We start from the raw sequence: 224,202 nt of genomic DNA, 5'->3' as shown, positions 1-224,202 counted from the left end.
TTCCTGGCTCGACACCCGGACCGCGCGCACCTCGGGCCGGTGCGCCGCCAAGGCGGTCGCCACGAAGGACGCGGCTTCGGTACGGCTGCCGGCGTACACGGGAAGGATGGACGGCGCGGCGTCCAGCCACGCGCACAACCGGTCCACCTCCCGGTCCCGGCCGAGTACCGGGAGGGTCTCCGGCAGCACGGGACGCGTCTCGTCCCGCCAGGAATCGAGCCACTCCGGCAGCTCTTCGAGGCCGTTGACCACGCCGATCCCCAATTCCGGTTCGATCCGGATCAGTTCGGTGATCAGGCTCGCGATGTCCTGTTCCATCGTGCGGAGACCGAGCCGCCGGTGCCGCAGACGGGACAACCCGGCGAACGCGGAAGGCAGCTCGCTTTCCGCGGGCATGACAGCCTCCCCGATGAGGAGCGGGACGACCTTCTTCCCGTCCCTCAACGCGTCGGTGATCTCCTGCCGGGTCTCGTCGTCGAGGTCGTCGAGCCCCTCGGGGCCGATGGGCACCACCAGAACGGACGCCGAACCGCCCGACCGGAGAATCCGGTCCTTTCCGAATATGTGACTCAAACTCCGGTCGAGACCCCACGTGCGGTCCTGACCGTCACCGTGCTGGACGGCGATGAAGATTCCTGCCATGGTGCGAAATCCTTTCCAGCGAGCGCGGTTGTTGTTGAGGCGTACGAGTCGTGGCTTCACCCGGCGTCGGCGCGAGCGCGGGAGAGCACCTCTTCGATGCGGAGCGGGCTGGCCGGATGGTGAGTGAGGCACAAGGGGGTGGCCACCTGCTGGAAGCCGAACGCCTCCCCCGCCACATAGAACTGAGCGCGTTCCAGCCTCGAGATGTCGTCGACGGGGCTGCCCTTGGCCCTGGCGAGCTCGTTGGCCGCGGCGATCTGGGCGGGGCTGTTGAGCCTGCCGAAGAACTGCGTCATCGCGTTGCCGACGACTTGGTTGTGCAGGCCCTTCGGTGCCTGCGTGGCGAACAGCAGTCCCAGGCCGTATTTCCGGGCCTGTGAGGCGAGGACGATGGTGCTGCGCGTACTGGCCGTGAGCGTGCCCGACGCAGCGAGCATCTGCGCCTCGTCCATGACGAACAACGCGCCGAGCGGCCGGTCACCCGCGGGATTTCTCTTGGCCCAGGCGAAAAGCTCCATCTGAAGCTGGTTGACGAAGTTCTGCCGCTGCTGCTCCGACGGCAGCCCGACGAAACTGACGACCGAAACCCTCGCTCGCTTTCCTTCCCCTGGAGCGAGCAGGACACCCGGGTCGATCGGCTCGCCGCCACCCGCCAGGAGCGGATCATTCACCATGGCCGCCTTCAGCCACTCGGCCAGATCCGCCGCGACCTTCTTCCCGTCGTTCAACGTGCTCACACCTTCAGGCAGGTCTTCGAGCACCCCGATGAGTTCCGGCAGGCTCCGCGACCCGGTACGCGCGTGGTGCACGACCGCCTGCCGCAGCACCGCGAGGCCGACGGTGGTCTTCGCCGTGCTGCCGGTCAGCCGTACCTGCGGAGCGAGCGTGGCCACGGCGACCTCGACGGCCGCGTTGAACTCATCCTCGTCGTCGAGAACACCGGCGAAATCGGGCAGTGGCTGGAAGGCGAGCGGCCTGCCGGTGGCCCGCCCCGGGGTCCACACGACGACGTCGGTCTCGGCCAGGTACCGCTTAGCGAGCTGAGCATCGTCCGGCCCCCACGCCGACGGCTGGTCCGGCCAAGCGTCACCGAGCCGCGCGAGGTCGTTGTTTGGATCCAGCACGATCGACGAGACCCCTTGCAGCGCGCACTCTTCCACGATCCGCCTCAGCAGAACCGTTTTGCCGGAACCCGACCCCGCGAAGATCGCGGCATGTTTGCGCAGCGCCGCCAGTTCGATCCTGACCGGTTTCCCGCTGCCGACCACCGTGCCGATGGTGATCTCCCCTTCGGGGATCGGTGGATGAGCCACGCCAGGCCCGGTGCCGGGAAGGGACTGCGGTTGCGGCTCGGGGAGAACCACCGACAAGAGTTCGGACCGGCCGGCTGGGCGCCGGTCGACGAGCCACTCGTGGAGTTCTCGGCTTCCCTCGGCGAACATCTTGTCGAGCGCCCAGAAGGTGCGGATGTCCGAATCGGACAAGCTGCTCCGCTTTCCACCCGCTTTCTCGAAGGCCTTGATCTCTTGCTGGGTCTTGACGCCCCTCGACCAGGGTGAATTGCGGATCAGGACCAAATGCCGGTTCTCCGCGCCTTTGCGCACCCCCGCCGCGGACCGCGCCTTGCGGAACCGGTGCAGCACGGCGATGGGATGCGGCACGGAAATGGCCCGGAACGCCCAGTGCTCCTCCAGATCGGAGGTCTCGTCAAGGGTCCGGGTGAGCCATGCGTGCAGTTCGTTCCGATCACTGCGCGCGCCGTAGACCCACTCCATGTTGTCGTTTCCGACCTCGGTGATCCACCCCCGAAGGGCGGCGGAAAGGAGGCCGGGCATCACCTTGTCCTCGGTGCTCTGATCGAGCAGCGCCGACGGCTCGGCCGCCGACCGCAGCTCCTCGAAACGCTTGTCGAGTTCGGTGAACCTGTCGGCGGCCACCACCGGACGCGGCGCCGCCGCCGGGCGTACCGCCTGGTCGTCGAATGTGGTCAATTCGGTGACCACGCCAGTGCGCACGCAGGTGTCGATGTGCGCACCGAGCCGCTTCAATACCTCTCGGGGGGTCAGCTCTTCCCAGTCGCCTTCGAAGGCCGAAAGCGACACCGGCCAGGTGGGATGCGGCGGGACGAACTTCATCGCGGAATAAGCCACTCCGAGGCGCTTCTCGACGAGCGCCCTGCCGACCGCGGCATCGGTGACACGGCCGAGGATGAGTGCTTCACGGAAGCGGTCCGGCACGGTGTCGGTGGCCTTGTCCTTGATCAGCTCCCAGGTGCCGGGCAGACAGGCGAGGACCGTCATGGTCCTTCTCGTCACCTCCCGCAACCCCATCAGACCGTCCGCGATTTGGGCAACCAGCAGGTCCTCTTCCTTGCTGGACTTGACTTCCTGGAACGCCACCGCGGATCGGGCAACCAAGGTGTCGAGCTGATCGACGGCGATCACGATCGGGCCGGTGAGCGCGAGCAACTTCGTGATGTTCTTCACCTGGAACAAGGCGGTTTTGGGGTCCGAGCGGATACCCCATTTGCGACGGTCCCCGGACTTCGATTCGGTGAACCCGCCCAAGAAGTCGTCGCCGACGTAGTTCTTGTTCGAATCCTCGCTCGCGTAGAGCACGAGTGCCCGAGCCGTGTCGGCGCATTCACTCGCCACCTGCCGATCGAGGGTCCGCAGACCGTCGACGAAGGCGTCGACGTCACTCCTCGACAGACCTCGTCCGGTGAGGATCTTGTTGGTGACCTCGGCGTCGAGGCTGGCTCGAAGACAGACTCGGCGCAGAAACCCGGTGAGTTGGGGCACACCGGTCTCATCCAGCCGGGAAAGACCCCGGCGTAATGCTTCCGCCGTGTTCTCCCAGAACGCGTCGCCCGCAGTGAGGTCGTTGAGGAAGAAGTAGCCGCGCGCCTGATGGGCCTGCTTGCGGACGAGGCCGAGCAGATGTGTCTTACCCACTCCCTTGTTTCCCTGAAGGACCAGCCCGATCGGGCTCGGGCCGTCGCTGGAGACGGCCTCCCGGACCCCCGCGCTCACCTGTGCCAGGACAGGCGCGTGCAAACCGTCGACGTGGTAGGGCGAATCACGCCAGACATGGTCGGGTGTGTCGGCCCAGTCGAAGCGCAAGGCAGCGAGCGCTGCGAGCTCGTCCATCACGACGCCTCGATCGAGAGCAGATGGTTGTCCTCACCACCGATACGGATGGCCGCGGCGTGGTCCGCGGCGGTGAGCGCCTTGCGATTCGATTCCGGCACCAGATGCACCTGGCCTGAACGGCTGAGCTCCTTCAGCACCGCGTCGACGTCCACAGCGGACGCGCCGCCGAGCATCGGTCGCAGGTCCACCAGCCCGACCCAATCACGAGGCGAACGGGACAGTTTGCGATAGGCGATCCGGATCCGGCTCTCGATCTCGTCGGCGGTCAGTTCGACGTCGGGCATGAAGAGGTCGGCAAGGCGGAGCTTTTCCCGCCGAAGATGTCTGTCGAGGCCACTGAGCAGGACATACAGGGCGCTACCCAGGCTGCTTCTGGGCAAGGGCGCCTCACCGACGCTCAGTTCTTCCTCGCACCAAGCCCAGCCGCGCTCGGTCAACTCGTGAACGAAGGGACGGCCGCGGAGCACACTGCTACGTTCGCTGGCGACCAGTTCCAGCTTGTTGAGCTTGGTGCGGTCCTGCCCGTCGAGCGGGAAACCCACGATCTCCCGGAGTTCCGGGTTGGGTACCTCGCGCGCGATGACCATCAACGCGAGCATCGCCGCGGTCTGCTTCTGTCCCAATCGATCCGTCATCCGTGATCCTTCCGTCTAGTGATCGAGAAATCCGCTGAATCCGTGTCGCGTCGCCCTGGCCTCCGCGATCCGGATCGCCCAGTCGATGACCGCGCGGGTGCCGGGTGGCGCGCCCACGCGATGGTCCGACTCGGTGTCCGTCGACCGGACTCGTATCGCCAGCAGGAGATCCTCGGCGAGTTCTTGAGCGCGTCCGCTCGCGCCCGCGCCGATCACGATCTGCAGCTCGGTGACGATCTCGCCCACCAGGTCCCACATCAGCGGGCGCAGCTTCGCGTCCGCGGTCTTCCTGAGCGCTCCCGCGATGTCGTGCTCTCGTGATTCGACAAGTCCCGTAGTCCCGTTGAGCTGGTCCACCAGGCCCTTGGCTATCTGCATCGCTCCCCGGGTGGGGGTGAGCTGCAGGAATCTCAGATTCCCGACATAACCCGGCAGCGTGTCCGGGTCGGTGTCGGCCGTGAGCACCGGGATGACCCTGCGGTCCTGGCCGAGAGTCCGGTGCAGGAACAGTTCGACCTCGGCGGACTGCCAGCGGCTCACTTCCCGGTCGATGACCAGGCACAGATGCCTCGCGTCGTCCTCGGTCCTCTCGAGTAACGAACGTTCCCCGGACAAGGACAACACGGGCCGGACGTCGAGTTCCTCCAGATGCTTCATCAACTGGTCGGCGAGGTGCCGGGTGGGGCGTGGCGTACTGACCCGGACGTCGTGTTCGAAAGTTCGTTTCTCCGCGCGGACCGCCCCGACGTACGCGTCCCGGTTCTCCGCCAGCAGATCCGTCCGGTCGAAGTCGTGCGCAACGACCGCGGCGACCGTTTCCAGCGCGAAACCGATCTGATCAGCGGTCGGGTTCAGTTCCGTCAGCACCGGGAGCTGCTCGCCGAAGGTCCAGTAGGAGATGTAAGGCAGCGTGAGATGACGCGACATCAGGTCGGGCGAGACCTCGCGGTCGAGCCAGTTTCGGTACAGGTCTTTCGTCTCGTCGAGACAGATGCGCCGCCACTCTTCCGAGCGCGCGTACTCCTCGCGGGCGTCGAATCGGGACAGCACCGGCAGGACAGTCAACTGAGGACGGTCGTAGGGCATGCGGTCACGAGCGACATTGGCGCGTTCGGCGATGTCTACCGCGCCCTTCATACTCTGCACGTTCGCCGTGAACAGGACGACGAGCCGGTCCGGGAGGTGGGCGGTACAGATACCCCCGATGTCGGAGATCCCGGTCCGGCTGTCGATCAGGATGTAGTCGTAGTCGGCCGTCCACTGTTCACGGCATCGTTCGAGATAGTCACCGAAGCCCTGTTCGTAGAGGGATTCCCAGTCAAGACCCTGCACCCGCCCGGCGTAGGCGGCGTCGGCACGGCCCGCGGTGATGACATCGAGCTTCCCGACGCCGGTCAATCGGGTCGTGTGCGCGCCGGGGCGAAGCCTGCCGGCGAGGAAGTCGTCGATCAGATCCACTACGCCGCCCGACGGGGCCGCGCTCATCTTCGGCCGGAAGTAGGCGTCCAGACCGGGTGCTTCGAGGTCCCAGTCCAGGCACAACACCCGATGCCCCCACCGCGCCAGAAGGACGGCGATGTTGGCCAGTGTGAAGCTCCGCCCGACACCGCCCTTGTAGGAGTAGAAGGTGATCACGGTTCCCGGCATGGCTCAGAACCTCGGCAGTTTCGGCGGTTTGGGCTGGTCGGGCGGCGGGGTCTCCACCGGCCATTCCGGACACCACGGAGGCGCCTGCTCGATGATCGACACCAGCTCCTGGACCATCCGCTCCATCTCACGGTTGAAGTCGAGGTACTCGTCGGTGTTCTGATACTGCGGATGCGGCTGATTCCAGCTCCGGAAACTACGCATCCGGCGCTCGTGGGCATAGTTCGGAAAGTTTTCGGAGTCGCTGAAGATCACCGGGTAGATCAGCCTGCCCGCCTTCATCGCGCCATCCCTTGCGACGAATTCCTCTCGTTTCGCCATGGTGTGCCATTCGGCGAGACACCACTCGTCACGGAAATACTTCGGGGAACAAACCGGGATCAGTATCCGAGTGCGTTGCAACGCGTCCCGAACCTCCTGAGGCCATTTCCCCCCGACGGGAACGCTGTCATCCAGAAATATCTTGACGTCATAGTCGACATTGTCGTCCAGAAGTCTCTGCAACCGAGGGTGGAAGTGATTCCGAACCCAGTCCGGGGCGTCACCTCCGCCACGGCGATAGCTGATGAACACGTGGTACTCGTACACGAGCGCCATTGCTCCTTCACACCCCGGCTGCTGGACAGCACTGATCGTAGGGGGCGACGACCCTCTCGAAAAAGGTACAAAAACACGACAAAAACTGGACACGACCACGCCCGCGAGGCTGTCATGGACATTGCCGGGGACGGGAAAGACAGAAAGATGACAAGCGGGAGACAAAGAGTGCGCCGGCGCGCGCGATCGTCAAGAATGCGACCACCCGGATCCCTTCGCAGGACAGGAGTATCGATGGCCGACAACGAGGCGCCGCACGTGTTCGTCACTTACGCACACGATTCACCGGAACATAAGGAGCGGGTCCGCCGCTTCGCGGATTTCCTGCGCAGCCGGATCGGCCTGGAGGTACACCTCGACCAATGGGACGACGGCGAGCGTCGCGACTGGTCGTTATGGGCGTTGAAGCACCTCGACACGGCGAATTTCGTCATCGTCATCGCATCCCCGGAATACAAACGCCGGGCCGAGGGAACGGCGGCACCCCATGTGGGGCGGGGTTCCCAGTTCGAGGCGGCGCGGCTCCGCGACCGGCTGACCCAGGACCTCGGCCGCGAGGTCAGGCGAGTGCTTCCGGTCGTGTTCCCTCAGCAGTCGGTCGAGGACATCCCGAACTTCCTCAACCCGTTCTCCACCACCAGGTACCAGATCGAGGCGTTCACCGAGGACGGCGTGGAGGATCTGCTGGCCGCGATCACCGGACGGGCCCGGCATCAGCGGCCCGAGCGCGGGCAGTGGCGCGGAGGCGCGGCGAGCGTCGTCGGGCCTCGCCTGTCCTCGCTGGCGACCGGACTGGAATGGCGAGACTGCAGCCCGCACCTCCGGACGGAGAGCGCGCGGATCAGCGACGTGCACTACGGGGACAGCATCGTCTTCAGAGCGGCCGAGCGACTCGCTTTCGTCGAAGTGGACCTCGGAATGGCCTACCGGCGGTTCACTGCGGTCGCCGGTGTTCTCGACGATGCCACCGAACCTTTCCAGGTAGGTCACTTCCGCATCCTCCTCGACGGAAGCCCTTCGCCGGAAGTCAAGGTGGCACTGGGGAAACCGGCCAAGATCGAGGTCGACATCACCGGCGTGCTGGTGCTGCGGCTGGAGTTCTACCGCCCGGGCACCACGGACCACAAGTGGTTACCGGAGCTGGCCTGGGGCGATCCCACCCTGGAGTAGCAGGCTGCCGAGCCACATCGTGGCCGCCTCAGAAGTCGTCTTCCTCCTGAGCCAGTTCGCGGAGCTTCACCAACGCCCGGTGCTGCTTGACCCGGACGTTGCCCGGCGTGAGCCCGAGCGCCGCCGCGGTCTCGGTCGCGGTCATCCCGACGACGATCCGAAGCGTGAGGACCTCCTGCTGCAGCCTCGGGAGCGTGGCGACGAGCTTGCCGAGCCGGGCACCGAGGTCGACGTCGAGCATGTGACTCTCCGGCTCGTTGCGGACCGGTCCGGCTTCCGGCAGTTCCGGAACGGGGTCGGACCGGTCACGGGACACCGTGCGGAAGGCGTCGGCAACCTTGTTGGCCGCGATCGCCCGGACGAGGTAGATGAACGAGCCTCCCCGATCCTCGTACGCCGGCAGCATCCTGAAGACCGCGAGGCACACCTCCTGCGCGACATCGTCGGCCGACAGGTAGGAAAGATCGCGTCCACCCATCCGCGCGCGGCAATAGCGCACCAGCGCCGGTTTCACGACGGCCAGCAAGGTGTGCACCGCGTCCGGATCGCCGGTCTTCGCCGCGACGACGAGCGGGTCGAGCACCTCTTTGGTCATCCGGCCCGACGGTCGCGGCGCGGTCTCCAAGGTGCGGTAGCCCCTGAGCTCGTCGCCGACCGGGCGGGTTTCAATGGTCGTCATCGGATTCAGCCCATCACTTTCGCACTGGAATCGAGTCGGCGGACCTGCCCGATGAAGGCATTCATCCGCCACCGAAGGGTGTACGCCTTCGTCGTGCCACTGAAGGTGTTCTTGCCGTCGAGGATCGCGGCCAGTTCACCGACCGTCCGCCCGTTCGCCTCGGAGATTCTCAGGGAGATCCGCTGCCGTATTCCGCCGACCACTGTGGACTGGGCGATGATCGGATTACCGTCGTCCGCGATCGACCAGCCGTTTCTCGCGACCTTCTTCTTGAAGGCGTGACGCAGTTGCTGCCCGCTCAGTGTCGTTTCCACGCGCCTCGGCCGGAAACCGTGTCTCTTGAAGGCGATGTAGCCCAGGTACAGAAGGATGATCACGACGACGATCAGGGCACCGGTCGCGCCGTTCCCCTCGCTCGCGGTGTCGGTGGCGATTCCCATGCTCTCTCCCGGGCGGTCACGGTTCGAATGCCTCGATAATCGACCAGCCGGGTCACGGTGTTGCGACCTGCGCGTTCTTGTCCCCCTTTTGTCCGTTGCCGAAATACCCGCAGTCGCGGGTTCTTGACGGATTCCGCCAAAGACCCGTCAAAACAAGGACAGTTCTCGTATCCACACCCTCGCCGGTAGCGAAATGGTGTCCGTGACCGATCCTTGCGCAGCCGACCGACACGACCACTGGGAGAGAACGCAGATGCCCGATCCCGACCATGGCCTGTCCGATGCCCGCAGCTCGGATCGTTTCGATGTCTTCCTGTGTTTCACCCGAGCCGATCCTGAAGGCGCAGCGCGGGTGGTCGAGATCGAAGCGGCGCTTCGCCACGCGGGACTCCGTGTTTTCCGGGGCACCGTCGTCGACGAGTTCGCCCCGATCACTCGCGGACTCGCCGACGCGATCGCCTGCTCACGGGTCCTGCTCGTGTACTACTCCCCTGTCCTTCCGGCCGACTACACCTGCCAATGGGAGCTGACCGCCGGTTTTCTCGCCGCGAGGTGCCACGGCGCTCCGGAGAATCGGGTGCTCGTCATCGATCCTGAGCCCGGCGGCGGGCACATCGCACCCGTGGAACTGGCCGACGCGAAGTTCTTCACCGGGCCGGTCACGCCGGAGACCATGCCCGCACTGGTCGAGCGTGTCCGGCGCAAGGTGGCCGATGCCGGGCATCCACTCGGCGCCTGGAACAGGGCGCCCAGGCGACTGCCGACGCCGCGGATGATCGGAAGATATCGCGAACTCTGGGCTGTCCACAGTGGTCTGTACGCCGCCGAGTCCCCAGCTATGAAGCCGTATCCCCGGCCGGTCCTGATGCTGCGGGGCCTGCCGGGTGTCGGCAAGACCGCGTTGGCCGAGCAGTACGCCTACCTCTTCCACCACGCTTTCGACGGCGGGGTGATCAGGTTGGGCCCATTCGGGCATCACGCTCCCGAAGAGGTCCTTTCCCAGTTTCACCTCGCGCTGGCCCGAGTGACCGCGGAACGGCTGAGCGTCGACGTGTCCGGCATGGACCTCGACCGGCTACGCCACCATGTCGCCGAGCGACTCGATGCCGAGGGGAAGCGAGTCCTCGTCCTCATCGATGATGTTCCGGCCGGACTCCCGCCGCACGTGCTCGACCGAATGCTGCTTCCCGCGTCCGGAGTGTCCACGGTGATCACCAGCCGGGCGGCGCGTTCCCCGTGGGATGTCGCGGCGGTGGACCTGACCGGGTTGTCCCCGGACGAGGGACTCCGGCTGTTCAGCGAGTATCGCGCGCCTGCCGATGACGCCGAACGGAACGCGGTGCTGCGTCTCGTCGAGCGCTGCGGCGGGCATCCGATCACGGTGCGCGCCAACGCGTCGGCCGTTCGGCACCGGCCGGGACCGCTCGACGACGTTTCCCTCGCCACCCGACCGGACACCGCCCCTCAGGCGATCCGAGATCTTCTCGGCGGCTTCGGTCCGCTCGCGTCCGGCCTCGTCCGGCTGGGCAGCCTCCTGGCACCGGTCCCCTTTCCGGAAGGCCTCGCCCATGACGTCCTCACGTTCGCCGACGGACGTGATTTCACGGGAGCCGTCGAAGAACTGGAGGCGCATTGTGTCGTCTCGCGAGTGGACGGCGGGCTGCGACTGCAACCGCTCGTCGCCGAGGTGGCCAAGGCAGAACTCGCGCCGGGCGATCTGCCGGAGTCCGCGGCGAAAGCCTTGCTAAGGCTTCTTTCCGACGACCGTGCCGAGTATCGGGACTTCTTGCTCCAACATGCCCGAACCCTCGCCGAACGCACCTCCCCGGCACACCGGATCCGGCTGCTGCGCCCGATCGCGGTCGCTCACGAAAAACAAGGGGATCCGCTGGCCGCCGGCGAAATCCACGCCATGATCCTGGCCACCGAAGGGGCGACGAGCAACGACTTCGCCCTCGCGGCACGCGTCGAGACCGCTTGCGGGCTCTACCCGGAGGCCGTCAGGCACGCCCGCTGGGCATCGACGCTGGCGAGCGTCGAGGACGAGCGGTACACGGCCAGGTTGATCGCCGCACAGGCTCTCGACTACCAAGGTGACTACGACGCCGGTGACCGGACGTTCTGGCGCGAGTACGGCGGCCGGTTCGCGAGCGGCGGCGAGGACCGGTTCCCCCTGGTCGTGGCGAGCGCACAGGCGTTCCGCCTGCGTGGCCGACCCCGTGAGTCCATCACCGCACTCGACGCGATCTTGCCGGAGCTTCGAGCCACCCTATCCGGGCCACTGCGCGACGACGTCCTGCCATCGGCACTGCTCGAATATGCCCGTGCCCTGCTGCTCGACGGCCATCCGATGCGGGCACGCCAAGTCGCGGCGGAGGTGGCCGCGATCTTTCACTCCACCGGCAGGAAACGGCATTTCCGGTGTACCGAAGCGGAATTACTGCAGGCGGAAGCCACGGTCGCCCTCGACCTGCGAGACCTTCGTCCGGACCGCTCCACCACGGAACTGCGAGAACTCGAAAGCGCGTACGAAAAACGCTACGGCGCCGAGAATCCGCTGACCTTGACCGTCGCGGCCATGGCCGATCGCGCGCTTCTGGCTCTGGGCAAGCCGACACAGGCCTTGCGCGTGCTGAGCATGACGGAACAGACCGTCCTCCGGGTCCTTGGAGGCGAACACCGGCTGCGGTACCGGATCAGGCACGGCATGGCAGTGGCACATGGGCAGTTGCGCGAGTTCGGCCGCCAGGCCGATCTTCTCGAAGACATCCTCCAGCCACAGATCCGGCTGCTGGGCTTGACGCATCCGGAAACCCTGGAAAGCAGGCTCGATCTCGGAATCGCGCTCGCCTTCAGCGGACGCGACCAGTACCGGCGCGCCACGGAACTGGTCGACGGCGCCGCGACCGACATCGTCGCCGCGCTCGGCGACGCGACCGAATTGTCGACGAAGGCGATCGCGGCGCAACGGGTGATCCGGCTTCCCCACCCCCTCGTGTCCACGCCGTTCACGGTCGAACAAATGTTCGGCACAAGCGCACGGAAAGACTGATGACGCATGGCAGGCGGAGTGGCCGTGCGCTACCGGCTACGGGTTCATTCGACTCCGGCCGGAGTCAGGCTCGGTCGCCGCCTACAACACGGAGCCGGTCTCTCACCGCCCTGCCCGGCCGTCAGTTCACCGAGCCGGGCAAGCCCGGATCCAAGGTTTTCCAGCGCACTCCATAGGCGAACCCCGGCGCGAGTTTCCGGAACTTGACGTGGATTTCTCCGGAACGGTCCGGCGTCAAAGGGATCCCCCGCGTTGCGTCGTCACTCGCGTCGTCCTGGAAGACCCGCTCCAACTGCACGACTTCACCCGGGATCGGCATGGCGAACCGAACGTGCAGGTCGAACAGATCGACCGGGTGCCGGGGAACGCAGACGAAATGCGGGTCCGTGATGTTCGCTCTGAACCGCAACGCGATTTCATGCTTACCGTGCCGCTGAAGCGGTGCGGGTAATTGTAACGACAGCCCGACACGATCGGTGGACTCCATCACGCGCCCGGCAAGGCGTCCACCGTGGAAGACGTCGACGCGAAGATCATCGGAGCCGATGGCTTCGCCCTGATAGACCGAGTTGGTCAGGGTCAGCGCGACATCCAGCTCGGCGATGTCGTCGGCGTCCGCGACGATCCGGCGGAATTCGAAGGCCTCCGGCACCGGCTGATCGAGTGCCAGGGTCACTCGCAACTCCTCGGTGTGCCAACGCCTGCTCGGCTGAGCCGACGCCGCCGCGCCGGATTCGCTTGTGGATGCCGCGGCGGCCTCGGCGAGCCGTTCCAAGCCTTCGTCGATGCGACGGCGCGCGGTCCGGTCGTCACGCTCGAGATATCTGGCCAGCCAGCGCACCCGGTCCTGGTAGAACGGGTTCACCGCCTCCGGATGCAGCCCGAACGCGGCCAGCACGGCCGTGCGCAGATCATCCGGCAGGGAGAGCGTCCACTCGGACAGGCATTCGGTCATCCTCCTCCTGATCTCCGCGTTTTCGTCGTCTTCGGCCATACCGCAGACCGCGCGCAGCGCGGGCCCGGCACGTTCGGCGAGCTGAGGTGCCGCAATTCCCCTGCCCCGCCGGAGCAGCTTCAATTCGCCTGCCAGGTCCGCAGCGCTGATGTTCACCAGTCCTCCCCTAGTGGTTCAAGCACGGTGGTCAATAGTCGTCAGCACGGACGGCTGTGTCCAGCCGGTCACGGCGGTATATCGCCGATCGTTATTTTGGGTTTCCCTTTCCCACCCATACGGGAAACAGGAAACTCCTTGGCGCACGCCGGTGGACATCGCATTCTTGGTGAGCCGCCTCGATTTCGCGGCGAATAACACCCGAACCAGCGGTTTTCCCGCGTTGTCGAGTGCTGCCCTGGCACGCCCACGAAGGAGTCGGAATGAAGGTCGAGTGCTCGTTTTCGCTGCTCGTACGGCTGGCTTTCTGGCTGGGGTTGGTCGCGCTCCTTATCGGAGTGGGGCTCGGCAGCGCACAGGGAACCGCGCCGGCGAACCCGGTCGAACCCGCGGTCGCCACGCACGGAAAGGAGGTGGACTGACCATGCAGACCCACGCCATCGACCTGATCCTGGCCCTGCTCGGCCTCGTCTTCGGCTGAGGACGGCGATGATCCACGACCACGGGCTGTGCGCGCAGCCGCCGGCCGGGTCCCTTGACCCGGCCGGCGCCCCGGCCGACGACGGAGGCCGCCGCGGCATTGTCCTCCCGGCCATACTGATCCTCCGACGAGGATGGGTGCTGATGAACGAGAGAGCCACGTTCGGAGCCGAGCTGAGACGCCGCCGCAAAGCGGCGGGTTTTTCACTGACCGAACTCGCCGCTCGCACCCACTACAGCAAGGGTTTTCTCAGCAAGGTCGAAACCGGGCTCGCCACACCGAATCCGGCCCTCGCCGCGTTATGCGAAGCCGAACTCGGCGTGGAAGGGACGCTGACCCCCCTGTTGCCGGGCGAGCCCGTGCGACGCAGGACACGACCCGACGTACGGCCGTCCGGATTACCGTCGACGACGTCCGCCTTCACGGGCCGGACAGTGGAACTGCGGGCGATCCGCGCGGCGCTCGAAGCCGACGGCGGTGTCTGCGTCATCTCCGGCATGGGCGGTGTCGGCAAGACCGAACTCGCCGTGCGGTGCGCGCATCGGCTGGAATCCGGGTTCGCCGACGGCTGTCTGTTCATCGATCTGCGCGGCCACGAAGGCGGTGACCCCACCGCGGTGCACGACAGAGTGTTGCGCGTGCTCGGCGTTCCGGTCGACCGCATCCCGGCCGATCCGGACGATCGGGCCGCGCTGTACCGATCGCGGCTCCGCGGTCGCAGTCTTCTCCTGGTGTTCGACAACGCCGTCAACGCGGCTCAGGTACGTCCGCTGCTTCCCGCCGAGCCGAAGTGCCGGGTACTGATCACCAGCAGGTCCAGGTTGAGCGCGCTCGACGACGCCGAGCACGTCGCCTTGGACATGCTCCCGCTGGCCGCCGCGGTCGACCTTTTCACCACTGTCACCGGTGTTCCCGCCGGAGCCGTGGTCACCCGGGTGGTCCAACGGTGCGCCCGGCTCCCGCTCGCGATCCGGATCGCCGCGGCGAGGTTCCGCGCGCATCCGGCATGGGACGTCGCGGAACTCGACCGCCGCCTCGACGACGAAACCGCTCGTCTCGGCGAGCTGGACGACGGCGAACGAACGCTCGCCGCCGCGTTCCAGCTGTCCGTACGGCAGCTGACTTCCGCCGAATCACGGCTCTTCGGTCTCCTCACCGTCCATCCCGGGACCGACCTCGACATCCATACCGCCAGCGCACTGAGCGCGCTTTCGCTTCGGGAGACCGATCGCTTGCTGGAACGCCTTCACGAAGCACATCTGCTCACCCAACCAGAATCCGACCGCTACGGATTCCATGATCTGCTGCGGGTGTTCGCGGCTGAATTCGTACTCACCGACACGGAGGACGGAATGAAAGCATTCAGCAGGCTTACCGCTTTCGCGGTACGAAGTGCCGCTCAGGCCGACAAGGTGCTCACCCCGTACCGCTTCGTCCCGGAGCTCGCCTTCGACCCGGAAATCCCGGAGCCTGTCCGGCTGGACGACAGTGAGATGGCGATGTCCTGGTTCCACGCCGAATGGCCGGGACTTGTCGCCCTGTGCCGGACGGCAGGCGAACGCGGCGAGCACGAGAGGTGCTGGCAGCTGGCCTACTTCCTGCGCGATTTCTTCTTCGCGACCAAGCTCTGGGACCCCTGGCTCGAAACCCATCGCTGGGCACAGGCATCCGCCGAGACCATCGGGGACACGTGGGCGCTCGCCACCACCACGGCCAACCTGGGGGTCGCCTTCGTCGATCGCGGCGACCTCGACGAGGCGTCGGCGCGCTACGGCGAAGCGCTCGCGCTCTTCCGGCGTATCAATGACGGCCACGGGGAGAGCACAGCGCTGGCGCACAGCGGCTGGGCCGACCACTACCGGGGCAAGCACCACGACGCGCTCCGGGACCTCCGACAGGCACACGCGTTCTACCTCCATCAGGGCAATCGCCGCAACGCCGCGATCACCGGCCGCGGGATCGCGCTGGTACTGACCGCGCTCGGGCAGGCAGCCGAGGCCGCGGCGCTCGCCGTCGAAACGTTGTCCGTCTTCGACGAACTCGGCCTGGATCTCGACGCCGCGATGGCTCTGAACTGCGCGGGCTGGGCCTGGTACCACGCGGAGCGCCACGACCTCGCGGCCTCTGCCTATCGCGCCGCCGCGGACCGCGCCGAAGGCTGCGGCAGCTCTTACGAGACCGCTCGCGCGTACACGGGCCTAGGCAATGTGGCGGCAGCCGAAGGCTCCGCTGTACAGGCGGCCGAGCTGTGGGACCGAGCCGATGAAATCCACCCCGATCTCGATCAGGTCATGGTCGGCGAGGCGCGGGTGCGGATGGCGTAGCGGCGCGGTCCGCCGGATCGACGGGCGAACATCCCCTGTTCGGTGGCCGTGACCGGCCGGGAAGCGCTCATCCAGCGGGTCGGGCCACGAGACTGATACGGTTGCCCTGTCGCGGTTCAGACACCAGCCGCCGGGCCCTTTCTTTCGGGTCCGGTATGCCCGCACCGGGCACCAGCCGGGCCCCCGTACCGGCAAGGAGTCAACTTGACCGACTATCGCGCACCGGCCACCGAACGGCCCCCTGCACCCCGGAGATTCGTGTCCCCTCTAGACGTCTCGGTCACCGCGTCCGACACCGATACGGTGGTCACCGTTTCCGGTGAAATCGATCTTGCCGTCTCCGATGGCCTGCGGCAGACCCTGGAGGAGGAACTCCGGTTCGCCCCCGCGGCGCTGATCGCGGACCTGTCCAAGGTCACGTTCTGTGATTCGTCCGGCTTCACCGCCTTCGTCCAGATCCGGGCGAAGGCCGACGAGGCAGGTGTCCCGTTCATCCTGGTCACGCAGGAACGAGCCTTGCTGCGCCCGATGGCCCTCCTCGGCCTCGACGCCGTCTTCAACGTGCATCCGACCCTCGAATCGGCCCGGGACGCGCTCACTCGCTGACGCCCGGCCCTGGGTGCCTGCTCGCCGGCGTGGCCGAGTAAGACCTCGGGGAAGCTCACCGCTCGGCACCTCGGCTGCCATGATGGGCTGCTGTGACGGGTGACAAGGGTCCAGGTTTCCGTATCGGCGGCACGCCACTGGCGGAACGGCTGGCCGAGCGCCTGCCGTCGCTCACGAAGACGGTTCTCACCGAGATCGTGTCCCGGATCCCCGCGTACGGCCTGTTGCCGGTCGAGGAGCTCAGCGGGGACATCACCCAGGTGATCGAACAGAACATGCGTTCGTTCATCGGTACCCTCCGCACCGGGGCGACTCCGCCGCAGGAGGAGCTCGACTTCCTCCGCGAATCCGCCGCCCGTCGTGCGGAAGAGGGCATCCCGATCGACCTGGTGCTCACCGCGTACCACGTCGGCATCCAGGTGGTCTGGGAGTCGCTCACCCCGGACGCGCGCCCGGAGGAGGTCGCCGACGTCCTCGCCGTCAACGCGCTCACGCTGCGCTACCTCGAAGTAGTCACGCCCGCGGTCGGCGCGGGCTACCTCGACGAGCGGCAGACGATGTTCGACGACGAGCGCTCGGCGCGGCACACGGTGCTTTCCGCCCTGCTCGACGGCGAACCGGCCGACGTCGCCGCCGGGCAGGTCGGCTTGCGCCTGCCGCCTTGCTACCTCGTCCTCGCGGTGTCCGTCGGGGCGCATCCCGACGAGGAGTCAGGCGGTGTCGATCCGCTGGTCGCCGGACGCCGGAAATTGCGGCGGCTGCGGGTCGAGCTGGAGCGCCAGATCCGGGGCACGGTCCTGACGTCGCTCACGCCCGAAGGCGGCATTGTCTTGCTGCCGCACGAAACCGCCGTCGAGGAACTGTCCACACGCGACTGGTCGCGGCTGGAGCGGGTACTTGCCGATGTCGCCCGCGCGGCCGGCGCCGAACTCACCGTCGGGGCCGCTGCCGCGGGACCGGCTCGCGTTTCCGCCGCGGCGAAGCTGGCACAGGACGTGCTCGCGGTGGCGACCGCCGCGGGCAGGCCGCCGGGGCTCTACCGGCTCGACGACGTCCTGCTCGAATACCAGCTGTCGCGCCCTGGCCCGGCACTCGACCGGCTGGCCACGCGGTTGGATCCGTTGGACGGTAACGAAGAACTCTTGCAGACAGTGGAGACCTTCCTCCGCTGCGGCGGACGACGGCAGACCGCCGCGGCCCTCCACGTTCACCCCAACACCGTCGACTACCGGCTGCGCCGGATCGCCGACCTGACCGGCCTCGATCCCACCCGGCTCGAGCACATCGCGTTGCTGAACGCGGCGCTCGCCGCCCGTTCGGCGACCGGGCGGGGCTGAACTCCGGTTACTGGAGGGTCCGGATGTCGGCTCCTTCGCAGAGATCGAGCAGACGGCGCACCGAGCGGCAGTCCCCGGGGAAGACGAAGAAGAGGGTTTCGGTCTCGTCGGCGAGCAACTGCGCCCGTTGCAGCACCCGCATCCCTGTCGTACCGAAGAAGCGGATCTCGGACAGGTCGACGACCAGTTTCGTGCCGTTGCCGCGCAGCCGTTCGCTGAGCAGCTCCCAGAGCCGGGGCGCGGTGTCGAGGTCGACTTCGCCGCTCGCCTTGATCACGGCGGTCCCCCGGGTCGGCCTGCTCACGCGCAGCCGTAACCGCCCCTCCGCGCCTTCGAACGGCTGCAGCTCCTCAGGCACCAGGAGCGCGAGCTTCGGATGGGTCGTGCCGGAAGTCATATCTGGAGATACCCAGGTCCGGCGCGCGGTGAAACAGCGCCGTGCACCGCTGCATGAAAACCGCGCGGAACGGGTATCCCGGAGCGGATCGGGAGGTGATGGCGATGTCCACCGCGCAGACCGGTGCGGGCCCGGTGGTGGTCGGGTTCGACGGATCGATCGAGGCCCGGCGGGCCGTACGCTGGGCACTCACCGAAGCGAAGACCCGGGGTTGCGGCCTGGTGCTCGGCTATTGCGCGTACGACCGCCTGCCTCCGCCCGGCGCCGACCTGGTGGCCGCCCCGCTCGCGGGAGCCGTTCCGGAGGCCGCAGACGAGGCGGCCGCGGTGGAACCGGCGCGACGGCAGCTCGGCTCGATGGCCGAAGCCATTTATCGCACCGATCCCGGCCTCGACGTCCGGACGGTCGTCCGCGGCGGGACCCCGGAGGCGGTGCTGACCTCGATCGCCGACGAGACGGACGCCGCGATGATCGTGCTCGGCGAATCCCACACCGGCGTCTTCACCCGTGCGGTGCTGGGGTCGACCGAAGCCGAAGTGACCAGGACCGCCGGACGGCCGGTCATCGTCGTCCGCGGTGAAGAATCCGCCCCCGGCGGGCCGGTGGTGCTCGGCACCGACGGCTCCGAGCAGAGTTCCGCCGCGGCCGGCTTCGCGTTCGACTTCGCGGCGCGCCACGGCTTGGCGGTGCACGCGGTCCACGTCGCACGGATCCCGGTCTGGGGACCGACGAGCGAACCGCTGCTCGGCGGCCCGATTGTCGATCCGGCCCCCGCGGTGCCCCAGGAGATCTCCGACGAGCTGGTCGACCGTCAGCTGAAACCCCTGCGCGAGCGTTTCCCGCAGGTGGCCGTGGAGGTCGTGCACGGTATCGGGCCCGCCGGGCAGGCACTGACCGGACAGTCCTCGGACGCGGCCCTGCTGGTGCTCGGCCGGAGCGAGCACGGCCCGCTGCGGCGGCTGCTGCTCGGCTCGGTCAGCGACGACGCCCTCCACCACGCGCGCTGCCCCGTCGCGGTGGTCCGCGCCTAGGTTCGATCCCGGCGACGAAGAAGACAGGCCAACGCGGACCCTCGATCGGGCGAGAACGTGGTCCCCTCTTTCGAGGGGTTTCGGCGATTCGGTCAGGGGTTACCCCGGTCGTATGGATCATCGCAGGGCACCGGTGCTCGAGGCGTTGCGCGATTACCGTGACCGCGGCTTCGTGCCGTTCAACGCGCCTGGGCACAAGCAGGGTCGGGGCGTCGACCCGCGGGTACTCGAAGTGGTCGGACCGGACGTGTTCGCGTCGGACGTCATCGCGCTCAACGGGCTCGACGACCGGTTGATGCGCGCTGGTGTCCTCGCCGAAGCGCAGAAACTGATGGCCGACGCCGTCAGCGCGGACCACACCTTCTTCTCGACCTGCGGCAGTTCGCTCTCGGTCAAGAGCGCGATGCTGTCGGTCGCCGGCCCGCACGAAAAGCTGCTCGTCCCCCGGCACGTGCACAAATCCGTGATCTCGGGACTGATCATCAGCGGTGTCCGCCCGGTATGGGTGCGGCCGCGCTGGGACACCGAACAGCATCTGACCCACCCGCCGGGCCCGCAGGAGTACGCGGCCGCGTTCGAAGAGGACCCCGAGGTCAAGGGCGCGCTCATGGTGACGCCGACCGACTACGGCACCTGCGGCGACATCCGCGCGGTCGCCGACGCCTGCCATGAACGCGGTATCCCCCTGATCGTCGACGAGGCGTGGGGAGCGCACCTGCCCTTCCACGACGAGCTGCCGCCATGGGCGATGAACGCGGGCGCCGACGTCTGCGTGACCAGCGTGCACAAGATGGGGGCGGCGGTCGAGCAGAGTTCGGTGTTCCACCTCCAGGGCGACCGCGTCGATCCGAACGTGCTCAAGGCGCGGGAGGACCTGCTGGGCACGACCAGCCCGAGTTCGCTGGTGTACGCCACGCTCGACGGCTGGCGACGGCAGATGGCCTTACAGGGCAAGGAGTTGCTCACCGCCGCACTGACGCTGGTGTCCTCGGTGCGGCAGCGCGTCGCCGAGATCGGCGGCCTCCGGGTGCTGCATGATGAATTCCTCGGCCCGCGGCTGGCCGATTCCGTCGATCCGCTCAAGGTGGTGGTGGACCTCCGCGGCCTCGGGATCAGTGGGTATCAGGCCGCGGACTGGCTGCGGGAGCACCGCGACGTCACCGTGGGTTTGTCGGACCATCGCAGGATCGTCGCGCAGTTCAACCATTCCGACGACGAGAAGACGGCGACCGTCCTCCTCGACGCGCTCGAAGCGCTGACCGAGGCCGACCTGCCGACTCCGCCCGAAGTGCACATCCCCGATCCCGGTGAATTCGAGCTCGAGACGGCGATGCTGCCGCGTGACGCCTTCTTCGGACCGGCGGAACAGGTGTCGGCCGACCGCGCCGTCGGCCGGATCTGCGCCGAGATGATCACGCCCTACCCGCCGGGAGCGCCCGCCGTCCTGCCCGGCGAGGTGCTGACCGAACCGATACTGGACTACCTGCGCAGCGGCCTGGCCGCGGGAATGGAACTGCCCGATCCGGCGGACGCGGAACTGAAGTCAATCCGGGTGGTCGCCCGCGCGTGATGGTCGTGAGTGGCGATTCGGGTTATTGGGTAAGGCAACCGTGGCGTGTTGCGTGCGGTATCGGCCGCGCTGCGGTCTGATGCCCTACCTTGGCTCCGGTGCGCGCGACCCCGTGACAGCGCAGGAACAGCCGCCTGAACTGCAAGATCTCGACTTTGCCGGAACCCTGGCGCCAGGCGCAGTGAAGGGGTCCTTCATGTACTTGGGGAGGTGTGACTACTGGGCTGGTGGTGTTGCTGAGGCCGCGGATGGCGATCGCATAGTCCGTGAAGGCCTCCTTCCCTACTTTCAAGTCAGGGTCCCGGCGAAGTCGCATAACTGCTGGTCGGCTCCATTACCAGAGCGGGTCAAGGCGAACGTGTCGTGGCGTACCCGGCGGGAGCGGGTTCACGTAAAAGGGGCCTCACCTGGCTCCCGACTGTCCATAAGGGACACTTTTCGAGACAAGCGTGCCCGATTTGGGCGAGTTGCGGGGTTTCACGAGGGGGTCGTGAGTGATTTGGGTCGTTCTAACCCTCATTAACACTCACGACCCCGCACGGAAACGTATTTAGCGACATCAATCGGACAGTCGATCAGCTGGTGGTGTCCCTTGTGGACACTGAAGCCCGCTGGTGCCCAGAATCAAACTCCGCCTCCGCCTCCGCCGCTGGTGCGCGGCCCGTGACAGTGCAGGAATAGTCGCCTGACCTGCAAGATCGCGACTTTGCCGGAACCCTGCCTTCAGAATAGGCAAGGAGGCCTTCACGGATCCTGCGGCCACCTGGGCCACCACATTCAGTAGGTACCTAAGACCCCCTCGGCCCAACCCGAATCGCCACTCACGACCAACCCGGCCCACCGCTCAACGTGCGCTGAGTTCCCCGAGCATCCGCTGCGAAGCGCCCAATTCCTCCGCCATCAGAAGACTTCCCGCACGGGCTTGGGTGAGCGCGAAGCCGACGCTCGCCACCTTGTCCCACGCCTCACCCGGCGCGTCGGCCGAGCCGACTTCGCCGGACAGCAGCCGGTCCTCCAGCTGATCCTGCAAACCGGGCAGCACGTGGGCGAGGTCGTCGGCCAGCCGCCGCAGCGCGCCGATCGTCCGGACGAGGTCGGCCGGGGTGTCGGCCTCACCCTCCCGCACGCGCCGGTACAGACGGCGTACTACGGTCCCGGCCTGTGCGGCCAGCAGATACGACGGCTCCGCCGACATGGGTTCCATGCCGTGATGTACCCCTTTTCGTCTGGCGGAAAACACGTTTGCCCAGCGCATACCCCGGGTATCTGCCGCAGGTGAAAGACGACGTTCTCACGTTCGGTATCGAGGAAGAGTTCTTCGTCGTGGGCCGCGACGGCCACCTGGCCCCGGCGGGTGACATGGTCGTCGACGCCGCGGACGAAGACGAGGGCGAGCTTCAGCACGAACTCACCCGCTCACAGGCCGAATCGGCCACGGACATCTGCACCACGCACGACGAGGCCCTGCGGCAGCTTCGGAACCTTCGCGCGGACCTGGCCACTGCCGCCGCCCGGCGTGACTGCCGCCTGCTGCCGTGCGGAAGCGTCCCGCTGGCGGAAAGCGAACTCCCGACCATCACGCCGAATCCACGCTACGAGCGGATGGCCGAACATTTCGGGGCCACCGCCCGCACCTCGCACACCTGCGGCTGCCACGTCCACATCGCCATCCCCGACCGCGAGACCGGCATCCGGGTGATCGCGCGGGTCCGCCCCTGGTTGCCCGCCTTGCTGACGGTCACCGCGAACTCCGCCATCTGCGACGGCTACGACACCAGCTACAGCAGCTGGCGTTACCAGCAGTGGAGCCGGTGGCCGTCGGCCGGGCCACCGCCCGCCTTCACGTCGCTGGACCACTACGAAAGCATCGTGGACGCCTGGCTGCGCGCGGGTGCGATCCTCGACCGCAAGATGATCTATTGGGACGTAAGGCTCTCCGAGAGCCAGCCGACACTGGAGTTCCGGTTCTCCGACGTCGCGGCCACCCCCGGGGAAGCGGCTCTGCTCGGTGTGCTGATCCGCGGCATGGTCGCCACGATCCTCGACTCGGACGAACGCCCGGCCGACCTGCCCAACGAAGTCCTGCGAGCGCACCTCTGGCGGGCTTCGCGGGAAGGGTTGTCCGGCCGCTGCCCCCATCCCCGCACCGGAGACCTCGCCCCCGCCACCGAGGTGCTCGACGACGTCGTCGCGTTCGCGGCCGCCGCGCTCAAAGAGAACGGCGACTTCGACTTCGTCCGGGAAGGCTGTGCCCGGCTCGTCGAGGGCGGGAGCGGAGCGGACCGGCAGCGGGCCCGGTTCGCGGAACGGAACCGAGCCGAGGACGTCGTCGAGCTGCTGGCCGTGCGGCCGGAGTGAGCCGCGGCTCAGGCCCGGTCAAGCTCCGGCGGCCGGCGCAGCGGGCCCCATTGGGAGTCTTCCTTCGCGTGCCGCCGCAACAGATCCCGCGCTTCGCTCAAGACGTCGGTGGAGATCCGGGCGACCGGCTCCGGATCGGTGAGCAACGGCTCGTTGTCCGGCCCGGAACCGACGATGCGTCCCGACAGCACCCACGGTTTCGTGTCCCGGCGCCGTTCGTGCCGGAGGTGGCAGTAGTCGTAGAGCCTCCTGGCCAGCCACAGTTCCAGCGGCTGGTCCCGCCACCACGGTTCGGGATCGAGCGGATTCACCGAGAGCCCTGGCAGTTCCGCCCCGGTGAGCTCGTCGCGGCTGGTACCCGCGCGATGCTCCGGTGACGGCGCCCAACGCACGTAAAGCTCTTTCCGCCCCCGTACCAGGTCGGCGAGCTCCCTCAACGAACTCACTTGCCGCATCCAACCGCTCCACAGTGGTCACGGTGACCGGCGCGCCGGCGTCCCTGCTCCGCCGGGGCTGCCCACGCCGGTCCACCTCGCGGCCGGAGGCCGCACAACCTCGCTACACCGGCCGCTCTTCTCCGGATACCCGTTCAGACCGTCGCTACACGGAATTCAACGACGGTCGACAAGATGTGCGATCTCCTCCACGACTCGTGTCGCCTCCGGGATCGACGCGATCATCCAGGCATGGATCATGCCTTCGAATTCGTGGTAGCCGAGCGGCACGCCCTGTTCGGTGCAGAGCGTCCGCAGCCGTCGCGCGTCGGTGAGCAGGACGTCCCGGGTGCCGATATAGGTGGTCAGGTTCCCGAGCCCGGTGAGATCCCCGGAAATCGGGCTGAGGCGGGGATCCGTCCGCGGCAACGGTCCGCTGTAGAGCCGTGCCGCCTCGTTCAGCCCGGTGAGCGCGAGATACGGATCCCGCCGGTCCAAGGCCGGCTGGGCCGGATGGCTCATCGTGAGATCCAGCCACGGCGACAGCAGCACGGTCTCCTTCGGCACCGGACGCCCGTCGTCGCGCAACGATTTGACGAGTTCGAGCGCGATGCCCGCGCCGGCGGAGTCGCCCATCACGACCTGATCCTCCGGCTGGAGTCCGGCGGCGAACTTGTCGTAGGCACGCTTGACGAACTCGACGGTCGCCGGGCACTGATGCGCGGGCGCCAGCGGATAGATCGGGACGGTCACCGCGCACTCGGTGCGGGAGATCAGCCTGCCGAAGAACTTCCAGTGGTCGTGCTGGATCTGGTGCACGTAGGCGCCACCGTGGAAGTACAGCACCTGTTTGCCGATCCCGGCGTCGTGCGGGCGGATCGTGTAGCAGGGGCGCCCGTCCACTTCGGACTCCCGGACGTCGAAGCGGCGGCGGATCGACCGGCTCGGCTCGGTGTGTCCCTCGCGTTGGCTGCGTTCGATACTCCGACGGAAACGGTCGATGTCGGCGTAGAGGCGCTTCCGCTTGGTGATCCGCAACCAGGCGTACAGCGCCTTCGCCCGCAGGCTTGTCTTAGACGTGGTCACGGGGAACCGTCCGATGCCAGTTGCGGGAGAACGACCTTCGCTCCCCCTCGTACCCGTCGAGCTGGGCGTCGATGACGAACTCGGTGGGGGTGCAGGAAACGCGGGTGCGGGTCTCGGACCTGGCTTCCCAGTCGCCGCGGGCGAAGGTGATCGACCACGAGGTTTCCGCCACCGGGGAACAGAAGTCGTCCGCCACCCACGAGTAGCGTTCCAGCACGTTCCTGGTGACTTCGAGGTCGATGTCGTCGAAGCGGACCTTGCCCGCGTTCTTCACGATGTCGAGCGCGGACCGGTAGTCGATCAGGTCACGGGAGACGGTCCAGCGTTGCTCACCGGGTTCGAGTTGCGTGGCGGGCAACGGCTCGGTGCCTTCGGGCTCGTCGAACGGCCGGGCGGGTACCTCGTCCGCTTCGGCCACCGGACGGACCGGGAGGGTGAGCCTGCTCTGTCCGGTGTGGACGGTCACCATCGCCGGTTCCGGCGGCGGCCAGGCGAGTGGCCAGTACGACGACGAGAGCGAAAGCCGGATCCGGTGACCCGCGGGGAAGGCCTGCGCGACGGCGTTGAGTTCGATCCGCACCCGGTACCGTTTCCCCGGCTCCACCGGTTCCGGCTCGTCGTGCCCGTCTCGATGGGTCAGGTTCAGCAATCCGTAGGTCACCCGCGTGGCCCGGCCGTCCGGCGCGACGTCGGACAGGCGGGCGGCGACCATCGCCACCGGCTTGTCCGCGGAGACTTCCAGCTCCACCACCGGTGAACCGAGAATCTCGCACGGTTCGGTGAGTTCGTCGGTGTCGAAGACGAGCGAACCGCCGTCCTCTTCCCGCTGGTCGTACGGCAGGTCCGGCGGCGCGCTGTAGGAGGCCCACTTCCCCGCGAACTGGCCGACCGACAGCGGCGACTCCACGGACAGCCCCTCCTCCGGGACTTCTTCACCCGGCCGGGCGATCCGGTGCCGGGTGAGCCGGTGTTCCGACGGGTGAACATGCGGCGACGGCCAGGACGGCTCGCCGACCCAGCGGCCGGGCCGGTCCTCGTACGACGTCGACGGCGGCACGCTGTCCTGCATCCAGGTCTGGAGCATCGGCCCGTCCATGACACCGTTCTCGATGTCCTTCAGCCAGTGATCCCACCAGCGGACCAGCTCCTGCAGGTACCCGATGGCCGGACCCGGCTGCCCCAGGTGCGGGTACTTGTGCGACCACGGCCCGATCAGGCCCCGGCGTGGCACGTCGAGGTTGGCCAGCAGCCGGGACACCGCGTTCGAATAGCCGTCGGCCCAGCCGCTGGAGGCGAGCACGGGCACCTGGACGTCGCTGTAGTTCTCGCAGACCGAAGCGTGCCGCCAGTAGTCGTCCCGACGCTGATGACTCAGCCACTCCCCGATCCAGAGACTGCAGTTCTCCAGCCGTTCGAACCACAGGTCGCGCCACCGCTCCCCCGCCAGCGCGGGATCGGGCGGCAACGTGCTGTAGGCGAACATGGTGGACGCCTCGGCGACGTTGTCCGACAGCAGGCAGCCACCCATGTAGTGCATGTCGTCGGCGTACCGGTCGTCGGTGAAGGACGAGATCGCGATGGCGGCGAGACCGGGCGGTTTACGCGCGGCGGTCTGCAACGCGGCGAACCCGCCCCAGGAGATGCCCATCATCCCGGTCCGGCCGGTGCACCACGGCTGCGCGGCGATCCATTCGAGGACCTCTTCCGCGTCGAGCTGCTCCCGTTCGAGGTACTCGTCGGCGAGCACGCCCTCCGACTCCCCCGACCCCCGGATGTCGACGCGGACACAGGCGTACCCGTGCCCGGCCAGATACGGGTGATGCACCGAGTCCCGCACCGACGTCAGATCGCGGTGGCGGTACGGGATGTACTCCAGGATCGCGGGCACCGGTTCGGTGTCCGAGGCGACCGGGCGCCAGATCCTGGCCGACAGCCGGATCCCGTCGGACATCGGGATCCAGACGTGGTCGTCCTCGGTGATCTCGTACGGCAGCGAAGCCACCGTCCGCATGGGCTATCCCTCCTCGAATTCGAACCGCAGCGCTTCGGTGCACCGGCGGTACTTGTGCTCCATCTCCCGTTCGGTCTGCGCCGCGATGAAGAGATGGGCGAGTTCGTAGCTGTAGCTGTCCTGTGCGGGCAGTTCCGAAAGCCGCAGGCCCTTCTCCGGCACGATCTCGATCTTCACGCCGGGGATCTCGGCCTCCAGGTCGGTGATCTCGGCGCGAGTGGGTACGCGGGTCACCTTCCCGTCCTCGAAGCGGCGGTAGTACCACTTGCCCGCGATCTGGTAGTCACCTCGATGCCGCCGCTCGCCGGGATCCTCGCCGAGCCCGAGTTTCACCATGATCTGGTGGTTCGCCAAACCGTCGACGTATTCGAAGAGCTCGGCGTGGGACTGGGAATGCCTCGGGTTGATCTCCAGCAGGCAGGCCTGCCCGGATTCGGGATGGCAGAAGAACTCGATGCTGAACGTGGCGTTGTCGAAGCCGATCTGCTCCATCACCAGTACCGAGATCTCCTTCATCCGCCGGACGGAGTCGTCCGGCAGCTGCGACGGGTACTGGTGTCTCATGAAGCAAGGGGTGTCGGGATAGTTGATCGAATCGAGGACGCCGTAGACGGTGACCTGTCCGTTGTGGACATAGCCTTCGGTCGCGGCCTGGACCCCGTTGAGCGCGCCTTCCGCCAGGCAGGCCGCACCCCCGGCGTCGGCCACCGCGGCGGGCAGGTCGACCTTGCCGAGGATGTAGTCGAAGGGTTTGCCGACGCGGTCGACGCCCTCGCGGATCTCGGCGACGGCCTTGGCGAACTCGTCTTCGTCGGTGACGTGGAAGGCCAGTTCGGACGAGAACGACTTCACCGGCTTGAGCCACATGGGGTAGTCGACACCATCAGGCGGCTCAGGCTTCTCGTCGTCCAGGTCGACGATGCCGAACGCGGGCAACTCGTCGATCACCTTCGCCTGTTCGAGCCTGCTCCAGTACTTGTGCTCGCATTTGAGTACCGCTTCGAGCGAGACACCTGGCAAGCCGTACTTCTCGCACAGCATCGCCACCATCGTCGAGGACGGGAAATCCCAGTAGCTGACGATGGCGTCGATCGTCCCGTCGAAGGCGTCCAGCTGCTTCTGCGCCTTCTCCATGAGATCGATGATCGGGATCTCGCCGTACTGGAGTTCCTCGACCGACAGCAGCGGGTGGAAGCGGTACCCGTCCGCGCCCGGAATCCGCTCCAGCACCGCTTCGTTGCTCTCGTCGAGACCGATCACGAAGATGTTCTTTTTCTCGGGGGACCTAGGACCTGGGTTCATGGCCGACGGCTACCCCGCTACCCGAGCCGGAAAACCCCGCCGCCGCTGGTTTGCCCGCGTTGGCGTGCGGGAATCCGGGCGCCATGACGGAGTTGCCCGGAACGCGTTCACTGTGGCTCGACACCGCTCCCGCTCCCGATCGGACCGGCACTCCGCTGCCGAGGGAGGTCGACGTCGCCGTCCTCGGCGCCGGCATCGCGGGGCTGACCACGGCCTACCGGCTGGCCAGGGCGGGACGCTCGGTGCTCGTCCTGGAGGCGGCCCGTCTCGCGGCGGGTGTTTCGGGCCACACCACGGCGAAGATCAGCACCCAGCACGGGGTGAAGTACGCCACCTTGACCAAGGCCAAGGGTGCCGAAGCCGCCGCGACCTACGCGTACACGCAAGCCGCGGCCTTGGACTGGATCGCCGCCGCTTCGGCCGAACTCGGCATCGACTGCGGCTTCACCCGAGCGGACAGCTTCGTCTACACAACGCGGCCCGGAACCGTGGAAAGCCTCGAACGGGAAGCCGAAGCCGCCGCCGAAGCGGGTCTGCCCGCGTCCTTCGTCACCGACGTCGACCTCGACGTGCCTTCACTCGGTGCGGTGAAGTTCGCCGGACAAGCCCACTTCCACCCTCGCCGGTGGCTGCTCGGCCTCGCGGAGCAGATCGAACGCGCGGGCGGCACGATCGTGGAGGGTGTCCGCGCGGAAGGCGTCGACGAACTCGGCGGCACCCGGGTGCGGACCAGCGCGGGTGAGGTGCGCGCGGGCGAAGTCGTGGTGGCGACCCATTACCCGATGCTGGATCGTGGCCTGTTCTTCGCGCGGCTCGACCCGGTGCGTGATCTGGTCGTCGCGGGCCCGGTCGAGGGCAACCGGCGAGTGGACGGGATGTACCTCGACGCCGACACGCACCACTCCGTTCGCGGCTACCTCAACGACGGCGTCCCGTACGCGGTCGCCGGTGGTGAGCACTACCGGGTCGGTGACTCCGTCGACGTGGAAAGCCGCTACGAACGACTGGCGAGCTGGGCGAGCGCCCACGCGGGGGTGCGTCGCGTCACCCACCGCTGGTCCGCCCACGACTTGTCCACTGTGGACTCCGTACCGTACGTCGGGCGTTACCATCCGGCGAGCCGTCATCTCTGGGTCGCCACCGGCTTCGGCCAATGGGGCATGACCGGCGGCACAGCGGCGGGGCTGCTGCTGGCGGATCTGCTGACCGGCAGGGAAGACCCCTCGGCGGGCCTCTACGACCCCAACCGCTTCGACCTCCGTTCCGCGATCACGACGGTGGAGAACAACGCCACGGTGGCGAAATTCCTGGTGGGCGACCACGTCAGCGCGTTACGCAAGCCCGCGGCCCTGGACGAACTGGCCCCCGGCGAGGCCAAGGTCACCCGGGACGGCGGTGAACTCGTCGCCGCCTACCGCGATCCCGGCGGTGAACTGCACGCCGTCGGCGCGCATTGCACGCACCTCGGCTGCCTGGTGGCGTTCAACAACGCGGAGAAGACCTGGGACTGCCCGTGCCACGGCTCGCGCTTCGCCCTGGACGGCTCGGTGATCCAGGGGCCGGCCGTGCACGCGTTGCCGAAGAAGCGGGAGCGGTGATGACCGGTATCGGTGTCGAAGAGGAATTCCTGCTGGTCGACCCCCGAACCGGGGTGAGCTGTCCGCGCGCGGAGGCGGTCGTCGCCCGGCAGCGGGCCTGCTGTCCCTTGCCCGACGGCGCCGCGGTGCACCGGGAGTTGCGGCCGACGCAGATCGAGGCCGCCACCGGTGTCTGCGAGACCTCGGAAGAGCTGTACCACCACCTGGTGGCGGGGCGGCGGTCACTCGCCGAAGCGGCCGCCGCCGAGGACTGCGCCATCATCGCCTCGGGTACCGCGCTGCGCGGTCCGCCTGAGCGCGATCACCAGGACGGCGACGACCGGTTCGGCAAGGTGGACAGCCTGTACGCGGGAGTGGTGCGGTCCTACGAAGCCTGCGGTTGCCACGTCCACATCGGCGTACCCGACCGCGACACGGCGGTCGCCGTGGTGAACCATCTGGCCGAATGGCTGCCCACGCTGCTCGCCCTGTCCGCGAACTCGCCGTTCGACGGCGGCCGGGACAGCGGGTACGACAGCTGGCGGATGGTGGAGCAAAGCCGGTTCCCCGGATCCGGGATCGCACCGCACTTCGCGGACATCGAGGACTACGAGATCCAGGTCGACCGGCTGGTGGACTGCGGCGTGCTCGTCGACGCCAAACAGACCTTCTGGCTGGCGAGGCCGTCACCGAGCTGGCCGACGGTCGAGGTCCGCGCGGCTGATACCGCGTCCACCGTGGACGAAGCGGTGCTGCAGGCACTGCTGACCCGGGCACTGGTGCGCACCGCGCTCGACGCGCTGGACAAGGGCGTCGAAGCCGAACCCCTCGACCCGCAGATCGCGGCGGCCGCGGTCTGGTCGGCCGCGCGGTACGGGCTGTCCGGACCGGCCATCGACCCGGTGGCCGGAAAACCGGTCCCGGCCACCGGCAGGCTCGCCTCGCTGCGGGAGCACACGCGGGCGGCGCTGGCGGAGACCGGCGACCTGTCGCTCGTGAGCACCCTGCTCGAACAGCTCGAGAACGAAGGCACCGGAGCCGAACGGCAGCGCCGGGCCGCCACCGACGGTGACATCGCGGTGCTGCGAATGTTGACCGAAGAGACGGTTCCGCTCGGATAGACCGGGTATCCCCCGATCATGACGACGACGGAAGTGCAGGTGGCCGCGCGCCTGCCGGAGATCCGCGGCCCGCTGTCCGCCGCCGTGGTGGACACCTTGGCCGGCGGGCGCACGAACGACTTCGACCTCGACGAGGTGTGGGACGCCGATCCCTTCGGCGAAGACCTGCAACTGGCCTTGCACGTCTGCTACGAACTGCACTACCAGGGCTTCGCCGAGGTCGATCCGGGCTGGGAATGGGACACGGGGCTGCTGCGGTTCCGTGGCGCGCTGGAACGCGTCTTCCTCGACGGCATCCGGGCCGCCGTTCCCGGCGGCGACGACGTCGACGGCCTGCTGGACGACCTCCTGGTCGAACCGGCCGACGGGAACGGCGTCTCCCACTTCCTGCGCGACGAGGGCTCCTGGTGGCATGTCGAGGAGTACTTCGCCCACCGGTCGATCTACCACCTCAAGGAGGCCGATCCACACGCGTGGGTGATCCCGCGGCTACGCGGAAAGGCCAAGGCGGCGCTGGTCGCCGTCGAGTTCGACGAGTTCGGCGGCGGACGGGCGGATCAGGCGCATTCCCGGCTGTTCGCAGAGCTGCTGACCGCGGCCGGGTTGTCGCCGGACTATCTCGGCTATCTGGACCACGTGCCCGGCTGCACGCTGGCGACGGTGAACATGATGTCGCTGTTCGGCCTGCACCGGAGCCTTCGCGGCGCCCTCGTCGGGCACTTCGCGAGCGCCGAGATCACCACGGCCCCGGCCGCGCGGCGGATGGACGAAGCGCTGCGGCGGCTCGGTGGCGCCGCGGAGTGCCGTTACTTCTACACCGAGCACATCGAGGCGGACGCCGTACACGAACAGGTGCTGCGGCACGACGTCGTCGGCGACCTGCTGGCGCGGGAACCGGAACTCGCGGCCGACGTCGCACTGGGTATCCAGGCCACCGATCTGCTGGAGTCCCGGCTGGCCGACCACCTCACGAAGGCCTGGGCGGCCGGGGAGTCCTCACTCCTCCGGCCGCTGCACCCCTTGCCGTGACCGGCGGCGGTGGCTGGTGTCGCAGAACGGGTAACGCTTGCTGCGACGGCAGGCGCAGAGAGCGACCACGAACCGGTCCGAGGTGACCGTTTCACCCTCAGGGGTGACGATCTCGACCGGTCCCTCCACCAGCATCGGCCCGCCGGGCTCGATCCGCACCCGCGTCCTACGTCCGGTCGGCACGGATCACCACCAGTTCTTCGTGCCGCTGGTCCGCGGTGATCAGCCCGGCGGCTTCGAGGAACTCCGCCCGCTCCCGCATCACCGGTCCGAACGGGATGAACCGGCTCGCCACCAGGGCGGCCGTCATCCCGGCGGCCCGCAGCTCGTCCAGCGAGCGGTCGACACCCGCCACGGTGGACTGGACGAGCAGGAGATAACCGCCGGGCGCGACCAGGGACGGCGCCTCCGAACAGACCGGGCTCAGCACGACCCGCCCGTCCGGACCCGCGTCCCAGGCCCGTGCCGCACCGGTCGCCGGGACCGGAGACGGGACATACGGCGGATTGGCCAGCACGACGTCGTACGGTCCCCCACGAGCCGCCTCGGCAAGGCTGCCGCGCACCGGCCGGACCGGCATCCGTCGCAGGCGCGCGTTCGCCCACACCGCGGCCAAGGCCCGGCGGGAGATGTCCACGGCGGTGACCGAACCGGCACCGCTCGCCGCCGCCGTCAGCGCGAGCGCGCCGGTCCCCGTGCAGAGATCGAGCACCCTCGCCCCCGACGGCATTCCCGATGCCCGCAAAGCCGTCGCGAGGAACCAGGTGTCGTCCTGTGGCCGGTACACCCCGGGCGGCCGGAGCAGCCACGGCCGCGCCGGGGCAAGTGGTCTCGCGGAACTGGTGATCGCGGTCATGGGTCCTCCGGTTCGCCGACTCGGTGCTTCCGGCTACCCCGGCCCTTCGGTGCCAAACGTCCACAATGGTCTCGAAATCGGGACCACGGAACAGGGTTAACCAGGTACGAAAGGGGGTAGCCGCTCGATGAACCGTCGAGGATTCGAGGTGCCCATGATGGGTGACGACCAGAACAAGACCGCCGAAGCCGAAGGCGGGAAGAAGGACCGCGACGAGGAACGCCAGGAGGTGCGAGGCGAACAAGGCACGTCCTCGGGCGATCCGCACGACGACACGGATCCGCAGTCCGGCTGATCCCTGCCCGCGAAAACGTCACGGACGTCCTCGACCGAGGGCGTCCGTGACGTTTTCGCGGCGCCCTCACGAGGTATCCGTACCGGTCTTTGGTGAACGGAGGCCTTTCCGATGAACGAACGTTCGACCATCTCGCCCCTGCGGCCGGTCATCCTGATCCTCGCACTGGTCCACTTGGTACTGGGCGTACTCGGTTTCTTCTTTCTGCCCGAAACCAATCAGGCCGGGCACAACACTCTCTGGATTTTCAGCGCGACCGGGATGCTCGACATCATTCGCACGATCGTGGGTGTACTCGGACTGGCGGCGGTGATGAAACCTTCGGCGACCCTCGCCTACAGCTGGATCGTTTTCGTCGCCTTCGCCGGTTTGACCGCTTTCGGTGTGTTTTCGGCGGCGACGACCATGGCCGGTGACGCAGTCAACTTCGGCTGGGCGGACAACGTGCTCCACGCGCTCACCTCGCTGACCGCGCTGGCCGTCGCCCTTCTCGCCACGCGGCGCGCACGACGAGATCAGGTTCAAGCGCGGACGGACGTTTAACTCGACTTCAGAGGGCAATCAGTCGTACATGACGAAGATGGCGCCGCTCAGGGTCTTGCTGTGGCACGTTCACGGTTCGTGGTCGGAGGCCTTCGTGCGCGGCGGTCATCGCTACTTCCTCCCCCTCCTCGACGAAGGCGGGCCCTGGGGACGAGGACTGTGTGGACGCGACTGGCCCGACGCGGAAGAAGTCCCCGTCGAACGGCTGAAGGATCTCGACTTCGACGTCGTCGTCCTGCAGCGCCCCGACGAGATCGCCTTGGCGACCCGGTGGTTGCGCCGTCACCCGGGCAAGGACGTGCCCGCGGTCTACGTCGAGCACAACACTCCTCGGCCGAACGCGGTGACCACCCGCCATCCCCTGGCCGACCACGACGACATCCCGCTCGTCCACGTGACGCACTTCAACGAGCTCATGTGGGATTCGGGCAGCGCACCCACGGTCGTTGTGCCCCATGGCATCCCAGATCCCGGTGAGCAGTACACCGGCGAACTCCCGCACGGCGCGGCGATGATCAACGAACCCCTCCGGCGGGGACGGATCACCGGCACCGATCTGCTCCCCGCGTTCGCGGAGATCGCCCCCGTGGACGTGTTCGGCATCGGCAGCGGGGAACTGGAGGGCGAGCATCCCGGGGTGCGGCCGGGCGGTGACCTCCCGAGCCGGGAGCTGCACACCGAGGCCGCCAAACGCCGGGTGTACCTGCACACCGCCCGCTGGACGTCACTCGGGCTTTCCCTGCTCGAGGCGATGCACCTGGGGATGCCGGTCGTCGCGCTGGCCACCACCGAAGCGACCCTGGCGGTGCCACCCGACGCGGGGGCGATCTCGACCGACGTCAAGGCGCTGGCGAAGGCCTACCGAGAGCTCGTCCACGAACCTGATTTCGCCGCACTGGCAGGGAAGGCGGCGCGCGAGCACGCGCTGGCGCACTACGGCCTCGATGCTTTTCTGAAGCGCTGGGACGCCCTGCTCACCGATGTGACCGCTTGATCCGCCCGGGGCGGACGGGAAGGAGACTTATGAAGATCGCGATGGTTTCCGAGCACGCCAGCCCGCTCGCCGCGCTGGGCGGAGCCGACGCGGGCGGTCAGAACGTCCACGTCGCCGAACTCTCGGCCGCGCTGAGCCGCCAAGGACACGACGTCACCGTCTACACGCGCCGCGAGAACCGCCGCTCCCCTGCCATGGTGGAAGCCCCGGACGGCTACCGGGTCGTCCACGTGTCCGCCGGGCCGCCGAAGAAGCTGCCGAAGGACGACCTCCTGCCGCATATGGGAGAGTTCGGCCGGGTGCTCCGCTCCAAATGGGCCAAGGACCGCCCGGACGTGGCCCACGCACACTTCTGGATGTCCGGGCTCGCCTCGGTGCTCGCCGCCAAGGACCTCGAAATCCCGGTGACGCAGACCTTTCACGCCCTCGGCACGGTGAAACGGCGCTACCAGGGCAAGAACGACACCAGCCCGGCCGACCGCGTCCGGCTCGAGCGGATGATCGCGAAGAAGGTCGACCGGGTGATCGCGACCTGCTCGGACGAGGTGTTCGAACTCGTGCGCATGGGTTTGACGCGCTCACGCGTCTCCATCGTTCCGTGCGGCGTCGACCTCACGACCTTCACTTCGGACGGCGAGGTCGCTCCCCGCACGGCTCCACATCGGATCGTGAGCGTGGGCAGGCTGGTGCCGCGCAAGGGTTTCGACGTCGCCATCGCGGCATTGGCCGGGTTGCCCGCCACCGAACTGGTCATCGCCGGCGGTCCCGGCTCGGGTGACCTCGCCAAAGACGACGAAGCGCGCCGCCTGCGCCGCATCGCCGAACGGGTAGGTGTGAGCGACCGGGTGCACATGCCGGGACAAGTGTCGCGCAAGGACATGCCCGCGCTCCTGCGTTCCGCCGACGCCGTCGTCTGCACCCCTTGGTACGAACCCTTCGGCATCGTGCCCCTCGAAGCGATGGCGTGCGGTGTCCCGGTGGTGGCCAGCGCCGTCGGCGGCCTGATCGACACGGTGATCCACGGCGTCACCGGCCTGCACGTACCGCCGCGCGATCCCAAGGCGCTCGCGAACGCGCTGCGGCGGCTGGTTCCGGACGCGTCCCTGTGCGAGGCGTACGGGGTGGCGGGCTGCGACCGGGTGCGTGCGCGGTACTCGTGGGACCGGGTAGCTGCGGATACCGTGCGGGCCTACGAGCGTGTCCTGACGGGTGAGAGCGGCGCTGAGGCCGCGGCTGTCGCGGATGCGGAGGCTGGGGTGGGTTCCTGAAGCCGCATTTAGAGGACTAAATGCGGGTCGTGAGTGGCGATTTTTCCGCACCTCTCAAATAAGCTGAAGCGCCACTCAAGGCTCCTTCGCAGCGAAGACACCTACGCGTCTTTAAGGTTGTTGCTCAGCGCAGTTGTTTGGCGGTCCAGCGTTCCCTATCGGGTGAAATGAGCCAGACGCGACCGCTACGCAAATCGGGCTAGCACATGTGTTCGAGCACGGGTATCGTTGAGGTCGTGGCCAGCGAAAACAGTCCTCAGGCGGTGCGCTCCGAGTGGTGGCGTGCCGATACTGCGACGCTGCATGCCCGGAAGCAGGAAATCGAGGTTGTGAAGCGGCAGTTGGAGGCGGAGCAGAATGCGATCCTGGCGGAAATCAATACTCGCGGTGTCCGTGGATGCTCGGGTCATTCGACGTTGGCGGCGCTGATTTTCGAGGACTTTCAGGTGACGGACAAGGAAGCCTCTGCTCGTGCCGATCGGGTGCTGGCGTTGCATCCGGGGCCGTCTATCGGCGGAGATCCTCAGCCGCCGTTGGCGCCATTGACCGCCGAGGCTGCAGCGGAGGGCGCGATCGGGGGTGCGCAGATCGATGCGATCATCCGTACCCTGGCCCGGATCCCCTCCACGGTCTCGGAAGAGGACGTGCGGGGCGGGGAGAAGATCCTCGTCGATCTGGCCCGTCGGGCGGGGCCTCGGCAGATCGCCCGAGCCGGACGACGGCTGTTGGACAAGCTCGATCCCGACGGGAAAGAGCCCCGCAACGAGGACCCGAAAGACACGCGGCCGGAGCTGCGGTTCGTGAAGCACCGCGACGGCACGCTCGGGCTCAAAGCCAGACTCGATCTCGAGACCTATGCGCGGTTGAAGTCCGACCTCGACCCGATGGCGAAACCGCATAAGGCCATCGACGGGGTCCGTGACTCCCGTACCCAGGACGAGCGCTATGGCGACGCCTTCACCGACTACGTCCGATTGAAGACCACCAGCCGAAACCTTCCCGGCCAGGCGGGAGAGGCCACCCACATTCTCATCACCATGTCGTATGAGGACCTGATCAGTGACCTCGGTGAAGCGCATCTGGATCTGGTCGGGCCGATCAGCGCCACCGACGCAAGGATCCTCGCCTGCGACGCCCGAGTGCGACCCGGCGTCCTCGGCACCGCAGGCGAACCCTTGGACATCGGCAGATCCAAACGGACTGTGTCGCTGGCGCAGAAATACGCACTCACCATCCGCGACGGCGGCTGCGCCTTCCCCGGCTGCGACATGCCCGTACCCCGCTGCACCGCACACCACATCGTCTTCTGGCGACACCACGGCGAAACGAAGATCGACAATCTCGTGCTGCTGTGCACGAAGCATCACCGGCTGATCCACCACAGCGAATGGAAAGTTCAAATCGCCCAAGACGGACTACCCGCGTTCACCCCGCCCGCCTACCTCGACCCCAGCGGGGAACCGAGGCGCAACACCATGCACCTCAGGACATAGACCGACGCAACGAACTCGAGAGTTGCCCCCCAGACCCACGGGAAGGTCTCGCTTCCCGCGAAGAAGGGAACATGCGGTTCTCCTCCACCGGCTTGCAACCGAGACGGTGTGAAACCCCGCGCCGCGCTTCACCCCACGTATCGCCGCGCCACCGAGTTCCGCTGCGCGTCCTCCAGCAGCACCAGCCCTCGTTCCACCTCCACCGGCACCACCGCACGATTCCGCAGCACCCAGGGAATTCCCCGCACCGCCTCGGCCACCGCGGTCAAGGTCGCCCGGTCGAACGGCGCCGAGCGCAGCACGGTGACCATGCGACGCAGGACGCTGGAGAACGGCCGTCGTAGCCACAGCGTCCACAGAGTGTTCCGGATCCCGAGTTGCCGTCGGCGGCGCGGATCCCGGACGGTCGAGGGCGCGTGGTGGATCACCATTTCCTCGTCCCAGCACATCCACCAGCCTCGTGCGGCCAAGTCGAGGGCGAACAGTTCCTCTTCCCCGCCGAGCCACAGGCGTTCGGAGAATCCGCCGACGTCGGTGAAGGCGCGGACGCGGACGGCCGACAGGCCCGCCATCACGCCCAGCAACGCGGGGCCGGGTAGCCAGTCCGGTCCGGGGACGGGCGAATGCCTCAGTTCCGGCGTGATGGGGTCCTCCGTCAGGTCGGGTTCCACCAGGCACCGGCCGGTCACCACGCCGAGGGCCGGGTAGCGGTCGAGTTGATCGGCGGCGCGCGTCAGGGCGCCCGGCTGCCAACGGGTGTCGTCGTCGCAGAAGGCGACATACGGCGTTTTCACCGCCCGGACGGCGACGTTTCTGGCCACCGCGCCCAGGTTCCGGGGCGATCGGAGCACCTGGACCGCCGGATACCGCCGCTCGACGGCGTCCGCGGATCCGTCGGTGGAGGCGTTGTCCACCAGGACGATCGGCGCGGCGTCGCGCAGCCCCGTCATCTGCTCGAGTGTTTCCAGCAGCTGCTCACGCCGATTGTGGGTGATCATCACGACCGTGATCCGGTCCTGCACTTCAGCCTCCCTGCGCATGTTCGAGAACACGGATCTGGCGCTCCACGCCGTCGGGCAGCGGACGGCGTTCGGCGAGTGCCGACGGCAGGCGTCGGAGCACCCCGGCCAGTGCACCGACCACGTGTGGCTCACGCGGAATCCTCGTGAGCACGCGAAGCCCGTCGGTGAGGCACTGGCGCACCGGACGGCGCATGACCGTGATCAGCAACCGATTCCGCAGTTCGGCGCGCGCACGCCAGCCCCGTGACGGCCGCGCCGTCGACGGGTGGTGGTGCGCCCGCACCCGGTCCACGTAGCACAACCGCCAGCCGTGGGCGGCGAGATCGTAGGACAGCAACCGTTCCTCCGCGCCGAAATGCAGCAGAGGGTTGAATCCCGCCGCCTGAAGGTACGCCTTCCGGCGGACGACGGCCGAGCACGCGAGGAAACCGAGCACCGACGGTCCCGGTGATCCATCGGGCGTGCCCAACGGGCTCTCCGCCATGAGCTGGACGACCGGGTCCTCGCGTTCCTCTTCACCGACCAGGGTTTTCGCCGCGACCAGACCGACATCGGGGTGGTCGTCGAGGATCCGCTCGGCTTCGGCGAGGGCGTCCTCCGCCCACCAGGAGTCGTCGTCGCTGAAGGCGGCATACGGTGTCCGCGCCAGCGCGACGCCGAGATTCCGGGCAGCCGCACCGAGGTTGCGCGGCAGCCGGACCAGCCGGACGTCGGGGAACTCCGCGGCACGATCCGCCGTGTCGTCACTGGACGCGTTGTCCAGTACGATCACCGGAGGCCGCGGCCGCAAGGCCGTCAGCTCGGTCAAGGTCCTGGTCAGTTCCGTAGCGCGGTTCCGGGTGGCGATCACCACCGTGGTCCGGGCACCGGTCATCGCATCGGGCCCGTCTTGAGCGCCTTGACCATGTCCTTGATCAGGGTGTTGTCCGTCGGCAACGCGCGGAGGGCGGCCACCGCCCGGCCCTGGACCGAGGAACACCACTGCCACCACGAGTCGAGGACCTCCGGCCGCGTCGCCTCCTCCGCGGGGACGAGCGCCGGCCACCCGAGCGCATCGGCCTGCGCGGTCATCTTTCCGCCGCCGGCGACCGGATCGACGGCCAGTACCGGTACGCCCGCGCGGAGTCCCAGCACCAGACCGTGCAGCCGGGTCGTGACCACCACGTCCAGATGCGACAGGATTGAGGTGAATTGGTCCGGCGTCTCGCACTTTTCCCAGTCCGAAGCCGCCAGACGGGTGTCGAGGGGGATCCTGCCGCAGTCGACCCCGGCGATCCACTCCGTCACCGCGGCGTGGACGTCGTCGTGCCGCGCCGCGTCGCCGTACTCCCGCTGTCCCGGAGCGAGAATGATGCCTGTCACGAGTACCTCGTCGGTCACGGCCTCGGTGGACAGATCGGGTACGGCCATCCCGTTCTGATCACGGGACAACACCTGGTCGAACCCGGTGACGGCGTCGTCGTCCGGATCGATCACCGAAACCCCGACGGCGATCCGCCAGCTGTGGGCGAACCGCCGGTGCACCTCGCGGACCTGCCACCCGTGCGCGGGCCCGCAGACGAACACGACGTGGCTGTAGCGCGCCGGGTCCACTTCCTCGTAGCTCAATTCTCGCGGACGATAGACGGGGCTCCACGCCAGATCGTGCGGAACGCCGACGGTGGACAGCGCTTCGTCGATCCGGCGCATGCTGAGGACGTCACCCGCGGTCGCCTCACCATGGCGGAAACTCGCCCAGCCGATCACCAATGTGCGCATATCCGACGCGTACCCCACCCTGCCCGATTCACACGGGGTTTTTTCCGAGGTGGGCCCGGGTAGCCCGTCGCCATGACCGCAGCGTTCGAACGAGCCTTGGTGACCGGGGGTGCCGGATTCGTCGGCTCGCACCTGTGCGAGCGGCTGCTGGCGGCGGGGACCGAAGTCGTCGCGGCCGACAACCTCGCCACCGCAGACGCCGGCAACGTCGAACATCTCCTTGATCTTCCCGGCTTCCGGTTGGCCACACGAGACGTCACCGCGCCGCTGAACGAGCCAGGCCGCTTCGACGTCGTGTTCCACCTGGCCTCCGCCGCCTCGCCGCGCGACTACTTCCGGCTTCCCCTGGAAACGCTGCGCGCGGGGTCGTACGGCACCGAACACGCCCTGGACATCGCCGAACGCGACGGCGCCCGCTTCGTCCTCGCGTCCACCAGCGAGGTCTACGGAGATCCGCGGGAACATCCCCAGCGCGAGGACTACTGGGGCAATGTGAACCCGATCGGCCCACGCAGTGTCTACGACGAGGCCAAGCGGTACGCCGAAGCACTCACCTCGGCCATGCGGCGGGAGCGTGGGGTGAACACCGCCATCGCCCGGATCTTCAACACCTACGGGCCGAGGATGCGCCCCGACGACGGCCGGATGATCCCGACGTTCATCTGCCAGGCGCTCAGCGGCGCGGCGCTCACCGTGGCCGGGACGGGCCGACAGACCCGGTCGATCTGCTACGTCGACGACACCGTCCGGGGCCTGCTGGCGCTGGCGGCTTCCGATCTGCCGGGGCCGGTGAATCTGGGCAACCCGGGTGAGCTCACCGTGCTGCGGATCGCCGAGGAGGTCTTGTCGGTCACCGGGAGCTCGTCCGCGATCGAGTACATCGAAGCGGCGGTCGACGATCCCACGCGCCGCTGCCCCGACATCTCGCTGGCTCGCCGCGAACTCGGTTGGGAGCCGGAGATCGAGATGGCGGAAGGACTTCCGCGCACCGTCGACTGGTACGCCCGGAACAACCCCTCCAGCCGCTTCGCTGAGTAGCGACGTCCTGGGCTTTCGCGCCGCGTCGTTTATCCACGATCGCACCGGGTAGCGCTAGAGGAGCAAGGGCGGGTCACGGCCCGCATCCCGGAACAGAGAGGTGGCCCGGTGCGCATTCTCGGTGTCAACGCCGTCTTCCATGATCCGGCCGCCGCGCTGGTCGTCGACGGGGAGATCGTGGCCGCGGCGGAGGAGGAGCGGTTCAGCCGCCGCAAACACGGCAAACGGCCCGTCCCGTTCTCCGCCTGGGAACAACCGGCCGAAGCGGCCGCGTGGTGCCTCGCCGAAGCGGGCATCTCCGCGCAGGATCTCGACGCGGTCGGCTATTCCTACGATCCGGCCCTGGTCGAACCGGGTCTCGACGGCCACGACGGGAAGAACGAGGGCCTGCGGACCGATTACGCCCGCCGGGCACCCGGCTTCCTCAAGGCGGCGCTACCCGGGCTCGATCCCGCGATCGTCCGGTTCGTCCGGCACCACGTCGCGCATGCCGCGTCGGCCGCGTTGGCCGCCCCCTTCGACGACTGCGCGGTCCTGGTCGCCGACGGCCGCGGCGAGAGCACGTCCTATCTCGCCGGTGAATACCGCGACGGCAAGTTCGAAGAACTCGCGCAGCAGCGGCTCCCCCATTCCCTCGGGCTGATGTACGAGGACCTCACCGAGCACCTCGGGTTCGCCCGCTCCAGTGACGAGTACAAGGTGATGGCGCTGGCCTCGTACGGGACACCGCGGTTCCTCGACCGGATCCGCGAACACGTCCACACCAACGGCATGGGTTTCCGGACCGATCCGATCGACTGGACGTCGTTCGCGCCGGCCGTGGAGCCCGGCCAGGAACCGCGGCGGGTGCACGCGGACCTGACCGCGAGCGTGCAGCGCTGCTTGGAGGACGTCCTCCTCGACCTGACCAAGGGGCTTCACGAGCGCACCGGGCACACCGATCTGGCGCTGGCAGGCGGAATCGCGCTCAACTGCGTCGCGAACACCCGGCTCCACGCGGAGGGCCCCTTCGAGCGGATCTGGGTGCAGCCCGCCGCCGGTGACGCGGGCACCGCGCTCGGTGCTGCCCTGCAGCTCGCGGCCGACTTCGGTGAGCGCGGCGCGCCGATGTCGGGCGCGGCTCTGGGCCGTGGCTGGACGGACGACCAGCTGGAAAGCGCGCTCAAGACCGCGAACGTGCGCTACGAGCGTCCGGACGACGTCGCCGAGACGGTGGCGGAGGCGCTCGCGGACGACCGGATCGTGGCCTGGTTCCAAGGCCGCGCCGAGTTCGGCCCGCGTGCGCTCGGCCACCGTTCGCTGCTCGCGCATCCCGGGCACAAAGCGAATCTCGAACGGCTCAACGACGTCAAGGGCCGCGAACAGTTCCGGCCGGTGGCGCCGATGGTGCTCGCCGAACGCGCCGGGGACGTCTTCTCCCGCGGCCCGCTTCCCAGCCCCTACATGCTTTTCGTGCACGACGTCGCTCCACAATGGAGGGACCGGATCCCGGCGGTCACCCATGTCGACGGCACCGCCCGCGTGCAGACCGTCGATCCGGCACAGGAACCACTGGTGGCCAGGATGCTGACGGCGTTCGAACGGCGCACCGGGGTACCCGCCGTCGTCAACACCAGTCTCAACACCGCGGGAAGGCCCATGGTCGACTCGCCGCGGGACGCGCTCGAGTGTTTCGGCTCCGCCCCCATCGACCTGCTCGCCATCGGCCCCTTCGTGGTCCGCCGCCCGTGAACTCCTTGAACGACTCTGGAGGTGTCTCGTGATCGAAGATCACTTCGCCGCGTTGAGGGAGGCCGCCGGGAAATCCGTTTCCTGGGCGCCCAAACTCCGTGACTGGGGTGACCATCTGGCCACCGTCCTGTCTTCCGGCGGACGACTGCTCGCTTGCGGAAACGGTGGAAGCGCCGCCGAAGCGCAGCATCTCACCGGTGAACTGGTTGGCCGGTTCCGCAACGACCGGCAGCCGTTCTCGGCGATCGCCCTGCACGCGGACACCTCCGCCGGCACGGCCATCGTCAACGACTACGGCGAACACGAGCTGTTCGCCCGGCAGGTCCGGGCGCACGGCCGCCCCGGTGACATCCTCGTCTGCCTGTCGACCAGTGGTACCAGCCAGAACGTCGTCGCGGCGGCGAAGGCCGCCCACGAACTCGGCATCACGACGTGGGCGTTGACCGGGCCATCCCCCAATCCGCTCGCCGCACTGTGCCACGAGGCGATCCCCGTGGAGGCCGCGTCCACGGCCACCGTGCAGGAGGTCCATCTGGCACTGGTCCACGCCTTGTGCACCGCGCTGGACGACGCGCTCGGGGTGCCGACGTGAGGCCGCTGGTCGTGCTGGGCGACGCCCTGCTGGACGTCGACATCGACGGTACTTCCGAGCGGCTCTGTCCGGACGCGCCCGTCCCCGTGGTCGATCTCGACCGGTACTGGCGGCGGCCGGGTGGCGCCGGACTCGCCGCGCTGCTCGCGGCGCGGTCCACCGCCCACGTCGTCCTGGTCGCGCCGCTCGGCGGTGACCAGGAAGGCCGCGCGCTGGCCGGGTTGCTGGAGCGCGAGGTCACGCTCGTCCCGATGCCCTTGCGGGGCACCACCGTCACCAAGACGAGGGTGCGGGCCGCCGGGCAGTCCCTGGTCCGCCTCGACAGCGGCGACGGCACGGCGGACATGGCGCCCTTGTCACGCGAGGTGCGGGACGCGCTGCGTTCGGCGGGGACGATTCTCGTCGCCGACTACGGACGGGGAGTGACCGCCCATCCCGGCGTCCGGAAGGTGCTCGCGGAGCTGGCCGGGAAGATCCCCATCGTCTGGGATCCGCATCCCCGCGGCGCCGAACCGGTACCCGGGGTGCGGCTGGCCACGCCGAATCTGGCCGAGGCCGAGCATTTCACCGAAACGCGGTCGGGCCCGGAAGACCTCGCCAAACGGCTGCACGGACTGTGGCCGGTCGAAACGGTCAGCGTCACTACCGGTCGCCACGGCGCCGTCCTGACCGACGGCGAGCGGTGCGCGACGTTCCGGCCACCCACCGGCATCACCGCCAAGGACACCTGCGGCGCGGGTGATCGCTTCGCCTCCGCGGCGGCCGCCGCGTTGCTCGACGGGGCGTCCACCGACGACGCGGTGGCCGCGGGCGTCGAGACCGCGGCCCGGTTCGTCGCCACCGGCGGCGCCGCGACCTTGTCCACTGTGGACACCCGATTCGAGCGGCAAACCCGGAACCATGGCGCTTCGGCCTTCGATGTCGCCGCACGGGTCCGCGCGCGGGGTGGCAGGCTGGTCGCCACCGGGGGCTGTTTCGATCTGCTGCACCCCGGCCACGCCAGTCTCCTGCGCCAGGCGCGCGCACTCGGCGACGCGCTGATCGTGTGCCTCAACTCCGATGAGTCGGTACGCCGCCTGAAAGGACCGGGACGGCCGATCGTGGCCGCCCGCGACCGCGCGCGGCTGCTCACCGAACTCAGTTCCGTCGACGCCGTCGCGGTGTTCGACGAACCCGATCCCGCCGCACTGCTGGACCGCCTGCGCCCGGACGTCTGGGTCAAGGGCGGCGACTACGCGGACACGGAACTCCCCGAAAGCGCCGTGGTCCGACGGCACGGCGGCGAGATCGTCCTGATCCCGACCATCCGCGGCTACTCCACCTCCAGGCTGGTGGCCGCGGCGGAAGGAGCATGATGCGCCCTCTCGGCAATGTCCTGATCACCGGCGGAGCCTCCGGCCTCGGTGCCGCGACGATCGAGGCCGTCCGCGAGGCGGGCGGCACCCCGCTCGTCATCGACCGCGCCGAACCCGCCGCCGACGTCGATTTCGTCCGGGCGGATCTGGCGGATTCCGCCGCGGCCGAGAACGCCGTGCGGGCACTCGCCGAACGCGCGGGCGGGCTCGACGGGGTGTTCACCGCGGCGGGTACCGACGCCTGCGGGGCACTCGACGACGTGTCCACGGAGGACTGGGAACGCGTGGTCCGGGTCAACCTGCTCGGCACGGCCGCGGTCGTCCGCGCGGCACTGCCCTATCTGCGCGAAAGCCACGGCACCGTCGTCACTTGCGCGTCGACGCTCGGGGTCCGTGTCGCGGGCGACGCGAGTGCCTACTGCGCCTCGAAATTCGGGGTCGTCGGCTTCACGAGGGCGCTCGCCATGGAACTCGCCGGCCGCGTCGGGGTGACCTTGCTCGTGCCCGGCGGGATGCACACGGCGTTCTTCGACGACCGGGCCGAGCAGTACAAGCCGCCGCCGGACGCGAAGCTCAACCAGCCCGAGCACGTCGCGGCGAGTGTGGTGTTCGCGCTGTCGCAGCCGCCCGGCTGTGAGGTCCGCGAACTCGTGGTCTGCGCTTCGGAAGAAGGGTCGTGGCCGTGAGCGGCGGCATCCTCGTGCTGCGCGCGCTCGGCCTTGGCGATCTGCTCACCGGTGTCCCCGCGCTGCGTGCCCTGCGCCGCGCGTTCGACGGCGAACGGCTGGTCCTCGCCGCCCCGGAAGGTCTCCGCGACATCGTCGAACTCGTCGACGCGGTGGACGAACTGCTGCCGACGGCGGGTCTCGGTGAGCTGTCGTGGCCCGGTGAACCGCCACGGCTCGCGGTCAACCTGCACGGCCGCGGCCCGGAGAGCATCCACGACCTGCTCGCGCAGGATCCGGTCGAGCTGATCACCCACCGGCATCAGGACTTCCCCGGGGTCGACGGGCCGGACTGGCCCGAAGACGTGCACGAGGTCGACCGCTGGTGCCGTCTGCTCGAAGCGGCCCGTATCCCGGCGGAGCGTGACGCGCTCGGGCTCCCGCCGCCTCCCGGGCCGAGTCCCGCACCCGGCACCGTGGTGATCCATCCCGGCGCCGCCTTCGCGGCCCGCCGCTGGCCGCCGGAGCGCTACGCTCGCGTGGCGCGGGAACTCGCCGGACGGCACCGGGTGGTCGTCACCGGCAACGCCGCCGAGGTTCCACTCGCCAGGGAGGTCGCCGAAGCGGCCGGGCTGCCGGAAGACGCCGTTCTCGCCGGGAACACCGGCCTCGCCGAACTCGCCGCGACCGTCGCCGAGGCGAAGCTGGTCATCTGTGGCGACACCGGCGTCGGGCATCTGGCCACGGCGTATGGAACGCCTTCGGTGCTGTTGTTCGGGCCGACCCCGCCGTGCCGCTGGGGACCGCCGCCCGGCGCGCGGCAGCACGTGGTGCTCTGGGTGGGCGACGTCGGCGACCCGCACGCCGACCGGCCGGATCCGGGTCTGCTGCTGTTGCGGGAAGACCGCGTCCTCACCGCGGCCGAAGGATTGCTCGGGGAAAGGGCGTCACATGGTTGAGCGGGTAGGCGTGATCGGCGCCGGATACGTCGGCCTCACGAGCGCCGCGTGTTTCGCGCATTTGGGCCACCAGGTGATCTGCGTCGACAACGATCAGTCCAAAGTAGACGCGCTCGACCGCGGCGAGATCACCATCACCGAACCCGGTCTCGAAGAGCTGGTCCGCGACGGCCTGAACTGCCGCCGTCTGCGCTTTTCGACGGCACCGGAGACACTGTCCGATGTGGACGTCCTCCTGCTTTGCCTGCCCACTCCGAAGGGCGACGGCGGGAACGCCGACGTCCGCATCTTCGAAGAGGTCGTCGCCACCTTGCCCGACCTACTCGAACCGGGCTGCGTGGTCGTCACCAAGTCCACGGTCCCGGTGGGTACCGGGTCACGGTTGCCGGAGCTGCTGGGCAGACCGGATCTGCCGGTGGTGAGCAATCCGGAATTCCTCCGTGAGGGCCACGCCGTCGAGGACTTCCTGAACCCCGACCGGATCGTGCTGGGCTCGGCGGAGGAAAACCGGCGCGCTGCCGAACGAGTGGCCGCGTTGTACGGTGAGACCGGCGCTCCGGTCTGGTTCACCGATCCGGCGAGTGCCGAGCTGGCGAAGTACGCCAGCAACGCGTTCCTGGCGATGAAGGTGTCCTATGTGAACATCCTCGCCGAACTCTGCGAGCACTTCGGTGCCGACATCCGCGACGTCGGGCGGCTCATGGGGCTCGACCCCCGGATCGGCCCCGCGTTCCTCTCACCCGGCCCAGGCTGGGGCGGTTCGTGCCTGCCCAAGGACACCGCCGCGCTGCTGCGGACCGCCGAGGAGGCAGGCGTCGATTTCGGAATCCTGCGTGACGCCATGAAGGCCAACGCGCGCCAGCAGGCCGCCGTGACGCGAAAAATCCGACTGGCGGTCACCGGCGCTCCGGACGGCTCGCTCGCGGGTGTCCGCATCGGACTGCTGGGGCTGGCGTTCAAGGCGGGCACCGGGGACCTGCGGGACTCCCCCGCGCTGGCGATCGCCCGGGAACTCGCCCGCGGCGGCGCGGTCCTGACCGCCTACGACCCCGGCGTCGAAGCGGTCGAGCCCGACATCGTCCAGGTCGTCGACGACCCGTATCTGGTGGCGAAGGACGCCGCCGCGCTGGTGGTGCTCACCGAATGGCCCGAGTTCCGTGATCTCGACTGGGACCGGCTCGCCGCCGCGGCCGAACGCGCCGTCGTCGTCGACGCCAGGAATCTTCTGGACCCGGCGGCCGTCGCCCGCGCCGGGTTCACCCACACGGGGCTCGGCACCGATCCGAACAGGAGGACACGATGACCCAGCCGTTGAAGGCCCTCGCACTGGTGTGCACGCTCAAACCGTCACCTTCCCCGACGAGCAGCGGGTTGATCGCCCAGCAGGTGCTGGACAAACTGGCCGAGGGCGGGGCGACCGGCGAATTGGTGCGCGTCGTCGATCACGACGTCAAACCCGGCGTCGAGGCCGACATGGGCGAAGGCGACGCCTGGCCCGAGATCCGCCGCAAGATCGCCGCCGCCGACATCGTCCTGATCTCGACGCCGACCTGGGTCGGGCACATGTCCAGTGTGGCGCAACGGGTACTGGAACGGCTCGACGCCGAACTGTCCGAAACCGACGACGAGGGCAGGCCGTCGATGTTCGGCAAGGTCGCGGTCACCGCGGTCGTCGGCAACGAGGACGGAGCGCACAAGATCACCGCGGATCTGTTCCAGGCGCTCAACGACATCGGGTTCACCGTGCCCGCGCAGGGTGGGACGTACTGGAACGGTGAAGCCATGAAGCCAGGCGACTACAACGACCTCGACGAAACGCCGGAAGCGGTCGAATCGACCAACGCGACCCTGGCCCGTAACGCCGTCCACCTGGCGAACCTCCTGCGTACGAGCCAATACCCGGCGTCATGACAAAACGCGGCGTGTAGTCGAGTGCCCGGCGGGGTACCTCTAGTCCGTGATCGTCAAAGTGCTGGCGTTCGGTGTATGTCTGCTGGTGGCCGGGTGTACCGGAGCGAGCGGACAGGAGCCGGTGAAGGAAGCCACCGGGCGGTTCCTCGGCGCACTCGCGTCGGGTGATCAGCGCTCGGCGTGCGCCTTGCTCGCGCCCCGGGTCCGGGAATCCTGGGGTCCGGAAGGCTGCGAACACGGTCTCGCCGGAGCGGCCGTGCCGGGCGGTTCTCCCGAGACGGTGTCGGTCTGGAGCGAAGAAGCCCAGGTCAAGACCGGTGGCGACACTCTCTTCCTGCACGAGTTCTCGGTCGGATGGCTGATCACCGGCGCGGGCTGCCATCTCCGCAACGAGCAGGTCTACGACTGCGCGGTGGGTGGACCATGAGGGCACGAGGGGTTTTCACCGTTTACCTGACCTTCGTCGTGGCGGGTCTCGGTTACTGCATCCTTCTCGGATTGCTGCACCGGTGAGGAAGGCCGACGATGCGACGCTTTCTTCGTGACAACGGGCTCTCACTGGGCTTCGGATTACTGTTCCTGGCCAGTCTCGCGGGGCAGGCGTTCGCCGGACTCGCCGACTTCAACGACGGACAATTGCGGCACGCCGCCGAACCCGTCGGCCTGATCGACTACCTGACCTCCGCCGATTTCGCCGTCGACGTCGCCGAAAACTGGCAATCCGAATACCTGCAATTCTTCCTCTACGTTTTCGCCACCGTATGGCTCTTGCAACGCGGTTCGCCCGAATCCAAACCCGCCGGCCGCGTCGGCCCGGAAAGCGACGAGGCCCAGCAGATCGGGGCGCACGCCACCAAGGAGTCGCCCCGCTGGGTGCGGGCCGGCGGCTGGCGCACCGGCGTCTTCTCGGTGTCGCTCGGCCTGGTGATGCTGGGCCTGTTCCTGCTGTCGTGGCTGGCGCAGTCGGTGGCCGGGATGAGCGCCTACAACGCCGAGCAGATCGCCGACTTCGGCGACCCCGTGAGCTGGTTCGCCTATCTGGCCTCGCCCGACTTCTGGAACCGGTCCCTGCAGAACTGGCAGTCGGAATTCCTCGCCATCGGCTCGATGGCGGTGTTCAGCGTGTATCTCCGCCAGCGCGGTTCCCCGGAATCGAAACCGGTCGGCGCACCCCATCACGCCACCGACGAATCCGGGTGATTTCCCGCGCGGATCGGGGTAACCCTGCGATGTCGGACTGATGAAACGGACAGGAGTGTCCATGACCACCACCACCAAACACGACCTCGTTTCGGTGATCACCGAGGACCACCGCGCCTTCGAGCGGATCTTCAAGGAGCTGGAATCCGGCAAGGGCGGCGACGAGCACCGCAAAGACCTCGCGGATCACCTGATCGCCGAACTCGTGCGGCATTCCATCGCCGAAGAACAGCACATGTACCCCGCCGCACGACGGCATCTACCCGACGGCGACGAGGTCGCGGACCACGAGATCGAGGAGCACTCCAAGGCCGAGCAGATCATGAAGGATCTGGAAGGCCTTGAGCCGAAGGACAAACGCTTCGACGAACTGGTCGGGAAGCTGATCGAGGACGTCCGCCACCACATCGAAGAGGAAGAGGGCGACCTGCTGCCGAAACTGCAAGGCGCCTGCTCCGCGGAGGAGTTGCGGGATCTGGGCGAGAAGATCCTGCGGGCCAAGAAGATCGCGCCCACACGGCCGCACCCCGCCGCCCCGGACCGCCCGCCGGCGAACCGGATCCTGGCGCCGGGCACGGCGTTCATCGACAAGATCCGGGACGCGCTGGAAGACCGTAACACCTGACCGCCGGCCGGTCTCGTGAGTGGACAGACCGTTAGAGCTCTTAGGGCCTACGCGTGGCCTGCGGGCCTGCAGGCGTGAAGTACATGGAGGACCCTTTCCTTGCGCTAGGCGCAAGGAAAGGGTCCTCCATGTACTGGGGAAGGTGTGAAGGTCGAGTTTCCTCGGCTGAGCCGCGGGAAGGGGGCCTTCACGCGCCGCGACCGGTGGTGCTGTTGCGGCTCGCGATGGCCTTCCGGTCCGTGAAGGCCTCCTTGAGGGACTCTGAGTCCCTCAAGGAGGCCTTCACGGCCAGGCCGCCACCGGACCCACCCACCGTAGGCACCTAAAACACCCTTGGCCAGCACCACCATTACCACTCACGACTCGGCGGCCAGAACGTCCCGCACCGCTGAAGCGGGCAGCTCCCCCGTGAGCGCGAAATCCACCCGCCGCGCCACGGAGACGACCTGGTCGGCGAACCGCTCGTAGAACCGCGCCAGCAGCGCGACCGAGATGGCGGGCGCGACGCCGTCGGTCCAGTCCGGCCCGGTCACCAGCTCCATCAGCTCCTCGTAGAGGGCGTCGACGCGCTGATCCGACCGTGCCAGCGACTGGAAAACCTCGGTCGTGGGCCCGTCGATCGCCGCGCCGAGGTCTTCCGCCATCGAACAGGCCAGTCCGCCCATCTCACCGAACCGCCCGGTGAGCGCGTCGGGAACGGCGAACTCAGGTGACCGCAGGGCCTGCTCGGCGATGTGCTGGGCGAGATCGCCCATCCGCTCCAGCCGGTCGGCGCAGTACACCGCGGCGAGGACGGTCCGCAGGTCCCCAGCGACCGGGGCCTGCAGGGCGAGCAGCTTCTGCGCGGTTTCCTCGCACTCGGTCCGTGCCGCGTTCAGCCGCGCCTCGACCGTCGCGAGTTCGGCGGCGGCCTCGACGTCGCGGTCGAGAAAGACGCGGTTGGCCAGGCGAAGCTCCTCGCACGCCATGCCGCACATGTCCGACAAGCGCTCGCCGAGGACGCTCAGCTGACCATGGAATCGTTCCCTCATGCCGATACCTTCGCTGGTTCAAGGACGTACGTCGCGTAGGCCGACCGGATCACCGGCTGGGCGACATTGCGCACCGGCACCCCGCCCGGGCTGACGCCCTGTTCGCTGCCGTAGTGCGCGTGCCCGTGCAGCGCGAGGGCGGCCCCGACCTCGTCGATCGGCTCGCACAACAGGTACGACCCGAGGAACGGGTGGATCTCCGGTGGTTCGCCGTGCAGCGTACCGGGGATCGGCGCGTAGTGCGTCAGCGCGACGATCACGTCCGGCTCCTCCCGCCGGAGCCCTTCCAGCGCGGTCCGCAGCCGGTTGGCCGCCGCGATGGTGTGCTCGACGAAATCCTTCATCTCGCGTTCGCCGAACCGGCTCGCGCATTTGCCCGCGAAACCGCCGCCGAATCCTTTCACCCCGGCGACGCCGAGTGTCCCGCCGTCGAGTCTCACCGTGGTGGCACTGCCTTCCAGGACGGTGATCCCGCTTTCCTCCAGCAATCCGCTGACCGCTTCGGCCTGGTCGGAGTGGTAGTCGTGGTTGCCGAGCACCGACACCACCGGGACGTCGAGCCCGGCGAACTCGTCGGCCACCACCCTGGCCTCGTCGATGGTGCCGTGCCGGGTGAGGTCACCGGCGAGCAGCAGCACGTCGGCGTGTTCGGCGATGTTGTCCAGTGCCGGCCGCAGCAGGCCTCGGTTGTCCTCACCGAGGTGGACGTCCCCGACCGCGGCGACCCGGATCACCGGATCTCCTCGGCGCGCGCGGGCTCGCGCACGTCGGCCAGCCGGACGTCGTTGTGCACGAGTTCGGCCGCGATGTGTTCGCAGATGACGGCCTCGACGTCGGCCTTGCGGTTCTCGCAGGCGACCTCGCCGCTGAGCCGGACCTGGTCTCCGCGCACGGTGACGTGCACACCGAGCTCGGCGGTCCTCGGGTCTTCGGCCAGCGCCTTGGTCAGCCTCGCTACCAGGTACTGGGGTGCCTCCGATGGCATCGGGAGCTCCTTTGCGTCGATGATGGACAGTGCCGCGAGCAAGGTCAAGAACGACCACGCGTAAGGCGATTCGGAGGTCTCCTCGGCCACCCGGTGCCAATCGACCTGCTCGCGGAGGTCACGCGCGATCCGCAGCAGCGGCCCGAAATCGCACCGGTGCGGGCTGAGCACGAGGACCTTGTCGACGAGCAGATCCGTGCCGTTGAGCACGGGCGCGGCGGTCGCCCCGACCCGCATCAGCGAAGCGCGGTCGAGCATCTCGTCGGTCACCGGACGGTGGTTGGGGCGGAAGATCAGGTCGACCAGGCAGTCACCGTCGTAGACCTTGGTGAGCCAGTCCTCCGGCGGATGCACCCGTCTCATCCCCGCGGCTTCCAGGGCTTTCGCCGCTTCCTCGATGTCTTCGTGCTTGAGGAAGAGGTCGACGTCGTGCTCGGAGGCAGGACCGCCTCGCGCGTAGACGGCGAGACCGCCAGCGACGGCGAACCGCACCGAGGTACCGTCCAAAGTGGTCACCACTTTGGTCAGGGTGTGCAGCAGTTCCTTCTCGTTCACGGTCGCTCCCCCACTCCGGTCGCCAGTTCGTGGGCTCGGCCGACGTCCGGTTTCAACGGTTCGGTCGGCAGCCCTTCCCCCTCCCTCAGTCCTTTGAGGAAGGCCTCGATCGCCTCCTCCGAGGAGTATCGCGGCGTCCAGCCCAATTCCTCCCTTGCCCGCGTGCAGTCCATCACCGGCAGGTGGAGGACGGCGTCGAACAGTCCCGGCGTGGCCGGGATCAAGTGCAGGGACCAGGCCGCGGCGAGCGCGCGCCGGACGAAGACCGCCGGGACCTTCACCGGTTTGGCACCGAAGATCCGGGCCAGCGACCGGGTGTCCAGCACCGGGTCGGCGGCGATGTTGAAGGCGCCCTTGACCTCTTGCAGCGCGCAGCGGCGATAGGCGTCGGCCACGTCGTCGGTGTGCGCGGTCTGGATCCGCAGCTGCGGGATGTCCGGCAGGAGGGGGATCGGGGACGGGCGCACGAGCTTTTCCGGCACGAACGGCCCGCCGAAGAGGCGGCGCTGTTCGGGTGCCGCGGCCTTCTGGAAGAGGAACCCCGGACGCAGCCGCACCACCCGCAGCCGCGGATGGCTCCGGTCGAACGCTTCGAGAACCCTTTCCACATAAGCTTTTTCGCGGGTGTACGCGGCCTTGGGGGACCCGTGCGTCGGCCAGTCCTCGGCCACCGGGTGATCGTCGTCGCGGGGCGAGTACGCCCCGATCGACGAGGCGTACACCAGCGCCGGGACGCGCATGGCCTGTGCGGTCTCGAAGACCCGGATCGAGCCGAGCACGTTGGCGCGCCAGGTGACCTCGGGCCGGTGGGTGGGCTGGAACAGCCAGGCGAGGTGGATCACCACGTCGGCACCGTCGAACACGGCACGAAGGTCGTCGCGGGCGACGTCGGCGGTGACGAATTCGGTTTTCGGGCTTTCCCATCGGCTGGGGCGCCTGGCCACCCCGACGATCGACCCGACCTCCGGATCCGAGCCGAGCGCGCGCACCACGGCCGTCCCGACGTTACCGGTGGCGCCGGTGACCACGATCCGTTTTCCGCTTCCGGTCATGGGTACGGTTACCCACCGTGGACGCGGCTCAATCCGCCTCCAGCCGCTGGACCAGGCGGCGGGCGGGCAGGGCCATCGCGCCGAGCCCGATCGACGTCGTGACCTCGTCCGTGGGAGTGACGAGCAGGCGATCGAGCTCCTCGACCAGGCCGCGGCATCGGCCCAGCTTGTCCGAGTCCCCTGAGCGGGCCACCTCCGCGAGCGCTTCGAGCAGCTCGCCGATCACCCCGCGCGAGTACTCCCCCGGCTGCTGGAGCGGCTGCTCGTCTTGGGCGGCTTCGCTCACCGCGTCGATCAGCTGGGCGAGCGGCGGCCACAGCGAGACCAGATTCGCCAGCGGCTCTTCCCGCTCCTCGCGCCGTCGACGGAGATTGAGGTACCGGCTCTCCTGGGTCCAGCCGATCGCCTCGTCCGCCTCCGCGACCAGGCTGCGGACGTCACTCATGCGCTCCTGCAGGTGGTCGGCCGCTTCGAGTCCCTCACCGCCTCGGACCAGTTTCGCGGTCTCCTCGAGGACCTCCCCGATCGCCGAAGCGAGCCGGGACGTCGCCGTGCGCAGCCGTTCCCCGTGCAGTGGCGGCAGGACGACGGCGTTCAGCACCGCGCCGATCGCCGCGCCCAGCGCCGTTTCCAGCAACCGGTCGGCGAGGAGGACGGGTTCGGTCGCGCTGCCGTAGGAGATCAGCAGCATGCCGGTGATCCCGACCCAGACGCCCGAGTCGCCGAACGCCGGCCACGAGCCGATCAGCAGACCCGCGAAGACGACGACTCCGAGAGCCACCGTCATCGAGGGGATCAGCTGGCCCGCGGCGGCCGCCAGTAGTACTCCCACACTGACCGCGCCGACCTGCTGCGCCCAGCCGCGGATGGACCGGTAAACGGTGGCCTGCACCAGGAACACGGCCGCGTATGGCGCCAGAAAGGGTTGCGGCAGCCGCAGGACCGCCGTCGCGACGATCCACGCGATCACGGCCGCCGCCGTGGCTTTCGTGATCTGGACGAGGCTTCGCCGTTCCTCGCCCGGGACGCGGATCGCCCGGCCGAGCCACGCTATCGGCGCCGTCCACCGGCTTCTGACGGCCATCACACGCCCGGGGGCCCGAGGTGAACCACCTTCGTCTGCGTCATCTCGTCGAGCAGTTCGGGGCCGTAGCCGTACCCGCTCCCGCTGGCGCGCCGCGGATGCGCGGCCCCGCCGGGTGCGCCGCCGAAGACGTTGTTGATCTTGACCGTGCCGACCGGGAGTTCGCGCCAGGCGCGCTGCGCGTGCGTCATCGACGAGGTGAGCACCGTGGCGGCGAGACCGTACTCGTCGCTGGCCGCCTGGCTGAGGGCCTGGTCGAAGTCGGCCACCACGCGGACAGGGGCGACCGGGCCGAAGGTCTCTTCGGTGAAGACCCGCATCCCCGGCGTGCAGCCGGTGAGCACGGTCGCCGGGTAGAAGGCGCCGGGACCGTTCGGCAGGTTGCCGCCGATCAGCGGCTCCGCACCCTGCGCGAGCGCCTCCGTCACCTGGCCGTGCACGCGATCACGGTGACGCCGGTCGACGAGCGGGGCCAGCTCGCGCGTCCCGGCTTCGGCCACCAGCGCGCTGAGAAAGGCATCGGCGATGTCCTGATGGACATAGATCCGTTCGACGGAAACGCAGATCTGTCCCGAGTTGGCGAAGGCCCCGGTCGCGGCTTGTTCGGCCGCCCAACGCGGGTCCACGTCGGCGTCGACGACGAGAGGGTCGTTGCCGCCGTTCTCCAGCAGTGCCTTGGCCCCGGTCCTCGCCGCGCTTTCGGCGATCGAACGGCCCGCCGCCGTGCTTCCGACGTGCGCGACGACATCCACGTCCGGGTGGGCGGCGAGTTCGGCGCCGACGCTCCCGTCGCCCTGCAGCGTCTGGAGTATCCCTTGCGGCAGCGCCTGGGACAGGAGGCCACCGAGCCAGGCACCGGTGTAGGGGCAGCGCTCGCTGGGCTTGTGCACCACCGTGTTCCCGGTCACCAGCGCGGCGCCGAGCAGGCCGCAGGCCACCGCGACGGGATCGTTCCACGGGGTCAGCGCCGCCACCACACCACGGGGTTCCGGCACCATCAGGTCGGTCGCCTTCGGGTCACCGAGCAAGGATTTGCCCCGGTGTACGGGGCCCAGTTCGGCGTACTGCTCCAGCGTCCCGGCCCCGGCCAGCACGCCTTCTTCGGCCTCGGCCCGGGGTTTTCCGGTCTCGCTCTCGATGAGGACGGCGAGTTCGCCGGCCCGGTCACGCAGCAAGCGGGCCGCGTCCTTCACCGCGGCCCCGCGGTCCGCGGCGGGGGTCGCCGCCCACGCGGGCCCCTCGCGGCGAGCCGTGGTGAGTACGGCCTGAACAGCGGCGGGGGTCGCACATTTGACGCTCCCGACGAGGCTGTCGTCGGCCGGGTTGCGGATTTCGAGCATGGCCGTCCGGTCCGTTGCCGTCATTCGCACCTCCTTCGAAGTCTTTGCGACCGGTTACCCCGAACGAGCGTTCTGACACCTCTTCCCTGCCGTTTACCGGTTCCGCGCGCGGGTAGCCGTGCGGAAAGACCATCACCGAGAAGGGCGGGCCCGTGGCGCAGCATCGAGAGGACGCGAAGGACGAACAGCTGCAGAGAAGCCGGGTGGACCCGCGCGACTCCGTGCTGACCACCCAGCAGGGTGTCCGGGTCGACCACACGAACGACTCGCTGACCGCGGGGAGCCGCGGTCCGACCCTGCTGGAGGATTTCCACGCCCGGGAGAAGATCACCCATTTCGATCACGAGCGGATCCCCGAACGGGTCGTCCACGCACGCGGCGCGGGCGCCTACGGATACTTCGAGGCCTACGACGACTCCCTGGCGGATTACACGGTCGCGGAGTTCCTCACCAGCGGTGAGAAGATCCCCGTGTTCGTGCGCTTCTCCACCGTCGCCGGTTCACGCGGCTCGGCCGACACCGTTCGCGACGTCCGCGGGTTCGCGACGAAGTTCTACACCCGGCAAGGCAACTACGATCTGGTCGGCAACAACATGCCGGTGTTCTTCATCCAGGACGGCATCAAGTTCCCCGATTTCGTGCACGCGGTCAAACCCGAGCCGCACAACGAGATCCCGCAGGCACAGTCGGCGCACGACACGTTCTGGGATTTCGTGTCCCTGCAGCCGGAGAGCCTGCACATGGTGCTCTGGCTGATGTCCGATCGCGCGCTACCGCGCAGTTATCGCATGATGCAGGGCTTCGGTGTGCACACCTTCCGCCTGGTCAACGCCGATGGCGTCGGCACCTTCGTGAAATTCCACTGGAAGCCGGTCCTCGGCACGCATTCCCTGATCTGGGACGAATGCCAGAAGATCGCCGGGAAGGATCCCGACTTCAACCGGCGCGATCTGTGGGACGCCATCGAGGCCGGGCAGTACCCGGAATGGGAACTGGGTGTGCAGCTCGTCGACGAGGACGCCGAACACGACTTCGACTTCGACCTGCTGGACCCCACGAAGCTCATCCCCGAGGAGCAGGTGCCCGTGCAGCCGGTCGGGCGGATGGTGCTGGACCGCAACCCCGACGACTTCTTCGCCGAGACCGAGCAGATCGCCTTCCACACCGCGAACGTCGTGCCAGGGATCGACTTCACCAACGACCCGCTGTTGCAGGCACGGAACTTCTCCTACCTCGACACGCAGCTGATCCGGCTCGGCGGCCCCAACTTCGCCCAGCTGCCGGTGAACCGGCCGATCGCGCAGGTGCACACGAACCAGCGTGACGGACACGGGCAGCAGAACGTCCACAAGGGACGGACGAGCTACTTCCCGAACTCGCTCGGCGGCGGATGCCCGGCGATCGCCGGCTCGGGGGTGTTCAAGCACTACACCGAAGCCGTGGCCGGCCACAAGATCCGGGAACGCAGCGAAAGCTTCAAGGACTTCTACAGTCAGGCGACGCTGTTCTGGAACAGCATGAGCGCTGTCGAGCGCGAGCACATCGTCGCGGCGTTCCGGTTCGAACTCGGCAAGGTGGAGGACCGCGAGGTCCGGGCGAGGACGATCACCGAACTCAACAACGTCGATCACGACCTGGCCGCCAGGGTGGCCGAGGGCGTCGGCGTCAGCGCGCCCGCCGCTCCCGTCACCCCGCACCATGACCGCACTTCCCCCGCGCTTTCGCAGCTGAACCAGCCGACCGGTGATCCCACCGGCCGCAAGGTAGCCGTGCTCGCCGCCGACGGTGTCGACACGGTCGGCGTCGGACGTCTCGTCGAAGCCTTGACCGAGCAGGGCGCGATCGTCGAGGTGCTGGCGCCCACCGAAGCCGAGCTCCGACCGGGCGGCGAAGGGGACCCTCTGCGACCCGACCGGCAGCTGAACACCATGGCCTCGGTGCTCTACGACGCCGTCGTCGTCCCGTGCGGGCCGGGTGCGATCAACATCTTGGAACGCGACGGCTACGCGGTGCACTTCGTCGCCGAGGCCTACAAGCACGGTAAGCCGGTGGCGGGTTTCGGTTCGGGCCTGGACCTGCTTCGCCGGGCCGGAGTGACGGCGAAACTGGCCGACGACGCCGAAACCCTCATCGACCAAGGCGTGGTGACCACCACCTCGGCCGAGCAGACCATTCCGGACGGCTTCTTCGCGTCGTTCCTCGCGCAAGTGGGCGAACACCGTTCATGGCTCCGGAAAACAGACTCGATTCCCGCGTAGCCGTCGGAGTTCCCCCGCGTTTGCGCCCGGCGTGCCCGGGTATCGGAAGAGGGTGACCCATCTGGATTACACCATCGTCATCCCGACCACCGGCCGGGAGAATCTCCATACGCTCCTGGCCGGTATCGAAGCCGCCGGGGAACCGCGACCGGCGCGGATCATCGTGGCCGACGACCGGCCCGGCGGTGCCGACCTGAAGCCGCCGCCGTGCACGCCGGAGGTCGAGGTGATCCGCACCGGGGGGCGCGGTCCCGCCGCCGCGCGCAACGCCGGATGGCGGCGCGCGACGACGGAGTGGATCGCCTTCCTCGACGACGACGTGCTGGTCGGCTCGGACTGGCCGAGGAAACTCGCCGAGGACCTGCTCCCGCTCGGGCCGGACACCGCGGCGTCACAGGCCCGGCTCGTCGTGCCGCTGCCCCCGGACCGCCGTCCGACCGATGACGAACGCGGGACCGCCGGTCTGGAGACGGCGAGGTGGATCACCGCGGACATGGCCTACCGCCGGACGGTGCTGGCCGAGGTCGGCGGCTTCGACGAACGCTTCCCGCGCGCCTACCGCGAAGACTCGGACCTCGGGTTGAACGTCGCCAAGGCGGGCTACCTCATCGCGAAGGGCGAGCGGGTCACGACCCATCCGCCCAAGCGGTCGGGCCCGCTGGCCAGCCTGCGCGCCCAGCGGGGCAACGCCGACGACGCGCTCATGCGGCGCAAGCACGGTGTCCTCTGGCGACAGCAGACCGCCGCGGGCCACGGACGGCTCGAACGGCACGCCCTGGCCACGGCGAGCGCGGTGGGCGCCGCCGCGCTGTTCGCGGCGGGACGGCGCAAGGCCGCTGCCGCGGCGGCCGGGGTGTGGGCGGGGCTGACCGCCGAGTTCGCCGCCCGCCGGATCGCACCGGGGCCGCTCACGCCCGGCGAGGTCTCGCGCATGCTCGTGACCAGCGTGCTCATCCCGCCCGCGGCCTGCTACCACCGGCTTCGCGGCGAACTGCGCCATCGGCTGTCCCGGCGGCCGCAAGCGGTGCTGTTCGACCGGGACGACACCCTCATCTTCGACGTGCCCTACCTCGACGATCCCGACGGCGTCCGCCCCGTGCCCGGCGCCAAGGAACTCGTGCACAGCGTGCGGAGCGCGGGTATCCGCGTCGGCGTGGTCAGCAACCAGTCCGGCGTGGCGAAAGGCCTGATCACGCCGGAACGGCTGGCCGCGGTGAACGCCCGCGTCGAGGAGGCTCTCGGGCCGTTCGACACCTGGCAGGTCTGCGTGCACGACGACGGCGACGGCTGTACCTGCCGGAAACCCGCGCCCGGAATGGTGCGCCAGGCCGCCGAAGCGCTCGGCGTGGACGTCCGCCGGTGTGTGGTCATCGGCGACACCGGCGCCGACGTCGACGCGGCGCTCGCCGCCGGAGCCCGGGGGATCCTGATCCCGACCGCGCGTACGCGGCCCGAGGAGGTCGTCCGGGCCCGCCGCCGCGCGACCGTCGCCCGCGATCTCGCGGAAGCCGTCCATCTCGCCGTCGCGGGTAGCCGATGAGGGGGACGGTGCTGGTCGCCAGGATGGACAACCTCGGCGACGTACTGCTCGCCGGTCCGTGCGTTCGCGCGGTGGCCGCCGGGGCCGAGCGGGTCGTCCTGCTGACCGGTCCCCGGGGGCGTGCGGCGGGTGAACTGTTGCCCGGTGTCGACGAGGTCATCACCTGGTGCGCGCCCTGGATCGACCCCGAGCCCCCGCCGGTGACCAGTGAGGACGTCGATGGGCTCGTCCAGCGGCTACGCGATCTGTCCCTCGAGGCGGCGCTGGTTCTCACGTCTTTTCATCAATCCCCGCTACCGCTGGCACTGATGCTGCGGATGGCGGGCGTGCCTTGGATCGGGGCGATCTCCGAGGACTATCCGGGTTCCCTGCTGGACCTGCGGCATCACGTGCCCGGTGATCCGCCGGAACCGGTCCGGATGCTCTCACTCGCCCAGCGGGCTGGGTTCTCCTTGCCGGCAGAAGACAACGGCGGCCTCGCGATCCGCGAACCGTTGCCACCGGTGGACCACTTGCTCGAGTACGGGGGTTACGTCGTCGTCCATCCCGCGGCGTCGGTTCCGGCCCGCCAGCCCTCCGCCGGACGTTCCGCCGCGATCGTCCGGGCACTCCAGGACGCCGGGCGGCGCGTCGTCGTCACCGGTTCGCCGTCGGAACGCGGCCTGACCCGGGAAGTCGCCGGGGACGCCCTCGACCTGGGCGGGCGCACGTCGCTTCCCGAGCTGGCGGCCGTGCTCGCCGGCGCGGACGTGGTCGTCGCGCCCAACACCGGAACCGCCCACCTCGCGGCAGCCGTCGCGACGCCGGTGGTCTCCCTGTTCGCCCCGGTCGTCCCCGCGTCGCGCTGGGCACCGTACGGCGTGCCGACCGCGCTGCTGGGCGATCAGCACGCCGCGTGCCGGGACAGCCGGGCCCGGATCTGCCCGGTACCCGGCCATCCCTGTCTGGACGGCGTGCCGCCCGGAGACGTCGTCGAGGCGGTGGAACGGCTCAGCCGGGCGTCGTCTCGCCTCCGAGTGCCGCGATGACCTCGCCGCTGTAGTACGACGAGAGCCGGTTGGAGGCCAGGAAGACGTACGAGGGCGCGAGGTCGTCGGGATGGGCGGCCCGCTCGAACGGAACCTGGAGGCCGAACTTCTCCACCTTCTCGGGCGGGAACGTCGACGGGATCAGCGGGGTCCAGACCGGACCCGGCGCGACACAGTTGATCCGGACGCCGCGGTCGGCCAGTGCCTGCGCCATCGCGTAGGTCCAGGCGTGCACGGCGCCCTTGGTCGCGGAGTAGTCGATGAGGGACTTGTTGCCCCGCAGGCCGTTCACCGAACCGGTGTTGATGATCACCGAGCCCTTGGCCAGATGCGGCAGCGCGGCGTTCGTCACCCGGAAGTAGCTGTGGATGTTCACGTCGAACGTGTGGGTCCACTGTTCGTCGGTGAGTTCTTCCGGGGAGTCGACCGGCCATTGGGTGGCGATGTTGTTGACCAGGATGTCGAGCCCGCCGAGTTCGTTCACGGTCCGGTCGACGATCTCGCGGCACTGCGCCGCCTCGGCCAGATCACCCGGCAGAAGGAGGCATTCGCGGCCCTCGGCCCGTACGCGGTCCTCGGTGTACTTCGCGTCCTCGTGCTCATTGAGGTAGGCGATCGCGACGTCTGCGCCCTCCTTCGCGAAGGCGATCGCGACCGCCCGGCCGATCCCCGAGTCACCGCCGGTGATGAGCGCACGCTTGCCGCTCAGCAGGCCACGGCCCTCGTAATCCTCCATAGAGTCACGGGGCGGCGGGTCCATCTTCGACGTCACGCCCGGCGGGTCCTGCTGCTGCGGCGGTCGTAACTTGTCGGCCATCGGGGCTCCCTCCGGTCGGGTTGTGGATCTTCCCCGAGTGGTTACCCGTGCCGGCGCGGTTCTGAACATGGGCGCGTCTCGTGAGCGGTAATGTCGTGTCTCGGGCGAGACGGTGGGCTGGGTGACGCGGCACCGCACTGGCGTGTTCAGACTCCGCACCCGCGAGTGCGGCATCCAGGCACGCAAGTCACGCCTTAATGAAGTACATGAAGGCCTCCTTCCTTGCGCTGGACGCCAGGGTCCCGGCAAAGTCGCATCACTGCTGCTCGGCTCCACCGTCACCAAGAAACACATCCGACGGTAGTGAAAGCCTCCTTCACTACCCTCAGAGTAGGCAAGGAGGCCTTCACTACTACCACTCACGAGCGGGGCAGCCATCCGGCGTCAGTGCACCCGCCGGTCCTCGGCCGTGCCGCGGTACCTGATCGTCCACAGGCTGCGCCGGATGTAGGTGCGCTGCAGCCACCGGTCCCGCCCGTTGTGCCGCGCGAAGAACTGCGACCGCGCGTGCAGCCCCTTCCGGTTGTTGATCAGCAGCGCCGTCCCGGGCTCCAGCTTGACCTGATGTGCGACCTCGCGGCAGACCCGCTGCAGTTCCTCCAGCGCCTGCTCCGCCGCGACGGTCTCCCCCACCACGCCGTTGGCCGAGACCGACACCTCCGGCGAATCCGACGGCCCGGAGATGATCGGCACGAGGTCGGACAGCACGTCGGCTCCCTTGGCCACGTCGCGCACGTAACTGCCGGGTGCGTTGAGCCGGAACAGGGGACGACGCAGGGTTTCGAGCACCTGCGGGTCGAGCGCGGCGGAGATGTCCCGGCCGTCGGCGTAATAGGTGACGGCCTCCTTGTTCCCGTCCTGCCGCACGCAGTTCAGCACCAGGAAGTCCGGATTGGACACGTCGTACCGGCCGAGGTCGTCGTGCACGATGTCGTTGTGGAAATTCAGGAACACGTGCGAGCTCTGGTTCGTCTGGCTACGCGCCCCCGCCGAGACCGGGACGACGTCGTGCACGAGGCGCCCGCTCTTCTCGGTGGTGAACCCGACCGGCTCGCCGAGCAGCTGGCTCAGTCCCAAAAGGACGGTCTCGGCGACGAACGTCTTCTTGTCCTTGCTGGGTTCCCCGTCGACCGGCGTCTCCGGCAGGTCCGGATCCACCGGCAGGTTGCGCACGACCGCGACGCCGGGGGTGTCGACGTGCCTGCCGAAATCCAGGATCGTCTGCAACTGGTCGATGGGCAGCCGCGAGAAGGCCACCCGCAGCATCGCCAGCGAACGGTCGATGTCCTCGACGGGATTCGCGAAGGTCCGCAATTCGCTTCCGATGGTCTCGCGGACCTCGTCGGCGAGCACGATCTCCGCGAAGGTGCTGACTAGGGTTTCCTGCTTGCTGGTCATGGCGTCCTATCTACTTCCGCCGCCGCTGGACCGGCGGACTTCTCTTCGTCCTTTTCGGACTTCTTCCCGAACCTGGCGATCAGGGCGAGCGCGGGGGCGGTGGCGACCGTCGAGACCAGCGTCATGATCACGAGCATCGCGAACACCGTCGGGCTGATCACCTTCAACTGGAGACCGACGTTGAGCACCACCAGCTCGGTCAGCCCCCGGCAGTTCATCAGCGCCCCGAGCGACAGCGAATCGCGCCAGCCGACGCCGGTCAGCCGCGCGGCGGTGGTGCTGCCGACCCATTTCCCGAACACCGCCACCGCCGTGATCAGCGCGCACCACGCCCACAGGCTCGCCTCGCCCAGCAAGCCGAACTGTGTGCGCAGACCGGTGTAGGCGAAGAAGAGCGGCAACAACAGGGTCACCGTGACACTGCCCAATTTGCCTGCCGCGCGGCTCACCACCGGATCCTTGCGTGGCGCGACCACGCCGAACAGGAACGCGCCGAAGATCGGGTGGATGCCGATCTCCTCCGTCGCCAGCGCCGACAGCATGATCCCCGCGAGCAGGATCGCCAGCACGGCCGTTTCGGGGACCCGCGGCAGCCCTTTCGCGAGCACCGGGCGGACCACGTAGACCATCACCAGGACGAAGACCAGGGTCAGCGCGATGGTGAGGAAGACCTCGGTACCCGATCCACCCTGGCTGATCGCGATCACGACGGCCAACAGACACCACGCCGCGACGTCGTCGACCGCCGCGCAGGTCAGCGCGAGCGCGCCCAGTGTGGTCTTCGCGAGCCCGCGGTCGGTCAAGATCCTTGCCAGCACGGGAAACGCGGTCACGCTCATCGACACCGCGATGAACAACCCGAAGCTCAGGAATCCGACGTCACCGCCGAACACCGGATACAGCCCCAAGGCCAGCACGATGCCCGAGACCATCGGCAGCGCGATGCTCACCTGGCTCACCGTCACCGCGGTGAACCCCCGCCGGCGCACCGCGTCGAGGTCGATCTCCGAGCCGACCAGGAACATGAAGAAGATCAGTCCCAGCTGGGCGAGGATGTTCATGATCGCGACCACGTTGCCGGGGAACAGCCAGGCGAACCCGGCTGGCCAGAGCAACCCGAGCAGGGACGGTCCCAGCAGGACACCGGCGACGATCTCGCCGATGACCGCGGGCTGGCCGAGCCGTCGCGCGGCCAGCCCGGCCAGATGACACGCGGCCAGGATCACCGGAAGCGCGACGAGCAGGCGCGGATACGGATCCGTCCCGCCCGGTGCGGCCGTGGCCGCCGCGGCATGACCCTGGTCGTAAGCCGAGCCGAGCCCGAGCACCACGATCACGACCACGAGCGGGACCGCGACCAGCACGGCGCCTGTCAGTACTCGCCGGACGGTGACCGTCCGGCGGGCCTCCGGCTGCGCGGACTCCATCTGTTCTCCTTATCCCGCACGCAGTTCCAGCGTGCAGCATTTGACGCTGCCGCCCGCCTTGAGCAATTCGGACAGATCCGCGCCGATCGGCTCGAAACCGTGTTCGCGCAGCTGGGCGGTGAGCCCGGTGGCCGCCTGCGGGAGCACGACGTGCTTGCCGTCGGACACGGCGTTGAGGCCGAACACCGCGGCGTCGCGTTCGGAGGCCAGGATCGCGTCGGGGTACAGCTCCTTCAGCACCATGAGACTGTCCTCGGAGAACGCCTCCGGGTAGTACATGACCGTCTCGTCGTCGAGGACGGCGAGCGCGGTGTCGAGGTGGTAGTACCGGGGGTCGATCAGCGTCAGCCCGATCACCGGGCGGCCGAAGAACTCGCGGGACTCGTTGTGCGCCTCCGGATTCGTGCGGAACCCGCTCCCGGCGAGGATCTTCTGCCCGGCGACGAGGTAGTCGCCCTCCCCCTCGTTGACCCACTGCGCCTGCCGCACGTAGCGGTATCCGTTGGCACGGAACCAGTCCAGGTACGCCTCGGACTCGCCACACCGCTGCGTGTGCTGGAACCGCGCGACGAGCACCTGTCCGTCGACCACGGTGGCGCCGTTGGCCGCGAACACCATGTCGGGCAGCCCTGGCAGCGGGTCGAGCAGGTCGACGCGGTGTCCCAGATCGACGTACAGGTCGTGCAGCCACTCCCATTGAGCGACGGCCAGTTCGGTGTAGGTGGGCTTCTTCGGGTCCATCCAGGGGTTGATCGAGTACTCGACGTCGAAGTACGTCGGTCTGACCATCAGGTAGTGCCGTCTGGTGGCTGTACGTGACACGCTTTCCTCCACGCGATCTATTGCTGCTTCTGGGTTTCGCTCAGCTTGACCTCGATCTTCCCGGCCAGGTCGTTCGCGTTGCGCATGGCTTCGTCGAAGGTCGAGCCGAGCGCGCCGATGCCGCCGAAGATGTTGTTCCCGAGCGGCGGTCGCTTGATCAGGTCACCCGGCTTCGCGAAGATCTTGAGGTAGTACAGGGATTCCGACTCGCTCACCGCCGGCGGGACCTCGATCGAGGAGATCACGCCGCCAGGACAGATCAGGCACATCGCGGCGGTGTGCACGCCGGTCGGGTCGAAGTGGTGGACGTCCGGCCGCACGCCGCGGGAGACGTCCATCAGTCCCTTGATCGGGTCGTAGCCCGCCGAAAGCCGTGCCATGTGGTCCAGTCCCCCACCGCCGGGCCGGACGGCGATCTCCAGCAGGTACGGTTTGCCCTGATGGAACCGGACCTCGGCGTGCAACGCGCCGCGGGTGAGTCCCTGCGCCCGCACCCCGGCCGTCACGACGGCATGGACCTCCGCCACCTGTTCGGCGGTGAGTGACGTCGGAGCGTGGTGCACGTCGTCGTCGAAGGTCTCGCCCTCCGACGTGACTCTGTCCACAATGGAACCGAGATAGACCTCGTCGTCCCACGCGAGTGCTTCGATGAGATGCTCGTGACCGTCCAAGAAGGACTCGACGAGCAGGCCGTGCGGGCCGAGGTCCAGCCCTTCGGCCTCCATGTTGTACCAGCTCATGTTGTCGATCCCGGCCCGCGCCTGCTCGTAGCGCTCCCGCATCTTCTCGTCGTCGTCGACACGGAAGACGAAGTTGCTCGCCGCGCCGAGCGTCGGCTTCAGGATCACCGGGTAGCCGAAGTCCTCGGCCGCCCGCAGGGCCGCGTCGATGTCCTCGACGAACCGGAAGTCCGGATGCGCGGCGTCACCTTTCTCGTGTGCCTGCCGCATGATCAGCTTGTTCCGGCTCGTGCGCGCCGCGTCGACGCCGATCCCGGGCAGCCCGAGCGCTTCGGCGACGGCGGCGACCAGGACCACGCCGGATTCCGAGAAGGTGAGCACCCCGTCGAAGGCTTCCTCGGCGTGCCACGCCTTCGCGTGCCGGATCAGGTCGTCGATGTGGTTGCTGCCGGCGATCCGGTAGCGCTCCCCCGGCCAGAGGTCTTCCGTGCCGATGCCGTTGAGGACGTACAGCACGCCGCCGAAGTCCTCGATCTGCTGGTACCGGGGCAGGTAGTAGTAGGAGTTCTGGCTGGCTTCCAGCGCGAGCAGTTTCACGACACACCTCGGAGGGCAGGGCGGGTTGGGTGGACACCGGACGCGCGCACGAGCGGCCGGTCGAGCGGTTCGAGTCCGGTCGGGGCCGGATCCGCGCCGGTCAGGCGCGCGGCGAGGGACCGGGCGATCAGCGGGGCGAACTTGAAGGACGAGCCGCCGCACGCCGCGTAGGACAGGACCCGGTCGCCGAGGACGGCGAGCATCGGGCCGAGGGTGGAACGCCGGGCGAGGTAGTGGCAGTCCCGGGTGTCGATCAGCCAGTCCCGGCGGAAACCGGGGATCAGCGAGCCGAACGTGTCGATCAGGTGTTCTCGCCACCACGACGGCGCGGCACCGCCGCCGACCTCGTCGACCATCCGGCAGGCACTGGCGGCGCTGAGCTTCAACGGCGTCCCGGCGACCGGCGGAACCAGCCACGCGCCACCGGGGGTGCCGAGCGAGGTGATCGCGGGGGTCGCCGCCCACGCGGCGGCGTCGGCGGGCGGCACATCGCAGTAGAGCATCGTCTGCCGGTGCAGTACGAGCTCCCTGGACAGCTCGGGGGCCAGCAGATCGCGCGACCACGGCCCCGCCGCGAGCAGGACCGCGTCACCGCGGAGGAGCTCGCCGTCGGCCAGCCGCACCTCGGCCCGGTCGGCGTCGACCCCGACGACCTTGCGGTGCGGATGGAGTTCGGCGTGCGCGTGCCAGCGCAGCCAACCGGCGCACGCCGCCAATACCCGATCGGCGAGCAGAACCCCGGCGTGGGACTCGAAGACCGCACCCGTGCCGGGGACGAACCCCGCGTGCGGGAAGCGGGCGGCGAGTTCGTCCGCGCCGAACACCTCGGCCTTCGAACCGGCCGCCGTCAGCAGGTCCCGCGCGGCTGTCGCCTGGTCCGCCGGAAGCGCGGTGAGCGCACCGACCTGTTCGTAGAACGCTGTGGTCAGCAGCTGTTCCAGCTCGATCCACGCGTGATGCGCGCTCACGGCGGCCGCCGTGGTGGCCAGGTCGCCGGGATGCAGCGCGCGCAGCACGCGGTGGCGATCGAACGAAGTGGCGCCGGAGAACGGGATGTCGGCCTGGTCGGCGACGATCACCTCGTGCCCGGCCGACACGCACTCGACGGCGGTCAGCAGCGCGATGACGCCACCGCCCGCGAGCACGACTCGCATGGCCATCCCCCTCCGGGACGAAGTTCGAGTGGGCGCGACGGGATGCCCGGACGCCGCCACTGGGAAGGCGGCATCCGGGTCTTGCCCCCGTCGGGCAAGAAATCAGGACTGGCGCGGGGTCACGAACGTGTCGTTGATGACGTAGCCGTCGAGGCCGTACGTCTCCCCGTACTCGATGAGATCACTGGTGCGGTTGAGGAAACCGCGCCCGTTGTTGTTCAGCGAGGTGTTGCACAGCACGCTGAACCCGGTCTGCTCGCGGAACGCCTCGAGCAGATCCGTGATGCCGACGTTGCGTTCCCGCGTCACCGTCTGGGTGCGCGCGGTACCGTCGACGTGTGTGATGGCCTTCAACTCGTCGGAGGTGACGTGGTTGAAGTACAGCATGTACGGATCCTCCACCGAACCGACGAACCACTTCGGCGCGTCCGACTCCAGCGCGATCGGCGCGATCGGGCGGTAGTCCTCTCGGCGCTTGATCTTGTTGAGCCGCACGGTGGTGTCCACGGTGAACGGTGCGGCCAGAATGGACCGGTTGCCCAACGCCCGCGGGCCCATCTCGTACCGGCCCCGCGCCCAGCCGATGATGTTGCCGTCCTTGATGTACTTCGCGACCTCGCTCGCCACCAGCGGCCGCGTCTCGTACTTGGCCGGATCCGGGACGACGTCCTCGACGAAGTTCTCCCCCGCGTAGACGTCCCATTCGATGGTCGCCTGCCCGGTGTAGAACCACTGCGCGTCGATGGCCGTGCCCAGCGCGGAACCGCTGTCGTTCGGGCAAGGCGGCACGAACACCGAGGAGAACAGGCCGCTTTCCCGCCACAACCGGTTCCAGTCGCAGTTCAACCCGCATCCGCCCGAGATCAGCAACGGCAGGCCTTCGGTCAGGTTCTTCGCGGCGTAGTCGTGGAACCGGTTGAAGATCGCCTGCGAGTGCTTGGCCGCCGCGTTGCGATACTCCTGCGACCAGACACCGGCGTTGTACAGATGGGACCAGGACATTTCCTCTTTGGAGAGACCGAGGATGATGCCGTCGCGGTCGAGGATGAAGTCGATGGTCTTCTGCTCGTCGGGGGTGAGCGGGCCGGGTTCGGCGAACCCGGTCAGCGCCATCTGCTTGCCCGCGTCGTTGAACCGGAACTTTCCCTTGCCGAGCGGGAAACCCGGATCCGCCAGCGCGAAGAGATAGGCGTACTTCGCGCCGGGGTCGGTCAGCACGTGCTGCAGGTGAGTGGCCTCACCGCGCTCGTCGATACGGTAGAAGTCCCCGATGTTTCCTTCCCACACCAGGGAGTAGTACGCCTGGCCGGGTGCCGCGGGCGCCATTCCCAGCGAGGTGTAGATGTGCGAGCGCTCGTGGGTCGAGGAGAAGTAGCGCACGTCCTTGCCGAAGAACTTGCCCGCCTCGTCGGAGATCGCACCCTCGCCGACACCGAAGTATCCGGTGCGGGACGGGGGTTCCACCGAGAACTCACCCTTGACCCAGCCGCCGAGCGCCACCACGTCGGGTTGCCTGTCGAGCATCCCCGCCGCTCGCGCCATCAGCTCGCCGGTGATCCGGTCGTAGCGCGGGTAGTTGTCCTTTTCCGACTCCAGCGCGAACAGCAGCTTGCCGTCCTCGATCGCCACGATCCCGCCATCGTGACCCTCTTTCATGGACAGAATCAGCATTGTGTCACCGAATTTCGCTCGCCTTCATTCGTCGACTCATTCAAGCCGCGCCGCCCGTTGACCGGAAGCTCCGCGCGGGGAGAACAATCAACCTTCCGACGAGCTGCCCGGCAGCGTGCGCACGGCCTCGTGCCGAAGCGACTCGAACGCGTTCCTCCGCGCCCGGCGGCCGACCATCGGGACCGCGGCGGCGAGCGGGTTCGGCTCCCGTTGCCGCTCGGCGGCGAACGCGCTGACCAACCGGGAGACCGCGTAGCGGCCGGCGACGGTGGCACGCTGGAGAAGTCCGGCGTCCACCACGGATTCGAGGAGTTCGTCCGCGGTCTCGATCATGATGCCCATCGCCGCAGCGACCCCGATCGACGTCGCCCAGCCCGCCCCGCTCTGCCCGAAGTGATGGATGGCCTCCCGTCCGGCGGGCGAAAGATGTTCGTACGCCGAGGTGAACCGGTCCCGGACGTTGACGTCCCCCACACTGAGGCTGTCCATGAGGCGTGCGCGATCCGCGAGCCGGCCCGCCGTGTACGCGATCGCCCATTCCGGACGCGCGGCGATCTTACGGCCGACGATGTTGACCGCCAGTGGCAGATCGCCGCACAGGTCGGCGATCGCGTCGGTCGCGTCGTGTTCGGCGCGAACCCGGTGCGCGCCGGCGATCCGCCCGATCAACGCCAGCGATTCGTTGCGGGTGAACGTATCCAGCTCGACACGGTTCGTGTCCTCCAGTCCGAGCAGCCGGGCGCGGCTGGTCACCACGACCTGGCTGTGCGTGGCCTGGCCCAGCAGCGGCCGCACCTGACCTTCGTCACTGACGCCCGCGAGCAACACGAACAACCTGCGTTCGGCGAGCAACGACCGGTACAGGCCGATGCGCTGCATCGGGTCGTCGGGCACGAGATGCGCCGGCACCCCGAGCGCGCGCAGGAAACCTCGCACGATCCCGTTGGCCGAGCGGCCGCCGGTTCCGCTGTTGCTCAGATCGGCGTAAAGCTGCCCGTCCGGGAAGTCGGCGGCGACCTCTTCGGCCAGCCGCAAGGCGAAGGCTGTTTTGCCGACCCCGATCGGACCACTGACGACCAGTGGCGCCTTGACCGGGCCGGTGGCCCTGATCATCCGGGTGGCCTCGGCCAGATTCCTTTCCCTGCCGACGAAAGTCCTCGATCCCATCGGCAGCTGGGCCGGACGGGCCAGATGGATGACGCCGGATGCCGGTGTGTGCGGGCCATCCGCCGGAATCTCGGGCGGTGGCGGTGTGGGTGCGCGCTCCTCGCGCGCTTCGACGCCGCCTCCCGTTTGCCCGGCGACGCTCCGCCAACGCCGTTCCCACGCGGCGCGGTCTCCCCCGCACGCGGATACGAACGCCAGTGTCACGGCGAGGGTGGGCAGCCGATGGCCGCTCGCCGCGCTGGACAGCACGGAAGGCGCGAACAGCGCCGTCCTCGCGAGTTCCCGGTAGCTCGGGTTTCCCGCCCGGTTCCGTAACACCCGCAGATCATGAGCGAATGCGGCGATCGGACCAGTGGAACCATCCAACGGTCGCTCAGGTCTGCCCATGCCATCTCCTCCCCTGGATGGGGCAACGCGATCGCGCTGCGTGACCGACATCCTTGTGGCCTTCCTGGCCACAACCCTAAAGGACCAATGAACCATGCAGCAGATACAAATAGGTGACCCAATGTACAAAGTCCAATAGTTGGACGCGGAAATTCACCTGCTTGGTGGCACCGGATAGGGTGCCTCCATGTCCAGCCCCCTCCCGCCTCTCGCGGAACTCCGACGCGCAGCCGAAGTGTTCAACGGGTTCGCGAATGCCGACACGTCTTGGCTTCGACTCATGGAAGCCGTGTCCGATCAAAACGGGCTCTCCGCGATCGACCTGTCACTGGCCGCACATCGCGCAATTCTTCTTCGCTGGTTGAACTCGTGGGGTTGCCGTATCCGGTATCCGCGCGAAGGCGAGCCCGCCCCCTTCGACGACGGGATCCGGACCTGGTGGGAAACCTGGAGCGACGCCCTGCCGGACGGCGAACTCGCGCATTTGACGGACGCGGGGATCGACACGGCCGCGAAGGCGTACGCGGACCTCTCCGGCGTCGTCGTCTCAGCGGGAAAGACGAGGCGCACGCTAGGCCCGACCGCCGCCGCGAAAGCCCTGTACGCGTTGCGATCCAGCACGATCATGCCGTGGGACGCCGCCATCGCGACCACGCTCCATGGCGCGAGGGACGGCGCCGCCTTCGGCAGGCACCTGCGGCTCGGCCGCGAATGGGCCGCCGCCGTGATCGCGGAGGCGGACTCGAACGGCGACGGTATTTCTGCCCTGGTGGGCAGACCGGTGTCGTTGGCGAAGATCCTCGACGAATACCTTTACGTCACCATCACCATGGGCGCCGTGGGTGACTGGGGAACGGACAGCGGAGAATGGTGGAAAAATGGTAACCGGGGATGACGTCAGAAAGATCGCTTCGGAGCTGCCCCGCGCGTATGAGGCACTGGTCCGGGACCGGGTGAAGTTCCGCGTGGGGCGAATCGTGTTCCTTTCGCTCTCACCCGACGAAACCGTGCTGGGATTCGGCTATCCGAAAGAGGAGCGGGAAGCGCTCGTGGCGGGCGAACCGGACAAGTTCATGATGCCGATCGCGTCCGATATGCGCTATCAGTGGGTCCGCGTCCGGCTGTCCGCGATCGATTACGAAGAGTTACGAGAGCTGATCGTCGACTCGTGGCGAATGTGCGTGCCGAAGAAGGTCTGGGCGGAATACCTCGAAAAGAACCCGCGGTGAATTGCGCCTTTCGTCGTCGGCCATTCGGCCTCTTCGGCTGCCCTTTTCGGTCGCGTGAATTCCCTTTCGGCCCGATTCGTCCTCCGGTCCCCGGCCCTCACCGCGGGTCCGGGGACCCCTCATGACACTTCCCGGGACCGAAGCCGCACCCACTCACCCGGGTTCGCGCGAAGGCCCCTTCCCTCAACCGAGCCGCACTGCCAGGCACCCAAGGGTGGCGCCCCCTGCGCCCCTATCGTCCACAAAGGACACCACTCAAGCAGAAATGTCCGATTGACTCCCGTTTGACCGTATATCGCGGTCCGTGAAGGCCTCCTTGAGGGACTCTGGATCCCTCAAGGAGGCCTTCACGCTCACCGAAACCGCCTACTCGACGACCTCTTCGATCGCCGAGATCCCCCGCGAGCCGTGGGCGCCGTACCGCTCCCACACCTCGTTCAGCCGGATCCGCCCGTCCGGCAGGAACTCCGGGGTGTTCGTGCTGTGCCCCGAAATCACCTGCCCGCCGGCCAGCACCATGGTGTAGGCCAGCTCGATCGTCCCGTCCTCGCCGCACTTCCCGGTCAGCGACCCGAGTCGCACGCCGCCGCCGGACAGTTCGGCCCACACCAGGTCGTCCTTCTGCCGGTACAGGGTCACCGGCGCGTCCGGGTCGGTGCTGACCTTCCGGAACCGCTTGCCGTCGTAGTTGATCATGCGTCTTGCTCCTTCGGTCCGGGAGAACCCGGGAACCAGAGATCGTCCGAGGTGAGATCGGTGAGGTCGTACTTCCCGAGCGCGCTGGCGAGCAGCCGCAGTTCGAGTTCGAGGCACCGCACCAGCCGCACGAGTCCTTCGGTCGCGTCCTCGTCGACGGCGAGCAGCGCCGCCCGGCCGAGACCGACCGCGGAAGCGCCCATCGCCAGGCATTTCAGCGCACGGGCCCCTTCCCAGATCCGGCCGGACACCAGCAGCGACGCGTCGTGCTTGCCGACCCGGCGCAGGCATTCCACCAGCGGCAGGCCCACCTGGTCGAGGAACACCGACGGCGCCCAGCCGGTGCCGCCCTCGGCACCGTCCACGGTGACCGCGTCCGCCCCCGCCGCCCAGGCGACCTGTGCCGCCTCACCGACGTCCCGGCCAGGATGCAGTTTCACCCAGGCACGCGCCCGCGGATAGTTGTTGCGCATCAGATGGATCTGCTGGCGCAAGATCTCCCCGGTGAACGTGCCGGGGCTGCTCGAGCGCAGCACCATGGCGGTGTCCGTGCCGAACGCTTCGTCCACTGTGTACTGTTCGGCGACCTCGCCCGCGGCCGTCCGCGAGAGCACGGTCATCCCACCGAGGCCCGGCTTGGCGCCTTGGCCGACCTTCAGTTCGAACGCCAGCCGCCCGCTCTCCAGCAGTTTCGTCGCGGACGGGTCGCTGTAGACGAGGTTCCAGACCTCCGCGTCGGCGTCCTCGGTGCTCTGCTGCACCACGACGCCGCCCAGCCCGTCCGGCACCGCGCCGGCGTACGCGCGGATCCGGCCGAGCAGGCCGTCTTCGGCGCTTTCGCCCATCCGTCCGTAGCCATGCATGGGCACGACGTTCTCGCCGATCACCATCGGCATCCCGAGCCTGCCCGCCTGCTCGCTCGCGGCGATCCCGAGCCCGCTGCCCGCCACCTGCGTGGATCCGAACGCGCACAGGAACACCGGGGACGGCGCCGTGAAGCCGCCGAGGACCGTCGTCAGCCCGACGTCGCCGTAGACCGGTTCGCGCGCGAGGTCGAACATCTTCTCCAGACGCCGCGGGACGAACACCGGCGGCACGATCCGCGCGCGGTCGAGTTCGTCGGTGCCCGAATCGACGTCCGCGCCGAACAACGTGCGGCCGTATCCCCCGACGTCGGGGAAGATCGCCGCACTGCCTTCCCGCGCCCGTGCGCGGATCGCGTCTTCCGGGAGCTGCCGTGCGGTGATCACGGCGCCGCGATCCCCGGCAGCTTCGGGTACGCGTTGGCCTGCCAGACCGCGTCCAGCCCGGCGAGGTACCGCGTCACCCGCTCCAACCCCATGCCGAACCCGGCGCTCGGTGGCAGCCCCTCGCGCGCGAGGTCGAGGTACCAGCCGTACTTCGCCGGGTTCTCCCCCGTCTCCCGCATCCGCTCGATGAGCCGCCGGTACTCGTGCGTGCGCTCACCGCCACTGCACAGTTCGCCGTAGCCGTCCGAGGCGATGAGGTCGAAGTTCCGCAGCACACCCGGTTCGGTGCTCGACTCGCCGTCGGTGAACCCGCGCGATCCCTTGGGGTAGTCGACGATGAAGAACGGCCGGTTCGTCTGCTCGGAGATGATCCGCTCGCCCTGCCAGTCGATCTCCGCGTCGGCGCTCTGCCCGTGCAACAGTCCCTGCAGCCGCGACACCGCCTCGCGATGCGTCATCCGCTCGAAGTCCTCCTCCAGCAACGGCGTGAACGCGTCCTGGTCCCGGCCCAGCCCGGCGAGGTCCATTTTGGACTCCCGTAGCGTGTAGGTGACCACGTGCCGGAGCAGTCCCTGCGCGAGATCCAGGACGTCCTCCCGGCTCGCCCGCGCGACCTCGACGTCGATCTGGGTGAACTCGACCAGATGCCGCCCGGTGGTCGAGGTCTCCAGTGGTTCCAGCCGCACGTTCGGGGCGACGTAGAAGATCTTGTCGAACGCCAGCAACGAAGCCTGTTTGTACAGGATGACGCTGGTCATCATCTTGTACTTGTGTCCGTAGTAGTCGACGTCGACCTGCTTGGCGCCTCGGCAACCCGGATCGGTCACCGGACCGATCAGCGGCGGCTGCAGTTCCACGAAGCCGTTCATGCCGAGATATTCGCGGGTGCCCGCGGTGATGCTGTTCTGGATGCGCAACGCGGCCTGCGTCACCGGCGACGTGAGATGCTCGCGGGTGCCCGGCGGCAGTGCCTGCTCCGGTGTTCCGGTCATGTCCTACTCCCCTGAATTAGTTGAACGGTGTCGATTCCGGGCATCCCGTAGCGCTCGTCGAACGACCGCTCGACGTACCGGAGCGCGTCCAGCAGGTCGCTCGAGGTCATCCGCCGCTCCGACGGCAGGTCGACGAGGTCGCCGAGCGGCATCGCGCCGATCCGCTGCCATTCCAGGCGCCCGCTGGAGTCCAGCCGTCCGCGTGCGCGGCCGGCGTTGTCCGGGTGCAGGCAGAACGGGACGTCCAGCTGGCCTCGTGCGAACGCGGTGACCAGCGCCCGGCCGAGGTCGCCGTCGAGGGAAAGAACGTTGTCCACCAACGCCTTCGCCTGCGCGTGGATCCCGGTGTCACCGAGATGACCGATCCGGGAGACACCCCGCGCGGCCTCGGCGGCGTGTTCGAGGGCGATCACGTTCTCCGCCACGGTCGGCAGCCGGTGCGCTTCGGCGGTGGTCTTCACGATCAGTCTGCTCGCGCCGGTGCGGGCGGCCAGCCGCGCGGACTCCGCGATCAGCGCCAGCGCGCCGCCGGGAGTCCTCGGGTAGACGCCCATGTAGCCGTAGACCACCACGTGCGTCCGCGCGTGCGGCACGTATTCCCTGATCAGGGCGTGCAGCGCGGCGATCGCCTCCTCGTCCTGCCCGGCATGGGTCTGCTGCGCGTAACTGAAGGAAAGGCAGCGCACACCGTGCCGCCAGAAGAACATCCCCTCCAGCACACTCAGCGCGACCAGCAGCGCGGGCGGGCACAGCTGCCCCATCATGCAGCCGCCGAAGGTCTCCAGATGCGGCTCCAGTTCCGGGCTCCTGGCCTCGGCCAGCGTTTCGCAGCAGCGCCGCCAGTTGTCGACGGCCGCCGAGAGCGGCATCCGGCTGTAGGGCAGGCAATACGACACCGGCCCGCCTTCGGTCGCGTGCAGCCCGAAGTCCAGCAGCGTTCGCACGATCCGGCGGGGGTCCGCCGAACCGTGCCGGATCTGCACCGGGAAGTCCTCGGCCAGCACTCCGTCGAGCAACGCCGCCGTGGTGGCGGGCTCGTGGTCGGCGAGCGGGTACCCGTTGAGGTCGGCCCCGGCGGCCAGCGCCGCCCGTGCCGCCTCGCGGTCGCCGACCCTGGTGTAGCTGTCGATCGTGATGGTGCCGACGGTCGCGGCCCGCGCCGCCCTGGTCGCCAGCAGTCCCCCGGTCATCCGCTCCGGATCCGCGAAGCCCATCCGGGGCTGGACGACCAGGTCTCCCCTGGCGTGGTGGCGTTCGACCACCGCGCCGAACGAAAGTCCCCGTCGCGGGGTGAGCACGCTCATCCGGCACCCAGCGGGACACCGGGGGTGCGCACGGACAGCGTGCGCAGGAAGCTGCGGAACGGGCTCAGCCCGCCGGAGTCCTCGAACACCGCGTCGAAGCCGGCCTCCAGCAGCCGGGCGGCGTTGCTCCCCCCGGTGACGTCGAGCTTCCCGCCGATCACGACCGGCGTCGTGACCAGCGCCGGCTGCGCTCGGAAGGCGTCCATCAGCCGGACGCCGTCCTGGCAGCCGTGTCCGTTGAGACTGCTGATCACCACCAGGTCCGGCCGCCGGGTGACGCATTCGCGCACGATCGTCGCGTCCGGGACGCAGGCGCCGAGATTGGTCACCCGGCACCCCAGTTCCTCCAGCAGCAGCTCCAGGTACACCAGGTTCCAGGTGTGCGCGTCGGACGAGAGCCCGGTGACGATCACGTCGAGACCGGCGTCCGGGAGGGCGGGCTGGACGGTTTCGATGCTCATGGCGCGGCGCTCTCCCTCTCCTCGCCGTCCGGCCGCACGTCGATCTCGATCAGCGCGACCGCTTCTTCGGCCAGGCGCGACGCCTCGGCCGGGCTGGCCGCGGTCACCATCAGATCGCCGACGCGGTCCCACGAACTGCGCAGCCCGTCGAACCGGTCACCGGCCGAAACACCGACGTCGCACAGGAACACGCCCTCGGCCTGCGACGCCTTCTCGACACCGCGCACGTCCTCGATGAAGCCGGGTTCGATGGACACGAACCGCACCGCCGCACCGCCTTCGGCCTTGCGCGGCAAGGCGTCCACGACCGGCTCGTCCTTCATCACCGAGAAGTAGGCGCGGTTCAGCTCCACCGGGTAGGCGCGCTGGATCAGCTCGATGATGCCGTCGCCCGCGAACCGGCCGGCGCATTCGACCAGGTACGGGACCCCGTCCGAGACGATCCATTCACAGTGGACGATGCCGGTGCCGAATCCGGTCGCCTCGGTGAGCCGCCGGGTTTCCTCGGTCAGCAACGCGGTCAGCTCGTCCGGGATGTCGGCGGGAACGATATGCGCGAGTTCCACCGGACGCGGCCCGGGGAACAGCCGTTTGCCGGTGACGTTGGCGAACAGCGGTTCGCCGTCCCGCAGCAGCATTTCGACGCTGTACTCGTCGCCGTCGACGAAGCTCTCGGCCAGCATCTTCAGCTCCATCGCGCGGTCCGGGACGAAGACGCCCTCGTCCTGCACGACGCAGTTGGCCCAAGCCTGCTCGGCCTCGGCCGGGTCGGTGATCACCTGGGTGCCCACCGACGCCTGCCGGTTCGCGGGCTTCAGCACGATCTTCCCCGGATGCCGCGCCATGAACTCGCGGACCTGTACCGGGCTTTCGACCCGCGCCGAAGCCGGGTTCGCGATCCCCGCCGCCCGGCTGACCAGGCGCAGCACCCCCTTGTCCCGCAGGATCTGCGCCGCGCCGAAGCCCGCGCCCGGCAGGCCGTAGCGTTCCGCGAGCCGGGCCGCGAACGGCGTCGCGTACTCGGTGAGCGGGACCACCGCGGCCGGATCGAGGTCGTCGTGGACGTGGTAGAACTCGTCCGCCTTGCCGGGGAGGTGGAACTCCCATTCGATCAGGTCCCGCACCAGGGCCGAACCCGCCACCGTCTCCCGCGCGCCGCGTTTGCGGACGACGTCGGGCTCCTCGACGAAGATGACCGTTCCGTCGGGCTGGAAGTCCTTGATGGACGAACCCAGCGCGGCGGCCACGAAGCCGACCAGCAGCACCGGGCGCGTCATGAGGACTCCTCAACGTAGTACCAGTTCTCGGGGTTGATCAGGCCGTACGGGTTGAGCGGGGTGAAGCCGCGCAGGTTCCCGGCGACCTCGAACAGGCGCCGGGGGAACGTCGGCATGAAGATCACCGGGGCCTGGTCGGCGATGTACTCCTGGTACTCGTACAGCGCTTCGAGGTCGTCGGTGGTGACCGTCTTCGCGATCAGCTCGTCGGCCTTGGCGTCGCGGTAGTTGCTGAAGTTGCAGGCGGCCCCGCTCTGGAAGAGGTTCTCGCCGGTCGGGTAGTTGTAGACCCAGCCGCCGCCCCAGCAGGACAGCTCCCACAGCCGTTTCTCACCCGGTCCGTCCTCCGCCACCAGGACCGAACCCATCACCTCTTCCAGGCGGATCTCGATGCCGGCCTTGGCCGCGTCGTCACGGAACTGCGTCATGAGCCGCGCCAGCGACGGCCTTCCTTCCCAATAGCGCAGGGAAAAGCTCAGCTCGGTTCCGGCAGGGATGCCCTCGCCTGCCTCACCGGGCCCGGTGCCGGGCCGCACGCAGACCGCGGGGGAAGCCTCGGTGTCCCAGCCGTTTTCGGCCAGCAGCGTCCGCGCACGTTCCAGGTCGAACGGCCAGAACCCGCCGCGTTCGGTGATCTTCGGCGAGACCAGGTCGCTCTGGGGCAGTACCGGGATCGGCCCGGTCTGGCTCCAGCCGTAGCCCTGGTAGACCTCGCGGGCGCCGTACTCCTGGTCGAAACAGCTCTGCAGTGCCTGCCGCACGTACGGCTGCCTGATCAGGTGGCCGGCGATCGTGGGGTTGGCGAAGTTCACCGCCATGAAGTTGATGTTGAACAGGATCTGCGGTTCCAGCTGGAATCCCTCGCCGAGCGGGTTCGGCCCGCCCCGCGTCGGGTCGCCGTCCGGCTGGACGCCCATGCCCGGTGGCAGGAACCCGACCTGGACGTCACCCGATCGCAGCAGTTCGTACTGCTGCTCGTCCGACGTCGTCGAGACCTGGCGCAACTCGTCCAGGTGCGGCGGGTTGGGGCCGCTGTAGTGCTCGTTCGGGACGAAGGTGATGACACCTTCTTTCGTGTAGCTCTTCAACCGCCACGGTCCATTCACGACACTCCACACCGGACTGTCCGCCCACCGGGTGCGGTGGGTGTTGTCCTCGGCGACGGGATCGCCGTTCTCCGCCATCAGGAACTCGTACACCGCTTCCGCTTGAGCGATGTCGTGGGTCGCGTCGGCGGGCCCGGCCGCGGTGTGGTCCCACGCCTTCGGCATCGGCGTGATCATGGTGAGCTGGTTCAGCAGCACCCAGTTCTTCGAGTACGCCTTGTCGAAGGTGAAGCTCACCTTGTCGTCGGCGACCTTCTCGAAGGACACCAGGTTGTCCGGGAAGTAGCCTTCGCTGTAGGCGCCGAACTTCGGCCCCTTCGTCTTCAGCATGTTCATCCAGAAGATGACGTTGTCCGCGCACACCGTCTCGCCGTTGGACCATTTCCACGGTTTGATCCGGACCGTGCAGGTGCGGCCGGTCTCGTCCCACACCGGCTCTTCGCCGACGCTGAGGTCGTAGTCGATCGCGGGTTCGCCGTCGCGGCCGAGCCAGTAGAGGGGCCGGTACATCAGCATCTGGAACTCGTAGAGGTTCCGGATGCCGAAACGCTCTCCGGGGGTGAACGGGAAGATCACCGCGGGCGGGAACCCGGGAAGGCAGGCCCAGGTCGCCACGCCGCCCTTGATCGGCTTGTCCGTCATGGTTTTCGCTTCCTCCGAATTCGGCCGCGCTCAGGCGGCGGTCGCCTCGAGAACCTCGGCGGGCTGCTTGTTCTCCTGCGCCGACAGCGGTTTCGCCAGGCTGAAGTAGGTGCCGATCACGATCGCGCCCTGCAGGATCGCCAGCCCCCAGAACGCGTGGGGCACGGTGGTCGCGTCCGCCAGTGTGGAGAGACCCACCGTCGCGCCGACGCCGAGCCCGAGGCCGACGGCCTGGGTGCCACCGAAGATCCGGCCGACCCGCTCCTCCGGGCTCGCCCGCATCAGCAGCGTGCGGGCGGCGATCCGGCCCTGGGCGAAGCAGAACCCGGCGAACGGGATCGCCACCATCAGGGCGATGTAGTGCAGCGGCTGGATCGCCAGGCAGATCAGGTTCCCCAGCGTGCCGAGCACGGCGAGGTGGATACCTTTGAACCGTTTGCTGACCTTGCCGTACAGGGCGGCGCCGACGATGAACCCGACCCCGGCCAGCGCGTCGACCACGCCGATCATCCAGGCGCCCTGGTCGAACGTCTGCAGGATCAGCGTCGTCAGGATGACGTTGGCGACCATCAGGCCGATGTTCCCGTTGGCGTACAACAGCGCGAGCCGTTTGATCGGCTGGCGCACCGGCACCTCGACCGGCGCCGACGGGTCCACGGTCACCGGCTCGGTGACGACCGGCGCCTTGACCGGCTTCCGGCCGATCGCGTAGACGAGGACCGCCGAGAGCACGAAGGTCAGCGAGTTGAAGATGAACAGCGGCGTGGCACCGAACCAGATCACCAGGAAACCCGCGAGCGACGAGGCCAGCAGCATGCCGGCGTTGCTCGCCATCTCGAAATGCGAGTTGAATTTCCCGAGCCGTTCGTCGGCGACCCGTTCCTTGATCAGGCCGTTGCTGGCGGGCATGAACAGCGCCGCGGTGCAGGCGAGCATGAAGTTCGCTATGTAGGAGCCCAGGTTCGCCGGGCCGCCGATCCACAGCCATACCGGCAGCGCGAACGCGGTCATCGCGCTGACCAGGTCCGCCGCCACGCAGAGCATCCGCCGATCGACCCGGTCGACCAGCTTGCCGAACATCAGCGCGAGCGCGACCTGCGGGATCGACACCGCGATGAACAGCCAGCCGACCGCCAGGGTGGTCTGCTCGGCGTGGAAGACCAGGATCGCGGCCGCGGTGATCTGGAAGGCGTTGCCCGCCGTGGTGATGAAACCCGCCGGGACGAGCAGGCGTTCGGCGAGCCGGGACCGCCGGACCGCGTCGGCGGAGAGGGTGCTGTCGAGTGACATGGGGGCTCAGACCTCGCTCGTCGGGGGAAATTCCAGTGGTGGCACGGCGAACGCCGTGGTGTACGTGACGTCGAAGGCGTCCGAGGTGATCCGGAGGTCGAATCCGCCCGCGCTCGCGGCACGCGCGGAGAGGTCGATGAGGATCGGTGACGCGCAGCCGATCAGCGCGCGCAGTTCCAGGAAGAGGTCGCCCAGCCTGCCGCGGAGCACCTCCTGGTCCAGGTTCCCCGCGAGCGTGCGTTCCGTGGCGGCTCGCAGGCGCTCGACGTGCTGCACCATCAGATCGGCCGCCCGGCTGAGGCTGAAGTCCTCGAGTTCGTAGTTCAGGACGAACCGGGACACCATCGCCGTCGCCCGTTCCGTGGCCTCGGTGGACACCGGAAGCCGGCTTTCACCACCGATCTCGGCGGTGAGTTTGGCCAGGGACTCCGCGAGTTCGTTCCAGGGCGCGACGAGCCGTTCCCCGGCGATCTTCTCCAGCGCGGCACGGCTGAAGTTGGTCCGGGCGAACTCGGGGGCGGTGAGGTTGAGGTAGAACCGCGCGAGGTCACGCGGCAGCTCGGCCGCCAGTTCGCGGGCCCAGACCACGTGTCCCTTGCTGGTGGAGAACTTCTCGTTCTCCAGTTCGTAGAACTCGTTGACCAGCAACGTGTCCGGCAGGACGTAGCGGCCGTCGTGGGCGATCAGCTCGGCGACGTGGACGACGCCCCAGGTGAACAGCGGGTCGAACCCCATGAACACCACGACCCGCGCGTCGTTCTCCGCGAGCCACGCGTCGTCGTCGGCGAGTACCGGCTTTCCGTTGCGTCGCAAGGCGTACTCGGTGCAGTACATTGACGCGGGCATGCCCTCGACCCAGGCGTTGAGCGTCTGTCCCGGCGTTTCCGCGAACGGCGCGGGCAGTCCCCAGCTCACCGGGTAGGTGACGGCGAAGTCCGGCAACGGTCCGGCCAGCAGTTCACGCATTAGCCCGAGGACGTGCGGCCGCCAGGCGGGACCGCGTTGTTCGTAGTAGTCGAGCAATTGTTCGCGGTACTCCGAGACAGGGAAGACCAGGATCTCCGTCTCGCGGTAGGTGACCTCGTCGGCCGGGTCGAGCACCGAATACGGCTCGATGAGCGCGTCGAAGTCGATCGGATGCCCGCAGCCCTCGCAGAATCCGCCGCGGCTGTCGGCGAGACAGGTGGGGCAGCCACCGCCGACGAAACCCTCGACCAGGAATTCGTCCTGGCGCGCGCTGTAAGGCAGCCGCACCTTGCGCAGGCGGAGCTTTCCGTTGTCGTACAAGCGGTTGACGTAGTCGTAGACGAGGGCCTTGTAGCCGTCGTCGGTCGGCGAGAAGCCGTCGACCTCGACGCCCATCGCCTCGAAGGTGCGCTGGATGTTCTCGGTCGACTGCACCACCAGCTCGGGCGGGGTCACCCCGACCCGGGCGGCGCTGGTGACGAGGTAGGTCTGGCTGTCGTCGGTGCACGAGGCGAACACGCCTTCGCGGCCCGCGGCACGCAGATACCGCCGGTGCACGTCGGCACCGAGGTACGGTCCGGCGATATGCCCGATGTGCAGGTCCCCATTGGACGTCGGAGGGCCGCCGATGATCACCACCGGCCTTGTGTCGCGGGCCGTGGTCACGCGCGCTCCTCGTGCCGGGCGGCGAACTTCGCCGTCATGTCGGTGTCCCACCAGATCGCGTACATCTCGAAGGCCTCGGCCCCGTCGTTGAGGATGCGGTGCTCGGTGCCGGGCGCGTGGAACTCGACGTCGCCCGGCCGGAACGTGCGGCGTTCTCCCCCGGCTTCGACGACCGCCTCACCGCTGACGGCGATGAAGATCTCGTACTCGTGGTGGGAATGCGCGCCCGTCGCGCCGTGCGCGGGCACCGTGACCCAGGCACCCTCGAACGGCGCGTTCAGCGCCGCCCACGGCAGGAGCCGCTGTCCGAAGGCACCGTTCTCGAAGACCATCTTCTCCCGCTCCAGCGGACGGATCTCCATGACTGCTTCTTCCTTTCCGTGGCTCAGCGGGTGGCGACGATGGGTGCGGTGTCCGACGTCGGCTGAGGAGGCACCGATGGGGTCTCGCCGCGATGGGCGAGGATGTCCTGCAGGATGTCGTTGGCGCGCGGGGCGAGCACGCTCAGCAGCGAGTCCGCGATCCCGTGCGTCGCCTCGTTGACACCCTGGAGGTAGACGGCCGCGGTGGCGGGCTGGTCGATCTCCAGCCGGTAGTCGCGGGTCACCTTGATCTCCGAGAGACCGATCGATTTCGCGATCTCCTGGACCATCCTCGGCATCTCCGGCGAGAAGCCGGTGCCGAGCAGGACGAGATCCGTACGCAGTTCCTGCGTCTCGCCGGTGCGCCGGTCGGTCAGTTCCAGCACGACCTCGTCGCCCTCGTCGCGGGCGTCGGTGATGTCGCTCATCGTGATCATCCGCAGCCGCGACCGACCGGAAAGCCGGTCGAGGTAGATCGAGCGGTAGAGCGCGTCCATCGTGCCCGGCGCCAGCCCGGAGTAATTCGTGTGGTGCATTTCCTTGAGCATCTGCTCCCGGGCGTCCGGCAGCGCGTCGAAGAACTTGTCCACATGGGACGGGAAGAACAGCTCGTTGTTGAACTTGCTGCTCTCGTAGTAGTTCAGGCCGATCGACCGCATCACCATGGTCGGCTTGCATTCGGGCAGATCGTTCTGCACCGCGCCGAACAGTTCCGCCGCACTCTGGCCCGCGCCGATCACCGCGACGCGGTACGGGAGGTCCTTGCGCAGCTTGGCGATCCTCGGCAGGTACTGGGTGCTGTGGATGACGCGGTCCTGGTTCACCGTCCGGAGCTGGTCGGGGATCCGCGCGTCCCGGCCGGCGCCGACCACCAGGTACCGGCTGCGGATGACCTCGCCGTCGGCGATCCGGGTCTCCCAGCCGGTGAGCGTGCCGTCCGTCCACACGGGAGTGATCTCGCGGCATTCGCGGCCACGCTGCAGATCGACCATCGACAGCGAGTTGGCCGTCCACTTGAGATAGTCGGCCAGCTCGACCCGGTACGGGACGAAGCTGCCCATGTTCACGAACTCGTTGAGGCGGTTGGTGTCGTGCAGGTAGTTGAGGAACGAGAACCGGCTGCGCGGATTGCGCAGGGTCACCAGATCCTTGAGGAACGAGACCTGCGACAACGCCTCCGGCAGGAGCATGCCCCGCTGCCAGGAGACCTCCTCGTCGCGTTCGATCAGGACCGAATCACGGGCAAGGCCGGGCGCGAGCTCCTCCAGTGCCACTGCGAGTGCCAGGTTGGACGGTCCTGCTCCGACTGCGAGAAGCTCGACATCACGGTTCGCCATTGTTTGCTCCGCCATCGTTGAGAGTGCTTGGAAGGTGTTCTGCGGTGCCGTCACGCGGTCAGCCACCGGTGGCCACCGAGGACAGCAGGGGGTACGCGGTCAGCCGGACCTGGGCCATGGCCTTGTCCAGCACCACCTCGCAGTCGTCGGGGTCACGACCGGCACAGATCACGTACGCGTGGCGCGAAATGAACTCCGCCGGCGGCAGCCGCATCCGCGTGCCCGGTTCGACGAGTGCGTCGGAGGCGAGGATTCCGTTGCCCAGCAAGGTGTCCGGCACCGAGACCGATTCGACGACACAGTCCTGCTTCGGGTAGCCGAACCGCACGCCGACCCACCGGTCCTCGGCCTCGTGCGGGATGTGGGGCCGCATGCCGAGCGCGACGTCGACCGCGGCGGCTCCCGGGTCGATCCCGGTCGCGAACCGGGCGAGCAACGGGATCAGGTCCCCGCCGAGCCTGCCGTTGATCTCCACGATCACCGGCCCGCGTTCGGTGAGCTTGAGTTCGGTATGGGTGATGCCGTACCGGAAATCGATCGCGCCGTGCGCGCGGGCCAGCGTCGAACGGAGTACGGGGTCGGCGAGCAGCTCGTCGTCGGAGCTGACCAGGTGGCCGAGCTCCTCGAAGTACGGATGCATGCCGACCGTCTTGTGCGCCAGGAACATCGGCATGTACTCGCCGTCGACGACGGCGCCGTCCACGCTGATCTCCGGGCCGGTCAGATACTCCTCGACCAGCGCCCCGCCCTGATAGGCGGGCGAGCCGCCGAAGCTGGCGTCCTCCGCGGTACGGAACGCCTTCCGCACCGCCTCGCCGTCTTCCGCGAGACTGACGCCGATGCTGGCCCCACCCCCGCGCGGCTTGACGACGACCGGGTAGCCGATCCGCTCCGCCACGCGGACCGCCTGCTCCTCGTCGTGCACGAAACCGAAGTCCGGCTGCGCGACTCCGGCCGCGGTGAGCGTCCGGCGGCTGAGCCATTTGTCGCGGCAGCCCTCGATCGCGGAAATTCCCGCGCCCGGCACGCCGAGTTCGTCCGCGACGTGCGCCGCGGTCACGATCAACGCCTCGTCCCACGACACCACGCCGAGTACCGGTGTGGCCGCGTTCAGCGCGCGGGCCGCGGCCAGCACGGCGTCGCGGTCCTGCAGGTCCAGCACCGTGGCGCCGGTGACGTAACGCTCCTGCCAGGTCGGTTCGGCCCCGTTGAACAGCCACAAGGGATGCCGGTGACCGGCCGACGCCAACAGGTACTCCCGGTACGGCCGCATCCCGCAGCCGATGACCAGGACAACACCCTCCGCTGAGCTCATTCCCTCTCCCCACCAGCCCGTCGCTTCGTCGCGGGCTACTACATCCCGGGGATTGGTTGACCGGAACCCTTGATTCGGGCAGAACAATCAACGGGATGCCTGGTGGGGTCGCCCTCTCCAGTACCTGAAGGCCCCCACACGTGGGCTAGGCGCAGGACCGCAGGCGCCGGTGGCGGAGCTTGATCAACGGAAGATCGGGGACGTTGAGTGTTCCTGATCTTCCGTTGATCAAGGACGAGCCGAGGTAGGGCAGACTTCTGGACGCCAGTGGGCCCTCAGTGTCCACAAGGGACACGGCCGCGCGATTGAGTGTCCGATTGATGCCGCTGTGTCCGCTTTTGCGCGTGGAGTCCGTGAAGGCCTCCTTCCCTACCCTGAAGGTAGTGAAGGAGGCCTTCACGGACTCAAGAACCCGGCGAAACCGTGCGAGTCACCCAAACCGGGCACTGCTGTCTCGAAGAGCATCCCTTGTGGACATTCGAAAGCCAGGCAAGGACCCTCTGCGTGAGCCGACTCCACCACGACCGGGCCGCTAGTTGCGGTTCCCGTAGGACTGCTCGCACGGATACCCGTCACGGTCGGCGTCCCAGCTCAGCGGACGGCCCGCGGCCACCCAGGCGTTGAACGCGTATTCGAAGGAGTACCCCTCGGCGAGAAGCCGCTGGCACGAAGTGAGCCGCTGGACCGCGGGCGCCCGCGTGACCGTCACCGGCGGCTCCACCACGATCACCGAGGTGGGCGGCGGCGGTGCGAGGACCACCGCGGTGGTCGTCGAGGGCGGCGCGAGCTCGCGCACCACGGTGACCGGGGTACCGACGGTCGGTGTCCCGCAACCGCCCAGTCCCCCGACGGAAACGGCGGCACCTGCCGAAACCAGCAGTGCCGCGATCTTCCTGTTCATATCCTTGCCTCCCGATGGAACCGCCGGATCCTCTCCAGAGGAGGTCGGCGGTTTCACCGGTGCTATGACAAGAATCGCGTGATCGAGGCCGTAAGTCCCCGGAAGTCGGGAGCTTCGGCAGGGCCCAGGGCGGGCCGGAAAGCCCTAAGACTGGATGACGTTCACCATCCACGAGATGCCGAACTTGTCGGTGCAGGCACCGAATTCGTCACCCCACATCTGCTTTTCGAACGGGATCGAAACCGCGCCTTCGGCGGACAGCTTCTCCCAGTATCCGCGCAATTCCTCGCCGTCGTCACCACTGAGGCTGACCGACAGGTTGGTGCCCGGCTTGTGCTCCATTCCCGGGGGCGTGTCCGCCGCCATGATCGTGTACCCGCTCGGCGATTCGAGCTGGGCGTGCATGATCTGGTCTTCCACGGGCGAGCCCGCCATCCCGGATTCGCCGAAGGTGTTCAGCGTCAGTTCCCCACCGAACACCGACTTGTAGAACTCCATGGCCTGCCGGGCGTCACCGGCGAAGCTGATGTATGGATTGAGACGGGAAGCCATTGGATGCTCCTTCGGATCGGGTCACGAGCATCCTGGCAGACACCGCCGGAGGCGACAACGACGGAACTACGGCCGGGTGAATCCGGTCAGGCGACGAAAATTCAACGACGTTCACCGAATGCGGTGAGTGATTTCCTTAATACCCCTTTTCCTCTTCGTAAGTGATTCGGGTTGCGGGTGCGGTCGGGTGGGAACCCGCGACCTCGGTAGCACCCCAAGGCCGTCGCGATGATCGCCAGACGATAGCTACCGATTGACTCTCGATAGATATCACGCGACACTCGATGCATGATCACTGCTCAACGGGCGGTCGCGCCCCTCAGAGTGTTCCTCGTGCTGCTGTTCGGCATCCTGGTGCTCTTCCAGACCATGTCCCTGCCAGGGCAGTTCGCGCACATGGCTCGCCAGGATCCCGAGATGGCCTACCTGCGCTGGCCCGCGACGGCCGTTTCCGTCTTCTGGGTGCTGTGCGTCCAGGTCGTGGTCGTCGCCACCTGGCAACTGCTGACCCTGGTCAAGAAGGACCGAATCTTCACCGAAGCGTCGTTGAGGTGGGTGGACGCGATCGTCTGGGCGATCCTCGCCGGCTGGCTCGTGCTCGCGGGCGTGTTCCTCTACGTGGGCTTCAACGCCGACGACCCAGGCCTGCCGCTCCTGTTGTTCCTGGCGCTGATCGGCGTCGCCGTACTCGGCCTCCTCATGGTCGTCATGCGCACACTGCTGCGCCAGGCCACCACGCTGCGGTCCGATCTGGAACAGGTGATCTGATGCCGATCGTCGTCCGCATCGACGTCGAACTGGCCAAACGCAAGATGAGTGTCGGCGAATTCGCCGAACTCGTCGGGCTCACCCCGGCGAACGTGGCCGTGCTGAAGAACGGTCGCGCCAAGGCCGTGCGGTTCAGCACCCTGGAGGCCATGTGCCGCGTACTCGAGTGCCAGCCCGGTGACCTGCTCGAATGGGTCGACGACGAGACCTGAGCGCTCAGCCGGAGACCAGCTCGAACTTCAGGTGGAAGTTGTCGAGCGTCGCGGGCAACGGCCGTTCCGGACCGAGGACGGCGCCCGACACCAGGTCGAAGCGGCGGTCGCGGATCAGGTGCGCGAGCATCGTGCTCGCGCAGAACAGCACCAGGTCCCGGCCAGGGCAGATGGCGGGACCGGCGCTGAAGGGCACCAGCGCCGGATTGACCGCCGCGCTGCCGTCCAGCCAGATTTCGGGTTCGAACCGGTCGGCGTAGGGCATCGACTCCGGATCGCGGTGGAAGAACGGGGTGAAGATCAGGACCGTTGTCCCCGCGGGGCCCCACGCGGTCTCGGCGGTGCTCTCGCGCAGCAACGCCGGCGTGGTCGGCCACAGCCGGACCGATTCGAGGGCACAGGCACGCAGGTAGGCGAACTGGTTCGGCTCGGCCGGATCGGCGTCGCCGAGTTCCTCGTCGGCCCGTTCACGGGCGGCGGGGTGGGTGGCGAGCAGCGCGAGCGCGCGGAAAGTGACGATCCCGGCCGCGTCGAACGCGAAGAGCCAGTGGGCGACCTGGTCGGCGACGACCTCGGGTTTCCGTTCCTCGGTCGCCGAAGCGATGACCTCGGCGAGGCTGCCCGGTTCGACCCGCTCCAGGTGTTCGATCAGCCGCGTGCGGAACCGCTCGTGCAGGTCCTCGCGGCGGGGATGCGCGTAGGCCCAGTTCGCGTCCTTACGCAGGCGGGCGAGCATGTCGGTGAGTTCGTCGTCGCCCGCGGCGGACTCGCCGAGGGTGATCTGCCGGACGATGCGCCACCAGGCGATGTTGAAGGTGTCCCAGTCCAGGGTTCCCTTGTCCCACAACGACGCCGCTTCCCTGGCGATCACCGCCGCGAAGGGGGCGGCGAGGGCGTGCAGCGGACGGCCGGGTTCCAGGACCTCCTCGTTGAACCGACGCCGCGGGGGCCGGTCGGTCGCGTCCGAGATCAGCACGCCGTGGGGCTGGAAGTGGCCCAGCGCGGCCTTCTTCTCCTTCGTCGACGGGCTGAACGGGACCGGTGCCGCGGCGAGCACCTCGGCGACGTCCTCGGCGGAAAGCGCCAGATCGACCGAACGCCCCGGCACACGCAGACGCAACGGCCCGGCGCCGTACCGGGACCGGAGCCGCCCCAGCAAGCGCACCGCCGGACGGTCCAGTTGCAATTTCTGGGCCGCGGCCAGGCCGAGCGGACGACGTTTGATCACCCCGCCCGCGAGGGTCGGCAGCACGACCTGCACGGCGACGCGGAGTGTGTCCTGAATGGAGGCGGTAGCCGGTTCGGTGTTGGTGACCATGACTCCCGGCTACCCGTCGCGGCGGGCGCGAAAACGGTTTGACCGGGTGGTGGGCCGGGAAATCGCTCGGAATGGCGACCAAGGCACCCGGGGCGGACCCGCCCGAAACCACCGATCTGGACCGGCTCCGCGAGGCGGCGTCCTCCTGTCACGGATGCGATCTCTATCGCGACGCGACCCAGACCGTCTTCGGCGAGGGGCCCCGCAAGGCGGAGATCATGGTGGTCGGAGAACAGCCCGGTGACCAGGAGGACCTGGCGGGCGCCCCGTTCGTCGGGCCTGCCGGCCGGCTGCTCGACCGGGCCTTCGACGAAGCGGGTTTCGACCGACGGAAGATCTACGTCACCAACGCGGTCAAACACTTCAAGTTCAAGCGCGACGAACGCGGTAAGCGGCGTATCCACAAGACGCCGTCGAAGACCGAGATCGTCGCGTGCCGTCCGTGGCTGCACGCGGAACTGTCCGCGATCCACCCGGAGCTGCTGATCTTCCTCGGCGCGACGGCCGCGAAGGCGCTGCTGGGCGATGACTTCCGCATCACCCGTAGCCGTGGCGAACGGATCGAACTGCCCGAATTCGACGTCACCGCGGTCGCCACGGTCCATCCGTCCGCGGTGCTGCGCGCGCCGGACCGCGACGAGGCCTATCAGGCCTTCGTCGCGGACCTCGTGGCGGCGCGCGGCAGCCGTTGAATCAGGCCACTTCGGACCTGCGGCCGCTGCTCTCGTGCAGGCCGAGCATGTCCAGCAGCCTCGCGCAGTCGTCGGCGCTCGTCGCCCGTGAAGCGACGGCGAGCGCCGCCTTCCGGCGTACCGCCTGCTGCTCCGGCGTGTCCTGGCCCTCCGGGAGCAGGTCGGGTACCGGGTGAAGTCCGAGTTCGTTGTTCATCAGTTCCCCCTTCGGGTGATGGCCGACGTAGGGTCAAGTACCCACGACCGCCGGCTTGAACACAGGTGACTGGAGTTCGGGTGATCAGCCGCGCAAGGCCGGAAGCAACTCGTCCTCGGCGAAGCGGAGGAAATCCTCCTGCTGATCGCCGCCGATCTGGACCAGGGCGAGGTCGGTGAATCCCGCCGCCTCGTACTCGGCGGCCTGCTTCACGATCTGGTCGACGTCAGGTCCGCACGGGATGGACGCGGCGACGTCCTCGGGTTTGACGAACTGGGTGGCCCCGGCGAAGCCCGCCGGTCCCGGCAGTTCGGCGTTGACCTTCCAGCCGCCGCCGAACCAGCGGAACTGCTCGTGCGCGCGCTGGATGGCGGCGTCGCGGTCCTTGCCCCAGGACACCGGCATCTGGCCGATCTTCCGGCTGGGCGGGCCGAGTTTGGTGGCGTCCCACTCCCGGCTCAGCGATTCGTCCGGCTCCACCGCGATCATCGCGTCGGCGATCGGGGCGAACCTGGTCACCGACTGTGACCCGGACACCGCCACCCCGATCGGGACACGCTGCTCCGGAAGGTCCCAGAGCTTCGCCGAGTCGACCCGGAAGTGCTCACCCACGTAGTTGAAGTACCCGCCGTCGAACAGGCCGCCGATGATCTGGACGGCCTCGGCGAGCATCTCGTGGCGGACGTTCGCCGGTGGCCAGCCCTGGCCGATGACATGCTCGTTGAGGTTCTCCCCCGCGCCGAGGCCGAGGGTGAACCGCCCGTCCGAGAGTGCCTGGACCGTCGCCGCCTTCTGCGCGACCACCGCCGGGTGGTACCGCATGATCGGGCAGGTCACAAAGGTCATCAACTCGACCCGTTCGGTGCTCTGGGTGACCGCTCCCAGCACGCTCCACGCGTACGGCGAATGGCCCTGCTCGTCCAGCCAAGGTGAGTAATGGTCGCTCATCACCTCGAAGTCGAATCCCGCCTTCTCCGCCCCGGCGGCGTACCCCACCAGGTCCTTCGGTCCGGCCTGTTCGGTCATGAGCGTGTAGCCGATGCGCATCGAAGCCTCCCTTCGTGTCTGATCACCGCGTACCCGCCCGTTCCCGGGGTCAACCGGAGGTTTATCCGGCGAATCGATCGGGGTACCTGACCCGGGGAAGAGAGGAGTCAGGATGCCTCAGCAGAGTTGGAGCGACAAACGAGAACGTCAGTACGAGCACATCAAGGAATCGGCCGAGGACCGGGGCGCGAGCACCGACCGCGCCGAGGAGATCGCCGCGCGCACGGTCAACAAGAACCGCGCGCGGGCAGGCGAGTCGCGCGAGGCGAGCCGCTCCTCCATCGAGGACATGTCTCCGCAGCGGCGGGGCGGCATGCGCTCGGGCAACCGGCTGGGGCCGAACGGCCCGACCAAGGACCAGCTCTACAACGAAGCGAAGAAACGCGACGTCAAGGGCCGGTCGCAGATGTCCAAAAAGGAGCTTCAGCGGGCCCTCGGCCGTTGATCACGCGTCCCGCGGCGGGTCCCCTCCGCGGTTGTCCCACGGCCACGGACGGATAGGTTTGAGCATGGATGCACACGGACGGGGCCGTCTCACCCCCCAAACCCGGCCCCAGTCAGACGGTCTGGTGGACCGGGTCGAGCTTCGCCTGCCCGCCGAGGCGGAGCAGATCCCTCTGGTCCGCACGCTCACCCATGGGGTGGTCGCGCGTGCGGACTTCGGCTTGGACGCCATTTCAGACGCGAAGATGGCCGTCGACGAAGCCTGTTCACAACTTGTCCAGCCCGCGGAACTGGGAGCCGTGCTGTGCTGTGTCTTTCACGAGATCCCGGAGGGCATCGCCGTCTCGATCTCGACTCGGACTTCGAAGCCCTTTTTGCCGAGCGAAACGACGTTCGGCTGGCATGTCCTGACGACCTTGACGCGCTCGGCGACGGCGCGGGCAGAGCCGATTCCCGGCGAAACTGGGGGTACGACGACGATCGAACTCGTCCTGACCCCGGGAACGAGCGACGGGTGAGCGGCGAGCGTAAGACACTCGCGCGGCAGGCAGACGATTACGCCCATTGCGAACCGCTCTTCCAGGAGATGTCCGCCCTGCCCGAGGACTCCCCGCGCCGCCAAGAGCTGCGTGCCCGGCTGGTCACCGAACTGCTGCCCCTCGCCGAGCACATCGCCACCCGGTTCTCCGGCCGGGGCGAGCCCCGCGAGGATCTGGTGCAGGTGGCCCGGATCGGGTTGATCAACGCGGTCGATCGCTTCGATCCCGCCCGGGGCCACGACTTCCTCTCCTTCGCCGTGCCCACGGTCATGGGCGAGGTCCGGCGGCACTTCCGCGACACCGGCTGGTCGGTCCGGGTCCCGAGGCGACTCAAGGAACTCCACGTCTCGCTCAGCCAGGGCACGGCCGCGCTGTCCCAGAGCCTCGGCCGCGCGCCGACGCCGACGGAACTCGCCGAATACCTGGGGCTCGACATCAACGAGGTGCGTGAAGGCCTGCTCGCCGGCCAGGCGTACCAGACGTTGTCGGTCGACAAGCCGGTTCACGACGATGCCACCGAAGCGCTTTCCCTCGCCGACACGATCGGCGAGGAGGACCACGAGATGGCTTTGGTGGAGACCCACGAGGCGCTGCAACCGTTGCTGCGGGAGCTGCCGAAGCGGGAGCGGGCGATCCTCGTGATGCGGTTCTTCGGCGGCTACACCCAGACACAGATCGCGGAGAAGGTCGGCATCTCGCAGATGCACGTCTCACGGCTTCTCTCGCAGACGCTGGACCAGCTGCGGGGAAAGCTGTCGGAGTGAAACCGTCGCTCTAACCGCCGTGAAGGCCTCCTTCCCTACCGGACGACACGCGGTGAGATTCGCCGTCCCCGCGTGTCGTCCGTCTGGGTACGCGTGTCGTCCACTCACGTACGCCTTTATGGACAATCAAGAGCCCGGTGAGGCCCCTTGAGTGAGCACGATCCTTCCCTACCTTGAGAACAAGGCCCCGGCAAAGTCGCATAATCGCTGGTCTGCTCCGTTGCTAGCGCGGGTCAAGGCGAATGTGTCGTGGCGGAGCCGGCGGGAGCGGGTTCAGGCAAAAGGGGCCTCACCTGGCTCCTGACTGTCCATAAGGGACACTTCTCGGGACAAATGTGCCCGATTTGGGCGAGTTGCGGGGTTTGATGAGGGGGTAGCGAGTGATGTGGGTCGTTCTATTGAGGGGTAAGGCAAACATGGCGTGATCGCCTCGCTGACGTGAAGATCCCCTTCCCTACCCTGAAGGTAGCGAAGTAGACCTTCGCGGACTGGTCGCAATCAAGGACGCCCCACTGAGACAGTGGGGCGTCCTTGACTGTCCACAGGGGACACTATTGGACGATTTCATGTCCGACTGAGGCCTGCATTTACGGTTTCGAAGGGGGTCGTGAGTGTTAATTAGGGTTATTGAGGGGTAAGTCAAACGTGTCGTGTCGCGGGCTGTGGTCGCTGCTGCCTACGCGTTTCCCTGGTGGTGAAGGCTTCCTTGCCTACGCTGACGGTAGTGAAGGAGCCCTTCACTACCGTCAGGCGTGATCCCTGGTGACAGTGGGACGGCTGTGACATCAACGTCCCGTCTTGAAGTCCGTGAAGGCCTCCTTGAGGGACCCAGAGTCCCTCAAGGAGGCCTTCACGGACTTACCACCCACCACGCCACCTTTGCCTTACCCCTCAATAGAACCCTACTTCGCACTCACGACCCGCTCGCGAAACCACGCATACCACCCAAGTTGGACACTTGCCTTGCAAATAGGGTCCTTTGTAGACAGACCAGTCGCCGTCCCCGCTCCCGTCAGCCGGTCCGGACCCACGCCGGGGCACGCCACGTTTGGGTTACCTCTCAATAACCCTCATTAACACTCACGACCCCCGCACAGAAACGTATATAGCGGCATCAATCGGACAGCCGATCGGCTGGCGGTGTCCCTTGTGGACACTGAAGCCCGCTGGCATCCAGAATCAGGCCTGCCCTACCCCGGCTCGACCTTGATCAACGGAAGATCGGGGACATCGAGTGTCCCTGATCTTCCGTTAATCAAGCTCCGCCGCTGGTGCACGGCCCATGACAATGCAGGAATAGTCGCCTGACCTGCAAGACCGCGACTTTGCCGGTTCCCTACCTTGAGAGTAGGGAAGGAGGCCTTCACGGACGGCGGGAAGACGACCGTCAGACGGGTTTCAGCGGATCGTGCCCCAGCGACATCAGCTTGTGCCGCCAGTGCGCCTCACCCGCGACGGGTTCCAGGTCGTCACGGCGTTCCTCCTCGACCCGCCGGACGACCGAGCGCATCACGCGCTCGTCGTCGGCGGTGAGGTCGGTCCTGCGCTTGCCGAGAATGCTCAGCACATGCCGTCCGGTCGGCGTTCCCGCCTGGTCCGGCAGCGCTTCGTCCTCGGGCTCTGCCGACCGCGTGCGCAGCCAGTCGGCCAGTTCCCGCGAGGTCATGTTGACCACGCGATGGAACTCGTCCCACAATTCGTCTTCGATCTCGTGCATGGCGAAACCTCCTGCCAGCACTCGGTTTTCTTACGGCGTCGTGTACGGCGCGTGCTGCTCGATCGACGGGCTCGCCGTCGGGAAGCGGCCTTCCTGACCGGGAACCGGGGCGACCGTGGTCCCCTGCTGTTCGGGCTCGACACGCTGCCTCGGGCGGTTGATCACCGCTTCGGCCTCCTGCTCACCGCGGATCCGCGAGAGCACGCTGAGCGTGATCGCGTGGGCGACGGCCAGCACCAGCAACAGAACACCCAGTCGGCCCACCACACCCGGCAGATCGCTGCCGCCGATGTCGACGGTAGACAGCAACGCCAGCACGCCCAGTGTCGCGAGGTGGAACAACACCGTGACGAGCCAGGTCATGGACGCCCCGGCGGCCGGATCGCCGTGCGAACCTCGCAGGTAACGCTTACCGCTCTGGTAGATGATCAGGCCGTCGAGCATGACCAGCGCCACCCCGATGACGAGGAAGGCTACGTATGCGTTGGTAGTCATGCCGGGACGCTCCCTTCGTAGAGGACCTCACCCACTGAGATACCCGCGACTCCCGCCTGGAAAACGCGGTTTTCCAGGCGGGAGTCGCAGGATGGTGTCAGCTGCCGGGGCGGTCGACGTCGCCGCGCCAGGCGCCGGACTCGTGACCGCGGCTCTCGATGTACTCCTTGAACCGCTTCATGTCGCCCTTGACCCGGCGGTCGAGGACACCGAGTTTGTCGGCGACGTTCTCGGCGAAGCCCTCGGGGTCGATCTCCATCTGTGCCGTGACACGCGTCTTGTTGTCGTCCAGGCGATGGAAGGTGATGACGCCCGCGTGGTCCGGACCGGAGTCCGACGTCCACGCGACGCGCTCGTCGGGATGCTGTTCGGTGATGGTCGCGTCGAATTCCCGGCTCACACCACCGAACTTGGTCACCCAGTGGGTGTGGGTCGCGTCGATTTGACGGATCTCCTCGACGCCCTCCATGAACTTCGGGAAAGACTCGAACTGAGTCCACTGGTTGTACGCGGTCTTGACCGGTACGTCGACGTCCACCATTTCGGTGATCGTGCTCATGCATCCTCCTGTCGGTTGGGTGCTTTTCGAGCCGGCACTCTCTCGGCTACCCGGCGTTCCCCTGGCCGAAACTCGCCGTGATTGACCACCCGTACTCCCGGGTACCCGGCGGACAGAACACTCCGAGGAGGTGCTCCATGATCGAAGAAACCCACCGGAAATCGCCGTCGGACAAGTCGGTCGGCGAACTGGTCTCCGACCTGTCCGACGAGGTCAAGCACCTGGTCCGCGACGAGATGCGGCTGGCCGTCTTCGAGTTGCAGGGCAAAGGAAAGCGATTCGGGCTCGGCGCCGGGTTGTTCGGCGCGGCCGGTGTCTTCGCCCTGTTCGGCCTGGCGACCCTGATCGCCGCGGTGGTGCTGGCACTCGCCCTCGTCATGCCCGCGTGGCTGGCGGCCGTGGTGACCGGCGCGGCGCTGCTGCTGATCGGCGGGCTTTCCGCCATCGTCGGCCGCAAGGAGGTCGCGAGCGCGACCCCGCCGATGCCGGAAGAGGCCATCGAAGGCGTCCGCAAGGATGTCGACACCGTCAAGCAGGGAGTGCGCTCATGAGTGATTTTCCCAAGAACGCCGAAGAAGCCCGCGCCGATCGCGACGTGACCCGCGAGGAACTCACCGAAACCCTCGACGCGCTGGGCCAGAAACTCGACGTGAAGGCCAGGGTCAACGAGAACCTGGACGCCAAGGTCGACCAGGCCAGCGAAAAGATCGCCGAGAAGGTTTCGGAGCCTGCCGCGGACAAGTTCCGTCAGGGCACCGAAGTCGTCCGTGCCAATCCGCTGCCGATCTTCGCCGGAGTTCTCGCGCTCCTCGTGACGATCCGGCTGATCATGCGAAAGAGGTCTTCGTCGTGAACAAGGTCCTCTACAAACCGATGAACATGGTCATCAGCGCCCTCGGCGGGATCCTCGCCGGCGCCGCGTTCAAGCAGATCTGGAAACGCGTCAGCGGTGACGAGGACGCGCCGGACGCCATGGACCGGGACTTCACCTGGACCCAGGTGATCGTCGCGGCCGCCGCGCAGGGCGCGATCTTCGGCGCGGTGAAGGCGGCGACCGAACGAGCCGGCGCGGTCGGCTACCGCAAGGCGACCGGCGACTGGCCCACCAAGGACTGACCCGGAAGGGTGACGATGCGCGTAGTGATCATCGGCGGGGGTTTCGCCGGCTACAACGCCGCCAAAACCCTGCTCAAATCGGTCGGCGACGACACCGAAATCGTCGTGCTGAACCCGACCGACTACTTCCTCTATCTCCCCCTCCTGCCCGAAGTCGCCGCCGGCATCCTCGAACCCCGGCGGATCTCGGTGTCCATCCCCGGCACCCTGCGCGGCGTACGCCTGGTGCTCGGCACCGCGACCTCGGTCGACTTCGACGGCCGCACCGTGAGCTACACCGACCCCGAGGACCGCGAACACCACATCGGATACGACAGGCTCGTGCTCGCCGCGGGCAGCGTCAACAAACTGCTGCCGATCCCCGGTGTGCCCGAGTACGCCCACGGCTTCCGCGGTCTTCCCGAGGCTCTCTACCTTCGTGATCACGTCACGCGGCAGATCGAACTCGCCGCCTCCGCGACGGATCCGGCCGAACGCGACGCACGGTGCACGTTCGTCGTGGTCGGCGCCGGGTACACCGGGACCGAGGTCGCCGCGCAGGGCCCGGCCTTCACCGCCGCGCTCGCCGCGCGGCATCCCGAACTCGAAGGCCAGAAGATCCGGTGGCTGCTGCTGGACGTCGCCGAACGCGTCCTGCCGGAACTCGACCGGCGGCTCGGCACGACCGCCGACGAGGTGCTGCGGGCACGCGGCGTCGAGGTGCTGATGAAGACATCCGTCGACAACGCCGACGAAAAGGGTGTCACGCTGACCTCCGGCGAATCCGTGCCGACCCGCACACTCGTCTGGTGTGTCGGGGTCCGGCCGGATCCGCTGATCGAGGACCTGGGCCTCAAGACGGCCAAGGGCAGGCTGGTCGTCACCGCGCAACTGAACGTCCCCGGACGACGCGACGTCTACGCCTGCGGCGACGCGGCCGCCGTCCCGGATCTGACCCGGCCGGGCGAATACACCCCGATGACGGCGCAGCACGCCGAACGGCAAGGGAAACTCGCCGGGCGTAACGTGGCCGCGTCACTGGGCCACGGTTCGCACGGCACATACCGGCACCATGATCTCGGCTTCGTCGTCGACCTGGGTGCCCACCAAGCCGCGGCGAATCCCTTGCACATCCCGCTTTCCGGGCTCGCGGCCAAGGCGGTCACCCGCGGCTACCATCTGCTCGCCATGCCGGGTAACCGGTTGCGGACCGCCACCGACTGGGCGCTGGAAGCGGTGGGCAAGCGCCAGACCGTCCAATTGGGACTCGTTCGGTCGGCCGCGGTGCCGCTGGACACCGATTCCCCGGAATTACCCCGTACCAAATGTTAGAGGAAAGGTGACCATGTCCACCGAACCGGATTCCGTCCGCGCCGAGGGACCCTCGGTCGTCACCGATGGCGGGAACGAGGCGGCGAAACTCGTCGTCCTCGATCCCGCGGGTGAAGGCAAGAACGGTGAACTCCCGGCGACCTGGCGGCCGCTCACGGCCCAGCGTCAGGTGATCTGGTGCCGTCTGCCGGTGGACGGCGCGTTGACCCAGGCCGAGGACGTGGTCGGCGACGCGGAGTCCGGCGGCCCACCGATCGATGTCGTGGCGAGCGGCGAGGCAGCCGGAGACGCGCTGCGAATCGCCGAACGGCACCCGGGCGCGGTCGGGCATGTCCTGCTGGTCGATCCCGTACCGGACGAGACCTCCGAGCCGGCCGAGCGGGTGCGTTCGGCCGGGACCGCGGTCGAGGTGCTCCCGCACAGCACCGGTGAACCGTTCAACCGGATCCCGCCGCCACTCCCGCTCGGACATCCGGACGTCGTCGCCGCGATCACCAAGATCCTCGAGGACGTTTAGCCGCCGGACGGCGGCGGTATCCGGCGCCCATGAGCGAAACCGTTGCGGACCACGTTCTGACCAGGCTGCGCGAATGGGACGTCGAGCAGGTCTTCGCCTATCCCGGCGACGGGATCAACGGGCTGGTGACCGCGTTCGGCGCGGCGGGCAACAAACCTCGCTTCGTGCAGACACGCCACGAGGAGATGGCGGCGTTCGCGGCCGTCGGGTACGCGAAGCTGAGCGGACGGCCGGGCGTCTGCATGGCGACGTCCGGCCCCGGCGCGATCCACCTGCTCAACGGCCTGTACGACGCCAAACTCGACCACGTGCCGGTGGTCGCGATCGTCGGGCAGACGGCGCGCAGCGCGATGGGTGGCAGTTACCAGCAGGAGGTGGACCTCCAGGCGTTGTTCAAGGACGTCGCCAGCGAATACCTCGTCGAGGTGAACGTTCCCGAGCAGCTGCCGAACGCGCTCGACCGCGCCCTGCGCACGGCGATGGCCCAGCGCGCGCCCACGGCGCTGATCATCCCGGCGGATCTGCAGGAGGAGACCTATCACCCACCGCAGCACGAATTCAAGCACGTACCGTCCTCCCCGCCGGATCACCCGCGGGCCAGCGTCATCCCGCCGACCGAAGAGATCACCCGCGCCGCGGAAGTGCTGAACGCGGGCGAAAAGGTCGCGATCCTGATCGGGCAAGGCGCGCGCAACGCCGTCACCGAGCTGCGCGAGGTCGCCGACCTCACCGGTGCCGGGGTGGCGAAAGCGTTGCTGGGCAAGGACGTCCTGCCCGACGACCTGCCGTACGTCACCGGCTCGATCGGCCTGCTCGGCACGCGGCCCACCTACGAGATGATGCGGGACTGCGACACGCTCCTGATCGTCGGTTCGAATATGCCGTACGCGCAGTTCCTGCCGGAATTCGGCCAGGCCCGCGCCGTCCAGATCGACATCGACCCCCGGTTCCTCGGCCTGCGTTATCCCACCGAAGTCAACCTGCTCGGCGACGCGAAGGGCACCTTGCAGCAGCTGATTCCTTCGCTGGAACGCAAAGCCGGACGCGACTGGCGGGAGAAGATCGAGAAGAACACCGCCGAATGGCAGGAAACCGTGACCCGCCAGGCGATGCTTGAGGCGGATCCGGTCAACCCGATGCGCATCGTGCACGAACTGTCCGAACGGATCCCCGAAGACGCCATCGTCACGGCGGATTCCGGTTCGGCGACCAACTGGTACGCCAGGAACCTGCGGATGCGCGGCCGGATGCGGGGCACACTGTCCGGAACGCTGGCGACGATGGGTTCCGGCGTCCCGTACGCGATCGGCGCGAAGTTCGCCCATCCCGACCGGCCGGTGATCGCACTGGTCGGCGATGGCGCGATGCAGATGAACGGGATGGCCGAACTGATGACCATCGCCCGGTATCGCGAACTTTGGGCGGATCAGCGGTGCGTCATCTGCGTGTTCCACAACGGCGACCTGAACCAGGTCACCTGGGAACTGCGCGCCATGGGCGGATCGCCCAAGTTCGAACCCTCGCAGAGCCTGCCGGAAGTGTCCTATTCGGACTTCGCGCTCGAAGTCGGCCTCGGCGGGATCGCCGTCGACGATCCCGCCCGGCTCGGGGAAGCGTGGGACGTCGCGCTGTCGGCCGATGTGCCGACGGTGCTCGACATCCGCTGCGACCCCGAGGTACCGCCGATCCCGCCGCACGCCACCTTCGAACAGCTGAAGTCGATGACCGAAGCCGTCCTCAAGGGCGAGCCCGACGCCTGGCACCTCGTGACGCAGGGGATCAAGACGAAGATGCAGGAACTGCTGCCTTCGCGTCGCTGAGGCTCAGGCGCTCGCACCGCCGTCGAGGACCATGTCGTGTCCGACGACGTACGCGGATTCGTCGGAGGCCAGCCAGAGGACCGCCGCGGCGATCTCCTCGACCGTGCCGATGCGGCCCAGCGGGATGACCGCGCCGAGCCGTTCGGCACGGTCGGCATCGGTCTCACCGGGCCGGAAGGACATTCCGGTGTCGGTGGCGCCGGGGCTGACGGCGTTGATACGGATCCCTTCGGCGATGTGGTCGCGGGCGGCGGTGCGGGTCAGCACGCTCACGGCGGCCTTGGAAGCGGCGTAGGCGGCCATGCCCGGCAGGCGGTTGTGCGAGCCGATGTTGGACGCCATGTTGACGATGACTCCCCCGCCACCCGCCCGCATCCGCGCGATCTCGTGCTTCATGGACAGCCAGGTGCCGGTGAGATTGGTGCGCACGACGGCGTCGAACCCTTCCTCGTCGAGATCGGCCGTCGGCGCCGGAGTGCCGAGGACACCGGCGTTGTTGAACGCGATGTCGAGTTTCCCGTGGCGCCGCACGGTTTCGCTGACCAGATGCTCGACTTCGGCGCCGACGCCCACGTCGGCGACCACCGCGTCCGCCGCGCCGCCCTCGGCCTCGATCTCTTTCACCGTCTGACGCAGCTTCTCGCCGTCCCGGCCGGAGACGACGACCTGCGCACCTTCGCGCGCGAAAGCCGCCGCCGTGGCGCGGCCGATCCCGGAACTTCCCCCGGTGACCAAGACCACCTTGCCGCTGAATCGCTTCCCCACAGTACCCAACTTTCTGGTCCGATCGTTCTAGTATTTAGTGCTGAAAAAATTCAGTGCGGACGGGCGGCGTCGAGGACCGCGAGAGCCTGCTTCGCCGTCGCCTTGGCCCGCGGCGCCGGATCCGGCCCCTTGCTCAGTACCCGCATGCCCTGCAGGACGGTGAGCAGGAAGCGGGCGAGCGCCTCCGGATCGGTGGCGGCGTCGAGTTCGCCTTGCGCCTTCGCCCGGCTCAACGCCATCCGCAAGGCCAGTTCGAGCGCGTCCCAGCTGCGCTCGACCACGCGGGCGACCTCGGGGTCCTTCGGCATCATCTCCATCGCGGCGTTGACCACGAAACAGCCGTCGCGCCCCGATTCGTCGAGAATCTCGGCGAGATAGCGCTCGATGAGCCGCCGTACTCCCGCGAGCGCGGGCCCCGGTCCGGCGAAGTCCTCGACGAACCGCTCGTTGCCGCGGGCGATGTAGCGGTTCAGCGCCGTCAGGTACAGCTCGTGCTTGGTACCGAAGGTCGCGTAGAGACTCGCCTTGCCGATACCCAGCGCGGCGACGAGGTCGTTGACCGAGGTGGCCTCGTACCCCTGCCGCCAGAACAGTTCCAGCGCGGCGTCACAGGCCGCGTCGACGTCGAATTCCTTCACCCGGGACACGAGAGGAAGACTAGCCCTATCTGGAACAGTCGGTCAAATAAGCGGCAGTGTGTGCTGGGTCTCGTGACGATGGAGGATTCGGGTTGCCGAGTTGTCATGATCCGGACACCTCCTCATCCCGGAAGTCGGCGTAGCGTTCTGTTATGGACTTGACCACCGAAAGGCTCGTCCTCCGCGACTGGTCCGAGGACGACGCCGAAGCCGCGCTGGCGATCTACGGCACGACGGACGTGACCCGCTGGCTCACCCCGGCGATGGACCGGGTGGCCGACGCCGCGGCCATGCGTTCGGTATTGCAGGCCTGGCAACAGGCACAGCCCAATCTGGTACCGCCGCGCGGGAGATGGGCGGTGCAGCGCAAGGAGGACGGCGCGGTCGTCGGCGGGCTGGGCATCCATCTGCTGCCACCGTACGAAGAGGACCTGGAGATCAGCTGGCAGCTGCATCCGGACGCCTGGGGCGAGGGATACGCCTCCGAGGCCGCCCGCGCGCTGATCGGCTGGGCGTTCACCCAGGACACGGACGAACTCTTCGCCGTCGCACGGCCGAACAACGTGCGCGCCATCGCGACCGCGAAACGGCTCGGGATGGTCTGGGTCGGGGAAACCGAGAAGTACTACGGGCTCCGCCTGCAGGTGTACCGGATCCGGCACACGGACATCGTCTAGGCCATGTCCACACGGGACACATCACCGGTCACCGAGACGGCGTGTCCCGCGCCGCGCCCGTCCGCGGTGGCGACGATCCGCCCCCGTTCGACCCGGACCGCGGCCTCGGTCTCGTCGCTGACCGCCAGCACCCCCGCGGCCGCCGCCAGTGTCCCGGTCACGTCGCACACCACGCGGACGCCCGGCCAGGCCCGCTCCGGGAAGGCCTGCCGAAGGCCACCGCACACCTCCGCGACGATCAACCGGGTCAGCGGGACCAGCTCGTCGGGCTCGCTGGTCACGACGGCCACGGTGACGTCGTGGCCATAGGCCCGGACGGCCTCCTCGGCGCCGGACAGCCGATGCGTACCCAGGACGACGACGACGCCGTCACTGGGCACGAACGACTCGGCACGCACGAGGTCCACGGCTCCGGGCGGCGCCCAAGGACGGTCGGCGGCCTGCGCGGCCGGCGCGATCACCGGTGGCGCCCACCAGTCGTTGAAAGCCGTCCCCGCCAGACGTTCGCAGGCGCTCACGACGTCGAACGGCTCGACGAGCCCCGGCGCGGCGGCCGCCAGCTGACCGGCGCCGTGCAAGGTGGTCAGCACGGTCTCCGCGAGCCGGACGCGACGCGGGGTCGGCGCTCCCGACGGGCGGTCGGGCGGATCGAGCCGCTCCAGCGCGAGCCCGAGCAGCAACCCGTTGAGCTTCACCAGCTGCGCGAACGGCCGCCGGATCCGCTCGTCCGCGAGCACTTCCGGCATCAGGTCGCGCGCGAGGCCCGCCTGCTCGTCGTCCAGGGGAAGCGCGGCGACCCTGGCCCTGGCCAGTGCGCCTAACGCCTCCTGAAGCGTCTCGCCCGGCACGGCGTGCGCCGCGCCGGGCGACCGCTCCGCCAGTTCGGCCAGCACGGCGAAGTACAGCGCGCGTTTGCCAGGGAAGTTCGAGTAGACCGCGCCGCGGGTGAGTTCCGCCCGTTCGGCGATGACGTCGATCTTGGCGTCGCGGAAGCCCCGCTCCGCGAACTCGTCGCGAGCGGCGGCCAGCACCTTCGCGCGATTGCGCTCCTGCGTCTCCGCCCTGCTGAGCCGGACCATCGGCCTCCCGTCATTGCCCTCGAACCCGGATCAAGATACCTTGACCATTCAGATGATGAGAACATCTGATTTGAACATCCGAGTTGGGAGACCCGCTTTGTCCGACGTTCCCGAAATCCCCCTGACCGACCCCGAGGTCCTGCGCGACCCCTTCACCGCGTACAGCCCCGTCCGCGAGCGCTCCCCGATCGCCAAACTCTCCGCGCCCGGGTTCTCGATGTGGGCGGTCCTGCGCCATGAAGAGGCGCGGAAGATGCTGAGCGACCCGCGCTTCACCCTGAGTCCGGCCAGCTACCAGCACATGGAGATCCCCGAGCACTGCCGCCCGTACATGCGGTCGATGCAGGAGGTCGAAGGTCCGGAGCACGTCCGGCTCCGGCGTCTCGTGTCCCCCGCGTTCACCCCGCGCAAGGCCGCCGCGCTCCGGCCAGGCATGGAACGGCTGGTGAACGAACTCCTCGACGGCTTCGCCAGGGAGAGCGAGATCGACCTGGTCACCGCCTTCGCCCGGCCACTGCCGATGGACGTGATCTGCGCACTGGTCGGCATCCCCGAAGCGGACCGTCCGCGCTGGCGCGAGTACGGCACCATGGTCGCGGCCGGCGACGGCGCGGGGCTGGCGAAGGCGGTCCCGGGGATCGTCGAGGATTCGCTCGCCGCCATCGCGCACCGGAAACTCGAACCCGCCGAGGACGTCGTCTCGCAGCTTCTCCAGATCCAGGCCGACGACGGTGACAGGCTCGGCGAAACCGAGCTGGTCGCGCTCGTCTGGCAGCTCGTCCTGGGCGGCCAGGTGCCCGGCAACCTCATCGCCAACTCCGTCGAAGCCCTGTTCGCCCATCCCACCCAGCTGGCCGCACTCCGCGAAGACCCGGCCCTCATGCCCGGCGCGGTCGAGGAACTCATGCGCTGGTGCAGCCCGCAGTTGCTGACGATCCCCCGGATCACCACCGAGGCCGTCCGGATCGGCGACGTCCTGATCCCCGAAGGAGAACCTGTTACCGTCGCGATCGCCGCGGCGAACCGCGACCCGAGGGCGTTCCCCGACCCGGAGGTCTTCGACATCCGGCGCGCGGCGGGACCGGCGTGGCACCTGGCGTTCGCCCACGGACCGCATTTCTGCCTCGGCGCCTCGCTGGCCAGGGTGCAGACCGAAGTCGCGCTCACCGCCCTGCTGCGCCGCTTCCCCGATCTCGCGCTCGCCGACGGTCCGCGGCGGATCCCGGACCCGGGCACGTGGCGACTGGACGCGCTGCCGGTCAGGCTGCGCGCGGCGGTTGCTAACTGAAACACGTTCTAATAATGTGACCGCCTGTGAGACACGGGATCGTACTGTTCACCAGTGACCGGGGCATCACACCGGCCGCCGCCGCGCGGGCGGCGGAAGCCGCGGGCTTCGACACCTTTCACGTGCCGGAACACACGCACATCCCGGTCAAACGGGAGGCTCCGCATCCGCGCACCGGCGACTCGTCGCTACCCGACGACCGTTACCTGCGCACGCTGGATCCGTGGGTGGCGCTGGCCACGGCGGCGTCGGTGACCACACGGATCCGGCTCGCGACGGCGGTGGCCCTCCCGGTCGAGAGCGATCCGATCACGCTGGCGAAGACGATCGCCAGCCTCGATCACCTCTCGGCCGGGCGGGTCACCCTCGGCGTCGGCTTCGGCTGGAACGTCGACGAACTGGCCGATCACGGCGTCCCCGGCGGCAAACGGCGGACGGTCCTGCGTGAGTACCTCGAGGCGATGCGCGCGCTCTGGACGGACGACGAAGCGTCGTACGCGGGCGAGTTCGTCTCGTTCGGGGCGAGCTGGGCGTGGCCGAAACCGGTGCAGGCACGGATCCCGGTGATCGTCGGCGCGGCCGGGACGGAGAAGACGTTCCGCTGGATCGCGAAATCGGCCGACGGCTGGCTCACCACGCCGGGCGACACCGACATCGAGGACAAGGCCCGGCGGCTGCGCGAGATCTGGCGGGAAGCGGGCCGCGCCGGCGAGCCGGAGATCTCGGCGCTCGGCGTCCGGCCGGAACCGGAGAAACTGGCGGCACTGGAAGCGGCCGGGGTCACCGAGACGATCTTCGGCCTCCCGGACCGCTCCCCCGACGAGGTCGAAGCCTGGCTTCTGCGCCTCGCCGGGAAACTCAGCCTGCCCGCTGGGAGTCGATGAGATACCGGCCGTCCTGCTGGACCAGGACGAAGGTCTCCCTCCCGCTCGTGGTCCCGCCGGAGGCCTTGACGTAGGTGAGCGTCGCCGTCACCGTGTTCCCGGATTCGGTCACGTTCGATACGCGGACCGAGCTGTAGTCCTTCCAATAGCTCGAGTACCGCTCGAAGCTCTGATTCCTGGTGCGCTTGAAGTTGTCGGTCAGCGTCGCGAACCCGGCTTGGAGATTCCCGGGGATCAGCGCGTAGTAGGCCGCGAGCGCCTGCCCCGGCGTCTGCGCGGGAGGCGGTGGCGCCGAGGACGACGTGGACGGGGGCGGTGCCGACGACGGCGGCGCCGAAGACGGCGGCTGTTGCGGCTGCGGCTCGGCCGACGGCGACGACGTCGGGGTCGGGGCGGCGGAGCTGGCCGGCGGTGCCGCGTTCGACGGGGTGTCGTCGCCACGGGTGAGCACCACGACCACGGCGGCGATGACGGCCGCGAGCACGAGGAACCCGGCGATCACTCCGATCAGGACGCCTTTGCGCGCCCGTGGCGGCGGCTCCTCGGCGACCAGCGTCGTCGGCTCCCCCGCCGCCAGCGCCCGCAGTTCCCGCTCGGTCTCGGCCATCGTCGGCCTGCTGTCCGGCCGCACGTCGAGCAGCCTGGTCAGCAACGGCGTGAGGATGCCCGACCTGACCGGCGGGGTGATCTCCCCGCTCGACGCGCGGTACAGCAGCGCGATGGGGTTTTCCGCCGTGCCGTAGGGCGTGCCGCCTTCGAGCGCGGTGTACAGCGTCGCGCCGAGCGAGAACACGTCGGAAGCGGACGTGGCGTCCTCGCCGCGGGCCACCTCGGGTGCCAGGAACGCCGGCGTCCCGGAGATCTCCCCGGTCGCGGTGAGCTGGACGTCACCCATCGCCCGCGAGATCCCGAAGTCGGTGATCTTGACAGTGCCGTCTTCACCGAGCAGGACGTTGCCGGGCTTGATGTCGCGGTGGACGATGCCCGCCCGATGCGCGGCGGCCAGCGCCGAGCACAGCTGGATGGCGAGGCGGATGACGTCGTCGACCTCCATCGGCCCGTCGCGCAGTTTGTCCGCGAGACTGGTCGAGGGCAGGTACTCCATGATGATCCACGGGCGGTCCTGCTCGTCGATCACGCCGAAGACGGTGATGGCGTGCGGATGGACCAGCCGCGCGGCGATCCGCGCCTCGCGCAGCGCGCGGTTCTTGGCCTCGTCGGCCTTCTGTTCCCCTTGCCCGTGCGGCAGAAGGAGTTCCTTGACCGCGACCGTGCGCTCCAGGTTGTCGTCGCGCGCCCGCCACACGGTGCCCATGGAGCCGCCGCCGACGGGCTCGATGAGATCGAACCGGTCGGCGAGGCGGCGGATCTCCTCCATTGTCGACGTCCCCCTGGCAGGTGTGGTGTTCGCGCGAACCTTGCCAGCATGCCAGGAACGCGCCGGAGCGGCGGACCCGGCACGGCCGTTCCGGGCGCGGTGTCGGTCACGTCGCCGGCTGGGCCGTTCAGCGGAACCCCGCCCTTTCGGCTGCCCGGAAGTTCGTATCCCGGACCGCCGGGCGCGCACTTTACTTCTCCGGTGTGACTTGTTCTCGGGAAAGGGCGGCGATGCGGGAAACCATCGGCGGACGCGGCGTGCTCGAAGGGGCGTTCACGTTGCTCGAAGCACTCAACGAGCACGGCGGGCGGGCCGGGCTGACCGAGCTCGTGCGTGCCACCGGGCTCCCCAAGACCACCGTGCACCGCCTTCTCGACCAGCTGACCGACCTCGGCGTGGTCGAACGAGCCGACCGCGGCTACCGGATCGGTTCGCGGGTGTTCCGGCTCGGCCGGTTCTGGCAGCCCGAACTACGGGAGCTGGCCAGGGAATGGCTACCGGCGCTTTCCGCGCGGATGCGCGTGAGCCTCGTACTCACGGTCCCGAGGGAAGGCCGCGCACTGGTCGTGGCGGGCGCCGTACTGCCGTCCGACGACGTCCCCGTGTGGCCGGGCAGCCCCTTGCCGCCAGGGACCGCCGCCGGACGGCTGCTCGCCGCCCATCACCCCGCGCTCGCGGAGCCGGACGCGGACGCGCTGGAGATCCGCGCGGCCGGGTACGCGGCCGAATCGGAGACCATCACCGCCGGGCTCGGCTGCGCGGCCGTCGGCGTCAGGACACCGGACGGCCGGGTCGGCGCCGCGCTCGCCGCCGTCCTGCCCGCACGGCGCGACCCGGTTTCGACCGTCGCCGGATTGGCGAGCACCGCACGTTCTTTCAGTTCCGCTCTCGCCGGGTTTTCCCCGTCGAACCGGGCCGGATGATCGAAGAACGACGACCAATTCCCGATCAATTGACTGCACGCCTTTCGAAGCAGAATTCCGGCGGAATATTTCTGACGAAGTACGCGGATACGGCGAACCGGCTCACGCTGCGTCCGCGCGCGGCGGCGCCGAGTACCGAAAGCCGTCGTTTTTCCTGCTTACCACCCGTTTCTGTGACCAACCACTTACCGGACAACACCGCGCAGACAATTCAACCCCAGCTTCCCCTGCTCCATTCGGCGGTGCTGCCGTGAAGCGCCACAAGTACCGTTCAGGCATTCTTTCGCCCAAGGAGGGAATTCCTTGAACAGACGTTCTCTGAAAAGACGCGGCTCGGCCGTGTCCGCCTTTCTCGTCATGGTGTTCGTCGCGTCCGCCACGGCCGCCGTCCCCGCACAGGCCACGTCTCTTTCCGGACGTCCGGTCGTGGCCGGGATCGACCTGGAAGGGGCGACGATCCCCGATCTGCAGCGGGCGATGCGATCGGGACGGCTGTCCTCGGTCGAGCTGACGGCCTTCTACCTGCAGCGCATCCGCAAGCTGAACCCGACGCTGCACGCGGTGCTCACCACGAACCCGGACGCGCTGCGGCTCGCCGCGGCCAGCGACGTGCGACGGCACCGACACCAGTCGAAGGGTCCGATGGACGGCATTCCGGTGCTGCTCAAGGACAACATCGACACCGCGGACCGGCAGCCGACCACGGCCGGGTCGACCGCGCTGCGGGAATCCCGCCCCTACCGCGACGCCGGCGTGGTCGAGAACCTGCGCGAGGCCGGGGCGGTCATCCTCGGCAAGGCCAACCTGTCGGAGTGGTCGAGCTACCGGTCCACCAGTTCATCGAACGGCTGGAGCCCGCTCGCAGGCCAGACCGCCAACCCCTATGTCCTCGACCGCAACCCGTGCGGTTCGTCGGCCGGTTCGGGGGTCGCGGTCGCCGCGCATCTGGCGACCGTCGCCGTCGGAACCGAAACGGACGGCTCGGTGACCTGCCCGTCCGGCGCCAACGGCATCGTGGGCGTCAAACCGAGCCTTGGACTGGTCAGCCGCAGCGGGATCGTGCCGGTGTCGAAACAGCAGGACACCGCGGGCCCGATGGCGCGCAACGTGGTCGACGCCGCGATCCTGCTCGCGGCCCTCAACGGCGCCGACCGCCGCGACCCGATCACCGTCGACGCCGCGAGGCAGTCGCTCGACGACTACACGAAGTACTTGCGCCCCAATGCTTTGCGCGGCAAGCGGATCGGCGTCTGGCGCGAGGTCTACACCCCGGACGACGCGACCAAGGCGGCCTTCGAGCAGGCACTGAGCAAGCTACGGAAGCTCGGCGCGACGACGGTGGAGATCACGATCCCCTACCTGGACGTCATCGCGGCCAACGAGTTCCCCGCGATCAGGACCGAGTTCAAGCACGACATGAACGCCTACCTCGCGTCCACCGGCGGCAAGCACCCCGCCGATCTGGCCGGGCTGATCCAGTACAACCTGGACCACGCGGCGGTCGAAATGCCGTACTGGACCCACAACCTGTGGGACCGGTCGCAGGCCACCACCGGCGACCTCACCGATCCGGCCTACCGCGCGATGCGGGAAGCCGCGACGGGCGCCGCCCGGCGGGGCCTCGACGAGACGCTGCGCGGCAACGGCCTGGACGCGATCGTGGCGCCGACCAACAATGCCGCGTGGAAGACACAGCTCGGGGTCGGCGACGGCGCACTGCTCATCGACTCGTCGGGACCGGCCGCGGTTTCGGGTTACGCCAACATGACCGTCCCGATGGCGTACTCCGGGCCGTTGCCGCTGGGGCTGTCGATCATGGGCGGGCGGTTCAGCGAACCGTCACTGCTGGCCATCGCCTACGCCTTCGAGCAGGACACGAAGGTCCGGCGGCTGCCGACGTTCATCCCGTCCATCGGCTGACCTCGCGAGTCGCGGCCAGCGTGCCGTGAAGGCCTCCTTGAGGGACTCGTAGTTGTTTACCCACTGGTGTGGAGCTTGTGCGGGTTGCCGGTGTGGCCGGGTGGGGAAGATTCCGGCCGTTGGACGGCCGGAATCTTCCCCGCTCGGTCGGCGGTCCACAGGTCGTGATCGGCACGAGCTTGATCAACGGAAGATCGGGGACACTCAACGTCCCCGATCTTCCGTTGATCAAGGTGTGAGACCAGGCGACGATAGGGAAGGGAGGCCTTCACGGCGAGGCAGCCAGGAACGCGAGGCTCCGCTCGGCCTCCGCGACGACGGAGCCGGGTTCGACGTGGCCGTCGATCACCAGCGTGGCCAGCCCATGGAGCAGACACCAGAGCGTGACGGCGAAGCCGCTGGGATCGTTCCGTTCGCCGACCCGTTCGGCCAGCACCGCACAGGTCACCCGATGTGCCTCGGCGAGTTCCGGATACGCGGCGCGGTCCCCGATCCCGGCTCCGACCATCAGCCGGTACAACGCGGGGTTCTCCACCGCGAAGCGGAGGTAGGAGTGCCCGAGCGCGGTCACCGTCCCGGCGCCGCAGCCCCGCAGACGTCCCTGTAACTCGGCGTGCCCCTCCAGGGCGACGGCCACGAGCAGCGCGTCCTCGTCACGGAAGTGCCGGTACGGCGCCGCGGTGGACGCGCCGACCTTCGCGACCGTGCCGCGCAGGCTCACCCCCTCGGGACCTCGCTCGACCAAGGCCTCCCGTGCGGCCAGTACGAGCGCACGACGAAGGTCCCCGTGGTGGTAAGCACGTTTGACGACCATGGCGGACCCCCCAGCCCTTGATGCCACGCGAACGCCTCACCTTAGCCGGTCCGCGCGCGGCCACGGGCAAGGTCCAGTCACCCGGCAAGGCCACTGTGTGGATTTCGGGACATCTAACGTCCCGAAATCCACACAGTGCCGCACCAAAGGTCCAGTCACCCGGCCAGATAACGACTCGGAACCTTCACGTGTTCGTCAGATTCGGAACCAAGGTGCCGAATGCGATCATGCTTTGATGACAGACGGTTCCCATCCCATGGAGAAGTTCCGTCCCACCGGATCGACAGCGGATCCGGCGCAGCGAACTTTGTCGAACCGCACCATCGCGATCAGCGCCGGGGCCTTGCTCGTCTTCGCCATCGCGGCCTGCTGGCTGCTTCTCTTCCTCTACGGCCGCGGAACTGATATCGACAAAGCGCGGTTGGAGGGCGTACGCACTGTCGGCACGGTCGTCCTCAGAGCAGGCGGTGCAGTAGCGCTGCTCCTGGCAGCGCGACGTCAACAAACCGCCGAGCAGGACCTCGCGAACAAACGCCGTGACGTCATGCTGCGAGAACAAGCGAACCACGATGCCCGCCACGACGCGGCGGAACGGCGGATCAGCGACCTGTACCTCAAGGCGGTCGAGCAGCTGGGAGCGGAGAAGGCGCCGGTCCGGCTTGCCGGTCTATATGCGCTCGATCGACTGGCACAGGACAATCCGTCGCAACGCCAGACCATAATCAACGTCATCAGCGCCTATCTGCGTATGCCCTACGAACTTCCCGACAAGCCGCCCGATTTCGACGCCGAGAAAGAAATTCACGACGAATACAAGAGTGACATACAAGAGCGTGAGGTCAGAATCACCGCGCAACGTATCCTCACCGATCACCTCGATCCTCATTACCGCGACGGAACCCGGTTCTGGCCGGACATCGACCTCGATCTCAGTGGCGCCCTTCTGATCGACGTGATGTTCCGCGACTGCCGGCTGAACAACGCCCGATTCTCCAAGGCACGGTTCTGTGGAGACACCCTTCTGATGGGGATCCAGTTCGCTGGTGAGACCAGGTTCGACGGGGCCACGTTCACTGGCGACACGTGGTTCCCAGAGGCCCAGTTCACCGGCAACGTGCGCTTCGACCAGGCCACGTTCGAGGCAGAGGTGAGGTTCGACCAGGCGTCGTTCAAGGGCACCGCGACATTCCGCGCCGCCTCGTTCCTCGAGAAGGCGCGGTTCAAGGGCACGACCTTCACCGGGAGCGTGGTGTTCAGCAAAGCGACCTTCACCAGCAGCGCGAACTTCGAAGAAGCGACCTTCTTCGAAGACGCCTATCTACCCGGCGTGACGTTCGCACACCGATCCTATTTCACCGAGGCCTCCTTCGCCGGCGACGCCTGGTTCAACCAGGTGACTTTCAGTAGCTACACCACCTTCGACGGCGCGACGTTCAGCGGTGACATCAGATTCACCGACTCGACCTTGGACGGGGTCCCCTTCACCCCGGACCAGCTTCGATCACACAAACCGGTCGAAGACGAATGACCTGCCACACAGTGCCGCACGAAAGGTCCAGTCACCCGGCCAGATCGTTCGCCGCGACATACCCGAAGGTCATCGCCGGACCGATCGTCGAGCCCGCACCCGCGTAACTGTTCCCCATCACCGCCGCGCTCGCGTTCCCGGCGGCGTACAGGCCGGGGATGACCGAGCCGTCGCCACGCAGCACCCGTGCCCGCGCGTCGGTCACCATTCCGCCCTTGGTGCCCAAGTCGCCCGGGACGATCTTGAACGCGTAGAACGGCGGTTCCCACAGCGCGGCGAGGCAGGAGTTCGGCAGGACGTACGGATCGGTGTAGTAGTGGTCGTAAACGCTGGCGCCGCGCCGGAAGTCACCGTCCACACCGGACAGTGCCTGGCCGTTGAACCGGTTGACCGTCGCGCGCAACGTCTGCGGCGGGACGCCGATCGCGGTGCCGAGCGCCTCCACGGTCCACGCTTTCTTCACCGCGCCCGCCGAGTACCACGCCTCGGGAAGCGGCAGCAGCGGCGCGACGTCGCGGAAAAGATACCGGTCGCGGTAGTGCTGGTCGACGACCAGCCACGCCGGGATCGTGGGCGACACCGGGTTCCGGTCGTACATCGTGTGCACGACGTCGCTGTAGGGCGCGGCCTCGTTGACGAACCGCTTGCCCGTGCCGTCCACCATGAGGCCGCCGGGCAGGGTCCGCTCGGCGAGGCAGAAGTACGGCTCGCCGGGCAGCGGGATCGCCGGTCCCCACCAGGCGTCGTCCATCAGGTCCAGCGCCGCGCCTGCCCGTTTCCCCGCCAGGATCCCGTCGCCGGTGTTCGACCGGGCGCCGACCGTCCACTGTGTACCAATCGGCTGGCGCTGGTATTCCGCTCGCATGGCGGCGTTGTGTTCGAAACCGCCGGAGCCGACGATGACGCCGCGCCGGGCCTTCACCACACCCGTCGAGACGGCGACTCCGGTGACCTTCCCGTTCTCGATGACGAGATCGGTCAGCGGCGTGTTCAGCCAGACCGGGACGCCCGCGCGCTGCAACCCAGCCCGAAGTCCCGCGGCCAGCGACTGTCCCATGGTGAGCGGCTTCTGCCCGGCGAGCGCGGCGGCGGTGCCGCGCGCGAGGCAGGCGGCGGCCACGGCGGCGCCCTTCGGGTTGACCGCGGCCAGCGCGAGCCATTTGTAGTCCGCGCTGAAGACGACCATGCCCGCGGGCGTGGCGAGATAAGGCGGGTTCAGGTTGACCAGCTCGGCACCCAGGATGTTGCCGTCGAGCTGGTCGGGTTCGATCGAGCGGCCCTCCGGCATCCCGCCGGGCAGTTCCGGGTAATAGTCGCTGTAACCCTCCATCCACCGGAACCGCAGCGGGCTGTTGGCCATCACGAACGACAGCATCGCCGGGCCGTTGGCCAGGAAGGCCTGCTGCCGTGAGGCGGGGATCGACGGGCCGACCACGGCGGCCAAGTACCGCGCGGCCTGTTCCGGGGTGTCGCGGACGCCGGCCGCGGCCAGCACCGAGTTGCACGGAATCCAGATCCCCGCCCCCGACCGGGCCGCCGAGCCGCCGAACTTCGACGCCTTCTCCAGCACGACACAGCTGAGCCCGCGGTGGGCCGCCGTCAGCGCGGCGGTCATTCCCGCCGCGCCCGCGCCGACCACGACGACGTCGTACTCGCCGATCACCGCGGCGTCGGCCGAAGCCGTTCCGGCGAACGGCAAGCCCGATGCGAACGCGATCCCGGCACCGGCGGCGGCGCCGTGCAGGAGCCGGCGCCGGGAGAGACGGGTTTCGGGCTCCATGACTCCTCCTCGCGTGGGGATCGAGCGAGGTCATGTTCTCCAGCCGGACGAAAAAGTGAAACAAGTTCTACCCGCTTGGAGCAGGGACGGCCGGTCGCGCTCCGCCGGTCACCTCAACCGGCGCGGGCATTCGGCCGAAGGTGCTCAGCTCTGGGCGCGGACCAGCTCCAGCGCGCGGCCGAGGGTGGCGAGCCGGTCGGCGACCGTCTCCCCCGCCGGATACAGCCGGACGGTGTCGACCCCGGCGGCACGCCACACCCGCAGCCGTTCGGCCACCATCGCTTCGGTGCCGATCAGCGTCGTGCCGAGCACCATTTCGTCGGTCACCAGCGCGGCCGCGCCCTCCCGGTCGCCTGCCTGCCAGCGTTCCCGTACCGCCGCGGCGGCCTCGGCCCAGCCTTGCCTGCTGTAGGCGTTGTTGTAGAAGTTCGTCTTCGCCGAACCCATCCCGCCGAGGCTGAACGCGAGTTCCGTCTTGCGGCCCGCGACCATTCCGCGCAACTCGTCCTCGTCCCTGGCGAAGGCGACTTCGGCGCCTTGACAGACATCGAGGTCCGCTCGCCTCCGGCCTGCCTTCGCCAGGCCCGCGTCGAGATGCGAAAAGTAGGCCTGTGCCCCTTCCGGGACGAAGCTGGTGCCCAGCCAGCCGTCCGCGATCTCGCCGGTCAGCTCCAGCAGCTTCGGCGAGAGGGTGGCGAGATAGATCGGGATGTCCGGATTCGGCACCGTCGACAGCCGCATCGGCTTGGCCTCACCCGGCAACGGGATCTCGAATTCCTTGCCGGAGAACGAGATCTTCTCCCCCGCGAATGCCTGGCGGATGACCGCGACCGTCTCGCGCATCCGGGTCAGCGGCCGGGCGAACGAAACGCCGTGCAATCCCTCGATCACCTGTGGCCCCGAAGCGCCGAGCCCGAGGGCGAACCGGCCGCCGGAAAGCTCCGAGAGGGTCAACGCGGCCTGCGCGATCGCGACCGGTGTCCGGGTCCCGAGCTGGATGATCCCCGAACCGAGCCGGATCCGTTCGGTCCGCGCGGCGAGGTAGCCGAGGACGGAGGGCGCGTCCGACCCCCACGCCTCGGCGACCCAGCAGTCGTCGAGGCCCAGTTTTTCCGCCTCCAGCACGAAGTCCAGCGTTTCCCGCCAGCCACGCGAGGCCTCGACAGTGGTCGCCGTCCGCATCACGAGTGCGCCGCCTCGGCCCGCTCCTTGATCGCGGCGAGGGTGCCGGTCATCGCGGTCTCGAACTCGCGCAGCCGGACGAAGACGATCTTCTCCTCCTTGTCCGGCATCTGGTCGATCGCCAGCGAAAGCCCCGACCGCCCCGGCCCGAGCCGCATCCACTGCCGGAGCTTCGTTCCGCCGTTCTCCGGCTCCAGCGTGAACCGCCACAGCGCGGTCGGCGTCGCGGGATCCTGGACCGCCCAGGTGAACACGCGCGGCGCCTCGCATTCGACGACATACGACGTCGTCTCCCACTCGCCGAGCGCGTCGTGCCTGCTGCGACCGACGAATCGCCTGCCGACCGCGGCCTCACCCACCGCTCCGTCACACCACTCGACCGACTGGAGTTCCCCGCTCATCTCGGGCATCAGCCGCACGTCCGAGACGATCGGCCAGACCCGCTCCGGGACGGCGTCGACCCAGGCCTGGACCTCGACCGTCGGTCCGTCGGCGTATTTGGCGCCGGTCCACTCCATCGTGGCCACCTCTCCGTGCTCGTGACCTCGATAGTTGCGTAGATAGACTTACGATGTCAAACCTGCTGGGCCGTGAAGCGGCGCACCACGTCGGGACGGCTCGCGAGCTTCGCCGGGTAGCCGGGGCCGAGCTTCGCGCGGGTGTTCTCCGAGGTGAGCGGTCCGGCACAGTGCGCGCAGACGACCTCCGCGTGCGTGTCGTGCCCACAGGTGTCGTGATGAAGGGTGACCGGCGGCCCGGCCTCACCGGAGAGCCAGCGGTCCCCCCAGCGCGACATCGCGGCGAGCACGCCGTAGAAATCGGCGCCCTTCTCGGTCAGCACGTAGTCGTAGCGGACCGGGTCGGCCTGGTAGGCGCGCTTTTCCAGCAATCCCTCGCCGACCAGACGGCGCAGCCGGTCGGCGAGGGTGTTCCGCGCGATCCCGAGTTCCTGCTGGAACTCGTCGAACCTGCGGATCCCGTAGAACGTCTCCCGCAGGACCAGCGGGGTCCACCAGTCGCCGAGCAGGTCCATGGTGCGCGCGATCGAACACGGCCACTGCGCGAACGAAGTCCGTTTCATGACGGCGAGCCTACGCCCGCCGCAATTGATCCGGTCATTCCTCCACCCATTCTCCGGCGCTCACGCGCTGGCGCGAAATGTTTCGATCCGATCAAGAAGATCACGTGCGTTAATATCGGCCACCCGCTTCCGCACGCATTCCGAGAGCGGCCGCAAACGATCCCGGGTACGAGCGGAACGGATTCCGCCCGCGATCTCCATCGCGGCCTGCCCGACCTCCGCCGCGCGGTCGAGGTCACCCTCCAGCGCGTGGTCGACGGCGAGCCAGATCATCGTCAGCGACCGGCTGCGCGCCATGTCCGGGCCGTAGCCGTCGATGGCCTCGGTGAGCGCGGGGATGGCCTCCCGGCTGTGCTCGACGTCGACGAGCCTGGCGAGTTCGGTGCGCACCGTGCCGATCATCGCGGCCATGTCGTTGGCGGTGAAGAAGGCCGACCACGACGGGACGGCGTCCGTCGCGGAACTGGCGAACTGTTCCGGGGCAAGGGAAATCTTGTCCAGCGCTTGACGGACATCGCCGAGCAGCGCGTAGGCCCACGCCTCGTTCGCCGAGAGGATCGCCTGCGACAACGGCGTTCCGGCCCGGCGTGCCGCGAGTTGTCCTTGCTCGAACTGATCCAGCGCCTCGACCGGCGAGCGGTGATGCAGGTACATCCGGCCGAGCCGGTAGTGGATATTGGCGACGAGGTCGTCGTTGCGCGCCTCCGCCGCCAGTTCGAGGGCGCGGCGGAAGTGCCGCTCCGCCCTGACCGGCCGGCCGGAGTCGAATTCCGTCCAGCCGACCAGGTTGTGCAGATCCGCGACCACACCAGCCAGCCGCCGGGACAGCGCCGCGGACATGATGCCCCGCCGCAGTGCCGCGCCGTAGGGTTCCAGCACCCGCAGCAGCTCCCGGCAGGCCCCGCCGCCTTCTCGGTAGTCACGCGCACGGAGTGCCGCGATGACACCCTCGAGCCGGTCGATGTCGGCATGTCCCACCCGCATCGGGAGCCGGTCAATCACGGCGCCACCCTCGGGCACGCGGCACCGCCGGAGTGGTATCGCGGCCGGACCGGGCCGGGTCCGGGACGCGACCCCGCGGCACCGGCGGCCGCGAGCCGTAAACGGCTTCGCGCCGCTGACGGTCTTCTTCAGGAATGACTACGGTGATTCGCACGCCCATTTGATAGGTCCTTCCCAATCCACAACGATCAAAGCTCGTCGAGGTCCAGGACGGAGCCACGCCGGTCCCTGGAATTTTCATGAACGACGCAAGATGATGTTAACCACTATAAATATCGAAACCATCCGCCGAATGGTGGTGCTATTGTCAGGCACCGGAATATGCACGTGCGGAATCTCTTTCTTTTGCACGCCTGATCGCATTTCCGGCTCGCTCACCGCACGTGGCCGACGAAGACCGTCTGTGAGCACATGAGACACAGCTCTCAGCCGAACGTGTGAAAGTTGTCGACTGGGGTCACGAAAAGGCTTCACATTGCGTTATCCATAGCTGAAGATCAACAGCAACCGAACGTAAGGGGCTGAAGCGTTGGACAAGGAAAACGACCTCATCCGGGGGACGATCATCTTCGGCCTGCGCACTTTCGGTGCCGACCCCCTCCCCGTCCAAGCCGATCTCGAGTACGACCCCGAAGACCCTTACGCCGTCGTGGTGGCCTACCACTCAGGCGGCGGGACGGTCCGCTGGATGTTCGGCCGCGATCTGCTCGCGGACGGCCTCCTCACCCCATCGGGTGAAGGCGATGTGATCATCAGCCCGGCCGACGACGCCTCGATCGTGATCTTCGCGCTCAGCGCACCCGACGGCTGCGCTGTCCTCGAAGCCCCGGCGCAGGAGCTGGCCGAGTTCCTCGACCGCACCTACGACGTGGTGCCCGCCGGTTCCGAGCCCGAGTGGTTCGACTTCGACCAGGAGATCGGCAAGCTCGTCACCGAGTCCTGACCGTCCGGCCAGGCCGTGTCCTATACCACCGAATCGACGAGGAACACCTGGGCGGCGGTGCCGTCGCACCGATCCTGGATGAGCTGGACGCCGGTCTCGCCGCTCCCCTTGTACACCCCGACACACCACTTGGCGCCGGCGGCCGATTTGATCAGGTACCCCTTCACCGGGGCGGCCACCGGCTCGAAGGCGAACCGCTGATCGGCACGTCCGGGCTCGCAGTTGTCGCCCGCCAGCAGGGTCGACGCGTTCGTGCCGCCGTAGTCGACGGTCACACAGCCTTCGCCATGCTCCGGACTGTGCAGGAGCAGCCGGTACCCGCCCTCGACCTTCTCGACCGACATCGGCGGCGACGCCGTCGCGCAGTCCTGCTGGCCGAGCACGATCCGCTCCTCCTGCACGAACTTCTCCGGTCCTTCCCCGACGCACAACCCGGTATGCGCGAGCCGTATTCGCGTACGCCCGGTCGGGGGCGCGGCGAGGCCGGCGTCCTCGGCGTCCGGAACCGTCGTCGGAGCCGGTGGCGCGGGTGACGAAGAACCCGTGGTGACGACGGGCTGGTCCCGCGGCGGATCGTCGAATACCACCAGCCCGGCCACCACCAGGATCACCACGGCCGCCACCCCGGCCACGGGCCAGAGCAACCTCGGGCGCCGTCGCGGGGATTCCCCCGGGACGCGCTCCGGCTCGGCGGCCTCGGGCGCCGGTTCCGGTTCCTGCTCCGACGCGGCGAGATCGGCCCGCACCGCCAGCCAGCGCTCGACCGTGTCCTCGTCGGCGCCGCAGGCACGGACGAACGCCGCCAGCAGATCGGCCCTCGGCAGAGTGTCCCGCGAAAGCGCTCCGCTGATCGTCGAGCTCGGCAACGGCGTCCCCGCCTTCGCGGCCCGGCGTTCGAGAACGCGGTAACTCAGATCGCTGCGGACGCGAAGGGCGCGCATCGCCGCGACGAACTGCGCCGCATCGGTGGCTTCACGCGGATCCGGCCAGTCTTCGGCCACGACGGTTCCTCCCCAGGTCGGTGGACCCGGCCGAGTCTAGGGGTGTCCGGGATCGTCCGGAACCGTCCGGAAAACCTTGTCCGAGCTGGGCCGGACGGCTTCATTCGGCAACGTCCGACGCTGAGGATGAAAGGAAGGTGCCGAATGCCCCGACGTCAATTCCGCCCGGTCCGGCGGCGACGAACCCCCGGCCCGCTGGCCTGGGCCGGGTTCGCGGGAGGGGTGACCATGGGAGCGCTCGCGGCCACGCTGATCGCCGGGAACGACGAGCAGCCACCGCCCCCGACGACCCAGCTCGCCGCGGGCGAACTGCCGGAAGCGCTCAAGAACATCGTCGCCGAATACCTCGCCGAGGAGGGATACCGGCCGGCCACGGGCGCCGCTGAGGAACCGCCTCCCGCCCCGTTACCGGCTCCGGCCGACGTTCCTCCCCCGGCACCCGCACCCGCCGTGCCGGTCCCCATACCGGTTCCGATGCCGGTTCCGGTGGCACCCGTTTCGACCCGCACCGGATCGGTGTCCCGGCCGATCGAGCCCGTGCCGGAGCCGGTGGCCCTGCCTCTTCGGGTCCCACCGCCGGTGATCCAGGCCGCGCCTGACGTAGTGAAGGCCGCCGTCGACACCGCGCCAGTCCCCGCGCGGCAGGAAGCCGAGCCCGAGCCTGAGCCGGCCGTGAAGGCGGCGGAAGACCAGGTCTCCTTCGCGGCCCAGGAAAGTACGCCCCGGACAGCACGCCAGGTCGAAGCGGCCCCCGAACCCGAGATCGCGGCCCACACGATCACCGAGGTGAGTTCGGGCGACGCGATCGTCGTCCCGGCCGAACCCGAGCCTCGTGAGAAGAAGAGGACGGACAGAGGCACGACGGGCAGCCTCGTCGAAGGTGACACCGTCTCCGTGGCCAAGGCCGAGAGCGAGGTCGAATGAATCCGCTGGTGAAGCCTCCCCGGGTCCTCGGAACCGGCACGCTCGCCGTCGCGGGCCTGATGACCGCGACGGTCCTGATGTCCGGACTGTCGAACTCGCTCGAACCCACGCTGGGGACGGGAGTCCAGCAGGTCGCGTTCACCACCGACCCGCCTCCCGACAAGAACGGACCTGCCAAGGCCAAGGAGAAACTGAAGGCCAAGATCCTGGCGGAAATACTCGATCTGACCGCACCGCTCGACCCCGCGGACCCGAAGTACAAACAGAAGCTGTACAAGCAGGTGCTGGCCAACCGGGCTATCGCCAAGCTGAGCAGCCCGAGCATCTCCGCGAGCGATATCCAAGGCCTGCTGACGGACGCCTTCGAGATCCACCGCAGGTCCCAGGAGACGGCGAAGGGCCTGTTGAACCGCATGTCCAAAGTGGACAAACAACTCGCCGCCCTGCGGAGGCAGGTGGCCGACGCGAAGACCGAGAAGCAGCGAGCCAAAGCCACCGCGAAGCTGACGCAGGCGACGGACAGCCGCAGGGAGCTGAACAAACTTCTCAAAAAAGCCGAGCACCAGGCCAAGCCGTACAACCGGGACGCTCACATCCGGAAGCTCGAACGGGCGATCTGGGGACTTCAGCAGCACGTCAACGGCAAGCTCGGCGAGGAGTCGAAGAAGAAGATCAAGGATCGCCTCGCACAGGCCCGGACGGACCTGGCGACGGCGCTCGCGGATCGCGAGCGCGAACGCAGGGGCGGCGACGAGGACGGCCCTCCGGCCAAACGGCGAGGAGGAGATCCCCCGCCACCGCCGCCGAAAAACCAGATGACCGGCGCCAAGACTCCGGCGACCCCGAAAACGGGGACGCCGAAAACGGGGACGACCGGCCGCGTCCCGACTTCGGGCTACGGTGTCGACAAGGCGTTACGAGGATCGAGCCAGCTACGGGCCGCCATCGGCGCCATGCAGGGGGTGGCGCCGCCGTTCTCCGTCAAAGAGGTCCACGAAAACCCCTACCTGCCCACCGCGTACCGGTTCGCCGAAGCACTGCAGTCGGCGCCGACGGAGAAGAACCGGCGGTTCATCGAGGACGCGATCCTCCAGAATGTCCTTCCCGATCCACACAAACGGAAGACGTTCCTCCAAGCCCTGCGGGACACCTACCGGCCGCAGATCGTGCCGGACGGCAAAGGCGGCTACGTCAAAGCAGTCAACCCGATCCGGACGGAGTGGGAGGAGCACATCACGAGGGCCTTCCCCACGAAGGTGCCGACGCCGCGTCAACAGGCGATCCGCAAACAGGAACAGATCGATCGCGCGGACACGCAGCGCGGCGGCGCGATCAAAAGACCTCTCACGCCGAGGGAAGCGGCGATTCTCAAACAGGAGCAGATCGACCAGGCGGACACGCGACGCGGTGGCCCGATCAGGAGGCCGATCTACTCGCGCAAGGACGCGATCGCCAAACAGGAACAGCTCGACCGCGCGGACGCGCAGCGTGGTGGCCCCGTCAGGAGACACGTGCCCACCGCCCGCGAACTCGCCGTCCGCAAACAGGAACAACTGGACCGCGCGGACACGCAACGCGGTGGCCCCGCGAAGAAGAGCACACAGGAACCGAAGAAGCCGACGGGGAAGAAGGGCAAGAATCTGCCGTCGCCGGTGTGAACCCGGGGTACGGGTAGCGGTGCCGTGCGGCGCCGCTACCCGTACCGGTTCAGCCGAGTTCGCGCAGCCCGGGGACGACCTGCTCGGAGAACGAGCGCAGGAACCGCTCCTGGTCGTGGCCGGGGCCGTGGAAGACGAGGTGGTTGAACCCGGCCTCGACGTACGGCTTGATCTGCTCGACGGCGTCGGCCGGGTCGGAGGTGACGATCCAGCGTCGGGCGACCTGCTCGATCGGCAGCGCGTCCGCGGCCTTCTCCATCTCCGCCGGGTCCTCGATGCCCGCCTTCTGCTCCGGGGTGAGCGAAAGCGGCGCCCAGAACCGGGTGTTCTCCAGCGCCTGCGCCGGGTCCGGGTCGTAGGACAGTTTGATCTCGATCATCTTGTCGATGTCGCCGGTGCTCCGGCCGACCTGCTCCGCGCCTTCCGCGACCGCCGGGAGCAGCTTCTCGGTGTAGAGCTCCATCCCCTTGCCGCTGGTGCAGATGAAGCCGTCGCCCTGCTTGCCGACGTACTTCGCCATCACCGGACCACCCGCCGCGATGTAGATCGGCACCCCGCCCTCGGGACGGTCGTACACGGTCGCGTCGGTGGTCTGGTAGTACTCGCCTTCGAAGGTCACCCGCTCCTCGGACCACAGTTTCCGCATCAGGTCGATCGCCTCGCGCAGTCGCGCGAACCGCTCCTTGAACGCGGGCCACTCGATCCGGGCCACCGCGACCTCGTTGAGCGCCTCCCCGCTGCCGACGCCGAGCAGGATCCGGCCCGGGTACAGGCTGCCGAGGGTGCCGAACGCCTGTGCCACCACGGCCGGGTTGTAGCGGAACGTCGCGGTCAGCACGCTGGTGCCGAGGACCACCCGTTCGGTGCGTTCACCGACCGCGGCCATCCACGCGAACGAGAACGGCGCGTGGCCGCCCTGATGCCGCCAGGGCTGGAAATGGTCGCTGACCATCACGCTGTCCAGCCCGACCTGCTCGGCGAGCACGGAGTACTCGACGAGGTCGCGCGGGCCGAACTGCTCGGCCGACGCCTTGTAACCGATCTTCAGTGCCATCCGGGGTCACCACCTGGGCTCAAGGGTTGTTCTCCCTCACCTTGGCACAGAGTCGATCAGCTCCGCCCATGCTTCGACCGCGCGGAGAGTGTCGGGAACGCCACCCCGGCTTCGGGCGAACGCATTCAGAGGACTAAACGCGGAACACCTGGAAGTCCGGGCCCGGGTCGGTGAACTCGAGCCCGTTCTCGTCCATCGCGTTGAAGACGGTGAACCGGCCGTGCGGGAAGACGAACCCCAGCGCGACCATGCCCTCGGCCATGTCGCGGGTCGTGCAGGCGAGGAGTTCGACGTCCTGGAGTTCCTGACCCTCCAAAGCGGACAGTTCGGGGTGGACGTCGTGACGCCACCGGAGCGGACTGGCCTCCGCCGGATCGCCCCAGAGCCATTCCGCCTTGCCGTAGGGGTCGATCGTGTTCCAGGTGAGCGAAAGATCGTCGAACTTGAAGTGGGTGATCTCCAGCCGCTCTTCGCCGAAGTCCACCACGACCGGCGCGTCCTCGAGCCACTCGTCGTATTCGACGAACCAGGTCAGGTGGACGTGCCGCAGCCTGCGCCCTACCATCCGCGCAGCCGGTCGCCGTGTGCCTTCCGGATGGTGCTCAGCCCGGAGAGCCACCCCGGCTCGTACCCGTCGATGTCGAAGAAAGCCACTCGGCAAGCCTGCCAGGACCCGAAAAAGGCCCGCACGAGCGGGCCTTTTTCCGTAACGGTTCACTCAGTCGTAGGACAGCGCCTCGACCAGTTCACCACTGTCCGGATTGGGCAGTGCCCTGGCCACGTCGGCCTGCGCGACGATCCCGACCAGCTTGTGGCCGTCGATCACCGGTAGGCGCCGGACCTTGTGATTCGACATGGTCCGCATGATCTCCTCGGCGTCGTCGTCCGCGCCGATCGTCACTGCCTCGCCCTGCGCCAGCTCCGAAGCGTGCAACGCCCTGGGGTCCTTGCCCTCGGCGAGCACCTTCACCACGATGTCGCGGTCGCTCAACATGCCCTGGAGCTTGCCGTCCTCCCCGCAGATCGGTAGCGCACCGACCGACTCGGAGGCCATCTTCTTGGCCGCGTCGAGGATGGTTTCGGAACCGGATACACAGGTCACGTCCGCCGTCATGATGTCCCGTGCCGTAGTCATCGTTGACTCCCTTCGTGAGGATCTGCGGCTATCGGATACCCGCTGTGCGCGGGTCGACACCTCAAGCCGCCGAAGGCTCCAGGAGGATTTTGACCGCGCCGTCCTGCTTCTTCTGGAAGATCTCGTAGGCGTGCGGTGCTTCGGCCAGCGGCAGCTTGTGCGTGGCGAAACCCTCGACGCTGAGCGGGTCTGCGTCGTCGGTGATCAGCGGCATGATGTCGTCGATCCAGCGCCGGACGTTGGCCTGGCCCATCCGCAGCGTGATCTGCTTGTCGAACAGGTCCATCATCGGCAGCGGGTCGACCATGCCGCCGTAGACGCCGCTCAGCGAGATCGTGCCGCCGCGCCGGACGCCGTCGATCGCCGCGTACACCACACTCAGCCGGTCGATCGCGGCCTTCTCGGTGATCTTCGCGCCGATCGGATCGGGCAGGAGACCGACGAGGTTCTGCGCGAACCGTCCGACCGGGGCGCCGTGCGCCTCCATGCCGACGGCGTCGATCACCGAGTCCGCTCCCCTGCCGTCGGTGGCCTCGCGGATGAGGTCGCCGATGTACTTGTGCTCACGCGTGTCGTAAGTGATGACACCGGCCGCGGCCGCCTTCGCGAGCCGTTCCGGGACGAGGTCGATGCCGATGACCTTGCCCGCGCCCCGGTGTTTCGCGATCCGGCAGCAGAACTGGCCGATCGGGCCGAGCCCGAAGACCACGACCGTGCCGCCCTCGGGGATGTTCGCGTATTCGACGGCCTGCCACGCCGTCGGCACGACGTCGGACAGGTACACGAAACGCTCGTCCGGCGGGCCCTCCGGCACCTTGATCGGGCCGTACTGTGCCTGCGGGACACGCAGGTATTCGGCCTGGCCGCCGGGGACCTGGCCGTAGAGCTTGGTGTAGCCGAGCAGCGCCGCGCCCTTGCCGCGGTCGGTGACCTGCGTGGTCTCACACTGCGACTGCAGGCCGCGGTCGCACATGAAGCAGTGGCCGCAGGAGATGTTGAAGGGCACCACGACGCGGTCGCCGGGCTTGAGACCGGTCACCTGGGCCCCGACTTCTTCCACCACGCCCATCGGCTCGTGTCCCAGGATGTCGCCCTCGTCGATGAAGGCACCGAGGACCTCGTAGAGGTGCAGGTCAGACCCGCAGATCCCGGTCGAGGTGATGCGGATGATGGCGTCGGTCGGTTCGAGCAGCTTCGGGTCCGGCACGGTGTCCACCCGGACATCGCGTTTCCCGTGCCAGGTGACGGCCTTCATGATGCTCCCTTCGGCGAAGTGGCCACTGCTGCCCGCCGGATGCCCGGATGCGCATCCGGCAAACCTCGCCATCCCGTGGCACCGTGGAACGATGCGAACCCGGATGCTCGCCGTCACCGTCGATTGCCGTGAGGCCGAAGCACTGGCCGCGTTCTGGAAGGAGGCGCTCGGCTATCCCGAAACCACCCGTTGGACGGACAGCCACGGCTTGACCTACGTCGAGTTGAAGAGCCAGGACGTGCCGAGCCTGCTCTTCCAGCCGGTGCCCGAGGAGAAGTCCGGCAAGAACCGGCTGCACCTCGACCTCGCCCCCACCGAACTCGAGCAACGCGAAGAGGTCGCCAGGCTGGTCTCACTCGGCGCCAAGATCGTCGACGATCCCGAGGACGACGACTGGGTGGTCATGACCGACCCGGAAGGCAACGAATTCTGCGTGCTGCCGCGACGCTGAAGCGCCACTCACGTGGCGTCAGGCGGCTTCCTCGCCGGATCGGTTCCCGGGCTCGGCGCGCAACCCGAGCATTTCCAGCAGCATCCGGCAATCGGTCGCGTCGCGGGCGTTCGCGACCACCGCTTCGGTCGCCTTCCGCAGCACCGCCGCGCGCACGATCGTCTCCCCGGCGTCGACGCGTTCCCCGGCCGGACGCGCCCCCTCGTACAGGTTCCCCATGACCCACCTCCACCGTCGTCTTCGTTGATACCTGATTCAGGCTGAGAAGGCCCCTGTTTTCGTGCGGTTCCGACGGCGCCCTCGCCGGTTTCTCCCTAGACTGGCGCCACTCGAACGAGCGGACGGAGCGGGAACTGACCACCGAGTTGCGCGGGGAGATCGTGATACTGGCCCCGGTCACCGAAGCCCACGTCCCGGAGCTGCGGCGGATCATCGGCACGGCCGAGGTCAGGGCACGCTGGGGTTCGGTCGACGATTCCCCCACCTGGCCGTTCGACGATCCGCTGACGGCCTGCTTCACCGTCCTGGAGGACGGCATCGTCCGCGGTCTCGTCCAGTACGGCGAGGAGGAGGACCCGATGTACCGGCACGCGTCGGTCGACCTCTTCCTCGACCCGGCGGCGCACGGCCGCGGGCTGGGTACCGACACCGTCCGCACGATGGCCCGCCACCTCGTCCACGATCTCGGGCATCACCGGCTGGTGATCGATCCCGCCGTGGACAACGACGCCGCGATCCGCTGCTACAAGGCCGTCGGCTTCCGCGAGGTCGGGGTGATGCGCCGCTACGAACGCGACACCGAGGGCGACGGCTGGCACGACGGGCTGCTGATGGACTTGCTCGCCGAAGACCTCACGTAGCGCGTCAGCGCGACGCCTGCCAGCACCACCGCCATCCCGGCGAGCACGCGGGGGCCGAGTTCTTCGCCGAGCACGATCGCGCCCAGCGCTACCGAGACGACCGGCAGCAGGTAGCCGACGGTCGCCGCGGAGGTCGCGCCTTCGTCGGCGATGAGCCGGTAGTTGAGGTAGAAGGTGACGCCGGTGCCGAAGATCCCGAGTACGACGACGGCGAGCACCGCGGTCACGTTGAGCGGCCCGGTCGGCGCCGCGTCGAACGGCAGCGCGAGCGCGCTCAGCCCGGTGGCGGTCAGCAACTGGGCGGCGGAGATCGCGATCGGCCCGCCCTGGCCGACGAGTTTCCGCCCCATGTAAGCGAAAGCGATGGCGTAACTGATTCCGGCGCCGAGCAGGGCCAGCGTCCCCCAGCCGAACAGGCCGCTCTTCTGCCACGGCGCGAAGATCAGCAGGATGCCGGCGAAACCGAGGACCAGCCCGCCGACCCGGACCGGCGTGACGCGGCGTTCGCCGCCGATCCCGATGCCGATCAGCAACGACCACAGCGGGGTCGTCGCGTTCATCACCCCGGCGATCCCGGAATCCACGGTCAGTTCACCGATGCTGAACAACGCGAACGGCAAGGCGTTGCAGAAGAAGGCGGCGATGAGCAGCCTGCCCCAGATCCGGCGGCCCCGCGGAAGGCGCTGCCCGGCCCAGCGGGCCAGTACGAGAAGGACGGCCGCGCCGAGGGCGCAGCGGATGACGGTGAGCTGAACGGGCGGAAGCCCGGTCAGCGCGAGCTTGATCCACAGGAAGCCCGATCCCCACAACAGGGCGAGAACGCCCATCCGGATCAGGGTTCCCGGTGCGCCGATGCTCACTTTGGTCCTTTCGCCTTGCCGCTCGATACCTCTTCAAGCTGCCTCGGCGGACCCGTCAGGACAAGTGAAAAGATCTACACCGACGTTAAGCGGTCCTACATGTTCCGAAAGGTCACGATCGTGGCCGCCGGGAAAGGCGGCCACGACCGGCTCACGAGGAGATCAGTACTCGCCCGGTTGTTCGCAAGGCGGAACAGGGCCTGCTCACATTTCGCGGTCGCGCATGACCCACCTCCCTTTCGACCGGCGCACCGGTGGGGAACGGGCGCGTTCTCGCTCAGTTTGGGGGCAGCCTTTCCTTCTCCGCGCACCCGGTGGCCGTGTTGTGACCCATGTAATGGGAAGGTTGTCGCAAGCGGAGCCATTTCGCCCAGCGGCGAATCGGCAGATGGCCCTGCCCGCCTTCTGGCCGTTGTGGCACGATCTGCCGCGGAGCAGGGAGAAAGGTGCTTCTGGTGACCGAGAATTCCGGCTCGGCCAGATCCGGGGAAGCCGGGAAAGCACGGGCGGAACCGCGGCCGGTTTCGACGGCGGCGTCGGCGTTCGGACGCGCGCTGCGGCAACGGCGGCAGGCCAAAGGACTGGCGTTGCGCGAACTCCAGAAAGTCGCCTACGTCGACAAGAGTCTCATCAGCCGGGTGGAACGCGGGCTCACCCCGCCGAGCGCGGAATTCGCCGAAGCCTGCGATCGCGCGCTGGAGGCGGGCGGGACACTGATCGTGCTCGCCGAAGCCGCCCGTGCGGAACCGTACGTTCACCTTCCGCCTCCGCCGGGCCATTTCGTCGGCCGCGAGGAACATTTCGCCCTGCTCGACGAAACAATCCTCACCGGACCGGCCAAAGTGGTCTTCGTGGCCGGTCCGCCCGGAGTCGGGAAGACCGCGCTGGTCCTGAAATGGGCGAACCGGCGGCAGGAGGAGTTCGACGGCGTCCTCTGGTCGGATCTGCGCGGCTACGCGGCGGGCTCCCCCGCCCAGCCCGCCGACATCCTCGACGACCTCCTCCGCTGCGTCGGTGTCCGCCCCGACCGCGTTCCCGCCGAGGAGCACATGCGGCTCGCCCTCCTGCGCGGTCTCTTGCGGGGCCAGCGCACGCTCGTCGTGCTGGACAACGCGCTCGACTCGTCTCAGGTGCGGCCGGTGCTGCCCGGGACCCCGGACACCACCGTGCTGATCACCAGCAGGCGACGGCTCTCCGGACTGGTCGTCGGCAGCGGCGCGGTGCAGGTTTCCTTGGAGCCACTGGAAGATCTCGAAGCGACGCGGCTCATGGCCGAGCTCATCGGGGACGACCGCGCGGCGGGCGATCCCGAAGGTGTCGGCGAACTCGTGCGGCTGTGCGCGGCGCTGCCGCTGGCGGTGAACATCGCCGCCGAACGGGTCGCCACCCATCCTCACCAGCGTGTCGGAGACCTCGCCGCCGAACTCGTCGCCGAGGGGCGGCGGCTGGAACTGCTCGCGGTCGACGACGACGCCGTCGGGGTCCGTGCCGCCTTCAGCTGGTCCTACCGCGCGCTCGAGGCCGAAACCGCCCGCATGTTCCGGCTGCTCGGCCTCCACCCCGGCCCGCGGTTCACCGCAGGCGCGGCGGCCGCGCTCGCCGGACTGCCCGGACACGAAGCGCGGCGACTTGTCGACAAGCTCGTCCAGGCGCATCTCGTCCAGCAGGTCGGCCCGCTGTACTACCGGTTCCACGACCTGCTCCGTGTCTACGCCGCCGAAGAGGCCGCCGCCGGACAATGGCGGGACGAGCGGCAGGCGGCGGTTTCCCGGCTCACCCACTGGTATCTCCACGCGGCCAACGCGGCGAGCTGGACACTGACGCCCGCCCGCGACCACCACGTCGACCTCGGCCCCGCTCCCGAAGGCGTCGAGCCGCTGCGGTTCGCCACGTTCGACGAGGCCTACATCTGGTGCGCGTCGGAGATGCCGAGCATCACCGGCGTCGCCCGCCTGGCGCTGGACCACGGGCTGTACGAGATCGGCTGGCGGCTGCCGGTGGAGATGTTCGACTACCACCTGCTCGGCAGGCCGTGGCAGACCTGGATCTCCAGCCATGACGTGGCGATCGAGTCCGCGAAGGCGGGCGGCGACCTCGGCGGGCTGGCGTGGTCGGCGATCAACCTCGCCGAGGCGCACCGGCGGCGGGGTGCCCTCGACCGCGCGCACGAGCTGTACAGCCAGGCCGTCGACATCTCCGGCGAGATCGGCGAGAACCCGAGCCTCGGCTGGGCGCTGGTGGGCCTCGGCAACATCGCGCACGAGCGCGAGGACTACGCCGAAGCCGTGCAGCTGGTCGAGCAGAGCGTGGCGGTGAACGCGCGGATCGGGTACCAGCTCGGCGAAGCGACCGCGCGGGTGCACCTCGGCCGGGCCTACCGTGATCTCGGGGACCGCGACCTGGCCCTCGACCACGGCCGTCGCGCCCTCGACGTCTACGCCAAGGACGCCGACCACCACGGCATGGGTTTCGCGCTGGTCCCCCTGGCCAGGACCTGCCGCCGGTTCGGCGACCTGGAGCAGGCGCTCGAATACTGCGAGCAGGCACTGACCGCTTATCGGAACTGCGGTGACGTCTGGGGCCAGGCCGACGCGCTCGACGAACGCGGCTGCGCGCTGGCGGCGCGGGGCCACACCGAGGAGGCGATAGCGGCGTGGCGTGACGCGCTCCAGCTCGTCATGGATCTCGACGACCGGAAGGCGAGTGTCCTGCGCGGCAGGCTCGAGGGCTCAGCTCAGTGACCCGCGTTTAGTCCTCTAAATGCGGCCGGGTCACTCCCGCCGTGAATCGCCGGCCCGGCTCAGCGGGGACGTCGGTGCCCTGGGCGCCGGAGGTTCCGGGGAGACAGGGGCAGGAGGAGCCACGACGACCCGGTTCCGTCCGCTCCGCTTCGCCGCGTACATCGCCGAGTCCGCCGCACGGAACAGCTCGCCGTAATCCGTCGAGTGCTCAGGTGAGAGCCCGACGCCGATCGACACCGTGCAGCCGTGGATCGGTCCCACGGCGCGGGGTTCGTTGGTGGCGTGCCCGCTGGCGAGTTCCGTCAGCCCGGTGATCGCGGTCTTCGCCACGGCCTCCCGGATCCGCTCGGCGATCCGCATGGCCTCCTCACGGGTGGTGTCCGGGAGCAGTACCGCGAACTCCTCGCCGCCCCAGCGCCCGACGACGTCGGAGGCACGCGTGTTCTGCCGCAGTACCGCGCTGACGCAGCCGAGCACGATGTCGCCGCCGGAATGCCCGTACTTGTCGTTCCACTGTTTGAAGTGGTCGAGGTCGAGCATCAGGAACGCCGTCGGACGCCGATCGGTCTGGTCTTCGAGCAACCTGAGCGCCGCGGGCGCGTGGAAGGAGTCCTCGGTCAGCAGCCCGGTCTTCCGGTCGCGCTGGCTGCGCGCGATCGTGTCCGCCAGCGCCTGCGAGAGCCGGGTCGAGCGCAGCGCTACCCCGATCATCACCAGCGGCACCAGCGCGATGTTGACCGCGCCGAGGATCGTGGTGCACGCGGCGAGCTGCAGCGCGTAGACGAAGTCCGCGTTGTCGGCCCAGCTGCCGATCAGCTTCTGACGGCGCCAGCCGCCCCAGGCCAGGCCGCGCGCGATGCTGATCAGGAGCGTCTGCGACGCGAAGTACCAGAGCGCGGCGCCCACCAGCGCGACGGCGGCGAACACGATGTCGCCCGCTCCCTGCGGGAGCGTGCCCGATTCGAGCCAGGTGTGCAGCGAGGTCAGTTCGGTGATCGTGTGCACGCCGAGGATGGACGCGGCGTGCGCGGCGGTGGTGAAGAGGAACGTCGTCATCGCCTTGTGCGCGATGGAGTAGCGCTGCACGCGCACCATCAGCAGCAGCGCGAGCGAGTACGCGGGCGGGAGCAGGACGGCCGCGCTGCCCAGCCAGACCGCGGTCTGGTCGATGTGCTCGCCACGCCGGTCGTCGGCGCGCCGCTGTTCCTCGGGATGCTGGGTCTGGACGAGGTACCAGATGGCGCAGCCCGCGATCACGCCGAAGCGGACGAGGTCGGTGGTGGTGGCGGAGGCCTTGAAACCGCTGTAGAGCGCCCACCCGGACACGGCGAGTTCGGTGCCGAGCATCCAGACCACGGCCGCGGGCGGCAGCCGCCACAGCTCCCAGCCCGCCGGATGGCGCAGGGTGTTCCAGGCACGGCTTCGCAGCCGCCAGACGCGGGCGGCGGCGAGCCCGACGGTGTCGGCGAACCCGCGGACCGAACCGGTCTGCCGTTCCGGGACCACGTCACGGTTCGCGGTCTTCAGTTCCTCCCGTAGCCCGAAGTCGCTGACGAGGGCCACCTCCATCCGTTACGCACCGCACCCGCCTCGATCTTGCTGGTCACCACAAGAGGGTGACAGGGGGACCGCGTTGACGATCGCGTGAGACAGCGCAATGCCTGCGTTCGCCGGACACGATGCCGCCACAAGCTGGCAGGGTGGCTCGTATGCCAGACGCCGCATACGACGCCGCAGCGGTCCCGGTCATGTTCGGCCCGGACTTCGACCGGGACCCCTCGCCCGCGTACGAATGGCTGCGGGCGAACGCCCCGGCGTTCCGGCTTCCGTTGCCGGGCGACACCTGGACCTGGTTGCTGACCCGGCACGCGGACGTCGTCTCGGCGATGGCCGACCCCCGGTTGTCCAAATGCCCCTCCGTGGCCGCGGAACACTGGCGCAAAGCCAATCTCGGGCTGCCCGCCGACCACCGCCCGACGCTCATCGGGCATATGAACAACGTCGAGGGCGACGAGCACGCGAGGCTGCGGAAGGCCTGTGCCGGCGCGTTCGGGCCACGAAGGCTGCAACATATGCGCGACCGGACGCATCAGCTGGCGAACGAACTGCTCGACCCGATCCTGGAGCGCGGCGAGGGCGACCTCGTCGAGGATTTCGCCTACCCGCTGGGCATCCGGTCGATCTGCGAGCTGATCGGCATCCCCGACACCCTCCTGGCCAAGGTACGCCCGCCCGCGCTGGTGGTCGCCGCCGGTGACGTCACCGACATGCCGTCGATGCTGAAGGCGACCGACGAACTGGACGAACTGCTCGCCGACGTCGTCGCGCGGAAACGGGCCGAACCCGGCGCGGACCTGATCAGCGACCTGCTCGCACAGGAAGCCGCCGGGAAGCTCACCGCGGAAGAGGTCGCCGCGACCGCGTTCCTTTCGCTGATCGCCGGGCACGAGACCACGATCAGCCTCATCGCCTCCACCGCGCTGACCCTCATCACGCATCCGGAGGAGGCGGCCCGCGCCCGCGCCGACGGCTCGCGGCTGACGCTCGTCATCGAGGAGGTCCTGCGCCGCGACACCCCGCTGCAGAACACCAGCTGGCGGTTCGTCACCGAGCCGATGGAACTGGCCGGGCAGCGGATGGAACCGGGCGACCCGATCCTGTTGTCGTTGCTGGCGGCCAATCGTGACCCCGACGTCCACCCCGAACCGCTCGCGTTCCGCCCGGGCGAGCGGCCGGTGCGGCACGTGGCCTTCGGGGTCGGCCCGCATATCTGCATCGGCGCCGCGCTCGCACGGATGCAGGCGTCCGCGGCGCTGGAGACGTTGTTCGACCGCGCGCCGTCGATGACGCTGACCGTGCCCGAAGACCGGCTCGTCTGGTGGCCGAGCGCGATCACCCGAGGTCTGCACAACCTGCCGGTGAAGCTCGGGTCGTGAGTCACGAGAGATGTCACGTATGAGACGGAAAACGTCCCATACGTGACATTCGGGGCACCTCCAAAAACCCGCGTCAGCGGCGGGTCACGAGGCGAGTCTCGAGCAGGTCGTCGACCACCCTGGTCTCCACACCGGCCCGTCGTTCGAACGCGGACCCGCGCAGCGGCCACAGCGCGACCAGCACGATGCCCACCGCGGACAGCGCGGCCAGCACCAGCGCGGCGACGAACTGCGCGGCACCGGCGGTCGCGGTGTGCAGTACGGCGAACCCGATCAGCACGATGCCGGTCGGCAACACCGCGGCCAGTGCCACCAGCGCGGCGGGCGTACGGCGGAGGTCGCGGCGCCGGGTGGTCAGCCAGGCGGCGAGGAGGCAGGCGAAGGACGCCCCCAGCAGGCAGGCACCCGCCGTGTCACTCAGTCGGTGCCAGCCCAGCGCGACGGTCGACGACGCGACCCAGGCGACGGCGACGCCGCCCATCCCGATGATCGCCGGACGGAATCGTTGCGGCAGAACGAAAGCGAGGGCCATCAGAATCGCCATGGCGGCGCTGACGTGTCCGCTCGGGAAGCTGTTGTGCCCGGGACCGTAACCGCCGTCGGGCAGTTCGGGGCGGTCGAGCACGTACAGCTTGAGCAACTGCGCGGTGACGAGCGGGAACACCAGGACACTCAGCGCGGGGACCAGAAGACCGGGTTTCCGGCGAATCAACGCCAGGACGACGAGCCCGACGACGGCCGCGCCGATCACCAGCACCATGTCCTGGTCCCGCAACGGCCCCGCCCAGTCCATTGTGGACCACCGGCCGGACTGCGCGCTGCGGACGACGCCGTTCTCCGCGAGCTGTCCGGCCGACGTGTGCACGAACAGCACGAAGGTCACGACGAACGCGGCGGCCAGTCCCAGTCCGGTGGCGAGCTGGAACACGGCCCTGGACAGGGTGCGCCTGGTCTCGGCGTGCCGCCCCGGCAGGGGACGGTGGGCGGGGGTCGGCTTCGCTTCCTGGGTGAGTACGGCCATGCATCCCACTGTCCCCACGGCGTTTCGCGGTGAGGTCCGGACAATGTCATGGTTCTGCTACAAGATCGAGCCGACTCGCATCCGCGCGCCGTTGTCCGAATAATGGCGGCGTGGCAAGTGTCCTTGTGATCGAAGACGACGCGTCCGTCCGGGAGGGTCTGGAACTCGCGCTGCGCCGTCAGGCGCACACCGTCCACACCGCCGAGAGCGGTGAGCTCGGCCTGGAGAAGCTGCGGGTGTTCCAGCCCGACATCGTCGTACTCGACCTGATGCTGCCCGGGATCGACGGCTTCGAGACCTGCCGCCGCATCCGCGCCGCGGGCGAGGTGCCGATCATCATGCTCACCGCCCGCAGCGACGACTTCGACATCGTGGCCGGGCTGGAGGCCGGCGCCGACGACTACGTGACCAAGCCGATCGAGCCCCGCGTGCTCGACGCCCGGATCCGGGCGGTGCTGCGGCGCGCGGTGAGCGAGAAGCCCGCCGGCGAGGAGAACCCTGGTGGGGAACGGCACGGCGAGCTGGTCATCGACCGCGCCGGGCTGGTGGTCACGAAGAACGGCGTGCCCGTCTCGCTCACCCCGACCGAGCTGAAACTGCTGCTGGAGCTGTCGCGCACGCCCGGACAGGTCTACAGCCGCCAGCAGATCCTCTCCGCCGTGTGGGATCACGACTACCTCGGTGACTCCCGGCTGGTCGACGCCTGTGTCCAGCGGCTGCGCGCGAAGATCGAAGACGTTCCCGCGAAGCCCGATCACGTCCAGACCGTCCGGGGCTTCGGGTACCGGTTCGGCCGTTCATGAGGCTGCTCTCCGGACTGCGGCCCCGGCTCATCCTGGCCTTCGCGGCGATGACGATCATCGGGGCGGCGGCCGCGGCGGGAGCCAGTTACGTCTCGGCCCGCAACGCCATCCTCGAAGCGGTCCAAGACGCGGCGATGAACCAGCTGAAGGACCGGGTCGCCGCGTACGGCCGCCCACTGTCCACGCCACCGACCCAGGAGCAGCTCAACGACTTCGCGGGCAGCCTGCGATTGAACGCCGTCGCGGTCTACCGGGACCTGCGGTCGGTCAACGGCCCGGACCTGACCACGTTCTCCCCCGAACTCCGGGAAACGGTCGCCAAAGACACCCGGATCCAGTTCCAGCGACGGGATCGCGATGCCACCCCAGAGCTCCTGGTGGGCCTGCCGGTGCTGGCACGCCAACCGAACGGGTCGATGGGCGCCACCGGTGTCGAGGTGTACTCACTCACCTCACTCGTCCAGCAGCAACAGGCCATCGAGGAACTCGCGAAGTCCGCGTGGCGGATGGCCGCGCTCGCGCTTCCGCTGGCCGCCGCCCTCGCCTTGCTGGCCGCCAGGCAGGTGCTGCGGCCGGTACGGGCGCTCAACACCGCCGCCGCCCAGCTCGGCGAAGGCAGGCTCGACGTCCGGCTGCCCGCCAAGGGGTCCGACGAACTGGCCGAGCTGGTCACCACCTTCAACAACACGGCCGCGGAACTGGAACGCACGGTCGGCGAGCTGAGAGCCATGGAGGCCGACGCCCGCCGGTTCGTGGCCGACGTGTCGCACGAACTCCGCACCCCGCTCGCGGCGATGAACGCGGTCACCGACGTCCTGGACGAGGACGCCGAGACGCTGCCGCCGGACACCGCCGTCGCGGCGCGGCTGGTCTCCGGCGAGACCCGCAGGCTGACCCGGCTCGTCCAGGACCTGGTCGAGATCTCCCGCTTCGACGCGGGCCGCGCCGAACTCGCGCTCGACGAATGGGATCTCGCGACGGCGATCCGGGACAGCCTCGACGCCCGCGGCTGGCGCGACGGCGAAGACCTGGTCACCGATCTGCCCGACGGCGTCCTCGCCCGGGTGGACCGGCGGCGGCTCGACCTGATCGTGGCCAATCTCGTCGGCAACGCGCTCCGGCACGGCGCCGCGCCGGTCGACGTCCGCCTGCGTACCGACGACGAGAACGTCACGCTGGAGGTCGAAGACCACGGCCCCGGGATCGACCCCGAGGTCCTCCCGCACGTGTTCGACCGGTTCACCAAGGCCGACACCGCCCGCGCCCGGTCCGAGGGCAGCGGGCTGGGCCTGGCGATCGCGCTGGAGAACGCCCGGTTGCACGGCGGCGACATCACGGCGGCCAACACCGGGCACGGCGCCCGGTTCGTCCTGCGTCTGCCGCATCGGGCCGAAGGAGTGACGCGATGAGGAAGATCCGGCTGCTGCCCGCCCTCGCGGCCGCGGCACTGCTGACGGCCTGCGGTGTGCAGCCGACCGGCGTCGTCCCGGCCGGGCCGGGACCGTCGATCCGCGCCACCTCGGGGCCGGCGGTCCTCGGCGGGCTGACGCTGTACTTCGTCTCCGATGGCCGGGTCGTCCCGGTGAGCCGGGCCAGCGAAGGGTTCATCTCCCCCGAGGGCGCGATCACGCTGCTGTTGAAAGGGCCTACGGATCGGGAGGCCGCGCAGGGGCTCACCACGTTCGTTCCGCCCGAAGTGGGGCGGGTCGAGGTGTACGCGAGCGACCCACCGTCCATGGTTCTGCCGTTCAGCGCGCGCAAGCTCTCCGATCAGGCCCTCAACCAGCTGGTCTGCACCGCGATCTCGGCCTCGGCGGCGACGGGACGGGCGCCGCGCGCCCAGGGGATGAACGTGACCTCGCCGGACGGCGCGCTGTACTTCCAGAGCTGCAAGGCCGGCTGACCTCGTCACTCACCGTGCTCACAGAAAAGCACTTCTAGGGTCTGTACGGACGTGAGCCCTGTTCGGTTCACCGATCAAGGTAACTGTGGGCGAGCACACTCACGCGTGACATTGCCGTGTCCATTTCGTAATGTTGCCCGGAGCTCGCGGCCCCCGACGCGAGTTCCCGTCCCCGAAGTGGTGAGTGATCAGAGAAATGGCCGGCAGACATCGCAAGACAAAGGCTCCGCAGTGGAAGCTCCCCGCAGGTATCGCGGCAGCCGTCGCCACGGCGCTCCCGGCGTCGATGTGGCTGACCACCGCAGGTTCCCCTGACGTCGAAGCGGCCAGTGCCGCGCTCGCGCTGCAGGCTCCCCCGGTCTCCAGCGTGACTCCCCCGCCGTCGACCAGCACGACCCCGCCCTCCAGCTCAAGCCCCACCCCGCCGCCCTCGACCACGTCGGCTCCCCCGAAGCCGACGACGTCGACCAAGGCACCCGCCCCGGTGAAGAAGACCGTCCCCGCCGCGACGGCGTCGTGTTCGACCAGCCTCGCCGGCACCAAGCCGCACGTGGCCCAGGTCGGCAACCACATCAAGGCGAAGTTCGGCGTCACGAACGTCGGCGGTGTCGCAGGCCGCGCCAACGCCAGTGACCACCCCTCCGGGCTGGCACTGGACTTCATGGTGGACACCGCCACCGGCAACGCCATCGCCGACTACATCCTGGCCAACCAGAAGGACTTCGGCGTCACCTACGTCATCTGGCGCCAGCGGTACAACGACGGCAGCGGCTGGGACACCATGGAGGACCGCGGCGGCGCGACCGCCAACCACATGGACCACGTCCACGTCTCCTTCGCCAAGAGCGCGAAGGTCAGCGTCAGCTGCTGACGACGCCTTCTAACGACGCCGAGCGGACCGTTCGCCGGGCTGGACCACAGGTCGACCCACGACCTCTTCCACGCCTTTGACGGCGAGCCGGTCCGCTCGCTCGTTCTCCGGATGTCCGGCGTGGCCCTTGACCCAGTGCCATTCGACGTCGTGCTGTGAAGCGGCTTCGTCGAGGCGGCGCCACAGGTCGGCGTTCTTGACCGGCGTCTTGGCCGAGGTCATCCAGCCGTTGTTCTTCCAGTTCCGCACCCAGCTGGTGATGCCGTTCCGGACATACGTGCTGTCGGTGTAGATGTTCACGGTGACCCGGCGTTTCAGGCTTTCCAGCGCTTCGATCGGCGCGGTCAGCTCCATCCGGTTGTTCGTCGTCGGCCCGGGATCCCCGCCGTAGATCTCCTTCTCGACCGTGCCGTACCGCAGCACCGCGCCCCAGCCGCCGGGGCCGGGGTTCCCGCTGCACGCACCATCGGTGTAGATCTCGACTTCCGCCACCCGGACACCCTAGCGACGGGGCTCAGTCCGGCAGGAGCGGCACCCACGGCTCCTCGGCCTGCCCGAGATGCACCGCGCGCGTGATGGACTTCGAGCCGAAGCGGTCCCGGACGGTGTCGAGCGTCAAGTCGAGCGCGTCCCTCGGCTTCGGCTCGAAGGGCAAGGCCAGCTGGATCGCGTCGTCCTTCGACAGATTCGTGAGCGCGAGGCCGATCAGGGTGAGCCCCCGTTCGTCGATCAGCGGTCTCGCCGCGGCCAGCAGCTCGCGCGCCGCGGCGACGATCACGCCGGTCTGTTCGGTCGCTTCCAGCAGCGTGTGCGAGCGCGTCGCCTTGGTGAAGTCGCCGAATCTCATGCGCAGCACGACCGTCCGGCACACCCGGTGCGCCGCGCGCAGCCGCCGCGCGAGGCGATCGGCCAGTGTCAGCAGCATCGCGTCGAGTTCGGCGGGCGAACGCGGCCTGCTGCCGAGCGCGCGCTGCGCGCCGATGGACCCGCGACGGCGGCCGGTCCGCACTCGCCGCGGATCGTCGTTGTGGGACAAGGCATGCAGGTGGGTACCGACGCCACGGCCGAGCATGCGCACGAGTTCCTTCTCGCCGAACCCTTCCATCTGTCCGACCGTCGTGACGCCGCGCTCGCGCAGCTTCCGCGCGGTCACCTCGCCGACGCCCCACAGCCGTTCGACCGGCAGCGGGTGCAGGAATTCCAGCTCCTTGTCGTGCGGTACGACGAGCAGCCCGTCGGGTTTCGCGACGCCGCTGGCGACCTTCGCGAGGAACTTCGTCCGTGCGACGCCGACGGTGATCGGCAGACCGACCTGCTCCAGGACGTCCCGGCGCAGTTTCGCGGCGATCCGGCTCGGCGTGCCTGCGATCTTCAGCAGCCCGCCGACGTCGAGGAAGGCCTCGTCGATCGAAATGCCTTCCACCAGCGGTGTCGTGTTGTCGAAGACCTCGAAGACCGCCTTGCTCGCCTCCGAGTAGGCGTGCATCCGCGGCGGGACCACGATCGCGTCCGGGCACAGGCGCCGCGCCTGGCCGCCGCCCATCGCCGTGCGGACGCCGTACGCCTTGGCCTCGTAACTGGCCGCCAGCACGACCCCTCCGCCGACGATGACCGGCCGGCCGCGCAGGCTCGGGTCGTCCCGCTGCTCGACCGACGCGTAGAACGAATCCAGGTCGGCGTGCAGGATGGGACCCTCGGGCGGCATAGAACATATGTTCGCATCAAGCCGCCCGAACGGCCAAGACCCGGATCGGTCGAACCGTCAGACCGGCGAAGACGCCCGGCGCGCACCGACACGGGCACGCAGGAAGTCCGTCACCGATCGTCCGCCCGCGAAGCACCAGATCGCGATCACCGGATCGCAGAGCGCGCAGCCGAACGAGGAATCGTGCAGGAACGGGATGATCGGGGCGCCCTTGAGATGGTGGACGACGTCCCAGCCGGTGTGCAGGAGCCAGGCGATCCCGATGAACGTCCATGACTCGAGGCCGCGGTACGCCACGTAGGTCACCACCGCGGCGAACGCGAATTCCCAGATCCCGAGGCCGCCACCGCTGAGATACGCGGCGCCCGCGCCCGCGACCATGATCGCGTTGAAGCGGCGGCGGTGTGGTTCGTGGATGAGCGACATGAGGACGACGTAGACGAGGCCGACCAGAATCGGCGCGATGATCATCATGGCTCGACGCTAGAACCGGAGCTTGTCCGCGCCCAGTGGCGTGAACGACGCCTTCCAACGGGATCTCGCCATCGGCGCGGTAGGTTCCGGATATGCACACCGTCGCCGTGCTCGCGCTGGACCAGGTGATCCCGTTCGATCTGTCGACCCCCATCGAGGTCTTCACCAGGACACGGCTGCCGGACGGCGGCGCGGGTTACCGGGTGCTCGTCTGCGCCGAACAGCCGGACGTCGACGCCGGGCATTTCACCTTGCGCGCGCCGCACGGGCTGGAAGCGCTGGGCGAGGCCGACACCATCATCGTTCCCGGCACGGCCGAACCTGCCCGCCCGTTGCCGCGGGCCGTCCATGACGCGCTCACCTCGGCGGCCGCGGCGGGCACGCGGATCGCCTCGATCTGTTCCGGCACCTTCATTCTCGCCGCCGCGGGCCTGCTCGACGGCCTCCGCGCCACCACACACTGGCTCGCCGCCGAATCGCTCGCCGAGGCCTATCCGGCGATCGAGGTCGACCCGGCCGTGCTCTACGTCGACAACGGGCAGATCCTGACGTCGGCGGGTGCCGCCGCGGGCCTGGACCTGTGCCTGCACCTGATCCGCCGCGACCACGGCTCCGCGATCGCGGCCGACGCCGCCCGGCTTTCGGTGATGGCGCTGGAACGCGAAGGCGGTCAGGCGCAGTTCATCGCGCTACGGCATCCCCCGGCGCCCCGCGGTTCGGCGCTGGAGCCCACTTTGCTTTGGATGCAGGAAAACCTCTCGCGCGACCTCACGCTCGCCGCCATCGCCGCGCGCGCCGGGATGAGCACCCGCACGCTGATCCGGCACTTCCGCGAACAGACCGGGACGACACCGCTGCAGTGGCTGCACCGGACGCGGATCCGGCAGGCGCAGCATCTGCTCGAGACCACGCAGGACGCGGTCGAGCGGATCGGCGCCGAGGTCGGGTTCGGCTCACCGACCTCGTTCCGCGAGCGGTTCAAGCGCACGACGGGCGTCAGTCCCGGCACCTATCGACGCGCTTTCCGTTGAGCCGCAACAAGTTCAGGCGACCAAGGCGGATTCGGCGCCGGCACGCACCCTGGCCTGCTCGGCGAAACGCCTTCGGGCGACGACGACTCTGAGCCATCGTTCGGAGCGTTCGACGTCCAGACCGGAGGTGGCGCGGGCGAGTACTTCGGCGGCGTGCGCGGCGGAATCGATCTCCGCGGCGGCGCCGAGGTAGTCGCCGGACTCGATGAGCTTGTACGCGTGGCGCATCTCGGTCTGCGCGGTCGAGTAGATGGCGTAGGCGGCCAGGTTGTGCGCCAGCGGACCCAGTGAATGCGACATCGGATTCTCCGTCCTTGTCTTCCTTGCCTCTCTGCTGACACGTCGAACGGTGGCGCGGCGGTTCGACATGACCACGGATATTTTTCGAACTTCCTCGCAGGGTTGCGCAAAGTGGGCGCTTCACGACAGCCTGAAGCGCATGCCAGCCCGAGCGGCGTCGTTCCGCAGTGTCTTCGCGGTCGCCGAGTTCCGCCGGATCTGGCTCGCGCATCTGCTCTCGGTCGCCGGTGACCAGCTGGCCAGGGTCGCGCTCACGGTGCTCGTGTTCGACCGGACGTCGTCGGCGGGCTGGGCCTCGGCCGCGTACGCGCTGACTTTCGTGCCCGATCTCCTCGGGGGTGCGCTGGGCGGCGTCGCGGACCGGTTCTCGCGTCGCACGGTGATGGTGGCCACCGACGTCGGCCGCGCGGTCCTGATCGCGCTGATGGCGGTGCCCGGACTGCCGTTGCCCGCCGCGGCCGCCCTGTTGTTCCTCGTGCAGCTCATGGCCGGACCGTTCTACACGGCGCGGCAAGCGCTGCTGCCGGATCTGCTCGACCCGGACCGATTGGTCGTCGGGCAGGCCGTCATCTCGTCGACGTATCAAGCCGGGCTCGTGGTGGGGTTCGGCGCGGGCGCCGCCGTCGTCACCGGCCTCGGTGTGCCCGGTGCGCTGCTGATCGACGCGGGCACGTTCGCGCTCTCGGCACTCATGCTCCGCTTCGGGCTCAGGCGGTACCCGCCCTCGGCCCCACGCCACCACAAACGTCCGTCCCTGATCGCGGGCTGCCGTCTGGTCGCCCGCGACCGCAAGCTGCGATGGCTGCTGCTCGTCGCCTGCTGCTGCGGTTTCTACGTCGTCCCCGAGGGCCTCGCCGTCCCGGTCGCGGCCGAACTGGGCGGCGCGGATGCCCTGCCGTGGCTGTTGGCCGCGAACCCGGTCGGCTCGGTGCTCGGCGGGATCCTCCTGAGCCGGATCCCGCGCGAACGGCAGGTCCGGATACTGGGCGCGCTGGCGGTGGCGAGCAGCCTGGTGCTGATCCCGACAGGCTGGGTGCCGGGCCTGATCCCCATCGTCGTGCTGTGGACGATCTCGGGTGCGTTCTCCGCGCACGACATGATCACCCAGACGCAGTACAGCCTCGCCGCGCCGCCCGACCATCGCGGTCAGGTGATCGGGGTCGCGATCGCCGCGTTGCGCGCGGCACAGGCGGCGGGTATCGCCGCGGCCGGGCTGGTGGCGCAGGTCGTCGCGCCGACCACGGTGATCACCGTCGCGGCGGCCGCGGGTGTGGTGGTCGCCGGTGTCGCCGGCGTCGGCTGGTCGCGAGCGGTGTCGTCCCGCCGCGGCCCCGGAGATCCCGGGGATCACGTGAGGCCGGTCGGCGGGACGACACCGGTTGGTGAGCACGGTTCCTGACAGCGGCCGGTCATCACGTCCAGTTGTTGTCACGACGGGTCGTCCAGTTGTTGTCACGCACTACGTTCACCTCCCTTCGAAAATCCGAGCGCACGCCCGTGGGGCAGATCACTCACGTCCAGTTGTTGTCACGCCGAGTGGTCCAGTTGTTGTCCCGCATGCTGTTCACCTCCCTCGAAATAGCGATGAACCCGGCAAATCACTCACCAGTTGTTGTCCTGCATCGGTGCACCTCCCTCGTTTCGGTTCGGCTGTCCGGGGGAATTCGCGGCCGCGCTTCTTATCGTCCGGACAACGAGGGTCGTCGCAGTCCCGGTTCGATTACGGTGTAGATCACCGACGGAAGAGGGTGCGTGGACGGACGACTCGGCGGAGCGCGGCGGAGGCTCAGGGCCTGGCACCTGTGGAGCCTGCCGCGACCTGTGCGTTCCTACGTGCTGGTCGTGAATCTCATCGCAGTCCTCTCGACCGCCGCCACGGCCCGGCTGGTCCCGGTCACCGGCACCGACCTGGTCCGTTTCGGCATCTTGACGCTCTGCGCGGCCATCGCGATCGAGGGCACCCGGCAGATCGAACGCCAACGGGAGTACGACAGGGCCCCGTCGGTCGCCTACGTCGACACCAAGGCGGTCTGGAGCGTCGCCGCCGTCATCGCGCTGCCGCCGGTGCTCGCCGCCGCGATGGTCGTCGTGACCTACACCATCGCATGGCTCCGGATCTGGCCACACCAACGGCCGGTACTACCCCATCGGTGGATCTTTTCCGCCGCGACGGTGCTCTGCGGCAGCCAGGCCGCCGTCGTCGTCCTCAGCCTCGGCATGCGTCACTATCCCGGTTCGCCCGACTCCGGGCTGCTCGCTGGACTGGGTGACCTCGCCGTCATCATCGTGGCCGCGGCCCTGCGCTGGGCGATCAACACGGTGCTGGTGATGATCGCGATCGCGCTCTCGTCACCGCCGAAATCGATCGGCGAACTGTTCTCCGGCTTCGGTGACCAGATCCTCGAGGCCGGCGCACTCGGCCTCGGCCTGGTGACGGCCGTCGTGCTCGTACAGGCGAACCCAATGGTGCTGGTCGGCGTCGTCATCGCGCTGGTCGCCCTGCACCGCGGGCTGCTGCTCACGCAGTACCGGCGCGACGCGCACACCGACGCCACCACCGGACTCGTCACGAAACGCCGCTGGCGCCAGCTGGCCGAAGAGCACCTCGGCCGTACGCGCGCGGGCCGCAAACTCGGCGTGCTGTTCCTCGACCTCGACAACTTCAAGACGATCAACGACACCTACGGTCACCCCAACGGCGACCTCGTCCTGCGCGCCGTCGGCGACGCGCTGCGCGCCGAGATCCGCGAGCAGGACGTCTGCGGACGGTGGGGCGGCGAGGAGTTCGCGATCGTCATCCCGGACGTCCACAGCGAGGAGACCCTGCGCCAGGTGGCCGAACGGATCCGGCACCAGGTCGCGATGGTCTCGGTCGCACTGCCCGACCGCGACACGGTGCTGACCGACCTGACCGTGTCGATCGGCGGGGCGTTGTACCCGGCCGCCAACGTCTCCAGCGTCGACGATCTCCTCGTCGCCACCGACACCGCGCTCTACCGGGCGAAGCAAGGTGGCCGCAATCGCGTCGAGTTGGCTCCGCCTGTTCAGTAGGGGTTCGGTGACGGCCTTTCGGTCTCGCCTGGGTGGATGTTGCCGGAATTCGGTAATGGTGCTCGGCTTCGGGGGTGGAGAGCTGTCGTAGGGCTTGCTCAAACCGGGGCGGCACTTGGGAACCGACCCACGCAGGAGGGTGTTGCCGGAACTCGGCAACGGTGCACCCACCTCAGAGGTAGAGCTGTCGTGAGGCTCGCGTAGGCCGGGGCGCCTTGGGAACCGACCCACACAAGAGACTGTCGCCGGAATTCGGCAACGCTGCACCCACCTCAGAGGTAAAGACCTGTCACGAGGCACACGTAAACCGCGGCACCCCTTGGGAAACGACCCACACAAGAGGATGTTGCCGAAATTCGGCAACGGCTGCGGTGTTCGCATGATCCAGAACTGTCGGTGGCCGGTTGTACGGTTCTCGGCGTGGATACCCAAGCCGCGCCTGTGGCGCTTCTCGAAGAAATTGTTGATCCTGATCTTTTGGAGTTGGTCAATGCTTCCGTAGATTCGTTGGACGATAAGGATTCCGTGGCTGTGGCGAAGGCTGCGTCGGCGGGGATCGCGCGGTTGGAGGCGGTGCGGTTCCGGGCGTTGGCTCAGCTGAACCGGCATCGTGGGGGTGCGGGAAGCGTGGTTCAGGAAGTCGCGGTCGAGTTGTCCTTTATGGACAATCACGCGGGTGCGATGGTCTCCGCCGCGGCCGCGTTGACCACCCGCCTGCCCCGCACCCTGCATTTGATGGACCAAGGAAAACTGTGTGGTTTCGGTGCGATGAAAGTCGTCGCCGCCACCGCGTGGTTGTCGGATGAGAACGCCCGCGCCGCCGATGCGGTGCTGGAGGATCGGTTGCCGGGCAGGAATGCCGATCAGATCCGGAAGGCGGCGAATCACGCGGCGAACATGGTGGATCGTGATGGTGCGGATAAGCGTGCGAAGCATAACCGGGAGGGGCGTCGTCTCAGGTTGCGGCAGGGCGAGACCGGGGTGGCGTCGATCGAGGTCGAGGACGGTCCCGCCGAGAAGGTCACCGCTGCTTACCGCCGGATCGACCGTGAAGCCCGCGCCTTGCGGAAGGATGGGGAGACCCGGACGCTGGATCAGCTGCGTGCGGATATCGCGCTCGATCTCCTGCTCGGCGGGCAGGGCGGCACCAGCGAACGCACCGAAGTGTTCCTGTACATGGATCTGTTCACCTATCTCGGGCTGAACAACGACCCCGCCGAGCTGGCCGGACACGGCCATATTCCGGCGGGGTTGGCCCGGCACATCGCGACCGGGCCGGACACGGTGTTGCGTCGGATCGTCACGGATCCGTTGTCGGGGCAGGTGCTGGATCTCGGGCGGGATCGGTACCGGCCGTCGGCGGGGCTGGGCGAGTTTGTGCGAGTCCGGGATCGTGAGTGTCGAAGACCCGGCTGCCACCGTCCGGCGCAAGCCTGCGATCTGGACCATGCGGTGCCCTGGCAGTTCGGTGGCCACACCAACGCCGACGAATTGATCGACCTCTGCCGCCGCGACCACCGCCTCAAAGACGAACCCGGCTGGACCTACCACCTCGCCCCTGACGGCACCCTGACCGTCACCACCCCCACCGGACACAGCTACGACAGCACACCACCGCCCCTCCACGAACCCCGGACCGAAAGCCCCCTGGCCGACGAGCCGCCACCGTTCTGAGCGCCGTTGCCGGGAAACGGCAAAGGTTGGTGCGTCTCGGTGCGGTCCGAACTTCGTTCGCGGACAGGAAGGGTGTGCCCGGCGTCGTGCGTGCTGCTCGCCACGAATGACCGCAGACAGCCTCACGAACCCCAAACACCAACCCCGTCGACCGACGAACCACCGCCGTCCTGAACCCCGTCGCCAGGAAACGGCAACAGCCGACACGCACGGCGCGCTGCGGACCACGTTCGCGACGAAGCGCGTTCTCGAGCGGGGAGGGTGTCCTCCGGCGTCGTGCCTGCTGCTCTCCGCGAGGGGACCGCCGACGGCGTCACGATCTCCGCACACCAACCCCGTCGACCGACGAACCACCACCGTTCTGAGCGCCATCGCCAGGAAACGGCAACAGCCGACACGCACGGCGCGCTGCGGACCACGTTCGCGACGAAGCGCGTCCACGAGCGGGCAAGGGCGTCCCCGGCACCGTCTAGCCAGCGAACCACCGCCGTCCTGAACCCCGTCGCCAGAAAACGGCAACGCCTGCCTCCGGCACCGCGCCATTACCGAAGAACGACGACACCTCCCGAACACACCCCACGCCCACGCCCCCGCCCAGCCAGGCTGCCCCCCGATGAAACCGGCGTGAACACCTGGTGACACCTCACGGCCCCCGGCCACCAAGCTCGGCCCGCGATTGTCCACTTCATCACCTCATTCGCCCCCTCGCCGAGGTGTTCCAGGACACTTTTTGGCGGGTTCCTACAAGACCGGGCCCTCGGCATGCGCCACCGACGACATTCTCGTACCGGCCGGTAAGAGGCAGGCTGTAAACAGGTACAGGTGACTGTCCCGCGCGTGATCCGGCGGGATGTCGCCTGTTGTGCTGCGTACTTTGGGAGGCTCAGTCGGTGTTCAGTCGTGTCGCCATCGTCAACCGCGGAGAAGCCGCGATGCGGCTCATCCATGCCGTCCGCGAGCTTTCGGCGGAGACCGGACAGCGGATCGAGACCGTCGCTCTCTACACGGATGCGGACCGGTCGGCGACGTTCGTGCGGGAAGCCGACATCAGCTACAACCTGGGTCCCGCCTCGGCGCGTCCCTATCTGGACTTCGCCGTGCTGGAGCGGGCCCTGACCGAGACCGGGGCCGATTCGGCCTGGGTCGGCTGGGGTTTCGTGGCCGAGGATCCGGCCTTCGCCGAGCTGTGTGAGCGGCTGGGCGTCACCTTCATCGGCCCGAGCCCGGACGCGATGCGCAAGCTCGGTGACAAGATCGGCGCGAAGCTGATCGCCGAGGAGGTCGGCGTTCCGGTCGCCCCGTGGAGCCGCGGCGCCGTCGCGGATCTCGACGCCGCCATCAAGGCCGCCGAGGAGATCGGCTACCCGCTGATGCTCAAGGCGACCGCGGGCGGTGGTGGCCGCGGAATCCGCGTCATCACCTCGGCCGACGAACTCAAGGACGCCTACGAGCGCACCAGCCTGGAGGCCGAGCGCGCCTTCGGCAGTGGCGTCGTGTTCCTGGAGCGCCTGGTCACCGGTGCCCGGCACGTCGAGGTCCAGGTCATCGCCGACGGCCAGGGCACCGCGTGGGCGCTCGGCGTCCGCGACTGTTCGGTGCAGCGCCGCAACCAGAAGATCATCGAAGAGTCCTCTTCCCCGGTGCTGAGCCCCGAGCAGGCCGACGAGCTCAAGCGGTCCGCCGAGCGGCTCGCGCTCGCCGTCGGCTACCGCGGCGCCGGCACGGTCGAGTTCCTCTACCACCCTGGCGACAAGCTGTTCGCCTTCCTGGAGGTCAACACCCGCCTGCAGGTCGAGCATCCGATCACCGAACTGACCACCGGCATGGACCTGGTCAAGGCCCAGCTGCACGTCGCGTCCGGCGGCAAGCTCGAAGGCCTCCAGCCCGCCGAAGCCGGTCACGCTGTCGAGGCGCGGCTCAACGCCGAGGACCCCGATCGCGACTTCGCCCCGTCTCCCGGCCGCATCGCGCGCCTGGACCTGCCCGCGGGCCCCGGCATCCGGGTCGACACCGGGGTCAGTGAGGGCGACACGATCCCGGCCGACTTCGACTCGATGATCGCGAAGATCATCGCCTACGGCCGCGACCGCGACGAGGCGCTCGGCCGTCTGCGCCGCGCGATGGCGCAGACCACGGTCATCATCGAGGGCGGCGCGACCAACAAGAGCTTCGTCCTCGACCTGCTCGACCAGCCCGAGGTGATCGACGGCAGCGCCGACACCGGCTGGATCGACCGCGTCCGCGGCGAGGGCAAGCTGGTCACGCACCGCCATTCGGCGATCGCGCTCGCGGCCGCCGCGATCGAGGCCTACGAGGATGAGGAAGCCGTTGAGCGCCAACGACTTCTCTCCACCGCGCACGGTGGCCGCCCGCAGGTCCAGCACGAGAGCGGCCGTCCGCTCGACCTCAAACTGCGCGGCGCCGCCTACCGGGTGAGCGTGGCCAGGATCGGCCACCGGCGGTTCCGCGTCGGCGTCTCCGCCGCCGGCGGCGACATCCACGCCGCCGATGTCGAGGTCGACCGTTTCGACGAGCACACCGGCCAGATCACCGTCAACGGCACCCGTTTCCGCCTGGTCACCGGCACACACGGGCCCATCCACCTGGTCGAGGTCGACGGCGTCACCCACCGCGTCAGCCGCGACGAGGGCGGCGTCGTCCGCTCCCCCGCACCCGCGCTCGTCGTCGCGACGCCGCTCGAGGTCGGTGCGGAGGTCGAGGCGGGCGCACCGGTGCTGGTGCTGGAAAGCATGAAGATGGAGACGGTGCTTCGCGCGCCGTTCCGCGCGAAGCTGCGCGAGTGCGTCGTCTCGGTCGGCAGCCAGGTCGAGACCGGCGCTCCGCTGCTGCGCCTCGAGCCGCTGGCGGAAGAGGGCGCCGAGGTCGTCGAGGACACCGGCAGCGTCGAGATCGAGCTGCCCGTGGAACCGGACAGCGCGTCGACGCCACAACGGATTGCGCGGGGACAGCAGGACCTGCGCAGCCTCCTGCTCGGCTTCGACGTCGACCCGCACGACGAGCGCCGCACGCTCAGCGCGTATCTGGCCGCCCGTACCGAAGTCGAGGACAACGGTGACCGCCCGCTGGAGGGCGAGGTCGAACTGCTGACCGTGTTCGCCGACCTGTCCGAGCTGATCCGCAACAAGCCGGCGGGCGAGGAGACCAAGACCGACACCCGGGTGCACAGCGCCCGCGAGTTCTTCCACACCTACCTGCAGAGCCTCGACGTCGAACGCGCCGGTCTGTCGGACTCGTTCCAGAACAAGCTCAAGAAGGTACTGGCGCATTACGGCGTCAAGGAGCTGGAGCGGACGCCGGAGCTGGAGGAAGCGGTCTTCCGCATCTTCCTCGCCCAGCAGCGGGCCGCTTCCGACGTCGCGATCGTCACCGCGCTGCTGCGGCAGTGGCTCACCGAGGCGCAGCCGTTCGAGGCGATGCGCGAACCGGCGGGCAAGGCGCTGGAGCAGCTCATCGCCGCCACCCAGGTCCGCTTCCCGGTGGTCAGCGACCTCGCGCGCAGTGTGGTGTTCCGCTGGTTCGCCCAGCCGCTGCTGCGCCGCACCCGCGCCGAGGTCTACAGCGAGGTCCGGAAGCACCTGCGCCACCTCGACCGGCACCCGGACTCGCCGGACCGCGCCGAGCGGATCGCGAGCATGCTGGCCAGCGCGCAGCCGCTGGTCCGCCTGCTCGGGCAGCGGATCGGGCGCCCCGGCACCGACCACACCCCGCTGCTCGAAGTGCTGAGCCGTCGCTACTACGGCAACCGCGCGCTCACCGGCGTCGGTCAGGTCACCGTCGGCGACTGCACCTTCGTCACCGGTGACTACGCCGACGACGGCGAGCGGTTCCACATGGCCACCACCGCCGTCGACCGCGCCGGGCTGCCCGGGGCGATCAAGGCGGTCGCCGATCTCGCCGCCGGACTGCCCGCCGACACCGACGTCGAGGCGGACCTCTATCTGACCTGGGACGACGAGTCGGCCGACGACGACGCGATGGCCGCCGGACTGCGCGAGGTCCTCACGGCCGAGTCGCTGCCGAGCCGGATCCGGCGCATCACCACCACGGTCGCCGGCCACAGCGGCGCGGTGATGCACCACCACTTCACCTTCCGCCCGTCCTCGACCGGCTTCAGCGAGGAACGGCTCATCCGCGGCCTGCACCCGCTGATCGCCCAGCGGATGCAGTTGCAGCGGCTGGCGAACTTCGACCTCACGCGGCTGCCGTCCGGTGACGAGGACGTCTACCTGTTCAAGTGCGTGGCGCCGATGAACCCGGCGGACCAGCGTCTGGTCGCGCTCGCCCAGGTCCGAGACCTGACCCCGTTGCGGGACAACGACGGCAAACTGCTGGCCCTGCCCGCGGTCGAAGGCACCCTGGCCGGTTGCCTCGACGCGATCCGGGAAGTGCAGGCGAAGCTTCCGCCGAAGAAACGCTTCGACACCAACCGGATCATGCTCTATGTGTGGCCGACCAGTGACCTCACCGGCGAAGAGCTGAACACGGTCGCGCAGCGCGTGCAGCCGTCGACGGCCGGCGCGGGTCTCGAAGAGGTCCAGTTCCTCGGCAGGCAGCGCGACCGCGCGACCGGCGAGGTCACCGAGGTCGCCGTGCGGATCGGCTACGACGTCAGCGGCGGCGTGCAGATGACCCTGTCCGAGCCCACCACCGGGCCGATCCTGCCGCTCGACGACTACCACCAGAACGTCCTGCGCGCCCGGCGCCGCGACACGGTGTACCCGTACGAGCTGACCAAGATGCTCGGTTCGTTCACCGAGTACGACATGGACGACAGCAACACCCTCGTCCCCGTCGAACGGCCGATGGGGCGGAACAAGGCGGCGATCGTCGCCGGTGTGGTCACCACGCCGACCGAGCGGTACCCGGAGGGTGTCAAACGGGTGGTGCTGCTGGGCGACCCGACGAAGGCGCTCGGCGCGCTGTCGGAGCCCGAGTGCTCGCGGGTGATCGCGGCACTGGACCTCGCCGAACGGATGCGGGTCCCGCTGGAGTGGTACGCGCTCTCGGCCGGAGCCCGGATCTCGATGGAGTCCGGTACCGAGAACATGGACTGGGTCGCGGCCGCGCTCAAGCGGATCGTGCACTTCACCCAGGACGGCGGCGAGATCAACATCGTCGTGGCGGGGATCAACGTCGGTGCCCAGCCGTACTGGAACGCCGAAGCGACGATGCTCATGCACACCAAGGGAATCCTGGTGATGACGCCGGATTCCGCGATGGTGCTGACCGGCAAGCAGTCGCTCGACTTCTCCGGTGGTGTCTCGGCCGAGGACAACTTCGGCATCGGCGGCTACGACCGTGTCATGGGCCCGAACGGCCAGGCGCAGTACTGGGCGCCGAACCTCGCCGCGGCCCGTGACGTGCTGATGTCGCACTACGACCACACCTACGTGGCACCGGAGGAGTCCGGTCCGCGCAAGGCGGTCACGAACGACCCGGTCGACCGGGACATCTCCTCGTTCCCGCACGCGGCCGTCGACAGCGACTTCACCACGGTCGGCCAGATCTTCTCGCGTGAGGCCAACCCCGACCGCAAGAAGCCGTTCGACATCCGCACCGTGATGCGCGCGCTGTCGGACCAGGACCACCCGGTGCTGGAACGCTGGCCGGGAATGGCCGACGCGGAGACCGCGGCCGTGCAGGACGTGCACCTCGGCGGACGGCCGGTCTGCCTGCTCGGCATCGAGTCGCGTTCGGTGCCTCGCCGCGGCTTCCCGCCTACCGATGGCCCGGACACCTACACCGCGGGCACGCTGTTCCCGCGGTCGTCGAAGAAGGCGGCGCGGGCGATCAACGCGGCGAGCGGCAACCGGCCGCTGGTGGTGCTGGCGAACCTGTCCGGTTTCGACGGCTCGCCGGAGTCGATGCGGAAACTGCAGCTGGAGTACGGCGCGGAGATCGGCAGGGCGATCGTCAACTTCGAGGGCCCGATCGTGTTCTGCGTGATCTCGCGGTACCACGGTGGCGCTTTCGTGGTCTTCTCGAAGGCGCTGAACCCGAACATGACGGTGCTGGCGCTGGAGGGTTCGTTCGCCTCCGTGCTCGGCGGGGCGCCCGCCGCGGCGGTCGTGTTCGCCGGTGAGGTCAACGCGCGGACCGCGGCGGATGAGCGGGTGCGGTCGCTGACGGAGAAGCTCAGCGGGGCGACCGGTGCCGAACGTGCCGCGCTGGCCGCGGAACTGGCCGAAGTCCAGTCGTCGGTGCGGTCGGAGAAACTGGGCGCGGTCGCCGCCGAGTTCGACGGCGTGCACAGCATCGAACGCGCGGTGAAGGTCGGATCGGTGGACGCGATCATCAGCGCGGCCGAGATGCGGCCGCGCATCATCGAGGCGATCGAGCGGGGCCTGGCTAAAAAGTAGTACTCAAGTGAAATGAAGGGGCCTTTCATTGCGAATTTTGCAATGAAAGGCCCCTTCATTTCATCGGTCGGCAGGCGGCTCAAGCCTTGGGGTCGGCAGGCGGCTCAGGCGGAACGTCCCCGAAGTCCTCCGGCACGATCTTGTCCAAAGCCGCCCGGAACTCCTCCACCTCCCGTTCCTGCTCGACCGGATCGGACGGCACCGTCGGCAGTTCGGCGTCAGGCCCGGATCCGACGATCTCGACCCGCACCGAAGCCACTTCCAGTACCGAGTCGGCCACCTTGATCCCGACGCCGGCGCGCAACCCGATCGCGACCGCGTCGCTCGGCCGGGCCGAAATGCGGATATCGGAGTCGAGTACGAGGTCCGCGAAGAAAATCCCGTCCCGCAGCGCGGTGACCTCGACGCCGGTGACGTGGTGCCCGAACGATTCCACCACCTGGCCGATGAGTTCGATCGTGCCGGGACGCGGCAGCTGGATCCTCTCCTGTGCGAGCGCCACCGCGCTCGCCTCGGGGCCGCCGATCGTGATCGCCAGCCAGCGGCGTTCGCCCTCCCGCTCGCGCAGCAGCATCACCGGTGCGGCTTCCGGAGCCAGGACTGCCATCCCCTCGACGTCCATCGGGATCATGCGCGGTACCTCATTCCTTCGGTGAGCCGGTGTCGTCGTCCGCCAACGCCTTGTCCGCCACCACTTCCGAGGGTGCGGGCTGGTCGCGGCGCTGGAACGGGGTCGTATGCCCCTCGGCGCGCAGCCGCGGGATCATATGCGGATAGTGCAGTTCGAACGCCGGTCGTTCGGACCGGATCCTCGGCAGGTCGAAGAAGTTGTGCCGGGGAGGTGGGCAGGTCGTCGCCCACTCCAGGGAATTCCCGTGTCCCCACGGGTCGTCGACCTCAACGACTTCGCCGAACCGGTAGCTGCGGACGACGTTCCAGACGAACGGCAGCACCGACGCGCCGAGCAGGAACGCGCCGATCGTGGAAATGGTGTGCAGCAAGGTGAAACCGTCGGTGCTCAGGTAGTCGGCGTAGCGGCGCGGCATGCCCTGGTTGCCGAGCCAGTGCTGGACCAGGAACGTCGTGTGGAAACCGATGAAGGTGGTCCAGAAATGCAGTTTCGCGAGCCGCTCGTCGAGCAGGCGCCCGGTCATCTTGGGGAACCAGAAGTAGATCCCGGCGAAGGTGGCGAACACGATCGTCCCGAACAGCACGTAGTGGAAATGCGCCACCACGAAATAGGTGTCGTGGATGTGGAAGTCCAAGGGCGGCGCGGCGAGGATGATCCCGGTCAGCCCGCCGAGCAAAAAGGTCACCATGAACCCGATCGACCACAGCATCGGTGATTCGAAGGTCAGCTGCCCTTTCCACATGGTGCCGATCCAGTTGAAGAACTTGATCCCGGTCGGCACCGCGATGAGGAAGGTCATGAAGGAGAAGAACGGCAGCAGCACCGCGCCGGTGGCGAACATGTGGTGTGCCCAGACGGCGAAGGACAGCGCGGTGATCCCGATCGTCGCGAACACCATGAGTTTGTAGCCGAACAGCGGTTTCCGGCTGAACACCGGGACGATTTCGGTGATGATGCCGAAATACGGCAACGCGACGATGTACACCTCGGGATGGCCGAAGAACCAGAACAGGTGCTGGAACAGGATCGCCCCGCCGTTGGCCGGATCGAAGACGTGCGCGCCGAGCCGTCTGTCCGCTTCCAGCCCGAACAGCGCCGCGGTGAGGATCGGGAAGACCGCCAGGATCAGGATCGTGGTGAACAGGATGTTCCAGGTGAACAGCGGCAACCGCCACATGGTCATCCCCGGCGCGCGCAGGCAGAGGATCGTGGTGACCATGTTGACCGCGCCGAGGATCGTCCCGAGCCCGGAGACGATCAGGCCCATGATCACCAGATCGGCGCCGACACCCGGGGTGTGCGCGGCGCTGGAGAGCGGCGTGTACATCGTCCAGCCGAAGTCGGGAGCGCCGCCCGGCGTGACGAACGAGCTGAGCGCCATCAGCCCGCCGAAGAGGTACAGCCAGTAGGAGAACGCGTTCAGCCTCGGGAAGGCGACGTCCGGTGACCCGATCTGCAGCGGCAGGATGTAGTTGGCGAAGGCGAAAAGGTTCGGTGTCGCGTACAGCAGCAGCATGATGAGGCCGTGCATGGTGAACAGCTGGTTGTACTGCTCCTGCGACAGGAACTGCATGCCCGGTCTGCCCAGTTCGCCGCGCATCAGCAGGGCCATGAACCCGCCGATGAGGAAGAACGCGAACGAGGTGCCCAGATAGAGCAGGCCGATGGTCTTGTGGTCGGTGGTGCGGATGACGCTGAGGAACACGCTGCCCTTGGGGGAACGCGGCCGTCCGCCGAAGCGGGCAGCCTCCGGGCGGGACGAGGTCTTCACGGCGGTCATGGCCACTCCCAGCACGAGGACACACCTTCTGACAGCTGGTACCCCTCCAGGAGAGTCCCTACACACCGGCTTTTCAAGGGCCGGCGGACGATTCGCCCGTTCGCCGTCAGCCGCGGGGACCCCGGGAGCGGACCGCGAGCGCCAGCAGTGCGGCGGCCGGTCCGGCGAGGCGACGCCCGGCGGGCCACACCGCACGCAGTTCCCGGCCGAAATCGACACCCTCGACCGCGACCTGGACGAGCCTGCGGTCGGCGACGTCCCGCGCGACGTCGAGTTCGCTGATTACCGCCGGTCCTGCGCCCGCGACCACGGCGTTGCGGACCGCGGAGGCGGATCCCAGCTCCAGCAACGGTTTCGCCGGGCCGACGCCGGCCTTGCGCAACGCGGTGTCCACGGTTTCCCTTGTCCCGGAACCCGGCTCGCGGACCACCAGCGGCGTGACCGCCAGTTCGGCCGCGGTCAGCGGGCGGCGTCTGCGCGCCCACGGATGGCTTCCGGCCACGACGAGGACCAGCCGATCGGTGGCCACCCGCCTGGCCGAAAGACCGGGCAATGCGCCGGGCGACTCGACGAAGCCGAGATCGACCTTGCCCTCCCTGGCCAGTTCGGCGGCCTGGTCGGAGTTCGTGACCTCCAGTCCGAGGTAGAGCCCTGGATTCCCGCGTTTGAGTTCGCCGATCCAGCCCGGTACCAGATGTTCGGCCAGCGTCATGCTCGCCGCGACGCGCAGTTGCGCCTCGTGCTGGGTGCGCAACGCTTCGGCACCGTCGAGGAGCCCGTCGAGTTCGGCGAGCACGCGGTGGGCCCAGCCCGCGATGACCCGGCCGTCGGGGGTGAGCGCGGATCCGCGCCGGGTGCGATCGACCAGCACCAGCCCGAGCCGTCGTTCCACTGTGGACAGTCGTTTGCTCGCCGACGGCTGGGCGATCCCGAGCCTGGCCGCGGCCTGCCCGATACTGCCGAGCTCGTCCACGAGCACCAGCAGGCGCAGGGAGTCCAGATCGGGTGCGGTCATAGCCCAAGTCTATGACCTACCCCTCGTATTCCCCGCTACCGACGCCGACCCGTCGCGGCGATGCTCGAACCATGAGCACCACGCACGCGAGACCGACCAAGCCCTATTTGACCGCTTTGGCCATCACCGGCGCCGGAGTGGCCGCCGCGTACCTGGTCGGCACCGCGGTCCCGGTCGTCAGCGCGCTCACCATCGCCGTCGTGCTCGGCATCCTCGCGGGTTCGCTGCCCGCGCTGTCGGACGAGACCCGGAAGGCGATCTCCGGCGTCACCAAGAAACTGCTTCGCGCCGGTGTCGTGCTGTTGGGTCTGCAGCTCTCGCTACCGTCGGTGCTGGCGCTCGGCCCCGGCACCCTGCTCGCCGTCGTGCTCACGGTGGGCGTCACGTTCCTCGGCACGATCGGCCTCGGCAGGCTCCTCGGCGTGCCACGCGGGCTGGCGATGCTGGTCGCGACCGGGTTCTCGATCTGTGGCGCGTCGGCGATCGCCGCCATGGAAGGCGTCGTCGAACGGGAGGACTCCGACGTCGCGACCGCGGTCGCGCTGGTCACCTTCTACGGCGGGCTCGCCATCGCGGCCGTCCCGCTGCTCCGCGGCTGGCTGCACCTCGACGCGGTCCGGATCGGTGAATGGGCCGGGCTCAGCGTGCACGAAGTCGCCCAGGTCGTCGCCGCGGCGACGCCGGCGGGCAGCGCCGCCGTCGCGGTCGCCATCGTGATCAAGCTCAGCCGGGTGGTCCTGCTGGCCCCGATGGTCGCCGCGGTCGGCGTGCACGAACGCCACCGCCCCGCCGACGGCGGCAAGCGGCCGCCACTGGTCCCGCTGTTCGTCATCGGTTTCCTCGCGATGGCCGCCTTGCGCAGCACCGGGGCCGTGCCGGGCGTCGCGCTCGACGTCGCCAAGGTCGCCTGCACGCTGCTGCTGGCCGCGGCACTGTTCGGCCTCGGCTGCGCGGTCCGGATCGGCACGCTGATCCGGACCGGAGGCCGCGCCCTGCTGCTCGGCCTGCTCTCCACCCTGCTGGTCGGGACGACCGCGCTGGTCACGCTCGCCTTGCTCGGCTGAGCACGGCCACCGCGAGCAGCGCCACGACACCTCCCGCGATCATCACCGCCGGGACGGACACCGCGTCGACGACGAAGCCGCCCAGCAACGCGCCCGCCGAGAGGGTCGCCTGGAACGACGAGGTGAAAAGCACCGACGCCGCCTCGGGAGCGTGTGGGGCCGCCTTCGCGAACCACGTTCCCGAGCAGACCGGGACCGCGCCGTAGGCGAAACCCCAGAGCACCAGCAGCGCCAGCACGCCTGCCGGGGAATCACCGAGGAACGACAGCGCACACGTCGCGAGGCCGATCAATCCCGCGGCGGTGAGGAAGGTCAGCCGGAGATCACGGGCGATCGCCGCACCCGCGACGAAATTGCCCGCGATCCCGGCGGTGCCGTAGACGAGCAGGAAAACGGTGATCAGCTCCGGGCTCACCCTGGTCACGTCTCGCAGGAGCGGCGTGACGTAGGTATAGGTGCCGAAATGGGCGAGCACGACCAGCATCGTGACGAGCAGACCGAGCCGGGTCGCTCGCCCGCGCGTCAGCTCACGCAGGACACCGAGCCGAGTGGTGCCCGCCGAAGGCAGCGAAGGCAGCGACACGGCGAGCAAGGCGAGGACACCGATCGTGAAGACGCCCAGCACGGCGAAGGCCGTCCGCCAGCCGAACAGTTCACCGACGAAGGTCCCCGCCGGCACGCCGAGAACCGAGCCGAGTGGCACGGCCGAGAAGATCACCGCGGTCGCCGTACCCGCCCGTCCGGGGCCGACGAGCCGCGCGGCGAGCCCGGAACCGATCGCCCAGAACGCGCCGATCACCAGCCCCACCAGGATCCGGGAGACCAACACCGCCCAGTAGGCCTGCGCGGTCGCCGCGACGACGTCGGCCAGTGCCAGCACCACCATCAAGGCGCCCAACAACGCCCGCCGGTCGATCCGCCCGGCGGCGACGGTGACGGCCGGGGCGGCGAGCGCGGCGAGGAATCCGGGCAGGGTCATGGTCAGGCCCGCCGTCCCCGGCGTGATCCGGAAGTCCTCGCCGATCGGGGTCAGGAGGCCGATCGGCAGGATCTCCGTGGTGACGAGGGAGAAGATCCCCAGCGTCACCGCGAGGACGGCGAGCCATCCCTTCAGCGGGGTCCGGGCGGAGGTGTCGAGGGGCGAGGCGGTCATATGCCCCAGCCCATCACCGCGCGGACACCGCGGTCTGGCGGAATCGCGACGTGGATGTGGAGCTAGTCGCGGGAGCGCTGGGTCACCACGATGCAGGCGACCACGATCAACGCCGTCACGGGCGCGGCCGCCGGAAGCCGCTCGCCGAGCAGCAGGACCGCCCAGACCAGGGTCAGCAGCGGCTGCGCCAGCTGCAGCTGGCTCGCCCGCGCGACCCCGATCTCGGCCATTCCCCGGTACCAGACGAAGAATCCGCCGAACTGCGAGAAGAGCGCGACGTACAACAGGCCGATGATCGCCTCGCCGCCGAGGTGCAGCGGTTCGGTCACCGATCCGAAGACCGTGAGCGCGGCGGTGACCGGCAGCGCGAGGACCAGCGCCCAGGCGATCACCTGCCAGCCGGCCATCTCCCTGGCCAGCCTGCCGCCCTCGGCGTATCCGAACGCGCACAGCACGAGCGCGGCGAACAGGAACAGGTCCGCTGTGGACAGTCCGCCACCGCTCTGGCTCACGGTGAACACCACCACCGCGAGCGCGCCCACCGCGGCGGCGAGCCAGAACCGGCGGGACGGGCGGTGCCCGGTAAGCCTCGACGAGACGACGGCGGTGGCCATCGGCAGCATGCCGATCACCACCGCGGAATGCGCCGTCGACGACGTCTGCAGGGCGAGGGTGGTCAGGGTCGGGAACCCCAGGACGCAACCGATGGCGACCACGGCCAGGCCGCGCCATTGTTCGCGCTTCGGCAGCGGGACCCGGAACGCGCGGAGAAAGGCGGCGGCGACCAGTGCCGCCAGGACGCAACGCGCCCCGGTGGCGGTCCACGGGCCGAAACCCTTGAGCGTCCAGACGGTGGCGGGGAACGTGAAGGAGAAGGCGAAGACACCCAGCGCCGCCAGCACGGTCCCGGAGCGGACCGCTACTCCCCGACCTGCGATAGCGCTATCATCCAGTCTCATGTCCGATGGTAGCAGCGTCGCCAGCCTGGTCACACAGCTGCGTTCCGAGCTTGAGCGCTATCCGATCGACGGAAAGCTCCCGTCCAGCCGGGAGCTCGTCCGGCAGCTGAAGGTGAGCCCGGTGACGGTGTCGCGCGCCATCGCCGCACTGGCCTCGGAAGGTCTGGTGATCACCCGCCCCGGCGCCGGGGTCTTCCGCGCCCCGCCGCGTCGCGAGTCGGTGGTGACCGGTGATGTCTCGTGGCAGGAGGTGTCACTGAGTTCGCAGTCCGGTCTCCGCGCGATCGACGCGACCGGGGTGCTCACCGCGTTGAGCGATCCGCCGTCGGGCGTCATCGACCTCAATGGCGGCTACACGCATCCCAGCCTGCAGCCGGAACGGGAACTCGCGGCGGCGTCGGCCAGGGCCGGACGTCGTCCCGGTGCCTGGACCCGGCCGCCGATCTGCGGTCTGCCCGAACTGCGGGCCTGGTTCGCCCGCGACATCGGCAGCCCGGTGAACGTCGAAAACGTGCTGGTCACCGCGGGCGGGCAGAGCGCGCTGACCACCGCGTTGCGCGCGCTCGGCGCCCCCGGCGCGCCGGTGCTGGTGGAATCGCCGACCTACCCGGGGATGCTGGCCATCGCGCGGGCGTCGGGGCTGCGGCCGGTCCCGGTGCCGATCGACCGCGACGGCGTCCGGCCCGAACTGCTCGCGGACGCCTTCCGCGACACCGGCGCGCGGCTGTTCGTCTGCCAGCCCGCTTTCCAGAACCCGACCGGCGCGGTCCTGTGCGCCGAACGCCGGGCCGAGGTCCTGCGAATCGCCCGTGACGCGGGCGCTTTCGTCATCGAGGACGATTTCGCGCGGCTGATGGCCCATCCCGGCAGTCCGGCTCCTCCGCCACCGCTCGTGGCCGACGACCCCGACGGCGTCGTGGTGCACATCCGGTCGCTCACGAAACCGGTGTCGCCGAGTCTGCGGATCAGCGCGCTGGCCGCCCGCGGCCCGGCGCTGGAACGACTGCGGGGACTCCACGCCGTCGAGAGCTTCTTCGTACCCCGGCCACTGCAGGAAACCGCGCTGGAGCTGGTGAGTTCTCCTGCCTGGCCGCGTCATCTGCGGGCACTCACCGCCGCGTTGCGCGAACGCCGCGACATCGCCGTCTCGGCACTGCGGGAGTTTCTGCCCTCCTGGAGCGCCGTCCCGGTCCCGACCGGTGGCTATCACCTGTGGCAACCGCTACCCGGATCCGCCGACGAAGTGACGTTGACCAGCGCCGCTTTCCGCGCCGGAGTAGCGGTCACCCCCGGCAGGCTCTACTTCGCGGCCGACGCACCGGGGCCCTATCTGCGCCTGAGCTACGTCAGTACCGCGACCGGCGCGCAGGTCCGGGACGGTATCCGACGCCTTTCCCAGGCGTACCAAGAGCTCCCCGGTTAACCCCCGGCGCGGTCTGCTCGTACCATCGCCCACGGAGGCGACAAGAAGGCATGACACAGCCGGCGGCGGAGCCGCACGATTCACCCGGCAGGCTCTGGGAGCTGCTCGACGACGTCGAGCGCAAGGCGCTGCGCGCCGAGGCCGAGCTGCGCCGGTACCCTGCCGGGACGGTGATCATCCGCGAGGGTGACCGGTCGGACTGGGTGCTGATCCTGATGACCGGGCGGGTCAAGATCACGTCGGTGTCCACCGGCGGTTACGACGCCGTGCTGGCCGTCCGCGACCCTGGCGACATCATCGGTGAGATGGCGTCGATGGACGGCAGCCTGCGGTCGGCGACGGCGGTCGCCGTCGAACCGGTCACCGGGCTGTGGCTGTCCGCGCGGTCGTTCAACTCCGTGCTCCGCCGGCACGCCGGTATCTCCGTGGTCCTGCTCCGGATCATCACCTCCCGCCTGCGTTACGCCAATTCGCGCCGCACCGAATTCGGCGACAGCACCGCCGCCGAGCGGATCGCCGCGATCCTGGTCGACCTCGCCGAGCGCTACGGCGTCCCCGTCCCCGACGGCACCCTGATCGCGTTGCGGATCAGCCAGCGTGACCTGGCCGGTCTCGCGTCCGCGTCACGGGAAGCCGTCGCGCGGACACTGCGGACCCTGCGCGCCGACGGATTGCTCAGCACCGGCCGCCAGCGGCTGGTCGTCCGGAGCCTGAACGACCTCAGGCAGCTCGCGCCCGACGACCACTGAGCCGCCACGGCAGGCCGAAGTGCCGCTCCACGCGTGCCCCGGTCACCGAGAACAGCTTCCGCACGCATGGCTCGTTCTCCGGATCGAAGTCCGGCGTGGTCTCGATCACCGTCGCGAGTTCGCGGATGAGCCGGTCCGCGGCCGATCCGGGCACCAGCAGCACCCGCACCGGCGCGAGGCTGCGCACGGCCGGGGGCGGCGCGATGAGGTCGACCCGGGCGCGGACCAGGCCGGTGAGCCTCGCCAGCCAGAGGAAGCCGCCCGCCGCCGCCCAGACCATGAGTTCCACGAGGATGACCGGCGACAGGATCAGCGCCAATCCGGCGGCCTGGCCGACGGCGAAGCCCAGCATCAGCCAGTCCTCGAAGCCCAGGCGTTCTTCGGCGCCGGACCGGCCGCGGTGCCGGGTGAACGACACTTCCCGGTAGCGCTCGCTTTCGGTGACGATGGCGAGCGGGCGGATCCGGCGCAGCCACGGCGCGAACCGGCGCACGATCAGCCACTCGCCGCCGTCGGAATCGGTCACCCGCATCGCACTCCCCCTTCCCGGTGACCGGATCCTGGCACAGATCGCCGGTCGTCATACGGCGACCCGGGGAGTCCGGCGGCGGAGCAGGGTGCGATGCCGCTCCACCTCCGCACCGAAGCGAGTGAGCACCTCGCGCACGACCGGATCGCCGGGGTCGAACATGACACGGTCACGGAACAGGCCGCCCAGTTCGGCGACCAACGGGTCGGCGAGGTCTCTGTGGACCTTCAGGATCGTCAGCGAGACAAGGCCGTTCCGATCCTTGTTCCAGCCGGCGACATCGACCCGCTCCGGTGCCTTCCGGAACCGCCGGACGGCCTGTGCGACGGTTCCCACGACGACCTGTGCCAGCATCTCCAGCAGCCGAACCGGCAACAGCACCAGCCCGAAGAGCAGATAGAAGAGGCCTTCGAGGAGCCCTTCCGCGAGCCCCACCACGCCCAACAGTCCGTAGACCGCCTTCTCCACGGGGCCGTTCTCGTCGCCCTCGCGACTGTCCTTGGGGTTGTTGGGCAAGTCGTTGAGATACAGCGTCCAGTCCGCTGTGACCTTGTAGTGCCGGTAGCCGCCCTTGAGTAGCGCGAAGGGCTGTACCCACCGGCGCCACGGCGCGAAACGGCGAATGATCTCCCACTGACGCCCCTCGGGATCGATCACCTTCATTCGGCCCTCCCCTTCCGATGTCACGCCGTGGCCGGCTGAAGGAACTCTGACAGGAAACGGTCTCTCGTTCTGCGTCACCTGACACAGAACGCGAAACCGGGTTGTACGCACCTTGTACGACAGGGAGGGACGCTGCTGTCCCGTCACCCGGAATCGAATCCAGGACGGAGCACTCCCGTGAAGATCACTCGCGTCGCACAGGGCCTGTTCGCGGCCCTCGTCGCCATCGCGGCGGTCGGCGCCATCCCAGCCACCTCGCTCGCCGCTCCCACCGCGACGGCCGCCGTCGGAAACACGGTGGTGTACAAAGAGAAAACAGAAGGTTACGACTGCTTCAGAATCCCCGCCGTCGTCAAGGCGAACAACGGCGATCTGCTCGCGTTCGCCGAAGGCCGCAACGGCGGCGCCAGCTTCTGCAACGACAGCGGCGACATCGACCTCGTCGTGAAACGCTCCTCCGACAACGGGAAGACCTGGAGCGCGCCGAAGATCGTCATCGAAGGTTTCGGTGACACCAAAGGAAATCCCACGCCGATCGTGATTCCCTCCACCGGGCGGATCGTGCTGTTGTCGGTGATGGAATGCGTCAAGAATCCCGACTGCAACCGGATTCCGCGTGTTTCGATCAGCGACGACCACGGCCAGACCTGGACCGCGCCCAAGGTACTCACCACCCAGCTCGGGTTCAGCACCGCGCCGGGATGGCTCGCGACCGGCCCGTCGCACGGCATCGTCCTGACCCGCGGCGCGCACGCCGGCCGGATCGTCGCCGGAATGAGCTACACCGTCGACGGCAAGAACAGCGGCGCGCTCATCTACAGCGACGACCAGGGCATCACCTGGAAGCGCGGTGCCACCGACACCCCGGCGACGTCGGCCGCGCTGAACCCGCAGGAGATCAGCGTCACCGAACTGCTCGACGGCCGGGTCTACGCCGCGGCGCGTAACCAGGCCAACAACGACGACAAATGCCTCAGCGGTGGTGCGAGGAACCGTGCCTACGCCATCAGTTCCGACGGCGGGGCGAGCTTCTCCACCAAGTTCGCCTTCGAGGAGGACCTGATCACCCCGGTCGTACAGGCCTCGACCGCGCGGATGACCGCGACCGACAAAGCTGGCAAGTACAACCGGATCCTGTTCGCCGGGCCGTCGGTCTGCGACCGCCGCAAGGAACTCATCGTGCGCTCGTCGTTCGACGAAGGCGCGAACTGGCAGGGCAACTCCGCCGGAACACTGGTGTGGGGCGGCGACGCCGCGTACTCCGACATGGTCCAGCTGTCCTCGGGTTCGGTCGGCGTGCTGTACGAAGCGGGCCCGGCCGGCAACGCCAACGAGACCATCCGCTTCTCGACCGTCACCGAGACGACGCTCGGCGCCCCGGCGTGCGGCGGCGGATACGGTGTCATCGATTCGGCTCCGCTCGGGACGGCGGGCACGGTTTACCTGTCCTACAACGCTTCCAACGGGCAGAACTGTGTCAGCACGATGAAGAGCACGGCCGCGGGCACCGCGACGGCGACGTCGGCCTACCTCGAGGTCCAAGGGGCGTCCCGGATCACCGACTCCGGCTCGTTCGCGTGGTTCGCCGGTCCGGTCCGCGCCTCCGCCGCGGACAAATGCGTCCGGTGGGGCGGTTCCGCGGGCGGCGTCACGTACAACAGCCCGTCGGAACACTGCGGCTGAGCACAGGGTCTCGTGAGTGGTGATGCCGGTCAGAGCCGTCATCACCACTCACGAGGTCAAGCGCGACGCGACACCAGCCAGAGCCTCGCTCCCAGCACCACCGCGACCGCGGCGGAGGCGGTGAGCCACCAGAACGTCGCCCGGAACGCCGTCTCCGTTCCCGACGGCAGCAGGTTCGCGAGTACCACGGCGAACAGTGCCGTTCCCGCCGCACCGCCGACGCGGCTGACGATGTTGATCTGCGCGGCGGCGTCGGGCATCTGCTCCTTGGTGACGGCCGCGTATCCGGCCGTCGTCGCGGGCATCAGCAGGAAGGCCACGGCGAATCCCCTGGCCAGCAACAAGATCTGCACGACGACGCCGTCCGGCGGGAAGCCGCCGATGGCGAACGGAACCGTGGTGGCGAGCGTCGCGATACTCCCCCATGCCGCGATGAGACCCGCACCGTAGCGGTCGGTGAGCCGACCGGAGATCGGCAGCGCGATCGCCGTGCCGACGCCGAGCCCCATCAGCAACAGTCCCGTCTCGACGACCCCGTTTCCGCCGAGGACCTGAAAGTACAGCGGCAGCAGGAAAAGCGCGCCGAACAACGCCGGGGCGGCGAAGAAGGACAGAGCGGCGGCAGCGGTGTAGACCCGGCTTCGGAACAGGGTCAGATCCATGACCGGGTTCTCGCGGCCCCACGAGCGCCGGATGAACAGCGCCAGCAGTACGACCCCCACCACGAGGGGAACCAGCACCCCGGCGCCGAATTCCTCGCCACCCTCGCCCCACATGGTGAGTCCGTACAGCAGCGCCGGGATCGCCGCGGTCACCAGGAGGAAGCCGAGCCAGTCGGGACGCGTCGCCGCACCCTTCTCGCCACGGGGAACCAGGCGCAGCCCGAGTACCAGTGCGATCACTCCGACCGGGATGTTGATCAGGAACAACCACTCCCACGACAGGGCACGCAGCAGGACACCGCCGAGGAGCGGACCGAACGTCGGGCCGACGCTCATCACGATGCCCAGCGTCCCCATGACCCTGCCGAGCCGGGCGGGTCCGACGGCCTGGCCGAGCACCGTCTGCCCGGCCGGCAGGAGCAAGCCGGCGGCGAGGCCCTGCAGCACGCGCAACCCGATCAGCCAGCCGATGTCCCCGGCGAGCGCGCACAGCACCGAAGCGACGGTGAACGCCGCCAGCGACGCCAGCCAGACCCGGCCGGCGCCGAACCGGCGGCTGAGCCAGCCGCACAGCGGCAGCGCGACCGCGAGCGCCACCAGGTACGCGGTGAAAACCCATTGCACGGAAGCGATTCCGGCGCCGAGTTCACGGGTGAGCGTCTCGGCGCCCACCGCGAGGACCGTGGTGTCCAGCATGGTCATGAACGCGCCGAGCACGATCACCCAGGCCATCCGCCAGGCCTCGGCCGGAACCTTGTCCGGCGGCGGGGCCGCCTCCGCCCGCCGTTGTGCCGAAACAGCCATCGGGATGTTCTCCTCACGTGCCCGGGGATCTTGACCCGGCTCACGCTAAAACCTTGACCTAACTTGAGGTCAAGCGAAGAACATCCGTGTCACTTCGGCGGACGCAGCCGCGGGGAAAGTTTGGTGAGCGCCAATTTCTCCAGCTGACTGGAGATTTCCGCGAGCCCGGCGTCGAACCGGTCCAGGTCCACACCACGCTCGGACAACTCGTCGCGGACGTGCTTCTCGACCTTCGCCCAGTCGTTGCGATACCGGGTGGCGAGCTCCTTCCACGGCACGCCCGCCAGTTCGGTGGCGAGGTCGCGGTCGTAGGCGAGCACCCCGCGCTCCATCAGGTACGCGATGCCCGGGTAGCCGAGATATCCCTGCCAGTACGAGCCGTTGTCGTTGGCCGTGATCGACCCCGCGGCCGGATCGTGGCGGACGTCGTACGTCTTCGCCTTGTCCGACGACGCGACGCGTGCCGTGTCGCCGTCGACCTCGACTCGCCCATCGGCCACCGCGCCGAGTGCCTCGTAGATCTTGATGACCGGGGACGGTTTCCATTCCGCGGCCACTCAGCCCTCCAGCCGTTCGAGCAGGACGACGTCCACGGTGTCGCCCTCTTCCTTGCCGATCGCCTTGCGCACTTCGGCCTTCACCGGGAGTTTGTGGGTGCCGTCGCCCAACGCCATGAACGAGCTCCGGAACGGCTGCCCGTCGATCGTCCCGCGTACCTTGACCAGCCCCTTGGTGCCGAAGAACTCGGCGGAGCCGGGCATGACCACGTACGTCCAGCCGCCCTTTTCCGGGCTCTTGAGCAGCGTCGCGGTGAACCTTTTGTCCATGGGGGCACCCTACGACAGGGCACCGACGAAACCCGGGGTTTCAGTGGCTGACGCGGGTACGCACGCGGCGGCCGACGTCGCGCGCCCAGGTCCGGATCGACGCCCAGTCGCGGAAGTCGCCGGCCCAGGGGCCCGCGGCCATGATCTTCCAGAACAGGCCCCGCGCGGTGGCCGGGGTGAGCCTGCCGCCGAAGGTGGCCGTGCGTTCGGCGTCGATCCGCGCGGCGAGCAAGGCGACCCCGGCCGGCAGGCTGACCCGTTTGCCCGCGGCGAGCGGCCCGCAGGGCCCGCTGTGGAACAGCCAGACCGGGCGGTTCCGGAGCGCTTCCTCGTGCTCGGTGAGCAGGCGCACCGCCTCCGGCCGCCAGCGCCGGTGGTACAGCGCGCTCCCGACGATCACCGCGCCGTACGGTTCGACGTCCTCGACCTCGGCGGCGTCCAGCAGGTCGGCCGTCAGACCGGCCTCCCGCAGTTCGGCGGCGATCACCTCGGCGATCTCCTTTGTCCCGCCCGATTTCCCGGCGTGGGCGACGAGTACTGCGGTCATGTCCCCATTGTCCGCGCGGCCGCAACCCGTACCGCCGTCCGGCCCATCGACACGCCGCATTCGGTTCACCTCTTCACCCGTCGGGGGTGTCGGTCACCCAGGTGGCAGGAAAGCCGGTCTCAAGGCCGGGTCGGGTTCGTCGTAGTAGCGGTGGAACACCGCGGTCTGCCCGCCGGACAAGGGCGGGACGATCCAGCTCCACTCCGCCTGGCAGCGGCGGCCCGCGCGTTCCTCCTTGGCGATATGGGTGAGGAACCGCCGCGATTCGGTGTGGTGGTCGGCGATGGTCACGCCCGCCGCGTCGAAGGAGTGCTGGACCGCCAGCGTCAGTTCGACCAACGCGCGGTCACGCCACAGGGTGCGCTCCGACGCCGTCGACAGGCCCATCAGGTCGGCGATCACCGGCAGCAGGTCGTAGCGGTCGGTGTCGGCGAGGTTGCGCGCGCCGACCTCGGTGGCGAGGTACCAGCCGTTGAACGGCGCGGCGGGGTAGGTGATCCCGCCGATCTCCAGGCGCATGTTGCTGATCGCCGGTACCGCGTGCCAGCGCAGCCCGAGTCCGGCGAACCACCGATGGTCGGGATGCGACAGCGGGACCTCCAGCACGGCGTCCGACGGCAGCCGGAACAGGCGCCGTTCCCCCGCTTCGGACTCGATGAGCAGCGGGAGCACGTCGAACGAGCCCTTGCGCTCGGGCGGGCGCCAACCGTGCGCCTGGACGGACTCGGTGAAGTCGGCGTAGCGCGGATCGCCCAGCACCGAGCCGTCGCTGAGCCGATAGCCGGCGTACCGGATGAGCTGGTCGTTGTGGATCTTCGGCCCGGGCCCGGCCGGACCGTCCGGCGCGAACACCGTGACGGTCGAGCGGATCCGGCCACCCCGGGTCGCCTCACGCAAATGGGTGACGCACTCCTCGGCGATGGCGGCGGCGCCGGTGACGCCACGACGGTCCCGCACCTTCAAGCCCTGCCAGTACAGCCTCCCGATGCAGCGCGCGGAATTCCGCCAGGCCACCCGCGCGCCGAACTCGACTTCGGCCGTGGTGTGGCGATAGGTGCCGGTCTCGTGGATCTCGGCACGGACCCGGTCGAGCCGCTCGCGCAGCCGCGCCTCCCCGCCGTCCTCTTCGGCGTGGAAGAGCCGGAGAAAGCCCTCCGCCTCGGCCACGTCCACGCTGCGTCCCCGCGAGGCCACCTCCGGAGGCAAACGGGGGATGTCCGTCACCCGCATGGACGCCGTCTTTACTTCGGCCTCCCACTCTCCGAATTCGACGCCGGCACCGGCGGCGGGAACGATCACCATTCCTCCTGCACTTCGGGAAATGCCCGGAGGATCACGTCTGATCGACGAGATGGCCGGGTCCGGGCCAGACGAAGGACGATACCCCACAGAAACACCGACACTATCCACCAAATGGCAGAAGCTTCCCTTCGCGCCAGGTTTGCGCAGGTGAAAAGCTTGCCGACGACAATATTTGGAATTGCGATCGACTTCGCGGAAGATTCACCGAATTGCCGCCGGTGAAATGATCACCTATTGCCAAGATCTCTTTTGTGATCGTTTCATCCGATAGCATCGATCACTCTTTCGAGTGCATTTACCCGCTTCTCCTCCTGCTTTATCCACGGACCGGTGTATTGACCCGTGCCCGCCGTCGCTAGAGTGCGGGGACCTCCGATGGAAAGGAAGCTCGTGGTCGACAGGCGGATCCCGGTCATCCTGGTCGCGGGCTTCCTCGGTTCCGGGAAGACCACCCTGCTCAATCACCTGCTGGCCAACCGCCAGGGCGCGCGGATCGGCGTCGTGGTCAACGACTTCGGCAGCATCGCGGTGGACGCGATGGCCGTCTCCGGCCAGGTCGACACGATGATGTCGTTCGGCAACGGCTGCCTGTGCTGCGCCGTCGACGCGAGCGGGCTCGACGCCATGCTCGCCAAACTTTCCGAGGCCGAGGCCGGCATCGACGTCATCGTGATCGAAGCCAGCGGCCTCGCCGAACCGCGTGATCTGATCCGGCTGATGATCGCGAGCGAGAACCCCGCCATCGCCTACGGCGGCCTGGTCGAGCTCGTCGACGCGGCCGAATTCGAGGAGACCAGGCGGCGCCACCCGGAACTGGACGAACACCTCGGCTTCGCCGATCTGATCGTGCTCAACAAGACCGACCGGGCCGACGAGGACGCCTTGGCCAAGCTGCGCGGCACGATCGACGAGCTCGCGCCCGGCACGCCGGTGATCGCGACCTCCCACGGCCGGATCGACCCCACCTTGTTCTTCGACGCCCGGCCGCGCGAACGAGTGGGCCAGCTGTCGTTCGACGACCTCCGCGAGGAGGAGCACGACCACGAGCACCACTTCCACACCGCCTACGACAGCGTCGCCTTCACCGCCGAGCGACCGCTGGACCCGCGACGGCTGATGGACTTCTTCGAACAACGACCGGGCGGGCTCTACCGGATCAAAGGCTTCCTCGACTTCGGCCCGAACGGCCCGCGCTCCCGGTTCGGCCTGCATACGGTGGGCTCGTTCATCCAGGTGGAACGGTCGGCGTGGCCGTCCGGTGCGCCGCGCCGGAGTGAACTGGTGCTGATCGGCTCGGGGATCGACACCGAGGCCGTCACCGCGCGTCTCGAGGAATGCGTCGCGGACGATCCCGGCGTCGTCGACGATCGGGGAATGCTCCGCGTCCTGCGGTTCGTCCAGGACTGAACCCGGCCTGACACGCCGAAAGGCCGAAATACCGGGAATCGCCGCGTGTCTGCTTGACACTGATTCCCGGAAGGAATCTCGAGCTGGACCACCTGTATCGGGAGGACAGTTCCATGACGAACACCGCCGGACGCTGGTATCTGGTCGGCGCGCTGCCGGAGGATTCTCCCGCCGCGCATCTGATGACCCGCTCCGAAGACCTGCGCTACCGGCGTTCCGCCTGCGGGGACAAGGAAGCCCGCCTGTGGACGCCGGTGGATCTCACCACCACCGACGTCGCTCCGTGCCCACGGTGTGCCGCGACCCTGCCGAGCCACCGGTCCACCCGCAAGGCCGAACCCGCCGCGAACACGCAACTCGCCTTCGACCTGCCGCTCTAGAACGCGTTTCGTCCTCTAAATGCGCTTCTTGCCCGCGCAACTACCGCATTCAGAGGACTAAATGCTCTCTTTTTTCGCCCGGCTCGGCGCGACCCGAGGCGGCTCGTTGGGCATCTTCGGGTAGACGGGCGGCCATGGCGCGTCCATGAGCCCGTTCTCCATATCCTTCCTGGACATCTCCAGCAGCGGCTCGATCGACTGCGGTTTCGTTTCCGCCCAAGGGTCTCCGCGTTCGGCGAAACGAGCGGGCACAGTGGACAGCGTGAGCTTGTCCGGCTCGACGGTCTCCAGTTCGTCCCAGCCGATCGGCGTCGACACCTGTCCGCCGACCCGCGGCCGCACACACCACGCGCCGAACACCGTCTTGTGCGGCGCGTTCTGATTGAAGTCGACGAACACCCGCGAGCCGCGTTCTTCCTTCCACCACTGCGCCGTCATCTCCTCCGGGTGACGGCGCTCCAGTTCGCGGGCGAGCGCGACGGCGGCGGCGCGGACCTCGTAGCCGTCCCATTTCGGTTCCAGCGGCACGTAGAGATGCAGACCGCGCGAACCCGACGTCTTCAGCTGCGCGGTGATGCCCAGTTCCTCGAGCAACGCCTTCGTCAGGACCGCACCGCGGCGCAACTCGGGAAAACCGATCCCGGGCGACGGGTCGAGATCGACCCGCAACTGGTCGCTGATTTCCGGCGCGTCGGCCCGGTTCGGCCAGACGTGGAAACCGAGACAGCCCTGGTTGACCGCCCAGATGACATGCGCGAGGTCCTTCGCCACGAGCGCGTCCGAAGTGGTCCCGTTCGGAGTGGACACCACCGTCGTGGTCAGCCACTCGGGCGCGTTCTTCGGGACCCGCTTCTGGAACCACGATTTGCCGCCCGCGCCGTCGGGGTAGCGCTCCAGCAGCAGCGGCCGTCCGCCGAGCTGCGCCAGCAGCGGACCGGAAACCGCGCGGTAGTACTCGACGAGGTCCAATTTGGTCTCGCCGTTCTCCGGGAAGTAGACCTTGCCCGGATTGGACACCGTGAATTCGACGCCGTCGAGGTCCAGTGTGACCGGTTCCGACTTCATGTTTCCCCCAGCTCGGTGAACATCGTGGCCAGCTCGGCGGGCGGGACCTCTTCCAGCTGCGCGTAGGTGCAGGAGGCCGGGTCGCGGTCGGGACGGAAGCGCACGAGCCTGCCGCCGTGGCGGAACCGCGTTCCCTCCACGTGCTCGTAGCGGACCTCGGCGACCCATTCGATGCGGAGCGGCTCCCAGCTCAGGTCCTTCTTCGGCGCCCACCTGCTGCCCGCGCCGGGCATCCGGCCGCCCGCCTCCTCGTGGGCCTCGACCCACTCACGCCAGGGGTGCTTCTCCAGCGCGTTCTCCCGCAGCGGCGCGAGTTCGTCCACCAGTTCGCGGCGCCTCGCGGCGGTGAAGCTGCTGGCCACACCCACGTGGTGCAGGACGCCTTCGTCGTTGTAGAGCCCGAGCAGCAGTGACCCGACGCCGACGCCGTCCTTGTGCCACCGGAACCCGGCGACGACGCAGTCCGCGGTCCGCTGGTGCTTGACCTTCCACATCACCCGCTTGTCCTGTTCGTACGGCGCGTCGGCGGGTTTGGCCATCACGCCGTCGAAACCCGCGCCCTCGAAGCGGGTGAACCAGTCCTGTGCGACGTCGGGGTCCTCGGACAGCGGCGTGAGATGGACACGGGCGAACTTCGTGTCGACGACGCTTTCGAGCAGCTTGCGCCGCTCCCCGAACGGTTCCGGCGTGAGATCGCGGTCGCCGAGGGCGAGCAGGTCGAACACCACGAAACTGGTCGGCGTCTCCGCGGCCAGTTTGTTCACCCGGGACGCCGCCGGATGCAGCCGCAACTGAAGCGCCTCGAAATCGAGCCCGCCCTCGGTGACCAGCACGATCTCGCCGTCGACGACGCAGCGCTCGGGCAGCGCGTCCTTGAGCAGGTCGACCAGCTCCGGGAAGTACCTCGTCAGCGGCCTGTCGTTGCGCGAGCCCAGCACGACCTCGTCACCGTCGCGGAAGACCACGCAGCGGAAGCCGTCCCACTTGGGCTCGTACAGCAGGCCCGCCGTGCGCGGCAGTTCGTGCACGGCCTTGGCCAGCATCGGCTTCACGGGTGGCATCACGGGCAGTTCCACGAAGCGATCCTAGGCCGGGCTACCGACAAAAGCTCCCGGAACGGACGAGGTCAAAGCTCCGCGAGCAGGAGACCGCTACGTGGTTTCGGCGTGAAATAGGTGGCCTTCCTCGGCATCCTCAGCCCGGCCGCGTGCACGGCGAGCACCTCCGCGTACGGGACCGGGGCCAGCAGCAGCACCGCGTCCGCGTCTCCGGGCACCGGCGCGCCCGGTAGCAACGGCCGCACACCCGGCCCCTCCGGATCGACGCCGAGGGCTCCGCGAAGCAGCTCCTGCTCGACCACGGCGTGGTCGCCGCCCGCTCTGCCGAGCACCACCCGGAACGCCGACTCCCCCGCCAGCACGGTCACCTCACCGGCCTCGGACGGCGGTTCCGGTGAACCGGGGTGGACGTCGAACCCCGCCTCCGTCCACCGCCGGACCAGCGTGGCCGCGTCGAGACCGGTGCCGGCGAGCACCCGGTGAATGGGCCCGATCCGCAGTCCCGGTCCCCCGGTGACCAGCGCCAGCAGCGCGCCGCGCCCCGACGCCGCGGCGGCCGCGACCCGGTGGTTGCCGTCCGCGACCAGGAGATCCATCTCCGCCAAGGCCGCCAGCAGTTCGTCTTGACCGTCGCCGGGACCGGCGAGCCACAGTTCGTGCTTCCGGCCAGCTCCGTCCACTGTGGACAAGGCGGGCACCTGCCCTCGGCAGAGCCGTTCGATCGACGCGGTCAGCTCGCGGCCGCCGGTCGCGGGGACCAGCATCGCGGCGCTGGTCGCGACGCCGAGTCCGGCGAGCATCGCGGCCCGCTCCGCGACGACGTCCGGGTAGACGTCCTCGGTGTGCCGGACTCGCGTCATCCCGTCGTCGCGGACCGCGGCCGGGTCGACCAGGCACAGCACGCCCAGCGCGACGCCGTCCGGCCCGTCGATGCGATAGGGCGCGACAACGGCCGACACGGGGCGGTAGTGCTGTTCCCGGATGCGTTCGAAAGTGGCCCTGGCCTGCGGCAGCGCCTCTTCGATCGAGAGGCCGCCCACCAACGCGGCCGGGGTCCTTGCCGGATGCTGGACCGCCAGCAGGCTGTCGCCCCGGGCCCCGGCGAGCGCGGCGACCACCCGGTCCGGGTCGGCGAACTCGTCGACGTCGGGCCCGGGGACGATGTCTCGGACAACCCAGCCACGGGCGATCGGGCGGATCCAGGTGCTCATCCGATCCATTTTGCGGGAAAGCTCACGGAAAAAATCGGTCCCATGACCGGGTGTCTCCATGGAATGCTTACCCATGCGAAGTAGTTGACGCCTTTCATGGACGCGAGGAGATCGCCACAGATGACCACCCCGGCCCCGGTCACCGCGAAGGAAGGGGTCGGTTTCCGCTCCGAACGCGGCCCCGTCCTGATCGCCGTGATGCTGTGTTCCGGCCTGATCGCGCTGGACTCGACCATCATCGCGACGGCGGTGCCCTCGGTGGTCGCCGATCTCGGCGGTTTCTCGCAGTTCCCGTGGCTGTTCTCGATCTACCTGCTGACCCAGGCGGTCACCGTGCCGCTGTACGGCAAGTTCGCCGATCTCTTCGGCAGGCGGCCGGTGATGTTCTTCGGGATCGCGGCGTTCCTGCTCGGTTCGGTCCTCTGCGGCGCGGCATGGAGCATGCCGGTGCTGATCGCCGCCCGTGCGGTGCAGGGCATCGGCGCGGGCGCCATCCAGCCGATCGCGCTGACCATGGTCGGCGACATGTACACGGTCGAGGAACGCGCGCGGGTGCAGGGCTATCTCGCCAGCGTCTGGGCGATCTCGTCGGTGGTCGGGCCGACACTGGGCGGGGTGTTCGCCGAGTACCTCGACTGGCGCTGGATCTTCTTCATCAACCTGCCGCTCGGGGCGCTGGCGGCGTGGATGCTGTTCCGGAACTTCAGCGAGCGCGTCGAACGCCGCTCGCACCGCATCGACTACCTGGGCGCCACACTGCTCACGCTCGGCTGCTCGCTGCTGATCCTCGGTCTGCTGGAGGGCGGGGTCGCCTGGGGCTGGGCGTCCGCGCCGAGCCTCGCGATCTTCGCCGCGGCGGTGGTACTGCTGGTGTCGTTCGTGCTCGTGGAACGCAAGGCCGAGGAACCGGTGCTGCCGCTGTGGATCTTCACCAAACGGACCTTGATCGGCGGGAACCTGATCGCCGTCGTCGTCGGCATGCTGCTGATGGGACTCACCTCGTACCTGCCGACCTACGCACAGGGTGTGCTCGGCACCGGCGCGCTCGTCGCCGGATTCGCGCTGGCGGCGCTGACCGTCGGCTGGCCCATCTCGGCGTCGCTCGCCGGGCGGGTCTACATGCGGATCGGCTTCCGTGACACCGCGCTGATCGGCAGCGGGATCGTCATCACCGGCGCCGCCATCACCGTGTTCCTGGCCGGCGGTTCGTCGATCTGGCTGGCGGCCGGTGCCGCGTTCGTCCTCGGGCTCGGGCTGGGCCTGGCGTCGAGTCCGACGCTGATCGCCGTGCAGTCCACCATCGGCTGGGAACGCCGCGGCGTCGTCACCGCGACCAACATGTTCAGCCGCTCGCTGGGCAGCGCCGTCGGCGTGGCGATGTTCGGCGCGATCGCGAACGCCACCCTGGCGAACCGTTTCGCGAACCCGCCTGCCGGGGTCGTCGGCCTGCCGTCCGGGGTCGACGCGACGAGCGTCGTACTGGAAGGCAAGAGCGAGCCGACACCGACGACGACGTTCGTGCGTGACGCCCTCGCGGACGCCACGCACCACGTCTTCCTGACGATGCTGGTGGTCGCCGTGCTCAGTGTCGGCGCGCTGCTGCTGATGCCGCGGCGGACCGAAGAGCTGAAGTTCGACTAGCTGGTTTTGCTAGTTCTGCATCGGGACGGCGTGCTCGACGAAGTTCTCGACGAACCGCTCGAGCGGCTCCGGACCGGCCGGATAGAGCACGAACTTGCTGAGCCCCGCGTCGATGTACTCGGCGACCAGATCGCGGGCGGCGCGCCAGCTGCCCGCGATCAGCCGGGACGGGTCGGCGTCGGATCGTGCCGCGACCGAGGCCGCGAGCGCGTCCGGGATCCCGTCCTCGGCCACGATGAGGCTGATCCCGAAGTGGTCGGCCTCGACCTCTCGGCCCGCTTCGGCCGCGGCCTTCTGGATCGCCTCGCGGCCGGCGCGGGCCTCCTCCGGAGTGATAAAGCTGGCCAGCCAGCCGTCCGCGAGCCTGCCGACCCGCCGCAGCGCGCCCGGCGCCTTCCCGCCGAGCCAGAGGTCGAGCCGCTTGACCGGCCGCATGCCCAGCCCGGCACCCTCGACGCGGAAGAACTCGCCCTCGAAGGTCACTTCCTCGTGTTCCAGCAAGGCCCTGATCAGCCGCAACGACTCGTCGAAGACCGCCGCCCGCCGTCCCTGCGGCACCGGGAAGAGCGGGAGTTCCGCCTCGCGCGCGGGTTTCAGGCCGAAGACCGGGAGCACCCTTTTCGGCGCGAGCGCGGCGAGTGAGGCGAGCTGTTTGGCGACCAGCACCGGGTCGCGGCCGGGCAGCACCATCACGCCGGTGCCGACCTTCAGCTTCGAGGTGCGGGCGAGCGCGTGCGTCAACCCGACGACCGGGTCGATCCTCGGCGAGTACACCGCCTCGGGCAGCCAAAGCGAATCGATGCCCGTCCGCTCCAGCAGGTCGACCGCGGCACCGAATTCCTCCGGCGCCGTCCCGGTCCCCAGCCCGACGCCGAGCCGGATCTTCAGATCGTCCGCCACACCCGCTCCCTTCCGCCAGTTTCCCGAGCTCGCGAGGGATCCGGGTCTTTCCGCCAACCCAAATCACTCACGAGCCCTCCACACAACCATGGACTCATCCCGCGAATTCCCCGTAGATTCCGTTGGTGTGCGGGCCCTTCCCGCGCGGATTGGGGGATTCTCATGGCGGTACCGGCGTTACGCGAGTGGACACGACGCTTCCACCCTGTACCGGCCGCAGGGACGCGGCTCGTCGTGTTCCCGCACGCGGGCGGATCGGCGAGCGGATACCGCGCGCTGTCCGCGGCGCTTTCGCCAACGGTCGAGGTGCACACCGTCCAGTACCCGGGCAGGCAGGACCGTCTCGGCGAGCCGGTCATCGACGATCTGCACGTTCTCGCCGATCGGCTGGTGGACGTCGTTTCGGAGATTCCGAAGCCCTTCGCCTTCTTCGGGCACAGCATGGGCGCCAGTGTCGCCTTCGAGGTCGCACGGCGGCTCGAAACCCGTGGCATCGTCCCGGCGGCGCTGTTCGTCTCGGCCCGCCGCGGTCCGGGCGTGCACAAGGAGAAAATGCACCACCTCGCCGACGACGACACCTTCATCGCCGAGGTGAAGCTGCTCGGCGGCACGAACGCGATGGTCCTCGACGACCCGGACATCCGCGACCTCGTCCTGCCCGCGCTGCGCGGCGACTACAAGGCCATCGAGACCTACCGTTACCGGCCCGGGCCCGACGTGACCTGCCCGATCGTGGCGCTGACCGGGGACGCGGATCCGGTACTGACCACGCCCGACGTCGAGAACTGGCGCGAGCACACCACCGGCCCGTTCGAGATGGAGGTCTTCGAGGGCGGTCACTTCTATCTCGACGACCATCTGGACGCCGTCGTCGCCAGGATCATCGGCACGCTGACCGTCAGCTCCTGACACCTCAGGCCCAGGCGGACAACTCCTTGGCCAGCGCGGACGGTCCGCCGGCGGTGCGCAGCGTCGGCGGGCCGGGCCAGCAGTCCTGGTGATCGCCGGTGCGCAGCGTCTCGGCGAAGCGGGCCACCCGCCGCGGTTGCGGCGCCACCGTCCGGCCGCCGAGGTAGCCGACGACGACGTGGTGATCGTCCCCCGACTGCGTCGCGACGCCCGCCGACCAGCCGTGCTCCTCGTGCCACAACAGGTCGAGGTCACGCTCGGGGAAGCCAGGAAGACGCCAGTTCAGCCTCATGCTGGCGGTGACCGGGCCGGTGAGGTCGGCCGTGCACGAATCCATCCGTATCCCCAAGGCCGAAGCCACATCCTCCAGATACGCGTTCAGCCTGGTCGTCAGATCCAGACCTGCTTCCGAGGGGGCGGGGGTCGAGGTGGTCACGGGCCCTCATCTTCCTGTCATCTCCAGTTGGCGTGACAGGAATTACCCACCCGCGCGCGGCTTCACACCCTCATTTCGTCACACCCCGGTTTCGGTTCGCTCAAGCCGTGGCTTCGATGACCCGGGTCAGTGCCTTGTGCAGCGCCTCCAGCTCGGAGACCTCCATCCCGAGCTTCTCCACCACGCGGTAGGGGATCTTCTCCGCCTCCGCCCGCAACGCGCGACCCGATTCCGTCAGCTCGACCGTCAGCAGCCGCTCGTCCTCGGCGCTGCGCCTGCGCGTGACGTAACCGATCGCCTCCAGGCGCTTGAGCAGCGGTGACAGTGTGGCGGGTTCAGCGCGCAACGCCACGCTCAGCTCCTTCACCGCCTGCGGCCCCCGCTCCCACAGCGCCAGCATGACCAGGTACTGCGGATGGGTGAGCCCGTGCGGCTCCAGCAGCGGACGGTAGATCGCGATGACGCTGCGCGAAGCGACCGACAGCGCGAAACACACCTGACGCTCCAGCGCGAGCGGATCCTCGCCCAGATCGATCGACTTCATTTCCGGCCCGTCCGAACTCATACCGCCGATCCTAGCCGTGTCCTCGGCGACACTAATGATTAGCGTACTAACTATTAGTGTACTGTTTGAGACGTCGAAGGAAGGGAGCCCCCCGATGCCCCGCAAGCGCCCGGACCTGATCCGCTGGATGTGGTACTCACTCGGCGGCAAACTGCCCGAGCGCTACCACGAGTGGATCCTCCACGACGCGACCACCGGAAGCTGGCGCTGGCGGCACGTCGCCCGCAGCACGGTGATGATCGCGCCGCTGTGCGCGGTATGGCTGTTCCTGCCGGTACCACTCACCCTGAGGCTGGCGACCGTGCTGATGGCGGCGCTCGTGGCGTACTTCTACTCGATGGCCTACATGGAGGAGAGCATCGAACACCGGCTCGCCAAGAACGGCTTCGAACCGGGCATCGGCCGCCGGACCCGCGCCGAAGCCACCGCGATCGCCGAAGCCGAGATCACCGAGCGCTATCTGGCCCGTTACCGCGGCCAGGCCCCGTCCTGACGTTGTCAAAGCCACATTCGCAACCTTGAGCGTTGCGAACGTGGCTTTCACAACCTCCTGCCGCTGGGTCAGGCAGCTCGGCGCCGGGCAACGGCAGCTCGACGAGCCGCGCGAAGTTCGGCGGCCACCTGCTTTGGCTCCGTTCGCAGCCGGCTGGGCAGAGTGTGGAACACCGCGATGCCCGCGGCCGCGTACCGCGCGTTTCTCGCCACTGTCGCGGCGTACTGCTGCTGACCGAAATGGAAGTCGTACGAATCGATCTCCCAAGCCGGCTCGGCCGCCACGAAATAGCCGTCAGGAGTCGCGATGTACTCGCCGCTTCCGTCCCGCAGTTCGTGATTCCACCGGAGACTCACGCCGCGCTGCACCGCTTCGGAAAGCAGAGCCGCGACCGCTTGTCGTGAGCTGAGGCGACGACACTCGTCGAGAACCGACCGGACCAAGGGCGCCAGCGGTACCCCGCCCTTCACGATGGGCTTCGGCAGCCGGATCGTCCGCTCGACGATCACATGGCCGGAACTGCTTGTTTTGTGTTCGTCCGGAACGAGTACATGGACGCGGAACGGATGGTCCGGCAAGGCAACCAGACCCTGCCGCCGACACGAAGCGGCTCCCGTCACCATCGCGTCCGGCCCGGCGTACAGGAGCGCGGCATCGACCAACTGACGTCGCGTCGGCGTCCCGGAATGCAGCGACACGACACCCGGCAGCAGGCGTTGCCACGGCTTTCCCGGTCGGCATCGGCGATAGCAGGTCATGGAGGGGACGCCGATTTTCACTCCCCGATCGTCCGCGGCCCAGCCGACCGCGCGCCAGCGTCTTTCGCCGGCCTGTGGACAACTCGCCACACCAGCACCACTGTGGACAACTCTCCAGGCGCCCCCTCCCGCGACCAGGCCCAATGAATCTTCACGGCTAGAGTGCGCGGTGATGAGACGCAAGCTCCGCCCGCCGCTCCCGCCTCGCCACGGGCTCGATCCCGCGAGGCTCAAAATGCCGTCCGAGGGACCGTGGACGACGTTGCGGGAGCATCTGGTCGAGCGCCTTCCCCGGGTCGCGCCCGAGCGGATCGAGGAGATGCTCCGCGAGGAACGCATCGTCGGGCTCGACGGGCCGCTGGGTGTCGACGCGCCGTTCGTGCCCGACTCGTTCATCTGGTTCCACCGCGACCTGCCCGACGAGGTCGATGTCCCGTTCGAGGTGTCCGTCGTGCATCGCGACGAGCACATCCTGGTCGCCGACAAACCGCATTTCCTCGCGACGATCCCGCGCGGGCAGCACATCCTGCAGACCGCGCTGGTCCGCCTCCGCCGGCAATTCGACCTTCCGACGCTCAGCCCCGCACATCGGCTCGACCGGGTCACCGCCGGGCTCATCCTGTTCGTGATCACCCCCGAACTCCGCGGCGCGTACCAGACGATGTTCCGGGATCGCTTGGTGCACAAGGAATACGAGGCCATCGCGCGCTACGATCCTGCTATCGCGATGCCGCGTGAGATCAGCAGCCGCATCGTCAAGGAACGCGGGGTCATCGCCGCGCAGGAAGTCGACGGGCCACCCAACGCCGAAACGCGCGTCGAACTGATCGAGCATCGCGACGGCCTCGGCCGGTACCGTCTGCTCCCCGCGACCGGCCGCACACATCAGCTCAGGCTGCACATGAGCGGCCTGGGATTGCCGATTCTCGGCGACGACTTCTATCCCGACCTGACCGAAACCCCGCTCGACGACTTCACCGAACCCTTGCAGTTGCTGGCGAAGGTCCTGGAGTTCACCGATCCGGTCACGAAGGAACGCCGCCGCTTCGAAAGCGGGCAAACCCTCAAGGCGTGGACGGACCTCGACGCGTGGCGCCGAGGTCCGTGACCCCGGCTCACTTCCGCCAGAACTTGATCCCGCTCCAGGTCACCTTGACCGGTCCGGCGCCGCTGGCCGTCCGGTAGGCCCCGAACTTGTCGTAATAACTGCCGGCACTGCTGCTCACGGTCTGCTTCAGCGAACCGTTGATGTACACCTTGTGCGTGCTGCCGACCTGATGCACGGTGTTGACCCGCACCGACGTCCCGACGGTCGCGCCGCTCCCCACGGTCTCGCCGCCGTGGACGGCGTAGAGCCGCCCGCCGCGTTCGACCGCGAGCATGAAGTACGGACCGGCCGTCGGCGCGTCACGGAAGGTCTGTTTCAGGCTGATCCGGGTGCCCGCCATGCTGGTGATCCGGAACGAGCCCTCGAACTGCCTGGTCCCGCCCGTGTAGGTCGCGTAGCGCCGTTCCGCCCGCTGGTCCCCGCTCCCGGTGGAGCATGTCAGTTCGAAGTCGAGCCCGTCGACGCTGCCGCATCCGCGTTCCTGGACGTTGAACGACGGGTTCTCCGCCGTCCACGGCCCGGTTCCGACCTGGGCGCTCGCCGGCATCGCCGACGCCACCAGGCCGAGAACGGCCACCGCGACCACCCCGGCGGTCCGAAGTCGTCTCCGCATCCTGCCTCCTGCACACTCAGGGCGGCGGTGGTCCAGACCAGGACCAGGGTGCGACTGTACGAGCACGAACGGTCATCGGACAAGAAGCCGTCGCGCCGATGTCCCGCTGATCGGACAACGAAGTGATCCTCGCGCGGCCGGGACGATCGGCCCGGCCGCACCACCCGGCGGTTATCGGAATCGTCCATTCCGTTTCGTGCACGGTTCCCGGACTTGAATATTGACAAATGCTTGAACGCACATCCAAAAATAGAAGAATGAGGCTGCCGACGTCTCGAGGCACGGTAGTCCGTTCGTGTTTTCTGTTTGTTTTGTTCAGGATCGGCTTGTTACCCGGCGGTTCAGTCAGCAATTTCCACTCGCCGTGAGGAATCGGCTACCGTTCGGGGTGTTGAGGGCAGGCACGAGGGGACACGAGCAGCCGTGACACGACCAGACAGACAGCTGAACCCGTGGTTGGCAGATGTCGACTTCACGATCAAAGAATCCGAACACGTCTACGAAACGACCGACGAGTACGAATCGGCGGCGCTCGGCGGCGGAGGCTACAGTCTGGCTCCGGCCGCGGCGAACGACATGCTCAAGCAAGCCACGGCGGCCTTGGAAGCCTTGCAGACCCTGCAGCGACGAACTGAAGGCCTCAAAAGTGTGGAGCCGCCCGCGAAGGATCCCGCGAGCGTCGCCTACAACGCCCGGTTGGTGAGCGGGTCGGGCGCGTTCGATCAGGGCGTCGACCACATCACCGTGGAAATCGCCTATCTGAACGAACTGATCGGCAAGATCGAAGAAGCGTTCAAGAAGATCACCGGCCATGACGCGACCGCCGCCGACGACGTGACCAAGGCCGGGACCCCGCCGGGGGAATCGCCCCAGCCGAGCAAGGCAGGGGCAGCCGGATGACCCGCCGTTTCCTGTGCATGGGCGCGCTCGTCGCGGTGGCGCTGGTCGCGTCCGGGTGCACCGGGCAAACCCCTGAAAACGTCCCCTCACCCGGAAATCCCTCCGCATCCCCTCCTTCGTCCGGCGCACCCTCCGGGTTGCCGTATGCGGGAGCACCCAAGGTGGCCAACCCGTTGCCCGCGACCGTGTTGTCCGGAAACCCCTGTTCGGATGCCCTCACCGCTGAACAGATCGACACCCTTCTCGGCGCGCCCGTGCACAGCGAAGACGGCCAGACGCCCGGCGTCGGGCCTGATTGCGGATGGACGAACAGCGCTCGGGGCTCACAAATCGGCGTCGGCTACGACGTCAGCACTCGTTCCGGTCTGAGCGGTGTCTACCAGAACACGAAACCCCAAGCCGCCGTCTGGAAACCACTTTCCGGTATCCAAGGGTTTCCCGCCGTCGGTCATGCCGGTCAAGCCGGCCAGACGCCGCCGCCCGACTTTTGCGCGGTGACGGTCGGCATCGCCGATGATCTCGCCATTGACGTATCCGTTTCTTTGGGACGGGCCAAGATCGGCGAGGTCGAACCATGCGACGTCGCGGCTCAGGCGGCGGACGCCGTCCTGACCACGCTGAAGACCAAGGCGGGTGCGTGACGATGTCCCTGTTCGGGCGATTGGGGCACGCGGCCAAGGCTCTGGTACACGAGGCGGAGAAGATCGGCACCGCGGTCGCGAAGACCGCTCGGGACGCGATCGAGTGGGCCGACGACGTGGTTCACGGGAACGTCGGAACACAGGCGGTACCGATCCCCGAAGTCGTCGTCGAGATGATGAAGGGGAACAGCGCGAGTTGGGACAAGGGCAGCACCACCGCCTATCTCGCGTCGAACGCGCACAGCGATGTCACCGCGAAGCTGTCAGCGATGCTCAACAATCTGGAACCCGCCTGGACGGGTAAGGCGTCGGAGGGTGCTCGGGAGCGCACCAAGATCTTCACCAAGGCGATCGATTCGGCGAGCGAGTCGTTCAACCACAACGGCAACAACGTCTCCGATGCCGCGAACGGGTTCAACCAGGCCAGAGACGCCATGGAGCCGATGGGCGATCGGCCTGACAAGAATTTGGTGGATGTCGCCACCCCGTGGAACACCGACACCGAGCAAGCGATCCAGCGCTACAACAAGGCAGCGGAAGCGAACAAGAACATCTACGACCGGTATGCGGCGCATTTGGCCGGTCAAGGCGCGGGCCTGAGAACCGACTACGGGGAGATATCCCCGGGGTTCGGGCAGTCGTCGGCGGTCGATTCGGGACCGGTGCGGGGATTCGGGTCGCGCGGTGACGGCGGCGACGTCCCTCAGGCGCGCTCGGGCGGTCATCCGGTGACGCCGATGATGAGCGACTCACCGGCTCCGGGGGCGGCGAGTGGTCCTGGCGTGCACGGCGCTGATCCGGCGAGTGGCCCTGGTCCGGTTCATGTGCCTGTCGGCGGCGGTGGTCACCTCGACGACGGGACGACCGCGGCGGGTTACCACCCGATCGACCCGCGTACCGGCCTACCGCTGCCCGGCGCCCCCATCCCCGGTGTCCCCGGACCGAGCGGCGGCAGTGGTCCGGTCACAGGTGGAGTGAACCCGGTCGGTGGTTCGGGCGGTTCGGTGCCGATCGGCGGGCTCGGGAACCTTGGCGGGGCGGCGGGAGGCGGTCGCCAAACCGGCGCACGTGGCCTTGTTGAGGAACCTGGCCGTGGTGGTGCGGGGGCCGGGCGGGGCACGGGTAGCCGTCCCCCGAGTGGCCCTGCGGGCATGGCCCCGGCCGTTGGGCGCGGAAAACCCGAAGAGGACACCGAGCACAAGCGGAAATACCTTCAGAACGAGAGCGGCTTGTTCAGCGACGAGGACGGGGATCAAGTGGACCCGACGACCGGTTTGCCGCTGGCGCCGCCGACGATCGGCCTATGAGCACCGTGGCCGTTCTCGATCACCCTGTCGTCCTGCCCAAGATGATGTTCTTGTCCGCGTGGAACATGATCGACGCGGGCGCGCTGCCTCCCGCCTTCGGCACGAACCTGCACTACTGGACCGCCGACGACGCGAAGCGCACGCTGGAGGAGCGCACGTTGGCGTCTCTGTCGGAGCTGGGGCTGGCTCGCAACGGCAGGCTCAATGTGTTGTGGCGCAACACATTGACAGTGCTGGCCAGCGCCGACAGCGAATATTACGCGTTCTCCCACTTCGCGGATGGGGACAGCTGCTCGATCTTGATAGCCACGCGCGGCGGGGACGCGCTTCGCACGATCATCGACGACGACGTGGTCGCGCTCGAACCCGTCGACGACAAGTGGCATGCCACCGCGCTGTGGGACACGTTGCCGGAGGTGCCCGGCGCGGCCTTACGTCCGATCACGGTGTCGAAGGCGTTCTACGACGATCCCGAACACGGCCGCGGCGGTCCACTCGCCGAACCTGTCGACACGACCGACCGGGACCGCCTGCGCGACGTGATGGCGCGGGAACGAGCGGCGGTGCATCAGATCTACACCGCCAGACGCGACAATGGGGAACGGTTCCGCAGCACACCGATCACCGCGATAGACCTCGCCGACGACCAAGGGCGGGTACTGACCTACGCCACCGCGGACGAGCACATCGTCATGCTGCCCGCGACCAGCCGGAACTTCGTCATCACCGTCAACGACACCATGAACAGCCTCGGGAGCCAGGCCTAGCGAGGATCCCGGTAGAACGCGCCGAGTTCCGGAGCCAGCCGCCCGGCCGGAACGTCATGGAACGCCCCTTCCAACTGGACATGCTTCGCGCCGGGGATCGCCTTGGTGGTCACGAGAGCGGCGGTCTTCAGCCAGTCGGTGCTTCCGCTGCTGTTCACGACGAGAACCGGCGTCGCGATCGACGTCAGCCGCTCCGCGGGCACCTTCGAATCGCCCATCACGCGGGCTTCGTAGACCAGCGTCGGCGCGAAAGACCGGAGTTCGGCCCACATCGGCGTCGCTTTGGCCTCCTCGACGGCCTCCGCGGGCGAGCCGACGGCCGCGATCATGAACAGTGCGACGGCCTCGTCCCACCGGTCGGCCGCGACGAGATCGCGCATCTCGTCCGCGTATCCCTCGGGGACTTCTTCCGCTTCGGCGCGATAGGGCGGTTCGAAGACCGACAGCCGCGCCATCGGCACCCCGGACGCGGCGGCCAGCAGTGCGAGCGCGCCTCCGGAAGAGATGCCGTGTACGAGCACCGGCTCCTCGAGCGAGGCGACAACCGCGGCGAGGTCTTCGATCTCGCGCTCGACCGCGTACGGTTCCGTGTCCCCGCTGTCGCCCCGCCCCCGGCGGTCGTAGGTCACCACGGAGAACTCGGCCGTCAGCTCCGCGACCAGCGGTTCGTCACCGCGCCGGTCGTTGGCGGCGCCCGCCACGACGACCACCACCGGACCCGCTCCGCGCCGTTCGAACGCGATCGGCGTTCCGTCCGCGGACTTGACTGTGTCGATCATGGAGGTCATCCTGCCCGGCCTCGCCCGGAGGCGCAGGTCATTTAGCCGATCGAACACGCGTTCGACAAACGGCGGCGGCCGGGGTAGGTTCGGTTGCCATGACACCCGCCCTTCAGGCCTCGCTGTTCGACGAGTGCGCCGCCCTCGGGCTCGGCTCGCTCGACGCGCTCCGGCGCACCGAGCTGACCAGGGGTGCCTGGATCGACGTCCTTCCCGGCTGGCTCACCGGCGCGGACGAGCTGTTCACGCGGCTCGCCGAGGACGTGATTTGGCACGCCGAACGACGGCAGATGTACGACCGTGTCGTCGCCGTGCCCCGGCTGCTCAGCTACTACCGCGAAGGCGTGCCGCTCCCCCACCCGCTCCTCACCGAGGCGCGGGAAGCACTCTCGGCGCATTACGCGGACGAGCTCGGCGAACCGTTCGTCACCTCGGGTCTGTGCTTCTATCGCGACGGACGCGACAGCGTCGCCTGGCACGGTGACGACACCGGTCGCTCCCGCACCGAGGACACCATGGTCGCGATCGTTTCGGTCGGCGCCGCCCGCCAGCTGGCGCTCCGCCCGCGTGGCGGCGGCGAGACGATCCGGCACGCCCTCGGCCACGGCGATCTGATCGTCATGGGCGGAAGCTGCCAGCGGACCTGGGAGCACGCCGTCCCCAAAACAGCCAAACCGGTCGGGCCGAGGATCAGCATCCAGTTCCGCCCGCGCGGCGTCTCTTAGTGTCTGTTGGTGAACCCGCGTCCGCGATCGCGTCGGCAGGGCGCGACCTGGTCATACCTCTCACGTTGGCGACAGAGGCGCCCTGCCACCGCGATAGCGGGGCCTTCGGCCGGGGCGGGTTCACGCGTCATGTCCCTTTCGCGAGGCACGTCGCAGCTCCGCCAACCGGCTCTGAGGGGTTCAGTTCAGCAGCACGGGCAGCGCGTCGACGCCGTAGACGATCGAGACCTTCCGGAATTCCACCGCGTCCGGTTCGATCGCCAGCCGCATCTCCGGGAACCGGCGCACCAGCGCGGGATAGGCGGTGCGCAGCTCCATCCTGGCCAGTTCGGCGCCGATGCAGCGGTGGATACCCCAGCCGAAGGCGAGATGTGACGTCGGCTCGCGGGTCGCGTCGAACCTCTCCATGTCCTCACCGAGGACGCCGTCGCGGTTCGCGACGCTGAGCGAGCACAGCACGATGTCGCCCTTCGCGATCCGGACGCCGGCGACCTCCATGTCCTCCTTGGCGAATCGCGGGAAGGCCATCTGCACGACGGTCAGGTACCGCAGCAGTTCCTCGACGAACTTGTGGACGGCGTCGTCGTCACCACGGACGGTCTCGAACAGCGACCGGTCCTTCAGCAGCACGAGAGCGCCGAGCGCGAGCATGCTCGCCGTCGTCTCCAGCCCGCCGGTGAGCACGCCGTCGGCGAGCCCCGCCAGTTCGCGATCGTCGATCTCGTCGCCGTGCTCCTTGATGAGCATGCCGAGCAGGCCGTCGCCCGGGTTCTCCCGCTGTTTCTTGACGATGTCGTCCAAATAGGACAGTGACTCGCCGATCGCCCCGAGAGAGGCGCCCGCGCCGCCGAACAGGTCGAACCGCGCGGTGCTCAGCCGCTGGAAGTCGTCGCGATCTTCGTACGGCACACCGAGAAGTTCACAGATCGTCAGCGACGGGATCGGCAGCGCGAAGGCCTCCCACAGATCGACCGGTCCGTCCGCTTTCTCCATCGCGTCGAGCTGCTCGGCGACGATCTCGTCGATCCGCGGGGTGAGCCGCGACAGCCGCCGCATGGTGAACTCCGGGGTCAGCAGACGCCGCAGCCTGGTGTGCACCGGTGGATCCGCGAACCCGAGCCCACCGGGATTCTGGTCCTCGGTGACGCCGGCGCTGCCGACCAGGTTCGTGAAGTCGCTGCTGAACTCGGTCACCTTGCCGAGCACGGCCTTGGCCTCGTCATAGCCGGTGACCAGCCACGCGTTCATGCCGAACGGCAGATCCAGCTTGCTGATCGGCGCTTCGGCGCGGATCCGGCCCAGCTCGGCGACCGGGTCCAGACCGTCGCGTTTGAGCGGCATCAGGGCGTTGTCCGGAAGGATCGACATCTTCGACAGGTCGAAGCCGTTCTTCTGCTGACGCGCGAGGTAGCGGCGGCCGATCCATGCCAGCACGCGCGAGCGAATGCTCCCCATGTTTCCCACCCTACTCCAGCCGCGTAGTGCCTGACCTGGCACAACAGGCCCGCTCCGTCCGGCAGGGCACGAATTTCCACGGCCGTTCACCCGCCGTCCCATTCGATTCGTCACGTCCAGGAGGTCGCGCGCGGGCCGCACGGGGTTCCCAGCGAGTGGGAGACGTCGATCACGGTCGGTCACGGCGGACCGAGATCGCAGCTGACATCCGGCACGCTTCGTGAGATTGTCAGACCTCACTGGGAGGATTCGGACATGTCAGCCGCGCTCATCGGACGTGACCATCCCGCGGGGGTACTCCGCGCGGAGATCGCCCGTGCCACCGAAAGCCACGGCGGGCTGGTCCTGGTCACCGGCGAGGCCGGAATCGGCAAGACCACGCTCGTCACCGGCGCCGCCGAAGAGGCGAAGCGGCTCGGCGCGCTGGTCCTCAACGGATCCTGCTGGGACTCCGCCAGCGCACCCGGCTACTGGCCGTGGACGCAGGTGATCCGCGGGCTGCGACGCTCGGTCGAGCCGGGCCGGTGGGCCGCGATGGCGAGCAGCGAGCTGGACGTCCTGCTCGGCGAAGCCCGCGGGGACGGCGCCGCCGACGGGTTCCGCCTCTACGACGCGGTGACGAGCGTGCTGGTGGCCGCGTCCCAGGACCGGCCGGTCGTGGTGGTGCTCGACGACCTCCACTGGGCCGACACCGCGTCGCTGCGGCTGCTCGAGTTCGCCGCGCAGCACACCTGGTTCGAGCGGCTCCTGGTGATCGGCACCTACCGGGACGTCGAGGTCGAGGCGCCCGGCCACCCGCTCCGCGCACTGATGCTGCCGTTGCTCACGAAAGCCACCTCGGTCACGCTCACCGGGCTCGAACCGGACGAGGTCGGTGCGCTCATGGCCAGGACGGCGGGTGCGGAACCGGACAACGTGCTGGTCGCCGAGGTTCATCGCCGCACCGGCGGCAACCCGTTCTTCGTCGAGCAGACGGCGCGGCTGTGGCACAGCGGCGGATCCGCCGAGACGATCGCGCCCGGCGTCGCCGACGCCCTCCAGCGACGGCTTTCCCTGCTCCCCCAAGCGGTTCTCGATCTGCTGACCGCCGCGTCGGTACTCGGCAGGGAATTCCACCGCAGACTGCTCGCGGGGGTGGTGTCGGCACCCGTGCCGCACGTGGACCGGCTGCTCGACCAGGCCGTCGCGGCGCGGTTGGCCGTGGTGCGGGGACAGGGCCGGTTCGCGTTCGCCCACGACCTCGTCCGCGAGACGTTGTACGCGAGCCTGTCCGATGCGGAGCGCCAGAAGCTGCATGCCACGGTCATCGCCGCGGTCGGCGAGTCACCGGGGTCGCCGGACCGGCCCTTCCCCGCGGACCTGGCCCGCCACGCCCTGCTCGCCGGCCCGGAACTCGATCCGGATCAGGCCGTCGATCTGGTGCTGGCCGCGGCGATCGCCGCCACCGGCCGGATGGCCATCGAAGAGGCGGCCACGCACTACCGGCGGGCGATGGAGATCGCCGAGGATCGACGACGACGCGCGGTCATCGCACTCGAACTCGGCGCCCATCTGACCCGCCACCAAGACACCGAAGAGGGCCGGGAGGTCCTCGACGGCGCGTCCGCGCTCATCCGCGAACTCGACGACGACGATCTCCTCGCCCGGCTGGCGCTGACCCTGGTCCGTGCCGATCACAAAGGCCTGCGAGCCGGCGAGACGATCAAGGTGCTCACCGAAGCGCACGGGCGGCTCTGCGGCCGCGAACCCGGTCAGGACATCACCGTCGAAGAGATGACGCAGGAACTGACCGCACACATCATGATGATCGCCCGCGACGACCAGGACGATTCCGCGCTGCTGTTCGGTCTGTGGGCCCGGCACGACGCGATCTGGGGGCCGGGCACCGCTGTGGAGCGGGAACGGCTCACCGACGAACTGGTCGTGGTCGGCCGCCGCACGGGGAACCCGGAATTGGAGCATTACGCGGCGTCCTTCAAATGGGTGGCGCTGCTCGAACAGGGCGATCCCCGGTATTTCGAGCAATATCAGGAATTCCTCGCACTGGCGAGCACCGGCCGCGCGCCGAGTTCACAGCTGGCTTCCCGGATCGACCAGAGCATCATCGCCACGCTCCAAGGCCGGTTCGCCGAAGCCGAGGCGTACATCCAGCAGGTGATCTCGTGCCACCAGGGGGACGAGCATCCCCATTTCGGCGACCTGAACCAGCTGCAGCGGTGGATCCGGTGGTGTTGGGAAGGACGGTTCGACGATCTCGTCGGCTTGCACCGCGAGATCTCCCGTGACGGATACGCCTATGCCCGTCTGCTGGAGGCGATCACCGCCGCGCAGCGTGAGGACGCCGGGGAGGCCGTACGGCTCACGGAGCTGGCGGCGGGCACGAAACCGTATCCCCGCGATCTGGAAGCGTTGTGGCTGCGCTGCCAGGCACAGACGGCGGCGGTCTCGCGCGATCCGGAACGCTGCGAAGCGGCTCGCGCACTTCTCTCGCCCTACAGCGGGGAATGGCTGGTTTCCCTGTATGGCTGCGAGATCTCCGGTCCGGTCGACCTCTGGCTCGGCAGGCTCGATCTCGCGCAGGAACGCTGGAACGACGCGGTGGACCGGTTGCGTGGCGCCGCCCTCTCCGCGGACCGGCTGTGGGCGACGGTCTGGGCGACGGAGGCCAAGTTCTGGCTGGCGGAGGCTTTGCTCGGCCGGAACCTCGAAGGCGACGCGGCGGCCGCGGCCGCTTTGCTGTCCGAAGTGGACGATGAAGCCACCGCTCTCGGTATGCGGCAGGTCGTGGCCAGGGTGGCGCGCACGAGGAAGGCCCTACGGGCTCCGGCGGCACGGCCGGCCGAGTTCCGCCGGGACGACGCCGTGTGGACCCTGTGCTTCGACGGCGTAACCGCGCACCTTCCGGACTCGAAAGGGTTGCGGGATCTGCATTTCCTGCTCGGCAGGCCGGGTTCGGAGGTGCCGGCCGTCCGGCTGCTCGATCCCGAAGGGGGCGAGGTGGTCGTCGCCGCCAAGAGCCTCGGCGGGGACGCCGTCCTCGACGACGAGGCGAAGGCCCGCTATCGCGCGCGGCTGGCTGAACTCGACGACCTGATCGACACCGCGACCGGATTGGGCCAGGACACCCGCGCCGCGGCCTTGGACCGCGAGCGGGACGCGCTGCTGGTGGAACTGCGGTCCGCCGCCGGGCTCGGCGGCCGCACCCGGCGGCTCGGTGACGAGGCCGAACGCGCCCGCAAGACGGTGACCGCCCGGATCAGGGACACCCTGCGCAAACTCGACGAGCAGCACCCGGCGCTGGCCGCGCACTTGCGCGCGTCGGTCACCACCGGGTCTTCGTGCCGCTACGCGCCGGACGACAAGGTCCCCTGGCGGCTGTGAGCCGCCAGGGGACCTTGTCACCCCGGGCTCATTTCCGGTTGTAGAGCCGCATCGTCAGCGTGCCGAAGACCGCGAGCAGGATCGCTCCGGCGACGAGCACCCAGGTGATCTCGCCGCCGTCCCAGTTGCCGTCCATCATCGAACGGACGGCCGCGACCACATGGGTCACCGGGTTGACGTCGACGAAGGCCTGAAGCCAGCCGGGCATCGTCTTCGGGTCGACGTAGATGTTGCTGAGGAAGGTCAGCGGGAACAGCACCATCATGCTGACCCCCATCACCGACTTCTCGCTGCGCAGCAGCAGGCCGAACATCGTCCAGATCCACGAGAACGCGAACGAGAACGCCAGCAGCAGAAGGATCGCCGCGGCCACGCCGCCGACCCCGCCCGCGGGCCGGAAGCCCATGATCAGCCCGACCCCGAGGATCACCAGCGACGCGATGAGATAGCGCAGCATGTCGCCGAGCAGATACCCGACCATGGCCGACGGCCGCCAGATCGGCAGCGTGCGGAACCGGTCGAACACGCCCTTCTCGATGTCGGTGTTCACCGAGATCCCGGTGTACATGGTGATCATCAGGATGCTGCTCGCCATGATGCCCGGCAGCAGGAACTGCAGATACTGCGTCGGCGAACCGGACAGCGCACCGCCGAACAGGTAGGTGAACATCAGCGTCATCATGATCGGGAACGCCGTGACGTCGAACAGTTGCTCGGGCACGTGCTTGATCTTCAGCATCGCGCGCCATCCGAAGGTGACCGACGTCGACAGCGCGCTCGGACGCGGCGGTCGGTTCTTCGCGATCAGGACGGCGGCGAGGTCTTCGGGCTTCGGTGCCGCGAGGACCGGTTCGTTGTCTTTGACTGCCGTGGTGCTCAAGCTGCACTCTCCTCAGGCGTGGCGGTGCGGTCGGTCAGTGCCAGGAAGACCTCGTCGAGGCTCGGCTGGCCGAGGGAGAAGGTGTCGACGACGATTCCCTCGCGGGCCAGTTCGGCCAAGGCGTGCGCGGCGTGCTCGGCGGCGCCCTGTTCGGTGTTCTCGCCCGAAAGCCGGGCGGTCAGCGCGACCGGGTCCGGTTCGAGCAGCACCTGCGCCTGCAGTGTGCGGACGAGCAGCGCCTCGGCCTCCGGGCGCTGCTCGGCTTCGCGCAGCCGGACGTGGACGGCGCCCGCCCCGACCGAGGCCTTCAGCTGCCCCTTGGTGCCTTCGGCGATGACCCTGCCGCGGTCGATGACCGCGATCCGGGACGCCAGCTGGTCGGCCTCGTCGAGGTACTGCGTGGTCAGCAGGACGGTGGTGCCGTGCCGCACGATCGCGCGCACGATGTCCCAGACCTGGTTGCGGCTGCGGGGATCGAGCCCGGTCGTCGGTTCGTCGAGGAAGAGCACGTCCGGGGTGTTGAGAATGCTCGCGGCGATGTCGATCCGCCGCCGCATCCCGCCGGAGTAGTTCTTCACCTGCCGCCCCGCGGCCTCGGTCAGGCCGAACGCCGCCAGCAGTTCCTCGGCCCGCGCGCGGGCGGCCGGTTTGCGGTGCCCGGTCAGCCTGCCGATCAGCACCAGGTTCTCGGTACCGGTCAGATCCTCGTCGACCGAGGCGTACTGCCCGGTCAGGCTCACCATGGACCGGACCGCGTCGGCCTCGCGGACGACGTCCTTGCCGAAGACACGAGCCTCCCCGCCGTTGGGCCGGAGTAGGGTCGCGAGCATCTTCACCGCGGTGGTCTTGCCGGCGCCGTTCGGCCCGAGGACGCCGTACACGGTGCCCGCCGGGACCTTCAGGTCGATCCCGTCGACCGCCCGGTTCTCCCCGAACACCTTGACCAGCCCCGAGGCTTCAATGGCCAGTTCACTCATTTTCGTTGTTCCTTTCCGAAGCTTTCAGCAGACGTACGGACGGGCGACGCGTGCCTCGCGCAGGGCAAGGCCCCACCAGACGAGTTCGTCGAGCAAGGTGGTCACGGCCTGCCCCTGCCCGTCACCGTCGAAGGGGGTGCCGTCGCGGGCGAAGGAGCCGTCGAGGAGGTTGAAGGCGACCGTGTCCCGCATCGTCACGGTGTGCAGCTCGGTGAAGATGGAGCGAAGCTGCTCCACCGCGTAGAGGCCCTGCGAGCGGTAGCCGTAGGAGACGAAGCCGACCGGCTTCGCGCGCCATTCCTCGTAGGCGCAGTCGATCGCCTGTTTGAGCGACGCCGGGAAGCTGCGGTTGTACTCGGGGGTGACGACGACGTACGCCTCCGCCTCGTCGATCCGCGCGGTGAACCGCTTCATCTCTCGCGTCGCTTGCTCCGGCAGCCCGGCGGGCAGCTCGAAGTCGATCAGGTCGAGCACGTCGAGGGTGAGGTCGTCCCGGTCGCCCGCGCGGCCGGTGAACCACTTCGCGACGGTGTCCCCCACCCGCCCTTCGCGGGTACTGCCGATGATCACCGCGACTCGCAGCGGGCTGTTGTTCATGACCGACCTCCTCTCGCCTCACCCCTCAGGCGCGAGAAAGCCGCCGGGCGTTCGCTAGATCGGATCTAGCGAACGCCCGGCGGCTTCGGTCGGTGATCTCGCTACGCGTCCAGCGCGATCGCGATCGCGCCCAGCAGGGACGCGTCCTGGTCGAACTTCGCCGACACCAGTTCCGGTGGGAACGGCACGGCCTGCGCCAGCCGCTCGCGGAGCGCGGGCAGCAGGACGTCGGCCGAACGCACCAGTCCCCCGCCGACGGCGATGCGCTGCGGGTCGAGCGCGATGGCGAGGTTCGCGACATGCATCGAGAGTTCGTCGAGCGCCGCGGAGACCAGCTCCTTGGCCTGCGCGTTCTCCCTGGCGAGGGCGAACAGCTCGCCCGCGGTTACCGGGCGGCCGAGCAGCACACTCGCCCGGCCGCCCAGCCCACGCCCACCGACGGCTTCCTCCAGCGGCGCCGCTCCGCTGGCGAATCCGTCGGTGTCCTGCGGTGAGAGAAGGTTGTACCCGATCTCTCCCGCAGCGCCGTTGGCGCCGGCCAGCAGCCGGCCGCCGACCAGGACCGCCGCGGCGATCCCGGTCCCCAGTGAGAGGAACACCGCCGGATCGGTGTCCGCGAGCGCTCCCCACCGCCATTCCGCGAGCGCCGCCGCCTTGGCATCGGTGCCCACTTCGATTCCGACGCCGCCGAACTCGTCCGCGACGAGTTCGGCCAGCCGCAGTTCCTCCCAGCCCGGCACGTTGGGGGCCAGCAGGATGCGGTCATCCAGCACGATGCCCGGGCTCACGACACCGATCGCGGCGAGGCCGTCGGTGGCGCCTTCGTCGGCGAGCAGTTTCCGCGCGGCGGCGAGCGCGCGGCTCACCACCTGTTCGGCGCCCGCGTGCGCGTCGGTGTCGAGCCGCCGGGTGGCCAGCAGGCTCCCGGTTCGGTCGGCCAGCCCGATCGCGACCTTCGTCCCGCCGAAGTCGATCCCCAGGATCAGGTCTTCCCCCGTCACTTCCCAGTCCCCTCTTCCGCCCCTGCGAACGATTCCTGAATCCCCTTCGGCCCGAACGGCCACACGCGTTCCGCTTTCGCGTAGACGAGGAACGCCACCACGCCGAGCGCGATCCACCCCACCGAAAGCCCGATCGAAAGCCAGGTGGCGGAGAAGTAGATGTAGACCCAGCCGAGCAGCGCGATGATCGTGGGGATCGGGTAGAGCCACTGCCGGTACGGCCGGTCCAGCTCCGGCCGCCGTCGGCGCAGCACCACGATCGCCGCGACCTGCGCGAGCGACTGGACGATCACCAGCACCGTCACCGCCGCGTTGATCACCGCGGTCAGGGTGAACAACGACCCGATGGCGGTGATGAGACCCATCGTCAGCACGCCGGCGGTCGGCAGGTGCAGTTTCGGGTGCAGTCTGGCGAACACCGGCAGGAACACCTTGTCGCGCGCCGCCTCGAACGGGACCCGCGAGCCGCCGAGCAGCCCGGCGAACACCGAACCGATCGCGGCGATCACGATGAACACGGTGATGACCTTGGCCGTGCCCGTGCCCCAGGCCTGTTCCAGTACGGCCGAGGCGACCGACGTGGCGCTCTTCAGCTCCTCCAGCGGGATCGAGCCGAGCACGCCGAGCTGCAGCAGGAAGTACAGGCTCATGATGCCGAGGATCGAGAAGACGATCGACCGCGGCAGCGTCCGGCCGGGGTCGCGGACCTCGCCGCCGAGGTAGGCGCTGGTGTTGTAGCCGAGGTAGTCGTAGATGGCGATGATCAGGCCGGCGCCGAGCCCTGCCCAGAACGCGCCGCCACCGAACGAGAACGCGCCCGGCGTGAAGGCGAACGCTTGCGCGCCGTCGAAATGCGTGAACGCCGCGACGATCACCGACAGCGCGGCGAACAGCATGATCACGAACAGGACGGTGGTCAGCTTCCCGATCTCGCCGATCCTGCGGAACAGCGCGAGCACGATCAGGACGATGACACCGAGGCCGATGATCTTGCCGAGTCCGGTGGTCCCGCCCTCGTCCGCCACCCCGGGGACCAGGTACCCGAGGTACTGGACGAGGCCGATGATGCCGGTGGACATGATCAGCGGGATGAACAGCACCGCGCTCCAGGCGAACAGGAACGGCATGAGCCTGCCGGTCCGGAAGCCGAACGCCTCACGCAGGTAGACGTAGGTGCCGCCGGCGCCGGGGAGTGCGGCGCCGAGTTCGGCCCAGATCAGGCCGTCGGCCAGCGCGATGACCGCGCCGATGAGCCAGCCGAACATGGCCTGCGGACCGCCGAGGGTCGCCACCATCGCGGGGATGGTGACGAACGGGCCGATCCCGCACATCTGGGTCATGTTGATGGCGGTCGCCTGCAGCGGCCCGATCTTCCGCTCGAGCCCCGGCTGCGGGGATGAACTCAAAACGCGCCTCCCTATTAGTTAGTAAAGTTTCTTAACATAATTTCCGACGTGTCGGAAGGCCAGGCGGCGAAGTTGTCGCGCCCCGGTCCGGTCGGAACTGCCCGAAAGGGCGGAATGCGTGAAATACGCCCGAACGGACCAGCCGCGGACGTATCAGGGGGTGCGCATTCCGCGTCCTTATCCGAAAGGACGTCTTCCAAGGACGGTGAGGTCCATGAAACGGCTGCTCAGCACGGTGATGGCGATAGCCGCGCTCGGCTTCGCGGCGGGCTGCGACGGCACCTCCGCCCCGCGGGACACCGCGCCCGCCGATTCGACCGGTGCCGGTGTGACCACCGAGGTCGCACCGACGGCGTCGGCGGGATCTGCGGCTTCGTCGGCGTCCTCCGGCGGGGGCGGCGGCCACACCGAGGATCCGGGGAGGCCGGGAGTACCCGGAAGTCCGATCACCTACGACCACACCCGGATCGGCGCCGAACCGAAGATCGCCAAGTCGGATATCGAAGGCGACATCAGGAAGGCCTGCGGACCGAGCCTGTGCGGGGTGAGGGTCGTGATCGTGGGCAAGGGCGACTGCACCGCGAGCATCACGCACTCCCCGGTCAAACCCGGCGGCAAGGTCACGGTCACCGCAGCCCCGTGCAAAACCGAGGAGACCGAAGAGACCACGACCTCGGAAAGCCCGCCGTCCACCAGTGAACAGCCCGGCGCGACCACCTCCGGATGAGGACGCGGCGAGGCCTGCGCCGTCCGGAGCCGAAAGCCGAGGAACCCGGCTCCGGACCGCCGCAGGCGCTCAAGCTGGTCGGCACGGTGCTGGCCAACACGACCCTGCTCACCGCGCTGCTCTACTTCTTCGGGCTCGTCGAAACGCAGGTGCTCTTCGCGTACTTCCGCGTGCACTACACCCTTCTCGCGCAGACCCCGGACGAGATCTTCGCGCGCGGCGTGGACGGGCTGTACCTGCCGGTCGCAGGCGCGGCGGGGGCGGTGCTCGGCTTCCTGATCGCCGTCCGGATCCTGCGGCTGCGTCTCACCGGGACCGCCTGGACCGGGCTGCTCCGGATCTGCACGCCGGTCGCGGCCCTCCTCGGTGCCTCGCTGCTCGTCACCACCGTGTTCGTCGCGCTGAATCCGGACCCCTTCCGCGATCGACCCGGACTCCCCGGACTCGGCTTCGCCCTCGGCGTGCTGATGCTGCTGTTCGCCTGGCGCCGCTGGGCTCCGGCGGCGGGGACGAGCCTGCTCGAACTCGTCCTGGCCTACACACTGGTCAGCATCGGGTTGTTCTGGGCCGTCAGCGACTACTCGGCCTCCGTCGGCATCCGGCGCGGTTTCGAGACCGCGGCGGGGCTCCCGTCGCGTCCCGCCGCGACGCTCTACAGCGCCGAAAGCCTCAACCTCACCGCGGGCGGTGTCCTCCAGGTGAAATGCGCTGCTCCCGAAGCGGCCTACAAATACCGGTACACCGGGCTGAAACTGCTGTTGCAGTCCGGCGGCCAGTACGTATTCGTGCCGTCGGACTGGCGAGCGGGCACCGGTGTCGCGTTCGTGGTCCCGAAGACCGAGAAGCTACGGCTGGAATTCGGCCCCGCCCGCTCGGTACCGCCCGCCGCCTGCTGAGTCAGCCCAGCCGAGGCACCAGCCATTCGGTGACCGCGTCGTCGACCACCTTCGCGATCGGCAGTTGCGGCGCGGGCTCGATCCCGGGCTCGTCGGCCAGCGGATGCGCGAATCCGGGCACCCGGTTCAGGCGGACGTCATCCGGACGGGTGTACTGGCCGCGCAGCGCGGCGACGAGGTCGTCGGCGTCGGTGCGCAGTGACGGGTAGTCCTCCTCGCCGCTGACGAGCAACAGCGGAACCTGCTTGTCCCGCGCCGATATTTCACCCGATCGTGCGACGAAGTCGAGCTGATCCGCCGCCTGATTCGCTTCGTCGTTCCACGAATAAGGCTGTTCCAGCATGCCTTCCACCAGGCCGATCACCGAACGCGCCCGGATCGCGGGGTTGACCAGTGCCGCCGCACGGACCGGAATCTCCCGCGTGGCCAGGATCGTGAGCGCCACGGCGCCACCCAGCGAACCGCCGACGACGGCCATCCGGGTGGTGTCGAAGCCGAAGCGTTCGCGCAGCTGGGCCAGCGCGGCGGGAAACTCCAGGGCGGCCTGCCGGACGAACGGGTCGATGTAGGCGAGCATCGCGTCACGACGGGCCCGTTCGACGACGGCGTCCATGGTGCCGTCGATCATTCTCGCGCCGCACAACGGCATTCCGAGATAGACGCGCCATGCCGGCACTCCCGCCAGCGGCAACGCGGCCGCGAAGGCGGCGTCGGACCGGGGCGCGTCGATCATATGCCAGGCGACGACCACCGGCGCGGGGCCGCTGACCTCGGTCGATGGCGGCAAGGCGGTGAACGGGACCCCCGCGGCCGTGCCGGTAACCGGTTCTCCCACCGCTGTCCTTTCCCGTGCGCTGTCGATCTCCACGATATCCAGGACGCGGCGGAGGTCGACCTCGTTCCGCCACAAGCGAAACAGTATGCCCACGCGGTCACCCCGACGCGCCGCGGAGGTGGTTGCCGTCGACCGGCGGCGGCCGAATAGTGTTGCGGCCCGGCCCTTTGGAGGTGAACCGCCCGTGCCCGATGTCGACTACTACGAGGTGCTCGGCGTGGGCAAGGCCGCCTCGGCCAACGAGATCAAGACCGCGTACCGCCGCCTCGCGAAGTCGCACCACCCGGACACCGGCGGTTCCGCGCTCACGTTCCAGCTGGTCCGCGAGGCCTACGACACGCTCAGCGATCCGATGCGGCGCGCGGGCTACGACGCGGGCGGACGGTCGGTACGCGCACCGATCCGGCCTCGGCCGAGACGTCGCTTCGGCGACGAACCGGGCTACGAGCCCGAGCCGGTCGTGATCGATCCGGAAGACCTCGAATGGTGGGAATTCGCCGCGCAGGACGAACGCGTGCGTCACGGACGGCGGCGCGGCCCCGGGCACACGCCGGTCGTGGCGGCGGTCGGCGGGATGGTGCTGGTCCTGCTTCCGGTGCTGACCGGTGTCGGGTTCTCGGCTCCCACCCTGATCGTCTGGCTGATCCTGACCGCCGGAACGGCCCTGCTGGTGCAACGGCTCGCGCGCGGCTATCTCGCCGCTTCCCGCGCCAGGAACCGGTTCGCCGCCGAATTCGGCGGGAAACGCGTGTTCGGCACCCCCGGCACCGAGGCCGACGAACTCGCCGAGCGGCTCACCGCCGACCTGCTCGAACGCTATTTGACCCGGCTGCCGGGCGCGCGCGTCTTCCACGGCCTCTCGTGGCCGGACTCGGTCTTCGCCGACATCGATCACGCGGTGTTGTGCGGCAAGCGGCTCGTGCTCATCGAATCGAAGCTGTGGCTGCCCGGGCACTACGAAACCGGCGACGACGGCCGGCTGCTGCGCAACGGCCGCGCCTTCCGCGGCGGCGGCAGCAGGCTGACCGAAAGTGTCGCCGAATACCGGCGGATCCTGCCGGGGGTCGCGTTGCGCGGGGCGATGATCGTGTACCCGAGCCGGACCGGCGAGGTCACCACGGAGCACGACGTCCACTCCCCCGCGCCGCCGATGACGCCGGAGCAGTTCCTGCACGAGATCGGCGGCTGGCTGGCGGCGGAGCCGTCCACTGTGGACTCGGCGACGATGCGGACCGTGCGGGACCGCGTCGTGGGCACCGGCTAGCGATAGCCCGCGTTTCGTCCTCAAAATGCGGTAGTGCGCGATGCCAACTACCGCATTTTGAGGACGAAACGCGTTGCACGTGCAGCGCGCGAAGGCCCCCTTCTCTCAGCTGGTCACTCAAAAACAGGGCCGAGGGAAGGGGGCCTTCACCTACTGAGTACTACCGGGCCGAGCGCTCCTTGTTGGCGCGCGCGGAACGGGTGCAGACCTCACCGACGTCGACCGTCTGGCCGCGGTCGATGTAGACGTCCGCCAGCCCGACGAGCTTGCCCTTCGGCGACGTACAGGTCAGCTGGTACGCCTCCTTGGGGCCGTAGGTCGGCGGGATCGGCGACTGGAACGAGACTCCGCCGGTCCAGTCGTCCACAGTGGACGGACTGGCCTGTGCGTAGTTGACCAGCACGGCCGTGTAGTCCCCGGCGGGCGGGTCGTACAGGATCGCGTGCTCTTCCGTGGTCGAACCGTTCGCCGACGACGAGACCATGTTGCCCGCCGCGTCGAAGACGTACAGGTCCCAGTCGCTGTCCTGGCTGGCCCACTTGACGTCGACACTGAACTTCCCGTTGTCCACCTTCGGCAGCCCGTCGACGTGGAATTTGAAGCTCTCCGACGTCGGGTCGGTCGGGTAGTTCGTGTTGATCGCCGGGACCCCGGCCGGGTTGGTCACCGCGATGTTCGCCTGCGCCGGTCCCTGCGGCTCGCGGCCGTAGCGGCCCGCGACGTAGGGCCGGGTCGACGGGTTGACCGACCACGCGAACCGGCCACCGGTCGAGGCCAGCGACGAGTTCAGGTCGTCGGTCACGTAGATCGGCGGCTTCGTCGAGCCGTCCGGCTGCACCACCGGCGAGGTCGGCGTCTGGAAGGTCTTGTGCAGCTTCAGCTGGTAGCCCTTCGGCGCGGTACCGATCAGCGTCGAATGCGCCGCCGGGTCCGCGGTGTTGGCCAGCATGTCCACGAAGGCCTGCCGGTTGCCGCCCTTGCCGGCGCCCGCCGCGGGGGCGACACCGGTGTACTCGGCGACGACACCTTCGGAGAACGGCGGGTGGAACTCGTTGGGACCGACCTCGAACGTGAAGCCCCAGCCACCGGTGGCCCAGTACGACCAGTCCTCGGTCGAACCGGTCGTGTCGTAGAGCGCCCACGACGGCTGGCTGGTGTATCCGTTGCGCGAGGCCATCTTGTCACCGAGCGCCTTGTACGCCGGCTCGTCGAGCGGCGGGCGGACGGCGGCGACACCCGGGACACGCAGCACCAGGTTGGAGTAGGTGTGCAGCGTGATCAGGTTGGTCACCTGGCGGTTGGACACGATCGAGCGGATGTTCTGCGTCTCGGGCTCGGAGAACGGGCCGGAGCCGCGGAAGGTGTCGCTGCGCCACAGGGTGGAGGCGCCGGCGCCGCCCCAGAAGCCCGCGTAGTTGCGGTTCGGGTCGGTGCCGCGTTCACGGCCGCCGGGGTTGGCCTTGCAGACGCCGGTCGCGAACTCCTTGGGCGAGTCGTTGACGTTGCAGTTCTTGCGCTTCATCTCGTAGTCGAAGCGCGAGAAGTCGCCCTTGGGCTCGGCTTCACGGGAGATTTCGAAGCCGTCGGCGTTGACGATCGGCACGATGATGTTGCGGGTCCTGCCGACCAGGCCACGGATTTCGGCGTTGCCGCCGGTGTAGCCCTTGATCAGTTCGTGCGCCCATTCCATGGCGTGTTCACCGGCGGGCCACTCCCTGGCGTGGTGGACGCCCATGGTGAAGTTGACGGGCTTGCCGTCGGCGATGTTCTTGACGTCGGGCGCGATTTCGAGGCCGACGACGTCGCGGCCTTCCCAGGTCGGCTGCGGCAGGGTGAACGCCGTGACCAGCTTGGGGTTCTTGCGGGCCAGTTCCTTGACTTCGAACTGGTAGTCGTAGAGGTGCCGGTAGCTCGTACGCCCGGACGGCAGGGTCGACGCCTGCGTCTTCGCGTCGTACTCGCTGTCGGCCTTGGCGTTCCGGATCGACTTCGCGGAAAGATCGCCTTCGATCACCTTCGACTTGAAGCCGCTGCTCGCCAGCGTCTTACGGTCGGTGTCGTTGGCGAGGACGACCTCGACACCGGTGGCGTCGGCCTTCTCGGTGACGTCCAGGCCGAGCCGGAGGAGCTTGTCCTTGTCCTGCTTGGCCGGGGTCTCGACCCGGACCAGTTCGGCGCGCTGCGGCGCGGACGCGGCACCGGTCGGGGTTCCCTGCGGTGTGAGCGCGAGGAAATCGACGCCCAGCAGCGCGTCGCGCGTCTGCCCGTCGTACCGGCAGGTCTGCACGACCAGCTTCTGGTCCTTCTTCACGAAGCCTTCGGCGAGCTCGTGACTGCGCAACGCGGCGGACGCCGCGACCACGGCGCCGGTGGCTTTGTCGAAGACCGCGAGATCCCAGTCGCCCTCACCGGCGCCACGCGGCGCGATCCGCGCCTGCAGCAGACCGTCTACTGTGGACGTGAACTCCCGGCGATCGGTGCCGGACGTGCCCGGCTTCTGCAACGCGGCGAAACAGGAACGCGGCACGGCCCGGTCGGCGCGCACCACGTTGTCCGCGGCCCCCGCCGTCGTGGCCGACGGAAGTGCCACGAAAGCGCCGGCGAGCACCAGTGTCGCCGCCGTCCATCCCGCTCTTCGCCGGTTTGGTGAATACCCCACAGACTGACCTCCTTGGACAGTCCGGTGACCGGGTGAGGTCACCGGTAGCGAGACCCTAGACCCGAGACCCCACTCGAGGGACCCGCCACAAGTCGCCTACACCCCTTTCGGCCCAATGATCTCACCGACCGTGCCGGAACGATCACCACCGACCACGCCGTGGAATGAGACATTCCTGTCGATCCCGACAGGTTGGCCTAAGAAAACCCTCAGGTTCGGTGGTTACCTTTCAACCATGACGACGTCCCAGGTCACCGCCAGGTCACCGCTGGCCCTGCTGGCCGCCGTGGTCTCGGTCGCCGGCGGAGCGCTGCTGATCCTGCTGCTGCAGGTACTCCCAGCCACCAGCGACATCAGCCCGGTCCGCCGCACCATCAGCGAATACGCGCTGAGTGAGAACAAGTGGATCTTCGACGTCGCCGTCCTGCTGGTCGCGTTCGGCTCGGCGATCGGCTTCGGCGCGCTGATCCATCGCAGGCATGTTCCCGCGCTGTCCGCGGCGTCGATCTTCTGCGCGCTCTGGACGGTGAGCCTCGTGGTGATCGTGGCGTTCCCCAAGAACAACTGGGCGATCGGGCCGAGCACCGGCGGGACGGTGCACCGCATCGCGAGCGTCGTCGCCTTCATCGCGCTGCCGCTGGCCGTGTGGTTCGCCGCGAAGGCCGTCTTTCCCGGTTCTCCCACCCGCCGGGCGGTGACGCGGGTGCTCGCGGTGGCCGCGCTGGCCTGGTTCGGGGTGATCATCGGGGCGATCGTGGTCTCGATGAACGGCGGCAGGCCGTGGTGGCAGGCGATCCCGCTGGGTCTTGTCGAACGCGCGATGGCGCTGACCGGGCTGATCGCGCTGGCGTCGCTGCTCATCCCGGCCCGGATGGCCGCCGAGCCGGTCACCGAGGAGGCCGAAGCCTTGCAGGTCGCGTCCTGACCGCCGAGCATCTCGCCCGCCTCGCCCGAGGCTGGGACGAAGCCGCCGACGGCTACGAGGCCTACTACGTCCCCCGGTTCGCGCCGTGGGTCGATGCCGCGGTCCGCGCCCTCCCCGAGGCACTCCCGGACGGACCGGTTCTCGTGCCCTGCTGCGGGACTTTTCCGGAACTCGACGTACTCACCGAGCACCTTCCCGGCCGCGAGATCGTCGGCATCGACCTGTCGGCGGGTATGGCCGCCAGAGCCCGGAGGCGCGCTGCGGACAACCCGCTCGTGCGCGTCGTCGAGAACGATGCCTCGGCACTGGAGCCGGTCTCCGCCGCCGCGGTCGTGTCGGTCTTCGGCCTGCAGCAACTGCCCGCACCCGACCTCGCGCTCCGCTCCTGGACGAGGGCGCTGCGGCCGGGTGGGGTGCTCTCGGTCGTCTACTGGCCGCACAGCACCGAACCGGGCGGGCCGTTCACCGTATTGTCCGAAGTCCTCCGAGCCCACGTCCCGGCCGGTGACCGCTCTTGGGAAGAACGGCTCTTACCCGCACTGGAGGGCACCGTCGTGGAGCGGGACGAGACGCTGTCGTTCCCGATGACACACCCCGACGCGGACACCTTCTTCACCGCGCACACCCTGTCCGGCCCGATGCGTCCCTTGGTGAACGCGCGCGGCGAAGAGTTCATCGCGACGCTGCGCGAGGAGTTCCGGCACCGTGCACCGGAAGGGGAATGGCGGCACCGGCCCCCTGCCCGGCATCTCGTCGCGCGGGCGCCGGGCTAGCCGGTCACAGGCACGCATTCGTCGAGCAGGCCGACGATGTCGCGCCACGCTCGCCGCGCGTGCACCGGATGGTGGCCGACGCCGGGGAGCACGGTCTGCTCGACCGGCGGATGGTGGAAGGCGTGCAAAGCGCCGCCGTAGACGACGAGGCGCCAATCGACCCCGGCCTCCTGCATCTCGGCGGTGAACGCCTCCCGTTGCGACTGCGGCATGATCGGGTCTTCCGATCCGACGCCGGCCCACACCGGGCAGCGGATCCGCGCCGCCTCGCCGGGACGGCCCGTCGTCACCGCGTTGATCGTCCCGATCGCGCGCAGGTCGACGCCGTCGCGGCCGAGTTCCAGCGCGATCGCGCCGCCGGTGCCGTAGCCGATGGCGGCGATCCGCTCGGGGTCGGTCCGCGGTTCGGCGCGCACCACGTCGAGGGCCGCGTGGCCGATCTCCCGCATCCGGCCGGGGTCGGCGAGCAGCGGCATCACGTACGCCAGCATCTCCTCGGGGTCGGTGAACCACCGTCCGCCGTTGATGTCGAAGGCCAGCGCCACATACCCCAGTTCGGCCAGCGCGTCGGCGCGCCGTCGCTGAAAATCGTTCAGCCCCGTCCCCTCGGGGCCGATCAGGACGGCGGGCCGCCGTCCGTCACCCGCCGGGAGCGCGAGATGCCCGACCATCGTCACGCCGTCGGCCGGGTATTCGACCGTGCGCGTCGTAACCGTCGTCATGAAATCGGACTGTAGCGATCGTCGAGGCCGGTAAGGCCGGTGTTCACCGCGGGCGGAACACCGGTGCGGTGAGGTGACTCCAGTCACACACACAAAGTCCCCGGGTGTCTCTACAAACCAACTGCTTAGTACGGCAGACTCGGCGTCACTTCCACTCAACGACGAGGAGTCACCCGTGACCGAACACCCCTCCCGCGTAGCGATCGTCACCGGTGCCGGCCGTGGCATCGGCGCCGCCGTGGCCAAGCGGCTCGCCGCCGACGGATTCGCCGTCGGCCTGCTGGACCTCGACGAGGCAGGCGTCAAGCAGGGAGCCGAAGCCATCGTCGCCGAGGGCGGCAAGGCCGTCGGCGTCGCGCTGGACGTCAACGACGCCGCTCAGGTCGAGGCCGCGGTGACCCGGGTGGCCGAGGAACTCGGCGCGCCGACGGTGCTGATCAACAACGCCGGCATCACCCGCGACAACCTGCTGTTCAAGATGACCGAGCAGGACTGGGACTCGGTACTGGGCGTGCACCTGAAGGGCTCGTTCCTGATGACGCGCGAGGTGCAGAAGTACCAGACGCAGGAGAAGTGGGGCCGCATCGTCAACCTGTCCAGCACCTCGGCGCTGGGCAACCGCGGGCAGGTCAACTACTCCGCGGCCAAGGCGGGCATGCAGGGCTTCACCAAGACCCTCGCGATCGAACTGGGCAAGTTCAACGTCACCGCGAACGCCATCGCCCCCGGCTTCATCGCCACCGACATGACCGCGGCGACCGCCGAGCGGATCGGCATGTCGTTCGAGGACTTCAAGGCCGCGGCCGCGTCGCAGATCCCGGTCCAGCGCGTCGGCACCCCCGAAGACATCGCCAACCTCGCGTCGTTCCTGGTGAGCGACGGTGCCGGGTTCATCTCCGGCCAGGTCATCTACGTCGCCGGCGGACCGAAGGACTGAGCCATGCGCGAATTCGCCTCCCTGCAGGACTTCGAGAACGCCGTCGGCGAGCACTTCGGGTACAGCGAATGGATGACGCTCACCCAGGAGCGGGTCAACCTGTTCGCCGACGCCACCGACGACCACCAGTGGATCCACGTCGACGTCGAGAAGGCCGCCGAAGGCCCGTTCGGGGCGCCGATCGCCCACGGTTTCCTGACGCTGTCGCTCATTTCGGGCTTCGTCGGGAAGATCTACCGGGTCAACGGGCTCAAGATGGGCATCAACTACGGCCTCAACAAGGTCCGCTTCCCCCAGCCGGTCAAGGTGGGCTCGAAGATCCGCGCGGGCGCCGAACTGGTCGAGGTCACCGACGTCCCCGGTGGCAAACAGGCCGTGGTCCGGTGGACGATCGAGATCGACGGCGAGGCCAAACCGGCCTGCGTCGCCGAAATGGTCGTCCGGCTCATCGCCTGACCAGGTGACCTCCGGCACCTCGCCGGGCCACCACTATCCGACATACCGACTGGTCGGTACTGTAACCGGAAAGCGAGACGCTGGAGGCGCGATGAACCAGACCGACCTGCCGGGCCTCGACCTGGCCAGGCTCAAGGCCCACCTGGACGAGCAGCGGCCGGGCCTTGTCCAGGGCGACCTGAGCGGCCAGGTCGTGGAAGGGGGCCGGTCCAACCTCACCTACATCGTGGGCGACGGCCGGTCACGCTGGGTGGTCCGCCGTCCGCCGCTCGGCCACGTCCTGCCGACAGCGCACGACATGGGCCGCGAGTTCCGGGTGATCTCCGGACTGCGCGACACGGCGGTCCCGGTACCCGCGACCGTGCTGCTGTGCGAGGACACCGAGGTCATCGGTTCGCGGTTCTACGTGATGGAGTTCGTCGAGGGCACGCCCTTCCGTACGGACACCGAACTGGCCGCACTGGGCCCTGCCAGGACGAGGGCGATCGCGGACGAGCTGGTCGACACGCTGGTCGAGCTGCACGCGGTCGATCCGGAGTCGGTGGGGCTGGGCGATTTCGGCCGTCCGGAAGGCTTCCTCGAACGTCAGTTGCGGCGGTGGAAGAAGCAACTCGACGGCAACCGCAGCCGCGATCTCCCCGGCGTCGACGAGCTCCACGAGCGCCTCGCCTCGTCGGTCCCCGAATCGGGGCGGCCGTCGATCGTCCACGGCGACTACCGGCTGGACAACGTGCTGGTGAACGCCGACGACCGGATCACCGCGGTGCTGGACTGGGAGATGTCCACGCTCGGCGACCCGCTGACCGACCTCGCGCTGCTGGTGGCCTACGCCGAACGCGACAAGGTTTCGCTGCAGTTCGTGTCCAACGCCAGTTCGGCGCCGGGCTATCCGAGCAACGACGAGGTCGTCGCGCGGTACGCCGAGCGTTCGGGCCGGGATGTCTCACGGCTCAACTGGTACGTGGGCTTCGCGTTCTTCAAACTCGCGGTGATCTTGGAGGGCATCCACCTTCGCTACAGCAAGGGACAGACGGTCGGCGCCGGATTCGACGGCATCGGCGCGGGCGTCGTCCCGTTGATCGCGCACGGCAATGAGACTCTCAAGGACGGATGACGGGACATGCGATGACTTCCTGTCGCAGACGAGAGAAGCCCTTGGATGCCGTGGCCTGGCTACGCATTCGCGGCGTACCGGCGACCGGTCCCGTCGGTGGACGGTGTCTTTCACTGTGTGGATTTTGATGCGTTAGATGACACAAAATCCACACAGTGCCGCACGTGGACACAGGGACACTCAACGTCTCTATTTCCACACACCCCCTTCGCCCGGCGCCACGTTTGCCTTACCCCTCAATAGCCCTACTCACCACTCACGACCAGCCGCACCACCCTCACCAGGTCGAACTCGCACGGAAGAGGAAAAATGGACTTCGCCTTCGACGCGAAAACCGAGGAACTGCGGGGAAAACTCCTCGAGTTCATGGATTCGCACATCTACCCGGCCGAAGCCGTCTTCGAGCGGCAGCTGGCCGAGCGCGACAGCGAGTGGAGCCAGCCGCCGATCGTCGAAGAACTGAAGGCCGAGGCCCGCAAACGCGGGCTGTGGAACTTCTTCCTCCCCGGTGACCACGGCGCGGGTCTCACGAACCTGCAGTACGCGCCGCTGGCGGAGATCACCGGCCGCAGCCTCCGGCTCGCCCCGACCGCGCTCAACTGCGCGGCGCCGGACACCGGCAACATGGAAGTCCTCACCATGTTCGGCTCCGAGCAGCAGCAGAAACATTGGCTCCAGCCCTTGCTGGAGGGCGAGATCCGGTCCGCCTTCGCGATGACCGAGCCCGACGTCGCCTCCTCCGACGCGCGCAACATCGCCACCAGCATCCGCCGTGACGGCGACGAATACGTCATCAACGGCCGCAAGTGGTACATCTCCGGCGCGATGAACCCGAACTGCAAGATCTTCATCGTGATGGGCAAGACCGATCCGGACGCGCCCGCGCACAAGCAGCAGAGCATGATCCTGGTCCCCCGCGACACTCCCGGCATGACCGTGAAACGCGGCATGCACGTGTTCGGCTACACCGACGGCGACCACGGCGGGCACGCCGAGGTGATCTTCGAGGACGTCCGTGTGCCCGCGGAAAACCTCATCGCCGGTGAGGGCGACGGGTTCGCCATCGCGCAGGCCCGCCTCGGCCCCGGCCGCATCCACCACTGCATGCGCGCCATCGGGATGGCCGAACGCGCGCTGGAACTGATGTGCCGCCGGGCGCTTTCCCGCGAGACCTTCGGCAAGCCGATCGCGGAACAGGGCGTGGTGCAGGACTGGATCGCCGAGGCGCGGGTCAAGATCGAGCAGCAACGGCTGCTGGTGCTCAAGACCGCGTGGCTGATGGACACCGTCGGAAACCAGGGCGCGCACACCGAGATCCAGTCGATCAAGATCTCCACGCCGATCACCGTCGAGTGGATCCTCGACAAGGCCGTGCAGGTGCACGGCGCGGGCGGGGTCAGCCAGGACTTCCCGGTCGCCGAGATGTGGGCGCAGGTACGGACGCTGCGCCTGGCCGACGGCCCGGACGAGGTGCACAAGCGTTCGCTCGCGCACCGTGAACTGAAGAAGTACCGCGTGGAGGCGAAGAAGTGACCACCGCAGAAGACCTCAACCGGCGCGTGGCCGATCTGCTGGCCGCGTATCCGCCGGAAAGCACGCCACGCCAGGACTTCCTGGACGCGCGGTTCGACGCCGGGCTGGCGTGGATCCACTTCCCCGAAGGACTCGGCGGGCTCGGCGCACCGCGTTCTCTCCAGTCCGTTGTGGACAAAGAGCTAGCCGCGGCGGGCGCGCCGGACAACGACAAACGGCGGATCGGCATCGGCCTCGGCATGGCCGCGCCGACCATTCTCGCCTTCGGCACCCCGGAGCAGCACCAGCGCTTCCTGCGTCCACTGTGGACCGAACGGGAGGTGTGGTGCCAGCTGTTCAGCGAGCCGGGCGCCGGATCCGATCTCGCCGCGCTGGGCACCCGCGCGGTGCGCGACGGCGACGACTGGGTGGTCACCGGGCAGAAGGTCTGGACGTCGGGCGCGCACAAGTCGCAGTGGGCCATCCTGGTCACCCGCACCGATCCCGACGTGCCGAAGCACCGGGGCATGACGTACTTCCTGTGCGACATGACCGCGCCGGGAGTGGAGGTCCGGCCGCTGCGCCAGATCACCGGTGAGGCCGAGTTCAACGAGGTCTTCCTCAGCGAGGTCCGCATTCCCGACGCGCACCGGCTCGGCGCGGTCGGCGAGGGCTGGAAGGTCGCGCAGACCACGCTGATGAACGAACGCGTCGCCATCGGCGGGACCGAGTTCCCGCGTGACGGCGGCATGGTCGGCGTCATCGCGGAAGTCTGGCGCGAGCGCCCGGAACTGCGGACTTCGGAACTGCACGATCGCCTGCTGAAACTGTGGGTGGAGGGCGAGAGCCTGCGGCTGGTGAGTTCGCGGCTGCGGCAGCAACTGGCCGCCGGCGCGCCGGGGCCGGAGGGTTCGGCGGTCAAGGTCGCGTTCTCCGAGCTGAACCAGGCCGCTTCCGGGCTGGAGATCGAACTGCTCGGCGAGGAAGGCCTGCGCTACGACGACTGGACGATGCGGCGGCCCGACGGCGTGAACTTCCTCGGCCGCGAAGCCGGCTACCGCTATCTGCGCGCGAAGGGGAACTCCATCGAGGGCGGCACCTCGGAGGTCCTGCGCAACATCATCGCCGAACGCGTGCTGGGACTGCCGTCCGAGCCGCGGATCGACAAGGACGTCGCCTGGAAGGACCTGCCCCGATGAGCGACCTGCTGTACTCCGAGGTCGAAGAGGACCTTCGCGCGAGCGTCCGCGACCTGTTCAAAGACCGCGCGGAACCGGCGTCGCTCATCGCCAGGACCGAAACGGCGGAACCGTACGACCTGAAGCTGTGGCGCACCCTCGCCGCCGACCTCGGCGCGGCGGGCCTCGCCGTCCCCGAGGCGCTGGGCGGGCACGGCGCTTCGGCACGTGAAGTCGCCGTCGTGATGGAGGAACTCGGGCGCAGCGTCGCCCCCGTCCCCTATCTCGGCAGTGCCGTGCTGGCGACGTCGGCCTTGCTGGCGACCGACACGGCGCAGGCGGAAGTGGTGGAGAAACTCGGGAAACTGGCCGCGGGCACGCTCATCGGCGCGCTGGCCGTACCGCTGTCGACCGCACCCGGCGCCGACTTCCCCTCGACGGTCACCGCGGCCGCGGACGGCACGCTCAGCGGCCGGGTCCGCAGTGTCGCCGACGCCTCGGTGGCCGAACTGATCGTCGTCCCGGCGGTGGGCCCCGACGGACCCGGGCTCTACACGGTCGACGCCGCTTCGCCGGGGGTGACGGTCACCGAGGCGATCTCTCTCGACCTGACCCGGCGCATCGCCGACGTCACGCTGGAGAACGTGGCCGCGAAGCGGGTCGCCGACTCTTCAACCGCACCGTCCGCTCTGGACACCGCACTGGTGACCGCGGCGGGCCTGCTCGCTTCGGAACAACTCGGGATCGCCGAATGGGCGCTGACCGAAACGGTGCGCTATCTCAAGGAGCGCTACCAGTTCGGCCGTCCGGTCGGATCGTTCCAGTCGCTGAAGCACCGGCTGGCGAATCTGTACACGGATCTGGTCAACGCCAGGGCGACCGCCCGCTACGCCGCCGATTGCCTGGCCTCCGGCGACGACATCGCGATCGCCGTCGCCGTGGCGCAGGCGCGCAACTCCCCCATCGCCGTCCACGCCGCCGAAGAAGCGATCCAGCTGCACGGCGGGATCGGCATGACCTGGGAGCATCCCGCGCACCTGTATCTCAAGCGCGCGAAGAGCGACGAGATCGCTTTGGGCACTCCTGGGCGGCATCGCGCGGCCCTCGCACCACTGATCGACCTGCCCGCCTGATCCTCCCGGCGGGGCCCGCCCCGGAAAGTGTCGGACCCCGCCGGTAAAACCTGTTCGAACATCAGAGCGAACAGGGAGTCATCATGAAACTGCTCGTGGCCACCTCGAAGACCCAGGGTGCGCGGGAGAACGACTTCAACGACTGCGTCGAGGGCGAACTGATCTGGATCGCCCCGTGCTGCGACGAAGGCGACACCTCGCCGGATTCCGCCTGCGGCTGCGGCCGGTCGTTCTGCGGACTGAACTCGCACGAAGGGACGACGACGGCGCTCGTCGCCGAACTGCCCGGCTTCACCTATTCCGACTATGCCGAAGCGATGCGGTCGAGTCTGGCCGCCCAGGGCTGGCCACCGGAAGCCGCCGACGAAGTGGCGAGAGGCCTGGTGGCCTTCACCTCCGGATGGGAGGTGGGAACGGTGCTCGAACGCCGCTGCGACTGGTTCGCCGAACGTCTCGTACCCGCGCCACCAGGCTGAGCATCCAGCGGTCCGCTGCTCGTCGGGAGCGCCGCTATTCGGGGCGCAGCGCGGCCAGCAGCAGATCCGCGTAGTGGTCACCGATCTGGCGGGCCGAGAGCGCGCCACCGCGCCGGTACCAGGAGCCGAGATGGTGCACTGAGCCGAAGAAGAAGTCGACGATCACGTCGGCCGGTTTGTCGGCACGGAACTCGCCGGACTCCTGGCCTTCCTCGATCAGCGTGCGGAACCGTTCGTGGTACTTGCGGCGTTCCGCGCGGACGGCCTTCTGCTTCTCCACGCTGAGCTGGTGCATGGACTGCATGAAGATCGTGTTGTCGTCGAGGTTGTCGATCGTGCTGACGACGACGTCGGAGGCGGCCGAACGCAGCCGCTCCCGCAGTGGCGCCTCGCTCGAGGCCACCTTTTCCAGTTGCTCGGTCTGCGCGCGCAGCACCCGGGCGTAGATCTCGTAAAGGAGGTCGTCCTTGGAGCCGAAGTAGTGGTACATCGCGCCCTTGGTGACCCCGGCCGCCTCGACGATCTCCTGCACGGAGGTGCGGTCGAAACCCTTCTTGGCGAAGAGTTTCGTGGCGTGCGACAGCAGCCGTCGCGGTACGGCGGCCTGGTCGTCGCCGCTCGACTCGGCCGTCCCGGCCCTGCGGGTGCTCGCTCGTGTCATGGCCGGCTCCTTTTCGTGCGGACGGCTCAGCATACCGGCCGGTTTGTCGAGGTCCGGGGAACGGGACCCCTACGCGCCGGTGCGTTCGAAGAACCGGCGGGGGTTGTCGACCAGCATCGTCGTTATGTCGGTTTCGGAGACGCCACGCTCGCGCAAGGCGGGCAGGACGTCCTGGGTGATGTGGAGGAAATGCCAGTTGGGTGCCAAGGCGGCCATCCGGTCACGGTCGAACCAGTCGATGAAACAGGAGGCGTCATGGGATAGCACCATGCTTTCCGCGTAGCCGCGCTCGCACATCGCCGCGACCGTGCCGACGCGTTCTTCGAACGACAGCAAGGGGTCCAGTCCGAACCGGTCCATCCCGAGCAGCGAGCCCTTGTCGGCGATTTCGGTCAGGTAGGCGAGGTCGGTGCTGTCCCCGCTGTGCCCGATGAGCACCCGGCTCAGGTCGACGCCTTCGGCCTCGAAGATCGCTTGCTGTTCGAGGCCACGCCGGGTCGGCGCGTGCGTATGGGTCATGATCGGCGTTCCGGTCTCCCGGTGCGTCCTCGCGACCGCGCGCAGCACCCGTTCGACGCCCGGGGTGACCCCCGGCTCGTCGGTCGCGCATTTCAACAGGGCCGCCTTCACCCCGGTGCCGGCGATCCCGTCGATGATGTCGCCGGTGAACAGGCCGACCAACGGGTCTTCGCCGTCGTCGAAGATGAGGCCGGGCCCGCGATGGTGCAGGTAGTGCGGAACGTCGTTGTAGGTGTACAGGCCGGTCGCGACGATGATCCGGAGCTCGGTTTCCGCCGCGACCCGCTGCACGCGCGGAAGGTAGCGGCCGAGCCCGATCACGGTCGGGTCGACGATCGTGTCGATCCCGGCGGCCTTCAGCTCGTTCAGCCGCCGGATCGCGTCGGCGACGTGTTCGTCTTCGCGGAAGCCGTCGTGTTCGGGGTGGTTCGCCATGAACTCCGGGCTGAGGACGAACAGGTGTTCGTGCATGAGGACGCGGCCGAGTCCGGTGCTGTCGACGGGTCCGCGGACGGTTTCGACGAGGCTCATCGGCTCAGCCCTTGGCCCGGAGTTCGCGGCGGAGGATCTTGCCGCTCACCGTTTTCGGCAGTTCGTCCAGCACCTCGACCACCCTCGGGTACTTGTACGCGGCGAGGCGTTCCTTGCAGTACGCGACGAGGTCCTGCGGATCGGGTGTGCTGCCCGGTGCCGGGCTGATGTAGGCCTTCACGGTCTCGCCGCGATAGTCGTCCGGGACACCGACGACGGCCGCTTCGCGCACCGCAGGATGCGTGTACAGGACGTCCTCGACCTCGCGAGGCCACACCTTGAAGCCGGAGGCGTTGATCATGTCCTTCTTGCGGTCGACGACGTAGACCCAGCCACGCGGGTCCATGAAGCCGATGTCGCCGGTCAGGAGCCTTCCGCCGGGAAGGGCGGCTTCGGTCGCCTCGGGCCGGTTCCAGTAGCCGGGGACCACCATCGGTCCTTCGACGGCGATCTCGCCCGCCTTCCCCAGTGGCAGTTCTTCGCCGTCCTCACCGAGGATGCGCACGAGGGTGCCGGGTACGGGCAGGCCGATCGAGATCGTCCCCGACTCCTCGTCGATGGGTGCCTCCAGGCTGCCCGGCACGACGATGCAGCCCGCCGAGGTCTCGGTGAGGCCGTAACCGTTGTGGATGTAGTGCCCGAACCGCTCGCGGAACACGTCGACGACGGCGGGCGGCAGCGCGGCTCCGCCGGAGTACAGCAGTTGGAACGACTCGAAATGCTCGCGACCGACGTCGGGCTGCGCCATCAGCGCCATGTACGCCGTCGACGGGCCGACCGTGTACACGGGCTTGTGCTCCAGGAAGGCATCGAGCACGACGCCGGGTTCGAACCGGTAGGCGAGTGCGAGCGTGCCGCCGATGTCGATGGCGGAGGCGATTTCGCAGACCATGCCGGTGATGTGGAACAGCGGCGCCAGCCCGAACAGGGTGGCGCCTTCACCGAGACCGCTGAAAGTGCTGAGGACGGCCGCGTTCGCCCCCAGGTTGCCGTGGGTGTTCATCGCACCCTTCGGCGTCCCGCTGGTGCCCGAGGTGTAGCTGATCAGCGCGACGTCGTCCAGACCGAGGGCGGGGTCCGGTGGCGGATCCCCCGCGGCGGCCCGCGCCACCTTGAGCAGATCCGCGGCGCCGGGAGTCGGCTCCCGCACGGTCCCGCCGAACACGCGCGCGTCGTCGCGGGTCTGCAGATCGAGTTCACTGGTGGTCAGCGCGATCTTCACGCCGCTGGCGGGAACGAGCGCGGCGACCCGGCGGTTCCACCCGCTCTGCGAGCACACGACCGCGCGCACCCCGGCGTCGTCGAAGACGTGCTGGAGTTCCCGCTCGCGGTACATCGGGTTCACCGGGACGACGATCCCGCCCGCCTTCCAGGCACCGAGCAGGGCCAGCACGAACTGCGGGATGTTCTGCAGGATCAGGGCGAGCCGGTCACCGGGGGCGAATCCGGAAGCGATCAGATGCCGCGCGATACCGTCGGAAAGCTCGCCGACCTCGCGATAGCTCATCCTGCCGTCGAAGTAGGCGATCGCGGTGGCGTGCGGCGAACGCTGGACCGCGCGCCGGAAGGACGCCGGGACGGTGGTCGCCTCCGGTGTCGCCGCGGCTTTCATCCGGTCGTCGTAAGCGGCCAGCCACGGTTTCGCATCGTAGGGGCTCATGCAGGCGTCCTCCTTGACAATCCCCACACCGACCAGTCGGTACGACCGACCGTAAGAGCGGACCCCGTACGCGTCAAGGGCTCGACGAAGACCTAAGCATCCGCTTAGTATGGCTACGAGGCAAGGAGGCCGACGTGACTCAGTCCAATTTGGACACTGTCCGGTTCGCCGTCGACGGCGCCGTCGCCACGATCACCTTCGACAAACCCGAACGCGGCAACGCGATGGATCAGCGCATGCAAGTCCGCTACGGGGAACTGCTGGGCGAGGCGACGGCCGACCCGGCGGTGCGCGCCGTCGTCGTCACCGGCAGCGGGCGTTCGTTCTGCCCCGGCGCGGATCTGGGCCTGCTGGCCGACATCTCGGCCAGCACCGCGGCCCCACCGGAACACGAAGGCTTCCGGAACGTCCTGGCCGCCGCCTATGCCGACGTGCCCGTGGTCGCGGCGATCAACGGCGGCTGCGCCGGACTCGGTTTCGTGATCGCCTGCGCCGCCGACGTCCGGTTCGCCGCCGCGGGCGCGAAGTTCACCACCGCGTTCGCACGACGCGGCCTCATCGCCGAGTACGGCGTCGCGAAACTCCTGCCGGAACTCGTCGGCCGGGGCCGGGCGCTCGACCTGCTGCTGTCCGGCCGCACCTTCACCGCCGAAGAAGCGCACGACTACGGCCTGGTCCAGGAAGTCGTGCCGCCGGAAGAACTCTCGGCACGCGCGCACGCGTACGCCGCGGAACTGGCCACCTACAGCGCGCCTCGCTCGATGGCGCTGATCAAACGACAGGTCACGCGAGAAGCCGGGCTGTCCCTGGAAGAATCCGCGCGCGAAGCCACCGCCTTGATGCACGCCTCGTTCACTTTCCCCGAACTACCCGAAGGTCTGGCGAGCTGGAACGAACGCCGCCCGCCGAATTTCCCGCCCTACCAAGGGGATTAGGTCGCCCCGGGCTACCCGCCCGGGGCGCACCCTCCTGATCAGACCGTTTCGCGCGTGGTCGCCGAGGCCTTCTCGGCGGCCAGTGTGGTGCAGGTGCGCACCCACAGCTCCCAGCCCGCCAGCGCCTGGTTGCAGTTCCAGCCGGTCCAGCGCCTCGCCTGCGCACCCTCGTTGCCCGCGCGGTTGCAGGCGGTTTTGCTGCTCCAGCCCTCACTCTGCTTGCGATACGGCGTGCAGGACGCCGCGGCGACGTCACCCGACGCCCCGGCCGCGCACGGCTCCGCGGTGCTCGCCATCGCCGACCCCGCGGTGAGCACCGATCCCGCGACGGTCGCGGCGAGAACGGCCCCACGGAACACGAAGCGTTTGCTCATTGAGTTTTCCTTACCGCGAGCAAGACCCCACGCACACAGTGGCCTATCCCCCGGCGAAGATCAACCTTGTGCGCCGTCGCGCCCCTTGACAAGCTGTGGCCATGGCCGGAATCGCAGTACTGTCCGACATCCACGGCGTGTTGCCCGCACTCGACGCCGTGCTGGCGGAACCCGACGTCGCCGGAGCCGATCGCCTCGTGCTCACCGGTGACATCGCCGCGGGTCCACAACCGGGGCAGGTCCTCGACCGGCTGACCGCGCTGGGCGACCGCGTCGTCTGGGTGCGCGGCAACGCGGACCGCGAGCTCGTCTCCCTCGCCCGCGGCGGCGAGGGGAAGATCCCGGATCCCATCGCGCCGTGGGCGGCTTCGCGGCTTCGGCCGGACCAGGTGGAGCTGCTGGCCGCGCTCCCCTATCCGGTGACACTTCCGGTGGAGGGTTTCGGGAACGTCGTGTTCTGCCACGGCACTCCCCGCGACGACGACGAGGTCGTCCTCGTCGACACCGCGATGGACCGCTGGGCGGACGTGCTCGCCGACCTTCCGGCCGACGTGACGACCGTCGTGTGCGGGCATACGCATATGCCTTTCACCCGGCTGGCGCACGGACGGCTCGTGGTGAACCCCGGCAGTGTCGGGATGCCTTACGGTCGCCCCGGTGCGCATTGGGCGTTGCTCGCCGACGGCGCGGTGACCTTGCGCCGCACGGATTTCGACATCGAACGCGCGCGGGCCGCGATCCGGGAGACTTCGTCGTACCCGGACGTGGACGAATGGACCGACTACTTCCTCAACGCGCGGGCGACCGACGCGGAGGCATTGGCGACGTTCGGTCCGAGGGACGGCCGCCTTCGGTGAAGGCGGCCGTGGCCCCGAAAATCACTCGCCGAAAGCCTGCTCCACTTTGCGCTGCAGTTTGTTCATCCCGCCGAGCCAGCGGTCGGTCTGCGTGGCCCGCGCGGCGTAGTAGTCCGCGACCTCGGGATGCGGCAGCACCAGGAAGCGCTTTTCGGCGATGGCCTCGAACAACGCGTCGGCGACCTGCTCCGGCTGGATCGCCGCCGCGCCCATGAGCAGTTCACCCGCGGGTCCGCTGTTCTCCAGCATCGCCGTCCGCACACCCTGCGGGCAGATCGCCTGCACGGTCAGCCCGCGGTGCCGGTAGGTCGCCGAAAGCCATTCGGCGAAGGCGAGCGCACCGTGTTTCGTCACCGAGTACGACGCCGAACCGAGGCTGGTCAGCAATCCCGCCGCCGACACCGTCGAGATGAAGTGCCCGCGGCCGCGCTCGAGCCACGGCGGCAGCAACAGCCGCGCCGCGCGGACGTGCGCCATCACATTCACGTCCCAGATCCGCGCCCAGTCCTCCTCGGGGGCGTCCACGCCGCCCATCGGCGCGATACCGGCGTTGGCACAGAAAACGTCGATCTCGCCGAGGGTTTCGCGCGCGGTCTCGATCAGCGACGCGACACCCGCCTCGCTCGCGGCGTCACCGGCGACGGCGGTTCCGCCGATCTCCTTGGCGACCTCGGCCGCGGCGTCCCCGTTCAGGTCGCCGACGACGACCCGGGCGCCTTCAGCGGCGAACCGGCGGGCGAGGACGGCGCCGATGCCGCCGCCTCCGCCGGTGACGACGACACCGGCTCCGCTGAGCGACGCGGTCACAGGCCACCCGCCAGCGTCACTCCGCCGTCGAGGACGACGGTCTGCCCGGTGATCCAGCCCGCCTCTTCCGACAGCAGGAACGAGACCGCGCTGGCGATGTCCGCCGGGACGCCGAGCCGCTTCATCGGGTACGACGCGGAAACCTCTTCCTCGCGGCCTTCGTACAGCGCGGTCGCGAACTTCGTCTTCACCACGGCCGGCGCGACGGCGTTCACGCGGATCTTCGGGCCCAGTTCGAAGCCGAGTTCCTTGGTGAGGCGGATCAGCGCCGCCTTGCTGACGCCGTACATGCCGATCCCGGGCGACGCGCCGAGCCCGGCGACGGAGGCGACGTTCACCACCGCACCGCCGTGCTCCCCCATCCACGCGTCCCGCGCCCGGCGGGTCCACGAAAGCGGCGCCAGCACGTTGACGGCGAAGATCTTGGCGGCGGCTTCGGGGTCGATGTCGAGCGTGGGCCCGTACACCGGGTTGATGCCGGTGTTGTTGACCAGCATGTCCAGTCGGCCGAAGGCTTCGATGGTCTTGGCGACGGCCTCGTCCTGGTGCGCGGTGTCGTCGGCCTTGCCGGGGACGGCGATGGCCACCCCCGGGCCGCCCAGTTCGTTGACCGCTTCGGCCAGCGGTTCCGGCTTGCGCGCGGTGATGCACACCTTCGCACCGCGCTCGACCAGGTCCTTGGCGATTCCGAGACCGATACCCCGGCTCGCGCCGGTGACGATCGCGACGCGGTCCTTGAACGAGTTCACTCTTCGATCTCCTCTGTGTTCACTGGCGAGCGCCAGCGCTAAGCGAGCGCTCACTTACAATGGAAACGTCCGGCGCCGGTGTCAAGCCCACCATCCGGTGCGAGCCTCTGAGAGGATCTGCGGATGACCATGTCGCTGTCGGCCGAACTGTGGCCCGACGTCCAGCCGGAGACGGCACGACGGCTGATGCTGGCCGGGGTCGAATCCTTCGCCCGGCGCGGCTATCACGCGACCACCACCCGCGACATCGCCTCGGCGGCGGGCATGAGCCCCGCGGCGCTGTACGTGCACTTCCCGTCCAAGGCCGCGCTGTTGTTCGCGATCTCCAAATACGGCCACGAGCAGACGCTCTCCTTGGTCGAGAGCGTCGTGGCGCGCGAGACCGACCCGGTCGAGCGGATCCGGCTGCTGGTCGAGGACTTCGTTGCCTGGCACGCTCGACGGCACACCGTGGCGCGCGTCGTGCAGTACGAACTCCACGCGCTCCCGGACGAGGAGTTCGAGGTGGTCGCGAAACTGCGCCGCCGCATCGAGCAGGTCGTGCGCGAGGTCATCACCGAAGGCGCGGATGCGGGCGTGTTCACCGTCGGTGATCCACACACCGCCGCGCGGGCCGTGCTCTCGCTCGGCGTGGACGTCGCCCGCTGGTACACCGAGCGCGCCCGCCAGACGCCGAAGCAGCTGGGCCGGGAGTACAGCGAACTGGCGCTTCGCATGCTCGGCACGAAACTCTCCTGACCGGTACTGATCGACCTCCGTCGGCGATACCGCCACCAGCGTGACATACCAACCGGTCGGTATCGAGATTTAACCGATGAGACGTTGACCACATACTAAGCGGTTGTTAACTTGCCCGGACCTGCATCGCCGCAGCAGCGCCGAGGGAAGGGCATCCAGATGGCCGACAGTGCACCGCACGCCCCTGATACCGCCCCCGAACCGACGATCACCGTGTCCCAGCGGAGGCGGGCCGCCACCGCCGCGGCACTCGCCTCCTCCGTCGAGTGGTACGACTACTGTTTCGGCAAGGCTGCGACCAGGGCACCCTCTCGTCGTACCCTTGCTGACCTGCTCAAACAGGCTCATCGCTACTCATCGCAACTCGACCGGTTTTGACCTGCGACGGCCTGACGACGGCCTGAGACTTCGTCGCAAACCCGACTGAAATCGGTAAGGCCGGCGGCTCCGGTCCCACGCTGTTCCAACTCATCGACAGACTCCGCAACCGCCAGTCACCACTACGTCAAGTGACCATCCGCCAGCCTCAGACTGATGGTTCGACAACTCGGCGCCTTGCCGAACACGCCTCTCGCCCCGGCGCTCACCGGCGATCGGAGCACCGACATTCAACGTTGCATTGCAGGCCATCTGCGAGTCTTCGAACCGGCATCCCCACTGCGTTCATGCGGGACATCCAGACACGGGTCAGTACGGTGGCGATCCCGACAATCTTGTCGATCAGTGAGTGGTATTTGGCGTCGCAGTCTCGGATGAGGAACCTGATCCGCGCGAGGCTGCCGGGTGTCCTTAGATCCATGAGCAGATTGCGAACGACCTGTCTCACCCACGCGTAGGTCGAGCGCACTGTGGTGCAGAGAACGTGCCCCTCCCGCTGACCTGGCGGATCGCGGCGAGGATGAATTGCCACACTCCGGTCAGGGTGACAGTCTCGATGAAGTCCATCACCAAAGGCCTGGCTCAGGTATGACGTCTTTCAGTCAAACTACGGCAGCTCAGCCCATCGCGCGCAGGGCTTGGCTGTTAAGCGCCAGGGCTCGCGCGGTAGCAGCATATTCGTTTCGGCGCCGCGCCCCTGGTAGTTGACGATGAACCGGACACGCCTATCGACCTTGTCGTCGGGCCGTGCAAGTCAAACCGGCTCGGCTTTAGGCCGCGGTTGATGTTTCGCCATTTGCCTTCTTAGCGTGGTGACCCCGGGGCATGGAGCGGCAGCTGTCGAGTCCGCGGAGGTGCTCTATGAAGGCATCGATCAGGCAGATGGCGGCGGCACGAGCTCCAGTGATCAAGACGTCGTCGAAGGGCTCGATCGTGAGTTCCGCGTCTGCGGCTCCCGTCGAGAACACGGCGCCGATCTCTCGCTCTACGGCTTTGAGATAAGCGCTCACCGCCCTCTCTCCGGCGGATTCGATCAGGACGGGAGGCAGCTTGAGGATCAACTGCCTTGGGTTGACGATCGATATGGTGTGAGCGAGCCCTCGGCCAAGACTCGTCCCGGCCCTGGCGAAGACGAGGTACTCGTGCGTGAAATTTCCCGCCTTATCTTTGATGGGAGCCGCGGCTGCGGTCGCCAGGTTCACGACACCTAGTTCCTCGCGGATGCGAGAGGGCGTGGCATAAACCTCGACATGACCGCGTTGCCCGCACCAGCAGGGCGCTGAGAATCCGCGCTCGCTTTCGGATTCAGTTCCGCCCGCGGGTTGGTCGGCCGAGACGTCGACGCGCAAGTGACCTAATTCCATGGCCATACCGTGCCCGCCCCTGCGTACGCGGCCGTCCATGACGAGTCCTCCACCGACGCCTTCGTCGAAGACCGCTGCGACCACCATGTCGATTCCCTGGTAGTGGCGCTGATGAGTAGCCATGACCGCGAGAGCATTGACATCGTTCTCGACGACGACCGGCGCCTGAAGAAGACCTTCCAACATTGCCGCGAGGGGGGTCGTTCCGGTCTGGCGGCTGTAGTCGGAGAGGACGACCTGGCCGTCGAAAACATGTCCCCCGATCTCGACTCCGGCGCCCAGTAGCGTGGTGGGCGACTGCCCGGCACGCGCCCGGTCATCGTCATGCTCCGCTTTGATAACGAGGATGTCGCGCGCCATGAGCTGAGCGATCTGAGGCCAGACGTCGTCGGTCGACGAGGAAGGCGACGGAAGGAGAACCGGTTCCCGGCTTTTCAGCACGCGAGAACTCGCCACCGAGTGCGGCAATTGCTTCCTCGTCACCCCGTACGGCATCAAGACCGTGTCGGGTGAGCCGTTCGATTTCGATCAGTTCCACCGTCAGGTGACGGAGGCCGTCGTCGCCGCCTGCGGAATGACGATCCACCGAGCCGACTCCATCTACGGACCCGCAGGCGTTCTCGACGCCGTCTGGCGCGGCATCCAGAAGGCGGAGGTTGTCATCGTCGACTTCACCGGCCGCTCGCCGAACGTGGCGATCGAGTTCGCCTGGGCGATGCTGCTCGGCAAGCGGCTCATTATCCTGATCCAGGACGAGAGCGACATCCCCACCGATGTGCGGGGGCTCTATCGCTACATCGCCTACTCGGAGAATTTCGCCGCTGTGGACCGCATGAAGGAGGAGCTCACAAAGCAGCTCGGCGCGATCCGCGAGGAAGCGGCGGCGGAAAAGATGCTTTCGCCCATGGATGTCGTCGGCGGCATTGAAGATGCCCCCGGCCAGGTCATCGCCGTGGATCCTGAGTTCGTCACAGTCAAGACCGACGGAGGTCGCCATGGCATCCTCGGCAATGCCGACGTCCAGTGGGAGCGAATCATCAAGGACATGACCCGCCGGTTCAACATCGGGGACCGCCTCGATGACGGCGCGTTCGTGACCGACAGGAAGGGTACCCGGTACAGCCTGATCGCCCGGAAGGCCAACCCCTGGCGCGAACTCGTCTCCGACCACCCTCCCGGCTCCAGTCTCACCAGTGAGGTGCGGAACGTCGTCGAAGGTTCCGGGGCGTTCATTGCTGTCGGCCATGGAATCAACGGACGCGTCCGCAAGGCCGGTCTCGTCGGCCACCAAGGCCTCGCCCGCGGGGACAGGGTCACGGTGACGGTAGACAAAATCGATCCCGAGCGCCGGCAGATCGACTTGCGGCTCGACGGCGTAATCGACCACCCGCTGGCCGCGGTCCCCGTCGACCTACCCGCGCTCGGCACCCACGGATGGGGCGAAATCTGCGCGGTCAAACCGGGGTACGTCCTACTCAAAATCGCCGGACGGGAGCGGCTCGCGATGATGCTCAGCAAGGACATGAGTAAGGAACTGCGCCGCGACTTCGACATCCTCGATCTTAAGATCGGCGAGGACGTCTACGTCGAAGTAGCTCGAGTCGATTCCCTCAACGACAAGGTGTACCTCAGGGACACGCTCGCCCCAGAAGAGCCGGGGCTGGCCGCATCCGCGGCGGCGTAAAGAACAGTCGAGGTGGTGGGGTGACTGTCAGCCCCCACCACCTCTTTCCTGCTATGCGTCCGTTCTCCCAGACATAGGCGCCGCTGATGCGCAGGCGCAGAAGCCAAGCGTCTGGTCTTGCGAACAAGACCAGACCGCACTTGGTCCATCAATGCTCGACCCTATCACCCGGGGACTCCACTCCGTGCTAGCGCACCGAGCAAGCCATCTATCCGGCTGACTAACCCTGAATGCGACGCTTGAAGATCAGGACGGGCCACTGAGTAGGGCTATGGCCTTTTCCGTAGATAATAGTGTCGGAGACAAGTTCCCAACCCTCGCTCCCGAGTGCATTTAAGCCTGCAAGCCACTCCTGCACCTGATTGTCCGTGTCCTTCCAGTAACTGATCACAGAGTCAACGATCGTGTACTCCCAGCGGTCACTAGTCATGCGCAAATAGTAGTCCCTGCGAGGCCCAGTTCGTGGCGCACACTTCGCCTGGGCTCAGCCCGCATCCAACTCACATCGATCAGTGATTGACAAAAGCCAAATCATGACCGGTAGGTGTCGAGAACTGTGCCACCCCATGCGAACTGCTGATCTTTGTAGATCAGTCCGCCGAGTCGATCACACCGACGACACCTTCCGATGCCGGTCGCGTGGCCGGGTATCATGACTCGATCGGGCGGTCGTTGGTCCAACGACCGATGGGACCGGTAATGGTTGAAGTGATCGACATACTCAGCGAGCACCTGACCCAGATGACGCAAGTTGATGATGAGCATTCGATCCAGATACTCGCGACGCGCGCTGTTCACCCAGCGCTCGACGATCGTGTTCGCACGAGGAGCGCGAACGGGCCTGCGCAGGATCTCGATGCCGACGGACGCGAACCTCGCATCTAACGCGGCAGTGAACTTCGCGTCGCGGTCACGGATCAGAAACCGCAAGCCATCCACCCGGTCGCCGAGCTCCGCCAGCAAGTTCCGTGCCCACTGCACCAGCCATTCCACAGTCGGATGAGCGGTCGTCCCAACGATGCAGACGCTGCGACGATCGTGTTCTACGACAAACAACACATACATGCCGATGCAGCAACACCGTGTCCGCGTGAAAGAAGTTATCGCCACGATGCCTTGGCCTGCTTAGAGCTTGTCTCATGTGGTGAGTTTGTGGAGTTTCTTGTAGCAGGTGTGGGCGTGACCCGTTTTGACGGACATCCAAGATCAGGAGGCTGTGTGCCTCCGGAAGGATGTCCCTCATCATGGAGACTATGGGCAAGAAGAAGT

General features: G+C 68.4%; 216 protein-coding genes (1 of these 216 only partly in view). 100 read left to right on the top strand and 116 right to left on the bottom strand.

From position 1 onward, the window contains the following. The 5 genes in view from ACZ7KI_RS11880 to ACZ7KI_RS11860 are tightly spaced (at most 56 nt apart) and all read right to left on the bottom strand, a layout consistent with a single transcriptional unit that may run on beyond the window. A protein-coding gene (locus ACZ7KI_RS11880) for a hypothetical protein (RefSeq protein ID WP_470273122.1) crosses the window boundary here: on the bottom strand, positions 1 to 642 show its start. 2,772 nt of this gene lie to the left of the window's left edge; the window shows 642 of its 3,414 coding nt (coding positions 1–642); the start codon lies at positions 640 to 642; its stop codon lies off the left edge, out of view. A 56-nt stretch (positions 643 to 698) separates the two neighbouring features. Next, the gene (locus tag ACZ7KI_RS11875) at positions 699 to 3,791 is read right to left on the bottom strand and encodes an ATP-binding protein (RefSeq protein ID WP_470273121.1); all 3,093 of its coding nucleotides are present in this window, start codon (positions 3,789 to 3,791) and stop codon (positions 699 to 701) included. Further along, complete coding sequence (locus ACZ7KI_RS11870; protein WP_470273120.1) at positions 3,791 to 4,429, bottom strand: hypothetical protein; 639 nt, start codon at positions 4,427 to 4,429, stop codon at positions 3,791 to 3,793. Before ACZ7KI_RS11870 ends, ACZ7KI_RS11875 begins: the two co-directional genes overlap by 1 nt. Before the next feature lie 15 nt (positions 4,430 to 4,444). Next, positions 4,445 to 6,076, bottom strand: a complete 1,632-nt coding sequence (locus ACZ7KI_RS11865; protein WP_470273119.1) for a tyrosine-protein kinase family protein — start codon at positions 6,074 to 6,076, stop codon at positions 4,445 to 4,447. Between the two features lie 3 nt (positions 6,077 to 6,079). Continuing rightward, on the bottom strand, positions 6,080 to 6,673 hold the full coding sequence (locus ACZ7KI_RS11860; RefSeq protein WP_470273118.1) for a toll/interleukin-1 receptor domain-containing protein: 594 nt from the start codon (positions 6,671 to 6,673) through the stop codon (positions 6,080 to 6,082). A 234-nt stretch (positions 6,674 to 6,907) separates the two neighbouring features. On the opposite strand from ACZ7KI_RS11860, the gene ACZ7KI_RS11855 reads away from it, so the two are divergent. Then, a complete protein-coding gene (locus ACZ7KI_RS11855; RefSeq protein ID WP_470273117.1) occupies positions 6,908 to 7,843 on the top strand; it encodes an SEFIR domain-containing protein in 936 nt (311 codons plus the stop codon). A gap of 28 nt (positions 7,844 to 7,871) precedes the next feature. Here ACZ7KI_RS11855 and shbA read toward each other — a convergent pair whose 3' ends face one another. The 3 genes from shbA to ACZ7KI_RS11840 are packed head-to-tail and all read right to left on the bottom strand — an operon-like array spanning position 7,872 to position 9,344. Next, entirely contained in the window at positions 7,872 to 8,522 is a 651-nt protein-coding gene (gene shbA / locus ACZ7KI_RS11850) for an RNA polymerase sigma factor ShbA (RefSeq protein ID WP_470273116.1), read from the bottom strand. A gap of 5 nt (positions 8,523 to 8,527) precedes the next feature. Continuing rightward, on the bottom strand, positions 8,528 to 8,962 hold the full coding sequence (locus ACZ7KI_RS11845; RefSeq protein WP_470273115.1) for a hypothetical protein: 435 nt from the start codon (positions 8,960 to 8,962) through the stop codon (positions 8,528 to 8,530). A gap of 52 nt (positions 8,963 to 9,014) precedes the next feature. After that, on the bottom strand, positions 9,015 to 9,344 hold the full coding sequence (locus ACZ7KI_RS11840; protein WP_470273114.1) for a hypothetical protein: 330 nt from the start codon (positions 9,342 to 9,344) through the stop codon (positions 9,015 to 9,017). Between ACZ7KI_RS11840 and ACZ7KI_RS11835 the strand changes: the two genes are divergently transcribed. Next, positions 9,315 to 12,014, top strand: coding sequence for a hypothetical protein (locus tag ACZ7KI_RS11835; RefSeq protein ID WP_470273113.1), 2,700 nt, complete (start codon positions 9,315 to 9,317; stop codon positions 12,012 to 12,014). The two genes, ACZ7KI_RS11840 and ACZ7KI_RS11835, sit on opposite strands and share 30 nt — an antisense overlap. 121 nt (positions 12,015 to 12,135) lie before the next feature. Here ACZ7KI_RS11835 and ACZ7KI_RS11830 read toward each other — a convergent pair whose 3' ends face one another. Continuing rightward, positions 12,136 to 13,125 (bottom strand): hypothetical protein, encoded by a 990-nt coding sequence (locus ACZ7KI_RS11830; RefSeq protein WP_470273112.1) that lies wholly within the window; start codon positions 13,123 to 13,125, stop codon positions 12,136 to 12,138. Between the two features lie 263 nt (positions 13,126 to 13,388). Between ACZ7KI_RS11830 and ACZ7KI_RS11825 the strand changes: the two genes are divergently transcribed. The 4 genes from ACZ7KI_RS11825 to ACZ7KI_RS11810 all read left to right on the top strand — a co-directional run bounded on the left by ACZ7KI_RS11825 (position 13,389) and on the right by ACZ7KI_RS11810 (position 17,873). Next, on the top strand, positions 13,389 to 13,547 hold the full coding sequence (locus tag ACZ7KI_RS11825) for a hypothetical protein (RefSeq protein WP_465461662.1): 159 nt from the start codon (positions 13,389 to 13,391) through the stop codon (positions 13,545 to 13,547). Positions 13,548 to 13,749: 202 nt separating this feature from the next. Next, entirely contained in the window at positions 13,750 to 15,930 is a 2,181-nt protein-coding gene (locus ACZ7KI_RS11820; protein WP_470273111.1) for an ATP-binding protein, read from the top strand. A gap of 204 nt (positions 15,931 to 16,134) precedes the next feature. Beyond that, entirely contained in the window at positions 16,135 to 16,536 is a 402-nt protein-coding gene (locus ACZ7KI_RS11815) for an STAS domain-containing protein (RefSeq protein WP_470273110.1), read from the top strand. A 92-nt stretch (positions 16,537 to 16,628) separates the two neighbouring features. Further along, the gene (locus tag ACZ7KI_RS11810; RefSeq protein WP_470273109.1) at positions 16,629 to 17,873 is read left to right on the top strand and encodes a PucR family transcriptional regulator; all 1,245 of its coding nucleotides are present in this window, start codon (positions 16,629 to 16,631) and stop codon (positions 17,871 to 17,873) included. A gap of 7 nt (positions 17,874 to 17,880) precedes the next feature. Here ACZ7KI_RS11810 and ACZ7KI_RS11805 read toward each other — a convergent pair whose 3' ends face one another. Continuing rightward, positions 17,881 to 18,270: an STAS domain-containing protein gene (locus ACZ7KI_RS11805; RefSeq protein WP_470273108.1), complete on the bottom strand. Its 390-nt coding sequence runs from the start codon at positions 18,268 to 18,270 to the stop codon at positions 17,881 to 17,883. Between the two features lie 104 nt (positions 18,271 to 18,374). Here ACZ7KI_RS11805 and ACZ7KI_RS11800 point away from each other — a divergent pair, with 104 nt between their 5' ends. Both ACZ7KI_RS11800 and ACZ7KI_RS11795 read left to right on the top strand, forming a co-directional pair. Further along, entirely contained in the window at positions 18,375 to 19,301 is a 927-nt protein-coding gene (locus ACZ7KI_RS11800; protein WP_470273107.1) for a universal stress protein, read from the top strand. Positions 19,302 to 19,413: 112 nt separating this feature from the next. Continuing rightward, complete coding sequence (locus tag ACZ7KI_RS11795; protein ID WP_470273106.1) at positions 19,414 to 20,871, top strand: aminotransferase class I/II-fold pyridoxal phosphate-dependent enzyme; 1,458 nt, start codon at positions 19,414 to 19,416, stop codon at positions 20,869 to 20,871. An 844-nt stretch (positions 20,872 to 21,715) separates the two neighbouring features. Here ACZ7KI_RS11795 and ACZ7KI_RS11790 read toward each other — a convergent pair. Continuing rightward, positions 21,716 to 22,075 (bottom strand): hypothetical protein, encoded by a 360-nt coding sequence (locus tag ACZ7KI_RS11790; RefSeq protein WP_470273105.1) that lies wholly within the window; start codon positions 22,073 to 22,075, stop codon positions 21,716 to 21,718. Positions 22,076 to 22,146: 71 nt separating this feature from the next. Between ACZ7KI_RS11790 and ACZ7KI_RS11785 the strand changes: the two genes are divergently transcribed. After that, positions 22,147 to 23,229 (top strand): carboxylate-amine ligase, encoded by a 1,083-nt coding sequence (locus tag ACZ7KI_RS11785; protein WP_470273104.1) that lies wholly within the window; start codon positions 22,147 to 22,149, stop codon positions 23,227 to 23,229. Positions 23,230 to 23,237: 8 nt separating this feature from the next. Here the strand turns inward: ACZ7KI_RS11785 and ACZ7KI_RS11780 are convergent, their stop codons facing one another. The 4 genes from ACZ7KI_RS11780 to ACZ7KI_RS11765 all read right to left on the bottom strand — a co-directional run bounded on the left by ACZ7KI_RS11780 (position 23,238) and on the right by ACZ7KI_RS11765 (position 28,062). Then, positions 23,238 to 23,684, bottom strand: a complete 447-nt coding sequence (locus ACZ7KI_RS11780) for a DUF6098 family protein (RefSeq protein WP_470273103.1) — start codon at positions 23,682 to 23,684, stop codon at positions 23,238 to 23,240. A gap of 156 nt (positions 23,685 to 23,840) precedes the next feature. Next, on the bottom strand, positions 23,841 to 24,749 hold the full coding sequence (locus ACZ7KI_RS11775) for an alpha/beta hydrolase fold domain-containing protein (RefSeq protein ID WP_470273102.1): 909 nt from the start codon (positions 24,747 to 24,749) through the stop codon (positions 23,841 to 23,843). Beyond that, positions 24,736 to 26,760, bottom strand: a complete 2,025-nt coding sequence (locus tag ACZ7KI_RS11770; RefSeq protein ID WP_470273101.1) for a CocE/NonD family hydrolase — start codon at positions 26,758 to 26,760, stop codon at positions 24,736 to 24,738. The genes ACZ7KI_RS11775 and ACZ7KI_RS11770 overlap by 14 nt, the downstream gene beginning before the upstream one ends. Before the next feature lie 3 nt (positions 26,761 to 26,763). Then, complete coding sequence (locus ACZ7KI_RS11765) at positions 26,764 to 28,062, bottom strand: ATP-grasp domain-containing protein (protein WP_470273100.1); 1,299 nt, start codon at positions 28,060 to 28,062, stop codon at positions 26,764 to 26,766. Positions 28,063 to 28,145: 83 nt separating this feature from the next. On the opposite strand from ACZ7KI_RS11765, the gene ACZ7KI_RS11760 reads away from it, so the two are divergent. Genes ACZ7KI_RS11760 through ACZ7KI_RS11750 form a run of 3 tightly spaced genes read left to right on the top strand, consistent with a single transcriptional unit; the run spans position 28,146 to position 31,789 of the window. Continuing rightward, positions 28,146 to 29,660, top strand: coding sequence for an FAD-dependent oxidoreductase (locus ACZ7KI_RS11760; RefSeq protein WP_470273099.1), 1,515 nt, complete (start codon positions 28,146 to 28,148; stop codon positions 29,658 to 29,660). After that, positions 29,660 to 30,760: a carboxylate-amine ligase gene (locus ACZ7KI_RS11755; RefSeq protein ID WP_470273098.1), complete on the top strand. Its 1,101-nt coding sequence runs from the start codon at positions 29,660 to 29,662 to the stop codon at positions 30,758 to 30,760. Before ACZ7KI_RS11760 ends, ACZ7KI_RS11755 begins: the two co-directional genes overlap by 1 nt. 18 nt (positions 30,761 to 30,778) lie before the next feature. Then, positions 30,779 to 31,789 carry an iron-containing redox enzyme family protein gene (locus ACZ7KI_RS11750; RefSeq protein WP_470273097.1) on the top strand — a complete coding sequence of 337 codons (1,011 nt, stop codon included), beginning with the start codon at positions 30,779 to 30,781 and terminating at the stop codon, positions 31,787 to 31,789. On the opposite strand, the gene ACZ7KI_RS11745 is transcribed toward ACZ7KI_RS11750, so the two are convergent. Both ACZ7KI_RS11745 and ACZ7KI_RS11740 read right to left on the bottom strand, forming a co-directional pair. Next, positions 31,757 to 31,972 (bottom strand): CDGSH iron-sulfur domain-containing protein, encoded by a 216-nt coding sequence (locus tag ACZ7KI_RS11745; protein ID WP_470273096.1) that lies wholly within the window; start codon positions 31,970 to 31,972, stop codon positions 31,757 to 31,759. The two genes, ACZ7KI_RS11750 and ACZ7KI_RS11745, sit on opposite strands and share 33 nt — an antisense overlap. Further along, a complete protein-coding gene (locus ACZ7KI_RS11740) occupies positions 31,956 to 32,645 on the bottom strand; it encodes a methyltransferase (protein ID WP_470273095.1) in 690 nt (229 codons plus the stop codon). Before ACZ7KI_RS11740 ends, ACZ7KI_RS11745 begins: the two co-directional genes overlap by 17 nt. Before the next feature lie 127 nt (positions 32,646 to 32,772). Between ACZ7KI_RS11740 and ACZ7KI_RS11735 the strand changes: the two genes are divergently transcribed. The 5 genes from ACZ7KI_RS11735 to ACZ7KI_RS11715 all read left to right on the top strand — a co-directional run bounded on the left by ACZ7KI_RS11735 (position 32,773) and on the right by ACZ7KI_RS11715 (position 37,238). Continuing rightward, positions 32,773 to 32,940 (top strand): hypothetical protein, encoded by a 168-nt coding sequence (locus ACZ7KI_RS11735; protein WP_470273094.1) that lies wholly within the window; start codon positions 32,773 to 32,775, stop codon positions 32,938 to 32,940. Between the two features lie 111 nt (positions 32,941 to 33,051). Next, the gene (locus ACZ7KI_RS11730) at positions 33,052 to 33,483 is read left to right on the top strand and encodes a DUF4383 domain-containing protein (protein ID WP_470273093.1); all 432 of its coding nucleotides are present in this window, start codon (positions 33,052 to 33,054) and stop codon (positions 33,481 to 33,483) included. A gap of 28 nt (positions 33,484 to 33,511) precedes the next feature. Continuing rightward, positions 33,512 to 34,477 carry a glycosyltransferase gene (locus ACZ7KI_RS11725; RefSeq protein WP_470273092.1) on the top strand — a complete coding sequence of 322 codons (966 nt, stop codon included), beginning with the start codon at positions 33,512 to 33,514 and terminating at the stop codon, positions 34,475 to 34,477. Between the two features lie 29 nt (positions 34,478 to 34,506). After that, entirely contained in the window at positions 34,507 to 35,745 is a 1,239-nt protein-coding gene (locus ACZ7KI_RS11720; protein ID WP_470273091.1) for a glycosyltransferase, read from the top strand. 236 nt (positions 35,746 to 35,981) lie between these two features. Next, positions 35,982 to 37,238, top strand: a complete 1,257-nt coding sequence (locus ACZ7KI_RS11715) for an HNH endonuclease signature motif containing protein (RefSeq protein ID WP_470273090.1) — start codon at positions 35,982 to 35,984, stop codon at positions 37,236 to 37,238. Positions 37,239 to 37,366: 128 nt separating this feature from the next. Here the strand turns inward: ACZ7KI_RS11715 and ACZ7KI_RS11710 are convergent, their stop codons facing one another. The 3 genes from ACZ7KI_RS11710 to ACZ7KI_RS11700 are packed head-to-tail and all read right to left on the bottom strand — an operon-like array spanning position 37,367 to position 40,018. Continuing rightward, entirely contained in the window at positions 37,367 to 38,278 is a 912-nt protein-coding gene (locus ACZ7KI_RS11710; protein ID WP_470273089.1) for a glycosyltransferase family 2 protein, read from the bottom strand. Further along, on the bottom strand, positions 38,262 to 39,134 hold the full coding sequence (locus ACZ7KI_RS11705) for a glycosyltransferase family 2 protein (RefSeq protein ID WP_470273088.1): 873 nt from the start codon (positions 39,132 to 39,134) through the stop codon (positions 38,262 to 38,264). Before ACZ7KI_RS11705 ends, ACZ7KI_RS11710 begins: the two co-directional genes overlap by 17 nt. Then, positions 39,131 to 40,018 carry a polysaccharide pyruvyl transferase family protein gene (locus ACZ7KI_RS11700; RefSeq protein ID WP_470273087.1) on the bottom strand — a complete coding sequence of 296 codons (888 nt, stop codon included), beginning with the start codon at positions 40,016 to 40,018 and terminating at the stop codon, positions 39,131 to 39,133. The genes ACZ7KI_RS11705 and ACZ7KI_RS11700 overlap by 4 nt, the downstream gene beginning before the upstream one ends. Before the next feature lie 72 nt (positions 40,019 to 40,090). Here ACZ7KI_RS11700 and ACZ7KI_RS11695 point away from each other — a divergent pair, with 72 nt between their 5' ends. From ACZ7KI_RS11695 to ACZ7KI_RS11645, 11 genes are all read left to right on the top strand, one after another. Continuing rightward, positions 40,091 to 41,056, top strand: coding sequence for an NAD-dependent epimerase/dehydratase family protein (locus tag ACZ7KI_RS11695; protein WP_470273086.1), 966 nt, complete (start codon positions 40,091 to 40,093; stop codon positions 41,054 to 41,056). 108 nt (positions 41,057 to 41,164) lie between these two features. Then, on the top strand, positions 41,165 to 42,787 hold the full coding sequence (locus tag ACZ7KI_RS11690; RefSeq protein WP_470273085.1) for a carbamoyltransferase family protein: 1,623 nt from the start codon (positions 41,165 to 41,167) through the stop codon (positions 42,785 to 42,787). Positions 42,788 to 42,815: 28 nt separating this feature from the next. After that, a complete protein-coding gene (locus tag ACZ7KI_RS11685) occupies positions 42,816 to 43,379 on the top strand; it encodes a D-sedoheptulose-7-phosphate isomerase (RefSeq protein WP_470273084.1) in 564 nt (187 codons plus the stop codon). Beyond that, positions 43,376 to 44,734 (top strand): PfkB family carbohydrate kinase, encoded by a 1,359-nt coding sequence (locus tag ACZ7KI_RS11680; protein WP_470273083.1) that lies wholly within the window; start codon positions 43,376 to 43,378, stop codon positions 44,732 to 44,734. The genes ACZ7KI_RS11685 and ACZ7KI_RS11680 overlap by 4 nt, the downstream gene beginning before the upstream one ends. Beyond that, positions 44,734 to 45,420, top strand: coding sequence for an SDR family oxidoreductase (locus ACZ7KI_RS11675; protein ID WP_470273184.1), 687 nt, complete (start codon positions 44,734 to 44,736; stop codon positions 45,418 to 45,420). The genes ACZ7KI_RS11680 and ACZ7KI_RS11675 overlap by 1 nt, the downstream gene beginning before the upstream one ends. Next, positions 45,411 to 46,358 carry a glycosyltransferase family 9 protein gene (locus tag ACZ7KI_RS11670; protein WP_470273082.1) on the top strand — a complete coding sequence of 316 codons (948 nt, stop codon included), beginning with the start codon at positions 45,411 to 45,413 and terminating at the stop codon, positions 46,356 to 46,358. The genes ACZ7KI_RS11675 and ACZ7KI_RS11670 overlap by 10 nt, the downstream gene beginning before the upstream one ends. Beyond that, positions 46,351 to 47,661, top strand: a complete 1,311-nt coding sequence (locus tag ACZ7KI_RS11665; RefSeq protein ID WP_470273081.1) for a UDP-glucose dehydrogenase family protein — start codon at positions 46,351 to 46,353, stop codon at positions 47,659 to 47,661. Before ACZ7KI_RS11670 ends, ACZ7KI_RS11665 begins: the two co-directional genes overlap by 8 nt. Further along, positions 47,658 to 48,269 (top strand): flavodoxin family protein, encoded by a 612-nt coding sequence (locus ACZ7KI_RS11660; RefSeq protein ID WP_470273080.1) that lies wholly within the window; start codon positions 47,658 to 47,660, stop codon positions 48,267 to 48,269. Before ACZ7KI_RS11665 ends, ACZ7KI_RS11660 begins: the two co-directional genes overlap by 4 nt. 46 nt (positions 48,270 to 48,315) lie before the next feature. Next, entirely contained in the window at positions 48,316 to 48,696 is a 381-nt protein-coding gene (locus tag ACZ7KI_RS11655) for a hypothetical protein (protein WP_470273079.1), read from the top strand. Positions 48,697 to 48,794: 98 nt separating this feature from the next. Continuing rightward, positions 48,795 to 49,469: a DUF6766 family protein gene (locus ACZ7KI_RS11650; protein ID WP_470273078.1), complete on the top strand. Its 675-nt coding sequence runs from the start codon at positions 48,795 to 48,797 to the stop codon at positions 49,467 to 49,469. A gap of 61 nt (positions 49,470 to 49,530) precedes the next feature. After that, positions 49,531 to 50,094 (top strand): hemerythrin domain-containing protein, encoded by a 564-nt coding sequence (locus ACZ7KI_RS11645; protein ID WP_465505150.1) that lies wholly within the window; start codon positions 49,531 to 49,533, stop codon positions 50,092 to 50,094. A gap of 356 nt (positions 50,095 to 50,450) precedes the next feature. On the opposite strand, the gene ACZ7KI_RS11640 is transcribed toward ACZ7KI_RS11645, so the two are convergent. From ACZ7KI_RS11640 to ACZ7KI_RS11615, 6 genes are read right to left on the bottom strand one after another with little or no spacing between them, the layout of a single operon-like run. Beyond that, positions 50,451 to 51,125, bottom strand: a complete 675-nt coding sequence (locus ACZ7KI_RS11640) for a phosphate signaling complex PhoU family protein (protein WP_470273077.1) — start codon at positions 51,123 to 51,125, stop codon at positions 50,451 to 50,453. Beyond that, positions 51,122 to 51,859: a metallophosphoesterase family protein gene (locus ACZ7KI_RS11635; RefSeq protein WP_470273076.1), complete on the bottom strand. Its 738-nt coding sequence runs from the start codon at positions 51,857 to 51,859 to the stop codon at positions 51,122 to 51,124. Before ACZ7KI_RS11635 ends, ACZ7KI_RS11640 begins: the two co-directional genes overlap by 4 nt. Beyond that, positions 51,856 to 52,665 carry a nucleotidyltransferase family protein gene (locus ACZ7KI_RS11630; protein WP_470273075.1) on the bottom strand — a complete coding sequence of 270 codons (810 nt, stop codon included), beginning with the start codon at positions 52,663 to 52,665 and terminating at the stop codon, positions 51,856 to 51,858. Before ACZ7KI_RS11630 ends, ACZ7KI_RS11635 begins: the two co-directional genes overlap by 4 nt. Further along, positions 52,662 to 53,717: an NAD-dependent epimerase/dehydratase family protein gene (locus tag ACZ7KI_RS11625; RefSeq protein WP_470273074.1), complete on the bottom strand. Its 1,056-nt coding sequence runs from the start codon at positions 53,715 to 53,717 to the stop codon at positions 52,662 to 52,664. The genes ACZ7KI_RS11630 and ACZ7KI_RS11625 overlap by 4 nt, the downstream gene beginning before the upstream one ends. Before the next feature lie 28 nt (positions 53,718 to 53,745). Next, entirely contained in the window at positions 53,746 to 54,801 is a 1,056-nt protein-coding gene (locus ACZ7KI_RS11620; protein WP_470273073.1) for an FUSC family protein, read from the bottom strand. Beyond that, on the bottom strand, positions 54,801 to 56,165 hold the full coding sequence (locus tag ACZ7KI_RS11615; RefSeq protein WP_470273072.1) for an aldehyde dehydrogenase family protein: 1,365 nt from the start codon (positions 56,163 to 56,165) through the stop codon (positions 54,801 to 54,803). Before ACZ7KI_RS11615 ends, ACZ7KI_RS11620 begins: the two co-directional genes overlap by 1 nt. Positions 56,166 to 56,293: 128 nt before the next feature. On the opposite strand from ACZ7KI_RS11615, the gene ACZ7KI_RS11610 reads away from it, so the two are divergent. From ACZ7KI_RS11610 to ACZ7KI_RS11600, 3 genes are read left to right on the top strand one after another with little or no spacing between them, the layout of a single operon-like run. Continuing rightward, positions 56,294 to 58,399 carry a catalase gene (locus tag ACZ7KI_RS11610; RefSeq protein WP_470273071.1) on the top strand — a complete coding sequence of 702 codons (2,106 nt, stop codon included), beginning with the start codon at positions 56,294 to 56,296 and terminating at the stop codon, positions 58,397 to 58,399. A 52-nt stretch (positions 58,400 to 58,451) separates the two neighbouring features. Continuing rightward, a complete protein-coding gene (locus ACZ7KI_RS11605) occupies positions 58,452 to 59,939 on the top strand; it encodes an HAD-IIIA family hydrolase (RefSeq protein ID WP_470273070.1) in 1,488 nt (495 codons plus the stop codon). After that, positions 59,936 to 60,967: a glycosyltransferase family 9 protein gene (locus ACZ7KI_RS11600; RefSeq protein WP_470273069.1), complete on the top strand. Its 1,032-nt coding sequence runs from the start codon at positions 59,936 to 59,938 to the stop codon at positions 60,965 to 60,967. The genes ACZ7KI_RS11605 and ACZ7KI_RS11600 overlap by 4 nt, the downstream gene beginning before the upstream one ends. Here the strand turns inward: ACZ7KI_RS11600 and ACZ7KI_RS11595 are convergent. From ACZ7KI_RS11595 to ACZ7KI_RS11560, 8 genes are all read right to left on the bottom strand, one after another. Beyond that, complete coding sequence (locus tag ACZ7KI_RS11595) at positions 60,930 to 61,784, bottom strand: SDR family oxidoreductase (protein ID WP_470273068.1); 855 nt, start codon at positions 61,782 to 61,784, stop codon at positions 60,930 to 60,932. The two genes, ACZ7KI_RS11600 and ACZ7KI_RS11595, sit on opposite strands and share 38 nt — an antisense overlap. 384 nt (positions 61,785 to 62,168) lie before the next feature. Further along, on the bottom strand, positions 62,169 to 63,182 hold the full coding sequence (locus ACZ7KI_RS11590) for a TauD/TfdA family dioxygenase (protein WP_470273067.1): 1,014 nt from the start codon (positions 63,180 to 63,182) through the stop codon (positions 62,169 to 62,171). After that, the gene (locus tag ACZ7KI_RS11585; RefSeq protein WP_470273066.1) at positions 63,179 to 64,609 is read right to left on the bottom strand and encodes a cation:proton antiporter domain-containing protein; all 1,431 of its coding nucleotides are present in this window, start codon (positions 64,607 to 64,609) and stop codon (positions 63,179 to 63,181) included. Before ACZ7KI_RS11585 ends, ACZ7KI_RS11590 begins: the two co-directional genes overlap by 4 nt. 9 nt (positions 64,610 to 64,618) lie before the next feature. Continuing rightward, positions 64,619 to 65,443, bottom strand: coding sequence for a dimethylargininase (ddaH, locus tag ACZ7KI_RS11580; RefSeq protein WP_470273065.1), 825 nt, complete (start codon positions 65,441 to 65,443; stop codon positions 64,619 to 64,621). Between the two features lie 5 nt (positions 65,444 to 65,448). Continuing rightward, complete coding sequence (locus ACZ7KI_RS11575; protein WP_470273064.1) at positions 65,449 to 66,708, bottom strand: ATP-grasp domain-containing protein; 1,260 nt, start codon at positions 66,706 to 66,708, stop codon at positions 65,449 to 65,451. Further along, entirely contained in the window at positions 66,705 to 67,862 is a 1,158-nt protein-coding gene (locus tag ACZ7KI_RS11570) for an NAD(P)/FAD-dependent oxidoreductase (protein ID WP_470273063.1), read from the bottom strand. Before ACZ7KI_RS11570 ends, ACZ7KI_RS11575 begins: the two co-directional genes overlap by 4 nt. Before the next feature lie 102 nt (positions 67,863 to 67,964). Then, the gene (locus ACZ7KI_RS11565) at positions 67,965 to 69,533 is read right to left on the bottom strand and encodes a carbamoyltransferase C-terminal domain-containing protein (protein WP_470273062.1); all 1,569 of its coding nucleotides are present in this window, start codon (positions 69,531 to 69,533) and stop codon (positions 67,965 to 67,967) included. An 87-nt stretch (positions 69,534 to 69,620) separates the two neighbouring features. Then, on the bottom strand, positions 69,621 to 71,018 hold the full coding sequence (locus ACZ7KI_RS11560; protein WP_470273061.1) for an NB-ARC domain-containing protein: 1,398 nt from the start codon (positions 71,016 to 71,018) through the stop codon (positions 69,621 to 69,623). A gap of 349 nt (positions 71,019 to 71,367) precedes the next feature. Here ACZ7KI_RS11560 and ACZ7KI_RS11555 point away from each other — a divergent pair, with 349 nt between their 5' ends. Further along, positions 71,368 to 71,982 (top strand): hypothetical protein, encoded by a 615-nt coding sequence (locus ACZ7KI_RS11555; RefSeq protein ID WP_470273060.1) that lies wholly within the window; start codon positions 71,368 to 71,370, stop codon positions 71,980 to 71,982. After that, positions 71,966 to 72,316 carry an MmcQ/YjbR family DNA-binding protein gene (locus tag ACZ7KI_RS11550; RefSeq protein WP_044850723.1) on the top strand — a complete coding sequence of 117 codons (351 nt, stop codon included), beginning with the start codon at positions 71,966 to 71,968 and terminating at the stop codon, positions 72,314 to 72,316. The genes ACZ7KI_RS11555 and ACZ7KI_RS11550 overlap by 17 nt, the downstream gene beginning before the upstream one ends. Positions 72,317 to 72,682: 366 nt before the next feature. Here the strand turns inward: ACZ7KI_RS11550 and ACZ7KI_RS11545 are convergent, their stop codons facing one another. The 14 genes from ACZ7KI_RS11545 to ACZ7KI_RS11480 form a co-directional block, all read right to left on the bottom strand. Continuing rightward, a complete protein-coding gene (locus ACZ7KI_RS11545) occupies positions 72,683 to 73,012 on the bottom strand; it encodes an avidin-fold protein (RefSeq protein ID WP_470273059.1) in 330 nt (109 codons plus the stop codon). Continuing rightward, the gene (locus ACZ7KI_RS11540; RefSeq protein WP_470273058.1) at positions 73,009 to 74,262 is read right to left on the bottom strand and encodes a glutamate synthase-related protein; all 1,254 of its coding nucleotides are present in this window, start codon (positions 74,260 to 74,262) and stop codon (positions 73,009 to 73,011) included. Before ACZ7KI_RS11540 ends, ACZ7KI_RS11545 begins: the two co-directional genes overlap by 4 nt. Continuing rightward, complete coding sequence (locus ACZ7KI_RS11535) at positions 74,259 to 75,254, bottom strand: asparagine synthetase A (RefSeq protein ID WP_470273057.1); 996 nt, start codon at positions 75,252 to 75,254, stop codon at positions 74,259 to 74,261. The genes ACZ7KI_RS11540 and ACZ7KI_RS11535 overlap by 4 nt, the downstream gene beginning before the upstream one ends. Continuing rightward, positions 75,251 to 76,558, bottom strand: a complete 1,308-nt coding sequence (locus ACZ7KI_RS11530) for a methylaspartate mutase (RefSeq protein WP_470273056.1) — start codon at positions 76,556 to 76,558, stop codon at positions 75,251 to 75,253. The genes ACZ7KI_RS11535 and ACZ7KI_RS11530 overlap by 4 nt, the downstream gene beginning before the upstream one ends. Next, complete coding sequence (locus tag ACZ7KI_RS11525; protein ID WP_470273055.1) at positions 76,555 to 77,019, bottom strand: cobalamin B12-binding domain-containing protein; 465 nt, start codon at positions 77,017 to 77,019, stop codon at positions 76,555 to 76,557. Before ACZ7KI_RS11525 ends, ACZ7KI_RS11530 begins: the two co-directional genes overlap by 4 nt. Then, the gene (locus ACZ7KI_RS11520; protein WP_470273054.1) at positions 77,016 to 78,296 is read right to left on the bottom strand and encodes an ATP-grasp domain-containing protein; all 1,281 of its coding nucleotides are present in this window, start codon (positions 78,294 to 78,296) and stop codon (positions 77,016 to 77,018) included. Before ACZ7KI_RS11520 ends, ACZ7KI_RS11525 begins: the two co-directional genes overlap by 4 nt. After that, entirely contained in the window at positions 78,293 to 80,044 is a 1,752-nt protein-coding gene (locus ACZ7KI_RS11515; protein WP_470273052.1) for an ABC transporter substrate-binding protein, read from the bottom strand. Before ACZ7KI_RS11515 ends, ACZ7KI_RS11520 begins: the two co-directional genes overlap by 4 nt. A 30-nt stretch (positions 80,045 to 80,074) precedes the next feature. Beyond that, positions 80,075 to 81,334 (bottom strand): MFS transporter, encoded by a 1,260-nt coding sequence (locus tag ACZ7KI_RS11510; RefSeq protein WP_470273051.1) that lies wholly within the window; start codon positions 81,332 to 81,334, stop codon positions 80,075 to 80,077. A gap of 6 nt (positions 81,335 to 81,340) precedes the next feature. After that, positions 81,341 to 82,966 (bottom strand): class I tRNA ligase family protein, encoded by a 1,626-nt coding sequence (locus ACZ7KI_RS11505; RefSeq protein ID WP_470273050.1) that lies wholly within the window; start codon positions 82,964 to 82,966, stop codon positions 81,341 to 81,343. Further along, a complete protein-coding gene (locus ACZ7KI_RS11500) occupies positions 82,963 to 83,328 on the bottom strand; it encodes a cupin domain-containing protein (RefSeq protein ID WP_470273049.1) in 366 nt (121 codons plus the stop codon). The genes ACZ7KI_RS11505 and ACZ7KI_RS11500 overlap by 4 nt, the downstream gene beginning before the upstream one ends. A 23-nt stretch (positions 83,329 to 83,351) precedes the next feature. Beyond that, a complete protein-coding gene (locus ACZ7KI_RS11495) occupies positions 83,352 to 84,665 on the bottom strand; it encodes a lysine N(6)-hydroxylase/L-ornithine N(5)-oxygenase family protein (protein WP_470273048.1) in 1,314 nt (437 codons plus the stop codon). A 58-nt stretch (positions 84,666 to 84,723) separates the two neighbouring features. Then, a complete protein-coding gene (locus tag ACZ7KI_RS11490; protein WP_470273047.1) occupies positions 84,724 to 85,980 on the bottom strand; it encodes an ATP-grasp domain-containing protein in 1,257 nt (418 codons plus the stop codon). Positions 85,981 to 86,512: 532 nt separating this feature from the next. Further along, positions 86,513 to 86,881 (bottom strand): hypothetical protein, encoded by a 369-nt coding sequence (locus tag ACZ7KI_RS11485; RefSeq protein ID WP_470273046.1) that lies wholly within the window; start codon positions 86,879 to 86,881, stop codon positions 86,513 to 86,515. Positions 86,882 to 87,025: 144 nt separating this feature from the next. Then, positions 87,026 to 87,433, bottom strand: a complete 408-nt coding sequence (locus ACZ7KI_RS11480; RefSeq protein ID WP_470273045.1) for a VOC family protein — start codon at positions 87,431 to 87,433, stop codon at positions 87,026 to 87,028. A 288-nt stretch (positions 87,434 to 87,721) separates the two neighbouring features. Between ACZ7KI_RS11480 and ACZ7KI_RS11475 the strand changes: the two genes are divergently transcribed. Both ACZ7KI_RS11475 and ACZ7KI_RS11470 read left to right on the top strand, forming a co-directional pair. Beyond that, positions 87,722 to 88,201 carry a DUF2975 domain-containing protein gene (locus ACZ7KI_RS11475; protein ID WP_470273044.1) on the top strand — a complete coding sequence of 160 codons (480 nt, stop codon included), beginning with the start codon at positions 87,722 to 87,724 and terminating at the stop codon, positions 88,199 to 88,201. After that, the gene (locus tag ACZ7KI_RS11470) at positions 88,201 to 88,413 is read left to right on the top strand and encodes a helix-turn-helix domain-containing protein (RefSeq protein WP_470273043.1); all 213 of its coding nucleotides are present in this window, start codon (positions 88,201 to 88,203) and stop codon (positions 88,411 to 88,413) included. Before ACZ7KI_RS11475 ends, ACZ7KI_RS11470 begins: the two co-directional genes overlap by 1 nt. Before the next feature lie 4 nt (positions 88,414 to 88,417). Here the strand turns inward: ACZ7KI_RS11470 and ACZ7KI_RS11465 are convergent, their stop codons facing one another. Then, a complete protein-coding gene (locus ACZ7KI_RS11465; protein WP_470273042.1) occupies positions 88,418 to 89,731 on the bottom strand; it encodes a cytochrome P450 in 1,314 nt (437 codons plus the stop codon). Between the two features lie 71 nt (positions 89,732 to 89,802). On the opposite strand from ACZ7KI_RS11465, the gene ACZ7KI_RS11460 reads away from it, so the two are divergent. Continuing rightward, entirely contained in the window at positions 89,803 to 90,423 is a 621-nt protein-coding gene (locus tag ACZ7KI_RS11460; RefSeq protein WP_470273041.1) for a UdgX family uracil-DNA binding protein, read from the top strand. 1 nt (position 90,424) lies between these two features. Here the strand turns inward: ACZ7KI_RS11460 and ACZ7KI_RS11455 are convergent, their stop codons facing one another. Continuing rightward, a complete protein-coding gene (locus ACZ7KI_RS11455; protein WP_470273040.1) occupies positions 90,425 to 90,619 on the bottom strand; it encodes a hypothetical protein in 195 nt (64 codons plus the stop codon). 84 nt (positions 90,620 to 90,703) lie between these two features. Then, positions 90,704 to 91,666, bottom strand: coding sequence for a TIGR03557 family F420-dependent LLM class oxidoreductase (locus ACZ7KI_RS11450; protein WP_470273039.1), 963 nt, complete (start codon positions 91,664 to 91,666; stop codon positions 90,704 to 90,706). A gap of 112 nt (positions 91,667 to 91,778) precedes the next feature. On the opposite strand from ACZ7KI_RS11450, the gene ACZ7KI_RS11445 reads away from it, so the two are divergent. From ACZ7KI_RS11445 to ACZ7KI_RS11435, 3 genes are all read left to right on the top strand, one after another. Further along, the gene (locus ACZ7KI_RS11445; RefSeq protein WP_470273038.1) at positions 91,779 to 92,111 is read left to right on the top strand and encodes a plasmid stabilization protein; all 333 of its coding nucleotides are present in this window, start codon (positions 91,779 to 91,781) and stop codon (positions 92,109 to 92,111) included. A gap of 64 nt (positions 92,112 to 92,175) precedes the next feature. Then, positions 92,176 to 92,628, top strand: coding sequence for an ATP-binding protein (locus ACZ7KI_RS11440; protein ID WP_470273037.1), 453 nt, complete (start codon positions 92,176 to 92,178; stop codon positions 92,626 to 92,628). Continuing rightward, complete coding sequence (locus ACZ7KI_RS11435) at positions 92,625 to 93,413, top strand: SigB/SigF/SigG family RNA polymerase sigma factor (RefSeq protein ID WP_470273036.1); 789 nt, start codon at positions 92,625 to 92,627, stop codon at positions 93,411 to 93,413. Before ACZ7KI_RS11440 ends, ACZ7KI_RS11435 begins: the two co-directional genes overlap by 4 nt. A 1,387-nt stretch (positions 93,414 to 94,800) precedes the next feature. Here ACZ7KI_RS11435 and ACZ7KI_RS11430 read toward each other — a convergent pair. The 3 genes from ACZ7KI_RS11430 to ACZ7KI_RS11420 all read right to left on the bottom strand — a co-directional run bounded on the left by ACZ7KI_RS11430 (position 94,801) and on the right by ACZ7KI_RS11420 (position 96,184). After that, entirely contained in the window at positions 94,801 to 95,130 is a 330-nt protein-coding gene (locus ACZ7KI_RS11430) for a DUF3140 domain-containing protein (RefSeq protein ID WP_470273035.1), read from the bottom strand. 30 nt (positions 95,131 to 95,160) lie between these two features. Next, entirely contained in the window at positions 95,161 to 95,625 is a 465-nt protein-coding gene (locus tag ACZ7KI_RS11425; RefSeq protein WP_470273034.1) for a hypothetical protein, read from the bottom strand. A 97-nt stretch (positions 95,626 to 95,722) separates the two neighbouring features. After that, positions 95,723 to 96,184, bottom strand: a complete 462-nt coding sequence (locus ACZ7KI_RS11420; protein ID WP_470273033.1) for an SRPBCC family protein — start codon at positions 96,182 to 96,184, stop codon at positions 95,723 to 95,725. A 137-nt stretch (positions 96,185 to 96,321) separates the two neighbouring features. Between ACZ7KI_RS11420 and ACZ7KI_RS11415 the strand changes: the two genes are divergently transcribed. The 6 genes from ACZ7KI_RS11415 to ACZ7KI_RS11390 are packed head-to-tail and all read left to right on the top strand — an operon-like array spanning position 96,322 to position 100,948. Further along, positions 96,322 to 96,735: a phage holin family protein gene (locus tag ACZ7KI_RS11415; RefSeq protein WP_470273032.1), complete on the top strand. Its 414-nt coding sequence runs from the start codon at positions 96,322 to 96,324 to the stop codon at positions 96,733 to 96,735. Then, positions 96,732 to 97,037 carry a DUF3618 domain-containing protein gene (locus ACZ7KI_RS11410; protein WP_470273031.1) on the top strand — a complete coding sequence of 102 codons (306 nt, stop codon included), beginning with the start codon at positions 96,732 to 96,734 and terminating at the stop codon, positions 97,035 to 97,037. Before ACZ7KI_RS11415 ends, ACZ7KI_RS11410 begins: the two co-directional genes overlap by 4 nt. Further along, on the top strand, positions 97,034 to 97,300 hold the full coding sequence (locus ACZ7KI_RS11405; protein ID WP_037306277.1) for a DUF4235 domain-containing protein: 267 nt from the start codon (positions 97,034 to 97,036) through the stop codon (positions 97,298 to 97,300). Before ACZ7KI_RS11410 ends, ACZ7KI_RS11405 begins: the two co-directional genes overlap by 4 nt. Before the next feature lie 15 nt (positions 97,301 to 97,315). Continuing rightward, on the top strand, positions 97,316 to 98,611 hold the full coding sequence (locus ACZ7KI_RS11400; RefSeq protein ID WP_470273030.1) for an NAD(P)/FAD-dependent oxidoreductase: 1,296 nt from the start codon (positions 97,316 to 97,318) through the stop codon (positions 98,609 to 98,611). Between the two features lie 13 nt (positions 98,612 to 98,624). Beyond that, complete coding sequence (locus tag ACZ7KI_RS11395; protein ID WP_470273029.1) at positions 98,625 to 99,128, top strand: hypothetical protein; 504 nt, start codon at positions 98,625 to 98,627, stop codon at positions 99,126 to 99,128. Between the two features lie 29 nt (positions 99,129 to 99,157). Continuing rightward, entirely contained in the window at positions 99,158 to 100,948 is a 1,791-nt protein-coding gene (locus tag ACZ7KI_RS11390) for a thiamine pyrophosphate-requiring protein (protein ID WP_470273028.1), read from the top strand. A gap of 3 nt (positions 100,949 to 100,951) precedes the next feature. Here the strand turns inward: ACZ7KI_RS11390 and ACZ7KI_RS11385 are convergent, their stop codons facing one another. Both ACZ7KI_RS11385 and ACZ7KI_RS11380 read right to left on the bottom strand, forming a co-directional pair. Next, positions 100,952 to 101,713, bottom strand: coding sequence for a glucose 1-dehydrogenase (locus ACZ7KI_RS11385; protein ID WP_470273027.1), 762 nt, complete (start codon positions 101,711 to 101,713; stop codon positions 100,952 to 100,954). A gap of 50 nt (positions 101,714 to 101,763) precedes the next feature. Then, entirely contained in the window at positions 101,764 to 102,360 is a 597-nt protein-coding gene (locus ACZ7KI_RS11380) for a TetR/AcrR family transcriptional regulator (RefSeq protein WP_470273026.1), read from the bottom strand. Between the two features lie 143 nt (positions 102,361 to 102,503). Between ACZ7KI_RS11380 and ACZ7KI_RS11375 the strand changes: the two genes are divergently transcribed. Then, a complete protein-coding gene (locus ACZ7KI_RS11375; protein ID WP_470273025.1) occupies positions 102,504 to 103,028 on the top strand; it encodes a GNAT family N-acetyltransferase in 525 nt (174 codons plus the stop codon). Here ACZ7KI_RS11375 and ACZ7KI_RS11370 read toward each other — a convergent pair. Beyond that, positions 103,025 to 104,107: a TetR/AcrR family transcriptional regulator gene (locus ACZ7KI_RS11370; protein ID WP_470273024.1), complete on the bottom strand. Its 1,083-nt coding sequence runs from the start codon at positions 104,105 to 104,107 to the stop codon at positions 103,025 to 103,027. The two genes, ACZ7KI_RS11375 and ACZ7KI_RS11370, sit on opposite strands and share 4 nt — an antisense overlap. A gap of 97 nt (positions 104,108 to 104,204) precedes the next feature. Here ACZ7KI_RS11370 and ACZ7KI_RS11365 point away from each other — a divergent pair, with 97 nt between their 5' ends. Together ACZ7KI_RS11365 and ACZ7KI_RS11360 are read left to right on the top strand one after the other, a co-directional pair. Then, positions 104,205 to 105,395 (top strand): cytochrome P450 family protein, encoded by a 1,191-nt coding sequence (locus tag ACZ7KI_RS11365; protein ID WP_470273023.1) that lies wholly within the window; start codon positions 104,205 to 104,207, stop codon positions 105,393 to 105,395. A 26-nt stretch (positions 105,396 to 105,421) separates the two neighbouring features. Then, positions 105,422 to 106,279, top strand: a complete 858-nt coding sequence (locus tag ACZ7KI_RS11360) for an LLM class F420-dependent oxidoreductase (protein ID WP_470273022.1) — start codon at positions 105,422 to 105,424, stop codon at positions 106,277 to 106,279. Here the strand turns inward: ACZ7KI_RS11360 and ACZ7KI_RS11355 are convergent. Continuing rightward, positions 106,254 to 107,657, bottom strand: coding sequence for a serine/threonine-protein kinase (locus ACZ7KI_RS11355; RefSeq protein WP_470273021.1), 1,404 nt, complete (start codon positions 107,655 to 107,657; stop codon positions 106,254 to 106,256). The genes ACZ7KI_RS11360 and ACZ7KI_RS11355 overlap by 26 nt on opposite strands. Positions 107,658 to 107,887: 230 nt before the next feature. Here ACZ7KI_RS11355 and ACZ7KI_RS11350 point away from each other — a divergent pair, with 230 nt between their 5' ends. The 3 genes from ACZ7KI_RS11350 to ACZ7KI_RS11340 all read left to right on the top strand — a co-directional run bounded on the left by ACZ7KI_RS11350 (position 107,888) and on the right by ACZ7KI_RS11340 (position 110,500). After that, positions 107,888 to 108,580: an IclR family transcriptional regulator gene (locus ACZ7KI_RS11350; RefSeq protein ID WP_470273020.1), complete on the top strand. Its 693-nt coding sequence runs from the start codon at positions 107,888 to 107,890 to the stop codon at positions 108,578 to 108,580. Continuing rightward, the gene (locus ACZ7KI_RS11345) at positions 108,577 to 108,834 is read left to right on the top strand and encodes a hypothetical protein (protein ID WP_470273019.1); all 258 of its coding nucleotides are present in this window, start codon (positions 108,577 to 108,579) and stop codon (positions 108,832 to 108,834) included. Before ACZ7KI_RS11350 ends, ACZ7KI_RS11345 begins: the two co-directional genes overlap by 4 nt. A 103-nt stretch (positions 108,835 to 108,937) precedes the next feature. Further along, positions 108,938 to 110,500: an amidase gene (locus ACZ7KI_RS11340; RefSeq protein WP_470273183.1), complete on the top strand. Its 1,563-nt coding sequence runs from the start codon at positions 108,938 to 108,940 to the stop codon at positions 110,498 to 110,500. 268 nt (positions 110,501 to 110,768) lie between these two features. On the opposite strand, the gene ACZ7KI_RS11335 is transcribed toward ACZ7KI_RS11340, so the two are convergent. Then, on the bottom strand, positions 110,769 to 111,314 hold the full coding sequence (locus ACZ7KI_RS11335; protein WP_470273018.1) for a TetR/AcrR family transcriptional regulator: 546 nt from the start codon (positions 111,312 to 111,314) through the stop codon (positions 110,769 to 110,771). A 235-nt stretch (positions 111,315 to 111,549) separates the two neighbouring features. Between ACZ7KI_RS11335 and ACZ7KI_RS11330 the strand changes: the two genes are divergently transcribed. After that, complete coding sequence (locus tag ACZ7KI_RS11330) at positions 111,550 to 112,842, top strand: pentapeptide repeat-containing protein (protein WP_470273017.1); 1,293 nt, start codon at positions 111,550 to 111,552, stop codon at positions 112,840 to 112,842. 31 nt (positions 112,843 to 112,873) lie between these two features. Here the strand turns inward: ACZ7KI_RS11330 and kstD are convergent, their stop codons facing one another. The 5 genes from kstD to ACZ7KI_RS11305 form a co-directional block, all read right to left on the bottom strand. Further along, entirely contained in the window at positions 112,874 to 114,622 is a 1,749-nt protein-coding gene (gene kstD, locus ACZ7KI_RS11325; protein WP_470273016.1) for a 3-oxosteroid 1-dehydrogenase, read from the bottom strand. A 144-nt stretch (positions 114,623 to 114,766) separates the two neighbouring features. Then, complete coding sequence (locus ACZ7KI_RS11320) at positions 114,767 to 115,804, bottom strand: LLM class flavin-dependent oxidoreductase (protein WP_470273182.1); 1,038 nt, start codon at positions 115,802 to 115,804, stop codon at positions 114,767 to 114,769. Continuing rightward, the gene (locus ACZ7KI_RS11315) at positions 115,804 to 116,322 is read right to left on the bottom strand and encodes an SRPBCC family protein (protein WP_470273015.1); all 519 of its coding nucleotides are present in this window, start codon (positions 116,320 to 116,322) and stop codon (positions 115,804 to 115,806) included. Before ACZ7KI_RS11315 ends, ACZ7KI_RS11320 begins: the two co-directional genes overlap by 1 nt. 56 nt (positions 116,323 to 116,378) lie before the next feature. Continuing rightward, the gene (locus ACZ7KI_RS11310; protein ID WP_470273014.1) at positions 116,379 to 116,885 is read right to left on the bottom strand and encodes a winged helix-turn-helix transcriptional regulator; all 507 of its coding nucleotides are present in this window, start codon (positions 116,883 to 116,885) and stop codon (positions 116,379 to 116,381) included. Between the two features lie 60 nt (positions 116,886 to 116,945). Continuing rightward, a complete protein-coding gene (locus ACZ7KI_RS11305; RefSeq protein ID WP_470273181.1) occupies positions 116,946 to 117,869 on the bottom strand; it encodes a tetratricopeptide repeat protein in 924 nt (307 codons plus the stop codon). Between the two features lie 547 nt (positions 117,870 to 118,416). On the opposite strand from ACZ7KI_RS11305, the gene ACZ7KI_RS11300 reads away from it, so the two are divergent. Then, a complete protein-coding gene (locus tag ACZ7KI_RS11300; protein ID WP_470273013.1) occupies positions 118,417 to 118,830 on the top strand; it encodes an SsgA family sporulation/cell division regulator in 414 nt (137 codons plus the stop codon). Positions 118,831 to 118,850: 20 nt separating this feature from the next. On the opposite strand, the gene ACZ7KI_RS11295 is transcribed toward ACZ7KI_RS11300, so the two are convergent. Next, positions 118,851 to 119,831 carry an RICIN domain-containing protein gene (locus tag ACZ7KI_RS11295; protein WP_470273012.1) on the bottom strand — a complete coding sequence of 327 codons (981 nt, stop codon included), beginning with the start codon at positions 119,829 to 119,831 and terminating at the stop codon, positions 118,851 to 118,853. Positions 119,832 to 119,975: 144 nt separating this feature from the next. On the opposite strand from ACZ7KI_RS11295, the gene ACZ7KI_RS11290 reads away from it, so the two are divergent. After that, positions 119,976 to 120,755, top strand: a complete 780-nt coding sequence (locus ACZ7KI_RS11290; RefSeq protein ID WP_470273011.1) for a hypothetical protein — start codon at positions 119,976 to 119,978, stop codon at positions 120,753 to 120,755. Beyond that, a complete protein-coding gene (locus tag ACZ7KI_RS11285; RefSeq protein ID WP_470273010.1) occupies positions 120,752 to 122,413 on the top strand; it encodes a hypothetical protein in 1,662 nt (553 codons plus the stop codon). The genes ACZ7KI_RS11290 and ACZ7KI_RS11285 overlap by 4 nt, the downstream gene beginning before the upstream one ends. 49 nt (positions 122,414 to 122,462) lie before the next feature. Here the strand turns inward: ACZ7KI_RS11285 and fgd are convergent, their stop codons facing one another. The 4 genes from fgd to ACZ7KI_RS11265 all read right to left on the bottom strand — a co-directional run bounded on the left by fgd (position 122,463) and on the right by ACZ7KI_RS11265 (position 125,857). Then, the gene (fgd, locus tag ACZ7KI_RS11280; protein WP_470273009.1) at positions 122,463 to 123,467 is read right to left on the bottom strand and encodes a glucose-6-phosphate dehydrogenase (coenzyme-F420); all 1,005 of its coding nucleotides are present in this window, start codon (positions 123,465 to 123,467) and stop codon (positions 122,463 to 122,465) included. Between the two features lie 133 nt (positions 123,468 to 123,600). Continuing rightward, complete coding sequence (locus ACZ7KI_RS11275) at positions 123,601 to 124,032, bottom strand: hypothetical protein (RefSeq protein WP_470273008.1); 432 nt, start codon at positions 124,030 to 124,032, stop codon at positions 123,601 to 123,603. 153 nt (positions 124,033 to 124,185) lie between these two features. Beyond that, the gene (locus ACZ7KI_RS11270; protein ID WP_061980828.1) at positions 124,186 to 124,602 is read right to left on the bottom strand and encodes a CBS domain-containing protein; all 417 of its coding nucleotides are present in this window, start codon (positions 124,600 to 124,602) and stop codon (positions 124,186 to 124,188) included. A gap of 61 nt (positions 124,603 to 124,663) precedes the next feature. Then, a complete protein-coding gene (locus tag ACZ7KI_RS11265; protein ID WP_470273007.1) occupies positions 124,664 to 125,857 on the bottom strand; it encodes a zinc-dependent alcohol dehydrogenase in 1,194 nt (397 codons plus the stop codon). Between the two features lie 91 nt (positions 125,858 to 125,948). Between ACZ7KI_RS11265 and ACZ7KI_RS11260 the strand changes: the two genes are divergently transcribed. Then, positions 125,949 to 126,308, top strand: a complete 360-nt coding sequence (locus ACZ7KI_RS11260) for a VOC family protein (protein ID WP_470273006.1) — start codon at positions 125,949 to 125,951, stop codon at positions 126,306 to 126,308. An 18-nt stretch (positions 126,309 to 126,326) separates the two neighbouring features. Here ACZ7KI_RS11260 and ACZ7KI_RS11255 read toward each other — a convergent pair whose 3' ends face one another. Continuing rightward, positions 126,327 to 126,527, bottom strand: coding sequence for a hypothetical protein (locus ACZ7KI_RS11255; protein ID WP_470273005.1), 201 nt, complete (start codon positions 126,525 to 126,527; stop codon positions 126,327 to 126,329). A 134-nt stretch (positions 126,528 to 126,661) separates the two neighbouring features. Between ACZ7KI_RS11255 and ACZ7KI_RS11250 the strand changes: the two genes are divergently transcribed. After that, complete coding sequence (locus tag ACZ7KI_RS11250; RefSeq protein ID WP_470273180.1) at positions 126,662 to 127,168, top strand: GNAT family N-acetyltransferase; 507 nt, start codon at positions 126,662 to 126,664, stop codon at positions 127,166 to 127,168. On the opposite strand, the gene ACZ7KI_RS11245 is transcribed toward ACZ7KI_RS11250, so the two are convergent. Continuing rightward, positions 127,093 to 128,028 carry a DMT family transporter gene (locus ACZ7KI_RS11245; protein WP_470273004.1) on the bottom strand — a complete coding sequence of 312 codons (936 nt, stop codon included), beginning with the start codon at positions 128,026 to 128,028 and terminating at the stop codon, positions 127,093 to 127,095. The genes ACZ7KI_RS11250 and ACZ7KI_RS11245 overlap by 76 nt on opposite strands. Before the next feature lie 455 nt (positions 128,029 to 128,483). On the opposite strand from ACZ7KI_RS11245, the gene ACZ7KI_RS11240 reads away from it, so the two are divergent. Then, positions 128,484 to 130,769 carry a tetratricopeptide repeat protein gene (locus tag ACZ7KI_RS11240; RefSeq protein ID WP_470273003.1) on the top strand — a complete coding sequence of 762 codons (2,286 nt, stop codon included), beginning with the start codon at positions 128,484 to 128,486 and terminating at the stop codon, positions 130,767 to 130,769. A 30-nt stretch (positions 130,770 to 130,799) separates the two neighbouring features. On the opposite strand, the gene ACZ7KI_RS11235 is transcribed toward ACZ7KI_RS11240, so the two are convergent. Next, positions 130,800 to 132,338 carry a GGDEF domain-containing protein gene (locus ACZ7KI_RS11235; RefSeq protein ID WP_470273002.1) on the bottom strand — a complete coding sequence of 513 codons (1,539 nt, stop codon included), beginning with the start codon at positions 132,336 to 132,338 and terminating at the stop codon, positions 130,800 to 130,802. A 140-nt stretch (positions 132,339 to 132,478) separates the two neighbouring features. On the opposite strand from ACZ7KI_RS11235, the gene ACZ7KI_RS11230 reads away from it, so the two are divergent. Further along, on the top strand, positions 132,479 to 133,705 hold the full coding sequence (locus tag ACZ7KI_RS11230) for a cytochrome P450 family protein (protein WP_470273001.1): 1,227 nt from the start codon (positions 132,479 to 132,481) through the stop codon (positions 133,703 to 133,705). Between the two features lie 73 nt (positions 133,706 to 133,778). On the opposite strand, the gene ACZ7KI_RS11225 is transcribed toward ACZ7KI_RS11230, so the two are convergent. Continuing rightward, positions 133,779 to 134,726, bottom strand: a complete 948-nt coding sequence (locus tag ACZ7KI_RS11225; RefSeq protein WP_470273000.1) for a phosphatase PAP2 family protein — start codon at positions 134,724 to 134,726, stop codon at positions 133,779 to 133,781. A 110-nt stretch (positions 134,727 to 134,836) separates the two neighbouring features. Between ACZ7KI_RS11225 and ACZ7KI_RS11220 the strand changes: the two genes are divergently transcribed. The 4 genes from ACZ7KI_RS11220 to ACZ7KI_RS11205 all read left to right on the top strand — a co-directional run bounded on the left by ACZ7KI_RS11220 (position 134,837) and on the right by ACZ7KI_RS11205 (position 138,303). Then, positions 134,837 to 135,529: a response regulator gene (locus ACZ7KI_RS11220; protein ID WP_465505072.1), complete on the top strand. Its 693-nt coding sequence runs from the start codon at positions 134,837 to 134,839 to the stop codon at positions 135,527 to 135,529. Beyond that, on the top strand, positions 135,526 to 136,938 hold the full coding sequence (locus tag ACZ7KI_RS11215) for an ATP-binding protein (protein WP_470272999.1): 1,413 nt from the start codon (positions 135,526 to 135,528) through the stop codon (positions 136,936 to 136,938). Before ACZ7KI_RS11220 ends, ACZ7KI_RS11215 begins: the two co-directional genes overlap by 4 nt. Continuing rightward, on the top strand, positions 136,935 to 137,432 hold the full coding sequence (locus ACZ7KI_RS11210) for a GerMN domain-containing protein (RefSeq protein ID WP_470272998.1): 498 nt from the start codon (positions 136,935 to 136,937) through the stop codon (positions 137,430 to 137,432). The genes ACZ7KI_RS11215 and ACZ7KI_RS11210 overlap by 4 nt, the downstream gene beginning before the upstream one ends. 196 nt (positions 137,433 to 137,628) lie before the next feature. Further along, positions 137,629 to 138,303: a VldE C-terminal domain-containing protein gene (locus ACZ7KI_RS11205; RefSeq protein ID WP_470272997.1), complete on the top strand. Its 675-nt coding sequence runs from the start codon at positions 137,629 to 137,631 to the stop codon at positions 138,301 to 138,303. A gap of 9 nt (positions 138,304 to 138,312) precedes the next feature. On the opposite strand, the gene rnhA is transcribed toward ACZ7KI_RS11205, so the two are convergent. From rnhA to ACZ7KI_RS11190, 3 genes are read right to left on the bottom strand one after another with little or no spacing between them, the layout of a single operon-like run. After that, a complete protein-coding gene (rnhA, locus tag ACZ7KI_RS11200) occupies positions 138,313 to 138,795 on the bottom strand; it encodes a ribonuclease HI (protein ID WP_470272996.1) in 483 nt (160 codons plus the stop codon). Between the two features lie 22 nt (positions 138,796 to 138,817). Then, positions 138,818 to 140,008 carry a DNA polymerase IV gene (dinB, locus tag ACZ7KI_RS11195; protein WP_470272995.1) on the bottom strand — a complete coding sequence of 397 codons (1,191 nt, stop codon included), beginning with the start codon at positions 140,006 to 140,008 and terminating at the stop codon, positions 138,818 to 138,820. A gap of 57 nt (positions 140,009 to 140,065) precedes the next feature. Next, entirely contained in the window at positions 140,066 to 140,482 is a 417-nt protein-coding gene (locus ACZ7KI_RS11190) for a DUF6010 family protein (RefSeq protein ID WP_470272994.1), read from the bottom strand. 92 nt (positions 140,483 to 140,574) lie between these two features. Here ACZ7KI_RS11190 and ACZ7KI_RS11185 point away from each other — a divergent pair, with 92 nt between their 5' ends. After that, the gene (locus ACZ7KI_RS11185) at positions 140,575 to 141,513 is read left to right on the top strand and encodes a GlxA family transcriptional regulator (protein ID WP_470272993.1); all 939 of its coding nucleotides are present in this window, start codon (positions 140,575 to 140,577) and stop codon (positions 141,511 to 141,513) included. A gap of 12 nt (positions 141,514 to 141,525) precedes the next feature. Here the strand turns inward: ACZ7KI_RS11185 and ACZ7KI_RS11180 are convergent, their stop codons facing one another. Then, positions 141,526 to 141,813: a hypothetical protein gene (locus ACZ7KI_RS11180; RefSeq protein WP_470272992.1), complete on the bottom strand. Its 288-nt coding sequence runs from the start codon at positions 141,811 to 141,813 to the stop codon at positions 141,526 to 141,528. Positions 141,814 to 141,952: 139 nt separating this feature from the next. Here ACZ7KI_RS11180 and ACZ7KI_RS11175 point away from each other — a divergent pair, with 139 nt between their 5' ends. The 4 genes from ACZ7KI_RS11175 to ACZ7KI_RS11160 all read left to right on the top strand — a co-directional run bounded on the left by ACZ7KI_RS11175 (position 141,953) and on the right by ACZ7KI_RS11160 (position 152,918). Continuing rightward, positions 141,953 to 143,212 carry an MFS transporter gene (locus ACZ7KI_RS11175; RefSeq protein WP_470272991.1) on the top strand — a complete coding sequence of 420 codons (1,260 nt, stop codon included), beginning with the start codon at positions 141,953 to 141,955 and terminating at the stop codon, positions 143,210 to 143,212. Positions 143,213 to 143,634: 422 nt separating this feature from the next. Beyond that, positions 143,635 to 144,864 carry a GGDEF domain-containing protein gene (locus ACZ7KI_RS11170; protein WP_470273179.1) on the top strand — a complete coding sequence of 410 codons (1,230 nt, stop codon included), beginning with the start codon at positions 143,635 to 143,637 and terminating at the stop codon, positions 144,862 to 144,864. A 441-nt stretch (positions 144,865 to 145,305) separates the two neighbouring features. Then, positions 145,306 to 146,538: an HNH endonuclease signature motif containing protein gene (locus ACZ7KI_RS11165; RefSeq protein ID WP_470273178.1), complete on the top strand. Its 1,233-nt coding sequence runs from the start codon at positions 145,306 to 145,308 to the stop codon at positions 146,536 to 146,538. 890 nt (positions 146,539 to 147,428) lie between these two features. Continuing rightward, on the top strand, positions 147,429 to 152,918 hold the full coding sequence (locus tag ACZ7KI_RS11160; protein WP_470272990.1) for an ATP-binding protein: 5,490 nt from the start codon (positions 147,429 to 147,431) through the stop codon (positions 152,916 to 152,918). 79 nt (positions 152,919 to 152,997) lie between these two features. On the opposite strand, the gene ACZ7KI_RS11155 is transcribed toward ACZ7KI_RS11160, so the two are convergent. The 3 genes from ACZ7KI_RS11155 to ACZ7KI_RS11145 form a co-directional block, all read right to left on the bottom strand. Further along, on the bottom strand, positions 152,998 to 153,549 hold the full coding sequence (locus ACZ7KI_RS11155) for a bifunctional nuclease family protein (protein WP_470272989.1): 552 nt from the start codon (positions 153,547 to 153,549) through the stop codon (positions 152,998 to 153,000). 10 nt (positions 153,550 to 153,559) lie between these two features. After that, complete coding sequence (ctaD, locus tag ACZ7KI_RS11150) at positions 153,560 to 155,329, bottom strand: aa3-type cytochrome oxidase subunit I (RefSeq protein WP_470272988.1); 1,770 nt, start codon at positions 155,327 to 155,329, stop codon at positions 153,560 to 153,562. 106 nt (positions 155,330 to 155,435) lie between these two features. After that, positions 155,436 to 156,344, bottom strand: coding sequence for a LysR family transcriptional regulator (locus ACZ7KI_RS11145; RefSeq protein ID WP_470272987.1), 909 nt, complete (start codon positions 156,342 to 156,344; stop codon positions 155,436 to 155,438). A gap of 71 nt (positions 156,345 to 156,415) precedes the next feature. Here ACZ7KI_RS11145 and ACZ7KI_RS11140 point away from each other — a divergent pair, with 71 nt between their 5' ends. Beyond that, entirely contained in the window at positions 156,416 to 157,408 is a 993-nt protein-coding gene (locus tag ACZ7KI_RS11140; protein ID WP_470272986.1) for a YeiH family protein, read from the top strand. Here the strand turns inward: ACZ7KI_RS11140 and ACZ7KI_RS11135 are convergent. Both ACZ7KI_RS11135 and ACZ7KI_RS11130 read right to left on the bottom strand, forming a co-directional pair. Beyond that, positions 157,386 to 158,561 carry an MFS transporter gene (locus ACZ7KI_RS11135; protein ID WP_470272985.1) on the bottom strand — a complete coding sequence of 392 codons (1,176 nt, stop codon included), beginning with the start codon at positions 158,559 to 158,561 and terminating at the stop codon, positions 157,386 to 157,388. The two genes, ACZ7KI_RS11140 and ACZ7KI_RS11135, sit on opposite strands and share 23 nt — an antisense overlap. Before the next feature lie 62 nt (positions 158,562 to 158,623). After that, positions 158,624 to 159,520 carry a DMT family transporter gene (locus tag ACZ7KI_RS11130; protein WP_470272984.1) on the bottom strand — a complete coding sequence of 299 codons (897 nt, stop codon included), beginning with the start codon at positions 159,518 to 159,520 and terminating at the stop codon, positions 158,624 to 158,626. Here ACZ7KI_RS11130 and ACZ7KI_RS11125 point away from each other — a divergent pair. Both ACZ7KI_RS11125 and ACZ7KI_RS11120 read left to right on the top strand, forming a co-directional pair. Further along, entirely contained in the window at positions 159,519 to 160,943 is a 1,425-nt protein-coding gene (locus ACZ7KI_RS11125; protein WP_470272983.1) for an aminotransferase-like domain-containing protein, read from the top strand. The two genes, ACZ7KI_RS11130 and ACZ7KI_RS11125, sit on opposite strands and share 2 nt — an antisense overlap. Positions 160,944 to 160,993: 50 nt before the next feature. Continuing rightward, the gene (locus ACZ7KI_RS11120) at positions 160,994 to 161,692 is read left to right on the top strand and encodes a Crp/Fnr family transcriptional regulator (protein WP_465505053.1); all 699 of its coding nucleotides are present in this window, start codon (positions 160,994 to 160,996) and stop codon (positions 161,690 to 161,692) included. Here the strand turns inward: ACZ7KI_RS11120 and ACZ7KI_RS11115 are convergent. Beyond that, entirely contained in the window at positions 161,664 to 162,224 is a 561-nt protein-coding gene (locus ACZ7KI_RS11115; protein WP_470272982.1) for a hypothetical protein, read from the bottom strand. The two genes, ACZ7KI_RS11120 and ACZ7KI_RS11115, sit on opposite strands and share 29 nt — an antisense overlap. Positions 162,225 to 162,272: 48 nt before the next feature. Then, positions 162,273 to 162,884, bottom strand: a complete 612-nt coding sequence (locus ACZ7KI_RS11110; RefSeq protein WP_470272981.1) for a hypothetical protein — start codon at positions 162,882 to 162,884, stop codon at positions 162,273 to 162,275. 177 nt (positions 162,885 to 163,061) lie between these two features. On the opposite strand from ACZ7KI_RS11110, the gene ACZ7KI_RS11105 reads away from it, so the two are divergent. Continuing rightward, positions 163,062 to 164,567: a sialidase family protein gene (locus tag ACZ7KI_RS11105; RefSeq protein ID WP_470272980.1), complete on the top strand. Its 1,506-nt coding sequence runs from the start codon at positions 163,062 to 163,064 to the stop codon at positions 164,565 to 164,567. Between the two features lie 56 nt (positions 164,568 to 164,623). Here ACZ7KI_RS11105 and ACZ7KI_RS11100 read toward each other — a convergent pair whose 3' ends face one another. The 5 genes from ACZ7KI_RS11100 to ACZ7KI_RS11080 all read right to left on the bottom strand — a co-directional run bounded on the left by ACZ7KI_RS11100 (position 164,624) and on the right by ACZ7KI_RS11080 (position 168,709). Next, entirely contained in the window at positions 164,624 to 166,033 is a 1,410-nt protein-coding gene (locus ACZ7KI_RS11100; RefSeq protein WP_470272979.1) for a DHA2 family efflux MFS transporter permease subunit, read from the bottom strand. Between the two features lie 89 nt (positions 166,034 to 166,122). After that, complete coding sequence (locus tag ACZ7KI_RS11095; RefSeq protein ID WP_470272978.1) at positions 166,123 to 166,590, bottom strand: hypothetical protein; 468 nt, start codon at positions 166,588 to 166,590, stop codon at positions 166,123 to 166,125. After that, on the bottom strand, positions 166,591 to 166,860 hold the full coding sequence (locus ACZ7KI_RS11090) for a DUF1905 domain-containing protein (protein ID WP_470272977.1): 270 nt from the start codon (positions 166,858 to 166,860) through the stop codon (positions 166,591 to 166,593). 40 nt (positions 166,861 to 166,900) lie between these two features. Then, a complete protein-coding gene (locus ACZ7KI_RS11085) occupies positions 166,901 to 167,407 on the bottom strand; it encodes a flavodoxin domain-containing protein (RefSeq protein ID WP_470272976.1) in 507 nt (168 codons plus the stop codon). A 93-nt stretch (positions 167,408 to 167,500) separates the two neighbouring features. Next, positions 167,501 to 168,709 carry a nitric oxide synthase oxygenase gene (locus ACZ7KI_RS11080; protein ID WP_470272975.1) on the bottom strand — a complete coding sequence of 403 codons (1,209 nt, stop codon included), beginning with the start codon at positions 168,707 to 168,709 and terminating at the stop codon, positions 167,501 to 167,503. A 390-nt stretch (positions 168,710 to 169,099) separates the two neighbouring features. Between ACZ7KI_RS11080 and ACZ7KI_RS11075 the strand changes: the two genes are divergently transcribed. Together ACZ7KI_RS11075 and ACZ7KI_RS11070 are read left to right on the top strand one after the other, a co-directional pair. After that, positions 169,100 to 170,116 (top strand): CobW family GTP-binding protein, encoded by a 1,017-nt coding sequence (locus ACZ7KI_RS11075; RefSeq protein ID WP_470273177.1) that lies wholly within the window; start codon positions 169,100 to 169,102, stop codon positions 170,114 to 170,116. A 113-nt stretch (positions 170,117 to 170,229) separates the two neighbouring features. Further along, positions 170,230 to 170,496 (top strand): hypothetical protein, encoded by a 267-nt coding sequence (locus ACZ7KI_RS11070; protein WP_470272974.1) that lies wholly within the window; start codon positions 170,230 to 170,232, stop codon positions 170,494 to 170,496. Positions 170,497 to 170,553: 57 nt separating this feature from the next. On the opposite strand, the gene ligD is transcribed toward ACZ7KI_RS11070, so the two are convergent. From ligD to ACZ7KI_RS11055, 3 genes are read right to left on the bottom strand one after another with little or no spacing between them, the layout of a single operon-like run. Continuing rightward, positions 170,554 to 171,561, bottom strand: a complete 1,008-nt coding sequence (gene ligD, locus ACZ7KI_RS11065) for a non-homologous end-joining DNA ligase (RefSeq protein ID WP_470272973.1) — start codon at positions 171,559 to 171,561, stop codon at positions 170,554 to 170,556. Beyond that, the gene (locus ACZ7KI_RS11060; protein WP_470272972.1) at positions 171,558 to 172,637 is read right to left on the bottom strand and encodes an ATP-dependent DNA ligase; all 1,080 of its coding nucleotides are present in this window, start codon (positions 172,635 to 172,637) and stop codon (positions 171,558 to 171,560) included. The genes ligD and ACZ7KI_RS11060 overlap by 4 nt, the downstream gene beginning before the upstream one ends. A gap of 50 nt (positions 172,638 to 172,687) precedes the next feature. Next, complete coding sequence (locus ACZ7KI_RS11055) at positions 172,688 to 173,839, bottom strand: DUF1015 family protein (protein ID WP_470273176.1); 1,152 nt, start codon at positions 173,837 to 173,839, stop codon at positions 172,688 to 172,690. A gap of 111 nt (positions 173,840 to 173,950) precedes the next feature. Between ACZ7KI_RS11055 and ACZ7KI_RS11050 the strand changes: the two genes are divergently transcribed. After that, positions 173,951 to 175,471, top strand: coding sequence for an MDR family MFS transporter (locus ACZ7KI_RS11050; RefSeq protein WP_470272971.1), 1,521 nt, complete (start codon positions 173,951 to 173,953; stop codon positions 175,469 to 175,471). Positions 175,472 to 175,480: 9 nt separating this feature from the next. Here the strand turns inward: ACZ7KI_RS11050 and ACZ7KI_RS11045 are convergent, their stop codons facing one another. Further along, on the bottom strand, positions 175,481 to 176,371 hold the full coding sequence (locus tag ACZ7KI_RS11045; RefSeq protein ID WP_470272970.1) for a TIGR03854 family LLM class F420-dependent oxidoreductase: 891 nt from the start codon (positions 176,369 to 176,371) through the stop codon (positions 175,481 to 175,483). A gap of 162 nt (positions 176,372 to 176,533) precedes the next feature. Here ACZ7KI_RS11045 and ACZ7KI_RS11040 point away from each other — a divergent pair, with 162 nt between their 5' ends. Beyond that, positions 176,534 to 177,280 (top strand): thioesterase II family protein, encoded by a 747-nt coding sequence (locus ACZ7KI_RS11040; RefSeq protein WP_470272969.1) that lies wholly within the window; start codon positions 176,534 to 176,536, stop codon positions 177,278 to 177,280. A gap of 4 nt (positions 177,281 to 177,284) precedes the next feature. Here the strand turns inward: ACZ7KI_RS11040 and ACZ7KI_RS11035 are convergent, their stop codons facing one another. Further along, positions 177,285 to 177,716: a DUF6292 family protein gene (locus ACZ7KI_RS11035; protein WP_470272968.1), complete on the bottom strand. Its 432-nt coding sequence runs from the start codon at positions 177,714 to 177,716 to the stop codon at positions 177,285 to 177,287. A 100-nt stretch (positions 177,717 to 177,816) separates the two neighbouring features. Then, the gene (locus ACZ7KI_RS11030) at positions 177,817 to 178,260 is read right to left on the bottom strand and encodes a MarR family winged helix-turn-helix transcriptional regulator (protein WP_470273175.1); all 444 of its coding nucleotides are present in this window, start codon (positions 178,258 to 178,260) and stop codon (positions 177,817 to 177,819) included. A 115-nt stretch (positions 178,261 to 178,375) separates the two neighbouring features. Here ACZ7KI_RS11030 and ACZ7KI_RS11025 point away from each other — a divergent pair, with 115 nt between their 5' ends. After that, on the top strand, positions 178,376 to 178,774 hold the full coding sequence (locus tag ACZ7KI_RS11025) for a DUF5313 domain-containing protein (protein WP_470272967.1): 399 nt from the start codon (positions 178,376 to 178,378) through the stop codon (positions 178,772 to 178,774). Between the two features lie 68 nt (positions 178,775 to 178,842). Here ACZ7KI_RS11025 and ACZ7KI_RS11020 read toward each other — a convergent pair whose 3' ends face one another. Continuing rightward, a complete protein-coding gene (locus tag ACZ7KI_RS11020) occupies positions 178,843 to 179,553 on the bottom strand; it encodes a hypothetical protein (RefSeq protein WP_470272966.1) in 711 nt (236 codons plus the stop codon). A 151-nt stretch (positions 179,554 to 179,704) separates the two neighbouring features. Here ACZ7KI_RS11020 and ACZ7KI_RS11015 point away from each other — a divergent pair, with 151 nt between their 5' ends. After that, positions 179,705 to 180,640, top strand: a complete 936-nt coding sequence (locus ACZ7KI_RS11015; protein WP_470272965.1) for an RluA family pseudouridine synthase — start codon at positions 179,705 to 179,707, stop codon at positions 180,638 to 180,640. Between the two features lie 7 nt (positions 180,641 to 180,647). On the opposite strand, the gene ACZ7KI_RS11010 is transcribed toward ACZ7KI_RS11015, so the two are convergent. Next, positions 180,648 to 181,253: a hypothetical protein gene (locus tag ACZ7KI_RS11010; RefSeq protein WP_470272964.1), complete on the bottom strand. Its 606-nt coding sequence runs from the start codon at positions 181,251 to 181,253 to the stop codon at positions 180,648 to 180,650. Between the two features lie 423 nt (positions 181,254 to 181,676). On the opposite strand from ACZ7KI_RS11010, the gene ACZ7KI_RS11005 reads away from it, so the two are divergent. The 4 genes from ACZ7KI_RS11005 to ACZ7KI_RS10990 are packed head-to-tail and all read left to right on the top strand — an operon-like array spanning position 181,677 to position 184,868. Then, positions 181,677 to 182,153 carry a hypothetical protein gene (locus ACZ7KI_RS11005; protein ID WP_470272963.1) on the top strand — a complete coding sequence of 159 codons (477 nt, stop codon included), beginning with the start codon at positions 181,677 to 181,679 and terminating at the stop codon, positions 182,151 to 182,153. After that, entirely contained in the window at positions 182,150 to 182,794 is a 645-nt protein-coding gene (locus tag ACZ7KI_RS11000; RefSeq protein WP_470272962.1) for a DUF3558 domain-containing protein, read from the top strand. Before ACZ7KI_RS11005 ends, ACZ7KI_RS11000 begins: the two co-directional genes overlap by 4 nt. Then, positions 182,791 to 184,101 (top strand): hypothetical protein, encoded by a 1,311-nt coding sequence (locus ACZ7KI_RS10995; protein ID WP_470272961.1) that lies wholly within the window; start codon positions 182,791 to 182,793, stop codon positions 184,099 to 184,101. The genes ACZ7KI_RS11000 and ACZ7KI_RS10995 overlap by 4 nt, the downstream gene beginning before the upstream one ends. Continuing rightward, positions 184,098 to 184,868 (top strand): ESX secretion-associated protein EspG, encoded by a 771-nt coding sequence (locus ACZ7KI_RS10990; protein ID WP_470272960.1) that lies wholly within the window; start codon positions 184,098 to 184,100, stop codon positions 184,866 to 184,868. Before ACZ7KI_RS10995 ends, ACZ7KI_RS10990 begins: the two co-directional genes overlap by 4 nt. On the opposite strand, the gene ACZ7KI_RS10985 is transcribed toward ACZ7KI_RS10990, so the two are convergent. Further along, entirely contained in the window at positions 184,865 to 185,647 is a 783-nt protein-coding gene (locus tag ACZ7KI_RS10985) for an alpha/beta fold hydrolase (protein WP_470272959.1), read from the bottom strand. The two genes, ACZ7KI_RS10990 and ACZ7KI_RS10985, sit on opposite strands and share 4 nt — an antisense overlap. Positions 185,648 to 185,745: 98 nt before the next feature. On the opposite strand from ACZ7KI_RS10985, the gene ACZ7KI_RS10980 reads away from it, so the two are divergent. Next, the gene (locus tag ACZ7KI_RS10980; protein WP_470272958.1) at positions 185,746 to 186,372 is read left to right on the top strand and encodes an alpha-ketoglutarate-dependent dioxygenase AlkB; all 627 of its coding nucleotides are present in this window, start codon (positions 185,746 to 185,748) and stop codon (positions 186,370 to 186,372) included. A gap of 180 nt (positions 186,373 to 186,552) precedes the next feature. On the opposite strand, the gene ACZ7KI_RS10975 is transcribed toward ACZ7KI_RS10980, so the two are convergent. Further along, positions 186,553 to 187,827 carry a cytochrome P450 gene (locus ACZ7KI_RS10975; protein ID WP_470272957.1) on the bottom strand — a complete coding sequence of 425 codons (1,275 nt, stop codon included), beginning with the start codon at positions 187,825 to 187,827 and terminating at the stop codon, positions 186,553 to 186,555. Between the two features lie 255 nt (positions 187,828 to 188,082). Between ACZ7KI_RS10975 and ACZ7KI_RS10970 the strand changes: the two genes are divergently transcribed. Continuing rightward, positions 188,083 to 191,208: an ATP-binding protein gene (locus ACZ7KI_RS10970; RefSeq protein WP_470272956.1), complete on the top strand. Its 3,126-nt coding sequence runs from the start codon at positions 188,083 to 188,085 to the stop codon at positions 191,206 to 191,208. Between the two features lie 28 nt (positions 191,209 to 191,236). Here the strand turns inward: ACZ7KI_RS10970 and ACZ7KI_RS10965 are convergent, their stop codons facing one another. From ACZ7KI_RS10965 to ACZ7KI_RS10945, 5 genes are all read right to left on the bottom strand, one after another. Beyond that, a complete protein-coding gene (locus ACZ7KI_RS10965; RefSeq protein WP_470272955.1) occupies positions 191,237 to 192,088 on the bottom strand; it encodes an ABC transporter permease in 852 nt (283 codons plus the stop codon). Continuing rightward, the gene (locus ACZ7KI_RS10960; RefSeq protein WP_470272954.1) at positions 192,085 to 193,065 is read right to left on the bottom strand and encodes an ATP-binding cassette domain-containing protein; all 981 of its coding nucleotides are present in this window, start codon (positions 193,063 to 193,065) and stop codon (positions 192,085 to 192,087) included. The genes ACZ7KI_RS10965 and ACZ7KI_RS10960 overlap by 4 nt, the downstream gene beginning before the upstream one ends. 24 nt (positions 193,066 to 193,089) lie before the next feature. Beyond that, on the bottom strand, positions 193,090 to 193,662 hold the full coding sequence (locus ACZ7KI_RS10955; protein ID WP_470272953.1) for an NADPH-dependent FMN reductase: 573 nt from the start codon (positions 193,660 to 193,662) through the stop codon (positions 193,090 to 193,092). A 101-nt stretch (positions 193,663 to 193,763) separates the two neighbouring features. Continuing rightward, positions 193,764 to 194,663: an ROK family protein gene (locus ACZ7KI_RS10950; RefSeq protein WP_470272952.1), complete on the bottom strand. Its 900-nt coding sequence runs from the start codon at positions 194,661 to 194,663 to the stop codon at positions 193,764 to 193,766. Further along, entirely contained in the window at positions 194,660 to 196,069 is a 1,410-nt protein-coding gene (locus tag ACZ7KI_RS10945; protein WP_470272951.1) for an APC family permease, read from the bottom strand. Before ACZ7KI_RS10945 ends, ACZ7KI_RS10950 begins: the two co-directional genes overlap by 4 nt. Positions 196,070 to 196,283: 214 nt before the next feature. Between ACZ7KI_RS10945 and ACZ7KI_RS10940 the strand changes: the two genes are divergently transcribed. Beyond that, positions 196,284 to 196,796: a hypothetical protein gene (locus tag ACZ7KI_RS10940; RefSeq protein WP_470272950.1), complete on the top strand. Its 513-nt coding sequence runs from the start codon at positions 196,284 to 196,286 to the stop codon at positions 196,794 to 196,796. Next, positions 196,793 to 197,692 (top strand): hypothetical protein, encoded by a 900-nt coding sequence (locus ACZ7KI_RS10935; protein ID WP_470272949.1) that lies wholly within the window; start codon positions 196,793 to 196,795, stop codon positions 197,690 to 197,692. The genes ACZ7KI_RS10940 and ACZ7KI_RS10935 overlap by 4 nt, the downstream gene beginning before the upstream one ends. 1 nt (position 197,693) lies before the next feature. Here the strand turns inward: ACZ7KI_RS10935 and ACZ7KI_RS10930 are convergent, their stop codons facing one another. Next, a complete protein-coding gene (locus ACZ7KI_RS10930; RefSeq protein ID WP_470273174.1) occupies positions 197,694 to 198,560 on the bottom strand; it encodes an alpha/beta hydrolase family protein in 867 nt (288 codons plus the stop codon). Positions 198,561 to 198,711: 151 nt separating this feature from the next. Between ACZ7KI_RS10930 and ACZ7KI_RS10925 the strand changes: the two genes are divergently transcribed. Continuing rightward, on the top strand, positions 198,712 to 199,791 hold the full coding sequence (locus tag ACZ7KI_RS10925; protein WP_470272948.1) for a J domain-containing protein: 1,080 nt from the start codon (positions 198,712 to 198,714) through the stop codon (positions 199,789 to 199,791). A 160-nt stretch (positions 199,792 to 199,951) separates the two neighbouring features. Here ACZ7KI_RS10925 and ACZ7KI_RS10920 read toward each other — a convergent pair whose 3' ends face one another. Then, on the bottom strand, positions 199,952 to 202,450 hold the full coding sequence (locus tag ACZ7KI_RS10920) for a M14 family zinc carboxypeptidase (protein ID WP_470272947.1): 2,499 nt from the start codon (positions 202,448 to 202,450) through the stop codon (positions 199,952 to 199,954). A 235-nt stretch (positions 202,451 to 202,685) separates the two neighbouring features. Here ACZ7KI_RS10920 and ACZ7KI_RS10915 point away from each other — a divergent pair, with 235 nt between their 5' ends. Both ACZ7KI_RS10915 and ACZ7KI_RS10910 read left to right on the top strand, forming a co-directional pair. Continuing rightward, positions 202,686 to 203,375, top strand: a complete 690-nt coding sequence (locus tag ACZ7KI_RS10915; RefSeq protein WP_470272946.1) for a DUF998 domain-containing protein — start codon at positions 202,686 to 202,688, stop codon at positions 203,373 to 203,375. A 143-nt stretch (positions 203,376 to 203,518) separates the two neighbouring features. Continuing rightward, positions 203,519 to 204,148, top strand: coding sequence for a class I SAM-dependent methyltransferase (locus ACZ7KI_RS10910; RefSeq protein WP_470272945.1), 630 nt, complete (start codon positions 203,519 to 203,521; stop codon positions 204,146 to 204,148). Here ACZ7KI_RS10910 and ACZ7KI_RS10905 read toward each other — a convergent pair. After that, complete coding sequence (locus ACZ7KI_RS10905; RefSeq protein WP_470272944.1) at positions 204,145 to 204,870, bottom strand: dienelactone hydrolase family protein; 726 nt, start codon at positions 204,868 to 204,870, stop codon at positions 204,145 to 204,147. The genes ACZ7KI_RS10910 and ACZ7KI_RS10905 overlap by 4 nt on opposite strands. A 175-nt stretch (positions 204,871 to 205,045) precedes the next feature. On the opposite strand from ACZ7KI_RS10905, the gene fabG reads away from it, so the two are divergent. The 7 genes from fabG to ACZ7KI_RS10870 all read left to right on the top strand — a co-directional run bounded on the left by fabG (position 205,046) and on the right by ACZ7KI_RS10870 (position 211,676). Further along, positions 205,046 to 205,807 carry a 3-oxoacyl-ACP reductase FabG gene (fabG, locus tag ACZ7KI_RS10900; protein ID WP_465505008.1) on the top strand — a complete coding sequence of 254 codons (762 nt, stop codon included), beginning with the start codon at positions 205,046 to 205,048 and terminating at the stop codon, positions 205,805 to 205,807. Between the two features lie 3 nt (positions 205,808 to 205,810). Continuing rightward, on the top strand, positions 205,811 to 206,263 hold the full coding sequence (locus ACZ7KI_RS10895) for a MaoC family dehydratase (protein ID WP_470272943.1): 453 nt from the start codon (positions 205,811 to 205,813) through the stop codon (positions 206,261 to 206,263). Positions 206,264 to 206,354: 91 nt separating this feature from the next. Beyond that, the gene (locus ACZ7KI_RS10890) at positions 206,355 to 207,377 is read left to right on the top strand and encodes a phosphotransferase family protein (protein WP_470272942.1); all 1,023 of its coding nucleotides are present in this window, start codon (positions 206,355 to 206,357) and stop codon (positions 207,375 to 207,377) included. Positions 207,378 to 207,686: 309 nt separating this feature from the next. Further along, a complete protein-coding gene (locus ACZ7KI_RS10885) occupies positions 207,687 to 208,910 on the top strand; it encodes an acyl-CoA dehydrogenase family protein (protein WP_470272941.1) in 1,224 nt (407 codons plus the stop codon). Next, on the top strand, positions 208,907 to 210,088 hold the full coding sequence (locus tag ACZ7KI_RS10880; protein ID WP_470272940.1) for an acyl-CoA dehydrogenase family protein: 1,182 nt from the start codon (positions 208,907 to 208,909) through the stop codon (positions 210,086 to 210,088). Before ACZ7KI_RS10885 ends, ACZ7KI_RS10880 begins: the two co-directional genes overlap by 4 nt. Beyond that, positions 210,085 to 211,200, top strand: coding sequence for an acyl-CoA dehydrogenase family protein (locus tag ACZ7KI_RS10875; RefSeq protein WP_470272939.1), 1,116 nt, complete (start codon positions 210,085 to 210,087; stop codon positions 211,198 to 211,200). Before ACZ7KI_RS10880 ends, ACZ7KI_RS10875 begins: the two co-directional genes overlap by 4 nt. An 83-nt stretch (positions 211,201 to 211,283) precedes the next feature. Next, a complete protein-coding gene (locus ACZ7KI_RS10870; RefSeq protein WP_470272938.1) occupies positions 211,284 to 211,676 on the top strand; it encodes a DUF7715 family protein in 393 nt (130 codons plus the stop codon). 34 nt (positions 211,677 to 211,710) lie between these two features. On the opposite strand, the gene ACZ7KI_RS10865 is transcribed toward ACZ7KI_RS10870, so the two are convergent. The 3 genes from ACZ7KI_RS10865 to ACZ7KI_RS10855 form a co-directional block, all read right to left on the bottom strand. Next, positions 211,711 to 212,337, bottom strand: a complete 627-nt coding sequence (locus ACZ7KI_RS10865; RefSeq protein WP_470272937.1) for a TetR/AcrR family transcriptional regulator — start codon at positions 212,335 to 212,337, stop codon at positions 211,711 to 211,713. A 69-nt stretch (positions 212,338 to 212,406) separates the two neighbouring features. Then, the gene (locus tag ACZ7KI_RS10860) at positions 212,407 to 213,387 is read right to left on the bottom strand and encodes a phosphotriesterase family protein (protein ID WP_470272936.1); all 981 of its coding nucleotides are present in this window, start codon (positions 213,385 to 213,387) and stop codon (positions 212,407 to 212,409) included. Between the two features lie 4 nt (positions 213,388 to 213,391). Then, complete coding sequence (locus ACZ7KI_RS10855; protein ID WP_470272935.1) at positions 213,392 to 215,047, bottom strand: AMP-binding protein; 1,656 nt, start codon at positions 215,045 to 215,047, stop codon at positions 213,392 to 213,394. A 134-nt stretch (positions 215,048 to 215,181) separates the two neighbouring features. Here ACZ7KI_RS10855 and ACZ7KI_RS10850 point away from each other — a divergent pair, with 134 nt between their 5' ends. Further along, entirely contained in the window at positions 215,182 to 215,982 is an 801-nt protein-coding gene (locus ACZ7KI_RS10850; protein ID WP_470272934.1) for an enoyl-CoA hydratase-related protein, read from the top strand. A gap of 38 nt (positions 215,983 to 216,020) precedes the next feature. Here the strand turns inward: ACZ7KI_RS10850 and ACZ7KI_RS10845 are convergent, their stop codons facing one another. Further along, entirely contained in the window at positions 216,021 to 216,356 is a 336-nt protein-coding gene (locus ACZ7KI_RS10845; protein ID WP_470272933.1) for a hypothetical protein, read from the bottom strand. Between the two features lie 101 nt (positions 216,357 to 216,457). Between ACZ7KI_RS10845 and ACZ7KI_RS10840 the strand changes: the two genes are divergently transcribed. Further along, positions 216,458 to 217,213 (top strand): metallophosphoesterase family protein, encoded by a 756-nt coding sequence (locus ACZ7KI_RS10840; RefSeq protein ID WP_470272932.1) that lies wholly within the window; start codon positions 216,458 to 216,460, stop codon positions 217,211 to 217,213. 21 nt (positions 217,214 to 217,234) lie between these two features. On the opposite strand, the gene ACZ7KI_RS10835 is transcribed toward ACZ7KI_RS10840, so the two are convergent. Continuing rightward, positions 217,235 to 218,020, bottom strand: coding sequence for an SDR family oxidoreductase (locus tag ACZ7KI_RS10835; RefSeq protein WP_470272931.1), 786 nt, complete (start codon positions 218,018 to 218,020; stop codon positions 217,235 to 217,237). After that, a complete protein-coding gene (locus ACZ7KI_RS10830; protein WP_470272930.1) occupies positions 218,017 to 218,769 on the bottom strand; it encodes an SDR family oxidoreductase in 753 nt (250 codons plus the stop codon). The genes ACZ7KI_RS10835 and ACZ7KI_RS10830 overlap by 4 nt, the downstream gene beginning before the upstream one ends. Positions 218,770 to 218,892: 123 nt before the next feature. Between ACZ7KI_RS10830 and ACZ7KI_RS10825 the strand changes: the two genes are divergently transcribed. Then, complete coding sequence (locus ACZ7KI_RS10825; protein WP_470272929.1) at positions 218,893 to 219,507, top strand: TetR/AcrR family transcriptional regulator; 615 nt, start codon at positions 218,893 to 218,895, stop codon at positions 219,505 to 219,507. Positions 219,508 to 220,655: 1,148 nt separating this feature from the next. Here ACZ7KI_RS10825 and ACZ7KI_RS10820 read toward each other — a convergent pair. Continuing rightward, positions 220,656 to 221,690: an ROK family protein gene (locus ACZ7KI_RS10820; RefSeq protein WP_470272928.1), complete on the bottom strand. Its 1,035-nt coding sequence runs from the start codon at positions 221,688 to 221,690 to the stop codon at positions 220,656 to 220,658. A gap of 61 nt (positions 221,691 to 221,751) precedes the next feature. On the opposite strand from ACZ7KI_RS10820, the gene ACZ7KI_RS10815 reads away from it, so the two are divergent. Further along, complete coding sequence (locus ACZ7KI_RS10815; RefSeq protein ID WP_470272927.1) at positions 221,752 to 222,933, top strand: hypothetical protein; 1,182 nt, start codon at positions 221,752 to 221,754, stop codon at positions 222,931 to 222,933. 220 nt (positions 222,934 to 223,153) lie between these two features. Here the strand turns inward: ACZ7KI_RS10815 and ACZ7KI_RS10810 are convergent, their stop codons facing one another. Continuing rightward, positions 223,154 to 223,363, bottom strand: a complete 210-nt coding sequence (locus tag ACZ7KI_RS10810) for a DUF4177 domain-containing protein (protein WP_470272926.1) — start codon at positions 223,361 to 223,363, stop codon at positions 223,154 to 223,156. A 101-nt stretch (positions 223,364 to 223,464) separates the two neighbouring features. Next, the gene (locus tag ACZ7KI_RS10805) at positions 223,465 to 223,998 is read right to left on the bottom strand and encodes an integrase core domain-containing protein (protein WP_470272925.1); all 534 of its coding nucleotides are present in this window, start codon (positions 223,996 to 223,998) and stop codon (positions 223,465 to 223,467) included. Between the last annotated feature and the right edge of the window lie 204 nt (positions 223,999 to 224,202).

The sequence above is a fragment of the Amycolatopsis sp. NPDC039088 genome (assembly GCF_055598845.1).
The sequence above is the reverse complement of the archived record's forward strand: the minus strand, read 5'-3'. Positions and strand labels throughout refer to the sequence as shown.

Bases quoted from the DNA above. Each gene is read 5' to 3' on its own strand.
- ACZ7KI_RS11875 (WP_470273121.1), bottom strand. From the start codon at position 3,791: ATGGACGAGCTCGCAGCGCTCGCTGCCTTGCGCTTCGACTGGGCCGAC.
- ACZ7KI_RS11870 (WP_470273120.1), bottom strand. From the start codon at position 4,429: ATGACGGATCGATTGGGACAGAAGCAGACCGCGGCGATGCTCGCGTTG.
- ACZ7KI_RS11865 (WP_470273119.1), bottom strand. From the start codon at position 6,076: ATGCCGGGAACCGTGATCACCTTCTACTCCTACAAGGGCGGTGTCGGG.
- ACZ7KI_RS11860 (WP_470273118.1), bottom strand. From the start codon at position 6,673: ATGGCGCTCGTGTACGAGTACCACGTGTTCATCAGCTATCGCCGTGGC.
- ACZ7KI_RS11855 (WP_470273117.1), top strand. From the start codon at position 6,908: ATGGCCGACAACGAGGCGCCGCACGTGTTCGTCACTTACGCACACGAT.
- shbA (WP_470273116.1), bottom strand. From the start codon at position 8,522: ATGACGACCATTGAAACCCGCCCGGTCGGCGACGAGCTCAGGGGCTAC.
- ACZ7KI_RS11845 (WP_470273115.1), bottom strand. From the start codon at position 8,962: ATGGGAATCGCCACCGACACCGCGAGCGAGGGGAACGGCGCGACCGGT.
- ACZ7KI_RS11825 (WP_465461662.1), top strand. From the start codon at position 13,389: ATGAAGGTCGAGTGCTCGTTTTCGCTGCTCGTACGGCTGGCTTTCTGG.
- ACZ7KI_RS11820 (WP_470273111.1), top strand. From the start codon at position 13,750: ATGAACGAGAGAGCCACGTTCGGAGCCGAGCTGAGACGCCGCCGCAAA.
- ACZ7KI_RS11805 (WP_470273108.1), bottom strand. From the start codon at position 18,270: ATGACTTCCGGCACGACCCATCCGAAGCTCGCGCTCCTGGTGCCTGAG.
- ACZ7KI_RS11800 (WP_470273107.1), top strand. From the start codon at position 18,375: ATGTCCACCGCGCAGACCGGTGCGGGCCCGGTGGTGGTCGGGTTCGAC.
- ACZ7KI_RS11795 (WP_470273106.1), top strand. From the start codon at position 19,414: ATGGATCATCGCAGGGCACCGGTGCTCGAGGCGTTGCGCGATTACCGT.
- ACZ7KI_RS11790 (WP_470273105.1), bottom strand. From the start codon at position 22,075: ATGGAACCCATGTCGGCGGAGCCGTCGTATCTGCTGGCCGCACAGGCC.
- ACZ7KI_RS11780 (WP_470273103.1), bottom strand. From the start codon at position 23,684: ATGCGGCAAGTGAGTTCGTTGAGGGAGCTCGCCGACCTGGTACGGGGG.
- ACZ7KI_RS11770 (WP_470273101.1), bottom strand. From the start codon at position 26,760: ATGCGGACGGTGGCTTCGCTGCCGTACGAGATCACCGAGGACGACCAC.
- ACZ7KI_RS11765 (WP_470273100.1), bottom strand. From the start codon at position 28,062: ATGAACCCAGGTCCTAGGTCCCCCGAGAAAAAGAACATCTTCGTGATC.
- ACZ7KI_RS11760 (WP_470273099.1), top strand. From the start codon at position 28,146: ATGACGGAGTTGCCCGGAACGCGTTCACTGTGGCTCGACACCGCTCCC.
- ACZ7KI_RS11755 (WP_470273098.1), top strand. From the start codon at position 29,660: ATGACCGGTATCGGTGTCGAAGAGGAATTCCTGCTGGTCGACCCCCGA.
- ACZ7KI_RS11750 (WP_470273097.1), top strand. From the start codon at position 30,779: ATGACGACGACGGAAGTGCAGGTGGCCGCGCGCCTGCCGGAGATCCGC.
- ACZ7KI_RS11740 (WP_470273095.1), bottom strand. From the start codon at position 32,645: ATGACCGCGATCACCAGTTCCGCGAGACCACTTGCCCCGGCGCGGCCG.
- ACZ7KI_RS11735 (WP_470273094.1), top strand. From the start codon at position 32,773: ATGAACCGTCGAGGATTCGAGGTGCCCATGATGGGTGACGACCAGAAC.
- ACZ7KI_RS11730 (WP_470273093.1), top strand. From the start codon at position 33,052: ATGAACGAACGTTCGACCATCTCGCCCCTGCGGCCGGTCATCCTGATC.
- ACZ7KI_RS11725 (WP_470273092.1), top strand. From the start codon at position 33,512: ATGACGAAGATGGCGCCGCTCAGGGTCTTGCTGTGGCACGTTCACGGT.
- ACZ7KI_RS11720 (WP_470273091.1), top strand. From the start codon at position 34,507: ATGAAGATCGCGATGGTTTCCGAGCACGCCAGCCCGCTCGCCGCGCTG.
- ACZ7KI_RS11710 (WP_470273089.1), bottom strand. From the start codon at position 38,278: ATGCGCAGGGAGGCTGAAGTGCAGGACCGGATCACGGTCGTGATGATC.
- ACZ7KI_RS11705 (WP_470273088.1), bottom strand. From the start codon at position 39,134: ATGACCGGTGCCCGGACCACGGTGGTGATCGCCACCCGGAACCGCGCT.
- ACZ7KI_RS11700 (WP_470273087.1), bottom strand. From the start codon at position 40,018: ATGCGCACATTGGTGATCGGCTGGGCGAGTTTCCGCCATGGTGAGGCG.
- ACZ7KI_RS11695 (WP_470273086.1), top strand. From the start codon at position 40,091: ATGACCGCAGCGTTCGAACGAGCCTTGGTGACCGGGGGTGCCGGATTC.
- ACZ7KI_RS11675 (WP_470273184.1), top strand. From the start codon at position 44,734: ATGCGCCCTCTCGGCAATGTCCTGATCACCGGCGGAGCCTCCGGCCTC.
- ACZ7KI_RS11665 (WP_470273081.1), top strand. From the start codon at position 46,351: ATGGTTGAGCGGGTAGGCGTGATCGGCGCCGGATACGTCGGCCTCACG.
- ACZ7KI_RS11660 (WP_470273080.1), top strand. From the start codon at position 47,658: ATGACCCAGCCGTTGAAGGCCCTCGCACTGGTGTGCACGCTCAAACCG.
- ACZ7KI_RS11650 (WP_470273078.1), top strand. From the start codon at position 48,795: ATGCGACGCTTTCTTCGTGACAACGGGCTCTCACTGGGCTTCGGATTA.
- ACZ7KI_RS11645 (WP_465505150.1), top strand. From the start codon at position 49,531: ATGACCACCACCACCAAACACGACCTCGTTTCGGTGATCACCGAGGAC.
- ACZ7KI_RS11640 (WP_470273077.1), bottom strand. From the start codon at position 51,125: ATGAGGGAACGATTCCATGGTCAGCTGAGCGTCCTCGGCGAGCGCTTG.
- ACZ7KI_RS11625 (WP_470273074.1), bottom strand. From the start codon at position 53,717: ATGACCGGAAGCGGAAAACGGATCGTGGTCACCGGCGCCACCGGTAAC.
- ACZ7KI_RS11620 (WP_470273073.1), bottom strand. From the start codon at position 54,801: ATGGCCGTCAGAAGCCGGTGGACGGCGCCGATAGCGTGGCTCGGCCGG.
- ACZ7KI_RS11615 (WP_470273072.1), bottom strand. From the start codon at position 56,165: ATGACGGCAACGGACCGGACGGCCATGCTCGAAATCCGCAACCCGGCC.
- ACZ7KI_RS11600 (WP_470273069.1), top strand. From the start codon at position 59,936: ATGAGGGGGACGGTGCTGGTCGCCAGGATGGACAACCTCGGCGACGTA.
- ACZ7KI_RS11595 (WP_470273068.1), bottom strand. From the start codon at position 61,784: ATGGCCGACAAGTTACGACCGCCGCAGCAGCAGGACCCGCCGGGCGTG.
- ACZ7KI_RS11590 (WP_470273067.1), bottom strand. From the start codon at position 63,182: ATGACCAGCAAGCAGGAAACCCTAGTCAGCACCTTCGCGGAGATCGTG.
- ACZ7KI_RS11585 (WP_470273066.1), bottom strand. From the start codon at position 64,609: ATGGAGTCCGCGCAGCCGGAGGCCCGCCGGACGGTCACCGTCCGGCGA.
- ACZ7KI_RS11570 (WP_470273063.1), bottom strand. From the start codon at position 67,862: ATGCGAGTCGTGCTCGCGGGCGGTGGCGTCATCGCGCTGCTGACCGCC.
- ACZ7KI_RS11565 (WP_470273062.1), bottom strand. From the start codon at position 69,533: ATGCTGATTCTGTCCATGAAAGAGGGTCACGATGGCGGGATCGTGGCG.
- ACZ7KI_RS11555 (WP_470273060.1), top strand. From the start codon at position 71,368: ATGGAAGCCGTGTCCGATCAAAACGGGCTCTCCGCGATCGACCTGTCA.
- ACZ7KI_RS11550 (WP_044850723.1), top strand. From the start codon at position 71,966: ATGGTAACCGGGGATGACGTCAGAAAGATCGCTTCGGAGCTGCCCCGC.
- ACZ7KI_RS11545 (WP_470273059.1), bottom strand. From the start codon at position 73,012: ATGATCAACTACGACGGCAAGCGGTTCCGGAAGGTCAGCACCGACCCG.
- ACZ7KI_RS11535 (WP_470273057.1), bottom strand. From the start codon at position 75,254: ATGACCGGAACACCGGAGCAGGCACTGCCGCCGGGCACCCGCGAGCAT.
- ACZ7KI_RS11530 (WP_470273056.1), bottom strand. From the start codon at position 76,558: ATGAGCGTGCTCACCCCGCGACGGGGACTTTCGTTCGGCGCGGTGGTC.
- ACZ7KI_RS11525 (WP_470273055.1), bottom strand. From the start codon at position 77,019: ATGAGCATCGAAACCGTCCAGCCCGCCCTCCCGGACGCCGGTCTCGAC.
- ACZ7KI_RS11520 (WP_470273054.1), bottom strand. From the start codon at position 78,296: ATGACGCGCCCGGTGCTGCTGGTCGGCTTCGTGGCCGCCGCGCTGGGT.
- ACZ7KI_RS11515 (WP_470273052.1), bottom strand. From the start codon at position 80,044: ATGACGGACAAGCCGATCAAGGGCGGCGTGGCGACCTGGGCCTGCCTT.
- ACZ7KI_RS11510 (WP_470273051.1), bottom strand. From the start codon at position 81,334: ATGTCACTCGACAGCACCCTCTCCGCCGACGCGGTCCGGCGGTCCCGG.
- ACZ7KI_RS11500 (WP_470273049.1), bottom strand. From the start codon at position 83,328: ATGGAGATCCGTCCGCTGGAGCGGGAGAAGATGGTCTTCGAGAACGGT.
- ACZ7KI_RS11495 (WP_470273048.1), bottom strand. From the start codon at position 84,665: ATGGCGAACCGTGATGTCGAGCTTCTCGCAGTCGGAGCAGGACCGTCC.
- ACZ7KI_RS11490 (WP_470273047.1), bottom strand. From the start codon at position 85,980: ATGAGCTCAGCGGAGGGTGTTGTCCTGGTCATCGGCTGCGGGATGCGG.
- ACZ7KI_RS11485 (WP_470273046.1), bottom strand. From the start codon at position 86,881: ATGAACAGGAAGATCGCGGCACTGCTGGTTTCGGCAGGTGCCGCCGTT.
- ACZ7KI_RS11480 (WP_470273045.1), bottom strand. From the start codon at position 87,433: ATGGCTTCCCGTCTCAATCCATACATCAGCTTCGCCGGTGACGCCCGG.
- ACZ7KI_RS11475 (WP_470273044.1), top strand. From the start codon at position 87,722: ATGATCACTGCTCAACGGGCGGTCGCGCCCCTCAGAGTGTTCCTCGTG.
- ACZ7KI_RS11470 (WP_470273043.1), top strand. From the start codon at position 88,201: ATGCCGATCGTCGTCCGCATCGACGTCGAACTGGCCAAACGCAAGATG.
- ACZ7KI_RS11465 (WP_470273042.1), bottom strand. From the start codon at position 89,731: ATGGTCACCAACACCGAACCGGCTACCGCCTCCATTCAGGACACACTC.
- ACZ7KI_RS11460 (WP_470273041.1), top strand. From the start codon at position 89,803: ATGGCGACCAAGGCACCCGGGGCGGACCCGCCCGAAACCACCGATCTG.
- ACZ7KI_RS11455 (WP_470273040.1), bottom strand. From the start codon at position 90,619: ATGAACAACGAACTCGGACTTCACCCGGTACCCGACCTGCTCCCGGAG.
- ACZ7KI_RS11450 (WP_470273039.1), bottom strand. From the start codon at position 91,666: ATGCGCATCGGCTACACGCTCATGACCGAACAGGCCGGACCGAAGGAC.
- ACZ7KI_RS11445 (WP_470273038.1), top strand. From the start codon at position 91,779: ATGCCTCAGCAGAGTTGGAGCGACAAACGAGAACGTCAGTACGAGCAC.
- ACZ7KI_RS11440 (WP_470273037.1), top strand. From the start codon at position 92,176: ATGGATGCACACGGACGGGGCCGTCTCACCCCCCAAACCCGGCCCCAG.
- ACZ7KI_RS11430 (WP_470273035.1), bottom strand. From the start codon at position 95,130: ATGCACGAGATCGAAGACGAATTGTGGGACGAGTTCCATCGCGTGGTC.
- ACZ7KI_RS11425 (WP_470273034.1), bottom strand. From the start codon at position 95,625: ATGACTACCAACGCATACGTAGCCTTCCTCGTCATCGGGGTGGCGCTG.
- ACZ7KI_RS11420 (WP_470273033.1), bottom strand. From the start codon at position 96,184: ATGAGCACGATCACCGAAATGGTGGACGTCGACGTACCGGTCAAGACC.
- ACZ7KI_RS11415 (WP_470273032.1), top strand. From the start codon at position 96,322: ATGATCGAAGAAACCCACCGGAAATCGCCGTCGGACAAGTCGGTCGGC.
- ACZ7KI_RS11410 (WP_470273031.1), top strand. From the start codon at position 96,732: ATGAGTGATTTTCCCAAGAACGCCGAAGAAGCCCGCGCCGATCGCGAC.
- ACZ7KI_RS11400 (WP_470273030.1), top strand. From the start codon at position 97,316: ATGCGCGTAGTGATCATCGGCGGGGGTTTCGCCGGCTACAACGCCGCC.
- ACZ7KI_RS11395 (WP_470273029.1), top strand. From the start codon at position 98,625: ATGTCCACCGAACCGGATTCCGTCCGCGCCGAGGGACCCTCGGTCGTC.
- ACZ7KI_RS11390 (WP_470273028.1), top strand. From the start codon at position 99,158: ATGAGCGAAACCGTTGCGGACCACGTTCTGACCAGGCTGCGCGAATGG.
- ACZ7KI_RS11375 (WP_470273025.1), top strand. From the start codon at position 102,504: ATGGACTTGACCACCGAAAGGCTCGTCCTCCGCGACTGGTCCGAGGAC.
- ACZ7KI_RS11370 (WP_470273024.1), bottom strand. From the start codon at position 104,107: ATGGTCCGGCTCAGCAGGGCGGAGACGCAGGAGCGCAATCGCGCGAAG.
- ACZ7KI_RS11355 (WP_470273021.1), bottom strand. From the start codon at position 107,657: ATGGAGGAGATCCGCCGCCTCGCCGACCGGTTCGATCTCATCGAGCCC.
- ACZ7KI_RS11350 (WP_470273020.1), top strand. From the start codon at position 107,888: ATGCGGGAAACCATCGGCGGACGCGGCGTGCTCGAAGGGGCGTTCACG.
- ACZ7KI_RS11345 (WP_470273019.1), top strand. From the start codon at position 108,577: ATGATCGAAGAACGACGACCAATTCCCGATCAATTGACTGCACGCCTT.
- ACZ7KI_RS11340 (WP_470273183.1), top strand. From the start codon at position 108,938: ATGGTGTTCGTCGCGTCCGCCACGGCCGCCGTCCCCGCACAGGCCACG.
- ACZ7KI_RS11335 (WP_470273018.1), bottom strand. From the start codon at position 111,314: ATGGTCGTCAAACGTGCTTACCACCACGGGGACCTTCGTCGTGCGCTC.
- ACZ7KI_RS11330 (WP_470273017.1), top strand. From the start codon at position 111,550: ATGACAGACGGTTCCCATCCCATGGAGAAGTTCCGTCCCACCGGATCG.
- kstD (WP_470273016.1), bottom strand. From the start codon at position 114,622: ATGGAGCCCGAAACCCGTCTCTCCCGGCGCCGGCTCCTGCACGGCGCC.
- ACZ7KI_RS11320 (WP_470273182.1), bottom strand. From the start codon at position 115,804: ATGCGGACGGCGACCACTGTCGAGGCCTCGCGTGGCTGGCGGGAAACG.
- ACZ7KI_RS11315 (WP_470273015.1), bottom strand. From the start codon at position 116,322: ATGGAGTGGACCGGCGCCAAATACGCCGACGGACCGACGGTCGAGGTC.
- ACZ7KI_RS11310 (WP_470273014.1), bottom strand. From the start codon at position 116,885: ATGAAACGGACTTCGTTCGCGCAGTGGCCGTGTTCGATCGCGCGCACC.
- ACZ7KI_RS11305 (WP_470273181.1), bottom strand. From the start codon at position 117,869: ATGCGGGTGGGACATGCCGACATCGACCGGCTCGAGGGTGTCATCGCG.
- ACZ7KI_RS11290 (WP_470273011.1), top strand. From the start codon at position 119,976: ATGCCCCGACGTCAATTCCGCCCGGTCCGGCGGCGACGAACCCCCGGC.
- ACZ7KI_RS11285 (WP_470273010.1), top strand. From the start codon at position 120,752: ATGAATCCGCTGGTGAAGCCTCCCCGGGTCCTCGGAACCGGCACGCTC.
- fgd (WP_470273009.1), bottom strand. From the start codon at position 123,467: ATGGCACTGAAGATCGGTTACAAGGCGTCGGCCGAGCAGTTCGGCCCG.
- ACZ7KI_RS11275 (WP_470273008.1), bottom strand. From the start codon at position 124,032: ATGGTAGGGCGCAGGCTGCGGCACGTCCACCTGACCTGGTTCGTCGAA.
- ACZ7KI_RS11270 (WP_061980828.1), bottom strand. From the start codon at position 124,602: ATGACTACGGCACGGGACATCATGACGGCGGACGTGACCTGTGTATCC.
- ACZ7KI_RS11265 (WP_470273007.1), bottom strand. From the start codon at position 125,857: ATGAAGGCCGTCACCTGGCACGGGAAACGCGATGTCCGGGTGGACACC.
- ACZ7KI_RS11260 (WP_470273006.1), top strand. From the start codon at position 125,949: ATGCGAACCCGGATGCTCGCCGTCACCGTCGATTGCCGTGAGGCCGAA.
- ACZ7KI_RS11255 (WP_470273005.1), bottom strand. From the start codon at position 126,527: ATGGGGAACCTGTACGAGGGGGCGCGTCCGGCCGGGGAACGCGTCGAC.
- ACZ7KI_RS11235 (WP_470273002.1), bottom strand. From the start codon at position 132,338: ATGGAGGTGGCCCTCGTCAGCGACTTCGGGCTACGGGAGGAACTGAAG.
- ACZ7KI_RS11230 (WP_470273001.1), top strand. From the start codon at position 132,479: ATGCCAGACGCCGCATACGACGCCGCAGCGGTCCCGGTCATGTTCGGC.
- ACZ7KI_RS11225 (WP_470273000.1), bottom strand. From the start codon at position 134,726: ATGGCCGTACTCACCCAGGAAGCGAAGCCGACCCCCGCCCACCGTCCC.
- ACZ7KI_RS11215 (WP_470272999.1), top strand. From the start codon at position 135,526: ATGAGGCTGCTCTCCGGACTGCGGCCCCGGCTCATCCTGGCCTTCGCG.
- ACZ7KI_RS11210 (WP_470272998.1), top strand. From the start codon at position 136,935: ATGAGGAAGATCCGGCTGCTGCCCGCCCTCGCGGCCGCGGCACTGCTG.
- ACZ7KI_RS11205 (WP_470272997.1), top strand. From the start codon at position 137,629: ATGGCCGGCAGACATCGCAAGACAAAGGCTCCGCAGTGGAAGCTCCCC.
- dinB (WP_470272995.1), bottom strand. From the start codon at position 140,008: ATGCCGCCCGAGGGTCCCATCCTGCACGCCGACCTGGATTCGTTCTAC.
- ACZ7KI_RS11190 (WP_470272994.1), bottom strand. From the start codon at position 140,482: ATGATGATCATCGCGCCGATTCTGGTCGGCCTCGTCTACGTCGTCCTC.
- ACZ7KI_RS11185 (WP_470272993.1), top strand. From the start codon at position 140,575: ATGCACACCGTCGCCGTGCTCGCGCTGGACCAGGTGATCCCGTTCGAT.
- ACZ7KI_RS11180 (WP_470272992.1), bottom strand. From the start codon at position 141,813: ATGTCGCATTCACTGGGTCCGCTGGCGCACAACCTGGCCGCCTACGCC.
- ACZ7KI_RS11175 (WP_470272991.1), top strand. From the start codon at position 141,953: ATGCCAGCCCGAGCGGCGTCGTTCCGCAGTGTCTTCGCGGTCGCCGAG.
- ACZ7KI_RS11155 (WP_470272989.1), bottom strand. From the start codon at position 153,549: ATGATCCCGATGGACGTCGAGGGGATGGCAGTCCTGGCTCCGGAAGCC.
- ctaD (WP_470272988.1), bottom strand. From the start codon at position 155,329: ATGACCGCCGTGAAGACCTCGTCCCGCCCGGAGGCTGCCCGCTTCGGC.
- ACZ7KI_RS11145 (WP_470272987.1), bottom strand. From the start codon at position 156,344: ATGACCGCACCCGATCTGGACTCCCTGCGCCTGCTGGTGCTCGTGGAC.
- ACZ7KI_RS11140 (WP_470272986.1), top strand. From the start codon at position 156,416: ATGAGCACCACGCACGCGAGACCGACCAAGCCCTATTTGACCGCTTTG.
- ACZ7KI_RS11135 (WP_470272985.1), bottom strand. From the start codon at position 158,561: ATGACCGCCTCGCCCCTCGACACCTCCGCCCGGACCCCGCTGAAGGGA.
- ACZ7KI_RS11125 (WP_470272983.1), top strand. From the start codon at position 159,519: ATGTCCGATGGTAGCAGCGTCGCCAGCCTGGTCACACAGCTGCGTTCC.
- ACZ7KI_RS11130 (WP_470272984.1), bottom strand. From the start codon at position 159,520: ATGAGACTGGATGATAGCGCTATCGCAGGTCGGGGAGTAGCGGTCCGC.
- ACZ7KI_RS11120 (WP_465505053.1), top strand. From the start codon at position 160,994: ATGACACAGCCGGCGGCGGAGCCGCACGATTCACCCGGCAGGCTCTGG.
- ACZ7KI_RS11115 (WP_470272982.1), bottom strand. From the start codon at position 162,224: ATGCGGGTGACCGATTCCGACGGCGGCGAGTGGCTGATCGTGCGCCGG.
- ACZ7KI_RS11110 (WP_470272981.1), bottom strand. From the start codon at position 162,884: ATGAAGGTGATCGATCCCGAGGGGCGTCAGTGGGAGATCATTCGCCGT.
- ACZ7KI_RS11100 (WP_470272979.1), bottom strand. From the start codon at position 166,033: ATGGCTGTTTCGGCACAACGGCGGGCGGAGGCGGCCCCGCCGCCGGAC.
- ACZ7KI_RS11090 (WP_470272977.1), bottom strand. From the start codon at position 166,860: ATGGACAAAAGGTTCACCGCGACGCTGCTCAAGAGCCCGGAAAAGGGC.
- ACZ7KI_RS11085 (WP_470272976.1), bottom strand. From the start codon at position 167,407: ATGACCGCAGTACTCGTCGCCCACGCCGGGAAATCGGGCGGGACAAAG.
- ACZ7KI_RS11080 (WP_470272975.1), bottom strand. From the start codon at position 168,709: ATGGTGATCGTTCCCGCCGCCGGTGCCGGCGTCGAATTCGGAGAGTGG.
- ACZ7KI_RS11070 (WP_470272974.1), top strand. From the start codon at position 170,230: ATGACGAACACCGCCGGACGCTGGTATCTGGTCGGCGCGCTGCCGGAG.
- ligD (WP_470272973.1), bottom strand. From the start codon at position 171,561: ATGAAGTCGGAACCGGTCACACTGGACCTCGACGGCGTCGAATTCACG.
- ACZ7KI_RS11055 (WP_470273176.1), bottom strand. From the start codon at position 173,839: ATGGATCGGATGAGCACCTGGATCCGCCCGATCGCCCGTGGCTGGGTT.
- ACZ7KI_RS11050 (WP_470272971.1), top strand. From the start codon at position 173,951: ATGACCACCCCGGCCCCGGTCACCGCGAAGGAAGGGGTCGGTTTCCGC.
- ACZ7KI_RS11040 (WP_470272969.1), top strand. From the start codon at position 176,534: ATGGCGGTACCGGCGTTACGCGAGTGGACACGACGCTTCCACCCTGTA.
- ACZ7KI_RS11030 (WP_470273175.1), bottom strand. From the start codon at position 178,260: ATGAAGTCGATCGATCTGGGCGAGGATCCGCTCGCGCTGGAGCGTCAG.
- ACZ7KI_RS11025 (WP_470272967.1), top strand. From the start codon at position 178,376: ATGCCCCGCAAGCGCCCGGACCTGATCCGCTGGATGTGGTACTCACTC.
- ACZ7KI_RS11015 (WP_470272965.1), top strand. From the start codon at position 179,705: ATGAGACGCAAGCTCCGCCCGCCGCTCCCGCCTCGCCACGGGCTCGAT.
- ACZ7KI_RS11010 (WP_470272964.1), bottom strand. From the start codon at position 181,253: ATGCGGAGACGACTTCGGACCGCCGGGGTGGTCGCGGTGGCCGTTCTC.
- ACZ7KI_RS11000 (WP_470272962.1), top strand. From the start codon at position 182,150: ATGACCCGCCGTTTCCTGTGCATGGGCGCGCTCGTCGCGGTGGCGCTG.
- ACZ7KI_RS10990 (WP_470272960.1), top strand. From the start codon at position 184,098: ATGAGCACCGTGGCCGTTCTCGATCACCCTGTCGTCCTGCCCAAGATG.
- ACZ7KI_RS10985 (WP_470272959.1), bottom strand. From the start codon at position 185,647: ATGATCGACACAGTCAAGTCCGCGGACGGAACGCCGATCGCGTTCGAA.
- ACZ7KI_RS10980 (WP_470272958.1), top strand. From the start codon at position 185,746: ATGACACCCGCCCTTCAGGCCTCGCTGTTCGACGAGTGCGCCGCCCTC.
- ACZ7KI_RS10975 (WP_470272957.1), bottom strand. From the start codon at position 187,827: ATGGGGAGCATTCGCTCGCGCGTGCTGGCATGGATCGGCCGCCGCTAC.
- ACZ7KI_RS10970 (WP_470272956.1), top strand. From the start codon at position 188,083: ATGTCAGCCGCGCTCATCGGACGTGACCATCCCGCGGGGGTACTCCGC.
- ACZ7KI_RS10960 (WP_470272954.1), bottom strand. From the start codon at position 193,065: ATGAGTGAACTGGCCATTGAAGCCTCGGGGCTGGTCAAGGTGTTCGGG.
- ACZ7KI_RS10955 (WP_470272953.1), bottom strand. From the start codon at position 193,662: ATGAACAACAGCCCGCTGCGAGTCGCGGTGATCATCGGCAGTACCCGC.
- ACZ7KI_RS10940 (WP_470272950.1), top strand. From the start codon at position 196,284: ATGAAACGGCTGCTCAGCACGGTGATGGCGATAGCCGCGCTCGGCTTC.
- ACZ7KI_RS10935 (WP_470272949.1), top strand. From the start codon at position 196,793: ATGAGGACGCGGCGAGGCCTGCGCCGTCCGGAGCCGAAAGCCGAGGAA.
- ACZ7KI_RS10915 (WP_470272946.1), top strand. From the start codon at position 202,686: ATGACGACGTCCCAGGTCACCGCCAGGTCACCGCTGGCCCTGCTGGCC.
- ACZ7KI_RS10905 (WP_470272944.1), bottom strand. From the start codon at position 204,870: ATGACGACGGTTACGACGCGCACGGTCGAATACCCGGCCGACGGCGTG.
- ACZ7KI_RS10895 (WP_470272943.1), top strand. From the start codon at position 205,811: ATGCGCGAATTCGCCTCCCTGCAGGACTTCGAGAACGCCGTCGGCGAG.
- ACZ7KI_RS10890 (WP_470272942.1), top strand. From the start codon at position 206,355: ATGAACCAGACCGACCTGCCGGGCCTCGACCTGGCCAGGCTCAAGGCC.
- ACZ7KI_RS10885 (WP_470272941.1), top strand. From the start codon at position 207,687: ATGGACTTCGCCTTCGACGCGAAAACCGAGGAACTGCGGGGAAAACTC.
- ACZ7KI_RS10875 (WP_470272939.1), top strand. From the start codon at position 210,085: ATGAGCGACCTGCTGTACTCCGAGGTCGAAGAGGACCTTCGCGCGAGC.
- ACZ7KI_RS10870 (WP_470272938.1), top strand. From the start codon at position 211,284: ATGAAACTGCTCGTGGCCACCTCGAAGACCCAGGGTGCGCGGGAGAAC.
- ACZ7KI_RS10865 (WP_470272937.1), bottom strand. From the start codon at position 212,337: ATGACACGAGCGAGCACCCGCAGGGCCGGGACGGCCGAGTCGAGCGGC.
- ACZ7KI_RS10860 (WP_470272936.1), bottom strand. From the start codon at position 213,387: ATGAGCCTCGTCGAAACCGTCCGCGGACCCGTCGACAGCACCGGACTC.
- ACZ7KI_RS10855 (WP_470272935.1), bottom strand. From the start codon at position 215,047: ATGAGCCCCTACGATGCGAAACCGTGGCTGGCCGCTTACGACGACCGG.
- ACZ7KI_RS10845 (WP_470272933.1), bottom strand. From the start codon at position 216,356: ATGAGCAAACGCTTCGTGTTCCGTGGGGCCGTTCTCGCCGCGACCGTC.
- ACZ7KI_RS10840 (WP_470272932.1), top strand. From the start codon at position 216,458: ATGGCCGGAATCGCAGTACTGTCCGACATCCACGGCGTGTTGCCCGCA.
- ACZ7KI_RS10825 (WP_470272929.1), top strand. From the start codon at position 218,893: ATGACCATGTCGCTGTCGGCCGAACTGTGGCCCGACGTCCAGCCGGAG.
- ACZ7KI_RS10810 (WP_470272926.1), bottom strand. From the start codon at position 223,363: ATGACTAGTGACCGCTGGGAGTACACGATCGTTGACTCTGTGATCAGT.
- ACZ7KI_RS10805 (WP_470272925.1), bottom strand. From the start codon at position 223,998: ATGTATGTGTTGTTTGTCGTAGAACACGATCGTCGCAGCGTCTGCATC.